General features: G+C 58.1%; 231 protein-coding genes and 1 riboswitch (1 of these 232 running past the window's edge). Of the genes, 90 read left to right on the top strand and 141 right to left on the bottom strand.

Annotated elements, in window-relative coordinates; all coding sequences use genetic code 11:
• Positions 1-249: 249 nt before the first annotated feature.
• The gene (locus tag ACR0D6_RS10360; protein ID WP_480765428.1) at positions 250-1170 is read right to left on the bottom strand and encodes a LysR family transcriptional regulator; all 921 of its coding nucleotides are present in this window, start codon (positions 1168-1170) and stop codon (positions 250-252) included.
• Between the two features lie 97 nt (positions 1171-1267).
• Between ACR0D6_RS10360 and ACR0D6_RS10355 the strand changes: the two genes are divergently transcribed.
• The 3 genes from ACR0D6_RS10355 (at position 1268) to ACR0D6_RS10345 (ending at position 5609) form a co-directional block, all read left to right on the top strand.
• Entirely contained in the window at positions 1268-2794 is a 1527-nt protein-coding gene (locus tag ACR0D6_RS10355; protein WP_480765427.1) for a sulfatase family protein, read from the top strand.
• Between the two features lie 35 nt (positions 2795-2829).
• Positions 2830-4491 (top strand): ABC transporter substrate-binding protein, encoded by a 1662-nt coding sequence (locus ACR0D6_RS10350; protein WP_480765426.1) that lies wholly within the window; start codon positions 2830-2832, stop codon positions 4489-4491.
• Positions 4492-4790: 299 nt separating this feature from the next.
• A complete protein-coding gene (locus ACR0D6_RS10345) occupies positions 4791-5609 on the top strand; it encodes a DUF2189 domain-containing protein (protein ID WP_480765425.1) in 819 nt (272 codons plus the stop codon).
• 478 nt (positions 5610-6087) lie between these two features.
• On the opposite strand, the gene bfr is transcribed toward ACR0D6_RS10345, so the two are convergent.
• From bfr to ACR0D6_RS10325, 4 genes are all read right to left on the bottom strand, one after another.
• Positions 6088-6573: a bacterioferritin gene (gene bfr / locus ACR0D6_RS10340; RefSeq protein ID WP_170653928.1), complete on the bottom strand. Its 486-nt coding sequence runs from the start codon at positions 6571-6573 to the stop codon at positions 6088-6090.
• A gap of 216 nt (positions 6574-6789) precedes the next feature.
• Positions 6790-7779, bottom strand: a complete 990-nt coding sequence (locus ACR0D6_RS10335; RefSeq protein WP_480765424.1) for a sterol desaturase family protein — start codon at positions 7777-7779, stop codon at positions 6790-6792.
• Between the two features lie 65 nt (positions 7780-7844).
• Positions 7845-9245, bottom strand: a complete 1401-nt coding sequence (locus tag ACR0D6_RS10330; protein WP_480765423.1) for a DUF4856 domain-containing protein — start codon at positions 9243-9245, stop codon at positions 7845-7847.
• Positions 9246-9588: 343 nt separating this feature from the next.
• A complete protein-coding gene (locus ACR0D6_RS10325; RefSeq protein WP_480765422.1) occupies positions 9589-10968 on the bottom strand; it encodes a trypsin-like peptidase domain-containing protein in 1380 nt (459 codons plus the stop codon).
• Positions 10969-11122: 154 nt separating this feature from the next.
• Here ACR0D6_RS10325 and budA point away from each other — a divergent pair, with 154 nt between their 5' ends.
• Complete coding sequence (gene budA / locus ACR0D6_RS10320; protein ID WP_480765421.1) at positions 11123-11911, top strand: acetolactate decarboxylase; 789 nt, start codon at positions 11123-11125, stop codon at positions 11909-11911.
• A gap of 83 nt (positions 11912-11994) precedes the next feature.
• Here the strand turns inward: budA and rplQ are convergent, their stop codons facing one another.
• The 7 genes from rplQ to rplO form a co-directional block, all read right to left on the bottom strand.
• The gene (gene rplQ / locus ACR0D6_RS10315) at positions 11995-12420 is read right to left on the bottom strand and encodes a 50S ribosomal protein L17 (protein WP_170653923.1); all 426 of its coding nucleotides are present in this window, start codon (positions 12418-12420) and stop codon (positions 11995-11997) included.
• Positions 12421-12538: 118 nt separating this feature from the next.
• Entirely contained in the window at positions 12539-13555 is a 1017-nt protein-coding gene (locus ACR0D6_RS10310) for a DNA-directed RNA polymerase subunit alpha (protein ID WP_170653922.1), read from the bottom strand.
• Between the two features lie 119 nt (positions 13556-13674).
• On the bottom strand, positions 13675-14064 hold the full coding sequence (gene rpsK, locus ACR0D6_RS10305) for a 30S ribosomal protein S11 (RefSeq protein WP_170478233.1): 390 nt from the start codon (positions 14062-14064) through the stop codon (positions 13675-13677).
• A gap of 15 nt (positions 14065-14079) precedes the next feature.
• A complete protein-coding gene (gene rpsM / locus ACR0D6_RS10300) occupies positions 14080-14448 on the bottom strand; it encodes a 30S ribosomal protein S13 (RefSeq protein WP_170653920.1) in 369 nt (122 codons plus the stop codon).
• Positions 14449-14650: 202 nt separating this feature from the next.
• The gene (locus tag ACR0D6_RS10295) at positions 14651-15295 is read right to left on the bottom strand and encodes an adenylate kinase (RefSeq protein ID WP_480765420.1); all 645 of its coding nucleotides are present in this window, start codon (positions 15293-15295) and stop codon (positions 14651-14653) included.
• Positions 15292-16656 carry a preprotein translocase subunit SecY gene (gene secY / locus ACR0D6_RS10290; protein ID WP_170653916.1) on the bottom strand — a complete coding sequence of 455 codons (1365 nt, stop codon included), beginning with the start codon at positions 16654-16656 and terminating at the stop codon, positions 15292-15294. Before secY ends, ACR0D6_RS10295 begins: the two co-directional genes overlap by 4 nt.
• A 109-nt stretch (positions 16657-16765) precedes the next feature.
• Positions 16766-17239, bottom strand: coding sequence for a 50S ribosomal protein L15 (gene rplO, locus ACR0D6_RS10285; RefSeq protein WP_480765419.1), 474 nt, complete (start codon positions 17237-17239; stop codon positions 16766-16768).
• A gap of 345 nt (positions 17240-17584) precedes the next feature.
• On the opposite strand from rplO, the gene ACR0D6_RS10280 reads away from it, so the two are divergent.
• The 4 genes from ACR0D6_RS10280 to ACR0D6_RS10265 all read left to right on the top strand — a co-directional run bounded on the left by ACR0D6_RS10280 (position 17585) and on the right by ACR0D6_RS10265 (position 21927).
• A complete protein-coding gene (locus ACR0D6_RS10280; protein ID WP_480765418.1) occupies positions 17585-18334 on the top strand; it encodes a hypothetical protein in 750 nt (249 codons plus the stop codon).
• A 109-nt stretch (positions 18335-18443) separates the two neighbouring features.
• Complete coding sequence (locus tag ACR0D6_RS10275; protein WP_480765417.1) at positions 18444-19193, top strand: hypothetical protein; 750 nt, start codon at positions 18444-18446, stop codon at positions 19191-19193.
• A gap of 97 nt (positions 19194-19290) precedes the next feature.
• Positions 19291-20433, top strand: a complete 1143-nt coding sequence (locus ACR0D6_RS10270) for an adenylate/guanylate cyclase domain-containing protein (protein WP_480765416.1) — start codon at positions 19291-19293, stop codon at positions 20431-20433.
• 282 nt (positions 20434-20715) lie between these two features.
• Complete coding sequence (locus ACR0D6_RS10265) at positions 20716-21927, top strand: DEAD/DEAH box helicase (RefSeq protein ID WP_480728540.1); 1212 nt, start codon at positions 20716-20718, stop codon at positions 21925-21927.
• Between the two features lie 73 nt (positions 21928-22000).
• On the opposite strand, the gene ACR0D6_RS10260 is transcribed toward ACR0D6_RS10265, so the two are convergent.
• Positions 22001-22210 (bottom strand): DUF1127 domain-containing protein, encoded by a 210-nt coding sequence (locus ACR0D6_RS10260; protein WP_480765415.1) that lies wholly within the window; start codon positions 22208-22210, stop codon positions 22001-22003.
• 288 nt (positions 22211-22498) lie between these two features.
• On the opposite strand from ACR0D6_RS10260, the gene ACR0D6_RS10255 reads away from it, so the two are divergent.
• Complete coding sequence (locus ACR0D6_RS10255; RefSeq protein ID WP_480765414.1) at positions 22499-23341, top strand: isocitrate lyase/PEP mutase family protein; 843 nt, start codon at positions 22499-22501, stop codon at positions 23339-23341.
• A 138-nt stretch (positions 23342-23479) separates the two neighbouring features.
• Here the strand turns inward: ACR0D6_RS10255 and ACR0D6_RS10250 are convergent, their stop codons facing one another.
• The 21 genes from ACR0D6_RS10250 to ACR0D6_RS10150 all read right to left on the bottom strand — a co-directional run bounded on the left by ACR0D6_RS10250 (position 23480) and on the right by ACR0D6_RS10150 (position 35680).
• Positions 23480-24493 (bottom strand): sterol desaturase family protein, encoded by a 1014-nt coding sequence (locus tag ACR0D6_RS10250; protein WP_480765413.1) that lies wholly within the window; start codon positions 24491-24493, stop codon positions 23480-23482.
• Between the two features lie 322 nt (positions 24494-24815).
• On the bottom strand, positions 24816-25199 hold the full coding sequence (locus tag ACR0D6_RS10245) for a hypothetical protein (RefSeq protein ID WP_480765412.1): 384 nt from the start codon (positions 25197-25199) through the stop codon (positions 24816-24818).
• Between the two features lie 115 nt (positions 25200-25314).
• Positions 25315-25503, bottom strand: a complete 189-nt coding sequence (rpmD, locus tag ACR0D6_RS10240) for a 50S ribosomal protein L30 (RefSeq protein WP_170402795.1) — start codon at positions 25501-25503, stop codon at positions 25315-25317.
• A 12-nt stretch (positions 25504-25515) separates the two neighbouring features.
• Positions 25516-26085 (bottom strand): 30S ribosomal protein S5, encoded by a 570-nt coding sequence (gene rpsE / locus ACR0D6_RS10235; RefSeq protein ID WP_170419378.1) that lies wholly within the window; start codon positions 26083-26085, stop codon positions 25516-25518.
• A 116-nt stretch (positions 26086-26201) separates the two neighbouring features.
• Entirely contained in the window at positions 26202-26561 is a 360-nt protein-coding gene (gene rplR / locus ACR0D6_RS10230; protein WP_058283506.1) for a 50S ribosomal protein L18, read from the bottom strand.
• A gap of 11 nt (positions 26562-26572) precedes the next feature.
• On the bottom strand, positions 26573-27106 hold the full coding sequence (gene rplF, locus ACR0D6_RS10225) for a 50S ribosomal protein L6 (RefSeq protein ID WP_170653898.1): 534 nt from the start codon (positions 27104-27106) through the stop codon (positions 26573-26575).
• Between the two features lie 11 nt (positions 27107-27117).
• Positions 27118-27510 (bottom strand): 30S ribosomal protein S8, encoded by a 393-nt coding sequence (rpsH, locus tag ACR0D6_RS10220; protein WP_068340741.1) that lies wholly within the window; start codon positions 27508-27510, stop codon positions 27118-27120.
• A 13-nt stretch (positions 27511-27523) separates the two neighbouring features.
• A complete protein-coding gene (gene rpsN / locus ACR0D6_RS10215) occupies positions 27524-27829 on the bottom strand; it encodes a 30S ribosomal protein S14 (RefSeq protein WP_068340744.1) in 306 nt (101 codons plus the stop codon).
• Between the two features lie 18 nt (positions 27830-27847).
• Positions 27848-28408, bottom strand: a complete 561-nt coding sequence (rplE, locus tag ACR0D6_RS10210; RefSeq protein WP_170653896.1) for a 50S ribosomal protein L5 — start codon at positions 28406-28408, stop codon at positions 27848-27850.
• Positions 28401-28712 (bottom strand): 50S ribosomal protein L24, encoded by a 312-nt coding sequence (gene rplX, locus ACR0D6_RS10205; RefSeq protein ID WP_170440482.1) that lies wholly within the window; start codon positions 28710-28712, stop codon positions 28401-28403. The genes rplE and rplX overlap by 8 nt, the downstream gene beginning before the upstream one ends.
• 2 nt (positions 28713-28714) lie before the next feature.
• Entirely contained in the window at positions 28715-29083 is a 369-nt protein-coding gene (gene rplN, locus ACR0D6_RS10200) for a 50S ribosomal protein L14 (protein WP_155148681.1), read from the bottom strand.
• A gap of 76 nt (positions 29084-29159) precedes the next feature.
• Positions 29160-29390, bottom strand: a complete 231-nt coding sequence (gene rpsQ, locus ACR0D6_RS10195; protein WP_008757253.1) for a 30S ribosomal protein S17 — start codon at positions 29388-29390, stop codon at positions 29160-29162.
• A 4-nt stretch (positions 29391-29394) separates the two neighbouring features.
• Positions 29395-29601 (bottom strand): 50S ribosomal protein L29, encoded by a 207-nt coding sequence (gene rpmC / locus ACR0D6_RS10190; RefSeq protein WP_037311745.1) that lies wholly within the window; start codon positions 29599-29601, stop codon positions 29395-29397.
• Between the two features lie 389 nt (positions 29602-29990).
• Positions 29991-30611, bottom strand: a complete 621-nt coding sequence (locus ACR0D6_RS10185) for a 2OG-Fe(II) oxygenase family protein (protein WP_480765411.1) — start codon at positions 30609-30611, stop codon at positions 29991-29993.
• Between the two features lie 235 nt (positions 30612-30846).
• On the bottom strand, positions 30847-31260 hold the full coding sequence (gene rplP, locus ACR0D6_RS10180) for a 50S ribosomal protein L16 (RefSeq protein ID WP_170498041.1): 414 nt from the start codon (positions 31258-31260) through the stop codon (positions 30847-30849).
• Between the two features lie 12 nt (positions 31261-31272).
• The gene (rpsC, locus tag ACR0D6_RS10175) at positions 31273-31983 is read right to left on the bottom strand and encodes a 30S ribosomal protein S3 (RefSeq protein WP_170519126.1); all 711 of its coding nucleotides are present in this window, start codon (positions 31981-31983) and stop codon (positions 31273-31275) included.
• Positions 31983-32363 carry a 50S ribosomal protein L22 gene (rplV, locus tag ACR0D6_RS10170; protein WP_039538267.1) on the bottom strand — a complete coding sequence of 127 codons (381 nt, stop codon included), beginning with the start codon at positions 32361-32363 and terminating at the stop codon, positions 31983-31985. The genes rpsC and rplV overlap by 1 nt, the downstream gene beginning before the upstream one ends.
• A gap of 3 nt (positions 32364-32366) precedes the next feature.
• Positions 32367-32645: a 30S ribosomal protein S19 gene (rpsS, locus tag ACR0D6_RS10165; RefSeq protein ID WP_010437056.1), complete on the bottom strand. Its 279-nt coding sequence runs from the start codon at positions 32643-32645 to the stop codon at positions 32367-32369.
• Positions 32646-32648: 3 nt separating this feature from the next.
• Complete coding sequence (gene rplB, locus ACR0D6_RS10160; protein ID WP_170356688.1) at positions 32649-33491, bottom strand: 50S ribosomal protein L2; 843 nt, start codon at positions 33489-33491, stop codon at positions 32649-32651.
• Between the two features lie 315 nt (positions 33492-33806).
• Positions 33807-34841, bottom strand: a complete 1035-nt coding sequence (locus tag ACR0D6_RS10155; protein ID WP_480765410.1) for a fatty acid desaturase — start codon at positions 34839-34841, stop codon at positions 33807-33809.
• A gap of 257 nt (positions 34842-35098) precedes the next feature.
• Positions 35099-35680 (bottom strand): YceI family protein, encoded by a 582-nt coding sequence (locus tag ACR0D6_RS10150; RefSeq protein ID WP_480450667.1) that lies wholly within the window; start codon positions 35678-35680, stop codon positions 35099-35101.
• A gap of 149 nt (positions 35681-35829) precedes the next feature.
• Here ACR0D6_RS10150 and ACR0D6_RS10145 point away from each other — a divergent pair, with 149 nt between their 5' ends.
• The gene (locus ACR0D6_RS10145) at positions 35830-36210 is read left to right on the top strand and encodes a MarR family winged helix-turn-helix transcriptional regulator (protein WP_480765409.1); all 381 of its coding nucleotides are present in this window, start codon (positions 35830-35832) and stop codon (positions 36208-36210) included.
• Between the two features lie 60 nt (positions 36211-36270).
• On the opposite strand, the gene ACR0D6_RS10140 is transcribed toward ACR0D6_RS10145, so the two are convergent.
• The 4 genes from ACR0D6_RS10140 to rpsJ are packed head-to-tail and all read right to left on the bottom strand — an operon-like array spanning position 36271 to position 38236.
• A complete protein-coding gene (locus ACR0D6_RS10140; protein ID WP_008757532.1) occupies positions 36271-36567 on the bottom strand; it encodes a 50S ribosomal protein L23 in 297 nt (98 codons plus the stop codon).
• The gene (rplD, locus tag ACR0D6_RS10135) at positions 36564-37181 is read right to left on the bottom strand and encodes a 50S ribosomal protein L4 (RefSeq protein WP_155148664.1); all 618 of its coding nucleotides are present in this window, start codon (positions 37179-37181) and stop codon (positions 36564-36566) included. The genes ACR0D6_RS10140 and rplD overlap by 4 nt, the downstream gene beginning before the upstream one ends.
• Positions 37178-37903: a 50S ribosomal protein L3 gene (rplC, locus tag ACR0D6_RS10130; RefSeq protein ID WP_155148662.1), complete on the bottom strand. Its 726-nt coding sequence runs from the start codon at positions 37901-37903 to the stop codon at positions 37178-37180. Before rplC ends, rplD begins: the two co-directional genes overlap by 4 nt.
• Positions 37904-37921: 18 nt before the next feature.
• Positions 37922-38236 (bottom strand): 30S ribosomal protein S10, encoded by a 315-nt coding sequence (gene rpsJ, locus ACR0D6_RS10125; protein ID WP_008756422.1) that lies wholly within the window; start codon positions 38234-38236, stop codon positions 37922-37924.
• A 365-nt stretch (positions 38237-38601) separates the two neighbouring features.
• Between rpsJ and ACR0D6_RS10120 the strand changes: the two genes are divergently transcribed.
• Positions 38602-39180, top strand: a complete 579-nt coding sequence (locus ACR0D6_RS10120; RefSeq protein WP_480765408.1) for a hypothetical protein — start codon at positions 38602-38604, stop codon at positions 39178-39180.
• A gap of 147 nt (positions 39181-39327) precedes the next feature.
• Here ACR0D6_RS10120 and ACR0D6_RS10115 read toward each other — a convergent pair whose 3' ends face one another.
• Positions 39328-40044, bottom strand: a complete 717-nt coding sequence (locus ACR0D6_RS10115; protein WP_480765407.1) for a cyclic nucleotide-binding domain-containing protein — start codon at positions 40042-40044, stop codon at positions 39328-39330.
• 126 nt (positions 40045-40170) lie between these two features.
• Here ACR0D6_RS10115 and ACR0D6_RS10110 point away from each other — a divergent pair, with 126 nt between their 5' ends.
• From ACR0D6_RS10110 to ACR0D6_RS10040, 15 genes are all read left to right on the top strand, one after another.
• Positions 40171-40914 carry an SDR family NAD(P)-dependent oxidoreductase gene (locus ACR0D6_RS10110; RefSeq protein WP_480765406.1) on the top strand — a complete coding sequence of 248 codons (744 nt, stop codon included), beginning with the start codon at positions 40171-40173 and terminating at the stop codon, positions 40912-40914.
• A complete protein-coding gene (locus ACR0D6_RS10105; RefSeq protein WP_480728508.1) occupies positions 40911-41381 on the top strand; it encodes a MarR family winged helix-turn-helix transcriptional regulator in 471 nt (156 codons plus the stop codon). Before ACR0D6_RS10110 ends, ACR0D6_RS10105 begins: the two co-directional genes overlap by 4 nt.
• Positions 41382-41386: 5 nt before the next feature.
• Positions 41387-42187 (top strand): enoyl-CoA hydratase family protein, encoded by an 801-nt coding sequence (locus ACR0D6_RS10100; protein WP_480765474.1) that lies wholly within the window; start codon positions 41387-41389, stop codon positions 42185-42187.
• Between the two features lie 3 nt (positions 42188-42190).
• The gene (locus tag ACR0D6_RS10095) at positions 42191-43351 is read left to right on the top strand and encodes an acyl-CoA dehydrogenase family protein (protein WP_480765405.1); all 1161 of its coding nucleotides are present in this window, start codon (positions 42191-42193) and stop codon (positions 43349-43351) included.
• 1 nt (position 43352) lies between these two features.
• Complete coding sequence (locus ACR0D6_RS10090; RefSeq protein WP_480765404.1) at positions 43353-44975, top strand: AMP-binding protein; 1623 nt, start codon at positions 43353-43355, stop codon at positions 44973-44975.
• Positions 44976-45147: 172 nt separating this feature from the next.
• The gene (locus tag ACR0D6_RS10085; protein WP_480450683.1) at positions 45148-46287 is read left to right on the top strand and encodes an ABC transporter substrate-binding protein; all 1140 of its coding nucleotides are present in this window, start codon (positions 45148-45150) and stop codon (positions 46285-46287) included.
• 50 nt (positions 46288-46337) lie between these two features.
• The gene (locus ACR0D6_RS10080) at positions 46338-47258 is read left to right on the top strand and encodes a branched-chain amino acid ABC transporter permease (protein WP_170653878.1); all 921 of its coding nucleotides are present in this window, start codon (positions 46338-46340) and stop codon (positions 47256-47258) included.
• Positions 47255-48238 carry a branched-chain amino acid ABC transporter permease gene (locus ACR0D6_RS10075; RefSeq protein WP_480765403.1) on the top strand — a complete coding sequence of 328 codons (984 nt, stop codon included), beginning with the start codon at positions 47255-47257 and terminating at the stop codon, positions 48236-48238. Before ACR0D6_RS10080 ends, ACR0D6_RS10075 begins: the two co-directional genes overlap by 4 nt.
• The gene (locus tag ACR0D6_RS10070) at positions 48231-48980 is read left to right on the top strand and encodes an ABC transporter ATP-binding protein (RefSeq protein ID WP_480765402.1); all 750 of its coding nucleotides are present in this window, start codon (positions 48231-48233) and stop codon (positions 48978-48980) included. Before ACR0D6_RS10075 ends, ACR0D6_RS10070 begins: the two co-directional genes overlap by 8 nt.
• Complete coding sequence (locus ACR0D6_RS10065) at positions 48977-49666, top strand: branched-chain amino acid ABC transporter ATP-binding protein (RefSeq protein WP_170653872.1); 690 nt, start codon at positions 48977-48979, stop codon at positions 49664-49666. The genes ACR0D6_RS10070 and ACR0D6_RS10065 overlap by 4 nt, the downstream gene beginning before the upstream one ends.
• A 1-nt stretch (position 49667) precedes the next feature.
• Entirely contained in the window at positions 49668-50075 is a 408-nt protein-coding gene (locus ACR0D6_RS10060; protein WP_480765401.1) for an acyl-CoA thioesterase, read from the top strand.
• A complete protein-coding gene (locus tag ACR0D6_RS10055) occupies positions 50072-50464 on the top strand; it encodes a RidA family protein (protein ID WP_170653868.1) in 393 nt (130 codons plus the stop codon). The genes ACR0D6_RS10060 and ACR0D6_RS10055 overlap by 4 nt, the downstream gene beginning before the upstream one ends.
• Before the next feature lie 50 nt (positions 50465-50514).
• On the top strand, positions 50515-51402 hold the full coding sequence (locus ACR0D6_RS10050) for a tryptophan 2,3-dioxygenase (protein WP_170653866.1): 888 nt from the start codon (positions 50515-50517) through the stop codon (positions 51400-51402).
• A 3-nt stretch (positions 51403-51405) separates the two neighbouring features.
• Entirely contained in the window at positions 51406-52230 is an 825-nt protein-coding gene (locus ACR0D6_RS10045; protein WP_480765400.1) for an alpha/beta hydrolase, read from the top strand.
• Between the two features lie 98 nt (positions 52231-52328).
• Positions 52329-54680, top strand: a complete 2352-nt coding sequence (locus ACR0D6_RS10040; RefSeq protein WP_480765399.1) for an oxidoreductase — start codon at positions 52329-52331, stop codon at positions 54678-54680.
• A 413-nt stretch (positions 54681-55093) separates the two neighbouring features.
• On the opposite strand, the gene infB is transcribed toward ACR0D6_RS10040, so the two are convergent.
• From infB to pip, 7 genes are all read right to left on the bottom strand, one after another.
• The gene (infB, locus tag ACR0D6_RS10035) at positions 55094-57571 is read right to left on the bottom strand and encodes a translation initiation factor IF-2 (RefSeq protein ID WP_170653861.1); all 2478 of its coding nucleotides are present in this window, start codon (positions 57569-57571) and stop codon (positions 55094-55096) included.
• 8 nt (positions 57572-57579) lie between these two features.
• Positions 57580-58203, bottom strand: a complete 624-nt coding sequence (locus ACR0D6_RS10030; protein ID WP_480765398.1) for an RNA-binding protein — start codon at positions 58201-58203, stop codon at positions 57580-57582.
• 22 nt (positions 58204-58225) lie between these two features.
• Positions 58226-59845, bottom strand: a complete 1620-nt coding sequence (gene nusA / locus ACR0D6_RS10025; RefSeq protein ID WP_170653857.1) for a transcription termination factor NusA — start codon at positions 59843-59845, stop codon at positions 58226-58228.
• Positions 59845-60435 (bottom strand): ribosome maturation factor RimP, encoded by a 591-nt coding sequence (gene rimP, locus ACR0D6_RS10020; protein ID WP_480765397.1) that lies wholly within the window; start codon positions 60433-60435, stop codon positions 59845-59847. Before rimP ends, nusA begins: the two co-directional genes overlap by 1 nt.
• Before the next feature lie 169 nt (positions 60436-60604).
• Entirely contained in the window at positions 60605-61231 is a 627-nt protein-coding gene (locus tag ACR0D6_RS10015; protein ID WP_480765396.1) for a CDGSH iron-sulfur domain-containing protein, read from the bottom strand.
• Between the two features lie 63 nt (positions 61232-61294).
• Positions 61295-62116, bottom strand: coding sequence for an ABC transporter substrate-binding protein (locus ACR0D6_RS10010; RefSeq protein WP_480765395.1), 822 nt, complete (start codon positions 62114-62116; stop codon positions 61295-61297).
• Positions 62113-63090, bottom strand: a complete 978-nt coding sequence (pip, locus tag ACR0D6_RS10005) for a prolyl aminopeptidase (protein ID WP_480765394.1) — start codon at positions 63088-63090, stop codon at positions 62113-62115. The genes ACR0D6_RS10010 and pip overlap by 4 nt, the downstream gene beginning before the upstream one ends.
• A gap of 48 nt (positions 63091-63138) precedes the next feature.
• Here pip and ubiG point away from each other — a divergent pair, with 48 nt between their 5' ends.
• The gene (ubiG, locus tag ACR0D6_RS10000; protein WP_480728465.1) at positions 63139-63885 is read left to right on the top strand and encodes a bifunctional 2-polyprenyl-6-hydroxyphenol methylase/3-demethylubiquinol 3-O-methyltransferase UbiG; all 747 of its coding nucleotides are present in this window, start codon (positions 63139-63141) and stop codon (positions 63883-63885) included.
• A 14-nt stretch (positions 63886-63899) separates the two neighbouring features.
• On the opposite strand, the gene ACR0D6_RS09995 is transcribed toward ubiG, so the two are convergent.
• From ACR0D6_RS09995 to ACR0D6_RS09980, 4 genes are read right to left on the bottom strand one after another with little or no spacing between them, the layout of a single operon-like run.
• Positions 63900-64340 (bottom strand): MarR family transcriptional regulator, encoded by a 441-nt coding sequence (locus ACR0D6_RS09995; RefSeq protein WP_170653845.1) that lies wholly within the window; start codon positions 64338-64340, stop codon positions 63900-63902.
• Positions 64341-64354: 14 nt separating this feature from the next.
• Positions 64355-65185 carry a carbon-nitrogen hydrolase family protein gene (locus ACR0D6_RS09990; protein ID WP_480765393.1) on the bottom strand — a complete coding sequence of 277 codons (831 nt, stop codon included), beginning with the start codon at positions 65183-65185 and terminating at the stop codon, positions 64355-64357.
• Positions 65185-65442 carry a glutaredoxin 3 gene (gene grxC / locus ACR0D6_RS09985; protein WP_480450707.1) on the bottom strand — a complete coding sequence of 86 codons (258 nt, stop codon included), beginning with the start codon at positions 65440-65442 and terminating at the stop codon, positions 65185-65187. Before grxC ends, ACR0D6_RS09990 begins: the two co-directional genes overlap by 1 nt.
• Positions 65443-65480: 38 nt before the next feature.
• Positions 65481-66227, bottom strand: coding sequence for a double zinc ribbon domain-containing protein (locus tag ACR0D6_RS09980; RefSeq protein WP_480765392.1), 747 nt, complete (start codon positions 66225-66227; stop codon positions 65481-65483).
• Here ACR0D6_RS09980 and ACR0D6_RS09975 point away from each other — a divergent pair.
• Complete coding sequence (locus tag ACR0D6_RS09975; RefSeq protein ID WP_480765391.1) at positions 66226-67056, top strand: class I SAM-dependent methyltransferase; 831 nt, start codon at positions 66226-66228, stop codon at positions 67054-67056. The genes ACR0D6_RS09980 and ACR0D6_RS09975 overlap by 2 nt on opposite strands.
• A gap of 55 nt (positions 67057-67111) precedes the next feature.
• A complete protein-coding gene (hemH, locus tag ACR0D6_RS09970; protein WP_480765390.1) occupies positions 67112-68161 on the top strand; it encodes a ferrochelatase in 1050 nt (349 codons plus the stop codon).
• A gap of 75 nt (positions 68162-68236) precedes the next feature.
• Here the strand turns inward: hemH and ACR0D6_RS09965 are convergent, their stop codons facing one another.
• The 3 genes from ACR0D6_RS09965 to ACR0D6_RS09955 all read right to left on the bottom strand — a co-directional run bounded on the left by ACR0D6_RS09965 (position 68237) and on the right by ACR0D6_RS09955 (position 69395).
• Positions 68237-68419: a hypothetical protein gene (locus ACR0D6_RS09965; protein WP_170653835.1), complete on the bottom strand. Its 183-nt coding sequence runs from the start codon at positions 68417-68419 to the stop codon at positions 68237-68239.
• A gap of 139 nt (positions 68420-68558) precedes the next feature.
• Positions 68559-69158: a L,D-transpeptidase gene (locus ACR0D6_RS09960; RefSeq protein ID WP_480765389.1), complete on the bottom strand. Its 600-nt coding sequence runs from the start codon at positions 69156-69158 to the stop codon at positions 68559-68561.
• Positions 69159-69230: 72 nt separating this feature from the next.
• A complete protein-coding gene (locus tag ACR0D6_RS09955) occupies positions 69231-69395 on the bottom strand; it encodes a hypothetical protein (RefSeq protein WP_480765477.1) in 165 nt (54 codons plus the stop codon).
• On the opposite strand from ACR0D6_RS09955, the gene dalA reads away from it, so the two are divergent.
• The gene (gene dalA, locus ACR0D6_RS09950) at positions 69328-69846 is read left to right on the top strand and encodes a divisome-associated lipoprotein DalA (protein WP_170653831.1); all 519 of its coding nucleotides are present in this window, start codon (positions 69328-69330) and stop codon (positions 69844-69846) included. The genes ACR0D6_RS09955 and dalA overlap by 68 nt on opposite strands.
• Before the next feature lie 66 nt (positions 69847-69912).
• Here the strand turns inward: dalA and ACR0D6_RS09945 are convergent, their stop codons facing one another.
• From ACR0D6_RS09945 to ACR0D6_RS09915, 7 genes are all read right to left on the bottom strand, one after another.
• Entirely contained in the window at positions 69913-70377 is a 465-nt protein-coding gene (locus ACR0D6_RS09945) for a PTS sugar transporter subunit IIA (RefSeq protein ID WP_170653829.1), read from the bottom strand.
• Positions 70378-70437: 60 nt separating this feature from the next.
• The gene (gene hpf / locus ACR0D6_RS09940) at positions 70438-71001 is read right to left on the bottom strand and encodes a ribosome hibernation-promoting factor, HPF/YfiA family (RefSeq protein WP_170653827.1); all 564 of its coding nucleotides are present in this window, start codon (positions 70999-71001) and stop codon (positions 70438-70440) included.
• A gap of 253 nt (positions 71002-71254) precedes the next feature.
• Positions 71255-72013 carry an LPS export ABC transporter ATP-binding protein gene (gene lptB / locus ACR0D6_RS09935; RefSeq protein WP_170653825.1) on the bottom strand — a complete coding sequence of 253 codons (759 nt, stop codon included), beginning with the start codon at positions 72011-72013 and terminating at the stop codon, positions 71255-71257.
• Complete coding sequence (locus ACR0D6_RS09930) at positions 72013-72504, bottom strand: LptA/OstA family protein (RefSeq protein WP_170653823.1); 492 nt, start codon at positions 72502-72504, stop codon at positions 72013-72015. Before ACR0D6_RS09930 ends, lptB begins: the two co-directional genes overlap by 1 nt.
• Positions 72505-72507: 3 nt before the next feature.
• On the bottom strand, positions 72508-73107 hold the full coding sequence (gene lptC / locus ACR0D6_RS09925; protein WP_170653821.1) for an LPS export ABC transporter periplasmic protein LptC: 600 nt from the start codon (positions 73105-73107) through the stop codon (positions 72508-72510).
• Between the two features lie 12 nt (positions 73108-73119).
• On the bottom strand, positions 73120-74088 hold the full coding sequence (locus ACR0D6_RS09920) for a KpsF/GutQ family sugar-phosphate isomerase (RefSeq protein ID WP_480765388.1): 969 nt from the start codon (positions 74086-74088) through the stop codon (positions 73120-73122).
• Positions 74085-74699 carry a ribonuclease D gene (locus ACR0D6_RS09915; RefSeq protein WP_480765387.1) on the bottom strand — a complete coding sequence of 205 codons (615 nt, stop codon included), beginning with the start codon at positions 74697-74699 and terminating at the stop codon, positions 74085-74087. Before ACR0D6_RS09915 ends, ACR0D6_RS09920 begins: the two co-directional genes overlap by 4 nt.
• Positions 74700-74833: 134 nt before the next feature.
• On the opposite strand from ACR0D6_RS09915, the gene ACR0D6_RS09910 reads away from it, so the two are divergent.
• The 10 genes from ACR0D6_RS09910 to ACR0D6_RS09865 all read left to right on the top strand — a co-directional run bounded on the left by ACR0D6_RS09910 (position 74834) and on the right by ACR0D6_RS09865 (position 84761).
• Positions 74834-75091, top strand: coding sequence for a metal-sensing transcriptional repressor (locus tag ACR0D6_RS09910; RefSeq protein ID WP_480765386.1), 258 nt, complete (start codon positions 74834-74836; stop codon positions 75089-75091).
• A 3-nt stretch (positions 75092-75094) separates the two neighbouring features.
• Positions 75095-76414, top strand: a complete 1320-nt coding sequence (locus ACR0D6_RS09905; protein WP_480765385.1) for an MFS transporter — start codon at positions 75095-75097, stop codon at positions 76412-76414.
• A gap of 55 nt (positions 76415-76469) precedes the next feature.
• Positions 76470-76898, top strand: coding sequence for an Lrp/AsnC family transcriptional regulator (locus ACR0D6_RS09900; protein WP_480765384.1), 429 nt, complete (start codon positions 76470-76472; stop codon positions 76896-76898).
• A gap of 115 nt (positions 76899-77013) precedes the next feature.
• Positions 77014-78120, top strand: a complete 1107-nt coding sequence (locus ACR0D6_RS09895; protein WP_480765383.1) for a saccharopine dehydrogenase family protein — start codon at positions 77014-77016, stop codon at positions 78118-78120.
• 3 nt (positions 78121-78123) lie between these two features.
• Positions 78124-79638, top strand: coding sequence for an L-piperidine-6-carboxylate dehydrogenase (amaB, locus tag ACR0D6_RS09890; protein ID WP_480765382.1), 1515 nt, complete (start codon positions 78124-78126; stop codon positions 79636-79638).
• Positions 79639-79760: 122 nt separating this feature from the next.
• On the top strand, positions 79761-80465 hold the full coding sequence (locus ACR0D6_RS09885; RefSeq protein ID WP_480765381.1) for a transglycosylase SLT domain-containing protein: 705 nt from the start codon (positions 79761-79763) through the stop codon (positions 80463-80465).
• Between the two features lie 69 nt (positions 80466-80534).
• On the top strand, positions 80535-82556 hold the full coding sequence (gene flhA, locus ACR0D6_RS09880; protein WP_480765473.1) for a flagellar biosynthesis protein FlhA: 2022 nt from the start codon (positions 80535-80537) through the stop codon (positions 82554-82556).
• A complete protein-coding gene (locus tag ACR0D6_RS09875) occupies positions 82553-83326 on the top strand; it encodes a flagellar biosynthetic protein FliR (RefSeq protein ID WP_480765380.1) in 774 nt (257 codons plus the stop codon). The genes flhA and ACR0D6_RS09875 overlap by 4 nt, the downstream gene beginning before the upstream one ends.
• Positions 83323-84411: a flagellar type III secretion system protein FlhB gene (gene flhB / locus ACR0D6_RS09870; RefSeq protein ID WP_480765379.1), complete on the top strand. Its 1089-nt coding sequence runs from the start codon at positions 83323-83325 to the stop codon at positions 84409-84411. The genes ACR0D6_RS09875 and flhB overlap by 4 nt, the downstream gene beginning before the upstream one ends.
• Positions 84408-84761, top strand: a complete 354-nt coding sequence (locus ACR0D6_RS09865) for a hypothetical protein (RefSeq protein WP_480765378.1) — start codon at positions 84408-84410, stop codon at positions 84759-84761. Before flhB ends, ACR0D6_RS09865 begins: the two co-directional genes overlap by 4 nt.
• Positions 84762-84799: 38 nt before the next feature.
• Here the strand turns inward: ACR0D6_RS09865 and ACR0D6_RS09860 are convergent, their stop codons facing one another.
• From ACR0D6_RS09860 to ACR0D6_RS09820, 9 genes are read right to left on the bottom strand one after another with little or no spacing between them, the layout of a single operon-like run.
• Positions 84800-85330 carry a flagellar basal body-associated FliL family protein gene (locus ACR0D6_RS09860; RefSeq protein ID WP_480765377.1) on the bottom strand — a complete coding sequence of 177 codons (531 nt, stop codon included), beginning with the start codon at positions 85328-85330 and terminating at the stop codon, positions 84800-84802.
• A 9-nt stretch (positions 85331-85339) separates the two neighbouring features.
• Positions 85340-86077 (bottom strand): flagellar basal body L-ring protein FlgH, encoded by a 738-nt coding sequence (gene flgH / locus ACR0D6_RS09855; RefSeq protein WP_170653775.1) that lies wholly within the window; start codon positions 86075-86077, stop codon positions 85340-85342.
• A complete protein-coding gene (gene flgA, locus ACR0D6_RS09850; protein WP_480765376.1) occupies positions 86077-86493 on the bottom strand; it encodes a flagellar basal body P-ring formation chaperone FlgA in 417 nt (138 codons plus the stop codon). Before flgA ends, flgH begins: the two co-directional genes overlap by 1 nt.
• A complete protein-coding gene (flgG, locus tag ACR0D6_RS09845) occupies positions 86493-87278 on the bottom strand; it encodes a flagellar basal-body rod protein FlgG (protein ID WP_170653771.1) in 786 nt (261 codons plus the stop codon). The genes flgA and flgG overlap by 1 nt, the downstream gene beginning before the upstream one ends.
• Before the next feature lie 24 nt (positions 87279-87302).
• Positions 87303-88013, bottom strand: a complete 711-nt coding sequence (locus ACR0D6_RS09840) for a flagellar hook-basal body complex protein (protein WP_480765375.1) — start codon at positions 88011-88013, stop codon at positions 87303-87305.
• On the bottom strand, positions 88013-88285 hold the full coding sequence (locus ACR0D6_RS09835) for a flagellar biosynthetic protein FliQ (protein WP_170653767.1): 273 nt from the start codon (positions 88283-88285) through the stop codon (positions 88013-88015). The genes ACR0D6_RS09840 and ACR0D6_RS09835 overlap by 1 nt, the downstream gene beginning before the upstream one ends.
• A gap of 3 nt (positions 88286-88288) precedes the next feature.
• Positions 88289-88570: a flagellar hook-basal body complex protein FliE gene (fliE, locus tag ACR0D6_RS09830; RefSeq protein ID WP_480765374.1), complete on the bottom strand. Its 282-nt coding sequence runs from the start codon at positions 88568-88570 to the stop codon at positions 88289-88291.
• A 14-nt stretch (positions 88571-88584) separates the two neighbouring features.
• On the bottom strand, positions 88585-88971 hold the full coding sequence (gene flgC / locus ACR0D6_RS09825; RefSeq protein ID WP_480765373.1) for a flagellar basal body rod protein FlgC: 387 nt from the start codon (positions 88969-88971) through the stop codon (positions 88585-88587).
• A 12-nt stretch (positions 88972-88983) separates the two neighbouring features.
• A complete protein-coding gene (locus ACR0D6_RS09820) occupies positions 88984-89373 on the bottom strand; it encodes a FlgB family protein (RefSeq protein ID WP_170653954.1) in 390 nt (129 codons plus the stop codon).
• A gap of 87 nt (positions 89374-89460) precedes the next feature.
• On the opposite strand from ACR0D6_RS09820, the gene ACR0D6_RS09815 reads away from it, so the two are divergent.
• From ACR0D6_RS09815 to ACR0D6_RS09790, 6 genes are all read left to right on the top strand, one after another.
• Positions 89461-90798 carry a FliI/YscN family ATPase gene (locus ACR0D6_RS09815; protein WP_480765372.1) on the top strand — a complete coding sequence of 446 codons (1338 nt, stop codon included), beginning with the start codon at positions 89461-89463 and terminating at the stop codon, positions 90796-90798.
• A 106-nt stretch (positions 90799-90904) separates the two neighbouring features.
• On the top strand, positions 90905-91744 hold the full coding sequence (locus tag ACR0D6_RS09810) for a flagellar motor protein MotB (protein ID WP_480765371.1): 840 nt from the start codon (positions 90905-90907) through the stop codon (positions 91742-91744).
• A 97-nt stretch (positions 91745-91841) separates the two neighbouring features.
• Positions 91842-93137, top strand: coding sequence for a flagellar hook-basal body complex protein (locus tag ACR0D6_RS09805; protein ID WP_170653757.1), 1296 nt, complete (start codon positions 91842-91844; stop codon positions 93135-93137).
• Between the two features lie 33 nt (positions 93138-93170).
• Entirely contained in the window at positions 93171-94622 is a 1452-nt protein-coding gene (gene flgK / locus ACR0D6_RS09800; protein WP_480765370.1) for a flagellar hook-associated protein FlgK, read from the top strand.
• Between the two features lie 2 nt (positions 94623-94624).
• The gene (locus ACR0D6_RS09795; protein WP_480765369.1) at positions 94625-95632 is read left to right on the top strand and encodes a flagellin; all 1008 of its coding nucleotides are present in this window, start codon (positions 94625-94627) and stop codon (positions 95630-95632) included.
• On the top strand, positions 95629-96726 hold the full coding sequence (locus ACR0D6_RS09790) for a flagellar basal body P-ring protein FlgI (RefSeq protein ID WP_170653751.1): 1098 nt from the start codon (positions 95629-95631) through the stop codon (positions 96724-96726). The genes ACR0D6_RS09795 and ACR0D6_RS09790 overlap by 4 nt, the downstream gene beginning before the upstream one ends.
• A gap of 27 nt (positions 96727-96753) precedes the next feature.
• On the opposite strand, the gene ACR0D6_RS09785 is transcribed toward ACR0D6_RS09790, so the two are convergent.
• The 8 genes from ACR0D6_RS09785 to ACR0D6_RS09750 all read right to left on the bottom strand — a co-directional run bounded on the left by ACR0D6_RS09785 (position 96754) and on the right by ACR0D6_RS09750 (position 104125).
• On the bottom strand, positions 96754-97398 hold the full coding sequence (locus ACR0D6_RS09785) for a DUF1523 family protein (RefSeq protein WP_170653749.1): 645 nt from the start codon (positions 97396-97398) through the stop codon (positions 96754-96756).
• Between the two features lie 11 nt (positions 97399-97409).
• Positions 97410-97676 (bottom strand): hypothetical protein, encoded by a 267-nt coding sequence (locus ACR0D6_RS09780; RefSeq protein ID WP_480450753.1) that lies wholly within the window; start codon positions 97674-97676, stop codon positions 97410-97412.
• A complete protein-coding gene (locus ACR0D6_RS09775; RefSeq protein ID WP_480765368.1) occupies positions 97677-99014 on the bottom strand; it encodes a DUF6638 family protein in 1338 nt (445 codons plus the stop codon).
• A gap of 148 nt (positions 99015-99162) precedes the next feature.
• Positions 99163-99498, bottom strand: a complete 336-nt coding sequence (locus tag ACR0D6_RS09770) for a hypothetical protein (RefSeq protein ID WP_480765367.1) — start codon at positions 99496-99498, stop codon at positions 99163-99165.
• Positions 99495-101426 carry an AAA family ATPase gene (locus ACR0D6_RS09765; protein ID WP_480765366.1) on the bottom strand — a complete coding sequence of 644 codons (1932 nt, stop codon included), beginning with the start codon at positions 101424-101426 and terminating at the stop codon, positions 99495-99497. Before ACR0D6_RS09765 ends, ACR0D6_RS09770 begins: the two co-directional genes overlap by 4 nt.
• Before the next feature lie 86 nt (positions 101427-101512).
• Positions 101513-102631 (bottom strand): hypothetical protein, encoded by a 1119-nt coding sequence (locus tag ACR0D6_RS09760; protein ID WP_480765365.1) that lies wholly within the window; start codon positions 102629-102631, stop codon positions 101513-101515.
• A complete protein-coding gene (locus ACR0D6_RS09755) occupies positions 102624-102947 on the bottom strand; it encodes a hypothetical protein (RefSeq protein WP_480765364.1) in 324 nt (107 codons plus the stop codon). Before ACR0D6_RS09755 ends, ACR0D6_RS09760 begins: the two co-directional genes overlap by 8 nt.
• Before the next feature lie 98 nt (positions 102948-103045).
• Positions 103046-104125 carry a hypothetical protein gene (locus ACR0D6_RS09750; RefSeq protein WP_480765363.1) on the bottom strand — a complete coding sequence of 360 codons (1080 nt, stop codon included), beginning with the start codon at positions 104123-104125 and terminating at the stop codon, positions 103046-103048.
• Between the two features lie 283 nt (positions 104126-104408).
• On the opposite strand from ACR0D6_RS09750, the gene ACR0D6_RS09745 reads away from it, so the two are divergent.
• Entirely contained in the window at positions 104409-105884 is a 1476-nt protein-coding gene (locus ACR0D6_RS09745) for an NAD-dependent succinate-semialdehyde dehydrogenase (RefSeq protein WP_170653735.1), read from the top strand.
• Positions 105885-105924: 40 nt separating this feature from the next.
• Here ACR0D6_RS09745 and ACR0D6_RS09740 read toward each other — a convergent pair whose 3' ends face one another.
• Entirely contained in the window at positions 105925-106530 is a 606-nt protein-coding gene (locus tag ACR0D6_RS09740) for a TetR/AcrR family transcriptional regulator (protein ID WP_480765362.1), read from the bottom strand.
• A gap of 106 nt (positions 106531-106636) precedes the next feature.
• Here ACR0D6_RS09740 and ACR0D6_RS09735 point away from each other — a divergent pair, with 106 nt between their 5' ends.
• On the top strand, positions 106637-107776 hold the full coding sequence (locus tag ACR0D6_RS09735) for an aromatic ring-hydroxylating oxygenase subunit alpha (protein ID WP_480765361.1): 1140 nt from the start codon (positions 106637-106639) through the stop codon (positions 107774-107776).
• A gap of 111 nt (positions 107777-107887) precedes the next feature.
• On the opposite strand, the gene ACR0D6_RS09730 is transcribed toward ACR0D6_RS09735, so the two are convergent.
• The 6 genes from ACR0D6_RS09730 to ACR0D6_RS09705 form a co-directional block, all read right to left on the bottom strand.
• On the bottom strand, positions 107888-108355 hold the full coding sequence (locus ACR0D6_RS09730) for an Hsp20 family protein (RefSeq protein WP_170653729.1): 468 nt from the start codon (positions 108353-108355) through the stop codon (positions 107888-107890).
• A gap of 127 nt (positions 108356-108482) precedes the next feature.
• Positions 108483-109301 carry a trypsin-like serine peptidase gene (locus ACR0D6_RS09725; RefSeq protein WP_480765360.1) on the bottom strand — a complete coding sequence of 273 codons (819 nt, stop codon included), beginning with the start codon at positions 109299-109301 and terminating at the stop codon, positions 108483-108485.
• Positions 109298-110107, bottom strand: a complete 810-nt coding sequence (locus ACR0D6_RS09720) for a trypsin-like serine peptidase (RefSeq protein WP_480765359.1) — start codon at positions 110105-110107, stop codon at positions 109298-109300. The genes ACR0D6_RS09725 and ACR0D6_RS09720 overlap by 4 nt, the downstream gene beginning before the upstream one ends.
• A gap of 108 nt (positions 110108-110215) precedes the next feature.
• Entirely contained in the window at positions 110216-111547 is a 1332-nt protein-coding gene (gene glcF, locus ACR0D6_RS09715; protein WP_480765358.1) for a glycolate oxidase subunit GlcF, read from the bottom strand.
• A gap of 4 nt (positions 111548-111551) precedes the next feature.
• Positions 111552-112652: an FAD-binding protein gene (locus ACR0D6_RS09710; RefSeq protein ID WP_480765357.1), complete on the bottom strand. Its 1101-nt coding sequence runs from the start codon at positions 112650-112652 to the stop codon at positions 111552-111554.
• A 38-nt stretch (positions 112653-112690) separates the two neighbouring features.
• On the bottom strand, positions 112691-114142 hold the full coding sequence (locus ACR0D6_RS09705; RefSeq protein WP_480765356.1) for an FAD-linked oxidase C-terminal domain-containing protein: 1452 nt from the start codon (positions 114140-114142) through the stop codon (positions 112691-112693).
• An 80-nt stretch (positions 114143-114222) separates the two neighbouring features.
• On the opposite strand from ACR0D6_RS09705, the gene ACR0D6_RS09700 reads away from it, so the two are divergent.
• Positions 114223-114933, top strand: a complete 711-nt coding sequence (locus tag ACR0D6_RS09700; protein WP_480450777.1) for a DUF599 domain-containing protein — start codon at positions 114223-114225, stop codon at positions 114931-114933.
• A gap of 35 nt (positions 114934-114968) precedes the next feature.
• Positions 114969-115316, top strand: a complete 348-nt coding sequence (locus tag ACR0D6_RS09695) for a hypothetical protein (protein ID WP_480765355.1) — start codon at positions 114969-114971, stop codon at positions 115314-115316.
• A 6-nt stretch (positions 115317-115322) separates the two neighbouring features.
• On the opposite strand, the gene ACR0D6_RS09690 is transcribed toward ACR0D6_RS09695, so the two are convergent.
• Genes ACR0D6_RS09690 through rsfS form a run of 3 tightly spaced genes read right to left on the bottom strand, consistent with a single transcriptional unit; the run spans position 115323 to position 116684 of the window.
• Positions 115323-115808, bottom strand: a complete 486-nt coding sequence (locus tag ACR0D6_RS09690) for an NAD(P)H-dependent oxidoreductase (protein ID WP_170653716.1) — start codon at positions 115806-115808, stop codon at positions 115323-115325.
• A 1-nt stretch (position 115809) separates the two neighbouring features.
• The gene (gene rlmH, locus ACR0D6_RS09685) at positions 115810-116280 is read right to left on the bottom strand and encodes a 23S rRNA (pseudouridine(1915)-N(3))-methyltransferase RlmH (protein WP_480765354.1); all 471 of its coding nucleotides are present in this window, start codon (positions 116278-116280) and stop codon (positions 115810-115812) included.
• A gap of 44 nt (positions 116281-116324) precedes the next feature.
• Positions 116325-116684: a ribosome silencing factor gene (gene rsfS, locus ACR0D6_RS09680; protein WP_058276550.1), complete on the bottom strand. Its 360-nt coding sequence runs from the start codon at positions 116682-116684 to the stop codon at positions 116325-116327.
• Positions 116685-116915: 231 nt separating this feature from the next.
• Here rsfS and ACR0D6_RS09675 point away from each other — a divergent pair, with 231 nt between their 5' ends.
• From ACR0D6_RS09675 to ACR0D6_RS09650, 6 genes are all read left to right on the top strand, one after another.
• Positions 116916-117014, top strand: a complete 99-nt coding sequence (locus ACR0D6_RS09675; protein ID WP_170653711.1) for an isopropylmalate isomerase — start codon at positions 116916-116918, stop codon at positions 117012-117014.
• A gap of 54 nt (positions 117015-117068) precedes the next feature.
• Positions 117069-118472 (top strand): 3-isopropylmalate dehydratase large subunit, encoded by a 1404-nt coding sequence (gene leuC, locus ACR0D6_RS09670; protein ID WP_170653709.1) that lies wholly within the window; start codon positions 117069-117071, stop codon positions 118470-118472.
• A 38-nt stretch (positions 118473-118510) separates the two neighbouring features.
• A complete protein-coding gene (locus ACR0D6_RS09665; RefSeq protein ID WP_170653707.1) occupies positions 118511-119062 on the top strand; it encodes a DUF308 domain-containing protein in 552 nt (183 codons plus the stop codon).
• A 42-nt stretch (positions 119063-119104) separates the two neighbouring features.
• A complete protein-coding gene (gene leuD / locus ACR0D6_RS09660) occupies positions 119105-119710 on the top strand; it encodes a 3-isopropylmalate dehydratase small subunit (protein ID WP_480765353.1) in 606 nt (201 codons plus the stop codon).
• Between the two features lie 318 nt (positions 119711-120028).
• On the top strand, positions 120029-120859 hold the full coding sequence (locus ACR0D6_RS09655; protein ID WP_170653703.1) for a hypothetical protein: 831 nt from the start codon (positions 120029-120031) through the stop codon (positions 120857-120859).
• Positions 120856-121869: an endonuclease/exonuclease/phosphatase family protein gene (locus tag ACR0D6_RS09650; RefSeq protein ID WP_480765352.1), complete on the top strand. Its 1014-nt coding sequence runs from the start codon at positions 120856-120858 to the stop codon at positions 121867-121869. The genes ACR0D6_RS09655 and ACR0D6_RS09650 overlap by 4 nt, the downstream gene beginning before the upstream one ends.
• Here the strand turns inward: ACR0D6_RS09650 and ACR0D6_RS09645 are convergent.
• A complete protein-coding gene (locus ACR0D6_RS09645) occupies positions 121822-122730 on the bottom strand; it encodes a Rossmann-fold NAD(P)-binding domain-containing protein (RefSeq protein ID WP_480765351.1) in 909 nt (302 codons plus the stop codon). The two genes, ACR0D6_RS09650 and ACR0D6_RS09645, sit on opposite strands and share 48 nt — an antisense overlap.
• Positions 122731-122818: 88 nt before the next feature.
• On the opposite strand from ACR0D6_RS09645, the gene ACR0D6_RS09640 reads away from it, so the two are divergent.
• A complete protein-coding gene (locus ACR0D6_RS09640) occupies positions 122819-123712 on the top strand; it encodes a LysR family transcriptional regulator (RefSeq protein WP_480765350.1) in 894 nt (297 codons plus the stop codon).
• A gap of 6 nt (positions 123713-123718) precedes the next feature.
• Here the strand turns inward: ACR0D6_RS09640 and ACR0D6_RS09635 are convergent, their stop codons facing one another.
• On the bottom strand, positions 123719-124246 hold the full coding sequence (locus ACR0D6_RS09635; protein ID WP_480450790.1) for a redoxin domain-containing protein: 528 nt from the start codon (positions 124244-124246) through the stop codon (positions 123719-123721).
• A gap of 91 nt (positions 124247-124337) precedes the next feature.
• On the opposite strand from ACR0D6_RS09635, the gene leuB reads away from it, so the two are divergent.
• On the top strand, positions 124338-125441 hold the full coding sequence (leuB, locus tag ACR0D6_RS09630) for a 3-isopropylmalate dehydrogenase (protein ID WP_170653692.1): 1104 nt from the start codon (positions 124338-124340) through the stop codon (positions 125439-125441).
• A gap of 60 nt (positions 125442-125501) precedes the next feature.
• Here leuB and ACR0D6_RS09625 read toward each other — a convergent pair whose 3' ends face one another.
• Together ACR0D6_RS09625 and ACR0D6_RS09620 are read right to left on the bottom strand one after the other, a co-directional pair.
• The gene (locus ACR0D6_RS09625) at positions 125502-126311 is read right to left on the bottom strand and encodes a hypothetical protein (protein ID WP_480450794.1); all 810 of its coding nucleotides are present in this window, start codon (positions 126309-126311) and stop codon (positions 125502-125504) included.
• 203 nt (positions 126312-126514) lie between these two features.
• Positions 126515-128707 carry a transglycosylase domain-containing protein gene (locus ACR0D6_RS09620; protein ID WP_480765349.1) on the bottom strand — a complete coding sequence of 731 codons (2193 nt, stop codon included), beginning with the start codon at positions 128705-128707 and terminating at the stop codon, positions 126515-126517.
• Positions 128708-128966: 259 nt separating this feature from the next.
• Here ACR0D6_RS09620 and ACR0D6_RS09615 point away from each other — a divergent pair, with 259 nt between their 5' ends.
• Positions 128967-129305 carry a P-II family nitrogen regulator gene (locus ACR0D6_RS09615; protein WP_170653688.1) on the top strand — a complete coding sequence of 113 codons (339 nt, stop codon included), beginning with the start codon at positions 128967-128969 and terminating at the stop codon, positions 129303-129305.
• Positions 129306-129339: 34 nt separating this feature from the next.
• Complete coding sequence (locus ACR0D6_RS09610) at positions 129340-130653, top strand: ammonium transporter (protein ID WP_170653686.1); 1314 nt, start codon at positions 129340-129342, stop codon at positions 130651-130653.
• 129 nt (positions 130654-130782) lie between these two features.
• On the opposite strand, the gene ACR0D6_RS09605 is transcribed toward ACR0D6_RS09610, so the two are convergent.
• From ACR0D6_RS09605 to ACR0D6_RS09585, 5 genes are all read right to left on the bottom strand, one after another.
• A complete protein-coding gene (locus tag ACR0D6_RS09605; RefSeq protein ID WP_480765348.1) occupies positions 130783-131967 on the bottom strand; it encodes an amino acid aminotransferase in 1185 nt (394 codons plus the stop codon).
• Complete coding sequence (gene sseA / locus ACR0D6_RS09600; RefSeq protein WP_480765347.1) at positions 131967-132821, bottom strand: 3-mercaptopyruvate sulfurtransferase; 855 nt, start codon at positions 132819-132821, stop codon at positions 131967-131969. The genes ACR0D6_RS09605 and sseA overlap by 1 nt, the downstream gene beginning before the upstream one ends.
• Positions 132822-132890: 69 nt before the next feature.
• A complete protein-coding gene (locus ACR0D6_RS09595) occupies positions 132891-134036 on the bottom strand; it encodes a Hint domain-containing protein (protein ID WP_170653680.1) in 1146 nt (381 codons plus the stop codon).
• Positions 134037-134159: 123 nt separating this feature from the next.
• Positions 134160-134435 (bottom strand): CBU_0592 family membrane protein, encoded by a 276-nt coding sequence (locus tag ACR0D6_RS09590; RefSeq protein WP_170653678.1) that lies wholly within the window; start codon positions 134433-134435, stop codon positions 134160-134162.
• Between the two features lie 39 nt (positions 134436-134474).
• The gene (locus ACR0D6_RS09585) at positions 134475-135032 is read right to left on the bottom strand and encodes an XRE family transcriptional regulator (RefSeq protein ID WP_170653948.1); all 558 of its coding nucleotides are present in this window, start codon (positions 135030-135032) and stop codon (positions 134475-134477) included.
• Positions 135033-135137: 105 nt separating this feature from the next.
• On the opposite strand from ACR0D6_RS09585, the gene ilvD reads away from it, so the two are divergent.
• Positions 135138-136970 (top strand): dihydroxy-acid dehydratase, encoded by a 1833-nt coding sequence (gene ilvD / locus ACR0D6_RS09580; RefSeq protein WP_170653676.1) that lies wholly within the window; start codon positions 135138-135140, stop codon positions 136968-136970.
• A 99-nt stretch (positions 136971-137069) separates the two neighbouring features.
• Here ilvD and ACR0D6_RS09575 read toward each other — a convergent pair whose 3' ends face one another.
• Positions 137070-137888: a sulfotransferase family protein gene (locus tag ACR0D6_RS09575; RefSeq protein WP_480765346.1), complete on the bottom strand. Its 819-nt coding sequence runs from the start codon at positions 137886-137888 to the stop codon at positions 137070-137072.
• A gap of 144 nt (positions 137889-138032) precedes the next feature.
• Here ACR0D6_RS09575 and ACR0D6_RS09570 point away from each other — a divergent pair, with 144 nt between their 5' ends.
• On the top strand, positions 138033-139610 hold the full coding sequence (locus ACR0D6_RS09570) for a DUF5928 domain-containing protein (RefSeq protein ID WP_480765345.1): 1578 nt from the start codon (positions 138033-138035) through the stop codon (positions 139608-139610).
• Between the two features lie 466 nt (positions 139611-140076).
• Here the strand turns inward: ACR0D6_RS09570 and ACR0D6_RS09565 are convergent, their stop codons facing one another.
• On the bottom strand, positions 140077-141036 hold the full coding sequence (locus ACR0D6_RS09565; RefSeq protein ID WP_480765344.1) for a GlxA family transcriptional regulator: 960 nt from the start codon (positions 141034-141036) through the stop codon (positions 140077-140079).
• Between the two features lie 77 nt (positions 141037-141113).
• Between ACR0D6_RS09565 and ACR0D6_RS09560 the strand changes: the two genes are divergently transcribed.
• From ACR0D6_RS09560 to ACR0D6_RS09550, 3 genes are read left to right on the top strand one after another with little or no spacing between them, the layout of a single operon-like run.
• A complete protein-coding gene (locus ACR0D6_RS09560; protein ID WP_480765343.1) occupies positions 141114-142274 on the top strand; it encodes an acyl-CoA dehydrogenase family protein in 1161 nt (386 codons plus the stop codon).
• Complete coding sequence (locus ACR0D6_RS09555) at positions 142271-144319, top strand: acetate--CoA ligase family protein (protein WP_480765342.1); 2049 nt, start codon at positions 142271-142273, stop codon at positions 144317-144319. The genes ACR0D6_RS09560 and ACR0D6_RS09555 overlap by 4 nt, the downstream gene beginning before the upstream one ends.
• A complete protein-coding gene (locus tag ACR0D6_RS09550; RefSeq protein WP_480765341.1) occupies positions 144316-145095 on the top strand; it encodes a carnitinyl-CoA dehydratase in 780 nt (259 codons plus the stop codon). Before ACR0D6_RS09555 ends, ACR0D6_RS09550 begins: the two co-directional genes overlap by 4 nt.
• A 6-nt stretch (positions 145096-145101) precedes the next feature.
• On the opposite strand, the gene ACR0D6_RS09545 is transcribed toward ACR0D6_RS09550, so the two are convergent.
• A complete protein-coding gene (locus ACR0D6_RS09545; protein WP_480450813.1) occupies positions 145102-145734 on the bottom strand; it encodes a class I SAM-dependent DNA methyltransferase in 633 nt (210 codons plus the stop codon).
• An 88-nt stretch (positions 145735-145822) separates the two neighbouring features.
• Here ACR0D6_RS09545 and ACR0D6_RS09540 point away from each other — a divergent pair, with 88 nt between their 5' ends.
• Positions 145823-146689, top strand: coding sequence for an SDR family oxidoreductase (locus ACR0D6_RS09540; RefSeq protein ID WP_480765340.1), 867 nt, complete (start codon positions 145823-145825; stop codon positions 146687-146689).
• A gap of 359 nt (positions 146690-147048) precedes the next feature.
• On the opposite strand, the gene dxs is transcribed toward ACR0D6_RS09540, so the two are convergent.
• The 7 genes from dxs to ACR0D6_RS09505 all read right to left on the bottom strand — a co-directional run bounded on the left by dxs (position 147049) and on the right by ACR0D6_RS09505 (position 153133).
• A complete protein-coding gene (dxs, locus tag ACR0D6_RS09535) occupies positions 147049-148980 on the bottom strand; it encodes a 1-deoxy-D-xylulose-5-phosphate synthase (protein WP_480765339.1) in 1932 nt (643 codons plus the stop codon).
• A gap of 22 nt (positions 148981-149002) precedes the next feature.
• Entirely contained in the window at positions 149003-149869 is an 867-nt protein-coding gene (locus tag ACR0D6_RS09530; protein ID WP_480765338.1) for a polyprenyl synthetase family protein, read from the bottom strand.
• A complete protein-coding gene (locus ACR0D6_RS09525; RefSeq protein ID WP_170653656.1) occupies positions 149869-150111 on the bottom strand; it encodes an exodeoxyribonuclease VII small subunit in 243 nt (80 codons plus the stop codon). Before ACR0D6_RS09525 ends, ACR0D6_RS09530 begins: the two co-directional genes overlap by 1 nt.
• Positions 150108-151034, bottom strand: a complete 927-nt coding sequence (locus ACR0D6_RS09520) for a histone deacetylase family protein (protein WP_480765337.1) — start codon at positions 151032-151034, stop codon at positions 150108-150110. Before ACR0D6_RS09520 ends, ACR0D6_RS09525 begins: the two co-directional genes overlap by 4 nt.
• 40 nt (positions 151035-151074) lie before the next feature.
• Positions 151075-151812, bottom strand: a complete 738-nt coding sequence (locus ACR0D6_RS09515; protein WP_480765336.1) for a delta-class carbonic anhydrase — start codon at positions 151810-151812, stop codon at positions 151075-151077.
• Positions 151813-151922: 110 nt separating this feature from the next.
• Positions 151923-152624: a response regulator gene (locus ACR0D6_RS09510; RefSeq protein ID WP_480765335.1), complete on the bottom strand. Its 702-nt coding sequence runs from the start codon at positions 152622-152624 to the stop codon at positions 151923-151925.
• Complete coding sequence (locus ACR0D6_RS09505; RefSeq protein WP_480765334.1) at positions 152621-153133, bottom strand: MarR family winged helix-turn-helix transcriptional regulator; 513 nt, start codon at positions 153131-153133, stop codon at positions 152621-152623. The genes ACR0D6_RS09510 and ACR0D6_RS09505 overlap by 4 nt, the downstream gene beginning before the upstream one ends.
• A gap of 158 nt (positions 153134-153291) precedes the next feature.
• On the opposite strand from ACR0D6_RS09505, the gene ACR0D6_RS09500 reads away from it, so the two are divergent.
• From ACR0D6_RS09500 to ACR0D6_RS09485, 4 genes are all read left to right on the top strand, one after another.
• Positions 153292-154158 (top strand): branched-chain amino acid aminotransferase, encoded by an 867-nt coding sequence (locus tag ACR0D6_RS09500; protein WP_480765333.1) that lies wholly within the window; start codon positions 153292-153294, stop codon positions 154156-154158.
• A gap of 123 nt (positions 154159-154281) precedes the next feature.
• On the top strand, positions 154282-155232 hold the full coding sequence (locus ACR0D6_RS09495; RefSeq protein WP_480765472.1) for an AraC family transcriptional regulator: 951 nt from the start codon (positions 154282-154284) through the stop codon (positions 155230-155232).
• 110 nt (positions 155233-155342) lie between these two features.
• On the top strand, positions 155343-155708 hold the full coding sequence (locus ACR0D6_RS09490) for an SPW repeat domain-containing protein (protein ID WP_480765332.1): 366 nt from the start codon (positions 155343-155345) through the stop codon (positions 155706-155708).
• A 220-nt stretch (positions 155709-155928) separates the two neighbouring features.
• Complete coding sequence (locus tag ACR0D6_RS09485; protein WP_480765331.1) at positions 155929-157449, top strand: trimethylamine methyltransferase family protein; 1521 nt, start codon at positions 155929-155931, stop codon at positions 157447-157449.
• Between the two features lie 21 nt (positions 157450-157470).
• On the opposite strand, the gene cobO is transcribed toward ACR0D6_RS09485, so the two are convergent.
• The 11 genes from cobO to ACR0D6_RS09430 form a co-directional block, all read right to left on the bottom strand.
• A complete protein-coding gene (gene cobO / locus ACR0D6_RS09480; RefSeq protein ID WP_170653641.1) occupies positions 157471-158070 on the bottom strand; it encodes a cob(I)yrinic acid a,c-diamide adenosyltransferase in 600 nt (199 codons plus the stop codon).
• Positions 158071-158128: 58 nt separating this feature from the next.
• Positions 158129-159064, bottom strand: coding sequence for a DMT family transporter (locus tag ACR0D6_RS09475; RefSeq protein WP_170653639.1), 936 nt, complete (start codon positions 159062-159064; stop codon positions 158129-158131).
• Positions 159065-159118: 54 nt separating this feature from the next.
• On the bottom strand, positions 159119-159727 hold the full coding sequence (locus ACR0D6_RS09470) for an HD domain-containing protein (protein WP_480765330.1): 609 nt from the start codon (positions 159725-159727) through the stop codon (positions 159119-159121).
• A gap of 37 nt (positions 159728-159764) precedes the next feature.
• Positions 159765-160865 carry a chorismate synthase gene (gene aroC, locus ACR0D6_RS09465; RefSeq protein ID WP_170653635.1) on the bottom strand — a complete coding sequence of 367 codons (1101 nt, stop codon included), beginning with the start codon at positions 160863-160865 and terminating at the stop codon, positions 159765-159767.
• Between the two features lie 148 nt (positions 160866-161013).
• On the bottom strand, positions 161014-161454 hold the full coding sequence (locus ACR0D6_RS09460; RefSeq protein ID WP_480765329.1) for a 6,7-dimethyl-8-ribityllumazine synthase: 441 nt from the start codon (positions 161452-161454) through the stop codon (positions 161014-161016).
• Between the two features lie 73 nt (positions 161455-161527).
• Positions 161528-161675, bottom strand: a riboswitch (FMN riboswitch).
• Between the two features lie 253 nt (positions 161676-161928).
• A complete protein-coding gene (locus ACR0D6_RS09455) occupies positions 161929-163380 on the bottom strand; it encodes an aldehyde dehydrogenase family protein (protein ID WP_480765328.1) in 1452 nt (483 codons plus the stop codon).
• 49 nt (positions 163381-163429) lie between these two features.
• A complete protein-coding gene (locus tag ACR0D6_RS09450) occupies positions 163430-165028 on the bottom strand; it encodes an ABC transporter ATP-binding protein (RefSeq protein WP_480765471.1) in 1599 nt (532 codons plus the stop codon).
• Positions 165025-165840 (bottom strand): ABC transporter permease, encoded by an 816-nt coding sequence (locus tag ACR0D6_RS09445; protein ID WP_480728270.1) that lies wholly within the window; start codon positions 165838-165840, stop codon positions 165025-165027. Before ACR0D6_RS09445 ends, ACR0D6_RS09450 begins: the two co-directional genes overlap by 4 nt.
• A complete protein-coding gene (locus ACR0D6_RS09440) occupies positions 165837-166784 on the bottom strand; it encodes an ABC transporter permease (protein WP_170653624.1) in 948 nt (315 codons plus the stop codon). The genes ACR0D6_RS09445 and ACR0D6_RS09440 overlap by 4 nt, the downstream gene beginning before the upstream one ends.
• A 40-nt stretch (positions 166785-166824) precedes the next feature.
• Positions 166825-167907, bottom strand: coding sequence for a ligand-gated ion channel (locus ACR0D6_RS09435; protein ID WP_480765327.1), 1083 nt, complete (start codon positions 167905-167907; stop codon positions 166825-166827).
• A gap of 48 nt (positions 167908-167955) precedes the next feature.
• Positions 167956-169443: an ABC transporter substrate-binding protein gene (locus tag ACR0D6_RS09430; protein WP_480765326.1), complete on the bottom strand. Its 1488-nt coding sequence runs from the start codon at positions 169441-169443 to the stop codon at positions 167956-167958.
• A gap of 171 nt (positions 169444-169614) precedes the next feature.
• On the opposite strand from ACR0D6_RS09430, the gene panB reads away from it, so the two are divergent.
• The 4 genes from panB to ACR0D6_RS09410 all read left to right on the top strand — a co-directional run bounded on the left by panB (position 169615) and on the right by ACR0D6_RS09410 (position 174389).
• Positions 169615-170454 carry a 3-methyl-2-oxobutanoate hydroxymethyltransferase gene (gene panB, locus ACR0D6_RS09425; RefSeq protein ID WP_480765325.1) on the top strand — a complete coding sequence of 280 codons (840 nt, stop codon included), beginning with the start codon at positions 169615-169617 and terminating at the stop codon, positions 170452-170454.
• On the top strand, positions 170451-171302 hold the full coding sequence (gene panC / locus ACR0D6_RS09420) for a pantoate--beta-alanine ligase (protein ID WP_480765324.1): 852 nt from the start codon (positions 170451-170453) through the stop codon (positions 171300-171302). Before panB ends, panC begins: the two co-directional genes overlap by 4 nt.
• Before the next feature lie 174 nt (positions 171303-171476).
• A complete protein-coding gene (locus ACR0D6_RS09415) occupies positions 171477-172706 on the top strand; it encodes a DUF3179 domain-containing (seleno)protein (protein ID WP_480765323.1) in 1230 nt (409 codons plus the stop codon).
• Between the two features lie 18 nt (positions 172707-172724).
• Positions 172725-174389, top strand: coding sequence for a sulfatase-like hydrolase/transferase (locus ACR0D6_RS09410; RefSeq protein WP_480765322.1), 1665 nt, complete (start codon positions 172725-172727; stop codon positions 174387-174389).
• 14 nt (positions 174390-174403) lie between these two features.
• Here ACR0D6_RS09410 and smpB read toward each other — a convergent pair whose 3' ends face one another.
• From smpB to ACR0D6_RS09355, 11 genes are all read right to left on the bottom strand, one after another.
• Entirely contained in the window at positions 174404-174880 is a 477-nt protein-coding gene (gene smpB / locus ACR0D6_RS09405) for an SsrA-binding protein SmpB (protein ID WP_480450851.1), read from the bottom strand.
• 61 nt (positions 174881-174941) lie between these two features.
• Positions 174942-176192 (bottom strand): flavin-dependent oxidoreductase, encoded by a 1251-nt coding sequence (locus ACR0D6_RS09400; protein WP_480765321.1) that lies wholly within the window; start codon positions 176190-176192, stop codon positions 174942-174944.
• Between the two features lie 55 nt (positions 176193-176247).
• A complete protein-coding gene (gene idi / locus ACR0D6_RS09395; protein WP_170653609.1) occupies positions 176248-176790 on the bottom strand; it encodes an isopentenyl-diphosphate Delta-isomerase in 543 nt (180 codons plus the stop codon).
• Between the two features lie 171 nt (positions 176791-176961).
• Positions 176962-177375: a c-type cytochrome gene (locus ACR0D6_RS09390; RefSeq protein ID WP_480765320.1), complete on the bottom strand. Its 414-nt coding sequence runs from the start codon at positions 177373-177375 to the stop codon at positions 176962-176964.
• A gap of 115 nt (positions 177376-177490) precedes the next feature.
• Entirely contained in the window at positions 177491-178510 is a 1020-nt protein-coding gene (locus ACR0D6_RS09385; RefSeq protein ID WP_480765319.1) for a P1 family peptidase, read from the bottom strand.
• Positions 178511-178567: 57 nt separating this feature from the next.
• A complete protein-coding gene (locus tag ACR0D6_RS09380; protein ID WP_480450859.1) occupies positions 178568-179314 on the bottom strand; it encodes an SDR family oxidoreductase in 747 nt (248 codons plus the stop codon).
• 61 nt (positions 179315-179375) lie between these two features.
• Entirely contained in the window at positions 179376-179795 is a 420-nt protein-coding gene (gene arfB, locus ACR0D6_RS09375) for an alternative ribosome rescue aminoacyl-tRNA hydrolase ArfB (protein WP_480765318.1), read from the bottom strand.
• Between the two features lie 64 nt (positions 179796-179859).
• Positions 179860-180510 (bottom strand): queuosine precursor transporter, encoded by a 651-nt coding sequence (locus tag ACR0D6_RS09370; protein ID WP_170653600.1) that lies wholly within the window; start codon positions 180508-180510, stop codon positions 179860-179862.
• Positions 180511-180606: 96 nt separating this feature from the next.
• The gene (locus ACR0D6_RS09365; RefSeq protein WP_480765317.1) at positions 180607-181491 is read right to left on the bottom strand and encodes an esterase-like activity of phytase family protein; all 885 of its coding nucleotides are present in this window, start codon (positions 181489-181491) and stop codon (positions 180607-180609) included.
• The gene (gene mepA, locus ACR0D6_RS09360) at positions 181464-182327 is read right to left on the bottom strand and encodes a penicillin-insensitive murein endopeptidase (RefSeq protein WP_480765316.1); all 864 of its coding nucleotides are present in this window, start codon (positions 182325-182327) and stop codon (positions 181464-181466) included. The genes ACR0D6_RS09365 and mepA overlap by 28 nt, the downstream gene beginning before the upstream one ends.
• Positions 182324-183691, bottom strand: a complete 1368-nt coding sequence (locus ACR0D6_RS09355; protein WP_480765315.1) for an MFS transporter — start codon at positions 183689-183691, stop codon at positions 182324-182326. Before ACR0D6_RS09355 ends, mepA begins: the two co-directional genes overlap by 4 nt.
• Before the next feature lie 140 nt (positions 183692-183831).
• Here ACR0D6_RS09355 and ACR0D6_RS09350 point away from each other — a divergent pair, with 140 nt between their 5' ends.
• The 3 genes from ACR0D6_RS09350 (at position 183832) to yaaA (ending at position 187041) form a co-directional block, all read left to right on the top strand.
• Positions 183832-184119: a YggT family protein gene (locus ACR0D6_RS09350; protein WP_170653592.1), complete on the top strand. Its 288-nt coding sequence runs from the start codon at positions 183832-183834 to the stop codon at positions 184117-184119.
• Between the two features lie 78 nt (positions 184120-184197).
• Positions 184198-186237 (top strand): DNA helicase RecQ, encoded by a 2040-nt coding sequence (recQ, locus tag ACR0D6_RS09345; RefSeq protein ID WP_480765314.1) that lies wholly within the window; start codon positions 184198-184200, stop codon positions 186235-186237.
• Positions 186238-186270: 33 nt separating this feature from the next.
• On the top strand, positions 186271-187041 hold the full coding sequence (gene yaaA / locus ACR0D6_RS09340) for a peroxide stress protein YaaA (RefSeq protein ID WP_480765313.1): 771 nt from the start codon (positions 186271-186273) through the stop codon (positions 187039-187041).
• Here the strand turns inward: yaaA and ACR0D6_RS09335 are convergent.
• Positions 187032-187493, bottom strand: a complete 462-nt coding sequence (locus ACR0D6_RS09335; RefSeq protein ID WP_480765312.1) for a VOC family protein — start codon at positions 187491-187493, stop codon at positions 187032-187034. The genes yaaA and ACR0D6_RS09335 overlap by 10 nt on opposite strands.
• Before the next feature lie 9 nt (positions 187494-187502).
• Positions 187503-189719 carry a response regulator gene (locus ACR0D6_RS09330; protein WP_480765311.1) on the bottom strand — a complete coding sequence of 739 codons (2217 nt, stop codon included), beginning with the start codon at positions 189717-189719 and terminating at the stop codon, positions 187503-187505.
• 115 nt (positions 189720-189834) lie between these two features.
• Here ACR0D6_RS09330 and ACR0D6_RS09325 point away from each other — a divergent pair, with 115 nt between their 5' ends.
• From ACR0D6_RS09325 to ACR0D6_RS09310, 4 genes are read left to right on the top strand one after another with little or no spacing between them, the layout of a single operon-like run.
• Positions 189835-195261, top strand: coding sequence for an alpha-2-macroglobulin family protein (locus ACR0D6_RS09325; RefSeq protein WP_480765310.1), 5427 nt, complete (start codon positions 189835-189837; stop codon positions 195259-195261).
• Positions 195258-195821, top strand: coding sequence for a putative glycolipid-binding domain-containing protein (locus tag ACR0D6_RS09320; RefSeq protein ID WP_480765309.1), 564 nt, complete (start codon positions 195258-195260; stop codon positions 195819-195821). The genes ACR0D6_RS09325 and ACR0D6_RS09320 overlap by 4 nt, the downstream gene beginning before the upstream one ends.
• A complete protein-coding gene (gene pbpC / locus ACR0D6_RS09315; RefSeq protein ID WP_480765308.1) occupies positions 195814-197850 on the top strand; it encodes a penicillin-binding protein 1C in 2037 nt (678 codons plus the stop codon). The genes ACR0D6_RS09320 and pbpC overlap by 8 nt, the downstream gene beginning before the upstream one ends.
• A 10-nt stretch (positions 197851-197860) precedes the next feature.
• Positions 197861-198700 carry a 2-keto-4-pentenoate hydratase gene (locus tag ACR0D6_RS09310; RefSeq protein ID WP_480765307.1) on the top strand — a complete coding sequence of 280 codons (840 nt, stop codon included), beginning with the start codon at positions 197861-197863 and terminating at the stop codon, positions 198698-198700.
• A 9-nt stretch (positions 198701-198709) separates the two neighbouring features.
• On the opposite strand, the gene ACR0D6_RS09305 is transcribed toward ACR0D6_RS09310, so the two are convergent.
• Genes ACR0D6_RS09305 through ACR0D6_RS09290 form a run of 4 tightly spaced genes read right to left on the bottom strand, consistent with a single transcriptional unit; the run spans position 198710 to position 205387 of the window.
• Positions 198710-200752, bottom strand: a complete 2043-nt coding sequence (locus tag ACR0D6_RS09305) for a hypothetical protein (RefSeq protein ID WP_480765306.1) — start codon at positions 200750-200752, stop codon at positions 198710-198712.
• Positions 200749-203511, bottom strand: a complete 2763-nt coding sequence (locus tag ACR0D6_RS09300; RefSeq protein WP_480765305.1) for a DUF4159 domain-containing protein — start codon at positions 203509-203511, stop codon at positions 200749-200751. Before ACR0D6_RS09300 ends, ACR0D6_RS09305 begins: the two co-directional genes overlap by 4 nt.
• On the bottom strand, positions 203508-204383 hold the full coding sequence (locus tag ACR0D6_RS09295; RefSeq protein WP_170653564.1) for a DUF58 domain-containing protein: 876 nt from the start codon (positions 204381-204383) through the stop codon (positions 203508-203510). The genes ACR0D6_RS09300 and ACR0D6_RS09295 overlap by 4 nt, the downstream gene beginning before the upstream one ends.
• A complete protein-coding gene (locus ACR0D6_RS09290) occupies positions 204380-205387 on the bottom strand; it encodes an AAA family ATPase (RefSeq protein WP_480450886.1) in 1008 nt (335 codons plus the stop codon). Before ACR0D6_RS09290 ends, ACR0D6_RS09295 begins: the two co-directional genes overlap by 4 nt.
• Before the next feature lie 64 nt (positions 205388-205451).
• Between ACR0D6_RS09290 and ACR0D6_RS09285 the strand changes: the two genes are divergently transcribed.
• The gene (locus ACR0D6_RS09285) at positions 205452-206033 is read left to right on the top strand and encodes a DUF1285 domain-containing protein (RefSeq protein ID WP_480765304.1); all 582 of its coding nucleotides are present in this window, start codon (positions 205452-205454) and stop codon (positions 206031-206033) included.
• Here the strand turns inward: ACR0D6_RS09285 and ACR0D6_RS09280 are convergent.
• Complete coding sequence (locus tag ACR0D6_RS09280; RefSeq protein ID WP_480765303.1) at positions 206030-206968, bottom strand: DMT family transporter; 939 nt, start codon at positions 206966-206968, stop codon at positions 206030-206032. The genes ACR0D6_RS09285 and ACR0D6_RS09280 overlap by 4 nt on opposite strands.
• Positions 206969-207146: 178 nt before the next feature.
• On the opposite strand from ACR0D6_RS09280, the gene ACR0D6_RS09275 reads away from it, so the two are divergent.
• On the top strand, positions 207147-207902 hold the full coding sequence (locus tag ACR0D6_RS09275) for a hydroxypyruvate isomerase family protein (protein ID WP_480765302.1): 756 nt from the start codon (positions 207147-207149) through the stop codon (positions 207900-207902).
• Between the two features lie 67 nt (positions 207903-207969).
• Positions 207970-208200, top strand: a complete 231-nt coding sequence (locus ACR0D6_RS09270; RefSeq protein WP_170653555.1) for a DUF2798 domain-containing protein — start codon at positions 207970-207972, stop codon at positions 208198-208200.
• 45 nt (positions 208201-208245) lie between these two features.
• Here ACR0D6_RS09270 and polA read toward each other — a convergent pair whose 3' ends face one another.
• Both polA and ACR0D6_RS09260 read right to left on the bottom strand, forming a co-directional pair.
• Positions 208246-211044: a DNA polymerase I gene (polA, locus tag ACR0D6_RS09265; protein WP_480765301.1), complete on the bottom strand. Its 2799-nt coding sequence runs from the start codon at positions 211042-211044 to the stop codon at positions 208246-208248.
• 149 nt (positions 211045-211193) lie between these two features.
• On the bottom strand, positions 211194-211373 hold the full coding sequence (locus ACR0D6_RS09260) for a zinc-finger domain-containing protein (RefSeq protein ID WP_480728205.1): 180 nt from the start codon (positions 211371-211373) through the stop codon (positions 211194-211196).
• Positions 211374-211462: 89 nt separating this feature from the next.
• Here ACR0D6_RS09260 and ACR0D6_RS09255 point away from each other — a divergent pair, with 89 nt between their 5' ends.
• The gene (locus tag ACR0D6_RS09255; protein WP_480765300.1) at positions 211463-212452 is read left to right on the top strand and encodes an ABC transporter ATP-binding protein; all 990 of its coding nucleotides are present in this window, start codon (positions 211463-211465) and stop codon (positions 212450-212452) included.
• On the opposite strand, the gene ACR0D6_RS09250 is transcribed toward ACR0D6_RS09255, so the two are convergent.
• Positions 212449-212913 carry a DUF1203 domain-containing protein gene (locus ACR0D6_RS09250; RefSeq protein ID WP_170653546.1) on the bottom strand — a complete coding sequence of 155 codons (465 nt, stop codon included), beginning with the start codon at positions 212911-212913 and terminating at the stop codon, positions 212449-212451. The genes ACR0D6_RS09255 and ACR0D6_RS09250 overlap by 4 nt on opposite strands.
• Before the next feature lie 120 nt (positions 212914-213033).
• Here ACR0D6_RS09250 and ACR0D6_RS09245 point away from each other — a divergent pair, with 120 nt between their 5' ends.
• The 4 genes from ACR0D6_RS09245 (at position 213034) to ACR0D6_RS09230 (ending at position 220087) form a co-directional block, all read left to right on the top strand.
• Positions 213034-215931: an error-prone DNA polymerase gene (locus ACR0D6_RS09245; RefSeq protein ID WP_480765299.1), complete on the top strand. Its 2898-nt coding sequence runs from the start codon at positions 213034-213036 to the stop codon at positions 215929-215931.
• A 152-nt stretch (positions 215932-216083) separates the two neighbouring features.
• A complete protein-coding gene (gene gpmI / locus ACR0D6_RS09240; protein WP_480765298.1) occupies positions 216084-217601 on the top strand; it encodes a 2,3-bisphosphoglycerate-independent phosphoglycerate mutase in 1518 nt (505 codons plus the stop codon).
• Positions 217598-218731: a peptidase M23 gene (locus ACR0D6_RS09235; protein WP_170653540.1), complete on the top strand. Its 1134-nt coding sequence runs from the start codon at positions 217598-217600 to the stop codon at positions 218729-218731. Before gpmI ends, ACR0D6_RS09235 begins: the two co-directional genes overlap by 4 nt.
• 6 nt (positions 218732-218737) lie before the next feature.
• Positions 218738-220087 carry a S41 family peptidase gene (locus tag ACR0D6_RS09230; RefSeq protein ID WP_480765297.1) on the top strand — a complete coding sequence of 450 codons (1350 nt, stop codon included), beginning with the start codon at positions 218738-218740 and terminating at the stop codon, positions 220085-220087.
• 33 nt (positions 220088-220120) lie between these two features.
• Here the strand turns inward: ACR0D6_RS09230 and ACR0D6_RS09225 are convergent, their stop codons facing one another.
• The 3 genes from ACR0D6_RS09225 to ACR0D6_RS09215 all read right to left on the bottom strand — a co-directional run bounded on the left by ACR0D6_RS09225 (position 220121) and on the right by ACR0D6_RS09215 (position 222888).
• The gene (locus ACR0D6_RS09225) at positions 220121-221647 is read right to left on the bottom strand and encodes an MFS transporter (protein WP_480765296.1); all 1527 of its coding nucleotides are present in this window, start codon (positions 221645-221647) and stop codon (positions 220121-220123) included.
• A gap of 105 nt (positions 221648-221752) precedes the next feature.
• Complete coding sequence (locus tag ACR0D6_RS09220) at positions 221753-222115, bottom strand: hypothetical protein (protein WP_480765295.1); 363 nt, start codon at positions 222113-222115, stop codon at positions 221753-221755.
• An 11-nt stretch (positions 222116-222126) separates the two neighbouring features.
• The gene (locus ACR0D6_RS09215) at positions 222127-222888 is read right to left on the bottom strand and encodes a DUF6478 family protein (protein WP_480765294.1); all 762 of its coding nucleotides are present in this window, start codon (positions 222886-222888) and stop codon (positions 222127-222129) included.
• Positions 222889-223116: 228 nt separating this feature from the next.
• Between ACR0D6_RS09215 and ACR0D6_RS09210 the strand changes: the two genes are divergently transcribed.
• A protein-coding gene (locus tag ACR0D6_RS09210; protein WP_480765293.1) for an ABC transporter transmembrane domain-containing protein crosses the window boundary here: on the top strand, positions 223117-225098 show its 5' portion. The gene runs 1111 nt beyond the window's last position; only the first 1982 of its 3093 coding nucleotides appear in the window; its start codon is at positions 223117-223119; the stop codon falls past the right edge of the window.

The raw sequence follows: 225098 nt of genomic DNA, 5'->3' as shown, positions 1-225098 counted from the left end.
TTCGATAGAACGTAAGTCGGTCAGGTTCCATCCAGTTCCAAAAGAGCTGACGCACAGCTTCAAAGGTAAAGGTTGCCGGGCGACCGCTCAATTCTCTGATGCTAAGCTTCGGCTGGACAATCGGGCGAGAACCAATGTGCCGGCGTCAATGCGTTCTTTCAGAATAAGCTCGGTGCCCGCGAGGCAACCGATGCCAGAAAGCAGTATTCTGCGCAGCAATTCTCCGGGTGATCGGGAGAGAATATTTCATCAACCTCGGGATGGCCTGGACACGAAATCTGACCACTCTCGAATCTTTTCGACCTCTTCCAGAAGACAAGTTTGAAATTCGCGGTCTATCATGGATGCATTGATCCCCAAAGGTTCAAACACCGCAAACCTGTAGTGCGGCAAATCCTCAACAACTCTGGCCTGCCCATCATTGTTCTTCTGCCAGTAGTGGGCCGTAAAGGCATCGATAATGGGTAGGCCTTCACAGTGCTGGCTGAGGGTGAGTGCAGCCAGCGACGTCTCGGCAGTCATAGTTGAATGCACGTTTTTGCCGATGTTGCGCAGCATCAGCTCATCCTGGACTTGCCCCAGCAATCCAATAACCGGATAGGGGCGCAGATCGCGCAACGACAAAGGATCCTGTATTGAGTTAAGCGGGTGGCCAGCGGGCACAAAGCACATATGGGGCAGTGCGCCTTCGTGAAGAACTTTCATCCCGGATGGTATGTGCAGAACATTCGCAAAGCCGGTTCTGAGTGTTCCGGAGCGTGCGAAATCCAGCACCCACTTTGAGGATTTCACCTGCCAGACCACCTTGATGTTTTTCTCAGCGACCTGAAGTCGAGCGAGGGCGCGGGGCACGATTTCCAATGACGCTGCCGTAATGGTTGCGATCGATAACGTCCCACGCTCCTTTCGGGCGATTTGTGCGGCAGCCTCTTCCAGGTTCGCCAGAACCAAATAGTTCCGTTCGACTTCTTCAAGGAACGCTTCGGCCTCTGGCGTTGGTGAAACGCCTTTGCTTTTGCGTTGAAACAGGGGCACCCCAAACTGCCTTTCCAAATCGCCAAGGATTCGGCTGACACTGGGTTGAGAAAGGTTCATGCGCCGCCCGGCTGCTGAAACTGATCCGGTCTGCATGACGGCCCGGAACACGGCTAACTGCTTCTGAGTAAACATGGTATTCGTTATACAAATATCATAGGCAAAAAGTACTATTTTTCTGAATGTACTTTCATCGCTACGCTTTTGCACATCCTTAATGTGGGCTGTACCGATGCCGAAAAATATCATCCTGATCATGACCGATCAGCAAAGGGCCGACAGTCTGGGCTGTACTGGAAATCCGGTCGTCAAAACTCCGAATATCGACACGCTCGCGGCACGTGGCGCCGTGTTTCGGCAACATTTCACCCCGCATCAGATCTGTTCGCCCAGCCGCTCGACATTGTTTTCCGGCCTCTACGCTCGCAATCACGGCCTGACCCGCAACGGAGTTGCCTTGCCCGGTGACCTGCCGCTGATCACCCATGACCTGAAAGAGGCAGGTTATTGCACGCATGGGGTCGGGAAGTTCCATTTTCAACCGATCCTGGCCGGGCCTGAACACGCAATGCCGGATTCAAATGCCTTTTGGGATTTACCGGAAAGCGAAAACTGGAACGGCCCCTTCTATGGTTTCGACACCGTGGATATTCTGATCGGTGAATCCGTAAGTGCCACAGAAGGTGGGCATTACGCACAATGGCTGAACAAGACCGCGCCGGAGGCGGCGGCGTTGTATCTGCCTGAAAATGCATTGGAACCACAGGCCGAAGACATGGATGAGGTCTGGAAATCCGCGATCCCATCCGAGCTTCACTACAATACCTGGATCACCGACAGGGCGTGTGATTTCGTTCAGACGCAGGACACGGAACAACCCTTTTTCCTGTTTGTCTCCTATCCAGATCCGCATCACCCATTCTCACCGCCTGCTCCATGGTGCGATATGTACGACCCCAGTGACGTACCGGCACCAGCATTGAAGCCGGACGAACTGTCCGCCATGCCTTCGTACATACTGGACGGCGATCGTGAGGAATCCGGCAAGAGCTATGTGGATTTCCTGCGCAATCCCGGCCCCCCGCGCGAACAGGGGTTCATGCAGACGACGACGCGGTTTTCGGACACCTCATTACGTCAGGCCATCGCCCACACCTATGGAATGGTATCGATGATTGACGACTGCGTCGGACGGTTGATCGCCCAGCTTGAAACGTGCGGCCTGACAGATGACACGCTGATCGTCTTTACCTCGGACCACGGAGAACTGCTGGGCGATCACGGATTGATCCGCAAAGGCCCGAGCCCCTACAGATCGCTGCTGCATGTTCCGTTGATCATGGCAGGCCCGGGGATAACACCGGGTGAACGGGATACCATCACCAGCCATCTGGATTTGCGCGCGACACTGCAGGATCATCTGGATCTTCGGTCGCAGCCAACGGACGGGCACTCGTTCATGCCGCTACTTTCGAAACCGGATGCGTCCAGCCGCGAGGCTCTGTTTGCCGAATACCATCCCCGCACTCGTATGGACACTTACAACCAGACCCTTCTGACCGAAGACTGGCGCATTACGATCTATCCCGGGAACCTGGAATGGGGAGAGATGTTCGATCTGCGCAAGGACCCGGGCGAGCACGTCAACCTGTTCTTCGACCCGGAATTCAGCGCCAGAAAACAAAACCTAATTGAGCGAATGGAGCATGAATTCCCGCCCGCGGCACAAGCTGGCGGACCATCTCTTGCAACCTACTGAAACACGCCCGCTCAGACCAACACACGGAGATCCCTATGTTACCAAATCAAACAAAGCACCAATTGCACCCCGCCGCTGAAATGCATGCGCGCGAATTGCGCGACGGCAAGATCACCCGGCGCGATTTTCTCGCGCGTTCCACCGCGCTTGGTCTTAGCGCCGGTGCTGCCTATGGCCTGCTGGGCGAACCCAATCCAGCACAGGCACAGGAAGCGACGCCGCAACAGGGTGGTACTTTGCGGATACAGATGGATGTTAAAGGGCTGAAAGAACCTCGCGTTTATGACTGGTCCCAAATCGGCAATATCACCAGGGGAACTTTCGAATATCTTGTTGAATACAACAATGACGGATCGTTCCGGGGCATGTTGCTGGATAGCTGGGAAGTGAACGACACCGCCACGGAATACACGCTCAATGTCCGCCCCGGTGTGAAATGGCACAATGGCGATCCCTTCACCGCCGCCGATGTGGCTCGCAATATCGAAGGCTGGTGCGACAAGACCGTAGAAGGCAATTCGATGGCCGGTCGAATGGCGACGCTGGTAGACAAGGAAACCGACAAGGCCATTGCGGGCAGTGTTCAGGTAGTCGATGATCTGACCGTCAAACTGAATCTGCCGCGTCCCGACATCTCACTGATCCCGGCTATGGCGGACTATCCGGCGCAGATTATTCACGCCGGTTTCGACACCAACGACCTGCTAAACAATATCGGCACAGGGCCATACAAAATCGTTGAATATGCGGTTGGTGAAAAATGTGTCCTAGAGCAAGTGCCGGATCATGTCTGGTGGGGAACCGAAGTTTATGGTGGCCCTTACCTGGACCGCATAGAATATCTGGATTTTGGCACGGACCCATCCGCCTGGATTGCGGCCATCGACGCCGAAGAAGTTGACATGCTGCATGAATCCGTGGGCGAGTATATCGCCATCCTCGACGATCTTGGACTGGAGAAATCCGAGGTTGTGACCGCCTCGACCCTGGTGGTTCGTCCCAACCAGTTGGCCGAGGTCAACGGTAAGCGTCCCTATGAGGATGTCCGTGTGCGCCGCGCGCTGGCCCTGGCGGTGGACAATGCTATCTGCCTTGAACTGGGGTACAACAATCTGGGCGCCCCGGCCGAGAACCACCATGTCGCGCCGGTACATCCAGCCTATGCCGAATTGCAGCCACCGGAATTCGATCCGGCCAAAGCCAAGCAGTTGATGGAAGAGGCCGGAATGGCCGATTTCGAGCACGAGTTGATCTCGATCGACGATGACTGGCGCAAAAACACCTGCGATGCGGTCGCTGCCCAATTGCGTGACGCAGGGATCAAGGTCAAACGCACGGTACTGCCCGGATCTACCTTCTGGAACGACTGGACCAAATACCCGTTCTCGGCAACGAACTGGAACCATCGCGCCCTTGCGGTGCAAATCCTGAACGTAGCCTATCGCTCGGGTGAGGCCTGGAACGAGTTCGGATGGGAAAACGAGGAGTTCGACGCATTGCTAGACGAGGCACTTGCCATTGCCGATGCGGATCAGCGCCGCGAAGTGATGGCAAAAATCCAGAAATTGATACAGGACGAAGGTGTTGCTATTCAGCCGTATTGGCGGGCACTTTATCGCCACCACCGCTCGGGACTGGCAGGTTGCGGGCAACATCTGACCTTTGATCACCACCACTATAAGATGGGCTGGTTGTAGTACCTCCCGGGGGTCGAAGACGCTCGGTCTGCAAGGTTGAAATGTCTGATGGTTCGAGGGTCGTTGCGACGGTTTACGCTATCTCAGTTTCATCTTCTCTAAAGGCTTCGGATGGTTACGCCATCCGAGGCACTTTCAGGGTGTCAAAGTGGGTGAATGCAGATTTGGCTACCATACTCCCTCCTTGCCGCGATGCGTCATCTGATGCAAACTTGAATACGTTAAAGAAATGTCTGCTTCGCCGCTGCGCCTGATGGAAAGCGGACCAGCACAGTGCCATGCTTTGGGAGGAGTGTGTCATGACATTCAAAACCGCAGGTTCCACACCACCGGACAATCTGACGCCACAGCAGCAGGGACTGCCCAAGATCAACAAAGTGACTGCAGGGGATATTACTGCGTCACTGAAGGCTGGATTTTCCGACTTTCTGGCTCGCCCCGTCATGAGTGGGTTCTTCGGCCTGTTCTATGCGGTTTTCGGTATTCTGCTTGTTTGGAGCCTGGTCTGGCTCGGCAAGATCTGGATGATCATTCCCGCCATTGTAGGGTTTCCGCTGGTCGCACCTTTCGCCGCGGCCGGGCTTTATGAAATGTCACGCCGGTTACAGAACGGGGAAAGTTTCGGCTGGTCGGAAATCCTTACCGTCATGGCCAATCAACGCAAACGCGAAATGGGCTGGATGGCCTTTGTTACCCTGTTCATTTTCTGGGTGTGGATTTATCAGGTTCGGCTTTGGCTGGCGATCACCCTTCAAAATGCGTCTTTCTCGGATTTCGAGGGGTTCTTGAACACCGTATTCTTCACACCTCAGGGCTGGACCTTCCTTGCTGTTGGCACCTGTGCCGGCGCGTTCCTGTCGGCTGTTCTGTTCTCGGTAACCGTTGTTGCCATGCCCATGCTGCTCGACCGGGAAACCAATTTCGTGTCTGCCATGTTAACGTCCATTCGCGTCGTCACGGAAAACCCGGTGGTCATGCTCGGCTGGGCGGCAATTATCTCGGTCACCGTTCTGTTGTCGATGGTTCCGGCGTTTCTGGGGCTGATCTTCACATTGCCGATCCTTGGTCACACCACATGGCATCTCTACCAGCGGGCAGTGTCACCAGTGAAAGAGTGATCTGTACAACCCTTGCCTTGATCAGCCGAACGGCTGCGACAGGCGCACAGGCCGCAGGCGCTGACATCAGGAATCTGGCAAAAGCGGGTGTCCTGAATTTTGCAGCCAAGCACTGTCAGATATTGCGACCATATAGTTGTGTTGGATTCCGACCGCATCGTCGGCTTGGGAACTTACGACCGCCTTCTCCAGAGTAATGCTACCTTTCGGCAACTTGAAACTGCCGGGCATCAGACAGGATCGTGAGTGGCAGATAATGCCCGATCATCTGCGACCGGGCGACGTAGGACATGTCCTTATCGACCAGAGAAAATTTCTGGCTGAAGTAACGGTCCGGATGTGATCAGAGTTTTCTCGTCCGAAGGATTTCCCAACCGGCGAACCTCAAACCATCAGTTTCCACAGTCGGCGCAATCAACTTTGCCCCGACTCTGGCCGTCTTCGCAGATGACGATCAACTCTGCGCCTCAAAATCGGTTCAGTCTGCGTCTTCCATTTTGGTTGCATTAAGCTGAGCAAAGAGTTCAGGACCGACCCGATCGTAAAGGTCAAGCTGCGTCTCAAGAAAGTCTATGTGACCCTCTTCGTCTGACATCAATTCCTCGAACAATCCCATCGAAACATAATCACCCGCGTCCTTGCAGACATCCCGTGCCTCTTTGTACAGGGCCCGGGCGCTTTGCTCTGCGGCCAGATCGCATTCCAGCGATTCACGCGGGTTCTCTCCGATCTTCAGCGGGTCCAGCTTTTGCAGGTTTGGATGTCCTTCAAGAAAAATGATCCGCTCGATCAGCTTGTCCGCATGCTCCATCTCCTCAATGGATTCCTCGCGGCTTTTCTTGGCCATGCTGCCAAGTCCCCAATCGTCCTGAAGGCGATAGTGCAACCAGTATTGGCTGACCGCCGTCAACTCATGCCGAAGCGCCTTGTTCAGATATTCGATTACCTTTTTGTCGCCCTTCATCTCAGGTCTCCCTTGCTGTTCCCGATCCGGCTTGGAACAAACCTTGGTACCCGCAATTCTATCACTTGTCGGGCATGTTCCCAAAAGCGCGGACAAAAGACATGCTTTCAAGGTGTTACCTTGCTACCTGACGATTCCCATTTGATTAGAAGGAGCTACAGAGAACCTGCCTCTAAAGGTCTGCGCACCGTGCCGGGTTATCTGCACTCATGACCGTTAGCGATTGCGCAGGGACCGCCACTCGATACTTTCGCGCCATTTGCTCGTTCTGCGCCGCACAATCCGCGCCATATCGACAAACGGGCGCAGGTAGATATCCATAATGTTCGATGCGTGTGCTTCGTTCGGTTGCAAACCAAACTTAAGCTGGCTGTCCTGCTCCGACAAATGCAGCGAACCGAACAGCCAGTCCCAAATCGCCAAAGCCACACCAAAGTTCTTGTCGTGATGTTCGCGCGCGATGGAATGATGCACCTGATGCTGCGCCGGAGAGATCAGGACATGCTCCAGCCACGGCCAGTACCGGATCGCGACATGTGAGTGCCGCAGGTTCGATCCCGTCACATGGAAGACAAAGGACATGACGTTGACGCCCAGTACCGTATACAAATCCACGGCATTGCCGAAGAAGAACAGAAACACTGCCATTGTTGTGCCCTGCGCCACGGCGCTGCGCATGCCGAACAGGATACCTTCTAGCGGGTGAGTACGGTAGACCGTGATCGGTGTCAGGGTTTCAGCGGAATGGTGGGTCTTGTGAATGGCCCAAAGCAGCGGCCAGCGGTGCATCCAGCGGTGCACCAGATACTTGGTGAAATCATCGACGATAAAGATCGTCGCAGTGAACAGCGCGACAATCACACCCGTCGGGGCATCCGAAAACACGCCTCGCCGCAGGAAGTCAACGTCATGCAGCGCATAGTACAGGGCAGTTGCGATCGCCAATTGCGATAGCAGAAGCGGTGAAATGAACAGTGTGAACACGCGGTTGATCACAAAAATCTTGTAGTCCGCAATGGCCGAGGCCGAAAACAGAATCCTGCGGTCAAAGACCTGCCGCAGCGCCAGTTTGACCGATGATCCGCGCACCGCCACCAACCAGAGCAGCGCGATCAGGACAGTCAAAAACAGATACCCAAAGAAGACACGCTTCTTTGGGTTGGAAAAATCCGCAAAAACAGAGCCTATGTGATCGAGAATTTCCAAATGATGCCTTTCGGCCAGTGTCCCGGCGGCGTTTTAGCCGCGCCGCCGGGGGGATCAACAGACCCTTAGTCGTTTTCCGCCGAAGCGTTCTCGCCCAGCTTTTCAGCCAGCGCCGCCAAATCGGCTGTTGCGTCATTGGCGCGAGATTCGATGCCGAACGTGTCGATCAACAATTTCTGAACTTTCAGCATGTTGACCTGATAGTCATCCAGCGTCATCTCGCGGTCGCGAACAAAGTTGCCGTTGGCATCGATGTCGGACACCATCTTTCCATCGGGCATCGCGGGGCCAAAACCGATCAGCCAGTTCAGATCGATAGCAGTCGCACCGAGGTTGTTCTTGCCCGATTGGAGCGCCATCGAGAAGCCCTTGAGTTCACCCCAGTGCTTGGCATAGTTGCGCAGCGCCTTGTCGCTGTCCTCGCCCGATTTGATCTTGTCGATGTCCTTGTAGACCGAACCGGCATATTTGAACGTGGCTTCCGCCAGTGTCTTTTCCCAGTTGGTTTCGATGATATCGGCATAGTTCTTCAGCTCGGCGCGCTGCTCATCGGTCAGCGCCTCACCATTGGCCGACGCGATCAGCGCACGACCGTCACGGAACGCGTTGAAGATGGTGGTCATGTACTGGGTGTTCTTGTTGCCACCTTTGTCAGCACCTGCGGCATAGTAGGCTGGACCAAAGACCATTTCGGTCTTCAGGTCGATGACGCCATCACCGTTTGCATCGGCAGCGGCCATGTCTTTCTGCTTGGACACACCATAGTTCTGCTCGGGTGACAGGTTGGCCGAATGCGCAGCAGCGCCGAAATAGCCAAATGCTTCGTCCCAAACATGTTCTTTGCCTGTGTAATGTGCACCCTCTTTGTAGGGCTCATTGTTGGGCTTGTTGTCGGCTTCCAACTTCTCATCGAGATAATTGTCGACCGCCTGATTATACGCCATCGCACCCAGCGTGAATTTCGAGATCAGCTGACCCCAGTCCATGCCGTTTACCGGGTCATAGCCCTGGTTCGAAGACGCCGCCATCTTGATCATCTGCAGTGCAACATCTACGCCGGACTGGTTGCCAGGCCATGCATTCATTGCGCCTTTGTAGAACTTGCCCGAGATGTTCTTGCCTTTGGAAATCTCATTCACGGTCGATTGCTTGACCGGGAAACCATCCTTTGACGCCGGAGCGATAATGGCCAGATCTTCATCGGATCCGTTGAAGTAGGCCAGCATCAGCGCTTCAACCTCGGCTGCGTTGTTGCCACCGTCGCCCTTGCCTGCCGCCTTTTTCAGGCTGTCATGCAGCACGTGGCGTGCGATCTGACCGGAATAGGACACAGAGTTGGTTTTGTCGCCCTCATAACCTTTCAGGGTGACGGGAAAAGGGCCGTAGGCCTGATCTGCAAGAGCTGCCCCACCGGCGAGCGTTGTAACGACAAGCGCCGAAGTGAGTTTCAGTATGGGCTTAAGCATGGGGTGTCCCTCTTATTCACAACCGACTAAAAATGTCGGGATTATTTATCTGATCCTTTTAGTCGGTTATTTTACAGGAGAGTCAAGCCTTATTGGTGGCCAACCAGAATTTTTTCAGCGAGGTTAACGCCAACGCCAAATCCCGATTTCAGTGTGATCCTTCGCGCCCACTTCCTGCGAGTATGCCGCACAGAGATGCCGAGTAGTCAGTCCGTGCTGGCAGTATTGGCGACAGTTTATCTGGTCGGCAGAAAGCTCCGCCGAACCAATTAGGAAAACTGCGGCTATGGTTACCCCCTCACAGGATTTCTGCGCAAAACCTTATGGGCAGGTCAGCCATGCCTCAGATTCTGAATCGCAATGACAAAGGCCGGCCTCGACGCAACAGTTCGAGCTGTACCCGGCGGCCCGGATCGGTCAGCGCCCGAACCACGTCGCGCGGTCGCTGCATGTCCTTTCCATTGACCTCGCTCAGAACATCGCCGCGTCGCAGGCCTGCGCGCGCGCCGTACGGGCCCGGATCGACCACAACCACACCCGCCTGTGACAGCAGCAGACCCATCTTTGAAATCAATGCAGGATTTGCCCGCGCCACGGTCAGTCCCGGTAACACCGTACCATCATCCAGAACCGTTTCCTCGGCTGGTGGGGTATTCGGCGCGACAATCAGCGCAACCTCTACTTCATCACGGTCAGTACCACGCAGCCGGGACAAAACCGACGTTCCACCAATTCCAGAGATGGACATGCGGAATTTCATCTCTGCCGGGGAATTGACCTCTTCTCCGTCCACATGCGTAACGACATCTCCCACCCGGAACCCGGCCTCAGCCAGCGGGCTGAGTTGGTGCAGATCGGAAATCACAACGCCTTCGGGCAGCGAAAGCCCAAGTGAATCTGCAATATCGGCGCTCATATGCTGCCCGGCCATTCCCGCCCAAGGGCTGACAAAACTGTCATTCCCGTCCTGTGCCTGACGCAGAAAGGCGCCAACCAGATTGGCGGGAATAGCGAACCCGATACCGTTCGATCCACCCGAACGACTAAGGATCGAGGTGTTGATCCCGATCAGGTCGCCATTCACGTCGATCAGCGCGCCGCCCGAATTGCCCGGATTGATTGGCGCATCGGTCTGGATGAAGTATCCGCGCGCATTGCCTGTCGCAGTCCCGGATCGGGCCAGCCCCGACACGATGCCCGACGAGACGGTCTGGCCGACACCGAATGGGTTGCCGATCGCTAATGCCAGTTCGCCCACCTCCACGCGGTCTGAATTGCGAAGCTTCAGATAGGGCAGCCCGCTGGCCTCATGCAGGCGCAAAATGGCGATATCGCTTTCCTCATCCCCAAGAACCACCTCGGCGGTGAATTCACGCCTGTCGGTGGTGACGACCTGAATCTCTGACGCCATGCCAACCACATGGTAATTCGACACCACATAGCCATCCCCGGACAGGATAACCCCCGAGCCCAGCGAATTCTGAACCCGCGGGCGGGGCGTTCCAAAGCCTTTGCCAAAGAAATCCTGAAAGAATGGATCGGAAAACAACGGGTTTACGCGGCCCTGACGCACAATCTTGGCATAGATGTTGACCACCGCCGGAGACGCCTGCTTGACCACCGGCGCAAAACCAAGACTGATTTCAGCCTGCGACGTTGGCACCCGGGTTTCGGCATTGGCCACCCCTGCAAGCAACAAAAGGGAAATCAGGATTCGCAGCATAAACACCCCTCCGACGACGTCGCCAGACGGATATGCGGGGCTGTAGCCCGGAATGCAAGGGATCAAGCCACACACGCGGTACCGCACTCAGTTTCAATCGGGTACGGTGCAAGACATTATTCACAACACCGTTAAACGTGAGAGAGAACACCTCATGCATCAGGATCGGGAACTGACCTTTGCAACCGCGGTCGCCAGCCACCATCAGGCAAGGCGATCAGGCGCGGGAGACAACGCTCACGAATATTATCAGGCCTCGCTGCTCAGCGCGATTATGCAAGGGGTCTACGACGGCACGGTGTCGGTTAAAGAGCTGCTCGAACATGGTAATTTTGGATTGGGTACGTTCAACGCTTTAGATGGCGAAATGATTGTATTGGACGGCGTCGCCTATCGTCTGGACGGTGAAGGTAAAGCCAATAGGGCAAAGGATAGCGATCTTACGCCTTATGCGGCCGTCATCAATTTCCAGCCGACGGAGTCATTTGAACTGAACGTTGAGACCGACAAGCCAGAATTTGAAAGCCAGATGGACGAAAGGGCGGCAGAGCGGAACCTGTTTTACGCAATCCGCTTTACCGGCCGGATCAAGTATATCAGGTATCGAAACGTGCTTCGGCAGGAACGACCCTACAAACCCTTGCTTGAAGTCGTGAAAACACAGGCCGAGTTTGAATTGGACGACGTGGACGGCACCATTCTTGGATTTCGTTGTCCCGATTACGCCGTGGGGATTGGAGTTCCCGGTTATCACCTGCACTTTATTTCCAATGACCTCAGGACCGGAGGGCACGTTCTGGACTATACGTTGACAAGGGGGCAAACGGAGATCGACCACACGTCGTCCCTGCATCTGGAATTGCCGGAAACACCTGCCTTTTCCGATGCTGACCTGTCCGCAGGCGCGTCAGAGGACAACATTCACAAAGCGGAAGGCAACTAGAACAATCCCCACCTGTTTTTGTTCCGCAACAAAAATACCCCTGCGTCCGGGACGCAGGGGTCAATTCAGAAAGCCGGGCTTTCTTATTCTTCGTCAGCAGCCGCTTCTTCAGCTGCGACGCGTGCCTTGTCAGCTGCGCCCTTGGCGTCGACGTCGCGATCAACGAATTCGATGATCGCCATCGGAGCCATGTCGCCATAGCGGAAGCCTGCCTTCAGGATGCGGACATAACCGCCCTGACGCTCGGCGTAGCGGGGGCCCAGAACTTCGAACAGCTTTGCGACGTCTTTGTCTTCTTTCAGCTGTGCTGCGGCCTGACGACGAGCGTGCAGGTCGCCGCGCTTGCCCAGAGTGACCAGCTTTTCGATGATCGGGCGCAGTTCTTTTGCCTTCGGCAGAGTTGTTTTGATTTGCTCATGCTCGATGAGCGAGCCAGCCATGTTCGCAAACAGCGCCTTACGGTGCTCATGAGTACGGTTCAGGCGGCGGTAACCACGTGCGTGACGCATTTTCTAGTTCCTTCTTTCGCGTTTTGCTTTGTCTGGCCGGCGATGCGTGTCACCGGCTCTCCTTGGGGCGGAAGTGCCCATATGGTCCCCGGCAGCCCGGGCATTGGGGAAGACGCGCTTAGAACGCGTCTTCGAATTTCTTCGCCAGATCTTCGATGTTGTCGGGCGGCCAGTCCTCGACATCCATGCCGAGGTGCAGACCCATGCCGGACAGCACTTCTTTGATCTCGTTCAGCGATTTGCGGCCGAAGTTCGGGGTGCGCAGCATCTCGGCTTCGGTTTTTTGGATCAGATCGCCGATATAAACGATGTTGTCGTTCTTCAGGCAGTTTGCCGAACGGACCGACAGTTCCAGCTCGTCCACTTTCTTCAGCAGCAGCGGGTTGAACTCCAGACCATCGTCTTCGTCCTGGCGGCCAGCCGATTCCGGCTCGTCGAAGTTGACGAAGATCGACAGCTGGTCCTGCAGGATGCGTGCGGCAAAGGCCAACGCGTCTTCTGGCGTGATCGAACCATCTGTTTCGATCTTCAGGGTCAGCTTGTCATAGTCCAGAACTTGACCTTCACGGGTCGGCTGAACGTCATAGGCAACCTTTTTCACCGGCGAATAGATCGCGTCGATCGGGATCAGGCCGATGGGTGCATCTTCGGGCTTGTTCTTTTCAGCCGAAACGTAGCCTTTGCCGGTATTGACGGTCAGTTCCATGAACAGGTCGGCGCCATCGTCCAGGTGGCAGATGACGTGATCGCGGTTCAGAACCTCGATGCCGGCGCTTTCGCTGATGTCACCGGCGGTGACAACTGCGGGACCCTTGGCATTGATCGACAGGCGCTTGGGGCCTTCGACTTCCATGCGCAGGGCGACCTGCTTGAGGTTCAGGATGATGTCGGTGACGTCTTCACGAACGCCCGCAACCGACGAGAATTCGTGCAATACGTTGTCGATCTGAACGCTGGTGATGGCGGCACCCTGCAGCGAGCTCATCAGAACGCGACGCAGCGCGTTGCCCAGAGTCAGGCCAAAACCACGCTCCAGCGGTTCGGCAACCAGGGTGGCCTTGCGCGCAGGATCATTGCCCGGCTTGCCGTCAAGCTGGGTCGGTTTGATCAATTCTGCCCAATTCTTATGGATCATGTAATCCCTCCATTCCTGTCTGCGCCCCATGTCCAGAAAAGGCTCAGACGCCCGAGGTTTCAAAACGGCGAACCGGGGCCGCGCATCGTGACACGGCCCCAGCTTAAAATTGCGTTCGCTTAGACGCGGCGGCGCTTCGGCGGGCGGCAGCCATTGTGGGCAATCGGCGTCACGTCGCGGATCGACGTGATGTTGAAGCCCACTGCAGCCAGCGCGCGCAGTGCCGATTCACGACCCGAACCGGGGCCCTGAACTTCGACTTCCAGCGTCTTGACACCGTGGTCCTGCGCCTTCTTGCCGGCATCTTCTGCAGCCATCTGGGCGGCATAGGGTGTCGACTTGCGCGATCCCTTGAAACCCATGGTACCGGCAGACGACCACGAGATGGCGTTGCCCTGTACGTCCGAGATCAGGATCTTGGTGTTGTTGAAGGTCGAATTCACATGGGCAACGCCCGATGCGATGTTCTTACGCTCTTTGCGTTTAACGCGTGTCTTGTCACGTGCCATCAGTCAGACCCTCCCTTATTTCTTCTTACCGGCAATGGCCTTTGCGGGGCCTTTGCGGGTACGAGCGTTGGTGTGGGTACGCTGACCGCGAACCGGCAGGTTGCGGCGGTGACGCAGACCGCGATAGCAGCCCAGATCCATCAGGCGCTTGACGTTCATCTGCACTTCACGGCGCAGGTCGCCTTCGACGGTGTAGTTTGCGTCGATGTGTTCGCGGATGGCCAGAACTTCGGAATCGCTCAGTTCGTTCACACGACGGGTTACGTCGATGCCTACGGCTTCGCAGATCGCGTTAGCCGAGGTGTTGCCGATTCCGGTGATATATGTGAGGGCGATAGGTACCCGCTTGGCAGTCGGGATGTTTACGCCGGCAATACGTGCCACGTGTCACTTTCCTTTTTCGTTGCGGTTCCGTAACTCCGGAACCTTTTTTCACAACGCTTGATCTTGGCAGTGACGCCAGAGAATCCAGCATTTGTACGAGGTAGTCGATGCAAACGGGACGAATCCCGCAGGCGGTGTTGATTCCCCAAGGGGATGGGGGTCGATATGGGCTTTTGGCGGTGGCGTCAAGCCCTTACCGGATTCATCCCAGGATAGCCTCGATCGAGGCAGTCACTTCCCTGATATCGGCCAGCCCGTTGACCGGGCGCAGATCGCCCTTGGCATAGTAATAGCCGATCAGCGGAGAGGTCTTTTTGTAGTATTCCATCAGGCGGGTGCGCAGACTGTCTTCGTTGTCATCTGCACGGCGGATGAACTCTTTTTTCTGGCCGCAATTGGTGCAGACGCCATCGGCCGGAATCGGCTTGGTGTGGTCGTTATAGACCTCACCGCAACCGGAGCAGGTCGAGCGCGCGGTGATCCGGTCAACAAGCGCTTCGTCATCGACGCGCATTTCGATCACTGTGTGCAGCGACTGGCCCAGTTTGGTCAGCAGCGCCGCCAGGGCGTCGGCCTGTGCAAGTGTGCGCGGGAAGCCGTCAAAGATGAAACCGGCACCTTTCTCGGTGGTCAGCTTCTCTTCGATCAGGCCAATCACGATCTCGTCGGTGACCAGCTTACCCGCGTCCATTATCGCCGCAACCTTGTTGCCCATCTCCGTGCCACTGGTACGCGCCTCGCGCAGCATGTCGCCGGTGCTCAGCTGGATCATGCCGCGGGTGTCAACCAAATGGCGCGCCTGCGTGCCCTTACCTGCCCCCGGGGGGCCCAGAAGAATGATGTTCATCGACGAGCGGGTCCCTTCCTGCTGCGTTTCTTACCCTTGCCGCGCAGCTGGGACTTTTCGATAAGCCCTTCGTATTGATGCGCCAGCAGATGGCTCTGGACCTGCTGGATGGTATCCATGGTCACAGAGACGATGATCAGAACCGAGGTGCCGCCAAAATAGAACGGGATGGCGAACTGACCGCGCAGGATTTCCGGCAGCAGACAGACCGCCGTCAGATACGCCGAGCCCAGTACCAGCACGCGGTTGACCACGTATTCCAGATATTCCGAGGTTTTCTTGCCGGGGCGGATGCCCGGAACAAAGCCGTTCTGCTTTTTCAGGTTATCCGCCACATCGTCCGGTTTGAACGACACGTTGAACGTGTAGAAGTAGGCGAAGAACACGATCATCGACGCGAAGAACAACAGATAGAGCGGCTGACCGGGGCCAAAGTTGGCCAGCAGCCACGACATGATCGGACCATTTGCAGCCCCCGACGAGAAAGTCGAGATTGTGACCGGCAGTAACAGCAACGAGCTGGCAAAGATCGCCGGAATCACGCCTGCCGGGTTCACTTTGACCGGCAGGTGGCTGGAGCCGCCCTCATAGACTTTCATGCCTACGTTGCGGCGCGGGTACTGGATATGGATCTTGCGCAGGGCGCGTTCCATGAACACCACGAAGGTGATGACCGCGATGACCATGACGATCACACCAACGATCACTGCAGGGCTGATGGCGCCCGAGCGTCCGCTGGCAAAGAATTGCGCCAGTGCCGCCGGAACCTCGGCGATGATGCCGACGAAAATGATCAGCGAGATACCGTTACCGATGCCGCGTGCAGTGATCTGTTCACCCAGCCACATCAGGAACATGGTGCCGCCAACCAGCGTGATCATGGTCGACATACGGAAATAGAGACCGGGATCGGTGGCCAGATCGCCCGATTCCAGCGAAACGGCCAGACCATAGGCCTGAACAGTGGCCAGCGCCACGGTGCCGAAACGGGTGTATTGGTTGATCTTCTTGCGTCCCTGCTCGCCCTCTTTCTTGAGTTGTTCGAGCGCGGGAACCATCGAAGTCAGCAGCTGTACGATGATCGAGGCCGAGATATAGGGCATGATGCCGAGGGCAAAGATACCCATCCGTCCCAGCGCCCCGCCGGTGAACATCGAAACCATGCCGCCGATGCCCTGCCCCGCCTGCTCCATGAACTCGCGCAGTGCCTGACCATCGATCCCCGGCACCGGAATGAAGGTGCCCAGACGATAGACGATCAGCAAACCCAGCGTGAACAGGATGCGGTTGCGCAGATCGGTGGCCTTGCCCAAAGCAGCCCAGCTAGTGTTGGCTGCCATTTGTTCTGCTGCTGATACCATAAATCGGTCTCTCTTATGAAAACACCGCCCGGAACCGTTTTCCGGCTCGGGCGGCGTCTTGGAAAACTCTGAGGTCTATGTAAGCGGGTCTTCGCCCGCTCACAAGCGCTTACTCTGCCGCAGCGGCTTTTGTGACCGTAAGTGAACCGCCCGCTTTCTCGACCGCTTCAACAGCGGCTTTCGAAGCACCGGTCACTTCCAGGTTCACCTTGGCGCTGATTTCGCCTTTGGCCAGGATGCGGACACCGTCCAGCTTGCGGCGCACCAGACCGGAGGCGACCAGCGCATCCTCGGTGATCGCAGCGGATGCGTCCAGCTTGTCCGCGTCGACGAATTTCTGGATCAGGCCCAGGTTGATAACGGCGAATTCCTTGCGGTTCGGCTTGTTGAAGCCACGCTTGGGCAGGCGCTGGTACAGCGGCATCTGGCCACCTTCGTAGCCATTGATGGCCACACCCGAACGGGATTTCTGGCCTTTGATACCACGGCCACCCATTTTACCTTTGCCGGAACCGGGGCCACGACCAACGCGGGTGCGTTTCGGGTTGGCGCCGGGATTGTCGCGCAGTTCGTTCAGTTTCATATCGCTTCTCCATTGCCGGACATGACCCCGAAGCGTGATGGGCCAGACACGGCGTTTCTTGCTGTTGATTCTCGTGGACCCACAGGGCCACCGGAGGCGTATAAACCCGGATGCCGAACGGTTCAAGAGGGTCTTGTTTATCAGGCTGTCGCAGACATCTGACTGCACCCAACGTAAGCCTCGGGCCAAAAACGACTTCACGATTGCACGTCGGCCTTTTGGAGTTTCACATTGGGGCACACAACACAGGCGGTTCTTGTAATGAGTGCCGCCACACTCTAGGCACCGAAATGCACATCACGATACACCCATGGCGATCTCGCCCATAAACAGACTGGTATCAAAATGGAAGAGAACCAAACCGGAGCGGTCCGCCCCTCGGCCCACTTTGAAACTTTGCGGCCCCCGATAGATCGCCAGGGAATTCCGGATCGCGAAGATGTGCTGATTTACATCCATATTGGCAAATGCGGTGGTGAATCCTTGTGGGATGCAATGGTTCGCAGCCCGGTTTTGAACGAAGCGTATTCTTCGGTTCTGAGAATGCACGTTGTGAAACCACCAGTGCGTTCCAGGACAAAGTATCTTGTCGTCGTCCGTAATCCGATAGATCGCGCGATCTCGGCATTTAACTGGCGTTACAAGCTGGTGGTTGAGGATGAGGTCAAGAGCAGCCGAACATCAACCGAGTACGCGGTTCTTGCCAAATACAAAACGCTAAATGCTTTGGCCGAGGAGCTCTATACAGATGGAGCCTTGGACAACGACGCCGCTGACGCGTTCCGCGCGATCCACCACCTCCGCGAGAACATATCATTTTACCTGTCTGAACTTCTGCCTAATGTAAGTGCGACCCAAATCTCTCTGGTTTTGGCGACCGAGTTTCTGGACGCCGAAATCGCTCGCGACCTTGGCGTTGATCGCGTCAGGAAAGAACATCAGAATCGTAACTCTGTGAACAAGGAAAAGCTGTATCTGAGTGACCTTGCTCGGAAAAATTTGCGCCGGTTTCTCGACGACGACTACGAGGCAGTACAAAGGTTGTTTGACATGAAAGGTATTACTGGGGCGAAGCGTGATGTTGTTCTGCGCTGACACGCAGCCAAATCTGGGTTTGCCCAACCCCTGATGACCGGGCGGATGCGCTTGGAATGATCGAATTGGCGGCCTGAACCCCCATCAGACAAAAGGACTGGCAGGCAGAATGGTAGAGCAAAAAGACGAAAACCCCGGCAGATCCCCCATCTTTGAATCGCTGGGTCCAAATACAAGCATCAAAAGGTTCAGGGATCAGGAAGACGAGCTGGTCTATATCCATATCGGTAAATGCGGCGGTCAGTCGTTGTGGGATGCGATTCAGCGCAGCCCGGTTGTAAACCAGCAGTTTTCTTCGGTTATTCGCGTGCACGTTGCTGAACCACCGGTACTGGCAAGATCAAAGTACCTGATCGTGGTGCGCAACCCGATATCCCGCGCCATTTCTGCCTTTAATTGGCGCTACAAGCTGGTTGTTGAGGATGAAGTCAAAAAGGACAGGGCATCGCAGGAGTATCAGGTGCTTGCCAAGTACGGCACATTGAATGCGCTGGCTGAAGCACTTTATGTCGATGGATCGCTGAATGACCTGGTCGTCGAAGATCTCCGCTCTATTGGCCATCTGAGAATGGATATCTCGTTCTATCTATCCAAAATACTACCGAACGTTCGTTCCGATCAGATTTTTTCGGTGCTGACGACCGAGTTTCTGGACAGCGAAGTCGCCCGGGAATTGAATATTGAAGACGTGAAGCGGGAACATCAAAACCGGCCTTCCGTTGATTTGGAAAAAAAACATCTGAGCGATTGCGCACGCCATAACTTGCGTCAATTTCTTTCTGATGACTATCGCGCGGTGGAAGAGCTTTTGGATTTGAAGGGGATTTCCGGACAACGCCGGGATGTGCTTTTGCGCTGACGGTAGACACGCAAACAGGTCACGACCGCCGGTACTGCAACCAAACAGCCAAACTATTGCAGGTAATGCGGTTGGAATTCGTGTTACCTTTGCTTCCATGGACTGGAAGCTAAACAAAGTCATCGACTGGTTGCTGTCCGAAGGCCGGATGCTGCCCGATCTTGATCACATCGTTGAGGCGCTGGGATCGGCCATGCTGGAGGCCGGCGCACCAGTATGGCGCATTAGGCTGGCCATCCGCACGGTCCATCCGCTGGTCACCGCACTGAGCGTGGTTTGGGAGCGGGACAGCGATCAGCTTGACAGCGTCGCGGCGACGCACGGGCTGGAACAGCGTCAGGAATATGTTGGCAGCCCGCTGGCGCGGATTGCCGAAACAGGTGCCCCGCTGAGGCAATCTCTGGTGGATTTGTCCCCGGAGGATCATGTCGCGTTTCATGAATTAAGCGAGCGGGGGGCGACGGATTACTACGGCATACCTCTGAGGTTCGTCGGCGAAGGCGGTGGCATACTAGTGTTTGTCTCGGACCGGCCCGAAGGGTTCAGCAACGAGGATATCGAGGGGTTCGACACGATCGGCGCCGCGATCACCGCCATTGTCGAGGTACACCGTCTGAGGAACTTGTCGATGGCTGTGGCCGAAGCCTATCTGGGGCCACGCACCGGTCGGCGCGTGGTTGGCGGGCAGATCACGCGGGGGAATATCGACAGCATCGAAGCGGCCATCCTGATCAGCGACATCCGTGACTGGACCGGCCTGAACGCCCGCCTGCCGGTCGCCGAGACGGTGGAACTGGCGAACCGGTATTTCGAGGTCATCGACAAGGCCGTCTCCGACAATGGCGGTGAGATTCTCAAGTTTCTGGGCGACGGGGTTCTGGCCATCTTCCCGGCGGAACCGGATATGCGCGCCGCCTGCCGCCGTGCACTGTCTGCCGCCAAAAGCGCATTGAACGCGGCCCCGGCGACCGATCTGCAATACGGGGTCGGTCTGCATTGCGGCAGTGTCCTATACGGCAATATCGGATCCGAGGCGCGACTGGATTTCACAGTTCTGGGCCAAGCCGTCAATATCGCCGCGCGGATCGAGGCACTGTGCGGGGAAACCGGCCAGCCCGCGTTGTATTCCGGCGAGTTTGCCGGGATGGTCGATGCGGATCACGTTCCGCTGGGTCAGTATTCGCTCAAGGGCCTGGACAGGCCTGCGCAGATATTCGCGCCGCTGGCCGCAGAGGGCTGAGCCAAAGAACTATTGACAACCGGCACTTCAACGATCATATGCGGCCAGTGCAATATCCGCGGCGTGAGCGGATCGCGCGACGCCCCGGGCGGGCTGTACGGCGCAACACCTCAATCTGAACACTACTGATACCCAGATCACGCGGGGGTCGGCGTGATAAAGCGGCAAGGGCCTTCGTTGTCCCTATTGTTTTGTTGCGGAACCAAAGCGTGTCACCATTCGGGGCGCGCCACGACATCCGTGCGGCTGGCAAGGCCGTCACATTCAAAAGGAATACGGTCTTTGGACTTTAATATGCTGGGGCTGACGCCCCGCCTGATCACCAACCTCGAAACGTTGGGAATTTCCGAACCCACGCCGATCCAGAAACAGGCCATCCCCCACGCCATGAACGGGCGTGACGTGATGGGGCTGGCGCAAACGGGAACGGGCAAAACGCTGGCCTTTGGCCTGCCCATTCTGATGTCAATGATCCGTCAGGAAGGCCGCCCGGCGCCCAAGACCGCGCGCAGCCTTGTGCTGGCGCCCACGCGGGAACTGGCCAAGCAGATCACCGAAAACCTGCGCTCTTATTGTGAAGGCACATCGATCCGGGTCGATCTGATCGTTGGCGGCGTGTCCATGGGGCCGCAGATCGACCGGCTGAAACGGGGCAGCCACCTGCTGGTGGCGACGCCCGGACGTCTGATTGACCTGTTGGAGCGCAAAGCAGTGCGGCTCGATCAGACCGGGTTTCTGGTTTTGGACGAAGCCGACCAGATGCTGGATCTGGGGTTCATCCATGCCCTGCGCAAAATTGCGCAACTGCTGCCCGCAGACCGGCAGACGATGCTGTTTTCCGCCACTATGCCGAAGCAGATGGCCGAGATCGCCGCAGCCTACCTGAATAACCCCGTGCGCGTTGAAACCGCACCTCCGGGCCGTCCGGCGGACAAGATCGATCAGGGCGTTCACTTCGTTGCCCAGGCAGAAAAGACATCACTGCTGATCGAATTGCTGGATACCCATCGCGAGGAACTGGCGCTGGTATTTGCCCGGACTAAGCACGGGGCCGAGCGGCTGTCGAAAACGCTGGACAAAGCGGGATATGCCGCAGGATCGGTGCATGGCAACAAATCACAGGGCCAGCGCGACCGGGCTTTGCGCGAGTTCCGCGCAGGTACACTGCGGATTCTGGTGGCAACCGATGTGGCCGCGCGCGGCATCGACATTCCGGACGTGCGCCACGTCTATAACTTTGATCTGCCCAACGTGCCCGACAACTATGTGCACCGTATCGGCCGGACCGCCCGGGCGGGCCGCGACGGACGTGCAGTTGCATTCTGCGCACCTGCGGAAATGTCAGAGTTCCGCGCCATCCAGAAGACAATGGGGCGTGACATTCCCGTGCTTGGCGGGCGCCCATGGGTTACAGAAGAACCCAAGGAACGGAAAAAGCCGCAGAACCGGCGGCGCAGACCAAACAGGGGCCGTCCACGCTCCAAGGCCGCCTAAAACAAAAAAAGCGCCCCGGCTAAGCGGGGCGCTTTTTTTTAATTTGCGTCGGCAGAGTTTGCCGAAGCGGCGCTTATACACAATAGACGTGCTTGTGCGCGATATCCGAAATGTCGCAACGGCGGACGCCAATATCGTCCAGTTCACGATTGGTCAGGCTTTGCAGCTCGGTATAGGTGCGGTTGTATTCCGCAGCCTTGGCGCGAGCCAGTCTGATCTGGTCAACAAATGCCCAGAAGCGGGTGCCGAAGCCGGTGTGCGATGCAGTGATAGCGTGTGCCATGTCTTTGTTCCTTTCTGCGGCCGGGGCGCATTCCCCGGTAATTGAGTTCTGTTCCTGTTTGGGACAGGGCCGAGATAGGCACAGTGTTTAGCGCCAACAATGCATGTTTTGGTCTAGCCGCTATGCGGGAATTGAATGGCTGGGCTTGCGGTCCTGTGCACACCCTACCGGAGAAACTGATCGGATTCCGCAAGATCAAAAGGATCATCAACCTCCCATCACTCAGATATTTGTTCGCTATTTGTTCCTGATATGGTAAACCACAACAAGACCATCAGGGAGGGCACTATGTCTGAAAGAAAGACCAAGTATGAACGGCTGAAGGCGCTTCACGACCGTGACGTGACCTTTGTGATACCGAACCCATGGGACGCAGGTTCGGCGCGCCTGTTGACCAGTCTTGGTTTCGACGCCCTTGCAACAACAAGTGCCGGCTATGCGTTCTCACGGGGAAAAAGGGATTCATTCGCAAGCCTGAACCGGGCAGAGATTCTTGATAACGCAGCTGAAATCGTTTCGGCAACGGACCTGCCGGTTTCCGCGGATCTTGAAGATGGCTTTGGAGCGTCACCCGAAAGTTGCGCAGAAACCATCCGCCTTGCCTGTGACGTGGGTTTGGCCGGGGGGTCCATCGAAGATGCAACCGGAGATCCGGATAAGCCTATTTACGAATTCGGTCAGGCCGTTGAACGCATTGGTGCCGCTGCCGAGGTTGCCACCGATCTCGGTTTTCTTTTGACGGCGCGGGCGGAAAGCTATCTTTGGGGAAGAAGCGATCTGGATGACACTATCGCCCGCCTGCAGGCGTTTTCAGATGCCGGTGCGAACGTCCTCTATGCACCGGGCCTTCCGGATATCGAGGCGATCAGAACTGTCTGCCAGTCTGTCGACAAGCCCGTCAATGTGGTGATGGGGCTTCAGGGGCCCAACTATTCTGTCGCCCAGCTTGCAGAGGCTGGGGTGCGCCGTGTCAGTGTTGGTGGCTCATTCGCGCGGGCAGCACTTGGCGCGGTGATGAAAGCCGCGCAGGAGGTAAAGTCCTTTGGCACATTCAACTATGCCAGTGACGCGATTTCAGGGGAGGACGTGAGCAGGCTTATGGCGCAGAGCAAGTGCGCAAACAGACACTGACTAATGGCACCCACATAAACCACTGACGCTACCGCCCGCCTGGGAGGCCTGGGAAATTCCCAGGCATCCTCGGTTTTTGGTCTGTGCAAGCGTTGGAGCGCCAAACCCTTTGCCGATGCGCGGCTTACTCCGTCGGTATCACGGATTGTGCATTCGGCGCTTGCGGTCTCGCGTCGTTCGCGTCGCCTCTTCGGATCCGTCGTGGTAGGTGCCGAACCACTTGTCCCACGGCATTTCCGAGTTTCCATAGTTGCATTCGTAGTATCTGTGATGCAGCTGGTGGAAAAATGCGCCAATCAGAAGGCGTTGCCGATCCCTGACCCAGATTGCCTCGTACCCCGAGTGTGAGGACGCCGCACCGAGCATCAGCCAATAGCCCAGAAACAACATGTGAACCGGATGGCTAGGCAGCACCAGCAGGATCAGCATGGCGCTGAAGTAGAACACGTGCTCGACAGGATGCATGGATGTTCCCGACCATGGACCTGTATTGACGTTCCGGTGATGCACAGCGTGGACGTATTTGTATATCCGGGGCTGATGCAGGACGATGTGAATGACGTAGAAATGAAAACTCTGCCAGACGGCAAACAACGGGAAAAGGACGATAAACCAGATCGGGTGGGCCGAAAACTCAAGCGTGGCAAGTGTCCCGTTCGCGTACATCCATCGAAGGCCGATTTCGTAGGCGGAATAGATGGGTACTCCGGATACCAGCGAATAGAACATGTTGTCCCAGGTCTGATAACCGAATTTATAAAGCGCGTTCTTGCGCTTCATGTAGGGGCGGGGATCGTATTTCAGCAATTTACCCTGACCATCGATCCCGTAGAACCATAGATGCAATCCCCCGGCGACAAGAAACAGGACAATCCAGTTTCGGATCAGGACGGCCGCCATCCATCCCGGTGCGAATTGAGTCTGGTCGGGGCCGACCGGCTGCAACCAGAATGCCACCAGAAACGCAAAGGCTAGATAAAGCGAGCGGTCAGAAACCTGCAGATAGTTCTGCCATAGCCACTTCAGCATCGTTCCGGGCTTTGGCGGCCAGTTCCAGTAAGGGGCAAACCCCACGGGCAGTTCAGGGTGCCAGTGCCATTCACGGCTCATCGAGGCCGGTTCGGGCCGGGTTTTTGCAGATGTCTCGGTCATTGGTATGTCCTTCATTCGTCATTGTTCCTGATCTGGATCAGTGGACGACCGGAGGAGCGAATGGGAACCAGCGATTGAAGTGATACATGCCACACCTGCCAACTCTGTTCTTCTATCCTTTACAGGTGTCGGAAATTTGCGCCTCTTTTAACGACATGGAACTGGTCGCATATGATCCTGATTGCAGGCTTTGTGTGGACAGCCTCTGCAGTGACTCCAGAACCGTCCCGGGTCCGGCGAAACAACAAACGCCCCCGAAATCCCGGAGGCGTTTTCGAAATTTGGTTCTGGAAAGGTGCTTCGCCGCATGCCTGCGGCGATCTCACTTTCGGATTTGGCCGATGTAGCGTTGCTTTTGCTCGTTCACCAGAATCAGTCTGCCTTGGTTCACGACATACAGATCAAAACGAGGCTTATCGAAGTCGATACAACGCATTCCATTGTCATAAAATTTGTAGGCATTGGCTTTCCATGTCTGCCCGTTTGCCTTGTAAGAATATGAGCCGTTTGCAGAATAGGTCTCAACTTCTTTCCCGGAATAAACGACCTTGCGCCCTGACAGGTTCTTTTGCAGCCACGCCGCATTCACCTTTTGATCACCATCCGAAAGGTAACTTTTGGAGAGTTTTGGCGCTTTGGCAGGACATTCGGCAGAAGCGATCGTTCCAATCAAGGTCGCGCAGAGCGCAGTCAAAATAAGTCTCATCATAAACATCCACTCAATAAACGACCTCAAAGTTACCCCGGTTTGAACACATAGCAACAAAAAAACGCCCCCGACTAAAGTCGGAGGCGTTCCCAATCCTTCGAAGATGCCGGGCTTAGCCGCGCTCTTCGATGATCTCGACAAGATGCGGGATCTTGTTGACCATCCCGCGGACCGAAGGAGTGTCCTCCAGCTCGCGGGTCTTGTTCATCTTGTTCAGGCCCAGGCCGATCAGGGTTGCGCGCTGTTCGGCGGGGCGGCGGATCGGCGAGCCGATCTGCTTGACGACGATGGTTTTTGCCATGGGTCGCTCTCCTTATGCTTCTGCTTCAGCAGCGGCCGGTGCTTCGTCCCGCTTGGGCAGGATGTCGGCAACCTTTTTGCCACGACGCTGTGCGACCGAACGCGGGCTCTGCTCTTTCTGCAGGCCGTTGATGGTGGCGCGGATCATGTTGTACGGGTTCTGTGAGCCCAGCGACTTGGAAACAACGTCCTTGACGCCCAGCATTTCGAACACGGCACGCATCGGACCACCGGCGATGATACCGGTACCTTCAGGCGCGGTACGCATGACCACTTTACCGGCGCCGTGACGGCCCTCGATGTCGTGGTGCAGGGTCCGGCCTTCGCGCAGCTGCACGCGGATCATCTGACGCTTGGCTTGCTCGGTCGCTTTGCGGATGGCCTCGGGTACTTCTTTTGCTTTACCCTTACCAAAGCCGACGCGGCCTTTCTGATCGCCGACAACCACCAGAGCGGCGAAGCCAAAGCGCTTACCACCTTTTACGGTTTTCGACACACGGTTAATTGCGACCAGACGATCTGCAAATTCCGGTGCTTCTTCACGGTCGCGGCCACGGCCCCGACGGTTTTCACGTTCTGCCATTTGGCATCCCTTTTCTCATGTGGCGCATCAGCGCCGTTTATTTCAATCCAAGTGAGCCTCAACTGGTGCCGAGGCTCCCGGATCATCGGGGCAGCCAAAAAGCTGCCCGCAGGTCTTTAGATCTTCAGACCACCTTCACGCGCAGCGTCGGCCAGAGCCTTCACCTTGCCGTGAAACAGGAAGCCGCCACGATCGAAATAAGCCTCTTCGACGCCTGCCTTCTTGGCACGCTCGGCGATGGCCGCGCCCACTTTGGTGGCCGCTTCGACGTTGTTCTTGCCAACAACACCCAGATCCTTTTCCAGGGTCGAGGCCGAGGCCAGGGTCACGCCACGCACGTCGTCGATCAACTGAACAGAGATGTTCTTGTTCGAACGGTGTACGGACAGACGCGGACGACCCGCGTTGACCTTGCGAAGTTTGTTCCGAACGCGCAGGCGGCGCTTCAGAAACAGGGTTCTTTTGCTGTTTGCCATTGTTTGCGTCCTTACTTCTTCTTGCCTTCCTTGCGGAAGATGAACTCGTCCTTGTAGCGGATGCCTTTGCCCTTGTAGGGCTCGGGACGGCGCCATTCGCGGATTTTCGCCGCGACTTCGCCCACCTGCTGCTGGTCGTTACCTTCCACAATGATCACGGTCTGCTTCGGTGCGGTGATTGTGACACCTTCCGGAGCAACGAAATCAACGTCATGGCTATAGCCCAGGTTCAGCTTCAGGGTGTTGCCCTGCATCTGAGCCCGGTAACCAACACCCTGGATCTCCAGCTCTTTTTTGAAGCCTTCGGTCACACCGGTCACCAGATTGGCAACCATGGTGCGGCTCATGCCCCACTGCTGGCGGGCACGCTTGGACATGCCACGGGGGTCGATCTTGACCACGTTGTCTTCAACCGACAGCGTCACGTCGTCGGTGGCGGTGAAGCTGCGGGTGCCTTTCGGACCTTTGACTTCGATGGTCTGACCCGACACAGAGGCGGAAACGCCGCTGGGCAGCTCGACCGGTTTTTTACCAATACGAGACATTGCAGACCTCCTTAGAAGACGGTGCAGAGCACTTCGCCGCCAACATTGTTGGAGCGAGCGTTTGCGTCCGACATCACACCTTTCGGAGTGCTGACAATCGACACGCCCAGACCCTGACGGACCTGCGGGATGTCATTGACGCCCATGTATACGCGACGACCGGGTTTCGAAACCCGCTTCAGTTCGCGAATGACAGGGGTGCCTTCGTAGTATTTCAGGCTGATTTCGATGGCCGGATGACCGTTTTCACCGGTCGTCTTTTCATAGCCACGGATGTAGCCCTCGTCCGCCAGCACGTCCAGAACCCAGCCGCGCAGCTTGGAAGCCGGGGTGGAAACGGTGGACTTGCCGCGCATTTGCGCGTTGCGGATACGGGTGAGCATATCGCCGATAGGATCGTTCATATCTGTCTCTCCCTTACCAGCTCGATTTCACCATGCCGGGGATCTGACCAGCAGAACCCAGCTCGCGCAGCGCGATACGGCTGACCTTCAGCTTACGGTAGTAAGCGTGGGGACGACCGGTCAGCTGACAGCGGTTGTGCAGACGGGTAGCCGAGCTGTTGCGCGGCAGTTTCGCCAGTTTCAGACGCGCCTTGAAGCGCTCTTCCATCGGGCGGCTTTCGTCATTCGCGATTTCTTTCAGCTCGGCACGCTTTGCGGCGTATTTTGCCACCAGGCGCTCGCGCTTTTTCTCGCGCTCGATCATTGCTTTTTTAGCCATGTCTTTTCCCTTCCGCGCTTAGCTTGTGAAAGGCATGTTGAATGCTTTCAACAATGCTTTTGCTTCAGCGTCGGTATTCGCTGTGGTGGCAATTACGATGTCCATGCCCCAGACCTCGTCGACCTTGTCGAAGTCGATTTCCGGGAACACGATGTGCTCTTTCATGCCCATGGCAAAGTTGCCACGACCATCGAAAGACGGCTTTACACCGCGGAAGTCACGCACGCGCGGCAGCGCGATGGTGATCAGACGATCCAGGAATTCGTACATCCGGTCGCCGCGCAGGGTTACCTTGGCACCCAGCGGCATTTCTTCACGGACACGGAAACCCGCGATCGATTTCTTCGCCATGGTTGCAATGGCTTTTTGACCGGCGATTGCAGACAGGTCCTCGACAGCCGCTTTGGCTTTCTTGGAGTCTTTGACCGCCTCGGCGCCACAGCCGATGTTCAGAACGATCTTGTCCAGCTTGGGCAGCTGCATGTCGTTCTTGTAGCCGAACTCTTCTTTCAGAGCGGCGCGGATGGTTTCAGCGTACTGAGCTTTCAGACGCGGGGTATAGGTAGCAGCATCAAGCATCGATCACGTCCCCCGTGGTCTTGGCGAAGCGAACCTTCTTGTCACCTTCCATACGGAAGCCGACGCGGGTTGCCTTGCCGTTCTTGTCCAGCAGTGCCAGGTTCGACAGCTCGATCGGGTTTGCCTGAGGCAGGCGGCCACCCTGGCTGTTCTGGGTCTGGCGGGTGTGGCGGATGGCGATGTTGATGCCATCGACAACAGCTTTACCGGCTTTCGGGTCAACCGAGGTAATCGTTCCCTCTTTGCCCTTGTCCTTGCCGGCCAGCACGACGACCTTGTCGCCTTTGCGGAGTTTAGCAGCCATGATTACAGCACCTCCGGAGCAAGCGAGATGATTTTCATGAAGTTCTTGCTGCGCAGTTCGCGAACAACCGGGCCAAAGATACGGGTACCGACCGGCTCGTTGTTGTTGTTCAGGATGACGGCGGCGTTGCGATCAAAGCGGATCGCGGTGCCGTCCGCGCGGCGGACTTCTTTGGCGGTGCGTACGACGACGGCCTTACGGACGTCACCTTTCTTCACGCGGCCGCGCGGGATGGCTTCCTTCACCGAGACGACAATGATGTCGCCGACGGAGGCGTATTTACGCTTGGAACCACCCAGGACCTTGATGCACTGAACTCGGCGTGCGCCGGAGTTGTCAGCGACATCCAGATTGGTCTGCATCTGGATCATGTGGTTTCTCCCGACCTGTGGGGGCTGGTCTGGTTAGATCCCCCAGGGTTTCGACAAATGGAAAAATCCCGGAAGCTTACGCTTCCAGAACTTCCCAACGTTTCGTCTTCGATTTCGGCGCGCATTCGATGATGCGTACGGTGTCGCCGACCTTGAAGGCGTTCTTTTCATCGTGAGCCCGGTATTTCTTGGACTTACGGATGGTTTTCTTCAGAACCGGATGCGTAAAGCGACGCTCGACGGAAACGGTTACGGTCTGTTCGTTGGCATCGCTGGTTACGGTACCGGACAGGATACGCTTGGGCATAGGATTACTCCTCCGATGCCGCAGCAGCGGCCTTTTCGTTCAGAATGGTTTTGACGCGGGCAGCGTTGCGGCGGGCCGCTTTGATGCCGGCGGTGCTTTCCAGCTGACCGGTTGCCTGTTGAAAGCGCAGGTTAAAGCTTTCTTTCTTCAGGTTGGCCAGTTCCTCGCGGAGCTGGTCCGGGGTCTTGTCACGCAATTCTTGGGCGTTCATCGCCTTTTTCCTTTGCTCAAAACACCAGAAGGCCCCGTAGCTCGGGTCACCCTGGACCTGGTGGATGAATGATAGACATACGAATCCCCCGACTCAGCCGGGGGACCGCAAGATGCCGCTCTATAAGGTGTACGGTTGTGGGTGGCAAGGGAAAGTTTGACTGTCCTGCCGATACCTGCTCTTCAAGGGTATTAGCCCATGAATTGCATGATCCGCCAGAGCACCAAAACTGCCGCTCTGGCCTGACGGACCTATGACCAATGTCCATACTTTCATTCAGCCGGTTTCGACGTCCCAAAAAAGGCGGGCGCCGTAGAAGACCCGGTGAACCGGCCTGATCGCCAACCTGTCCCCGCCACTGCTGCTACAGGGACGGCCAGGTACTGCAATCATCCCCAACTGTAATTGAAACTGACGCTGATGCGTTCTTCTTCAGCCATGTTCATCGGCACCTCGTGGCGCAACCAGCTTTCCCACAGCAACACGTCACCCACTTCGGGCTTCATGTAGATGAATGGCTGCAATTCACGCCGCGCCTCTTTCCGACGCACCGGAGAAGCCATCATCCGGGCTGAGCGCGGATCTTCCAGCTTGAGCGCGCTGGCGCCTTTGGGCATCGCCACATAGGTCGTGCCAGAGATTACGCTGTGGGGGTGGATGTGGCTGGCATGCATCCCGCCTTCGGGCAGGATGTTGATCCACAGATCCTCGAGCTTCAGTTCCCGGTCGTCCAGATCGAACTCCAGATCCGTTGCAAACGCAGCGACATGCTGGTCCAGCACCTTGACGAGATCGGAAAAGATCGGGAACCGCCAGGGCAAATCGGTCAGCGAGGCGTAACTGGTATATCCGGGATAGCCGTTCTTCTCACACCACTCCTGCCCGGCTTCGTCATCTTCGGCGATGACAAGACAAGAGCTTTCCAATTCCTCTTGGTCGATCCTTGGATCGAACTCGGACAGGGCGGCGCGATAGAGGCGGGTGGCGAAGAGTGATTCAATCTGTGGCATGACTGCGTCTTAGATCAGCTTCGCAGCCAATGCGACAGAAGATTTTGCGAGGCTCTGCCTCGCGCTCCGAAGTATTGTCCGGCCAGATGAAAACTGGACCTTTCATACATCTGGCCAAAAATACTCCGAAGGAGACGCGGTTTACCGCGATGGAGGCAGCGCCCCCGAACGAAGAAACCCCCGCCGGTTTCCCGACGGGGGTCAATCTTGTCACGACGGGGTTTCCCCCAATCGCTTACCAGTCTTCGCGGACCACGACGCGGGTCTTGATCGGCAGCTTCATCGCGGCCAGGCGCAGGGCCTCGCGGGCGATGTCGTCATTGACACCGTCGATCTCGAACATCACACGACCGGGCTTTACTTTTGCTGCCCAGAAGTCAACGGAGCCTTTACCTTTACCCATACGGACTTCGGTCGGCTTCGAGGTCACGGGAGTATCCGGGAAGATCCGGATCCAGACGCGGCCCTGACGTTTCATGTGACGGGTCATGGCACGACGTGCAGCTTCGATCTGACGCGCGGTGACGCGCTCGGGCTGCAGTGCTTTCAGACCGTAGGTGCCAAAGTTCAGATCAGAGCCGCCTTTGGCTTCGCCCTTGATCCGGCCTTTGTGCATCTTGCGGAATTTAGTACGCTTTGGTTGAAGCATATCTTTCCCTCCTTAGCGACGACCGCCACCAGCACCACGAGGTGCAGGGCCGTCCTGGAGTTCCTGTGCTTTACGGTCACGTGCCTGCGGATCGTGCTCCATGATCTCACCTTTGAAGATCCAGACCTTGATCCCGATGATCCCGTAAGGAGTCATCGCTTCGGCATGTGCGTAATCGATGTCGGCACGCAGGGTGTGCAGAGGCACGCGGCCTTCGCGGTACCACTCGGTCCGTGCGATTTCGGCACCGCCCAGACGGCCAGCGACGTTCACCCGGATACCCAGCGAACCCATGCGCATGGCGTTCTGAACGGACCGCTTCATCGCGCGGCGGAACGAGACGCGGCGCTCCAGCTGCTGAGCGATGGACTCGGCAACCAGTTGCGCGTCAAGCTCGGGCTTGCGCACTTCGACGATGTTCAGGTGCAGTTCGCTGTCGGTCATGCGAGCAAGCTTTTTGCGCAGAACTTCGATGTCTGCACCTTTCTTGCCGATGATGACACCGGGACGCGCAGTGTGGATCGTGACGCGGCACTTCTTGTGCGGACGTTCGATGATCACACGGGCAACACCGGCCTGCTTGCACTCTTTGTTGATGAACTCACGGATCTTGAGGTCTTCCAGCAGAAGATCACCGTAGTCCTTGGTGTCGGCGTACCAGCGGCTGTCCCAGGTGCGGTTGACCTGCAGGCGCATGCCGATCGGATTTACTTTATGACCCATTAGGCTTGCTCCTCAACTTGACGCACCTTGATGGTGATCTCCGAGAACGGCTTCATGATCTTGCCGAAACGGCCACGGGCACGCGGACGTCCGCGCTTCATGACCAGGTTCTTGCCAACCCATGCTTCGGCGACGATCAGCTCGTCAACGTCCAGGTTGTGGTTGTTTTCGGCATTCGCGATTGCGGACTGCAGGCACTTTTTGACGTCCTGCGCGACACGCTTGTTCGAGAAAGTCAGGTCGGTCAGGGCCTTCTCAACTTTCTTGCCGCGGATCATCTGCGCAACCAGGTTCAGTTTCTGCGGGCTGGTACGAAGCATGCGGGTTTTCGCCATTGCTTCGTTTTCAGCCACGCGGCGGGGGTTCTTTTCCTTGCCCATGACTTACTTCCGCTTCGCTTTTTTGTCTGCGGCGTGACCGTAATAGGTACGAGTCGGCGAGTATTCACCGAACTTCTGACCGATCATGTCTTCCGAGACGTTGACGGGAATGTGCTTGTGGCCGTTGTACACACCAAAAGTCAGACCCACGAACTGGGGCAGAATGGTGGAACGACGCGACCAGATCTTGATGACTTCGTTGCGGCCCGACTCGCGCGCTGCTTCGGCTTTTTTCAGCACGTAAGCATCGACGAAAGGACCCTTCCAAACAGAGCGAGACATGGATTAACGTCCCTTCTTCTTGGCGTGCCGCGAGCGGATGATCAGCTTCTGGGACGCTTTGTTTTTGTTGCGGGTACGCTTACCCTTGGTGTCCTTACCCCAAGGCGTAACCGGTGTACGGCCACCCGAGGTACGACCTTCACCACCACCGTGCGGGTGATCGATCGGGTTCATTGCAACACCACGAACCGACGGACGAACGCCCTTGTGGCGCATACGACCGGCTTTACCGAGGTTCTGGTTCGAGTTGTCGGGGTTGGACACGGCACCAACGGTGGCCATGCATTCCTGACGGACCATGCGCAGCTCGCCCGAGCTCAGACGGATCTGAGCGTAGCCGCCATCGCGGCCAACGAACTGGGCGTATGTACCGGCCGCACGTGCGATCTGACCGCCCTTGCCGGGCTTCATCTCGATGTTGTGGACGATGGTACCGATGGGCATACCCGAGAACGGCATTGCGTTGCCCGGCTTGATGTCGGCCTTTGCCGACGCGATGACCTTGTCACCAACAGCCAGACGCTGCGGAGCCAGGATATACGCCTGCTCGCCGTCTTCGTATTTTACCAGTGCGATGAATGCGGTCCGGTTCGGGTCGTATTCGATCCGCTCGACGGTTGCCGCCACATCAAATTTGTTCCGTTTGAAGTCAACGATCCGGTAGAGACGCTTTGCGCCACCGCCGCGGCGGCGTGAAGTGATCCGTCCGGTGTTGTTCCGGCCGCCCGATTTGGTCAAACCCTCAGTGAGAGACTTGACCGGACGTCCTTTCCAAAGCTCCGAACGGTCGATCAGCACCAGCCCGCGCTGGCCCGGCGTCGTCGGCTTGTACGACTTAAGTGCCATGCTTTCTGTCTTCCGTTTAGCAAGTGCGAGGAGTTTCCCCGCTATGTGATAGGCCCCCGTAGGTGCCAAGGGTATAGGGCCCCGAAGGTCCCCGGTTACAAATATCAGAGGCCCCGGAACGAATCCGAGGCCGCAAGATTGGGAGCGTTTAGCAGTGTTGGGGGTGGGTGTCTATAGCGAACGCCGATTTCGCTAACTCCGGTTCAAAACTATTTTAAAAGGAGCGTGGGCGAAATTTCTTCACTGGCCACCCATCGATAAATGGCCCCTACACCGCACCTTTCTGCTTATCGAGCTAGCCGTGGTGCGCATCCGTCACCCATAAAGCGCGCGGGCCTCTGAGAATGACAATAAACGACGGCGCTCTTCGTCCCACAAATGCAGCCGCGCGTTGGCAAGGCTCTGACGGATGGTCATGCGGTTGCAGTTTGCCAGTTCATCGTGATCGCGTAGAACTTCGGTCAGGCGATAGAACGGAATACGGCTGTACAGGTGGTGCACGTGGTGGATGCCGATATTGGCGCTGAACCACTGCAACACGGATGGCAGAATGTAGTGCGAGCTTCCGTGAAGGGCCGCCTCGTGCAGCTGCCAGTCCTCGTCGGAATCCCAGTGCGCGTTCTCAAACTGGTGCTGTACATAGAACAACCAAACTCCAGCCGTGGCGGCGATCAGGGTGGAAGGCAGAAAGATCAACAGCACCGGCATCAGACCGCCAAAATAGTAAATAGCCAACAGCGCGGCAATAATGGCAACATTGGTGCCCATAGCACTGACCCAAAATCTGAGACTGCCGGTCAGACCAAGCGGGAGGCGGTTTTGAAGCAGGAACAGATAGCCGGGTCCGAGTACGAACAAAGTGATCGGGTGCCGATAAACTCGGTACCAGAACTGGTTCATCGGTGTTTTCGCCCGATACTCGGCCACTGTCAGGGTATGGATATCGCCCATCCCTCGCTTACCCAGATTGCCAGAGCTGTTGTGATGCGTGGAGTGCGTGCGGCGCCAGACGTCATAGGGTGTCAGAGTCAGAACTCCGATTCCGCGCCCGATCCAGTCACTGACCACTCTGTTCTTGAAGAATGCCCCGTGCCCGCAATCATGCTGGATCGCAAACAGGCGCAGCAGAAAGGCCGCGTTGAGGACCGAAATCGCGAAGGCCAACCAATAGGTGATGGACAGAGACATCCAGGACAGCGCCCACAGCGCAAAAAACGGGACTATGCTGACACCCAGCTCGAAAGAACTGCGCAGCTGGTCCGGTTCGCGATATCTGGCAAGCGTCGTGACCCATTCACGCGCTGTGGTCATATTCGGCTTATCCCAGTTCGAGAAAGAGGGTTCGGTCATGCGCCTGCCAGTCTTTTGTTTTGTGTGAAGCCGGATAGACTACCGCTCCGACATGGCAAGCATTTTTTGCTCAATGCGCCCTCTTTCGCGCTCAATATCCGGTGTTGTCGCTAAAAAAAAGCCCCCGCTTTCCCGGGAGCCTTGATGATTTTGGCCAACGCAGGACCAATTTGATGCCAGTGGAAACGACTATGTGTGGCCCTCTTCCAGGGCCACATGTGCAATCCTGACGTCTTTCCGACAGCTCCATTGCGAATTTACCCGTCAGCCTTCATCTCGGTTGTGATGAGGAGGGTGATCGGTCCGGTCGAGAATGGTCCCACCCCGAACTCCGTGTGATCAATCTCTCCTTCCGCCGTGAAGGCCACCCAATCGCCCGCGTAATATTCGATGGCGCTGCCCAGCGGATGCTCACCTTGATGGGTCAGCGTGGTTTTCAGCGTCACGGGCTTGGTCACCCCATGGATGGTCAGGTCGCCGGTCACATCCGCCGTGGTGTCGCCGGTCCGCTCAATCCCGGTGCTGACGAAAGTGATCTCGGGGTAGGTTTCGACCTCCAGAAAGTCCGCGGACTTCAGGTGATCGTCCAGAGGGCCAAATCCCGAAGACAGGCTGTTGGTGTCAATGGTCACGGTCAGAGTCGAAGCTTCGACATCATCCGCGTTCAGGTCCAGCACTCCTTCGGCCTTGGTGAACTCGCCATGCTGGTTCGACACGCCTGCATGGCTCCAGCCGAACCGTACTTCGGTATGCCCCTGATCAGTCTTGTAGGTCTGCGCAAAGGCTGGCGTCATGGCGACGGTCAGGGCAGCGGCGGCAATCATAGACTTAAAGGTCATAGCGGTATTCCTTTCATCCGACAGGTACTGGATTTTAGATGAATTTTCATCTATTGGAACCGAAGAAATACCGCAATCAGATTTGAAGTGAACACGAAGTTGTGAAGAATGATCTGCCAACACCGCTGGAGACAGACATCTGGGTCGCAATGAACCGGACCACCCGGCTTATTCAGACAGAAGTCAGTGCGGCCCTGAAGGACGCGGGCCTGCCGCCACTGAAGTGGTACGATCTGCTATGGTCCCTCGAACGACATGGAGGTCGACTGCGCCCCTTTGAGCTTGCCCAGGACACAATTTTTGAACAATCGAACCTGTCTCATTTGAGCAGGCGGCTGGCGGCAGAGGGGTTGATTGAATTTGTTTCATTTGACAACGACCGGCGCGGTAAAGTCCTGCAGATCACGGACAAGGGAAAAGACATTCGAAAACGTATGTGGGCGATTTATGGCCCCCTGCTGCACGAAATGATGCGTGGCTTCGGCAGTGCTGATGGGTGGCACTCGTTTCTTGAGGCGACACGCAGCTGATACCAACAAAAAAACCCCCGCTTTCGCGGGGGTTTTGTGTTCTTCCAAAGACGAGTTCGATCAGAGACCGGTGGACACGTCGATGGTGTTACCCTCTTCCAGGGTCACATATGCTTTTTTGACGTCTTTCCGACGGCCCAGCTGGCCGCGGAACCGCTTGACCTTGCCTTTGGTCACGGTGGTGTTCACCGCTTTGACCTTCACACCAAACAGCGCCTCAACGGCCTCTTTGATCTGCGGCTTGTTGCTGTCGATCGCCACTTCAAAGACAACCGCGCCGTTTTCGGACGCCATGGTCGACTTTTCGGTGATGATCGGCTTGCGGATCACGTCGTAGTGTTCTGCCTTCGCGCTCATTTCAGACGAGCCTCCAGTGCTTCGACAGCCGCTTTGGTGAGCACCAGAGTGTCACGCTTGAGGATGTCATAAACGTTTGCACCCATCGACGGCAGGATATCCAGACCTTCGATGTTGCGCGACGCCTTCAGGAAACCTTCGTTCACGGTCGCACCGTCGATGACCAGAGCGCGTTTCCAGCCCAGGTTTGCAACCTGCTTGGCCAGAGCGGCGGTCTTGCCTTCGGCTTCGGCGTTCTCGATCACAACCAGTTCACCCGCCTTGGCCTTGGCCGACAGAGCGTGGCGCAGGCCAAGCTTGCGGAACTTTTTCGGCAGGTCGTGGCCGTGCGAACGAGGGGTCGGGCCCTTGTAGATACCACCCTTGCGGAAGATCGGCGCGTTACGGTCACCATGGCGTGCGCCACCGGTGCCCTTCTGGCGATAGATCTTCTTGGTCGAGTAGCTGGTTTCCGAGCGGGTCTTTACCTTGTGGGTGCCGGCCTGCGCGTTGTTGCGCTGCCAACGGACCACACGGTGCAGGATGTCCGCACGCGGCTCGAGACCGAACAGATCGGCGTTCAGCTCGATGTCGCCGGCTTTGCCGCCGTCCAGTTTGATTACATCAAGTTTCATGCTTCACCACCTTCCGCGGGAGCTTCTTCCGCAGGTGCTTCGGTTGCAGCCGATTTCACAGCAGCCGGGAAAGGCAGGCCTTCCGGTGCTTTCTTCTTGACGGCGTCCTTGACGGTGACCCAGCCCGATTTCGGTCCGGGAACGGCGCCTTTGATGAAGACCAGACCACGGTCGGCGTCGGTTTTGACAACCTCGAGGTTCTGGGTGGTTACACGGGCAGCACCCATGTGACCGGCCATCTTCTTGCCTTTGAACACCTTGCCCGGGTCCTGACACTGACCGGTCGAACCGTGCGAACGGTGGCTGATCGAAACACCGTGCGAAGCGCGCAGACCACCAAAGTTCCAACGCTTCATAGCACCGGCAAAGCCTTTACCGATCGAGGTACCCGAAACGTCAACCTTCTGACCTTCCAGGAAGTGTTCTGCCGAAATTTCGGCGCCCACTTCGATCAGGCCATCTTCGGAGACGCGGAACTCGGCCAGCTTACGCTTGGGCTCAACCTTTGCAGCGGCATAGTGACCGCGCATGGCTTTCGAGGTGCGTTTTGCCTTGGCAGCACCGGCGCCCAGCTGAACGGCGGTGTAGCCGTCTTTGTCAGCGGTACGCTGTGCAACAACCTGCAGGTTGTCCAGGTGAAGAACGGTCACAGGGATCTGCTTGCCGTCTTCCATGAACAGGCGGGTCATGCCAACTTTTTTTGCGATAATACCAGAGCGCATAATCTATACCCTCCGATCTTACGACTGCAGCTTGATCTCGACGTCCACACCAGCAGCGAGGTCGAGCTTCATCAGCGCGTCAACGGTCTGGGGGGTCGGATCAACGATGTCCAAGAGACGCTTGTGAGTGCGGATCTCGAACTGGTCGCGGGATTTCTTGTCAACGTGAGGGCCACGGAGAACCGTGAACTTCTCGATCTTGTTCGGCAGCGGGATCGGGCCGCGCACGTTCGCGCCGGTCCGCTTGGCAGTGTTGACGATCTCTTGCGTGCTGGCATCCAGAACGCGATAGTCAAATGCCTTCAGCCGAATACGGATATTTTGGCTTTGCATATTAACAGCCTTTTATTCAGGCGTTGGGGTTGAGAGGAGGACAAGCGCGCATCGCCAACCCTCTTCGAACCCAAAAGGCGGGAATCACCCCGCCTTGACGTTCTTGTTGAGAACTCGCGCGATTTACAGGGGCGGGGGGTGTTTGGCAAGGGGGAAGTGATACCAATACAGATTTACACCGTTAGGCGGCATCTTTTTGAGCAAGCCGAGAACATAAGCAACTTTTTTTGTCTGCTGGTAGCAACCCAAAAGCGTAGTCGATTGATCACACTAGTGAAGGTGTAGTTTGGCGTTCCACGGTTCCCATTGCAAGGCCCAATGGTTGTGGATTTTATGCGACCATCGGTGAGCAACTCAACGTATCAATGGTTAAGAAGATGCGTCCAGCTGTTTGGCTGGCTGCATGGAGCAAGGATAGAATGCAACTAGGCAAACATAATAACATTCGACGCTATATTTCATCAGCAATATTGGGCTGCCTGATCGCGACAACCAGCAGCGGCCAGACCAAGAACGAGTTGGTCGCGGAAGATAATGCGTTGGTGCCAATGTGTCTGCGCTATCTCGAAACAGGCAGCGTCGACAAATTGGGCTTTGAGTCTGCTGGATATACAAAGCGCGGGAAATATTACAGAAAAAAAGTGGGCGACGGCTACATCCGCGTGAACTTAACGAGCCACAAGGATAGGTCACAATGCGTATTTCAAGTTGGCTCCCCCTTAATTGAGGATGCCAAGGCACAATTTAAGCACATTAACCAGTTGATCTATGAGAATGGATACAAAGATGCTACGCTCACCTACAACAAGGGCCGTCGCAGTGAAGCCAAGACACAAGGCTTCAAGAAGGGGTCAGTTACCTTCGTAGTCCATGGGAGCGGAACGCGTCGTGGAAAGAAAGCAGATTCACTCATCCGTATTGAACGAGGAATGTACACTGAATGATACTAATTCAGTCGCATAGCAGGGTACCCTATAGACGTTGATCGCTTCTTGAATTAGGCCGCTACGGTTCGGAGCGGCCTACCATTATTTGACATTCGAAGTACATATGCTCTCAACACCCACTTGGGCCAGTGGCCACCCCCACCCTTAAGGAATCTGCGCCCTCGCCGTCTGCAGGAAACGCGAAATCTCAAGGCCGAGGCTGGCTTCAATCGATATCCTCAGGTCCGTGTTTTTTTGCAGTTCGGGTTCCAACGCTGCAAACTCCCAGACAAGGATGCGTGATGGTTTGGTGGCCGTGACTGTCACCGGCGCGGCGAAAGTCCTGTCGTTGCTCAGAAACGCTGTTCCGCCCAAAAAGCGGCCCTCACCCAGCTTGTCCACGACCTCACCATTCATTTCGACGCTGACTTCGCCGTCGATGATCAGCGACAAGCCATTTACCGGCGTACCCTGTTTAAGCAGCTTGGTTTGGGCGGGAACAGATGTCCGAGTGCCCATATGCAGCAGGTTGAACGCCTCTCTCTCGGTAAAGTTGCGAAGGGCGATTTCGTAGAGGTGCCTCTCCTCGTCACTGAACGGCACGGGCCTGCGTTCCAGCAACAGCCGTGTGATCCAGTAGAGGTTGATGGCCATGAAAAACAGGTTCCACCCGATCGGCGCCCAAAGGGGAGCGTTTTGAAAGTAATAATAAGGCAACAGCAAAACCGCGCCGATAACCGACAGTACCCTCAACCAGAAAATATCTTTTGCGGAATAAGACAAAAGGTAGAAGATGTTCGCGGCGTTCACCAGAATATCCAGCCCCAGCATTCCGTTCCCCCACATTGGCCTGCGCGTGGGACTTACCGTAAATTCGTTCACGCAAGGCGCAAAGCCGGATTTGTTGCCTTCTCAATTGGTGGCAGATTCCGACATTTATTTTAAACTCAAAATTTCTATTGTTGAAATACTTTCACTTTGCTACGCTTCCTTCAAGCGAGGTGCAGAATGGTTCTTTCCGATGCTCATGTGGTTGTGACCGGCGGCGGGTCCGGGGTTGGGGCGGAATGCGCCCGACAGCTCTCGGATGCCGGGGCGCGCGTCACCATCATGGGGCGCAGCCGGGATGCGCTGGTCGCACAGAACCTGCCGTTTCAGATCTGCGATGTTACAGAGCCTGAGCAGGTTGAGGCGGCGTTTCAGGCCGCCCGGTCGAAAAACGGACCTGTTTCAGCGGTAATCGCAAATGCTGGGGCCGCACCCAGCAAGCCTTTTGCAGCGATGTCGCCCGGGGATTTCTCGGATGCGCTGGCGGTCAATCTGAGCGGTGTGTTTCATTGCTTTCAGGCCGTTCTGGGTGACATGCGTGATGCGGGCAAGGGTCGGATGATCGCCATTGCCTCGACCGCCGGTCTGAAGGGCTATCCCTATGTGTCCGGCTATTGCGCAGCTAAACATGGCGTTGTCGGGCTGGTGCGGTCGCTGGCGGTGGAACTGGCGCAGACGGGCATTACCGTGAACGCGATCTGTCCGGGGTTTGTTGCGACGCCGCTGTTGGAACGGTCCGTTGAAACGATCATGGCCAAAACCGGGGCGACCCGCGAGCAAGCCGAAGGGGCCTTGAAACAGGGTAACCCGCAAAACCGGTTCATTGAAACTGACGAAGTGGCGGCCTCAGCGCTGTGGCTGTGTTCGGACGCGGCACGCAGTGTCAATGGCCACACCCTTACCCTGTCCGGAGGCGAGATATGACCCGGCCCGACCCCATTCCCACTGAATCCCCCAGTAAGGAGCGTCTGCGCCTGTGGCTGCGACTGCTGAAAACCTCGCGCGGGATCGAGGCACAGTTGCGTGCCAGATTGCGGGACGAGTTCAGCTCGACCCTGCCACGGTTCGATGTGATGGCGGCCCTGTCGCGGCACAAAGACGGCCTGAAGATGAGCCAGTTGTCGGGCGTGTTGCGGGTATCGAACGGCAACGTGACCGGGATCGTGGACCGGCTGGTCGAGGAAGGGCTGGTCATGCGTGTCGCGGTCGAGGGGGACCGGCGGGCATCGCTGGTGCGACTGACCCGAAAGGGAGAGGCCGAATTCGCAACGCAGGCGGCAGCGCATGAGGGCTGGATCGATGACATGCTGGGCGCGCTGAGCGCAGACGAGGCCAGCGCGATGGGCGCGCGGCTGGAGGACTTATTGACGGCAGCGGAGCAGGACACATGACCGATATGCGCAGCGAGACCACTCATTTCCTATGCCATATCGAGGATGGTATCGCGACGATCTCGCTGAACCGGCCCGAACGGAAGAACCCGCTTACATTCGACAGCTATGCTGAGTTGCGCGACTGGTTCCGCGATCTGGTGTATTCGGACGATGTGAAGGCGGTGATTTTCACTTCGAACGGGGGCAATTTCAGTTCCGGCGGCGATGTTCACGACATCATCGGGCCGCTGACGCGGATGAATATGAAAGAGTTGCTGGCCTTTACCCGCATGACCGGAGATCTGGTCAAGGCGATGGTGAATTGCGGCAAACCCATCATTGCGGCGGTGGATGGCATCTGTGTCGGCGCGGGCGCGATCATCGCAATGGCCAGCGATCTGAGGATCGCAACGCCTGAGGCCAAAACGGCCTTTCTGTTCACGCGGGTCGGCCTTGCCGGTTGCGATATGGGGGCCTGCGCCATCCTACCCCGGATCATCGGACAGGGCCGCGCGGCTGAGCTGCTGTATACCGGTCGTTCGATGAGCGCTGAAGAAGGCGAGCGCTGGGGGTTCTTCAACCGCCTTGTGCCTGCGAGCGATCTGGAGGGTGAGGCCCGCGCATTGGCAGCCCGGCTGGTCGAAGGTCCGAATTTCGGACACATGATGACCAAGACCATGCTGGCGCAGGAATGGTCCATGTCGATCGAGCAGGCCATCGAGGCTGAAGCGCAGGCACAGGCGATCTGCATGCAAACTGGCGATTTCGAACGAGCGTTTAACGCCTTTGTGGCTCGCGAAAAGCCAGTATTTGAGGGGGACTGAGCCATGCCCGACCGGTCCTTTCTGAGTTGGCCCTTCTTTGACGACAGACATCGCGAACTGGCGGACATGCTGGATCAGTGGGCCGATGCTGAACTGGGCGGGATCGATCATTCGGATACGGATCAGGCGTGCCGCGATCTGGTCGCGTCGCTTGGGCGCGATGGCTGGCTGACGCATACGGCGGTGACGCCTGATGGCGGCCCGCTGGATGTGCGCAGCCTGTGTCTGATCCGCGAAACGCTTGCGCGATATGACGGGCTGGCGGATTTTGCCTTTGCCATGCAGGGTCTGGGTACCGGGGCGATCTCGCTCTTCGGGTCAGACGCGCAGAAATCCGAATGGCTGCCGCTGACCCGTTCGGGGCAAGCAATTTCGGCCTTTGCACTGACCGAACCTCAATCGGGGTCCGACGTAGCGAATTCATCGATGACAGCGACACGGGACGGCGCCGATTTTGTCCTCAACGGCGAAAAGACTTGGATTTCGAATGGCGGCATTGCAGATGTCTATACCCTGTTCGGCCGTACCGGCGAGGCGCCGGGGGCAAAAGGTCTGTCCGCATTTGTCGTTCCTGCCGGTTTGCCTGGTTTCGAGGTTGTCGAGCGGCTGGACACGATCGCTCCGCACCCGCTTGCGACATTGCGGTTTACCGATTGCAGGATACCCGCAACCGCGATGATCGGTGCGCCGGGCGCAGGTTTCAAAATCGCCATGTCGGTGCTGGATGTGTTCCGTTCCACAGTGGCCGCCGCTGCGCTGGGATTTGCCCGCCGGGCATTGGATGAGGCGCTGAGCCGGGTGACCACTCGCCAGATCGGTGGAGCGCCGCTGTTTGAGCTGCAAATGGTGCAGGGACATATTGCGGACATGGCGCTGGACGTGGATGCGGCCGCGCTGCTGGTTTATCGCGCGGCATGGGCCAAAGACACAGGTGCACCCCGCGTGACGCGCGAGGCCGCGATGGCAAAGCTGTTTGCCACGGACCACGCCCAGCAGATCATCGACAAGGCGGTACAGCTATTCGGCGGCGAAGGCGTGAAGTCCGGTGAAACCGTCGAGAAACTGTATCGGGAAATTCGTGCGCTACGCATTTACGAAGGCGCCTCGGACGTTCAGCGCGTTGTGATTGCACGGCAGACGCTTGGAGCACATCAGGGAGGATGACATGCTCGGACCTTCGGCCCATACCGACACATTCGCACGGGACAACCTGCCACCTGCGGATCAATGGCCCGACCTACTGCTGGATGGGTTCGACTATCCCGACAAACTGAATGCGGCGGTCGAACTGACCGACAGGATGGTCGAGAAGGGCTTTGGCGATCACACCGCGCTGATCGGCAACGGGCGGCGACGCACCTACAAGGAGCTGGCGGATTGGAGCAACCGGATCGCGCATGTTCTGGTCGAGAACCTTGGCGTCAAACCCGGCAATCGCGTCTTGATCCGTTCGGCCAACAACCCGGCGATGGTGGCCTGCTGGCTGGCCGCGACCAAGGTCGGCGCGGTAGTGGTAAACACGATGCCGATGCTGCGCGCGGGCGAATTAACTGCCATCGTGGACAAGGCAGAAATCAGTCATGCGCTGTGTGATACGCGCCTCAAGGATGAACTGGTCGCCTGCGCCAAAGCCTCCGGATATCTGAAAACCGTGGTCGGGTTCGACGGCACGGCCAACCACGATGCCGAACTTGACCGGCTGGCGTTGGAAAAACCCGTGCAATTCGACGCGGTGGAAACCAGTCAGGATGACGTGGCGCTGTTGGGTTTCACCTCGGGCACCACCGGATCGCCAAAGGCGACCATGCATTTTCACCGCGACCTGCTGATCATCGCGGACGGATATGCCAAAGAGGTGCTGAAGGTGACCCCCGAGGACGTATTCGTGGGCTCGCCCCCGCTTGCCTTCACATTTGGTCTTGGCGGGCTGGCCATTTTTCCATTGCGGTTCGGCGCAGCCGCCGCCTTGCTGGAGAACGCTTCACCGCCGAACCTGATCGAAATCATTCAGAGCTATAAAGCTACGGTGTGTTTTACCGCGCCCACCGCGTATCGCACCATGCTGGCCGCGATGGAGGAAGGTGCCGATCTGTCCAGTTTGCGTGCCGCCGTTTCAGCAGGCGAGACCCTGCCCGCCCCGATCTATGACGACTGGATGGCCAAGACCGGCAAACCGATGCTGGACGGGATCGGCGCAACGGAACTGCTACATATCTTTGTCACCAATCGCTTTTCCGACCACCGCCCGGCCTGCACCGGCAGGCCCGTCACAGGGTATCAAGCGAAAGTCATTGGCGACGATGGAGAGGAAGTACCAAGAGGATCAGTTGGCCGTCTGGCCGTTCGCGGCCCTACAGGGTGCAGGTACCTGAACGACGAACGCCAGAGGGATTATGTTCTGAACGGCTGGAACATCACCGGCGACAGCTTCACCATGGATCCCGACGGATACCTGCACTTTGCCGCCCGTAACGACGACATGATCCAAAGCTCGGGCTACAACATCTCGGGTCCCGAGGTCGAAGCGGCGCTGCTGTCGCACCCCGCAGTCGCGGAATGCGCTGTGGTGGCCAAGCCGGATGAGGCGCGCAGCAATATCGTTGAGGCCCATGTGGTTTTGACCGAGGGCCATCACCCCGATGCAGATACGATCAAAACTCTGCAGGATCACGTCAAGGCAACCATCGCACCGTACAAGTATCCGCGAAGTGTCGTCTTTACGGATACGCTGCCCAAGACAGCCACGGGCAAGATCCAGCGGTTCCAGCTGCGCGAGAATGCGAGATGATCCAAACGGTTGCACCCTGCGAGAAACCCTTTAGCTTGCCGGATGCAGGCACCTACGCGTGCATTGAAATCAACCTGTCCGATTTGAAGGGATCGGCGGGATATCCCGGACGGCGCTCGGAAGAGTGCTGCGTAAAACCTTCGCATTTGACCTTCAACAGGGGAAGACAATGATGAAAACCAAATCCTTGCTGCTGGCGGCAACGACCGCCCTGATGACCGCCGGTATGGCACTGGCCGAACCGGTCAAGGTCGGAATGATCACCACCCTTTCCGGCGGCGGGGCCGGTCTGGGCATCGACGTGCGCGACGGGTTCATGCTGGCCGTGAAACAGGCAGGCAACCCGGATATCGAAGTGGTCATCGAAGACGATCAACGCAAACCGGACATCGCCGTGCAACTGGCCGATCAGATGATCCAGTCCGACAAAGTGGATATCCTGACCGGCATCATCTGGTCCAATCTGGCGATGGCCGTGGTGCCTTCGGCCACGGCACAGGGCAAATTCTATCTGTCGCCCAACGCCGGCCCGTCGGCGCTGGCAGGAAAGGGGTGCCATCCGAACTATTTCAACGTGGCATGGCAGAATGACAACCTGCATGAGGCGGCGGGCGCCTATGCCAATTCCGCCGAACTGAAGAACAGTTTCATCCTGGCCCCCAACTACCCAGCCGGACAGGATGCGCTGGCCGGTTTCAAGCGGATGTATCAGGGCGATCTGGCCGGAGAGATTTATACCAAGTTGGGCCAGAAGGATTATGCCAGCGAGATCGCACAGATCCGTGCATCAGACGCGGATAGCGTGTTCTTTTTCCTGCCCGGCGGTATGGGGATTTCCTTCCTCAAGCAATATGCCGACAGCGGCGTTGACCTGCCAGTGGTTGGACCCGCGTTTTCCTTTGATCAGGGCATTCTGCAGGCCGTCGGTGCCGCTGCGATGGGCGTGAAGAACACCAGCCAGTGGAACAAGGATATCGACAACGCCGCAAACAAGGCCTTTGTCGAGGCGTTTCAGGCCGAATATGGCCGCCTGCCGTCGCTTTATGCGAGCCAGGGCTTTGACACCGCGAATCTGATCCTGTCCGCGATGGCCAAGGCCGACGTCAAAGATCAGGACGCATTCCGCGCGGCGCTAGAAGCAGCCGAGTTCGACTCGGTTCGTGGCGATTTCAAGTTCGGTCCGAACCATCACCCCATTCAGGACATTTATGTCCGTGAAGTGGTGCAGGAAGGCGATGTGTTCACCAACAAGATCCTTGGTGTCGCATTAGAAGATCACGCGGACGCCTATGCGGGCGAGTGCAGCATGTAAGAACCCGGTGGCGCAGGGGCTGATCCTGCGCCATCCTTCAGGGTAGAGAAATGTCCTTCATTCTATTGATCGAACAGATCCTGAACGGTCTGCAATTCGGGGTCATGCTGTTTCTGACGGCTGCCGGATTGACGCTTGTGTTCGGCGTCATGGGGTTGATCAACCTCGCGCACGGCTCATTGTTCATGATTGGCGCGTTTGCCGCCGCCGCAACCGCGGCCGCAACCGGCAGTTTCGTTCTGGCACTGGCGGCCAGCCTTGCTGCAGCCGCAGCGGCCGGGGCACTGGTTGAGGTTCTGGTGATCCGGCGCCTTTATAAGCGCGATCATCTGGATCAGGTGCTGGCGACATTTGCGCTGATCCTGATTTTTTCCGAAGGCACGCGATGGGTGTTCGGGTCGTTCCCGCTTTATCTTAATATTCCGCCTGCGCTTTCCGGCCCCGTCACCCTGCCCGGCGGCATCGAATACCCGATCTATCGTCTGACCATCATTGCCGTCGGATTGTTGATCGCGTTGGGGCTGTTCCTGCTGATTTCCCGAACCCGACTGGGCGTGCAGATACGGGCGGGCGAAAGTGACCGGGAAATGATCGCAGCCCTTGGGATCGACATCAACCGGCTATACACGATCGTATTCGCTCTGGGCGCAGCACTTGCCGGGCTGGCCGGTGCCCTGGTCGGCGCCATTCAGTCGGTACAGGTCGGGATGGGGGAACCGGTGCTGATCCTAGCCTTTGTCGTGATCGTGATCGGCGGCATCGGATCGATCAAGGGCGCGCTGGTCGGATCGATACTTGTCGGGCTGACGGACACGCTGGGCGGCGTTCTGCTGCCGGAAACCTTCAAACTGTTCATGGATCCTGCCTCGGCCACGGCGGTCGGTTCGGCGCTGGCCTCCATGCTGATCTATATCCTCATGGCTGCGGTACTGATCGTGAAACCCACTGGCCTTTACGGAGCACGCGCATGAGCCGCGAGAGAATATTCAACACCGCCCTGGGCCTCGGGCTGTTGCTGTTTCCGTTGTGGGCCTATTTCACGGATGAACCGTTCATGATCACGCTGGCTACGCGCGTGGCAATTCTGGCGCTGGCCGGTGTTGGCCTGAACATTGCGCTTGGTCTTGGCGGGCTTGTCAGCCTTGGTCATGCCGCGTTTTTTGGCATCGGCGGTTATGCGATGGGCATTCTGGCCAGTCACGCGCAAAGCTATGCACCCCTCATGGAATCGCCGTTTCTGATCGAAGGCACAAAATCCATGCCGGTGATCTGGCTGACGGCCATCGTTGCGTCGGCGCTGGCCGCATTGGTAATCGGTGCGCTGTCGCTGCGCACCTCGGGCGTCTATTTCATCATGATCACCCTCGCCTTTGGCCAGATGCTTTATTACTTCGCCATCAGCTGGCCCGCATATGGGGGTGAGGACGGGCTGTCGATCTATGTGCGCAACAGCTTTCCCGGGCTCAACACTCTGGACCCGATCCAGTTTTTCCTGATCGCCTATGTGATCCTGATGCTCGCGCTTCTGTTCTCATCCCGGTTGGCCAGATCGCCTTTCGGCTTGGCCCTGAACGCAGCACGACAGACCCCCGAACGGGTCGAAACCATTGGCATTACCCCTTATCGCCTGCGTCTGACGGCCTTTGTCATTTCGGGCATGATGACCGGCCTTGCGGGTGCACTGTTCGCCGATCTGAACCGCTTTGTCAGTCCGACGATGTTCAGTTGGCAAACCTCGGGCGAGATCATGATCTTTATCATTCTGGGGGGTACAGCACGGCTGTTCGGTCCGGTTGCCGGTGCAGCCCTGTTTATTGCGCTTGAGCATGTTCTGGGCGATCTGTCCGAGTTCTGGCACATTTATCTCGGCCTTCTGCTGCTCGCCGTAGTCCTGTTTGCACGCGGTGGCATCATCGGCACGCTTGCCGGTCAGGAGGTCAAGCATGGCTGATCCTGTCCTTGCAGTTCGGAATATCTCGAAAAGCTTTGGCGCACTTAAGGCATCAAACGACGTCAGTCTGGATCTGCATCCGGGGGAAATCCATGCCCTGATCGGGCCAAATGGCGCGGGCAAGTCGACGCTGATCCAGCAGATCGCGGGCGGATTGCAGCCGGATAGTGGCACGGTTCACTTCCTCGGGCAGGACGTAACCGGACTTGGTACGGTGAAACGCGCGCAGATGGGGCTGGGCCGCACCTTTCAGATATCGGCGCTGGCGATGGAGGACACGGTGCTTCAGAACGCCATGCTGGGCGCGCTGGGGGCCAGTGGCCGCCCGTTTCGTTTTTTCCGGTCGGTTCTGGGTGATCAGACCCTACGGAACATGGCCGAGGCAGCCCTCGAACGGGTGGGGTTGCTGGAACATGCGGCCATCCGCACCTCGGACCTATCACACGGGCAGCGCCGTCAGCTGGAGGTCGCCGTGGCGCTGACGCTGAACCCACGTGCATTCGTGATGGATGAACCGATGGCCGGACTGGGCGCCAGCGGGTCGAAGCGGTTGACTACCTTTCTGGATGAGTTGCGGCATGAGGCCCCGATCCTGCTGGTCGAGCATGACATGGATGCGGTCTTCGCGTTGGCCGACCGGATCAGCGTTCTGGTCTATGGCAAGGTCATAGCGACGGGAACGGTGGACGAAATCAGAAACCACCCCGAAGTTCGCCGTGCCTATCTGGGGGAAGACGCATGAGCCTGCTGAACCTGACCAATATCTCGGCCTTCTATGGCGCGTCACAGGCCCTGTTCAAGGTCAGCCTGCGCGTGGACGAAGGCGCAGTTGTCGCCCTGATGGGGCGCAATGGGATGGGCAAGACGACGACAATCAAAACCATCCTGCGAATGTTGCCCACGGCAGGCGGTGAGCTGATGTTCGACGGTCAGGACCTGCGCCGCCTGCCCAGCCACAAAGCAGCCCGTCTGGGGCTGGGGCTTGTGCCGGAGGGCCGCCGGTGTTTCCCAAACCTCAGCGTTGAGGAAAACCTGACAGCCGCCGCGCGCCCGGGTCATTGGGACCTGAAACGCATCGCGCAACTGTTCCCGCGGCTTGAAGAACGTCGCACGCAATCTGCGGCATCACTGTCTGGCGGGGAACAGCAGATGCTGGCGATCGGGCGTGCCCTGATGACCAACCCGCGCCTGTTGATCCTTGACGAAGCCACCGAAGGACTGGCCCCGATCGTACGGCAGGAGATCTGGGCGGCCATTGCAACGCTAAAACGGGAAACCGGTCTGGCCATTTTGGTCGTGGACAAATCACTGCGGGAATTGGCCGAAGTCGCGGATGAAGCCGTGGTATTGCAACGTGGCGAGACCGTCTGGCACGGCGCGATGTCCGCACTGACGGCCGATGTAACCGACCGATATCTGGGGGTGTGAGATGGCCTATCACTTGCGTCAGAAAGTTCTGTTCAAGCACTGCGATCCCGCAGGCATCGTGTTCTACCCGCGCTACTTCGAGATGATCAACGATTGTGTCGAAGCGTTTTTCTTTGACGCCCTGCACTATCCGTTCGAAGATTTTCACAAATCCGAAGCCGGCGCGCCGACGGTTCAGATCGACACCTCCTTTCACGCGATCAGCCGCCACGGGGATTGGTTGGACTTTACACTGACACCCACCCGGATCGGGCGCAGTAGTTTCGAGTTCGTCATCGTTGCAACCTGTGATGGCGAAAAGCGGCTAAGCGCACGGGCAACACTGGTGCATATCAGGAAATTCGCGTCCGAGGCCTGGCCCAAAGACGTGCACAAAAAAATATCTAAGATGATCGGAGACCCGCAATGAGCAACAAGGTGATCCACCCCGAAGGCTGGGTGCCCGCCAAAGGCTATGCCAACGGTATCCTCAGCGAGGACGGCACACTGTATGTGGGCGGTCAGATTGGATGGACTGCAGAACAGAAGTTCGAAACCCATGATTTCATCGGTCAGATGGAACAGGCGCTGTCAAATATCGTTGAGGTTGTCCGGGCTGCCGGTGGCTCGGTAGAGAACATCACGCGCCTGACCTGGTACGTGACCGACAAGCGTGAATATCTGGCCCGGCAGCGCGAGGTGGGCGAGGTTTACCGAAAGGTAATGGGCCGGAACTTTCCTGCGATGACCATGGTTGTCGTTGCGGGGCTGGTCGAGGATGAGGCGCTAGTCGAAATCGAAGCCACCGCGAAACTTTAAGCCCCGAGGCAAAGCATCGCTGGTACAGACCCGCGAACCGGAGAACGAAAATGGCGGATCAGGACAAGAAAGAAAAACTTCTCAAGCGCGGGATCGAGGACACGTTGGTCACAGATTTCGCCGATACGCACCGCAAAAGCTATGGCGATTTCCTGCAGCTCAAAACACTGCTGAACCTGCAAAAGACATTTCAAGACCCGGCCCAGCCGGATGAGATGCTTTTCATCATCATCCATCAGGTCAGTGAGCTGTGGCTGAAACTGATGCACCACCAACTGGTCGAGGTGCGTCATTTTCTGCAACAGGACGATTTTGGCCCGGCGATGAAGAACCTCGACCGGATCAAGGCAATCCAGCGGCAGCTGATTACAGCGTGGGAAACGCTGCTGACGATGACCCCCGCCGATTACCTGACGTTCCGCTCGGCATTGGGAAACTCGTCGGGGTTTCAAAGCTACGGCTACCGGCAGATCGAATTCATTCTGGGCAACAAGGACATCTCGACACTGAAAGTGCACGAACATGACGCAGAGGTCATGGAGATGCTGAACGCGGCGCTGACAAAACCGTCCCTGTATGACGAAGTGTTGCACATGCTGTCCCGCCAAGGGTTCGATGTTCCGGCGGACCTTTTGGATCGCGATTATGCGCAGCCCTATTCTGGAGACCCGCGCATCGTGAAGATCTGGGTCGAAGTGTTCCGCAACACCGACAAGTACTGGGATTTGTATGCGCTGGCAGAGAAACTGATGGACGTGGAATCGCTGTTTCAGCGGTGGCGTTTCGATCATGCCACCGCGGTGGAACGTGTCATCGGAATGCAGCCCGGTACTGGCGGGTCCAGCGGTGTGGCGTTCCTGAAAAAGGCGTTGGAGCTGAAGTTCTTTCACGACTTATACGACATGCGAACCGAACTAATGTACAATCAGGAGAGCTGAGGCGTGCTCTATCGCGGATTTTCCCAAGAGGAACTGGTACAGGAGTATTCGCCCAGTTCGATGGTAGGCGGTGACATTTCCCCGTATCTTTCCAGCTATGCGGCGCTCAGCGTCGAGGCCCGCGCAAGCCTGACCGTTCATGAGAACCTGCAATATGGCAGTGGACCGACGCACGTTCTGGATTTTTTCCCGAGCCGTAATTCCGACGCGCCACTGCACGTGTTTATTCACGGTGGCTACTGGCAGGCACTGAGCCAACGCGACTCGGCAATGATGGCACCGGCGATTGTGGAAAGCGGGCATGCCTTTGCCACATTGAACTACACGATCGCACCCGATGCGCGGCTGGGTGAGATGATAGCGGAATGTCGTCAGGCTTTGCTTTGGCTGGCGTCGAGGGCCGACGAGTTGGGATTTGATCCGTCAAACATCACGATTTCCGGTCACAGCGCGGGTGGCCATCTGGCTGCGATGATCATGGCCACCGCCGCAGATGAGTTGAATAAAGCGGGTTTGACAGTTCGGGAGGTGATCCTGATCAGCGGAGTCTTCGATCTGGAGCCCGTCGCGCAAACGCCGGTGAACGATCTGATACAGCTTACAGCGCAGGAGATTCGGGAGCTATCCCCGGTTCTTAACCTTCCAGCCCCCGGACCGCACTATAGGGTTACCGTGGCCGAACGAGACACGCCCGAGTTTGTCCGCCAAAGCCGTGAATACGCCGAACTTTTGCGCAAGGCAGGCCATTCCGTCAGTTTCGATCTGCAAAAGGGGCTGCATCACTTTGACATCATCCTGCATTCCGCGAGCTTCACGAGCGCGCGGTAATCCGGATTCATGGTAGGTGATGCATGCTTAAATATTTTATACTTAAATTAATTACCTGGACGTGGTAGATGTCGACCAGAGATCAGGGGAGGGCAGCAATGAAAATCACGGTGATCGGAGGCGGTCCGGGCGGACTCTACACTGCGCTTTTGACCAAAAAGGCGCGCCCGGACTGGCAGGTCGAGGTATTCGAACGCAATCAGGCCGATGATACGTTCGGGTTCGGCGTCGTTTTTTCGGATGAAACGCTGGATGAGTTTCTGAGCCGGGACAAACCGGTTTTCGACCGGATGCGTGATCAGTTCGCCTATTGGGACGACGTGGCGATTCATTTCAAGGGTCAGGAAATGCGATGCGCCGGAAACGGCTTTTGCGGCACGTCACGCCATACCCTGCTGCGCGTTTTACAGGAACGGTGCGCAGAGCTGGGTGTCGATATGACCTTTGGCGCCGATATAGATGCGGGAAACCTGAAGTCTCAGTTTCCGGATTCAGATGTGATCGTTGCCAGTGACGGCATCAATTCAGCGATCCGAAACCACCATGAGGATGGTTTTCAACCGACGACTGTCTGGAAATCGAACCGCTTCTGCTGGATGGGCTCGACCCGTCCGATGGATGAATTCAACTACTTCTTCCGCGAAACGGAACATGGGCAGATGGTCGCTCACTGTTATCAGTACGACAAGGACCATTCGACCTGGGTGTTCGAGATGGACGAGGCCACGTGGCAAGGCCACGGGTTTGAGGAGTTGGACGAAGAAGGATCCAAAGCCAAGCTGGAGAGGATTTTCGCCGAGGAACTGCAGGGGCATCCCCTGTTGCTGAACCGGTCGAACTGGCGCAACTTTCCGCGGATATTCTGCGAGAACTGGTTCGTGGACAATATCGTCATTCTGGGCGACGCAAAGGCCAGCGCACATTTTTCGATCGGGTCGGGCACAAAGCTGGCGATGGAATGCGCCATCGCTTTGTCCGATGCGCTGATTGAACACGCAGAATCCGATGTGCAAAGGGCTTTTCAGGCCTATGACGATGCGAGGCGCACGCCCTGCCAGATTATCCAACACAATGCCGATGTTTCGCTTGCGTGGTTCGAACATATGAACCGGTCATGGGACATGGAACCTTATCAGTTCGCCATGGTGGTGATGTGCAGGGCCAAGTCGATCACCTATGACAACCTGCTGATCCGCGACGCCGAGTTTGTGCGAAAGGCGGATGATGAATGGTACGCGCGCCACTTGCGCGAAACCGGAGAGGATTTGCGCGTTTCCCGCCCTACCCCGATGTTTTCCAAATTTACCCTGCGGGGCATGGAATTGGGTAACCGGGTGGTGATGTCGCCGATGGCGCAATATTCGGCGGACAAGGACGGCAATCCGACCGAGTGGCACAAGGTTCATTACTGCGGTCACGCGACCGGAGGCATGGGGCTGATCTACACCGAAATGACCTGCACGTCGCCGACCGCGCGCATTACCGAAGGTTGCCCGGGCATGTGGACCGATGAACATGAGGCGAGGTGGAAAGAGATTGTCGATTTCATCCACGCCAATTCCGCAGCCAAGGTTGCAATGCAACTGGGCCATTCTGGGCGCAAGGGATCGACCCAGCTGGGATGGGAACGGATGGATCACCCCATAGCTGACCCGGCCGCAAACTGGCCACTCGTGTCGGCGTCACCGATCCCGTGGTTTGATGGCGAGAGTCAGGTGCCGGAACAACTGGATCGGGCTGGAATGACGAAGATTCAGGAAGAATTTGTGCAGGCCACTCAACGTGCTGCTCGTGCTGGTTTCGATATGCTGGAGCTTCATTGCGCGCACGGATACCTGCTCGCGTCATTCCTGTCGCCCCTGACCAATCATCGTAAGGACGAATACGGCGGCAGTCTGGAAAACCGTCTGCGTTTCCCGCTGGAAGTTTTTGCGGCCATGCGTGAGGTCTGGCCCCTCGAACGTCCGATGTCGGTTCGCCTGTCCGGCAGCGACTGGAAAGAGGGCGGGGTGACCGAAGCTGAGTTGATCAGAATTGCCGAAGCCTTCCGCGATGCGGGATGTGATCTGATTGATGTCTCTGCCGGGCAAACGGTCCCGGATCAGCAGCCCGTATATGGCCGCATGTTTCAAGCCCATCTGGCCGAAGCAGTTCGCAACCTACCCAAAATCGCCACCATGGCGGTCGGTGCGATCACCGAACCGGCACAGGTCAACACCATTCTGCACACCCGCCGCGCCGATCTGGTGGCCATCGGGCGCCCGCATCTTTGGAACCCATATTTCACGCATCAGGCCGCCGCTTGGTACGGTGCACGCAACGATGCGTTCTGGCCCAAACAATACCTGAGTGGTGGCGCGCAGGCCTTTCGTGAAACCGAAAAATCGCGTGAAAAGTTACAGGAACTGCAGCGCAAAGCCGCACCCGGTCGTCATATCAGAGGGTTGTAACCCGCATGCAACTTACCGTCTGGGTGAACAGTACAGGAGTTTCTGCGCGTGATATCCCCTGTTTGCATGATCACTTTTTTGGATTTGGCTGAATTGTGAAGTGAAATGTTCAGGTTTTGGCGTATATTTATTTTATGCAAACTCCCGAAAGAGGAGTGATGCACTGAAGAATCTCGACACCTATCGTGTGTCATCGATTCTGATGGACTTTGTTCAGAATTCTCCGGACGATTGACTTGGGTTTCTCATGCCAATGGACCGGTATGTTCTGCACTTTTCTGAGCAAACCGCTTAACCAGCGGTTACACCCCCACTCACGAACAAGTAGGGGATGAATTTTCATCCCCCTTTTTCTTACAAAGACAGCGGCCACAAAGGGCCGCTGTTTTTTATTTTCGCCAATTATCCGCAGATCAGTCCAGCGTACGCGTGACTTCCTCGCGCTCGAAGATTTCGATCACGTCGCCTGCGCGGATATCGTCGTAGTTCTCGAACGCCATACCGCATTCCTGACCCGACTGAACTTCGGTCACTTCGTCCTTGAAGCGTTTCAGCGTCTTCAGCGTACCTTCGTGGATCACCACGTTGTCGCGCAGCAGGCGGACGCCAGCCGAACGACGGGCAACACCCTCGGTCACCAGACAGCCGGCCACTTTGCCGACACCCGTGACCTTAAAGACTTCGCGAATTTCGGCATAGCCGATGAATTTTTCGCGAATCTCTGCGCTGAGCAGGCCTGAGGCTGCGGCTTTTACGTCGTCCACGAGGTCATAGATCACCGAGTAATAGCGGATCTCAACACCCTTCTGGTTCGCAGTGTTCCGCGCCGATGCGTTGGCACGAACATTGAAGCCAAAGATCGGTGCGCCCGAGGCCTCGGCCAGGCCGACATCTGTCTCGGTGATTGCGCCAACGCCCGAATGCAGCACGCGTACGCGCACTTCGTCGTTGCCGATTTTCTCCATCGCCTGAACGATCGCTTCGGCAGAACCCTGAACGTCGGCTTTCATCAGAATCGGCAGCTCGGTGACGTTTTCGTCTTCCTTGGCCTTCTGCATCAGTTGCTCAAGAGTTGTCGCAGCACCGGCAGCGGCGCGTTTGTCCTTGGCCGCCTGTTCGCGGTAAGCCGCGATCTCACGCGCCTGCGCTTCGGTCTCGGTAACGTTCAGAACGTCACCCGCCTCAGGCGTGCCGTTGAGACCCAGAACCTCGACCGGAACCGAAGGACCGGCCTCCTTGACGCGTTCGCCCTTGTCGTTGATCAGCGCACGGACCTTACCGTACTGCTCACCCACAACAAAGATATCGCCCTGATGCAGCGTGCCGTTCTGTACCAGAACGGTCGCCACGGGACCGCGGCCCACATCCAGCTGCGCCTCGATCACGGCACCTTGGGCGGCGCGGTTCGGGTTGGCTTTCAATTCCAGAATTTCGGCCTGCAGCGCGATGGCTTCCAGCAACTCGTCCAGACCCTGACCGGTGACGGCGGACACTTCGACGTCCTGAACCTCACCCGACATTTTTTCGACGATCACTTCATGCTGAAGCAGATCGGTGCGGACTTTGTCCGGGTTCGCATCAGGCTTGTCGATCTTGTTGATCGCCACGATCATCGGCACTTCGGCCGCCTTGGCGTGGTTGATCGCCTCGATCGTCTGCGGCATCACCGCGTCATCGGCGGCAACTACCAGAACCACGATATCCGTGACCTGAGCACCGCGCGAACGCATCGATGTAAAGGCCGCGTGACCCGGCGTATCCAGGAAGGTCAGCGTGGTGCCGCCATCGGTTTTCACCTGATAGGCACCGATATGCTGCGTGATGCCACCGGCCTCGCCTGCAACAACCCGCGCATCGCGGATTGCATCCAGCAGCGAGGTTTTGCCGTGGTCAACGTGGCCCATGATGGTGATGACCGGCGGACGCGCCTGCAGATCTTCTTCGCTGTCTTCGACCTCTTTGATGACGTCCTCAACATCCGAATCGGATACGCGGGTCACCTTGTGGCCAAATTCTTCGATGATCAGCTCAGCCGTATCGGCATCGATAGTCTGGTTCTGCGTGACCATCATGCCCATCTGCATCAGCGACTTGACCACATCGGCCACACGCTCGGCCATACGGTTGGCCAGCTCGGACACCATGATCGCCTCGGGCAGCTGAACGTCGCGGATAACCTTTTCCCGCTCGACCGGACCACCCATGGCTTTCTGGCGCGCACGCTCCTGCTTGCGCTTCATCGACGCCATCGAGCGCTGGCGACCGCCTTCGCCACCAGTCGCCTGACCCAGTGTCAGCTTGCCGGAACGACGGTTGTCATCACGACCTTTGCCACGGCCACGCTGTTCACGTTCACGCTCCTGCTTGCGCGGTGTGGCAGCAGGCGCGGGTTTGCTGGCCGGGGCACGTGCCGCCTTGGGCTCTTCAGGCGCCGGGGCTGCGGCAGCGCGTTTGGCAGCTTCTTCCGCCTCTTTGCGCTTACGCTCTTCCTCTTCGGCCTTCTGGCGCGCACGCTCTTCAGCTTCGCGCTGCTCGCGTTCTTTCGCTTCCTGCTCGGCACGGCGGCGGGCGCGCTCTTCCTCGCGGGCCTTTTCCTCGGCCTCGCGCTGCGCGGCTTCTTCAACCTCACGCGCCTTGGCAGCCTGCAGCGCCTTTAACCGGCGCGCCATTTCGGCATCGGATATCCCGGCGGGACGGCGTGAGGGATCGCCGCCCGGGGCAGATCCGCTGCCACCCGGCTTGGCCGCCCCCGGCTTGGGGACCACCACGCGTTTACGCTTGGTTTCCACCACGACATTCTTGGTCCGTCCGTGGCTGAAACTCTGTTTCACATTCCCGGGGCGTGCCCCGCCACGCAGACCCAATGTCTTTTTGCCGTCACTATCGCTCATAAAGCTTCTTACCCTTTCGAGCGGCCCTTGCCGCCGTCATCCGTTTCGCGCAAGCCACGCAGGCGCTGCGCTTCCTCTACAACACGTTTAGCGAGTCCGCCAGAGGCCAGCGCCGCATGTATCACTGTTTGGCGTCCAAATGCCATGCCCAATTCATCTGCGGTCAGCCAGCCGATGTATTTTCCAAGGTGCGGCGTACTCAGTTTCGACTTGCCGCGCCCCGAACCGTCAACCGCCTGCAGCAGCACCTGGGCCTCTTCCTTGTCGAGCCAGGTCTTGACCTTTTCATAGCCCGCAACCGCGTCGCCCGACTTGCGAGCAAGGCTGATCAGATCGACGACCCGGCGCGAAAGCTGACGTTCGACATCATCCACCAGCCCCTCGGGTGCCGTGATCTGCGTCTTCAGACCCCGGGCAAACAGCTTTTTGCTGATGGCCCGCTGTAGGGCGGTGCGATCAGCAGCCACATAGACACCACGGCCCGTCAGCTTGGCTGCAACATCAGGATACACCTGACCGTCCGGCCCGGCCACAAAGCGGATTAAACCATATCTAGGCTGAACCTCGCCAGTGGCGATACATTTCCGCTCGGGCCCACCCGATTTGTCCTTTGAGACGCCGCCGCGACCCATCTGCACCACCCGAGGCCTGAGATCAGGCCCCAGCCTCCTCGTCAGATACTTCTTCTTCGACTTCTTCCGCAGCTTCCTCCAGCTCGGTCGGATCAACCCAGCCAAGCAACACGCGGGCCGTCATGACCATATCCTGCGCCTCTTCCAGCGTAACGCCGAAAGGTTCAAGGATGCCGTCGTCCTTTACCCGCTCGCCATCAACAGTGGTCCAGCCGCCGGCGAGCTCCCAGTCGGCACAGGTGGCAAAATCTTCCAGATTTTTGACGTCGTCCTTGGCCAGCGCCTCAACCATCTGGGGAGTGAGCCCCTCGAATTCAATAAGGCTGTCCTCGACACCCAGTGCACGTGCATTGTCCAATGCTGCCTTGGCCTGCGCCTCAAGGTAATCACGAGCACGAGCCTGCAATTCGGTCGCGGTACCTTCATCGACGCCGTCGATGACCAACAGTTCGTCCAGTTCGACATAGGCAACCTCTTCGAGGTTGGTGAAACCTTCGGAGACCAGCAGCTGCGCAAAGAATTCGTCCAGATCCAGGCTTTCCATGAACAGACCGGTGCGGGCTTCGAATTCCTTCTGACGGCGGGCCGATTCCTCGGCTTCGGTCATGATATCGATGTCCAGATTGGTCAGCTGGCTGGCCAGACGCACGTTCTGGCCGCGACGGCCGATGGCCAGAGACAGCTGCTCTTCGGGAACCACAACCTCGATCTTGCCTGCCTCTTCATCCAGAACCACCTTGGAGACCTCGGCGGGCTGCAATGCGTTCACTAGGAAGGTCGGCTGATCTTCGTTCCACGGGATAATGTCGATCTTTTCGCCCTGCAGCTCGTTCACAACGGCCTGCACACGGCTGCCGCGCATACCAACGCAGGCACCCACGGGGTCAATCGAACCGTCATACGAGATAACGGCGATCTTGGCGCGCGATCCGGGATCGCGGGCGACGGCCTTGACCTCGATGATGCCATCATAGATTTCCGGCACTTCCATCTTGAACAGCTCGGCCATGAATTCCGGCGCGGTGCGCGACAGGAAGATCTGCGGGCCACGCACCTCGCGGCGGACATCCTTGATGTAGCAACGCACGCGGTCGTTCGGGCGATAGCTTTCGCGACCGATCTTTTCGTTGCGGCGCAGAATCGCTTCGCCCGCACCCACATCGACGATGACGTTGCCATATTCCTCACGTTTGACGACACCGTTGATGATGCTGCCTGCGCGGTCCTTGAACTCTTCGTACTGACGGTCACGCTCGGCTTCACGGACTTTTTGCAGGATCACCTGCTTGGCCGATTGCGCGGCGATGCGGCCCATTTCGACCGGCGGCACCTCTTCGACGAAGACATCGCCGACGGCCGGGCTTTCCATGTACTGCTTTGCCTGTTCGACGGTGAACTCGGCCTGATAGTTCTCAAGCTCTTCATCCTCGACCACGGTACGGACGCGGGTAAAGGTCGCCTTGCCGGTCTTGCGGTCGATCGAGACGCGAATGTCCATTTCGGCGCCGTAGCGGCTTTTGGCTGCGCGGGCGAGCGATTCTTCCATCGCCTCGACGACCAGACCGGGGTCGATCATCTTTTCGCGGGCCACGGCCTCGGCGGTTTGCAGCAGCTCCAGCTGGTTTGCAGAGGTGATTGCCATCAGTTCGTCTCCTCTTCGGACCCTTCGGTCTCAATCTCGTCGAATTGGTCTTCGTTCAGGGCACCCGCGTCTTTGCGCTGGCGCAGCATTTCCTTGATCAGATCATCCGTCAGCACCAGCTTGGCGTCACTCAGCCAGTCGAATTGCAGACCGATCGTTATTGTTTCATCGCCTTGCGGGATGTTGATCAGAACCTCATCCCCTTCGATACCCGCCAGTTCGCCCTTGAAACGGCGGCGGCCATCAATCAGCTCGTCGGTTTCCAACCGGGCCTCATACCCTTCGAACATCTCAAAATCCTTGAGGCGGGTCAGGGGCCGGTCGATACCGGGGCTGGACACCTCAAGCGTGTAGGCATCGAGAATCGGGTCTTCGACGTCCAGCGTGGCACTGATTGCGTTCGAGATTTCGGCGCAATCGTCCACTTCGATCCCGCCATCGGGCTTGTCTGCCATGATCTGCAATGTGGTCTGCTTGCCGCTCATCAGGCGAATGCGGACCAGTTCATACCCCAGATCCTCGATCACGGGCGTAATGATCTCGGCCAGACGCCGGTCTATGGCTGCCTTTGCTATAAGGTCGTTGGTCATACGGCTCACTTACCCTATCAATCGGGTACAAAAAAACGGGCGCGCGGCCCGTCGAACTTTCCCGGTGGTACCCCGGTTCCAAGGACCCGACGCGCCGCTGTTGTCAAGCCATATAGAGACGGATTGACGAGTCTGCAAGCCGAATATCCGATATTGTTTCTGCGGCCGCTTATTCCTGATCCGACCATCCCTGATCGCGATGTGTTCCGTCACAAAACGGCTTGTTGCCCGATTTGCCGCACCGGCAGAGGACATACTTGTCCCGACACGCGCCTTCGGCCTTCAGTTCCGTCGGCGGATCGATGCCCAGTACCCAGTATGGGCCATCTTTCTGAATTTCGATCTGCGCGCGGGATGCGTAAAGATGCGTGCGCGGCGCGTCCTCGCCCAGCGCCAGGGCACCGGACGGACAGGCTGCAACAACCTCTTCCACATCTTCGATGGTCCCGTTGTCGGGCTGAACCCACGGCTTTTGAGAGGGGTTGAAGATATTCGAGGCCAGACGACCGCATTCCGCCGCATGAGAGCAAAGCAACGGGTTGAAGCTGACCGTCAGGTCCTGACCCTTATAGCCGATGATCCTGTCCCGCCCTGCCGGAGTGCCGCCCCGGCTTTGAAAACCGACCTTTTGGTGCGTACCGTCACAAAACGGCTTGTTTTGCGAATGCCCACAGCGGCATAGCGCCGTGACCTGCTTCACTTCGACCTGATTGCCGTCCGCATCGCGCATGGAGTGCAGATGCTTGACGATCAGTGGGCCGTTTTCACGTTCTTCGATGATGGTTGTATCGGACATGCGCACACCCTCCCAATACATGAAAAGGGTAACGGGTATGGCCCGCTTGTCAAATTTTGCGGATCAGGCGCGCCACCATCTTTCGGCGATGCGCCCGTCGTCCAGCGGCCCCTGTGCACCTATGTGCCGAGGCATACCGACTGGTGCGGCGACGGCCAGCGCCATGTCCGACTGTGACGGGTGAAAGCGGAAGGCCCGGCGTTCGCGAAGGGTGTCCGGCAACGGCAAGGCGGCAATATCGACATATCCGTCCTGCAATGCCTCGGCCCGAACGGCTGCATCGGGAATGACGATGATTTCAAACGTGTCCGCCCAGCCAGCCTGACCGTCCTTGTAATGGCCGGAGACCCGGCGACCCAGAAAATGCCGGTTATCCTCTGCCCGCTCGACCCGGTAACACCCGGTTCCGTTTGCGGCTTTCAGCGGCGTAACGCTTTGACCGTCGCGGGTTACGACAAACCGGCTGTCTGCCAAATAAAACGGCAAACCGGGATTGGGTTCCATCAGTTCAAGAAGAACGCGCCCCGGCGCCAAGGCTTCGGCCCGCCCGACCCCTTCAAGGGTCGCCAGCACGTCCTGAACCGTAAGTGGTGCACCATCGTGGAATATGGCGTCATCGCGCAGATCGAATGTCCAAGTCCGGGCACCGGCATCGGTTTGCCAGCCCATTGCCAGTTCGCCCCGCAACGTGCCGTCCGGTGCAATTTCCGTCAGGGTATCGAAAACGGCACCGCGTGCGACCCGTTCCAGACTGTCGTCGCGGGGCACGGCCAGTCGCAACACGCCACCCGATTTCGGAGTATCCGCTAGCGAAGCGCCCGTCGCTGCCAGCAGGGCAGCCGCAGCACCAGAGGCAAAAAGGGCACGGCGGTCGAGACGTGTCATGCCACCCCCTCGGCCACACGGTCCATGATTCGGACCAGTTCGGCGCTGATTCCGGGTTCTGACAGGGCGTGTCCCGCCTGACGTATCATTTTCAGTTCTGCATTCGGCCAAAGTTCGGCCAGTTTCCATGCGGCAGTGGGCGGACAGATCATGTCATAGCGACCCTGAACGATATGTCCGGGAATGTGGGTTATCCGGTCCATCTGCTTTAGAATCTGGCCATCCTCGTCCAGAAAACCGCCGTTCGTGAAATAGTGATTCTCCAGCCGAGCAAACGCGCGGGCATATTCGCCGGGACTTTCGCCCATGGCGCCGCTGTTGTGGATCGACGCCAGTGCGTTTTCCCAATTCGACCAAGCCCGCGCATACAGAACCTCGGTTGCGTGATCACCCGAGAACAGACGCTTGTGATAGGCGCGGATGGTGTCGGACTGTTCGGCCTCGGGCAGCAGAGATGTGAATTTTGCCCAATGTTCAGGCCAGAACTTTCCGGCCCCGCCGCCATAGAACCAGTCCAGTTCGGCCTGCGTCATCAGGAAAACACCGCGAAGCACCAGACGGCTGACATGATCGGGCTGCGCCTGAGCATAGATCAGCGCCAGAGTTGCCCCCCAGCTGCCGCCAAACACGATCCACTCGTCGATTTCCAGAAGTTTGCGAATACGTTCGATGTCATCGACAAGATGCCAGGTCGTGTTGTTCTCGACCGACGCATGGGGACGTGAACGACCGCAGCCGCGCTGATCAAACAGAATCACCCGATATGCACGTGGATCAAAATAACGCCGCATCGCGGGGCTGCATCCGCCGCCCGGACCACCATGCAGCACAACAACCGGAATCCCGTCGGGATTACCGCATTGTTCCACGTAGATACGATGCCCATCGCCCACATCGACGATTCGCTGATCGAAAGGGTCGATCGGCGGATACAGATATTGAACTGCGCGCTTTTGGTCCGGGTACTTGTCCATTATGGGCCTATATAGTCCTTAAGCGTAAAAGAGCATACGGAGACAGGAATGCAAGCGCATCCGAACACGGTGGACCCGTCCGAGATCGCAAAATTCGAGGCGATGGCCGCGGAATGGTGGGACCCGCATGGCAAGTTCAAACCGCTGCACATGCTCAACCCGTGTCGGCTGGATTATATCACGCAACAGATCGCGGGCGAATTCGATAGGGATCTGACGTCCTCAAGGCCTTTTGAAGGACTGCGATTGCTGGATATCGGCTGTGGCGGTGGATTGTTGAGCGAACCAATGGCGCGGTTGGGTGCCGAGGTGGTGGGCGCAGATGCCGCAGAGGGCAACCTGCCTGTTGCACGCATTCACGCCGAACAATCCGGGCTGGAGATCGACTACCGCCATACGACCGCCGAAGCGCTGGCTGAAAAAGGCGAGCGATTCGATGTGGTTCTGAACATGGAAGTCGTCGAACATGTCGCGGACCCGCTTGAATATCTGACCGCCACGCAGCAGTTGCTGAAATCCGGTGGGCTTGAGATCTGTTCGACCATCAATCGAAATCCGAAATCCTATGCCATGGCGATTTTTGGGGCCGAAGTGGTGATGCGCTGGCTACCGCGCGGCACGCATGACTGGTCCAAGTTCATCACCCCGGACGAGCTTTTCGATCTGCTGCGCCGGGCCGGGCTGGACCCCGTGGACCGCAAGGGGTTCGTGTTCAATCCGGTGTCCTGGAACTGGTCGATTTCCGACCGGGATCTGAGCGTGAATTACGTCACGGCAAGCGTGAAACCCGGCTGACCGGGTTTTGCGCCTTATTCGTCTTCCAGCTGCAGCCGCAGGTCACGCAGAACCGGCAGGGCGGTGCGGACGCGTTCCGGTCCAAGCTCTCCGACCACACGGTTGATGAGCGGCACAATCGCCGAGATCGCCTGTTCCCGCGCCTGTCGCCCTGCCGGGCTGATCGCCACCATCTTGCGGCGGGCATCGTCCCAGTCGGGGCGCACGTGGATATACCCGGCCCATTCCAGCTTGGCCAAGGTATTGGTCATCGCCCCGCGCGTGACATGAAAGGTACTTGCAAGCTGAGCCGGGCTCCGCTCTCCACCAACAAAGATCAGATGGTTCAAAACGGAAAAGTGCGAAATTTCCATACCTTTGGGCAGCACGCGGCTGAGCCGGTTCCGCAATAACTGATCGGCGGTCAGGATTTCACTGAACAGCGCCGCTGCCAGGGCATTTGTATCGTCTGCCATCTTCCGTGTCTGGGTCAGGGGCCGTCAAAGGGACGGACGTGAGTCAGAGAGGGCACGCGTTGGCGTGCTTCTGCAACAGACTTATCATCCAAATCGAAAAAGTGAATGCCAGGATCGGTCCCTGCGTCGATCAGCACCTCTCCCCACGGGGCGACGACCATGCTGTGACCATGGGTATATCGCGTCTTTCCGCGCGTTTTCGGATGTTCCCCGGTCTGCGCGGGTGCGATCACCCAGCATCCCGTTTCTATTGCCCGCGCACGAAGCAGCGATTGCCAATGCGCTGCCCCCGTCACCGGCGAAAACGCCGCTGGCACGGTCAGAATGCGCGCGCCAGACTGCGCCAGCGCCGCATAAAGGTGCGGAAAACGCACGTCATAGCAGATGGTCATTCCCACCTTCCCGAACCCGGTTTCCGCAATCACTGCCCGGGCACCGGGGCGATAGTTGGCAGATTCGCGGAACGTTTCCGATTCGGTGACCTGTACGTCGAACATGTGAATCTTGTCGTACCGGGCTACGATCTGCCCCTGCGGGTCAATCATGAAGGACCGGTTGGCAAAACGGCCGTCCGCGTCGTGGGTCTTGATACCCAGCGACCCGATCAGCAGCCAAACGCCCAGCTTTGCCGCCTGTTCGCGCAGCCCCGACAGCGTCTGGTCATCCTCTTCGTGCTGCAAAACCTCGCGCTGACGCGTGGTGCTGGTCGAGACGCAGTTCGTCACCTCGGGCGTCAGAATGAACCGGGCGCCCTGCCCCGCGGCCTCGGCCATCATGGCCTGCACCATGGCCAGATTCTCCAATGGGTCGTCAGAGGACGTAATCTGCAGCAGGGCTGTCTTCATCAGGCCGCCAGAAGCGGATCAAGCTTACCGCTTTGTTCAAGGTCATACAGATCGTCGCATCCGCCCACATGGGTTTCACCGATGAAAATCTGCGGTACCGTTCGACGGCCACCTGCGCGCTGGATCATCTCGGGTTTGCGCTTGGGATGCATCAGAACGTCGATTTCACTGAATTCAACGCCTTTCTGTTTCAGCAACCGCTTGGCAGCGTGGCAAAAGCCGCAAAGCGGCGAAGTATAGATTTCAACCGTTTTCATGATCCGTTCCCTTGGAGTTCCGCGTGATCTTGGGGGAATTAGGCATCCTTGGCAACGCGCGCCAGTACCAACACGAAAATATGATTTGCGCCGGCATCAAGACAGGCCCGCGCGCAGGCGGTCAATGTCGCCCCCGACGTCATGACATCGTCGATCAACAGCACATCGCGCCCGGCAATCAGGTGGTGCCGTCTGGGGTGCACAACGATAGCATTTGAGAGTGCTGCCGAGCGCTCGGTGGCAGTTTTCCCATCCAGAACCGGCGTGCGGATGCGGCGCCTGAGCAGATCGGGACACACCGGCAGCCGACATTCCCGGCCGAGATACTGCGCAAGTAGCGCTGATTGATTATAACGCCGACGGACCAGACGCGACCAATGCAACGGAACCGGAGCGATCAACATGTTGTCGTGGAACATCTCTCTGCCGCTCTGCGCCATCCAACGTGCGGCGGGGCGCGCCAGTTCCGGCCTGTCGCCATGTTTTAGGGACAGGATCAGCTTACGCGCCTGCCCCTGATACAGCAGGGCGGCGCGACCGTCGCGCCACAACCGCGGAGATGCCATGCAGTCATCGCATTCGGCCCGATCTCCATCAACCTCGCCCGGCAATGGCATGCCACAGCTTTCGCATACCGCCCCGGCGATAAAGGGTGTCTGGCACCAGCACGGGCCGCAAAGGCCGAAGTCAGTCGTCACCAAGTCACCGCAGGCCAGACAACGCGGGGGATAGACAAGTTCAACAGCGGTTTGAAATCCGCGCCACATGCGATAACTGCGGGTCATGAAAATGCCAACACCAAATGCACCCTCTCTTTTCGACCGGGCCGCCCTTTCAGCGCGCCGCTCCCGCGCCAGCAATGACGCCTTGTTTCTGCATCGCGCCGCTGTGACCGAGGTGCAGGATCGTCTGTCTATGGTTAACAGGTCGTTTACGGCACCCGCCGTCGTGACCCCGTTTCCACACCTGTGGCAAGACGTTTTGCCCGGGGCGGTGATCGTTTCGGATGACGATGTGCTTGCGCTGGAACCGGGTCGACATGATCTTGTTGTCCATGCCATGGCACTGCACTGGGCAAACGACCCGGTGGGCCAGTTGATCCAGTGCAACCGCGCCCTGTCGCCCGACGGTCTGATACTGGCGATATGTCTGGGCGGCGAAACGCTGCAAGAAATGCGCGCGGCGCTTGGTCAGGCCGAAGTCGAAGTGACCGGTGGTCTCAGCCCGCGAATCGCCCCAATGGGAGAGCTGAGGGAACTGGGTGCCCTGCTGCAGCGCGCAGGGCTGGCCCTGCCGGTCGCGGACAACGTGGCGCTGAAAGCCGAATACCGGGATATCTGGCACCTGATGCACGATCTGCGGGCCATGGGGGAAACGAACACCCTGACCGGACGCCTCAGACACCCCACGCGACGAGCCGTGTTCGACCGGGCACAATCAATATACGCGCAGAACTTTGCCACACCCCAGGGCCGTCTGACCGCGACGTTCGACCTGATCTGCCTGACCGGGTGGTCGCCCGATGCAAGTCAGCCCAAACCGTTGCGTCCCGGCTCGGCCACGGCACGGCTGGCCGATGCGCTGGGTACGGATGAGAACAATCTGTCCGATTGACGCGCGCGCAATTCCCTTTATCTGAGGTCGGAACGAATGAAATCTGGAAGCCTCAATGTTTGACGCCACCCGCCCCGCTCATGCGCCAGCCGATCATCCGAAGGTAAAGATGGGCCGCGTCGGAATTCTTCTGGCCAATCTGGGAACACCCGACGACTATTCCTATTGGCCGATGCGCCGATACCTGAACGAGTTTCTGTCGGACAAGCGGGTGATCGACTATCCCGCATGGAAATGGCAGCCAATTCTGCAGGCGATCATCTTGACCAAACGCCCGTTCAGCTCGGGAGCGGCGTACAAATCGATCTGGAATCACGACAAGGGCGAAAGCCCGCTGATGAGCATCACCAAAGGCCAGACCGCGAAATTCCGCCAGATGATGGAGGCCCATTATGGTGACCGGGTGATGGTGGATTTCTGCATGCGCTACGGCAACCCGTCAACCAAATCGAAGGTTCGGGAAATGGTCGCCGCAGGCTGCGAGCGCATCCTGTTTTTCCCGCTTTACCCGCAATATGCCGGGGCAACGTCAGCAACCGCAAACGACCAGTTTTTCCGCGCGCTGATGGAGGAGGCCTGGCAACCGGCTGCACGTACGGTTCCGGCCTATTTTGACCAACCCGACTATATCGACGCGTTGGCGCAATCGGTGGAGCGTGCTTATGCAGCGATGGACTCCAAACCGGATATTCTGGTCTGTTCCTATCACGGCATGCCGGAACGGTATTTGCAGCAGGGCGATCCGTATCACTGCCAATGCGTCAAGACGACCAGACTGCTGCAGGAGCGGCTGGGCTGGAGCGATGATCAGCTCGTTTCAACGTTCCAGTCCCGGTTTGGTCCGGAAGAGTGGCTGAAACCCTATACGGTGGATCATGTGGCCGAACTGGCCAGACAGGGCAAGAAGAACATCGCGGTCATTGCCCCGGCCTTTTCCGCCGACTGCATCGAAACCCTTGAAGAGATCAACGAAGAGATTCGGGAAAGCTTTGAAGAGGCAGGCGGCAATAACTTCACCTACATCCCATGCCTGAACGATGACGATTCGCACATCGCCGCATTGAGCAAGGTCGCCCGGGACAACCTCAGCGGCTGGCTTGACTGATCTGCGGCGGCCGCGCGGCACAAAAAAAAGGCGGTGGAAAATTCCACCGCCTTTTCTTTGATGACTTGCGTCGTCTTAGCTTGCTGCAACAGCGATGCCGACCAGAACCAGCAGAACCAGCGGCAGAACGATGCCGCTCGAAGTGCCCTGTGTCTCTTCGACGACAACCGGTGCTTCAACAATCGGCTCTTCCAGGTTACCGGCATAAGCGGTCGAAGCAGCAGCAGTCAGAGCAGCAGCGAGAACGAGTTTCTTCATATTAACCTCCAGAATTTGCGCGATTCTACATATTTGAACCGCGCACCCAAGACTTACCTCGTGGTTTTTTCTAATCAGCAATGCGGCTGGATTGCAATTGCAACTTGCGCGCCAAGCGGCTTGGCACCGGAAAATGTCGTCAAATTAGCAACACTTGCGTGCCGACCTTCGTCATTGAGAACAGCTCGGAAATGTGTTCGTTGTACAGCCCGATACAACCGTTCGATGATCGACGCCCGATCTTGCGTGTGTCATGCGTGCCGTGGATACGGTAATATTTCCAGCTCAGATACAAAGCGTGCGTTCCCAGGGGGTTATCCGGCCCCGGCGGGATATGGTCAGGCCATTCCGGGTTTCTTTTCTTCATCGAAGGCGTCGGCGACCAGCTTGGCCCCTCGACCTTGCGGATCACACTTGTACGACCGCGACGCGTCAGTTCCTCGGTCAGCGGAACCGAAGATGGGTAAAGTTTGTAGACTGACTGGTCGTCGGACCAGTAGTGCAGCGCCCGCGATACCGTATCGACCAGTATCGCGCCATTCCGTGTGTTCGAAAAATACGGCTGCCAGTCCAGCGCGCGGAAGCCCGATACGTTGCGCCGGACGGCGGGTTCAGGCTCGGGCGCCGGTCGCAAAGGATCGCCGGGAATGTACTGGGCAATCGCGGGTGTTGCCAGTACCGCAGTCGCGCTGGCCAGAAAGCCGCGCCGTGTCGACAATTGAATGTGTTTCTTGACCATGGATACGGTCCTTTATCACGTTGGCACTTGAAATCTCTCGGCAGTTTATTGCCAGAATGCCTCAGTCGCAAATCAAACCGGCAGAATCATGCAATGTTCCGCCACTGCGCATTTGCTACGGGGCGCATAGCAGGCTATTTCGCTTTGCATCACAATGACAAGGCCGATCATGACGCGTATCTTTTCCATTTTGGCAATTTGCTTGGTCGCACTGGCGGCATGTACCGATTCTTCCAACACATCCGCTCTTGGTTCGGATGGCAGGCCATTGCCCACTGTCTACAAGATTCGCGGCAACCCGGAAAAAATCCAGTTTCGCATGCTCGATTCGGTCAATGCGCTGCGTCAGGCTTCGGGCATTCAGCCGGTGCAGTTGAACGCGCAGTTGAACGCCGCTGCGGCAACCCACTCCAAGGACATGGCGCGGCAAAACAGGCCCTGGCACTTTGGTTCGGACGGGTCTTCGCCTATCGATCGCGCAGCACGTGTTGGGTATTTCGGAACATTTCTGGGCGAAGCCATTTCTGAGACCTACGAAACCGAGACAGAAACATTGGCCGCCTGGATGGAAGAACCTGGCCCGCGTTCAGTCATCATGGACCCCAAAGCCACACAGATGGGATTCTCCTGGCATCAGGAAGGCGGCGGCAAGATTTGGTGGACGTTGGAAATGGGTGCTGGCGGATAACCCGAATTGCAAAGCCCAAAGAAAAAGCCCCCGAAATCCGGGGGCTTTTTCTTTTGTTCCTGATTCTCAGGCCGCTTGCACGGATTGTGCTTCGGTCAGAATCGCATAGAGCTTTACCGGATCGGGGTTGGCCCGCAGTTTGGTGCAGACCGCCGAATCCCGTAGCGTGCGCGACACAAGTGCCAGCGCCTTGAGATGTTCAACACCGGCGTCTTCTGGCGCAAAGAGCGAAAAGGCGATGTCGACCGGTTGCCGGTCCACCGCACCGAAATCGATCGGCTTTTCCAGCATTACAAACACACCGGCGACACAATCCAGTTGCGGCAAACGGGCATGCGGAAGGGCGACCCCGTGGCCAACACCGGTTGGCCCAAGGCTTTCACGCTCAAGCAGGGATTCGACGACCATCGGCGCTTCAAGTTTCAGGGCACTGGCAGCGACGTCGCCGATTTCCTGAAACAGCCTTTTCTTGCTCGACGCAGCCGACAGCACGCGAACCGCCTCAGGTCTTAGGATACTCGAAAGCTCCATTATCACGCTCCATGGCAAACCCCCGCATCTGCAGAGGTTCGCCCAAGTTACACTTGCCTGTTACGGATCGATCCAGCCGATATTTCCGTCTTCCCGGCGGTAAACGACATTCAATCCGTCTTTGTTCTCATTCCGGAACACAAGCACCGGAGCGCCCGCAAGTTCCATTTGCATTACAGCCTCACCCACGCTGAGCGATGGGATCTTGGTTTCCATTTCGGCCACGATGATCGGCTGCAGAGAGTCCGGCTCACCCGTAGCTCCCGAATCGTCCGACGCGAGGATATAGGACGACGCACCAAAGAGTTCAACCGGCTCGGAGCGGTCCCGGTGATGGTCCTTGAGGCGACGCTTGTACCGGCGCAGCTGCGTTTCCATCTTGTCGCAACAACCTTCGAACGCAGCGTAGATTTCAGTGGCATGCGCCTTGGCCTGTGCCGTCAGGCCGGTCGACAGATGGACGGTGGTTTCGCATACATATTCATGCGCCGAACGGGAAAAGATGACGTTGGCGTCGGTCGGTCTCTGGGCATATTTGCCCACGACCTCACCCAGCTCGGTCTGCACGTGTGTCTGCAGTGCTGCGCCGATGTCGATCTGTTTTCCGCTGATTTGGTAACGCATGTGATCTCCTTCACAATTCACACCCATTCTGACGCCGCAAATCGCAGCGATCCGTTTTTTTATCGGGTGGTGGGACGGGGCATGTTCCGCGGTTGTCTGTTATTGAACCCTTCCGAGAAGGGATATCGCGATCCAGACTGGAACCGAAGAAATACCATGTGGCAATTGAGGCAAGAGACGGCGGCAGAGTCAATCAAAACAGTCGTGTATATACGCGATTTCCGCCATGCACCCAGCGCAATTCCGCTCAAGCTCATGAAATCTTGAAGTTTTCGCCCAGATACACCCGGCGCACGTTCTCGTTTTCGACAACTTCATCCGGCGTTCCAGACATCAGAACCTGACCGTCGTGCAAAATGTAGGCGCGATCGACAATTTCCAGCGTTTCCCGCACGTTATGATCAGTGATCAGAACGCCGATTCCGCGCTTTTTCAGATCCGCAACCAGATGTCGGATATCGCCGACACTTATCGGATCCACCCCGGCAAACGGTTCGTCCAGCAGCAGGTACTTCGGGTCCGCCGCCAGACAGCGCGCAATCTCGACCCGGCGCCGTTCACCGCCCGACAAGGCCAGTGCGGGCGCGCGGCGCAGATGCTCGATGGAGAAATCGGAAAGCAGCTCCTCAAGGCGTTCCTTCCGCCTGTGGGCATGATCCACCGTGATGTCGAGAACGGCGGCGATGTTGTCTTCAACGCTTAGCCCGCGAAAAATCGACATCTCCTGCGGCAGATAGCCAATTCCCATGCGCGCGCGCCGGTACATCGGAAGTGTCGTGGCGTTCTGGCCATCGATGGTCACGGTTCCCGCTTCGGGGAAAACCAGCCCCGCAACCGAATAGAAAGTTGTTGTCTTGCCGGATCCGTTCGGTCCCAGCAGCGCCACCACTTCGGACCGGTCGAGCGTCATGGAAACGTCACGGATGACCGTTTTCTTGCGGTAGGATTTCCGCAGCTTTTCGATCCTGAGCCCGGATGAACCGTTGGCAACGGATAGTTTCGGTGTCGCCATCAATTCTGCTCCGTGTGCAGGATTGTTTTCACTCTGCCAGTCACTGTCGCCAGTCCGGTTGTCAGATTCGCGTTCATCTGATCGCCGCTGATGGTGCTGGGGCCCTGTGACAACAACACGTTGCCTTTCATCACGATGACGCCCGACTCGATCGTATATTCAGCCCAATCGCCTTCGGCCGCATCAGGCGGGCTGACCAGGACCACATTCTCGGTCGCTTCCATCCGTTCGATCGCGGATTGCTCTTCGTTATAGATGACCAGCACACGTTCGGCCGTTAGGCGCATCTCTCCCTGAATCACGATCACGTCGCCCAGAAATTCAGCCGAACCGTCTTCTTGATTCACGTTCAGCGTTTTCGAAGTCACTTCGACCGGAAGGGTCGGGTCGTTGTTCACGGATCCGAACGCAACCTGAGTTTCCTGAGCGGATGCAGACACCGCACCAAACGCCAGGCCAACAGACAGTGAAACTACACGAAAATCGAACACAGGTTATCTTTCTGCTTTTGGAGGCTCATATATCAATTTCACACCGTCTGTAAAAAGAATATGGACCGGCCCATCCTTTTTTTCAGTCCCGAATGTCATACGGCCTGCGGTAAAGTTACCGATAGGGCCTGTTCCCCGAACTTCGCCCGGTGTATCGCCCCTGATCTCGTCCAGAGATGTATTGAGCAAATCGGTTGTCAACTGCATCCCGTCGGTTGTCGTGATAATGACATCGCCGACAAAGGTGGCCGTTCCCTCATCCGGCCGGACCGTACCGGCGTTGGAATCCAGAACGATTTCCCTGCCATTCAACAGGCGATAGTGGCCGCGCAAAACCGACGCATCGACGGTTGAGGCGTTATCACCCGGACTGGCCCGCACCGCTTCCACCTCAACTTCTTCGCCTTTGCGGGTCGTGCCCCGATAATGAGGCCGGGTGACCAACTGGCCCTCAAGCCGCTCGTCAATGTCCTGCTGGCTAAAGGGGCTGGACACATCCGTATCGATACTGCGCGACAGCAGGAACACCGTGGACAGCAGCACAATCGCCGCCAGCGGCAGCAGAACCTTGAGGAACTGCACCATGCGGGAATAGCCGTCCATCGCCGTACCCTCCTAGCCCAGACCGACGCGCAGGCAGTCGTGGATGTGCAAAATACCTTGCGTCGAGCCATTGCCCTGTGGATCCACGACGAACAGGCAGGTGATCTTGGGCGTTTGCATGGTCATCAGTGCCACCGCTTTTTCGGCGAGCTCGTCCGGACCGATGGTTCGCGGATCGGTGGTCATGACCTGATCCACCGTCAGTTCCAGCAGCCCCTGCATATGGCGACGCAGGTCACCATCGGTGACAATTCCCAATAGTCTACCCTGAGCGTCGGTCACACCAACAACACCAAAGCCTTTCTGGGTCATGACAAGCAGGGCTTCGCTCATGAGAGTGCCCGACGCCACCAGTGGCGTGTCTGTGTGCATCAGGTCGCGCACAGTGCTCAGACGCGCACCTAGTTTGCCGCCGGGGTGGAAAGCGCGGAAGTCCTCGGGCTGGAAGTCGCGGTATTTCATCAGCGCAATTGCCAACGCGTCCCCCATCGCCAGCGTCAGCGTGGTCGAGATCGAAGGCACCATGCCAAAGCCGCAGGCCTCGCCCATCGACGGTATCAGCAGATGCACGTCGGCCTGTTTCATCAGTGTGCTTTCGGGCTTGCTGGACAGTCCGATCAGCGGAATATCGAACCGGCGGGTAAAGGCCAGCAAATTTGCCAGCTCGGGTGCTTCGCCGGAATTCGAGATCGCCAAAACAACGTCGCCTTTGGACAACATGCCCAGATCGCCGTGACTGGCCTCGGCCGGGTGCACGAAATAGGCGGGCGTTCCCGTGCTGGCCAGCGTTGCCGCGATCTTGTGACCGATATGGCCAGACTTGCCGATGCCGCTGACGATGATGCGGCCCTGCGCCTGCAGGATCAGATCAACCGCTTCGGCGAAATGATCATCAAGACCATCGGCCAGAGCATCCAGCGCCCGTGCCTCGTCGGCAATGACCTGTCGTGCGGTTCTGAGGAATGAGTCGGTATCGGTCATGAGTGTGCAAATATATCCGTTTCAGGCCAGCCAGCCAGATCAAGCCGGGCGCGCATGGGCAGAAAGTCGAAACAGGCCTGCGCCATTTCAACCCGGTCCTCGCGGGCCAACCGCTTGTTCAGCGCATCCCGCAGACGGTGCAGGTACAGCACATCCGAGGCTGCATATTCCAACTGAGCATCGGTCAGCTGCTCCGCCCCCCAATCGCTCATCTGCTGTTGTTTTGAGATGTCGATCCCCAGCAACTCCTGACACAGGTTCTTAAGCCCATGACGGTCGGTGTAAGTGCGTACAAGACGGCTCGCGATTTTTGTGCAGTAGACCGGTGCGGCCAGTGCGCCAAAGGTGTGGTACATCGCTGCGATATCGAAACGTCCGAAATGGAACAGTTTCAGAATGTCCGGATTTTCCAGCATGGCGCACAGGTTTGGCGCCGAAGTCTGACCCTTTTCGACCTGAACGATATGACTGTTGCCATCGCCGCCCGACATCTGGATCACGCACAACCGGTCGCGATGGGGGTTCAGGCCCATGGTCTCACAGTCGATGGCCACAATCGAGCCAAGGTCCAACCCGCCGGGCAGGTCGTTTTTATACAGATGGTTCGCCACGGAGTCGTCCTTTGTGCCTTGTCGACACCGAGATAGGAGGTTTGCCCGGCAAACTCAACGTCACACGCACATAGCCGGCCTGACCCGTCCTCAAAAGTTGACAATATCCCCATGGGGAGGATAGGGATATCAACATGACCACTCATATTCACGAATCCCATCCGCAAATCTCGGCACGCCTCAAGCGGGCTCAGGGTCATCTGGCAAAGGTGATTGCGATGCTGGATGACCAGGCACCCTGCACCAATATCGCGCAGCAACTCTTTGCAGTGGAAAAGGCAATCACCAATGCCAAACGTGCGCTGATCCACGACCATATCGACCACTGCCTGTCCGCCGATAACGACGAAGGCGGGGTGGAGGATTTCAAGGCCATCACAAAGTACCTGTGACCAATGCTGAACATTTTGCGAAACAGAACCTATCGGCATCTCTTCGCAGCACAGATCGTTGCGTTGACCGGTACGGGTCTGGCCACGATTGCACTGGGGTTGCTTGCCTTTGAATTGGCCGGTGACGCGGCTGGCATGGTGTTGGGCACGGCCCTGACCATCAAGATGGCCGCCTATGTGACTGTCGCGCCGATCGCCGCGGCATTTGCTGAAAGGCTCGACCGCCGCCGGATGCTGGTGGCGCTGGATCTGGTGCGCGCAGCCGTGGCGGTTTGCCTGCCGTTCGTGACCGAGGTCTGGCAGGTCTATGTGCTGATCTTCGCGCTGCAATCGGCCTCGGCCGGGTTCACTCCGGCATTTCAGGCCACGATTCCGGATGTGCTGACCGACGAAAAAGATTACACAAGGGCGCTATCGCTGTCGCGTCTGGCCATGGACATGGAAAGCCTGCTCAGCCCCATGCTGGCGGCGATGCTGCTGCTGATAGTCAGCTTTGACAGCTTGTTCTGGGGCACGGGTCTTGGTTTTGTCGCATCGGCGCTGCTGGTCGTTTCGGTTGCGCTGCCATCCCCCAAACCATCCGAACGGCGAGGGATATACGAGCGTACGACACGCGGCATCCGGATATATCTGAAAACTCCTAGATTGCGGGGCTTGCTGGGATTGAGCTGGTCAGCTGCCGCGCTCAGTTCGATGGTGATCGTGAACACCGTTGTTCTGGTCCGTGCAGACATGAGCCTGACCGAAAGTGCAGTCGCAATCGCGCTGGCCGGTTTTGGCGGCGGTTCCATGCTGGCTGCCTTTGCCCTGCCGCGGCTGCTGGAGCGGATCGAGGATCGGCGTGTTATGCTGGCAGGTGCAGCGCTGGGAACCGGGGCAATGGCGGCCACGGCAATCGTAACCGCAACGTTTCCGTTGACCTTGTCCCTGCTGACGGTGGCCTGGGTTGCGGTCGGGTTCGGTTATTCCACGACCCTGACGCCATCGGGCCGTTTGCTGACACGCTCTGCGCATCCCGAAGACAGGCCCGCGGTATTTGCGGCGCAATTCACGCTATCACACGCCTGCTGGCTGGTTCTGTATCCACTGTCCGGTTGGCTAATGACTGTCAGTGGCGCAACCGTTGTACTGGCAGTTCTGGCAACGATGTCGATCTTCGGGATCGTTGCCGCCTTTCTGGTCTGGCCCCGCAAAGACGCAGGTCCCGTTGAACACACGCACGATGGGTTACCTTCTGATCACCCGCATCTGACCGGGGGTGGGGTACACCGCCATCCTGTTATTATTGACGATCTGCACCCAAGCTATCCGAAAGAGCCTTGAGCGTACCGCTGAATTGGTGCCAAGTCGGAAAAAGACACTCTGACGCGGAGTCCTTATGGATCAACTCGACCGCCTCATCATAACGGCCCTGCAACACAATGCGCGGGCCTCAACAACCGGGATCGCGGCCAAGCTTGGTGTTGCCCGCACGACCGTGCACGAACGCATCAGCCGAATGGAAGATCGCGGCGTGATTGCGGGATACTCGGTCGTGCTGCGCGACCCTCAGGACGAACCCAGAGTGAACGTGGTGGTCATGCTGGAAGTGCAGCAAAAGGAAACCTCGCGCATCATCAAGCGGCTCGAAGCGTATCCCGAGATCAAGCTGTGTCTGTCGATCAATGGCGATTATGATCTATTGCTGTCTGCCGAAGCGCCCAGGATCGAAGATCTGGATATCCTCGTCGATGAACTGGCTGCAATTCCCGGCGTCCTGCGCACCAATACCAGCGTGGTTTTTGGGCGCCGTATCGATCGCAGATAACACATTGACGATAGTACCGTCATAATGACGGCATCAAGACTCATATCGTCACTCTGATCCCTACAAACCGAACAGCGCAGTTGTCAGACTTTCTGAAAAAGGAAGGAAACGAGCAATGCGCTGGAACATATGCGTTATCGGAGCCGGAAAAATCGGCCAGATGATAGCGACACTACTGAAAACCTCGCCGAATTATTCGGTAACCGTTGCCGATAATGATCTTGCGGCACTGGCAGTGCTCAAAAAGATGGGCGTTGCAACCAAACAGATCGACGCTGGCGATGCATCGGGACTGGCCGAGGGGTTGCGCGGCTTTGATGCGGTCATTTCCGCAGCACCGTTTTTCCTGACCCCTGCCATCGCGCAGGCGGCGAAAGAGGCAGGTGCCCATTATTTTGACCTGACCGAGGATGTGGCCGCGACAAATGCGGTACGCGAACTGGCTAGGGACAGCCGGACCGCGTTCATGCCCCAATGTGGTTTGGCACCGGGATTTGTTGGCATCGCGGGATCGGCGCTGGCACACGATTTCGACGAACTGGACAGCCTGCACATGCGGGTGGGCGCGCTGCCGCTGTATCCGACCAACGCGCTGAAATACAATCTCACCTGGTCGACCGACGGTCTGATCAACGAATACTGCAATCCCTGCGACGCCATCGTAAACGGCGAACGCGTCAAGACCGCGCCGCTGGAAGACTACGAAATTCTGGGCCACGACGGCGTAGAATACGAATGTTTCAACACCTCCGGTGGTCTTGGCACCCTGCCCGAAACGCTGGATGGCAAGGCCCGGGCGGTATCCTATCGCTCGATCAGGTACCCGGGTCACCGCGATATCCTCAAGCTGCTGTTGTCGGATCTGGGACTGGAACGCCGCCGCGATCTGCTGAAGGAAATTTTCGAAGCCGCCCTGCCCCGCACCGATCAGGACGTTGTGCTGGTCTATTGCACCGCCAAAGGCATGATCAATGGCGAGCTTCGTGAGAAGTCGCTGATCAATAAATCCTTCAGCCGTGTGATCGACGGGCAGGTCTGGAGCGCCATCCAGATCACCACCGCCGCAGGCGTACTGGGTGTCGTCGATCTGATGCGGACCGATGCGCTGCCGTCAAAGGGATTTGTACGGCAAGAGCAGGTGAAGCTTGCAGATTTCCTGAACACCGAATTTGGCCGCCTGTACCGGGCGGGGGACGTAACTGAACAGAATAAGGCAGCCTGAGACATGAAAGATATTGTCATGACCGCTGAAACCACACTTTCGAAACTGGGCCTGAGCGCCGCCGAGCTGAGCGGCGGTACATTGAGGGTGAACTCACCGATTGACGGCGGCCTTTTGGCCGAAGTGCACGAAACACCCGCTTCGGATATGGACCGGATCTTTGCCAATTCCAAAACTGCGTTCAAGGCATGGCGCACGGTCCCGGCACCTCGCCGCGGCGAATTGATCCGCCTGCTGGGCGAAGAGCTGCGCGCCGCCAAAGATGAACTGGGCGCCCTTGTCAGCTGGGAGGCAGGCAAGATCACGTCCGAAGGGCTGGGCGAAGTGCAGGAAATGATCGACATCTGCGATTTCGCCGTTGGCCTGTCGCGCCAGCTTTACGGCCTGACCATCGCCAGCGAACGCCCCGGCCACCGCATGATGGAGACATGGCACCCCGCCGGGCCGGTTGGTGTGATTACCGCGTTCAACTTTCCAGTCGCGGTCTGGTCGTGGAACACGGCGCTGGCGTTGGTTTGCGGTGACCCGGTGATCTGGAAGCCGTCCGAAAAGACGCCTCTGACCGCGCTGGCGTGCCAGAAGATATTTGAACGTGCCATCGCCCGCTTTGGCGATGCGCCGGATCATCTGCTGCAAACCCTGATCGGCGGCGCGGATCTGGGCAAGGCTCTGGTTGAAAGTGAGGATGTTCCGATCATTTCGGCCACCGGCTCCACTCGCATGGGCCGGGCCGTCGCACCCATTGTCGCCCAGCGCTTTGGCAAATCCATTCTGGAACTGGGCGGCAACAACGCCATGATCGTCGGTCCGTCCGCCGATCTGGAAATGGCAGTGCGCGCCATAGTATTTTCCGCTGTCGGCACCGCTGGTCAGCGCTGCACCACCCTGCGGCGACTGATCGCGCACAACTCGATCAAGGACGATCTGGTGGCGCGGCTCAGCAAAGCCTATTCGGGCCTGCCTATTGGCAATCCTCTGTCCGATGGAACGCTTGTCGGTCCGTTGATCGATGAAGCATCCGGCGCAGCCATGACTGCAGCCCTTGAAGCGGCCAAGGCCGAAGGCGGAACGGTCCACGGCGGCGCCCGGGTCACCAAGGACGTACCCGAAGGCGGCGTCTATATGGAACCGGCTATTGTTGAGATGCCCGGGCAGTCTGACGTCGTAAAGACCGAAACCTTCGCACCCATTCTTTATGTGATGGGGTATGACGATTTTGCGGATGCGCTGGATATCCAGAATGACGTTCCGCAGGGGTTGTCCTCGTGCGTCTTCACGCTGAATATGCGTGAGGCGGAACAATTCCTGTCGGCAGCCGGTTCGGATTGCGGCATCGCCAACGTCAACATCGGGCCTTCGGGCGCAGAAATCGGTGGTGCGTTTGGTGGCGAAAAGGAAACCGGTGGCGGTCGCGAAAGCGGATCGGACGCGTGGAAAGCTTACATGCGCCGTCAGACCAACACCGTAAACTATTCGGCGGAACTGCCGCTGGCGCAGGGTGTCAAATTCGACATCTGAGAACAATTTTGCCCGCCCTGAAACCGGGGCAGGTTTTTCACTGGTTGGCGGTTTCCGATAACCGTCTGTAAACCGGTGACTGAATAGCCTGTCCGTGACTCAGAGAATCCCGGACAGGCAGAATGCCCAAATACCCAGCCCTGATATTCATACCGGTCTTTATCGCCCTGTCGGTTTCCGCAGCGGGCGCGGCGACGGATGCTCGCACGGCCGGGATTTGCGACCGGGCCGCCCGGCAGGCCGCCTTGTCCGAGGGCGTGCCTCTTGACGTGTTGCGCGCGATCACCCGCGTGGAAACCGGGCGACACCGGAATGGTCAGGTGATGCCCTGGCCCTGGGCCATTAATCTGGAAGGCAAGGGATTCTGGTTCAACAGCGAGGTTGAGGCGAAATCGTTTGTATTTAAGGTGTTCAAAGCGGGTGCGCGCAGTTTTGACGTTGGGTGCTTTCAGATCAATTACCGATGGCATGGCCACCGGTTCCGATCCATTGATGCAATGTTCGACCCTGCGGAAAACGCAACCCAAGCAGCCCGGTTTTTGAAAGAACTGCATGATGAGCTCGGGACATGGTCTGCTGCCGCTGGCGCCTATCATTCGCGCACGCAATCTTTGGCAGCTAAGTATTCCAAACGTTTTGAGGATGCTTTGGCGCAGCTTGGCGGCACCCAATTGCTCCAAGATGAAAACACGCCAACAGCCCCATTCCACACGGCAGCGATTCCTCTGATATCGCCGGCCGTACCTCAGCGGTCGCAGCAGGCCAAGGCGCTCGGCTCCCTTGTTCCGGTCTCAGCCAATACCGGGCCCTTCATCGCGCTCAACTAGGAGGCTCGCGTGCCCCAAATCGACGCCCGGTCGCTGTTTTCACCCACCGTATTGCTGGCGCTGGCCCTCATGGCGGTCATCGTCATGATGATCCTGCCCATGCCCGCTTGGGTGCTGGATGTCGGGTTGGCCGCGTCCTTCGCTCTGGCCATCCTGATTTTTACACTGACCCTGTTCATCGAACGGCCGCTGGAGTTCTCGTCTTTTCCCACGATCCTCCTCGCCTCGCTGATGTTGCGGCTGTCGCTGAATGTCTCGTCCACCAAACTGATTATTGGCCAGGGTCACACTGGCCCTAACGCAGCGGGCGACGTGATCGAGGGGTTCGCGCAATTCATCATGGGCGGCAGTGTCTTTCTGGGCCTTGTCGTGTTCGGCGTCTTGCTGATCGTCAATTTCATGGTCATCACAAAGGGCGCGGCCCGCATGGCCGAGGTCGGCGCGCGCTTCGCGCTGGACGGGATGCCGGGCAAGCAGCTTGCCATCGACAGCGACATGTCCGCAGGCGCGATCGACCACCAGCAGGCCAAGGAAAGGCGCGAGCTGGAGCAGCAGGAAACCACCTTCTTCGGCTCGCTGGATGGAGCTTCGAAATTCGTCAAGGGCGACGCGATTGCCGGGCTTCTAATAACATTGCTCAATCTGGTGATGGGCCTGATCATGGGCATCGTCGTGCACGGCATGCCCATTGCTGCGGCCTTTGAAACCTATGCCATCCTGACCGTTGGCGACGGGCTGGTGTCACAAATCCCGGCGGTGATCATCTCGATTGCTTCAGCTTTGTTGCTGGCACGCGGCGGCACGCAGGGGGCCACCGACACTGCGATCTTCTCACAGCTGGGCAGCCACCCGGCAGCGCTGGGAACCGTTGCCGGCCTGATGGTTCTGTTTGCGTTGGTCCCGGGCCTGCCGTTTCTGCCCTTTATTCTAGGGGCTGGCGTTCTTGGTTTTGCCGCGTATTCCATCAAGCGAAAAAGCGGACCGGAAGAACCGGACACGGAGCGTGGTGAGGCGCAGGTGCCGGTCGCGCAAGCCATCGGGGATATTCTGGATCTGGACGACGTGCATCTGGAATTTGCACCCGATCTTGTCAGCATGGTGCTGAACCCCGGCACCGGTCTGGACGCTCGGATCACAAATATGCGGACATATGTGGCGTCAAATTATGGGTTGGTCATGCCGGAGATCCGCCTGACGGATCGCGCGGATCTGCCCAAAGGAACTTATGTCGTCCGCATTCACGGCGTCGAACAGGCACGCGGGGTGCTGAATCCTGATCTGGTACTTGCCCTGATTCAGGATGAACCTGGCCTGCTGCCAGACGGCAACGACGTTACCGAACCGGTGTATGGCGCCCCCGCCCGCTGGATTTTACCAAAGGATCAGGAGACCGCAGCGCTGAACGGGGCCACAATCGTGTCGCCGCCGGAAATTCTGGCCACGCACCTGCTGGAAATCATAAAGCAGAATTTCGCGCGCCTGCTCACACTCAAATCCCTTCGCCGCCTGCTGTCAGAGATGACGCGCCTCAGTGATCCGGTTCGGGCCGAAGCCAACAGAAAGCTGCTGGACGAACTGATCCCTGACAGGGTGCCCATCGATACGCTGCACGCTGTGTTACGCCTTTTGCTGGATGAAAGGGTGTCCATACGCAACATGCCTCTGATCCTGGAAACCGTTGCCGAAGCGCGCCTGACAACAACGCAACCCGAAGGCATCTGCGAACAGGTACGTCAGAGGCTTGGGTTCCAGTTGGTCGCCGATCTGAAACGCGACGATGGGTCAATCCCGCTGGTTCAGTTGGCCCCGGAATGGGAAGATACGTTCGCTCAATACCAGATCGACACGGCCCCGTCCGGTCTGGACGTCGCATTGCCGCCGGATCTCTTTAACAAGCTGGCGGATGGTTTGGCCGAACGAATGGCCTCATCCGCCGATCAGGGCCTGTTTCCTGCACTGGCAACATCGTCCAGGCGACGCAGGCTGCTGCGGATGATTATGCATGCACGTGGCGTATCAAATCCGGTACTGTCTTTCGAGGAAATCGGGTTGGAAGCGCGGCCAGCCCTTGTGGGCACAGTCGCTGCATGATTGCGCTGCCGCCAGATCTTCTTGGAATGCTGGGCTTTGAACTCTGGCATTTGTTCACGGTTTTTCTACGTGTTTCAGCCTTTGTCGCATTGCTACCTGCTTTCGGCGAACGGTCCATCCCTGTCCGGGTCAGGTTGGGCGCAGCGCTGGCGTTTACGCTGATCATCGCGACCGCTGTTCAGGGCACGTCGGTTGATTCCGACTTGACCACCCTTCTGGGCCTCGTCGGGACCGAGGTCGTGATCGGTCTGGCCATGGGGATAGCCGTCCGCCTGTTTGTTCTGGCCCTACAGACCGCAGGCTCGATTGCTGCGCAATCAACCTCTTTGTCGCAAATTCTGGGCGGAGCAGCCGCCGAACCGGTTCCGGCGATGGGATATCTGCTGATGATCGCCGGTATCGCATTGGCCTGTTTGATGGGAATTCACGTGCGGGCCGCCGAATTTCTGATCCGGACTTACAACATGTTGCCCGTTGGAACGCAACTCGGTGCTGCGACTCTTGCCGAATGGGGTGTTGGGCAGATATCGCAGGCGTTTTCCCTGGCATTTTCTCTGGCTGTACCTTTTGTCATTGCCTCACTGGTCTATAACCTTGCCCTTGGCGTGATCAATCGGGCCATGCCTCAGTTGATGGTGGCGTTCGTCGGCGCCCCTGCCATCACACTGGCGGGGCTGTTCCTTCTTTTTGCCGGTGCGCCATTGATTCTGTCGGTCTGGTCAGATGCGCTTTTCGGGTTCTTCGCCAATCCCTTCGGAGAATTGCCGTGAACCCGCAGGACGACGACAGCGAAAAGCCATTCGAACCAACGCCGAACAAACTCAGGAAAGCGCGCGAGAAGGGAGAGATCGCGAAATCCTCGGACCTGTCGGTTGTGGCCGCTTATGTCGGCCTGGCAATTGCAGTTCTGACAATCGGGAAAATTGCCGTTGAACAACTGGGAACGCTGTTTCTGATACTGATCGAGCAATCCGGGCCCCTGTCGCTGCAGCTTGTCCGTGGCCCGTCCCAAAGCCTCGTGGCTGAAATCACGACCCGTATGGGTGTAACCGTGCTGGCCTTTTTTGCAATACCGGCGGCGGCCGTTCTTCTCAGCCTCGTTGCGCAGCGGGCATTTATACTTGCACCAAACAAACTGAAGCCCCGACTGTCGCGCATTTCGGTCATATCCAACGCGCGAAACAAATTTGGCCGTCAGGGTTTGTTCGAGTTTACCAAGAGCTTTGTAAAACTTATCCTGTACTCTGTATGCCTGGCATTGTTTTTGCGCGCCAATCTTGCGGAAATCATCACTTCCAGCGCGGTACAACCGCGATCATCAATCCTGCTGATGGTGAACTTTTTAACCCGTTTTCTGGCCATCGTAATTGCAGTGGCTTTGATGATCGGTGTCGTTGACTACCTTTGGCAATATTCGGAACACATTCGCAAAAACAGAATGTCCCGGAAGGAGATCCTTGACGAAACAAAAGATTCGGAAGGAGATCCGCATATGAAGCAGCAACGCCAGAGGCGCGCTCAGGACATTGCCGCCAACCAGATGATGGCGGATGTTCCAACTGCCGATGTTGTGGTGGTGAACCCGACCCATTACGCGGTTGCGCTGAAGTGGTCGCGCGCACCGGGCGAAGCGCCTGTGTGCGTCGCCAAGGGAGTGGACGAGATTGCCGCCGCCATCCGGAGCGCCGCAGAAGATGCGGGCGTGCCCGTTCACCCGGATCCGCCTACGGCACGGGCCCTGCATGCGACCGTCGCAATCGGGCAGGAAATCCCAGCAGAGCATTATCGCCCCGTTGCCGCCGCAATCCGCTTTGCAGAAGCCATGAGAAAACGCGCGAAAGGTCAGGTGGGATGAAAAAGCCGGCCCTCTCGAACCTAGGGAAAGTAACCGAGGTTCTGTTTCTTAAAAAACTGGAAAAAGTCCGGCCTGTTCTTGAGCAGGAAGCGGTCCTCAACCGTCAGATCAGCCGTCTTGACGAGCAGTTGGCCGAGGTCCGCAGGAGCGGCAGTGAAACTTCGGGCTATCACCTCTGCGGCGCCGACATTCTGTGGCACGGTTGGGAGGCCGGAACACGCAGAACTGTAAACATGGATCTGGCGCGGCTACGCGCGCAGAAACTACAACAGATGGACGAATTGCGGCACGCATTCGGTCAACGCGAGGCTGTTCGGGAAATCGTTAAAAATCTGACCAAACATTCATAGCGTCGGATCCGATATCGGTCTTTGACACGTCAGGCCGTTCAGGTGTCCTGTCTGCTCACGCTCATGATCAGAACCCGGGATACGTCGGTCCCGAGATGTTTTTGCGCCTCTTCCAAAAGCGTGCGCCGCAGTAATTGCAGGTTGTCCGAGTGGGTGAAATTCCCGTCAAAACCGCCGACATTGGCGTGATCGAACAGAACCTGAAGAAAGCCGTCCCTCAGGTTCGGTTCGATCGCATAGATCTCCTCGCTTACTCCGGCGCGCGTTTCCAGGCTGAGAGACATGGTCACCAAGGCTGCGATCCGATCCTGCTCGACCACAGGGACAACGAATTGTTTGGGCAGCTTCAGATACTCGTGCTGTTCTTTCTTTTCATCCTTTGTATCCGAACTGACCTTCACGTTTTCCTTCTTCTGCTTGTCAGTTTCAGCCTTTGCTGTGGCCTTGTCATCTTTCGTCTGACTTTGCTGCGCCTGCGGCTCGGCCGGGGGACTCAGGGCTATGCCTGCTGCCACTCCGGCCCCAAACCCGCCGATCAGCAACAGTATTGGCAGTACTTTTTTGATCATGACGAGGCCTCAGAACGGAAGCAGCGTGTCAAGGATTTGCTGCCCGTACCGGGGCTGCTGGACATCCGTGATCTGCCCGCGCCCGCCATAGGAAACGCGTGCCGAGGCTATCTTGTCGTAGGTGATTTCGTTCTGTCGGGAAATGTCTTCTGGGCGGACATAGCCCGCAACCAACAACTCGCGCAGCTCGAAATTGACCCGAAGTTCCTGCGAACCGGAAATGGACAGGACGCCGTTGGGTAGAACATCAACAACCGTTGCAGCAACCCGCAAGGTAAGCTTCTCCTTGCGCTTGACCGACCCCTTTCCCTTGGTCTCAGAATTGGAATCGATCGACACCGCCTCGGCCAGCGACGCCCCTTGGGGCAGCTTCTCACCGGCACGCTGTGGATATCCGAACAGATGCGGCACGCCCAGTGTTTCCGCCCCTGTACGCGAGCGCTTGGTGTCGTTCGAGATTTCGGCCTTTTCATCGATTTCGATGACAACGGTCAGGATATCCCCCTTTTTCATCGCCCGCTGATCCCCCAGCAGAGAGTTCTGCCCGCCGCTCCACAAGGAAGACTGATCAACCTGACGCTGGGGCTGGGTGTGAAGGGGCAGTCCCGGCCAAAGCATCGCGACATGTTCCGGAGATTCCGAATTGGGTGTAAAACTCGGCGGCTTACCCAGATGATCCAACCGGCCACACGCGGAGGTGACGAGAAGAACAAACAAAGCTGGTTTAAGAAGCTTGAGATTCTGCATTATTTAACCTCGATACTGCCGTCCGGGCGGATCCGGCCGGTGACGGTTGTGCGTGACGACAGGTTCATGACCCGAATGAATTCTCCTTCGGCACCACGCCCCAGCGCCCGGCCGTCTGTTGCAATGGAAAGGGCGCCGTGATCGAAGAGGATGGTGACCAGATCGTTTCGGTCGACCAAAGCCGGTGGGCCGACATCCGACAGGCGAATTGGCCGCCCTGCATAGAGGGTCACGCGCGCTTCCATTCCGATCAGATCATCCGCTTGCGTGACCGCATTCGGCACCTCGGCCTGTTTTTGGGTCAGATCCTCGACCAGAATGACTTCTTTGGCGCGGATAGTCCGCGCGGGCACGACGATTTCGGCCTGTGCGATCACCGGGTGAGTCAGGGCCAGTATCAAAGCAACCGTTTTCATCACCGTACCTGCGTTGTTGCGCCCATCATCTGATCGACCGCTGATATGACCTTGGCGTTCATCTCATAGCCACGCTGTGCTTCGATCAGCTCTGTTACCTCACGAACCGCATCGACCGAGCTGTCCTCGAGATATCCCTGACGCAGGGTTCCCAGACCATCCTCGCCGGGAGTCCCGACAACCGGGCTCCCCGACGCTTCGGTTTCCTTGAACAGATTGCCCCCGAGCGCCTCCAACCCCTTGGCATTTGAGAAGCTCGCCAGGGTGAGTTCACCCAGCAGCTGCCCTTCGGCCGTGTCATCGAAATAGGCATAAACCTCGCCAGAGGCGTTGATCGAGATTGAGCGTGCATCGTCGGGAATTGTGACTTCGGGCGTTACAACAAAGCCGTCGGCCGTCACGATCAGCCCCTCGGCAGATTTCTTGAGGCTGCCATCGCGGGTATACGCAGATTGTCCGTTGGACAGCGTGACTTCCAGATATCCCCGGCCTTCGATGGCGATATCCAGATCACTGCCTGTTGCGGACAAGGTCCCCTGCGCCAGCTGCACCGTAACAGCGGCCGGCCGAACACCAAGCCCGAGCTGAATGCCGGTGGGTAGAACTGTGCCGTCTGCCGCATTCACGGTGCCTGCCCGGACCATTTGCTGATAGTGCAGATCGGCGAACTCGGCCCGCCGTGCGTTGTAACCCGTCGTGTTCATGTTCGCGAGGTTGTTCGAAATAGTCTCGACCCGCATCTGCTGTGCGGTCATTCCGGTAGCTGCAATTTGCAAGGCACGCATTTCGGAAACTCCTTTGATTATTGATCAGCGCATCAGAGTTTTGAGCGCACTACGCACCCTCTCATCCTCGGCCTCGAGGAAGCTTTGCCCAAGTTCATAGGCGCGCTGGACCTCGACAAGCCGGGTAACCTGTTCGATGGCATTGACATTTGACCCCTCGAGAAACCCGCGAAGGACGACAGGTTCCTCCAACGGTTCCGCGTCGCCTTCGATACGAAATCCAACGCCGCCCTCCCGGACAAGACTGTGGGGGTCTGTAGGCCGATAGGTCCCGATCTGGCCCAGCAGGCGGCCTTCGACGCTCAGCGTTCCGTCGCTTCCAACATCAATCGAAGTGGCGTCCGGCGGTATGAAGATCGGAGAGCCGTTCGCGTCCAGAACGGGAAACCCGTCGGCTGAAACAAGATCGCCTTCGGCATTCGGTGTGAAACTTCCGGCCCGGGTCAGGCGGGGACCGAAGGGGGTTTCCAGCATAAAGAACCCCTCGCCTTCGATCGCAAAGTCAAACTGTCCGCCGGTCTGGGTCAGGACACCCTGCTGCTGAGATGTGCTCCGGGTCTGTGCCCGCGCCATCGAGAGTGATGGCTGATGTCCCATGTCCCTGACAAACTCAGAAAACACGAGCCCCTGCTGCCGGTACCCGGTGGTGTTGGCATTGGCGATATTGTTGGCGACCACTCGTATTTCATTCATCAGACCCGATTGACGGGACAAAGTGATATATGCCGTATCCATCAGCGGCCTCCTGAAATCAGCGGAACAATTGTGGCGGTGAAGAAGGTGACCAGGGTTTGGGTCATGAAGCCCATCGAGACCCAGAAAACCGCGATTATGGCCAAAAGTTTTGGCACGAATGTTAGGGTCATTTCCTGGACAGAGGTCAGCGCCTGAAACAGGCCGACAACCAGCCCTGCGACCAACGCCACCGTCAGAATCGGAACCGAGGTTATCACCGCGACCCAAAGCGCCTGACGCAGAACGTCGTAAAAGAGACCTTCACTTAACATCGCTCAAACCGGCATACGCAGGATTTCCTGATAGGCCTCGACGACCTTGTTTCGCACGATCACAGCCGTTTCGACGGCGAGTTCGGTCTGAGCCAGCGCTTGCACCAGCGCATGAGGGTCGGCCTGACCCACCATTGCTGACTGGGCCACCTGCTCGCTTTGTTGCAGTGTTGCTGCAAAGTCCTGAAAAACCTCACGAACCCCCGCTGTGGAATTCGGGTCGGCCTGCGTTGCCGGGCGCACCGAGGCATAGTTCTGTGCTGCGCTGATTGAGCGGATATCCATTCTGGTCGTCCTTGCTATTTGCGGAGAAGATCCATCAGACTGGCTGACATCTGTCGGGTCTGGTCGAACATTTTCAAGTTGGCTTCGTAGCTGCGGCGCGCCTCACGCGCGTCGGCGATTTCGATCATCAGATCGACATTCGAGCTGTGGTAAAATCCTGCATTATCAGCCAATGGGTGGCCGGGATCGTAAACCCGCGTCAACTCACTTTGGTCCAGACGCACTTTTCCGGTGCGAACCAGATCAGCGCCTGCTTCGCTGACCATTTCAAACGGAACGGTCTTGCGCCGATAGCCCGGCGTATCGGCGTTCGAAATGTTCTCTGACACGTGGCGCAACCGGGTCGCCTGCGCGCGCAGAGCGCTGGACGAGGCGGCAAGGGCATTTGCAAAATCACTCATCCCGCAACCTCCTTACACTTTGCCCAGACCGGTGCGCAGAATGTTCAGTGACGACCGGTAGATCGCCAGCGCCCGGTCGTGCTGTCGCTTGACATCAACCGCCCTGAGCACTTCCTGCTCGACCGAAACGCCGTTTCCATTGGGATCTGTGGCACCGTCCCGCACGACCTCTGCCCATACCCGGGCATCGGATGACGCGCCGTGAAGATGGCCGCTGCGCGTAGCAGTCATTTCGGAGTCGGCACCCTGTTTTCCATAGGCCGTCTGAAAGGCCACCAGATCGCGTGCGCGGTATCCCGGGGTGTCTGCATTGGCCATGTTCCGGGATATGACAGCTTGTCGCTGACCGGCATGTGTTGCCATTGCGTACGATATCTTAAAGACGTTCAGGTCCGAGAACATCGGGGCTTCTCCCTCGATCAATTTCAATCAAGGCTTAACCCCGATTCCTTTAGAAACCGTTTTCAGAGCTCAATCGAAGGAATCACAATGTCCGCGCCCGATCCAAATTCTCTGAAAGCCGCTTTTGACCGACTGAATCCTCTGGGCCAGGTCGGTCGCGTTGCCGGGGTCACAAACGGGCTGATCACGATTGCCGGTCTGGCGGATCAGGCCAGAACCGGGGACCATCTGCGGTTGGAACGAAAACACGGCCCCCATCTGGCCGGCGAAGTGCTAAATGTCGCGCATCAGGCAGTCCATATGTTGCCTGCAGGTGCACCTGACGGTGTTTCTCTTGGCGACAGGGTGGTGCTGGAACAAACTCCCGCTTTCACACCAGCGATGAACTGGCTGGGCCGTGTCATCGACCCGTTCGGGCGACCTCTGGACGGAAAACCCCTGTTGGGGGGAGAGGTGACAAGAGACATAGTTCAGGACCCACCTCCCGCTGTCCGACGCAAACCGCTGGGGCCGCGCATGGCCACGGGACTGACCATGCTCAACACGGTCCTGCCAATCGTGCGCGGACAGCGCGTCGGACTGTTTGCAGGGTCCGGTGTTGGTAAATCAACCCTTTTGGCAACACTTGCACGATCCATGCAGGCCGATGCCGTCGTAGTGGCTCTGATCGGAGAGCGTGGCCGGGAAGTGAACGAGTTTGTCGAGAAAGCACTGGGCGCCGAAGGCATGAAGCGGGCAATCGTTGTGGCCGCAACCTCGGACCAGTCCGCCCTTGTGCGCCGCCGCTGTGCCTGGTCGGCGATGGCTGCTGCAGAACACCTGCGCGATCAGGGGTTGAACGTTTTGTTTCTTGCGGATTCGGTGACCAGATTTGCCGAAGCACATCGGGAAATTGCGGTTGCAACAGGCGAGGCGCCGTCGTTGCGGGGCTTTCCCGCCTCTCTGACGCCTCTCATTTCAGGGCTGTGCGAACGAGCGGGGCCGGGCACAAAAGAACAGGGGGATATCACCGCGATTTTCAGCGTTCTAGTCGCCGGTTCCGATATGGATGAGCCGGTTGCAGATATCCTACGCGGCGTTCTGGACGGGCATATCGTGCTCAGCCGTGAAATTGCCGAACGCGGACGGTTTCCTGCCATCGATCTGAGCCGGTCGGTCTCGCGAAGCCTGCCCGAGGCGGCTACGGCCGAAGAGAATGAGTTGATCACCCAAACCCGCAGACTGGTCGGCAGCTACGAGCAATCCGAGGTCATGATAAAGGCGGGGTTGTATTCCGAAGGCGCGGACCCGCTTCTGGATCAGGCTGTGCGCGCGCACGCGGATCTGGATACGTTTTTTGGCAAGACCGAATCGGAAAATGTTGCGGACAGTTTCAACCGGCTGTCACTGATCCTACGCCGCGCCCGAGCGATGCCGCTGCAATAACGGTATTCGGGATCATCCGGGGAATTCCGAACAACTTTAGATGTTAGATATCCCTTAAGACCTGCTCTGCTATCCCGGTTGTCGGGTGATAAGACAGGTGGTGGATATGGGTGCGCAATCGAATGCGGCGCCAATCATCATCAAGAAGAAACGGGTCGTTGGCGGTGATGGTCATCACGGCGGCGCGTGGAAGGTCGCTTATGCGGACTTCGTGACGGCCATGATGGCCTTCTTCATGCTGATGTGGCTGCTGAACGCAACGACGGAAAAACAACGCAAGGGACTGGCGGACTACTTTTCGCCAACCATTCCGGTCAACCCGGTTTCGGGTGGCGGCGACGGGGCCTTTGGTGGCGAAAACATGTTTTCCGAAAAGACAATGGTGATGGACGGATCGGGTGCGACCAACCGTAACCCAACCGAAGCCAAACGGGCGCGCGGCTCGACCGGTGTCGATTCTGAAGGTGGTGGGCGCGGATCGAACGAAGATTTCTCGACGCTTGAGGCGCGGTTGCTCGGTCGAACCGGTGAAAGTAGCGTCTCCGAGAAAATGCTCAGGCACATAGTGACTCGGGTGACAGACAAAGGACTGATCGTTGAACTTTTTGACACGGACGAATCGGCCCTGTTCGAACGGGGCTCTGACAGGCCAACCCGAATGATGCGGGCGCTTGCGCTGTTGGTGGCAAGATCGTCGGATCTGGTGACAAACAACGTTTCAGTTGAAGGTCATGTACGAGCGAACCCCGTAGTTTTGGTGCAGAACCCGGTTTGGGACTTGTCGGCATCCAGGGCAATGGCGGTACGGGAAATGTTGGAAAGCAAGGGCGTTGCCCCTAGCAGATTGCAACGGATTACTGGTCACGCGGACCGCAAACTCGCTGTCGACAATCCGATGGCAGCCCGCAACAACCGGATAGAAATCATCTTTCTCAGAAACCCGTGAACTCGGAGAATTGCGTGGATTTTATCTGTTAGCGGGCTGTTAAGAGGACGTGCGGTATCTGTTGCGACAACAATTGACGCAACAGAAAGGCGTGCAGATGACCATTTCCTCTTCGCTGAATGCAGGCGTGGCGGCGCTGAAGGCCAATGCCAACAGGTTGGCCACCATTTCCGACAATATCGCGAATTCTTCGACGTTCGGGTACAAGCGGGTCGAAACGGATTTTCATTCCATGGTCACCTCCAGCTCTGGCGGCGCATATTCCGCTGGCGGGGTTCGCACGACAAGCCAGCGCCTGATTGATCAGAGCGGATCTTTGGTCACCACCAACAATTCGACCGATCTGGCGGTACGTGGGCGCGGGATGCTACCGGTCAGGCCCAGCTCACAAATCGGTTCCGGCTCATCGCAGATGCTGTTAACGACCACCGGGTCTTTCCGGGCCAACGAACAGGGGTATCTGGTCACTGAATCCGGGCTGGTTCTTCTGGGATGGCCTGCGCAGCCCGACGGATCGATTCCCAGTGTGCCGCGTGACACACCTGCGGCACTGCAACCTGTCCAGCTCAGCGTCAATCAACTGTCGGGATCGCCAACGACCCGCATGAACCTGCGGATGAACCTTCCTGCCACTGCGACCGAGGCCGGATCTCCCGGCGATACGCAGCCCCTGTCGGTCGAATACTTCGACAACCTCGGCAAATCCGAAAACGTCGATATCGAACTGGTGCCCACAGTTCCCGCAACGGGTACAAGCAACGAATGGACCATGACACTGCGGGATACCGCATCGGGCGGTGCCGTGATCGGAGAGTACACTTTGACTTTCACCGACAGCCGTACAGCCGGTGGGACCTTGGCCAGTGTTACCACCGTATCCGGAGGTGCATATGATCCTGCCACCGGAAGCTTCCTGGTCAACGTGGCGGGCGGCCCCATGGAGGTTAATATCGGCCAAATAGGCGACGCCAACGGCATTACCCAATTGTCGGACACGTTTGCCCCGGTTTCCATTACCCGGGACGGGTCCGCTGTAGGTACGATGACCAGCGTTGAAGTAGACGAAAACGGGTTTGTATACGCCTTCTATGACACCGGTATCAGCCGCCGTATGTTTCAGATACCGCTGGCGGATGTTCCCAATCCCAACGGGCTGACAGCGTTAGACAGCCAGACTTATGCCCCTTCCCGCGAAAGCGGCACGTTTTTCCTGTGGAATGCCGGGGATGGACCAACCGGTGATCTGGTCTCATTCGCGCGCGAAGAATCGACCACGGATGTCGCGACGGAATTGACCGCGATGATTCAAACCCAACGGGCTTATTCCTCCAGCGCCAAAGTCATCCAGACCGTGGATGAGATGCTGCAGGAAACAACCAATATCAAACGTTGACCCGGCCGATGATCACGGATTGGAGCTAAGCCAATGAATATGTCTACGGCCCTGAACAACGCAATTGGCGGCCTGACCGCAGCCAGCCGCGGGGTTGCCGTTGTCTCAGGAAACATCGCGAACGCTCTTACGCCGGGATACGCACGGCGTTCGCTGGAACTGGCGACCAGCCCGGTGTCGGGAAATGGCGTGCATATCGCTGGCGTCACCCGGCATCAGGATCCGGTTTTGATGGCGAATCGTCGTAACGCAGATGCCCAAGCGGCGAATACGACTGCTGTATCAGGTTATTACACCAACCTCGAAAAACTTGTCGGGACGGCCGATGACCCCAGTTCGATCATCAACAAACTGGCAAATTTTGAAAGCAGTCTGATCACTGCCGCCAGCCTGCCAGGGTCGGAACAGCGGCTCGACGACGTAGTAAGGCAGGCAAAGAGTTTGGCGTCCAATATCAGTGAGGCGTCAGAGGGGGTGCGCCAGATACGCTCACAGGCTGACCGGGCGATCGGCTCCGAAGTCGAAAAGCTGAACCGGTCGCTCACTGATATCGAGGCTCTGAACGCAAAGATTTCAACGATCCGCAATTCAGGCGGTGACGTTGGCGCATTGCTGGATCAGCGACAAGGTCTGATTGACCAGATCAACGAATTGATTCCTGTTAACGCGATCACACGGGAAAACGACGGCGTATCACTTTATTCCGATGGCGGTTTGATCCTACTAGAAGGATCCGCAGCCGAATTCACGTTTTCCGTCACTGGGGAGACTATGCCGCATATGTCGGTCTCAAACGGGCTGCTGTCCGGGCTTGAGATCAATGGGCAGCCGGTCAGAACGACGGGCGAAAATTCTGGTATCCGCGGCGGCAAGCTGGCCGCCCAGTTTGAAATCCGCGACAATCTTGCGGTTGAAACTCAGTCGGACCTTGATGCGGTCGCCCGCGACTTGATTGAGCGGTTTGAAAACCCGGGCCTCGACCCGACGGTTTCGATCACCGACGCAGGCGTGTTCACTGATCGCGGAAGCAGATTCGATCCAACTGCAACGGTCGGTCTGGCAGGACGGATCGAAATCAATTCCCTCATAGATCTTGGGGCTGGCGGCGATAGCTGGAAACTTCGCTCTGGTCTTGGAGCGGCCGGACCAGGTGATCCCGGAGATGCCAGACAACTCAGGGCATTTGGCGTTGCTCTCACCGAAGCGCGTCCGATGCCGGGTGCAACATTCGGAACCGGCAACATGAACGCGGCCGAAATCGCTGAAGCGCTGATGTCCAAGGTTGGAACGAACGCCCATTACGCGTCAGAACAAAAAACGCAGGCCGCGTCGGCGCAACTGGAGATGCAGCGGATTGAGGCAGAACAGGGCGTGGATACCGACACCGAGTTGCAGCACATGATGCGGATTGAACAGGCCTATTCGGCCAACGCCCGGATTCTCTCGGTTGTCGATGAACTTATGCAAACATTGCTGAGGATTTAGATGTGACATTGAGTTCAATTGGCGATCTGGCACGAGGCCTCACCCTTCAGGCGCGTGGCCATCAAATCAAAACGGAAATCGAGACACTTTCGTACGAGTTGTCCTCAGGGAGGGTGCAGGATATTTCCGCCCGGCTGAAAGGCGACTATTCGCACATTGCGGATTTGGAACGCGGTCTGACCCGCCTGGATGCATATACCGTCGCGAATTCCGAAACCAAACTGTTGACCGATGGGATGCAGATCAGCCTGACAAAATTCGACGACTCGGTAACCGCCCTGTCCACATCACTGCTGGCGTTCGGCACTTCAACTCAGACCGTAACCCACGAACACGCAAGCGTTCAGGCCCGCAACGAACTGGATACAATGATCTCGGCACTGAACACCCGCGTCGGTGGGCGCAGCTTGTTTTCCGGAACTGCCACGGATCAGACTCCATTGGCCAGTGCCGATACTCTGCTCAATACGTTGCGAAGTGAACTGGCGGGACTGACAACGGCGGCGGATGTCCGGCAAGCCGCTGACAACTGGTTCAATGATCCAACCGGATTTGAGGCCGTAATCTATCAGGGGTCGAACGCTGACCTCGCTCCGATACGGATTTCCGACACCGAAGATATTACCCTGGCCATCAGGGCTGACGATCCGGAACTTCGCGATGCGCTGCGCGATGTGGCAGTGGCAGCACTTGCCACGGACTCAGCACTGCCGTTGAGTACGGATCAGCGAACCGCATTGTTCATGGATATCGGCGTTCGATTGGCGAATTCAAATGACAGGAATGTAGCCCTACGCGCCGAAGTCGGTGCTGCCCAGGCCCGCATCGAGAATGCGCAATCGCATAACTCGGCGGCTCAGACCAGCATTGAAATCTCCAGGAACGAACTGATTGGCGCCGACCCCTATGACACCGCAGCCCGATTGCAAACCGTTCAGTTCCAATTGGAAAGCCTGTACTCTGTCACCGTTCGCAATGCGAACCTTTCTCTGGTGAATTTCCTGAGATGAGGGTCCTGTGTTTCCTGCTGGCTTTCCTGTTACCGGAACTCGCATTCGCCGGGGCAATCCGCCTGAAAGATCTAGTGGATTTTGACGGCGTACGCGGCAACGACCTTGTCGGATATGGCCTCGTTGTTGGTCTGAACGGCACTGGTGACGGATTGCGTAATGCACCTTTCACCGAAGAGATCATGTCGAATATCCTCGAACGTTTGGGGGTCAATGTGAATGGCGAGGATTTTCGACCCAAAAACGTGGCCGCCGTTCTTGTTACTGCCAGCTTGCCACCTTTCGCGCGCGTCGGAGGCCAGATCGACATCACCGTCTCGGCCATCGGAGATTCCAAAAGCCTGCTAGGCGGAACGTTGATCATGACCCCTCTCAATGCGGCGGACGGTCAGATTTATGCGGTGGCGCAAGGCACAGTTCTGGCTGGTGGTGCAGTGGCAGAGGGCGACGCGGCCTCGGTCGTACGCGGGGTGCCCACTTCGGGCGTGATCCCGGCTGGGGCGCGGGTCGAACGCGAGATCGACTTTGATCTAGATTCACTGACACAGTTGCGATTGGCGTTGCGCGAACCGGATTTTACGACGGCGGGCCGCATTGAAACCGCTATCAACCGCGAATTCAATCGCGCGGTTGCCGTCATGCGGGATTCCGGAACCGTCGAGCTGAACGTCGAAGCGACCAGAGAATTTTCTACCGCGCACGCGATTGGCCGGATCGAAAACATTCTGGTCGAGCCCGAGCGCAAGGCCCGCGTCGTCGTCGACCAGAGGTCGGGCACAATCGTTATGGGTGACGATGTAAGGATTTCGCGCGTTGCGGTCTCTCAGGGCAATCTGACCCTTCGTGTCGAAGAAGCGCCAATCGCTATACAACCCAACCCCTTTGCTGACGGGCAAACCGTTGTCGTTCCCAGAACCGTTGCCGAAATTGAAGAGGACGAAGGCACCGGATTAGCGGAACTGGCCGAAAGCACGACCTTGTCCGAGGTCGTGGCCGGGTTGAATGCTCTTGGCGTTTCACCTCGTGACATGATCGACATTCTAAAAACGATCAAAGCCGCAGGTGCCTTACATGCCGAGTTCGTCGTTAGGTAGGGCCGTTTACCAGGAAACGCCTGACAGTTACTTCGATTTCCAACTATCCAGCCACCTGCGCAGCCTGCCGCGCCGTTCCTCGATGGCGTCTCCGGCCGCATACAGGCCATCCTCGACATTCTCGATCATAGGATCAATGCGCGACACCCGAAAACGGCGCCAGCGGACATGAATGGCCCAGGCGATTGCGGCAAATATGGTCAGGAAAATGATGTTGAACCAGGGGATGATCCGAACATCGGGATCCTCGACCTGCCATAGTTTCACGGCGTTTGGGAAGATCGACAGAAACTCGCTGCGCCATCCATAATGGCGCACCGCGACCCAACGCGGTGCCTCAGTCGTTGATTTCAGATCCGCCGCTTCAGCCTGCAGATTTGAAGAGTTCAGTTTGAAATAGGGTGGCCAGCCCCAGCCAGTATCTTCGTTCCGATAGACCATGACCTTACCATTGGCCTTTCGCGTCTGAATGAAAAACACGTCGCGGTTCGGCGTGGTCGGATCGCTGCCAACGTCCTGAACCGACCAGAAGATACTGTTTTCACCCGGATCAATCCGCTTCTCATAGGTATCCGAAATGCGAACGATATCGTGCTGCGGCAGGGTGTAGTTCAATACCGATGCAATGGTGCCCCAGAACAGGATGACGATAGCCCATTTGATGTAACGCATTTGCAGAAACCTTACATGAAATTAGTGACATAGATCAGGATCGCGATCAGCCCCAATGGCACGATGTAGACCCCCAGGATCAGCTTGCGGCGAAAGGAATTGTCGTATTTCTTCAATCCGCGTTCAACAAAAGCATCCCGATCGCCCGTCATGCCCTTCTTCTCCCAATGCGCAATCAGCTTTCCGCGACGAACCCAACGAGAATAGAGCGACACCGCGACATAGACGATCGTCAGTACGATCAGCAGAGGGATAAGAAATCGCAGTGCGACGAACATTCAGTTACTCCTAACGGCACCCCACGGCCCGACACGCGAAATCATCGTTTCGCTTATCAGGTCCTCACCGCTCATGTCGGGTTCATGTCCGAACAGTGCGGCACGGGCGCCTGCCTTGTCCACCTGATACTCGCGCGCGAGGAAGTCGGCAACATAGGCTTTCTTGCTGTCTGGCCATGTGGCGAAAGTGCCGTAAAACAGCTCTTTATGGCAGATGAACATCTGGCGCGGGTCCAGAGGCGCAAGTTCGGCCAGCAGCATGTTCACCAGATCGCGGTCCGGCGTATCGGCGGCGCGCAACGTATAGAAATAAGCCGAGTGATCCGAAGTGATGCGCGGCCACGGCCCGCCATCCTTGGCCCAGCGCAACAGTTGCGCCAGACCGTGATAAGCCTCGGGCAGACGATCGGCGTGGTTGCGGGCCAACCGCCGCATGTCGCCGCGATCCAGCCCCGTCAGATCAACTCCTGCATCCGCCGCAGCGTCGATTGTCAGAAAGTCCATCTTTTGCTGCAAGATCGCAGCGGCATCGACACCACGCGCCTTGACGATGGGTTCAACCAGATCGTTGTAGCCCAGAAACTTTGCGATCTGATTTCGCTGTGATGGGTCAAAGACATATTTGATTGGCAGATCGTCGGGTTTGTCACCCATGCAGATCGCCGCCGGGTGATCCATATCCGGGAACAGGTACAGGCCGCCGAAATGCGCCGTCCAGAAGTTGCGCTGTTCAAACGCGGTATGGCCCAGGCGGACCGGATTGCGCGTCACGTCGCCGGTTTCCTTCGCGGTTTCGATCATCTTTGCAATCAGCACATCGTCGAACCAGGCGTCCTCTTCTGACTTGAAGCGTTCGACCATGCCCGCCAGTTGCTGTGCCTTGCGCAGGGTGCCACCTGCGGTATCGGCCTCGATCTCGATCTTGCGCAGGTTCAGCAGATCGCGCGGCGTGCTGAGTTTGAAAACCGAGTTCACCAGCTCACCGGCCACCGCATCGGTGGCGGTCAGGGCAAACAGCTGCGCCTCGTTCATCTCGATGAATTCGCGCAGGATATCGCGCGAGGTCGAGAATTTGACGTTTAGCAAAGGCGCGCGTTTCTGCTCGGTCGTCAGCAGGATGAACTGCCGGTTGACCCCGTTGGGGTTGAGGTAGAGCTCATCCTCCAACTCAATCCCCACTTCCGGCGAATAGCCCGAGATATCGACATGGAAATCCGTCAGCGCCGTGGTCTTGCCCGCCAGATGCTGCAGCGCGCGGTTATACCGCTCGACCAGAGCCGGGCTGGAGATGTGGACGAGGTTGCCAAACATCAGGCCTTTTTCGATGAGGCGGATCATGACATTTGCCTTTTCGCACAACGGTAGCGATGCGCCCGGCCCGAGGGTGGGTGCGGAACGCGCCCGCCCTGGGGGGCGGGTCGGGCGCGTCGCGGCTTCGCCGCGATAATGCTTGCGACTAAAGACCTGGTTTCCGCCAATTCAAATTTCATGCTCTCCTGCCTTTAACAAATGCAAACACAATTGCAGAGCCCATGGGCACTGCAAACAGCACTAATTGCTGATGAACATAAGCCAAAGCGTGCGCAATATTTGCCTCTTCGCCCTCTCTTGCAAACTGATCGATAAAAGTTTCTGTCAAAGTGTAACTGACGATGAGCGCGATCAAAGCTGCTACCGCAGTGTAACCGTAGAAGGGTAGAATCCACTCCTTGCCGTTTTCTTTTGTCGCCCGGGCTGTGCGAAACGCAAGCCGACCGATGAGCACTGAAATCGCGAGGCTCAAAAACAATGGAAGGCAAATTGAAATCAGAACAAATTTCACCCCTTCCCCTCCAGATACCGCCGCTTGGCCTCTTCCATCCGGCCCATCTCGCGGACCGCATTCTCGATGGCGACTTCGTCGCTCTTGTCAGCATAGCGGAATTCGCTGTCGGCATAGCGGTTGATCTCTTGCATCACCATTTCCACGGTAATCGGCTGGCGCAGGTCCTCGATCATCGCCTTCTTGGTGTCGTAGTCGCGGAACAGGAACAAGTCGGGGTTTTCCATCCACTCGTCGGGCAGTTCGAAATCCATCGCGCGGACCTTGACCGCGTCGGTGATGTTCTTGATCGCACGGCCAGTAAACCGCTCATCCGCCTGCTGGATCGCCTTGAGGTAAGTGCCCAGTTTGGCGATCGTGTCCATCTGGCCGATATCGCCTGAAACGCGGTCATAGACCTGCAGCAAAGCGTCCTCATGCGGGTGGGCGTGGCTTTCGAAGCTGGCGGCGACGGCCTTTTTAATCTCCTGCGCGGCATAGGCTTCGTGTTCGCCCAGCGGGATGTCGTGGTTGCGGCCCATCAGCAGGTGCAGGATGTCGATGTAATCCTCACGCGTTTGCGGTCCATCCACCAGGAACCGCGCCCCTGCCCGCTGACGCAGGGCGTCGTCCACATTCTCGGGGTAGTTCGAGAACATGCCAAAGGTGCAGTTGCCGCGAACGACGGTGTTGGCGCCCGCGAAACTCTCCATCAGCACGGCGGTGATTTCCAGCTGCCCGGCCGAGGACTGTCGGTCGCCGCGTTTACCCGCCAGTTGGTCAATATCGTCGATGGTGCCGAAACCGATAACCGAGGGGTCGATGATCGTGTTGATAAAGGCCTTTGCGTTCTGGCCGGATTTACCCTGATAGCTGTCGATATTGTCGGTGCTCAGGTTCTGGTAGCGGAACGGATAGCCCGCGTTCTGGCAATAGTCGTTGATCAGCCCGGCCATCATCTGGATCAGAGTGGTCTTGCCGGTGCCCGGTTTGCCGTCACCCATGAAGGTAAAGATGAACCCGCCAAGCTCGGCAAACGGGTTCAGGCGGCGGTCGAAGTCATAGGCCATCAGCATCTTGGCTAGCTTCATCGCCTGATACTTGGCGATATGGTTGCCCACCACCTCGTTCGGTTTCTTAAACGTCATGGTCAGAGTGGTGGATTTGGCCTTGGAGGCCGGTTCGAACCCCCGGATCGTCAGATCATCCGCCTCGATATGCCAAGCGGCGTTCTGGAATGGGGCCAAATGGCCAGCGGACTGGGCGCGCAGAGCGGCCTTTTCCAAAAGTTGCTCGGCATAGGCGCTGGCAGCCGCGATAAGGTGGGCATCATCGGGGGCGTGTTTGGCAAGCGTTTGGTCCAGTTCCCACAGCGCGCCGTGCAGTGCGAGTTGGCCGTTATCGGTCAGAACCTCTTCGATCTCGCCAATATCAACCGTGGTTTCACCCAGATGAGAGGACATCAAATAGGCCAGCGCGTTGCCGAACGTATGGGAAGTGATCAGAGCCTCAGCCGTCAACAGTTCCGAGAACTCCGTCTTACGGGCGGCTGGCAAATCCCCGGCGAGGTTCGCGCGTTTCAGATCGGCCAGCGGCGTCTGTTCCGCATAGGCCTCGGCCACGGCCAAAGCGATTGCAATCGCGCGCCGGATCGCCTGCTGCACAGTCGCCTGCGGAGGAGAGACCAGCGTATCGCCATCATCAGACGCCTCAATCCGCTCGACCAGATGCACCCCGTCGGCGCGCACTGTGCGTCGGGTCACCAGACCCGGCGTGGTGGACCGAAACCGCCGCCCGGTCGATACCCCCGGAGACCGCGTGGTCGACACCTCAACAGCCTTGGCAATTCGGGGCGCATGTTCGAACCCGTTCAGCAAAGCGGTCGCCGCCGGATAATGCTTGCGAATATCCGCCTCGCGCAGTTCCATCTGATCTGACGTCAAACTCATTTGCTCAACCCTGCTTATTCTCGTTCAAAATACGGTCGTCCCGCTGCCCGGCAGGACCCTTCCAGGGTCCGAAAGGGGCGAAAATTTCAATATCGCAACACCTGCCCCGTCTTGCTGACGACGAACTTATTCACATCGGCAAAACCCGGCGGGTTGCGTTCTGCCAGAACCTGAAACGGGCGCTGCGGCAGGATGATCGACCGCTGCGTGCGCGTGGCCCCGGTTTCGGCCCCCTGCCCGCCGAAGGGGTCAAGGGCAAATACCTCACGCTCGACAGTGGAAAACCACCCGGCGCGTTCTTCGATCACCTCTTCGCTTTCCAGCTCCTCAGTGGTCCAGGCCAGCGCCCAGTCCTGCCCTTCGGGTGCCTGCGCATCTTCCAGCACCTGCCGCAAAGGACCGGATTGCTCTGTATAGGCCGAGGAATACATCGGCCCTACGTGAATGCGGCGCAGGTGTTTGGGGTGCAGGTCGTCGAAATCCTGATCGAAACCTTTGGCGATGGTCACCAGCTTCAACCCACCCAGCGCTTGCGCCATCAGATGCGCCTGCACCTCGGGCCAGCGGCGCTGATCCTTGGGCAACGCAGTTTTTCCGCTGTCCTCAAGCTGCATCAGATAAATCACGGGCAGGTTGATCTGGCTGTCATAAACCGCCCAATGGATCAGGAATTTGCGCCGCTCGCCGTCGTTCCCGATCCAGTGGCATTCGGGATCGTTGCGGGACCAGAACAGCTGACCTTTCAGCAATTCCTCGTAATAGAGCCTTTGGGACAGCGCGAATTGCAGTTTGGTGGGGATTTCCTGATCACCGATTATGGTGCGAACCATGTCGGTTTTCAGGTCGTCTTCCGAGGGCATGTTCGCCAGATGTACCTGCGCCTGCTGCGCGTCATTAGCCATGGTCAGCAGCTCAGCCGCTACCGGAAACCCGCTGTCGCGCTTGTCCATGGCGAGGCTACCAAAAAACCGTCCCGTATCGCGCCCAACCAGCAGGTATTTCATGCTGAGCGCGCGGAAGGTGTAGAGCAGCCCCGAGAGGTAACGCGAAATGATCCGCACCTCTTGTTTCGAGATCGCGCCCTCAGCCTCCATCGTCGCGGCCACGCGCAGCAGGTGGACGGTGATCACCTCGAATTTGCGGAAATAGCGGCGCGAGGCGAAGGTGTCGGTCAGGCCGACATGGTCTTGGGTGGGGTTAGTCATTGGGAATGTCTAGGCGTTCTAGTCGCATTCTGCAGTCTTCTATCTGTCGATGGAATGCGAACAGGTAAAGGCCAATTGCGGCAGTAACCGTAAGCCCCCAATCAATAAAGTTCGACATCCCCCACATCATGACAATAAACAACCATGCATATTTTTTCAGGAACATACGCCAAAAACGCCTTGATTGGATTGCTTCCATAAAGCTCAATCGGCGATCAGGATCTACAAAGCCTTCCATTTTCGGGTTTAAGAAGATCGACATATACAAAGAAAGTGCGACCATGGCCCAAACCGCAAAAGCACTCAGATTTGGCATTCCCGAGGTCAAACCCAAGACAAACGTTATTAAAAATGCGGTTAGCAACAACAAGGGAATAGTGTTCAGGACATCACGTGTTGAGTAGCGCAACTAGCTCAACCCCCATACAAATTCTTATCATGCTTCTGGACAATCGACGCGAACCGGCGGTTAAAGCGTTCGTCCGCCTTGGCCTTTTTCTCCAGCACATCGCGGGCAAAGACCATGTGGTCCTCGTGTGCCTCAAGCATGTCGGCCATCTTTTGGTTGGTGGCGGTGCCGATGGCGGCCATCGCGGTCTGCGCCTCTTGGTCCGTCTGCACGCCGATTTCGTTGATGCGGTGCGCAACGTCCTGCTGCTGCGCCGTTTTCAGCGATTTGGACAGGGCGTCATACAGGACCACACGCTGCTGGGTGTCTGTCTGCAGCTTGTTGATCAGCACCATCTGCGTCGCCGCCTGGTTCTGCAGTGAATCGACCCAGGTCTTGCCCTTTTCGATATAGCGCTCAAGCGTCTGCGATTTGGCCAGCTTGACCTGCTCTTCCTGAACCTTGGCGTTGTACTGCTTGTTCAGCTCGGCCAGTTCGGTTTCCAGCTGCGTCCGCGCGGCGGCATCCTGTTCGACGCTGATCTTGTTTTCCAGCGTGATGATTGCCGGGTCCATGCCCTGAATCTCGGTGCGCAGCGCCTCCAGCTCGGCCACGGTTGCTTCGCGGTCGTCCAGCGTGACGGTCAGGTTGTCCTCAACCTTCACGCGCTGCTCTTCCAGAACGGACAATTGACCCTCCAATAGCTTCACGATCACGTCCGATTTGGCGATCAGATCCTGCAGCTTGTCGTCGATATTGGCCGTGCGCATCCGTTCTTGCCGCAGCGACTCGGACTTGCCCTTGGAAAAGATACCGACGAACGATTCCCATCCAGTTTTCGAACGCATCTCGTCGAAATCCTTGGAAAAGGCGTTGGTGACGTCGTCCAGACCCATGATCAGCTCGGCGATATTGGCGTTCATCACCTCGGTATGGGCATGCACATCCTCGAGCGTGGCGTTTTCGATGTCGATATCCGCCTCGGCGGTACCGATCTTGGCACGCGCCGCTTCGATCCGCGAGGTCAGCCCTTCGATCTGCGACTGACTCTCACGCACTTTGGCCTGAGTTTCCTGAATCAACGCGTCAAATTGCTGGTTCGCCATCTTTTCTATCCCTATTTTCTTTATTTACCCAATAAGATAGGGAATGTTACGGTCATTTACATCCCCTCGGGCCTACAATTCCCGCGAAGATTGGCAAACTCATCGACAAAAAGATAGACGGGATCTCATGTTGACGAGTGTTTAAGTTTGAGCACTTGATTAACTTAACATGTTAATAGTATTTTGATCAAATCTGGAGTGATTCCACATCCAGAGTGGCCATAGACAATTGCGTCGCCACCTGCTTGGGTGCGCGCAATCCAATTTCCGCCGGAGGCTTATCATGCTGGACGCAACAACCGATCTGAAATCGATCCTGAAAAACCCCGACCTGTTGGCAACCAAGGCCTATATTGGCGGCCAGTGGGTGGATGGCGACAATGGCACATTCGAGGTAACCAACCCCGCACGTGGCGATGTGGTGGCCGAAGTGGCCGATGTCAGCCGCGCGCAGGTTGCGGGTGCGATTGCACAGGCTGAGGCGGCGCAAAAAGAATGGGCCAAACTGACCGGCAAGGAACGCGCGGCGATCCTGCGCCGCTGGTACGACCTGATGATGGAAAACGCCGAGGATCTGGGCAAGATCCTGACTGCTGAGCAGGGCAAGCCATTGGCCGAAGCCGTGGGTGAGATTGGTTACGGCGCCTCGTTCATCGAATTCTTCGGTGAAGAGGCCAAACGCGTCTATGGCGAAACCATCCCCGGCCACCAGCGCGACAAGCGGATCATGGTGCTGAAACAGCCGATTGGGGTTGCGGCCTCGATCACCCCTTGGAACTTCCCCAATGCGATGATCACCCGCAAGGCGGCTCCGGCACTGGCTGCCGGCTGTGCATTTGTCGCTCGCCCGGCCAAGGAAACGCCCCTGTCGGCGTTGGTGATGGCCGTTCTGGCGCATGAGGCTGGCGTCCCGGCGGGTGTGTTCAACGTGGTGCCCTCGTCCCGCGCCAGCGAGATCGGTAAGGAATTCTGCGAAAATCCCGGCGTGCGCAAGCTGACCTTTACCGGTTCGACCGAGGTGGGACGCATTCTGTTGAAACAGGCTGCCGATCAGGTCATGAAATGCTCGATGGAGCTGGGCGGCAACGCGCCGTTCATCGTATTCGACGACGCCGATCTGGATGCAGCTGTCGAAGGCGCGATGCTGTGCAAGTTCCGCAACAACGGCCAGACCTGCGTCTGCGCCAACCGGATCTATGTACAGGCCGGTGTCTATGACGCATTTGCCGCCAAGCTGAAGGCTGCCGTCGAAGCGCTGAAAATCGGCGACGGTCTGGCCGAAGGCACCACCACAGGCCCGCTGATCAATGACGAAGCGGTTGCCAAGGTGCAGGAACATATCGAGGACGTTACATCTAAGGGCGGTGCCATTCTGACCGGCGGTCTGCCGCATGACTTGGGCGGCACCTTCTTCCAGCCGACGATCGTGACAGGCGTAACCCAGGACATGATGGTCGCACAGGATGAAACCTTTGGTCCGCTCGCCCCGCTTTTCAAGTTCGAGGATGAAGATGACGTGATCGCAATGGCCAATGATACGATCTTTGGTCTGGCCTCGTATTTCTATGCCAAGGACCTGAGTCGCGTTTACAAGGTGGCCGAAGCGCTTGAATACGGCATTGTTGGCGTGAATACAGGAATCATCTCGACCGAGCTGGGCCCGTTTGGTGGGGTCAAACAATCCGGACTTGGCCGCGAAGGCAGCCATCATGGCATGGAAGACTATCTTGAGATGAAATACGTCTGCATGTCTGTCTGATCAGCTGGTGCCGCCGTTCTTTTACAGCGGCGGCACTACTTCAGTTACTATCAGCCGGATTTTCAAAGGTCAGACACAGGACTTTGGTGAATTCGCGGACATAATGTTCTTTCAGCTGCAGATAAAATTCTTCGCTGAACATGCTGGAAAGTGTCGGTTGCGAAACCGCAAAATAGCTGATTGATCCAAAGAACTGATAGGCGACCGCCAACGCCTGTGCATCAGGTGCGTCAGCCCATTTCCGCGTTTCCCGAACATCTGAAATCAGCACCTCAAGGAACGGTTTCAGGTACCATTTTTCAACCTGTTCCGCCCTATGCCTGTTATCCAGAAGTTCCCGCAAAATCAGGCGGGTGTCGCCGGGATGAGCCAGCGCGTGGGCCAAAAATCTGTCAAAGAAGGTTCTCAGGCGATCTTCGGGCGCTCCTGCAGTGTCACCCGCCCGTTGCACTGACTTCATGAAACGTTCCGATATCCGCTGCAGCACCGCGCCGTACAGTTTCTCTTTGGTTCCGAAGTGATGGATCAGCGCCTGTTTGGTCAGGCTCAGGTCATCTGCGATATTGGCGAGGCTCACACCGTAAAACCCCCGCTCTGCAAAAAGTCGCGTTGCGACGGTGATGATCTGATCCTGGGTCTGGGCCATTTACCGCTCCGGGATTTGTTCGGGCACACAGCAAGTCTTGACAGCTTACCGATTGGTAAGCAAGTTACTTACCAATCGGTAAGCACGCAGCAGGTGGAGACGCAATATGCAACGGGAAACCGAACTGGCGCTAATCAGCGAGCTGCTGGATCTGGACGCCAGCCAAACAGCCTATCTGGACGAAACTGTTACAACATCGGACGTCGCTCATTATCTGGACGAGGCGCACTTCCAACGCGAGATGCAGGCTGTATTTCGCGCCCATCCCCAGATCGTGATTCATTCCAGCGAGTTGCCAGAACCGGGATCTTTTATGCGAAGGGAAATTGCCGGCCTGGCTGGGCTGCTGACCCGCGACAAAGACGGCGAAGTTCACGCGTTTCTCAACGTCTGCCGACACCGTGGCGCACGACTGGTCGAAGAAAAAAGCGGGTGCAAACACCTGTTTTCCTGCCCCTACCATGCATGGACATTCACGAATTCCGGCCAATTGCGCGGTATCCCCCATGGTCGGCAGGGCTTTCCGGATATCGACAAGACGAAGATGGGACTGAAGCGGCTACCGGCGTGGGAGCGTTTCGGCTGGATCTGGGTTTTGCCGCAGGTCGACGGAGAATTCGACTTTGACGGTTTCGTAGCAGAAATCGCCCCTGATCTGGCGTGGCTGAACATGGAGAACATGCGCGTCGCTCAATCCGACGAAATCACATCGAATACCAACTGGAAGATACTGGTAGAAGGCGGGATCGAGGCCTATCACTTCAAGGTCGCGCATGCCGATACCATCGGGCCGTATTTTCAGGACAATCTGTCAAGCTATCAGATGTTCGGACAGCACATGCGATCAGTTCTGCCACGCGCTACCATGCCTGACCTGCGCGATGTGCCCAAAGACCAATGGGATATCCGCAAGCACACCAACCTTCTGTACACGGTCTTTCCGGCAAATCAGCTGTTGGTGCAGCAGGACCATATCGCATGGATCAATCTGGAACCCCTATCCGCCGGTCGATCAAAGCTGCGCATCAGCACTGTCGTTCCCGCAGATGCCGGGCCGGATCTTGATACGCACTGGGCGCAAAACCAAAAGATCACCCGCATCACGCTTGCAGAGGATTTTGCGATTGGCGAAGGGATTCAGGCGGGCCTCGCCTCGGGCGCGAACACGCATCTGACCTTTGGCCGCTACGAAGGTGCATTGGACAGTTTTGCCCAAACCGTCGAACAAGCGCTGGCAAAGTCCTGACGGACTTCGCCCCGCGTCTGGAGGAACGCGGGGCGTTGCGATAACCGAGGGAGGGAAAGATTATCGCAGCTGGGTCTTTCGGAGCTGTCTTGTCACAGCCCCGGGCAAACCTCAGTTCACAGCCTTGGCATCGACCACATCTTTTTCGATGGCCTTGGCCGAAGTAATCTCGATCCGGCGCGGTTTCAGCGCTTCGGGCACTTCTCGTTTCAGATCGATGTGCAGCATGCCATTTTCATGGCTTGCGCCGGTGACGCGAACATGATCGGCCAGTGCAAAGCGACGCTCGAACGCACGGGTGGCTATGCCGCGATGCAGATAGGAGCGGTCCTTGTCTTCGGTGGCTTTCTTGCCCGCGACGACAAGAGAGTTTTCTTTCACCTCAACCGTCAGATCCGCTTCGGAGAAACCGGCAACGGCGATCGAAATCCGATAAGCGTCGACGTCGGTTTTTTCGATGTTGTACGGCGGATAGCTGGGCTGAGATACATCATTGGTCAGAACGCGGTCCATCATGTCGGCAATCTGGTCGAAACCAACCGTGGCGCGGTGAAGGGGTGCAAAGTCAAAACTACGCATGTGTCGTTATCCTCATGTTCAGAGCGATTTACGATATATGCCCTCCGATACGGACGGGCGGTGAATGATACCGGACCCCATCAGCGGCGATCCGATACAGTTCACATGGGTAGCAAAGAAGATGAGTTCAAGACCCGCCAGAACTGATGAATTTCGCACCTGAACTGGATTTGTCCGTACCGACCTGCAACCGGCGGATCGTGGCCTTTGGCTGCGGGGCGTCGCGGCGCAAAATGGCTTTGAGGTCAGACACGATACTGGACAGCTCCATGCCATATCCAACGGCCCTGTTGCCGTCATTACCACCGGCTGAAACCACCGACAGGATTTGCCAGCGCGGCCCGGACCTTGCCAGAATCGCCGATCCCGACGACCCAAAGGTCACGTTGCAATCAAACGACATCAGCCCGCGTTCCCGCCACAGGATGCTGCAGGAACGTTGTCGCGATATCGCCTCTTCCCGGCCGCGACCATAGGATGCGAGGCTGACCTCGGCGTTGGAAACCCTGCCACTATGCAGGGCAAACGGGTCGGCTACCGAATAGGGGATCGGCTGATCCAGCCGCATAAGGGCGACGTCGATCCTGACCCTGTCCGCTGAAACCGGCGCGTTAGCTACAAAATCCGGATGTGCGGCGATCTGAATAACCTTACGGTCCGCCAAGGATTTCCCGTCGCTCAGCCCGGCCCGGAACGTGACATGGCCCGCAGGGTATGGCCGCCCGGTCCGCTTATCTAAGGCACAGTGGGCTGCGGTCAGAACCAGATCGGGCGCGATCAACGTTCCCGTGCAGAACCCCGTTTGGGCAATGTCAAGCCGCCCGACCGCTTCCCAGCCGTAAAGATCGTCCCGGTCGGTCAGCCGCCGTATGCCGCTGTTCTGGGCATCGGCAACGGTCGCAAACAAAAGAGCAAGCAGCGTACCCAAAAGAGGCAGACGGATCATGGTTTGACGAACCTCGCCCCTATGTTTTTTCGTGCGCCGCCGACGGTAATCCGGTTGACGCCGGATTCGGATGACCCAAAACCGCGCCCGGCGGAAATTTCCGCCTGTAGCAGCTCAAGCGATTCCTCCAACGCCGCGCCCAGCGCCACATGCTTTCCCTCAAGCTCGGCCTTGGCCGACACGACGGACACGATGCGCGGTTGTTCATCCTCGAATGAGAAGACCGGCGCGCCGGATGACCCGAAGTCGATATCGCAGGACATCACCAAAATTCCCGACTGCCGCGCAATGACGGAACAAACTTCCTGCAAAGACGGGGCCTCGGCCCGATTGTGGGCATAGGACACCACACCCACGTCTTCACCCCGGATCGGACGGTACCCGGTTTCAAAAGGGGTGACGGTTGTGTTGCGGATCGGCTGCCACAATTCGATCAGGGCCACATCGTGGCGCACCCGATCAGCCGAGGCCTTTTCATCATAGCGATAATTCGGGTGAACAACGGCCTGGCGCGCCGCCCGATATGCAGACGCACTGCCGCGCCGCCAGCCTGCCAGAAATTCGATACTTGTCGGGTCGATGCGCTGGCGGGTCGTTTTGTCAAACAGACAATGCGCGGCCGTCAGCACCAGAGTTGGTGAAATCAATGCACCGGTGCAAAATCCGGTTCCGTCGATGTCCAGACGTCCAACGGCCATCCAGTCCCGCCCAGCCTCGGTCGTTTCAAGGCTTTTCAGCCCTGTATCCTGCGCCATGACCGCCATTGGCGTTAGGCACAGCAAGATGGCCTTGATAGTCCCGCGCAAGAATGCCTCCGACGACCGCTCCCGACAGAGTTTCTTACGAAGGCGCTGCGGCGAAAATAGGGCAGACCCGGATTAAGGCTTTCAACTCATCACTGGTGCCCTGCTGCATCAGTCCGACAGTTCCCGCGGCTTAAGGACAGGAATACCGGCCTCTGCACCCGTCAGGGCCGGAGGAACAGGCCCACCGGTTGCCCAGTCCAGCAATTCGACGGTGTGTACAATCGGTATATCTGTGCCAGACCCGATCTGCATCATGCAGCCAATATTGCCAGCAGCGATGACATCAGGTGTTTTTGCCTCCAGCGTCCGAACTTTACGCGTCTTGAGCTTTGCGGATATCTCGGGCTGCATCAGGTTGTAAGTTCCTGCGCTGCCGCAACACAGGTGACTGTCAGCAGGTTCCACAACTGAAAAGCCAACCCGTTTCAGAAGGTCCTTCGGCGCTGCCTTGATCTTTTGCCCGTGTTGCAGTGAACAGGCGGCGTGATAGGCAACTTTCAGTCCCTTTGCCGGACCTTCGGGAATATCCAGATGCTTCAGCAATTCACTGACATCCATCGCGATATCGGCAACACGTTTGGCATCTGAAGCCAAGATATCTTCGCGGAACATATGGCCGTAATCTTTTACGGTTGTCCCGCAGCCCGACGTATTGATGACGATGGCATCCAATCCGTCCCGGTCCATTTCCCTCACCCAAGCGCGAATGTTGTTAGCCGCCGCCGCGTGGCTGGCGTCTGTCTGTCCCATGTGATGGGTTAACGCCCCACAGCACCCGGCACCTTCAGCGATGACAACTTCGCATCCCAGCCGGGTCAGCAACCGTAACGTGGCATCGTTGATATCCGTATTCAGCGCCTTTTGCGCGCATCCGGTCATCAAAGCCACGCGCCTGATACGTGGAACGGTAGGCGGAAATGTTTGCGGGTCATCATTCCGGCTGACGGGCGGGATACGCTTTGGAGCCATGTCTAGCATCGCGCGCAATCGCGCATCCGGCATCAGAAAGCGGAACGGCCGGCCGATTTTCGCCCCCAACAAGGCCCAGCGAAACCGCATCGGATATGGCAGAACTCTGGCCAGCACCCAGCGCAACATACGGTCCGAAAACGGACGCTTGTAATTGGCTTCAATGTACTCGCGCGCGTGGTCGACCAGATGCATGTAATGCACGCCGGACGGACAGGTGGTCATGCAGGCCAAACAGGACAGACAGCGGTCGATGTGCCTGACCGTCTTTTCATCCGGCACCCGCTCATTCTCCAGCATGTCCTTGATCAGGTAGATACGCCCACGGGGGCTGTCCAGTTCATCCCCCAGAACCTGATAGGTCGGGCAGGTCGCCGTGCAGAAACCGCAATGAACGCAATTCCGCAAAATCTCGTTGGACCGCTGGATGGCCGGGTCTTTCAGTTGCTCTTCGGTAAACGTCGTCTGCATCGGCCTACCCCATCAGCCCCGGATTAAAGATCCCACGTGGGTCAAACTTTTCGCGCAAACCACTGGTCAGGGCCGCAACCGCGACCGGCTCGGGCTGAAACCTTCCCAAAGTTTTGAAAATCTCGTCATTGGCCCGGATCAGGGTGGCATGCCCGTCAAAAGCCCCAAGACGCCCCCGCAAATCCGTCCCCTCGGGCACCAGCACCCAGATCAGGCCACCGCCCCAGTCGTAGAGCAGACCGTCGGCATCGGCCCGGCTGGCAATCGCCGCAGCCTCGGTTGGTTTGACCGACAAGCGCCAAACATCGCCTTGCCTATCGTGGAATGGCTGAACATCCCGAATATCCGCCCAGACCGGTCCTGACTCGTCCACAGCATCGACTGCGCCAAAGGTGTCCAGAATGTCCCGTAGTCTGGCGGTACGATATGTTACCGAGTCCGCAAATCCTTCGACGCGCAACAGGGTTTGCCCTTTCTGAGGGTCGTATGCAGCACCGCTGACCTCAAAAGGTGAGGTCAGCCCAGCGGTCATGACCTTGATTGCGTCTTTGGTGTCGGGGACCGGCACCGCCAGCGTTGCTTCGGTCTGGGCTTTAGGCAGGACCTTCAGGGAAACTTCGGTCAAGACCCCCAATGTACCCCAAGAACCGGCCAAAAGTCTGGCCAGATCGTAACCGGTGACATTCTTCATCACCCGGCCACCATTTCGGATGACCTGCCCACGCCCATCAACGTATCGCACCCCCAACAGAAAGTCGCGACAGGCGCCTGCCTGAACCCGGCGCGGACCCGACACGTTGGCGGCAACCACACCACCGATTGTCGGTTCACCGACCGTTCCCAGCAGTCCGCGATGATCCATCGGTTCAAACGGCAGCCGTTGCCCTTCGGCGTCCAATACGCGCTTGATTTCAGCTACAGGTGTCCCAGCCTTTGCAACAAGTGTCAGTGCACCCGGCTCATAAAGCGTGACGCCCTGCAAGCCTGACGCGCATAACACCGGTTCGGGGCCGGCAACACCGCGTGTACCACCCCCCGCAATTCTCACTGGCCCATTCAATGCGGCCACACATTCGGCCAGCTCAGCCTCTGTTTCAGGTCTCATGTGAACTCATCTTTTTTGATACCGAGGGAGATCGGCCGTCATTTCTCTGCCGCAACCTGCCCGACCCTGCGCGCCTGCGAGGCCTCCAGCGGAAACACCTTAGCGGGGTTCAGCAACCAGGCCGGATCGAACACATCCTTGACGACCATCTGCGCCTCAAGATCAGAACGTGAATACTGATGTTCCATTAGGTCGCGTTTTTCGACACCAACGCCGTGTTCACCTGTCAGACAACCGCCAACGTCGACGCAAAGTTTCAGAATGTCCGCGCCGAATGCCTCACATTTCTCAAGGTCTCCCGGCTTGTTGGCATCGAACAGGATCAATGGGTGCATATTGCCATCCCCTGCGTGGAATACATTGCCCACCGGCAGGCCATACTCCTCACTCAGTTCGCTGATCCGTCGCAGCACTGCTGGCAGGGACGAGACCGGGATGGTTCCATCCAGACACATGTAGTCGTTGATCTGCCCCATGGCTCCAAAGGCCGATTTGCGCCCCAGCCAGATTTTTGCGCTTTCCTCGGCCGACTGGCTTTCGCGCAGTTCAACCGGATTATGCCGTTTTGCAATTTCGATGATCTTCGTTAGCTGTCCGTCAATTTCGGCCTCGGACCCTTCGACCTCGACAATCAACAGTGCCTCGCAATCGGGATAACCCGCATGGGCGAAATTCTCGCAGGCCTGAATGCACAGCCGGTCCATGAACTCGATCGCCACAGGCAGGATGCCGGATTTTATGATGTCAGACACGCATTGACCCGCAACCTGATTGTCGTCGAACCCCATGAGAACGGGCCGGGCACTTTCGGGTTTACGCAGAATACGCAGTGTGGCTTCGGTCACCACGCCCAATTGCCCCTCGGAGCCGCAAATAACACCCAGCAGATCCAGCCCACCTGCATCCGAATGGGCGCCGCCGATCTCAACCACCGTTCCGTCCATCATGACCATCGTGACCCCGAGCAGGTTGTTGGTCGTTACGCCATATTTCAGACAATGCGCCCCGCCGGAGTTCATCGCGATGTTTCCGGCGATGGCACAGGCCAACTGGGACGATGGGTCGGGTGCATAAAAGAACTCTTCCTCTTCCACCGCGCCGGTAACGCTCAGATTCGTGCGTCCTGATTGGACGCGGACAAAACGGTTGTTATAGTCGACCTCAAGAACGTCGTTCATCCGTGCTACGCCAAGAATGACACAGTCCGCCGTCGGAAGCGCGCCCCCGGCAAGCGATGTACCTGCGCCGCGTGGAACAACCGGAACACCTTCGTCATGGCAAATGCGCAATACCTCGGAAACTTCCCGCGTCGTGGATGGAAGAACCGCAAGCATTGGCGGGCATTTATAGGCGGTTAGCGCGTCGCACTCGTAAGCGCGGGTTTCAGATTCGTCATCGATCACCGCATCCCGCGGCAGAACCTGAAGCAATCGCGCAAGGATTCTGGCCTTGCGCGACAGAACGCGCGGATCCGGGCTTGGCATTTGCATGGCTGATCCCCTTTTGGTAAGATAATATTACCAATTACAGGATATGGCAAGTTCATCCGGCACGGCTTAGTGTCTCAACCATGACATGGATCGACCGCGCCCTCTTGTTCTCTCCTCTTGATTATCTGGCCATCCTTCTGCTGATCCTTGCATGGCAGTTAATCGGTTGGAAAATCGAAAACCCGTCTCCGCAAAAGCTCTCTGTTGCCACGATGATGGATGACTTCCGGCGTGGGTGGATGAAGGAAATGGTGACCCGGCAACCGCGGATGTTTGATGCGCAGCTTGTTGGAAACATGCGTCAGGGCAGCACGTTCTTCGCATCCACCTCGATGATTGCAATCGGCGGCGGCATCGCACTGTTGGGCAATACCGAGCGCCTTGCGGGCGTGGCAAGCGATCTGGCAATCGGCAGTGAGCCCGCACTGGTCTGGGAAATCAAAATACTGGTTGTCCTGTTGTTTCTGTCCAACGCCTTTCTGAAATACGTCTGGGCCCACCGGCTGTTCGGATATTGCGCCGTGCTGATGGCAGCGGTGCCCAATGACCCCGAAGACGCCAAAGCCTATCCACGCGCCGCACAGGCCGCTGAAATCTGCGTCACCGCCGCTCGTAGCTTTAACAGGGCGTTGCGAACCACCTATTTCGCGCTGGCGTCTGTGGCCTGGATCATTGGTCCGATCGCCCTGATCCTTGGAACGCTTGTCACATTTGGCGTACTCTATCGGCGCGAATTCGCCTCGCACTCGCGGTCAGTATTGCTGACCCTACCCCCTGACACGGAGTCGTGAACGCAATGGATTGCAATCACATCTATTCTCGCCGCATGAGATGCGTTGCTTTACTTGCCCTTCTGGCCTCACCGGCATTTGCCGATTCGCCTGTGATTGAAAACGTCGCCGCCCAAGGCTCTGGCGATACATGGCGCTTTGACGTCACCGTTTCCCATCCGGATACCGGTTGGGATCACTATGCCGATGGCTGGCGTGTCCTGGATATGCAGGGCAATGAATTGGGATTGCGCGTCCTTCACCACCCGCATGAACAGGAACAGCCGTTCACCCGATCCCTTGGCGGCGTTTCTATTCCATCGGATATGAAACAGGTGCAGATTCAGGCCAGATGCAATGTCGATGGCTGGGCCGAGGCCACCTATGTTGTGGATCTACCCTGAAAATCCTCAGAAAAGCCCCATGCTCAGACCGGCGGCCATGGCCAGCCCGATCTCGCGGCATTGTTCTAGCTGGTCGTTCGGGATGACCTTTTCCGCAAGGATTTGATCGGGCGTTTGCGCGTGGGTACAGATGATCAGGGGGGGCTGCACCTCTTTTAGCCGCCAGCCGGTGGCAATCCGTGCAGTTTGTCGGGCGGCATTCTCACCGTCTGAGCCTGCGCAGATCATCTGGGCATAGGGGCGCCCCTCGATGCGACCCAGAACCGGATAATAGCAGCGGTCGAAAAACTCTTTCATCAGACCCGAAATCGCAGCCAGATTCTCGGGCGCGCAAAAGATGTAACCGTCGGCTTTCAGCAAATCTTCAGGGCAGGCCAGATCGGCGGGTTTCAGAACCACCTCTGCCTCTTCCCGCCCTGCCTCTGCGGCAGCTTCGGCCATCTGGCGGGCACCGCCGGTGCGCGAATGGTAGACGATCAAAAGCTGCGCCATGTCAGACCCGGTGATAGGGGCCGCCCGACAGGATCGTTGCTGCCCGATAAAGTTGTTCGGCCAGCATCACACGAACCAGCATGTGCGGCCAGACCATCGAGCCAAAGGAAATGGAAAAATCGGCCTCCGCCCGCAGATTAGGGTCTATTCCATCGGCTCCGCCGATAATCAGCGCCAGATCCTGCCGACCCGCATCGCGCCAGCCGCCCAACCTCTCGGCGAAATCGGGCGAGGACATCACCCGCCCCCGCTCATCCAGCGTGCAGATCACAGCGCCTTTGGGAAGCGCTTTGCGAAGCAGCGCACCCTCGGCCCCCATGCCTGCGTTTTTCTTGTCCTCAACCTCGATCACTCGCGCAGGCCCAAGGCCCAAGCCACGGCCGGTCCGGTCAAATCGGGTCATATAATCGTCAAGCAGGGTCTTCTCCGGTCCGGCGCGCAATCGCCCGACCGCAACTATGCTGATACGCATATTACTCTCGCCTCCAGCCCTTCAATACAGGCCGGGATGGCGCCTCAGTTAGCCGAGGCGCTGCCGCCCTGAGGCAGCCACATCTTTTCCAGCTGGTAGAATTCACGCACTTCGGGGCGGAAGATATGGACGATCACGTCGCCCGTATCGATCAGCACCCAGTCGCCGGCATCCTTGCCTTCGACCTTCGAGGTGAAACCGAATTCCTGCTTGATGCGATCCGTCAGCTTTTCCGCCATGGCCGAGACCTGACGGGTCGACCGGCCCGATGCGATCACCATGTGATCCGCCACCGAGGACTTGCCCTGCAGGTTGATCTGCACGACGTCTTCGGCCTTGTCATCGGAAAGTGAGGAAAGGATGCGCTCAAGCAGCTTGTCGCTGATTGACTGAGAGTGGGCCATCACATTGGCCCGATCATCGGCGGGCAAACCCGCCTGGGTATGTAGAGACAGGACATGGTCCTCCTTGGTTGCGCGCCGCAAATCCCCGGCGCCGGGGTATTACAAAGGTAACAAGCACCCCGTGACATTTCAATGAAAGCACAGGGCAGCCTCGCGCGATTGTGCCTCAAAGGCACCGATGGGCGGTACAAGACCTTGATAGACTCACTTCACACCTTTATGTGAAGCAGCATGAGACCCCATACGGCCCCGAATATCGACCTGCAAGACCGTACGCGCCTGCGCGAACGGTTCTTTGGGGCTGCCCGCACGGTTCTGGCCCGCCTATAAGCGGCGTCCAGCCAACGATCGCCAGCTATTCTCAATACATATGGGAGAGGACCGATGTCCCCCAAAACACTCTATGACAAGATCTGGGATGCCCACGTCGCGCACGAAGCCGATGATGGCACCTGCCTGCTCTATATAGACCGCCATCTGGTGCACGAGGTGACCAGCCCGCAAGCCTTTGAAGGGCTGCGCATGGCAGGCCGCAAGGTGCGCGCGCCGGAAAAAACCATTGCCGTGCCGGACCATAACGTTCCGACCACGCCGGACCGTGTGAACGGGATCGAAAACCCCGAATCGCGCATTCAGGTCGAAGCATTGGACAAGAACGCCAAGGATTTCGGGATTCATTACTATCCGGTGCATGACGTCCGTCAGGGCATCGTGCACATCGTCGGCCCGGAACAGGGCTGGACCCTGCCCGGCATGACCGTTGTCTGCGGCGACAGCCACACCGCCACCCACGGCGCGTTTGGTGCGCTGGCGCATGGTATCGGGACGTCCGAGGTTGAGCATGTTCTGGCCACTCAGACTCTGATCCAGAAGAAATCCAAGAACATGAAGGTGGAAATCACCGGCAAACTGCAGCCGGGCGTGACCGCCAAGGACATCACTCTGGCCGTGATTGGCGAGACCGGAACCGCGGGTGGCACCGGCTATGTCATCGAATATTGCGGCGAAGCGATCCGTGATCTGTCGATGGAAGGCCGCATGACCGTCTGCAACATGGCCATCGAGGGCGGCGCCCGCGCGGGTCTGATCGCACCGGACGAGACCACGTTCGAATATGTCAAAGGCCGCCCCCACGCGCCGAAAGGTGCCCAGTGGGAAGCCGCGATGGACTGGTGGAAAACGCTTTTCACCGACGAAGGCGCACATTTCGACAAGGTCGTCACCCTGCGTGGTGAAGATATCGCTCCGGTCGTCACATGGGGTACCAGCCCCGAGGACGTTCTGCCGATCACGGCAACCGTACCGAACCCCGAAGATTTCGAAGGCGGCAAGGTCGACGCGGCCCGCCGTTCAATCGAGTACATGGGGCTGAAGGCCGGTCAAAAGCTCAGCGATGTCGAGGTCGATACCGTCTTTATCGGCTCGTGCACCAATGGCCGCATCGAAGACCTGCGCGCCGCCGCCGAGATTCTGAAGGGTAAGAAGATCAAGGAAGGCATGCGCGCCATGGTCGTGCCCGGTTCGGGTCTGGTACGTGCTCAGGCCGAGGAAGAGGGTCTGGCAGACATCTTCAAAGAGGCCGGTTTCGAATGGCGTCTGGCGGGATGCTCGATGTGCCTGGCGATGAACCCCGACCAGCTGCAACCGGGCGAGCGCTGCGCCGCCACCTCGAACCGCAACTTCGAAGGCCGTCAGGGCCGAGGCGGACGTACCCATCTGCTGAGCCCTGCGATGGCTGCCGCTGCGGCAATCACAGGACGGCTGACAGACGTGCGTGAATTGATGTAAGCTGCCCTCATAGTTGAATTTTTGAGGGAGAGACTGAAATGAGTGACTGGGTCAAATGGCTTCTTCTGGGGCTTTTGTCGATTGTGTTCGGCATCGTTGTGCTGGGCGCCCCATATGTGGCATCGATTGCCGTGACATTGGTTGCAGGCGCATTGCTGCTGGTGTCTGGCGCCCTACAGGTCGTTGGCGGGTTTACCGTGGAAGGTGCGGGCAACAAAATCCTGTCCTTCATCATGGGTGCCGTAATGCTGTTTCTCGGATGGTCGTTCCTAGACAATCCGCTGGAAGGTACGCTGACGTTGGCCACTGTGGTGTTGATCCTGTTCATGGCAGGCGGCATCGCACGAATTTTCCTCTCATTTCAGATGCGCGGAACACAGTTCTACTGGCCGACGCTCATCTCGGGCATCTTGTCGATCATCCTTGCGGGTATCCTCTGGTCTTATGCCAGCGCGGAACCATCCGTTCTGCTGCGGTTGCTGGGAGTTCTGCTGGGCATCGAGATGTTGTTCAACGGGTTTGGATTGGTCTTCATGGCGCTCTTTGTCAAAAGCGCGCCTAACGAAACGACAGAAGCGAAAGAAGCTTAAACGCGGGGCATGGGCGCGGCCCTCTCCCGCAGGAGTGTGAACATGGAAAAGTTTGAAAAAATCCACGGGGTGGCCGCCCCAATGCCTTTGATCAATATCGACACCGATATGATCATCCCCAAGGTCCACCTGAAAACAATCAAGCGGTCCGGACTTGGCGTCGTGCTGTTTGATGAAATGCGCTATCATGACCATGGCGGTGAAAACGAAGAGTTCGTCCTGAACAAACCCGCCTATCGCAACACCGAAATTCTGGTGGCGGGCGACAATTTCGGCTGCGGCTCGTCGCGCGAACACGCGCCCTGGGCGATCAAGGATTTCGGCATCAAGGTTGTGATCTCGACCAGCTTTGCCGACATCTTTTTCAACAACTGCTTCAAGAACGGCATCCTGCCAATCGTAGTGGAAGAAGAGCATCACGCGATCCTGATGGATGATGCACACAAGGGCGAAAACGCCCGTATGACCGTGCATCTGGAAGATCAGGTAATCACCACCTCTGACGGCGTCGTCATCAAGTTCGAGGTCGATGCACACCGCAAACACTGTTTGCTGAACGGTTTGGATGACATCGGCCTGACGATGGAAAAGGATCATCACATCGACGCGTTCGAATCGCACGCAACGCAGGCACGGCCCTGGGTCTGATTCCATTCTGCGCAACCTAACGGGGTCGCCTTGGCGGCCCCGCTCTCATTTTAGGGGTAGAAACCCCGGCAACCACAACATGTAGAGCTTGCCTTGTAATACACGCCGGATTTGCGTCAACAATGATGCAAAGCCGCACCAGTTTCGCCATCATTTTGCCCGAAACACCGTGTTTTCTGCCCCTTGGCTTGAGCTGAGTGCCCAATGAAGTCACAAATGTTCTTCGTGGGGGCACCCGTCAAAATAACAAACGACGGGCACAAGTTGGATTAGGGACCGACATAGAATCGGCCACTCCGGTTTGAAAGGGTTCGGATAGTGATAGCACGCACAACAGGGGCGGCATTACGTGGATTGCTTGTTGCACTTCTTGTGCTGACACCTGCGTTATACCTGCCAGTTTCGACGTCAAACGCGACCGAGATTGTTGTCTTTCTGGCAATCCTGGCGTTCATCCTGACTTTTGCCGAATACAATTCAGCCTTCCCGAGCTTTATCGAATTCCGCGACGCGCCACCGGTTAACCGCCTTCGTTTCGTCGGCCTGATGTCGATGGTCACCTTCCTGACCCTGATCTGCAAAAACGCCTATACACCAACTCCGATGACCGAAATGTTCTACGGCATCGGCATGGCGGTCGCCAACGTGGTGGATTTCCCCTATTCACCGGTGCGCCTTGTGGTACTCATGTTGCCTCCGGAAGCCGCTCAGCCGTTGGTTGACCTTGTGCGTATGGCGGCGGGAATTGCTTATGTCGCCGCGCTGGTGACAGTGGCAAGCTTTGCGTATGCAGTCCGCGTGCGGGGCTGGCCGACCGGCAACGGCGCATTCAATGTCTGGATCAATCTGCCGCTGTTCGATCCGACCAAAGGTGGCGATGTTGTCACCCGCCTGCAACGCGATGGCCGCCTCAACATCTCTGTCGGCATCTTGCTTCCGTTTGTGATCCCTGCGCTGGTCAAACTGACCACCGATTTTGTCAATCCGATCTCGCTCAGCAACCCGCAAACCATAATCTGGACGATGAGCGCCTGGGCATTTCTTCCAGCCAGCATGATCATGCGCGGAATGGCCATGCTGCGGATCGCGGGGCTAATCGTAGAAAAGCGCCGCGCCTATTCGACGTCCGAGGCTGCCCAGACTGCATGATCCGAATTCTGCTGATTTTTCTGCTGCCGTTTTCGGCACAGGCAGAAACCCTGCGGATTGCAACCTTCAACACGGAACTCAGCCGGGACGGTCCGGGCCTCATGCTGCGGGATATCCGGCGGGGTGAGGATCAGGTTCAAAGCGTCGTTGCTGTGATTGCCGCCGTTTCACCAGACGTTTTGACACTGCAGGGCATCGACTGGGATCGTGACGGATTGGCGCTTACCGCCCTTCTGGACCGGCTGAAGCAGGCCGGGGTGGACTATCCCCACAGTTTTTCCGGACAACCCAATTCGGGACAGGAAACCGACCTTGATCTGAACGGCGACGGAAAGCTTTACGGTCCCGGCGACGCTCAGGGCTGGGGTCGCTTTACCGGTCAGGGTGGGCTGGCCGTTCTGTCGCGCTTTCCGATTGCCACCGAAGAGGTGCGGGATTTTTCAACCCTGTTGTGGCGGGATCTGCCTGACGCCCAAATCCCTAAAAAAGATGGGCAGCCCTTTCCGTCACGCGAAGCGCTAACGATACAGCGGCTGTCTTCAACCGCGCATTGGGTGGTTCCGATAGATGCGCCCGGAGGCCGGGTGCACGTGCTGACCTTTCACGCCAGCCCGCCGGTCTTTGACGGCGACGAAGACAGGAATGGATTGCGAAATCATGACGAAATCCGGTTCTGGACGCATTACCTCGGGGGCGCGTTCGGACCAGCGCCCCAGACCCGTTTCGTAATCTCCGGAGACGCAAATCAGGACCCTGTGCTTGGTGAAGGCCGGAAACAGGCGATCCGAGGCTTGCTGTCCGACCCCCGGCTACAGGACCCGCTATCGGACAGCGGCCCGACCGTTGCCTGGCGAAACGTTGGCGAGTTGCGGGTCGACTACGTGCTGCCCTCGCAGGATTGGGACGTTGTCGATGCCGGTATCCATTGGCCCGAGGCGGGTACTGACACGCGGCAGGCCGCCTCAGGCGCCAGCCGCCACCGGCTGGTCTGGGTCGACCTCGCGCCTTGAAAACTCGGCGGGAATTGCCTGGCGGAGCGCCTCGTCGACAGCAGTATGCCTGAACTCTCCGACCAGATCGGCAAAATACGATCCATCCAATTGATGCGGCGTATCCCAGAGGTAACGCATCTCCAGCAAATGCGGTGCCAGACGCCAGAACGGTCGTGACAAACGAACGGGCAGCCAGTTCATAGGCCTGAGCGTTACATCCTGCTGGGCAATCCTCGACAAGGCGTCGGCCATCTGATGGCCTGTCAGAGTGTATCCTTCAAACGGGACATCCGCGAACCGGGGCAACTCTCCCCTCAGTTCGCAGAGCATTACCGCCGCGCGGGCCAGATCCGGCAAAAAGGCCCACGCATGAGGAATGTCCGGGTTCCCCGGATAGACAAACCGCCCGCGGTGTAAAGATTTGACCAGAATCTGGTCAAACCAGTTACCCGAGGCCCGAGTGTCGATGAAATCGCCCGCACGCAGAATGATCGTTCGCACGTTGGAGGCGCGATAGGCCTCTTCCATTTCGACCCTGATCCGACCCAACGGATTGGTCGCCAGATGTGGCGTCGCGCCGGACCACGGACCGGACGCCTCGGCCCCGAAGACATAAACATTGCCCGGAATAAGAACCGTTGAACCGGCGGCGCTGGCAGCCTCAATGACCTGTGCGTGCAGTTTCTGAACCAGTCTGGCCCAATCCGGGTAAGCAGGATTCCAGGCGTTCACGATGACATCCGCACCCTGAGCGGCCTGCATCAGGTTATCCGTCTTGCGGTCAAACCGCCGAACCGTCCAACCTGCCTTGCCAAACTGAGTCGCTGCGTTCCGGCCAAATCTTCCATTGGCACCCAAAATAAGAACTGTCTGATTCATTGGGATTCTCCTGTTGTCTGGCCCCAATTTATCCATTCAAAATGATATGAATATTGCCCACAAATGCAGATCATGTATTCATTTCTGAATGAATAACACGCTGAAACTTTCCGACTGGTCCTTGATTCAAAGCTTTTTGGCTGTTGCAGAAACCGGGTCTTTGTCCTCGGCGGCCCGTCGGCTGCACTGCAGTCAGCCGACGGTGGGTCGTCAAATTCAATCTCTGGAAACGGATTTGGGAGTAACCCTGTTCGAAAGACATGCCCGCGGACTGACGCTGAGCGATACTGGCATTCAACTATTGCCGATGGCCGAGCAGATGCGCACGGCAATGAACAGTTTTGAGATGACGGCTGCCGGACAGTCGCAGCAGCTTGAGGGGTCGGTTCGCATCACGGCGTCGGTCTTTGCGTCGCATCACATGTTGCCACCCATTCTGGCCCGAATCCGTCAGGAAGAACCGGCGATCCAGTTGGAGCTTGTTCCGTCAGACACCAGTGAAAACCTTTTGTTCCGCGAAGCGGACATTGCCGTTCGGATGTATCGCCCTCGTCAGATGGACATCGTCACCCGATTTATTGGCGACGTACCGCTTTGTACCTGCGCCGCGGTTTCCTATCTGGACCGGGCTGGCAGACCGCAATCCCCCGAAGATCTGCTGCAGCACGATCTGGTCGGATATGATGCGAATGATCTGATCCTTGCGACCATGCGGCAACTGGGCTGGGAGGCTGATCGAGAGAGTTTTGCCACGCGCTGCGACAATCAAAGCGCCTATTGGCAACTCATTCGGGCCGGGTGCGGGATTGGATTCGGCCAACTTCGCGTGGCTCTGGCCGACCCTGATATCGAGGTCCTGCCATTGGATCTGCACATTCCACCGCTTCCGGTCTGGCTGGCGGCACCACAGTTAATGCGCCAGACCCCGCGCATCCGCAGGGTCTGGGATTTGCTGGCCAACGGGTTGCTGGCCAGCATCTGAGTTCCGTCACAGAGCGTCGGTGTAGGTCCCGCGCGGCGGATATTGATTATCCAGCGCGTATTTGATGCCACCCTTGATGTCAGCAATGGACGGGCGCCCGAATGGGGTCGATTGCGTCCATGCGAAATACAGGCTGCGATCAGGCGCAATATAGAAATGCCCTGGCTCGGCAAAGAACGGTGCCTCAGCGGTGCCTTCGCGCCCTTTGGACAGATAGAGCCCCCAGTCGTCACGCGCACCCGACAGCGGCAGGCTGTGCCCGACGCGCAGACGTTCGGTTCCGGCCTTACCCACCGTCTCGGCCGCGCGCTCTTCAGAATCGGTGCTCAGCATGATGACTTCGATTCCCAGCTCGGCGAACTCATCCAGCGCGGCCTCGACCTCACCCATCTGGCGGATACAAATCGGACAATGAAGACCGCGGTATTGTATGACCAGCGTCCCGTTTTCGCCCTTGTCCCGGTCCAGATCAAAGGTTCCGTGCGCCAATGTCTCGATTTTCAGTTCTGGGACGGCATTTCCCGGTATCAGCATGTATTTTCCTCGTGTTTTGGCCGGATCGTCTCATTGACCCGTTGCGGCGCACACGCTAGGGCGATTGCAACGAAACGCAAGGAGACCCTTCATGTCCAACCCCTCGCTCCTCATCCTGCCCGGAGACGGAATTGGCCCGGAAGTTATGGCCGAAGTGCGCAAAATCATCGATTGGTTCGGTTCCAATCGCGGTCTTCAATTTGACGTGAGCGAGGATCTTGTGGGCGGCGCGGCCTACGACGCACACGGCAAACCGCTGTCGGACGAGACCATGGCCAAGGCGCAGGAGGCGGACGCCGTCCTGCTGGGCGCCGTGGGTGGCCCGAAATACGACGATCTGGATTTCAGCCTGAAACCCGAACGAGGGTTGCTGCGCCTGCGCAAGGAGATGGACCTGTATTCCAACCTGCGCCCGGCCCAGTGTTTTGACGCGCTGGCAGATTTCTCGTCACTTAAAAAGGACGTGGTCGCCGGCCTCGACATCATGATCGTGCGCGAGCTGACTTCGGGTGTCTATTTCGGCGAGCCGCGCGGAATCTTCGAGGAAGGTAACGAGCGTGTGGGCATCAACACCCAGCGCTATACCGAATCCGAGATCGAACGCGCCGCGCGCTCGGCCTTTGAACTCGCCATGCGTCGGAACAAAAAGGTCTGCTCGATGGAGAAGGCCAACGTCATGGAATCCGGCATCCTGTGGCGCGAGGTCGTTGACCGCGTGGCCAAGGATTACCCCGAGGTCGAACTGACCCACATGTACGCTGACAATGGCGCGATGCAGCTGGTGCGCGCGCCCAAACAGTTCGACGTGATCGTCACCGATAACCTGTTTGGCGATATCCTGTCGGACTGTGCCGCAATGCTTACCGGCTCGCTGGGTATGCTGCCGTCGGCATCCCTGGGTGCTCCGATGGCCAATGGCCGCCCCAAGGCGATGTACGAACCCGTACACGGCTCGGCACCGGACATCGCGGGTCAGGGCAAGGCCAACCCGATCGCCTGTATCCTCAGTTTCGCCATGGCTCTGCGCTACAGCTTTGATCAGGGCGCCGAGGCGGACCGTCTGGAAGCAGCAATCGAGAAAGTTCTGGCGGATGGTGTACGCACCGGCGATCTGCTGGCTGATGAAGGCGTTACCCCTGTTTCGACCACCGAAATGGGCGACGCGATTCTGGCGGCACTTGACGAAAGCCTCTGAACGAACTGACCGGCGGCCTCTGCCGCCGGTCCCCTATCTGGCGCGGTCATTCGTTTGCCGTCAAAAGCTGAACGATATCGCCGCGTACAAACCGTTCTGATCCAGGTTATAGGCAAACGGACCTGTATCGGCATTGGTCGAATAATCGATCCCGTAGAACTGATATCCAAACCTGACAGACGTCTTTTTCCACGCCTGCCAGTCAAAACCGGCCAGCACCAGATATTGAAGATCGTCGCCGTTGACACCAAAGCCACTCAGCTCTGCGCGGGCGGCAAATGCCCAGTCATCATTTAGCTCGGTTGCATAGCGCAGCCCGATCATGGGCTCGACCCATTCCTCTGTCCCACCGAATGTTCTGCCGGGCCCGGGTCCGGTCAGGTCGATTTCCTGCTTCAGCCGGTTCATTCGGATACCAGCCGTAGCATCAACTGCATACCGCCGACCGGATGAGTTCACCCCATGGGCAAATCTGTACGCGCCCTGCAGACTGAGATAGGCCTGCCGCACATCCACATTCACCCCCACATTTGGCACGGGCAGTTCGCCATCCCCGCCAAGCCGGACGTAGTAGAGTTCGGAAATTATGCCCCAATCGCCGTTCCAGCCTTCATATCGCAGGGACAGTGCACCATCGAGCGCATCCAGAATATCGCTCAGGCTCAGATCCAGTTCCGTGGTGACTCCGCTGACCGTTGACGTGCCTTTTGTGGTAAGCGGCAGGAACAGATAGGGCGTGATTGAATGACGCCAGCCTTCGTCTTCAGCGTCTGAACGTGTCAGGGCCTGCGCCTGTGCCGTATTACCCAAGGTGACAGCAAGAATACCGGCAACGACCGAACTCCAGATGCGGTTTGACACAAATTTCATTGTTCCCCCCTCAAGCCTTGCTTCAAAAGCGGTTGGCAGTTCCCGCATCGGACCGCAAAATCGGAATCCGGCCAAAGGGCCATGAACTGCGCCAAATCAATATATTCTGACATTCATAACATTCTTCGGATGACGTATCCACGATTCACTTACGTTGGGTCAAAACAAACCCGACCGTGTTGTTTTACAGCAAATCAATACGTTCAGTTGCGACCGAAGATGTCCCGCAACAGATTGTCCACGGCCCTGCCAAACCCACCGCCGCCTTTCTTCTGCTGGCGCGGCTGTGCCGTCTTTACCGGGGGTTCGGGTGCCTGCGCAGGCAACGGGGTTGGTGTCATGCCTTCGGTAATGCGGATCATGGTCTCGCGCCAGATCTCAGCGGGCAGACCACCGCCGGTCACACCGGATAGTGGCGTGTTGTCATCATATCCCATCCAGACACCGGCAACGTAATCGGCGGTAAAACCGATGAACCACGCATCACGTGCCGCCTGCGTTGTGCCGGTCTTACCCGCCACCTGCCAGCCGGGCAACGCCGCACGGCTGCCTGTCCCCTGCGACACGACACGCTCCATCATCCAGGTCAGCTGCCTTGCGGCGTCCTCGCGAATGACACGCTCACCAATGCCCGAGGTCGTTACCATAACCGGATCCACGTCCCCCAACAGCTTGAGTTCGGTCAACCCATAGGGTTCCACCGACGACCCGCCGTTGAGAATGCCCGCATAGGCGCCTGTCATTTCGATCAGCGTGCTTTCGGACGCGCCCAGCGCCAGGGCTGGACCGGCCGCCAGATCGCTGTCGATACCAAATTCGCTGGCAACGGTGCGCACATTGTCGAGCCCTGCCGCCTCGGCAACTTTCACTGCCGGTATGTTCAGCGAGTTTTTCAATGCGTCGGCCAGAGTAACGCGGCCATAGTATTTGTTGGTATAGTTCTTTGGGCACCACTGACCCGAACCGGGGATGTTGATGCAGTAAGGCTCATCCACCACCGTATCGAGCGGTGAGTATCCAAGTTCCAACGCCGTGGCATATACAAATGGCTTGAATGCGGACCCGGTCTGCCGCAAAGCCTGCGTTGCCCGGTTGAACGCACCTGATACGCGGGTCTTGCGCCCACCAACCATGGCACGAACGGCGCCATCTGCGGACATCACCACGATGGCCGCCTGTGCCTTGGAGCCCGGACTGACCTTTTCCTGGAACACGAATTGCAGGGCCTCTTCGGCCGCCTGCTGCATCTGTTGATCCAGAGTTGTCCGGATAACCACATCTTCGGTCGTGTTGCGCGTAAAGAACTCGGGCCCGCTGGCCATGACCCAATCGGCAAAATAGCCGCCCGCCCGTGCAGCCGCCGCCTCAGACAATTCAGCAGGATTGCTGCGCGCAGTACCGGCCTGCGCCGTGGACAGATAGCCCTGATCTTCCATCAATCCGATAACAAGATTCGCCCGGTCCTGAGATCGTTGCAGGTTATTGGTGGGCGCGTATCGCGTGGGGGCCACCAAAAGCCCCGCCAGCATCGCCGCCTCCGAAGGGTTCACCTCGGCAGCCGACTTGCCGAAATAGCGCTGACTGGCAGCTTCGAAGCCACGGGCGCCAGCGCCTAGGAACGCACGGTTCAGATAGATCGTCAGGATCTGATCCTTGGAATACTTGACCTCCATCGCCATCGCATAGACCGCTTCCTTGGCCTTGCGCCACAGCGATCCCTGGCGACAGTCGGATTCGTATGCCGCCTCGGATTCCCATTCACCGGGAACGTAGGGAACGCCCAGACACAGCAGTTTTGCGGTTTGCTGTGTAATAGTCGAACCACCGTGACCGGATAACGGGCCGCGCCCCTCGCTCAGGTTAATGCGGACGGCGCTGGCGACACCGCGGGGGCTAACGCCGAAATGACGGTAGAACCGCTTATCCTCGGTCGCGATCACCGCATTCTTCAGGTGTTTCGAAACAGTATCCGCCGTGATGACACCGCCAAACTGATCACCGCGCCACGCAAAAACGTTCCCTTCCCGGTCAAGCAACGTCACCGATCCGCGCGCGCGACCGTCCAGCAAGGTGTCGGCCTCGGGTAGTGTCGTATAAACCAGCCCCACCGCCAGAGCGAGCAACAACGCTGCGATGGCACCGATGCGCCACGTCAGCCCCCAGATCAAGCGGAATATCCAACGGAAAATGCGGCGGAAGAACCCTCCGATGCCGCCGCCTCCGGATTTACGACGAGTAGTTTTGCGGGCCGCTTTCCGGGTAGTCGCGGACTTTTTGGGCGCCGCCTTCTTTCCCGCAGGTTTGCTGCTGCGTTTGGCAGACGTCTTCTTTCCGCCCGCCGACGGGTATCTTTTCTCCGCGACCAGTCGCGGCTTGCGGCGTTTGGACTCAGCCATGCTCAAACTCTGCCCGTTCTTTGCTTTTGGCGCACCATACCCCGGCACGCCGTACATGTTGAGGTGTGAAATTCCGGTATTTCCCCTCATTTCTTTGCCTTAATTTTAGGCAATACCGCCTATTTGTGCAAAAATTGTGCAAACTAGTGGGATTTTCCCCTGCGTGACTCTCTCCAACCCGTTTCATTGACGCGTCAGCCGCGCTCTTTTTCTGCAGGTGCAAAATAACCGGCCTGCCCGGAAAGCAGAGGGGAAAGACGTGAAGCTGATCATTGCGACAATCAAACCATTCAAGCTGGAAGAGGTACGCGAAGCGCTGACCGAAGCAGGCGTGCGCGGCATGATGGTGACCGAAATTAAGGGCTTCGGCTCACAGTCGGGCCACACAGAAATTTACCGGGGTGCTGAATACGCCGTGAATTTCGTGCCCAAGATCAAGCTGGAAATCGTCGTGCCCGCCGCGATGACCGACCAGATCGTCGAAACCATCACCAAAACCGCCAAAACCGGCAAGATCGGCGACGGCAAGGTTTTCGTCCTCGATGTCGAGCAGGCCCTGCGCGTGCGGACCGGGGAAACGAACGAAGAGGCGCTGTAAGGCGCCCCCATTCACTATCATTCGAGGACTGACAATGAACCTGAAGAAATCTCTCATCCCTGCTGCCGCGATTATTGCGCTGCCGCAGATGGGTCTTGCACAAGAGGCCGCCGCTGGCGAAGCCGCATTGCACACCCAGTATATCTTTACCACGCTGCTGTTCCTGATGGCGGGTTTCCTCGTCTTCTTCATGGCGGCAGGCTTTGCCATGCTGGAAGGCGGCTTGGTGCGCTCTAAGAACGTCGCCATGCAGATGATCAAGAACGTAGCGCTGTTTTCCATTGCCGCAATCATGTACTGGCTGGTTGGCTTCAACACGATGTATCCGGGCGACTTCAATGGTATCTTTGCCATTGGTGGCCCGACCGTGCTTGATGCAGTGGGTGTTGCGCCCGCAGACGCCGCGCTGGATTACGCGTCGATCGGTTCGGACTTCTTCTTCCAGCTGGTCTTTGTGGCGGCAACCGCGTCCATCGTGTCCGGTGCCGTGGCCGAACGTATCAAACTGTGGCCCTTCCTGATCTTCGTCGTCGTCCTGACCGGTATCATGTATCCGATTTCGGGTTCGTGGAAATGGGGCGGCGGCTGGCTGGACGGCATGGGCTTTTCCGACTTCGCCGGTTCGACCGTTGTACACTCGGTCGGTGGCTGGGCTGCTCTGGCAGGCGTCATCGTCCTTGGCCCGCGTATCGGCAAGTACACCAAAGAGGGCAAAGTACACCCAATGCCCGGTTCGAACCTGGCACTGGCAACTCTGGGTACGTTCATCCTGTGGCTGGGCTGGTTCGGCTTCAACGGTGGCTCGCAACTGGCGATGGGCACCGTGGGTGATGTATCGGACGTCTCGCGCATCTTTGCCAACACCAACATGGCCGCAGCTTCGGGTGCCGTCGCAGCCCTGATCCTGACCCAACTTCTGTACAAGAAGCCTGACCTTACCATGGTCCTGAACGGCGCGCTGGCCGGTCTGGTTTCGATCACTGCCGAACCTCTCGCACCAACCCTGTTCGGTGCGCTGTGGATCGGTGCTGTGGGCGGTATCATCGTGGTCTTCGCGGTTCCGATGCTGGACAAGTTCAAGATCGACGACGTTGTTGGTGCGATTCCGGTTCACCTGTTCGCAGGCATCTGGGGCACCATCGCCGTGATCTTCTACGGGGAAGCAAACCTGATCACACAGCTGACCGGCATCATCGCATACGGTGTCTTCACTTTTGTAGGCGCTCTGGTTCTGTGGATCATCCTGAAAGCCACCCTTGGCATCCGTGTTAGCGAAGAGGACGAAATCAACGGCCTCGACATGGCAGAACTGGGTATGGAAGCTTACCCCGAGTTCTCCAAGGGCTAAGTCCTGAGTTAACCACTCGAAGGCCGGGCGTTCGCGCCCGGCTTTTTCTTTTGGGTAGGTTCTTTTGGACAGGGTCACAAAAAAAGCCGCGCTGTGCTGCGCGGCTTTTGTCATTCGCAGATGGCTGGCTCAGACGCCGGCGTCGATGATTGCCTTGGCCAGAATCGGCACAGTCGTCGCATTCAATCCGGCAATGTTCAGACGGCTGTCGCCAACCATGTAAATCCCGTAATCATTGCGCAACTTCTCGACCAGCTCGGGCGACGCGCCCAAACGCGAGAACATGCCCCGGTGTTCCGCAATGAAACCGAAACGGTCCGATCCGCTCAGGCGCTGCAGTTCGTCAGCCAGTTGCTGACGCAGCTCCAGCATCGAAAGGCGAACCTCCTCCAGCTCGGCCTCCCAATCGGCCCGCAGTTCGGGATCGTTAAGAATTGTCGTGACAACCCGCGCACCGTGATCGGGGGGGAACGAATAGTTCTGGCGGTTCAGAAACGCCAGATTGCTTTGGTTCAGCCCGGTATCTGCCCCGCCATTGCTGACGACCATCAACAAACCAGTTCGCTCACGGTAGACACCGAAATTCTTGGAGCACGACGCCGCGATGACACAATGCTTGACCGACGATGCAACCAGTCGGGTCGCCTGCGCGTCCTCTTCCAGGCCGTCACCAAAGCCCTGATAGGCAATATCGATCATGGCAACCAGATCGCGCTCGTTGATCAGGGCCACGACCTCTTGCCATTGCACCAGATTGAGGTTCGCGCCGGTTGGGTTGTGACAACAGCCATGCAGCAGGACGACGTCTCCGGCCTCGGCGGTTTTCAGATCCTCGATCATACCAGCAAAATCGACACCGCGGGTCTCGCTGTCGAAATACCGATACTGAACCGTTTCAATCCCCAGATAGTTCAGGATCGACAAATGGTTCGGCCAGGTCGGGTTTGACACGAAAACACGGGCTTTCGGATTCGCCATGCGAATAAGCTCAAAGGCCTGACGACATGCCCCTGTGCCACCCGGCGTTGCCACGGCCGCAATGTTTTCGCGCGGCACTGCGTTACCCAGAATCAGCCCGATCATCGCATCGGCAAAGGCCGGATCACCTGCAAGCCCGGTATAGGCCTTGCTTTCCTGTTCCTCCAGAATGCGTTTCTCGGCCGCCTTGACCGCGCGCATGACCGGGGTCACCCCTTCGGCATTCTTGTAGACGCCCACACCCAGATCAATCTTTTGATCGCGCGGGTCGTCGCGGTACATCTGCATAAGCGCCAGAATATTGTCGGCTGGCTGCGCCTTCAGGTTTTCGAACATCAGGTTTCTCCGGTTGCGACGGGCAGGGTTGGGAAGGCACCCCATTCAGCCCAGGAGCCGTCGTAAAGTGAATGATCTTTCTTGCCCAAACGCTCAAGTGCAAGGCTAAGGATCGCGGCGGTCACGCCGGAACCACACGAGGTGATCGCGGGCTTGGACAGGTCAACGCCTGCCGCCTCGAACACTGCGCGGCATTCCTCGGGCGATTTCATCGTGCCATCTTTGTTCAGCAATGCACCAAATGGCACGTTCCGCGAACCCGGAATATGGCCCGAGCGCAGGCCTTCGCGCGGTTCGGCTTCGCTACCAGCGAACCGACCCGCCGAACGGGCGTCGATAATTTCATGATCGGCCAGCTTGGCGGCGGCAGACACCTGCGTGACGTCGCGCACAAGATGGTTCTGAACCCGCACGGTCATATGACGGTCGCGAATGACCGGTGGCAGATCTTCGATTTCACGCTCTTCAGCCTGCCATTTGGGCAGCCCACCGTCCAGAACGGCCACATTCTCTTGCCCCATAAGGCGAAACAGCCACCAGACCCGCGCGGCCGACATCAGCCCGGCGCCATCATACACCACGACCTGATGGCCATCGCCGACGCCCATTGCGCGCAGACGGGACATGAACTTTTCCACAGGCGGTGCCATGTGCGGCAGGTCCGAGCGATGATCGGAAATCTCGTCGATATCAAAGAAACGTGCGCCGGGGATATGTGCGGCCTCGTACTCGGCCTTGGCGTCGCGCTCTTGCTGCGGCAAATACCACGACCCGTCCAGAACCCTCAGGTCCGGGTCCTTGATATGAGCGGCAAGCCATTCAGTGGAAACAAGGGTTTTCGGATCGTCCTGCATCAAAGCCTCCCCTACGCACACATTGGTGTCCCTATACTGCCGGGAAATGTGACGCAAGATACAGGATATTCACAGGCCGCTATTGCCGCGCCCAACACGCTGCGGCGACGGGTAAGAGATGGCAGCTGGTTGCAGATCTTTGCCGTTCTTTTGCATTCGCTCCAGAAGGTGCCGCAAGCGGCGCCCCTGCGCAATCTGGCGACACGGGGTTGCGGCCATCGAAACCGGCGGCAGATTTCCGGCCTGACTCAAAAGCGATCCGTCAAGCAGCCCGGCGGTGGACTGATCCGCAATCAGCAGGCTTTCAACCAGCGCCCCGTTGACGTCTATGATCTCATGCCGATCAAACAGCAGATGCACATAGATCACGCCATCGGGGCACTTCGCTGCAGTGATACCGTCAAAGGCATCCAGCTTTTTCGCCGCAGCAAGAACTTCTTCGCTGCCAAACATGCGTTGCGCTACTGCGGATCGGATCAGAACCCTGTGCTGCGGCGAAAGATGCAGGTCTGTTCTGGGCACGCCTTCTGACAGTGCACCCTGCCCCAACAAAATCGGACGCTGCATGGGCTGATTGCTGAGCTCCTGAGCTGTTACCCGTCTCAGGCCCACCCAACGAAGCGGCTGATAGCCGTGGTCCAGTGTCCAGACCAGATCGCCCGCCGCAAGTTGCGTTGGGCAAACATGACCGTTGGACGTGCGAACCGCGCTTCCGGCTGTCAGGCACAATACGGCATCCCCGGGCGTTGCGGGCCCGATCGTCTGATTGCCGAAGATGTCCCATTGATAGCTTTCACCCGCTGAAAGCGCACGATGGTCCAGAAATGGGTCCGACGCTACACCATTGGCTGCACCTTCTGTTGCAGTGATCGTGCCCTGCCTGTCAGAGCTGAAAAACGAGATGACATTGCCCGATGATGTATCGGTCAGTGCAACACCGCTGGCCTCGTTCGCATTGCTGGGTCCGTTTCTCAGACCCAGTGGAATGACATAGACGGTGAATCCGGGATTATCCGGATCAGGTGTGCCGGTCAGGCTGGACAGCGTAACCTCGCCCCCCGGAATACCGGCAGAGGTGTGCAAGGCGCCGTTATTTCGGTATGCGCTGACAACAAAGTCTGCAGGATCATCGCCGGGGCCAAGGATGATTTCGATGGATTCACCGTTTCCTGCGCCACCGCCGCCGCGAAAATCGATTTCCGAGATGAATGCCATGTTCCGGTACCCGGCCGCCTTGTCTGAATCTAACGCTAGGGCCCGCTTGCGCTATCCCCAGCCACGGAACGCCATACGCTCTCTAAACCAAAACCGAAGGGTATGAATATTGCGTTTCGATTCTTAACGCAAACCACCCCGACGCAGGCGTATATGTTGAACGATGCCGACCAGACTGATCGCAATCCAGAAACTCTCGATCAGCATCGAAGCGAGATTGAAGTTCTGTAAAAGTGAATAGACGATCAGGACCGACCCCAGCATGTTAACGACCGGAAAAGCCAGATCCTCGGAATTCATCCAGCGCATCTGAGTAGCGAAATACGCCGCAACCACCATAAGTGCCCCAAACGAACCGACAGCATCCGCCAGCGTCAGGGTGTCAAAAAATGCTGTCATGTTCTGCCTCCGAAAAGCGATGTTCCAATACTGATGGCATCAGACGATCGCTGCGCCCTGTTGCGCATAGTGGTGCATGTTGAGAAATGCTGCGCCTGCCCCGCCAGCACGGTAGCCATGTGGCAGATCAGCGGCAAAACGCAACCCCTGACCGGCCTGCAGCGTGATCCACTCTCCATCACGCAGCACATCCAGCGTGCCATCCAGTACAAAAACCTCTTCGGTCACGCCGGCTGCATGGGCGGGTGACTCGTGACACTGGTCCGCTGTCAAATCGACGTGAAACGTCTCGGCCCCAAGGGTCGGGTCGAACGGGAATACGATCTTTACCTTGATGCTGCCAGGAAAGGTCACGGTGCGGAACACACCGGCATCTGCCGGATCACGCAGTTCCGCGGAACCGATCAGCGCGCTCAGCGGTAATTGAAAACCCTTGGCGATCTTCCACAGCGTGGCGATGGTCGGACTTGATTCGCCACGCTCGATCTGGCCCAGCATCGCCTTGCTGACCCCGGTCATTTCAGCCACTTTCGACAGGCTCAGACCCGCTGCGGCGCGCACATCGCGTAGTCTGAGGGTAATTTCGTCCGAATCCATGCTCATGCCCTGCAATATCGCTTGTACGTTATAACGCACATAGGGTAGCGTGCGCTATAACATACGCAACCCCTATCGCAGGGCGGGCAAAAGGGAAACAGCATCATGCCAATGTACCGATCCAGAACTTCCACACATGGCCGTAACATGGCCGGTGCCCGCGGGCTGTGGCGCGCCACCGGCATGACCGAGAGCGATTTTGGCAAGCCGATCATCGCAATCGTCAACTCGTTCACGCAGTTTGTTCCGGGCCACGTACACCTGAAGGATCTGGGCCAGATGGTCGCCCGCGAGGTCGAGGCCGCAGGCGGTGTCGCCAAAGAATTCAACACCATTGCGGTGGATGACGGTATCGCCATGGGCCATGATGGTATGCTGTATTCACTGCCTTCGCGTGAGGTGATCGCGGATTCCGTCGAATACATGGTCAACGCCCATTGCGCTGATGCCATGGTCTGTATCTCGAACTGTGACAAGATCACGCCCGGAATGCTGATGGCGGCGATGCGCCTGAACATTCCGGCCATCTTTGTCTCGGGCGGGCCGATGGAGGCAGGCAAGATCGACATTGCCGATCTGGACGTCAAGAAGATCGACCTTGTCGATGCGATGGTCGCTGCCGCCGATGATCATTACACTGATGAGCAGGTTAAGCATATCGAGGAAAACGCCTGCCCGACTTGCGGGTCGTGCTCGGGCATGTTTACCGCCAACTCGATGAACTGTCTGGCCGAGGCACTGGGTCTGGCACTGCCGGGCAATGGCTCGACGCTGGCCACCCATGCCGACCGCAAGGACCTGTTCCTTGAAGCTGGACGCCGCATCGTCGAGATCACCAAACGCCACTATGAGCTGGACGAAAAAGGCTTCCTGCCGCGCGAGATCGCAACCTTCGAAGCGTTTGAAAACGCCATGAGCCTTGATATCGCCATGGGTGGCTCGACCAACACCGTGCTGCACCTGCTGGCCATCGCGCATGAAGGCGAGGTTCATTTCAACATGAGCGATATGGATCACCTGAGCCGCAAGGTGCCGTGTCTGTGCAAGGTCGCGCCAAATACTGAGAATGTCCACATGGAAGACGTCCACCGCGCGGGCGGCATCTTCTCGATTCTGGGCGAACTGAGCCGGGCGGGGCTGCTGCACGAAGATTGCAGCACGGTGCATTCGGCGACGATGGCTGAGGCGATTGCAAACTGGGATATCAAGATCGCCAACAACCCCAAGGCGCAGGAACTTTTCAAAGCCGCACCGGGCGGCGTTCGCACCACGCAGGCGTTCAGCCAGTCAAACCGATACAAGGAACTGGACACTGACCGCGAAAACGGCGTTATCCGGAACAAAGAGCACGCGTTCAGTCAGGATGGCGGACTGGCAGTGCTGTTCGGTAACATCGCCCGCGAGGGGTGCATCGTGAAAACCGCAGGCGTCGACCCGAGCAGCCTGACCTTCACCGGCACCGCCTATGTCTGCGAAAGCCAGGATCAGGCGGTCAACGACATTCTGACCGGCAAGGTCGAGGCAGGTGATGTGGTCGTAATCCGCTACGAAGGTCCCCGCGGCGGGCCGGGCATGCAGGAAATGCTGTATCCGACCTCCTATCTGAAATCCAAAGGTCTGGGCAAAGCCTGCGCCCTGCTGACAGACGGCCGCTTTTCGGGCGGCACCTCCGGTCTCTCGATCGGCCATGTCTCACCTGAGGCGGCCGAGGGCGGTGAGATCGGTTTGGTGCAACAGGGTGACAAGATCGAGATCGATATCCCCAACCGCACCATCCATCTGGCTGTGTCGGACGAGGAACTGGCGGCGCGGCGCGAAGAACAGGACGAAAAGGGATGGGTGCCCGCAGAACCACGCAAACGCAAGGTGTCTACTGCGCTCAAGGCCTATGCCAAGCTGACAACCAGTGCGGCGAAAGGGGCCGTTCGACAGGTCTGATCAAGCCTGGGCCCGGCACCGCGCATTCTGCGGTGCCGGGCCCAATCGGAAGAGATGTCTCGTCACAGGCATGGGTAGACGGGTGCGGGACTTACGGCTTCAGTCACCCAGTTTTGCGTGAATTTCGTCCAGGTCGATCTCACCTGTCGGCATCTTGTTGGCCGGGTTTTCAAAATCGTATTTGAACAGCTCGAAATCGCTTTTGTAGATTTCATAGACTAGATGCATCGACAGATCGTCAAAGTAGTCCTCTACCGGATGCGCACGCTTCGGGCCGTGCCCCTCGGACTCGTTGAACCGAGGAATTTCAGACAGATTTATCGAGTTGGGTGTTTCAATATGGTTCAGGACGCCCTGCATTCCGTCATTGAACTTTTCGGTCCAGAAAATTTGGTCATACCGACCGCCATTGACGATAAAGGTTGATACATGCCCCGACATGGCCGACCAATGAATGTCCGGGTCCATCGGGCGACGCCAGCGGATCGTGTCACGGGCAAACAGCAGAAAGCGCCTGAAACTCTTGATCTGGTCAAAATCACCCCGCCCGTCATCGCCGCCGACCTCGATCCCGTAGTTGTAGACCAGCGACGGCACAAGATTTCCGCGATAGCGACGGCCGTTGCGCTGGATACCGCAAATCTTGTCAAAGAACGAGCTTAGGATACGTGTATACGGGTTGCGAACACAGGTGAACGCATAGGAGCGATGCGCACGGACATTGTTGGAAATCGGCCCCTGGCTCTGATCGAAGGCCCATTTATGCATGCCGTCTTTGGCATCGTGAATATCGCCGTCAAAGAACTGCCCGTGATCCGAAAAATACATGATCTGGCCGATGGTTGAACATGCGCATTTCGGCACGACGCGGTAAACCACGCTTTCGCTTTCCGTCATCCACGTGCCTGGAAATCCCATATGCCACCCCTCCTTCGCCCACCGAGTCTCAAACTGATCGGCCAGCTTTTGGGTTCAAAGAACCAAAAATATTCTGTTTATTCAATCGCTCATCCTCAGTATCAGGGGTGAAACCAGGCGGAAACCGGAAAAATCGTACCTATAATGGCAAGAATTGCGTATATTTTGCTGTGCCACAAAGGTCCTGATGCAATCATCGCACAGGCCGAACAGTTGACAGCTGCTGGCGACTACATGGCGATCCATTTCGACGCCCGTGCCAGCGCGGTTGATTACAATCGCATTCGCAATGCGCTGAAAGACAACCCAAATGTCACATTCGCACGCAAACGCATCAAATGCGGCTGGGGGGCGTGGTCACTGGTTCAGGCCACGTTACACGCAATAGAAGCCGCGGTTGAGGCGTTCCCGCGCGCCACCCATTTCTACATGCTGTCTGGCGACTGCATGGCGATCAAGACGGCGGAATATACCCATCGCTTTCTGGATGAAAACGACGCTGATTTCATCGAAAGTCACGACTTTTTCGAAAGCGACTGGATCAAGACCGGAATGAAGGAAGACCGGCTGATCTATCGCCACTATTTCAACGAAAGAACGCAAGCCCGGCGATTTTACACATCTTACGAACTGCAAAAGAAATTCGGGCTGACCCGCGAAGTTCCGCATGACATGCAGATCATGATCGGTAGCCAATGGTGGTGCCTGCGCCGTCGGACCATCGAAATGATACTTGAGTTTCTGCGCAAGCGTCGGGACGTAAAGAGGTTCTTTTCGACGACGTGGATTCCGGATGAAACGTTCTTTCAAACGCTCGTGCGCCACTTCGTTCCCAAAGAAGAGATCGAGAACCGGACGCTCACGTTTCTGATCTTCTCGGACTATGGCATGCCGGTCACTTTCTGCAATGACCACTATGACATGCTTTTGGCCCAAGACTATCTGTTCGCCCGTAAAATCAGCCCGGAAGCGACAGAACTGAAAGAGCGTCTGGGAAATCTCTACGCCAGCAGTGGCGTGGAATTCCGCATCTCGAACGAGGGCCGGAACCTGTACAGCTTTCTGGCAGGCCGCGGCAGGGTCGGACGCCGGTTCGGACGCCGGTTCTGGGAAGTGGGCAGCACCACAGGACCCGAACGCCAGCTGTTTCTGGTTGTTTGCAAAAAGTGGCACGTCGCAAAGCGGCTTGTGCAACGGATCAGCGATGAAACGGATATCAAAAGCGTCCAGTATCTGTTTAACGAAGAGGACACTTGGCTTCCTGATCTCGGGGGCATTCAGACCACGCTAGAGAAACGCAACCGGCATCGCCGCGCCGTTGTTGGAATGTTGTTCGAACAATTCGATACCGACAGGCTGATCATATGTGTCGATCCCGCAAATCTGGATCTGATCCAGGACTTTTGCGCCGATCAGGCAAAGACGCATGTCATGGAGATCAGATGCCAGTATTCCGACGACTATCTGATTGGACACGCCCGTCGTGTCGGATTGGCGGCACCCCACACTCCGGAAGCAACCATGAAACACTTGCTGCCGACAATCCGCAACGACCTGGCTTACGAATCTGATTGTATCCGCGATGCGGGTATCGATCAGCTCTGGCGGATTGCCGAGACGTCTTCCATGGATGAGAACGCAGTTAATATTGCTGAATTTCTGTCACTCTCGGAAGATCAGAGCAGAAAGATCATGCAGTTGGATTATCTGTTCTCCGACTAAACGCACACCGTCCAGCCCGATGTCCAACCGTGGTTCAGGACTGTACTGCCATCCGGGCACGAACCTGAACTCCGAGAACCACGAAACACCAAGGCAGAACCTTCTGCAACACTACCAGTTGAAGTTGGGATTTTCGTGGGGTGGCACGCCGAACTCTTACCCCCCTGAGGAATACTAACGTGATAAAATAAAGACGTGCCACCCTCACTGTCAGTCTGTCATTATGGCGAAAATGTGTCCAAGCTTTTCTTTGAAATTGACTGTCGCCACCGCGGAAACCAGTTGATTGAACGGAATGCGATCAACCTGTGATAGCGGCGCGTTTTGGCTTAATCAGACCGGCAAGTGTGTCTGACTTCTGTGCCGAATTTGCCGTTCGGTGCCGGTTTTGAGAGTGCCAAGTACGATGTCACAGAATTCAACTACATGCCGGAGAACAAGGTCGTTTTTCAGGAAAACACCGCAATCAGTCTCTAACCTTATCAAGGCCAGCCCTCATCGCTCGCGGAGATGCGCCAAACTCAGCGCGAAATGCACGTGTCATTGCACTCGGGTTACCATAGCCTGATCGTAAGGCGATCTCGCCAACCGAAAGGTCCGTTTCAACAACAAGCTTTCGCGCCAGATTCAGGCGCAGGCGGCGATAGACCTGGGCCGGGTTCGCACCAAGTTCGGCTTGCATGCGCGTCTCAAGTACCTTCAGCGACCTGCCAGTCCGCCGTGCGATTTCAGGAATTGAGATGGGATCCTCTACATGTTCCTGCATCAGTGCCAGTGCCTTGTTGACCGAAATACTGGTCGATCCGGCCCCCCCAAAGTGAGAGCGAGCCGACTCGCGCGTCATGAACAGTTGCGCGACCTCCAACGCCAGCGCCTGTCCATGATCCCGCCCGATCAGGTGCATGATCAGGTCAAAAGCCGCCATTGCTCCTGAACATGTGATGCGGTTTTCATCAATGACATAGCGCTCCCTGCTGCTTTCAACCTCGGGGAACCGCTCAGAAAAGGCCGTTAGTTCCTCCCAATGGATTGTGGCCCGATACCCGTCGAGCAATCCAGCTTCGGCCAACAGCCAGCTTCCGGTATCCATGCCGCACAGAACCTGAAATCGAGCGGCCGCAGAACGCAGGCTGGCTTGGGTTCGCCATCCCCCATGCGCCTGAAACCCGTAGGACGGCATGACCACCAGCATATCCCCGGCTGCGTCGGACAAAGTAGCATGTGGAGCAACCTGCAGACCGGATGAAGACGTAACCGGCCCCGGCCCCAGCGACAGAAAACGCCATTCAAACAAAAGGCGACCCGATAGCGTATTCGCCGCCCGCAAGGGTTCAACTGTGTTCGCAAGACAGTGGTTCGAAAATCCGTCAAACAGAAGAACACCAAAGTTCTGCGCTGCGGTGGTAGGTTTTTTCCAATCTGGCATGAAAGATGTCTATTCCTGCATGATACGTCAGGCAAGTCCCTTCAAGCTGACTCCAAATCCAAATCTGGAGATCAACAATGCAGTATGGCCTGTCCGAAGAGCAGGAGATGATTGTCTCAACCGTCCGCAGCTTTGTGGAGAACGAGATTTATCCCCATGAAGACCTCGTGGAACGGAGCGGAGAAGTTCCGAAAGAGATTGCCGACGACATCAAACGCAAGACGTTGGAGTTGGGATTTTACGCCTGCAACTTCCCCGAGAGCGTCGGAGGCGCCGGGCTCAATCATCTGGAATTCGCTCTGGTCGAACGTGAACTTGGGCGCGGCTCGATGGCATTGAACCATTTCTTTGGCCGACCACAGAACATCCTGATGGCCTGCGAAGGCGATCAGATCGAAAAATACCTGATGCCCGCAGTGCGGGGCGAGAAGATGGACGCCCTTGCAATGACCGAGCCGGGCGCGGGTTCGGACGTGCGTGGAATGAAGTGTTCAGCGGTGCGCGATGGCGGTGACTGGGTCGTAAATGGCACCAAACATTTCATCTCGGGCGCCGAACATGCCGACTTTATCATCGTTTTTATCGCAACAGGTGAAGATCAGACGCCTAAGGGTCCAAAGAAACGAATTACCGCATTTCTGGTGGATCGCGGCACGCCCGGCTTCACGATTCGGGATGGCTACAAATCCGTCAGCCATCGCGGCTACAAGAACATGGTGCTTGAATTCGACGATTGCAGGCTTCCCGATGCTCAGGTGTTGGGAAAGGTCGATGGCGGCTTCGATGTGATGAACACGTGGCTTTATGCGACCCGGATCACGGTCGCGGCAATGAGTGTTGGACGCGCACGTCGGGCCTTTGACTTTGCGCTGGATTATGCGGCGACACGCGAGCAATTCGGCCAGAAAATCGGCAAGTTCCAGGGCGTGAGCTTTCAGATTGCCGACATGATCACGGAAATCGATGCAGCAGACCTATTGACACTTGCGGCTGCGGATCGCCTGGACAAGGGCTTGCCGGCGAACCGGGAAATCGCCTCTGCCAAGCTCTATGCATCGGAAATGCTGGCCCGGGTGACCGACGCTGCGATTCAGGTGCATGGTGGAATGGGCCTGATGGACGATTATCCGCTTGAACGCTTCTGGCGCGACGCGCGGGTTGAACGGATCTGGGACGGAACCAGCGAAATTCAACGCCACATTATCAGCCGCGACTTATTGCGGGCGCTGGGTGCATGATAGAAGTAGAAAAATCGCGCTGGCGCTCGATGTCTCGCCTAACCAGAGTTCTGGCGCCTGCGACACTTGCTGTTATTGGCGGCGGTGCATGGTGCAAGGAAGTCATCCGACAGGCGCGCAAAATCGGGTTTGAGGGTGAGATTTGGCCCGTACACCCAAGGTCTGGTGAGATTCTGGGTGAGCAGGCATATGCAACTATCGAGGACCTGCCCAGTGCGCCGGACGTGGCCTTCGTTGGCATCAACCGACTAGCTTCAATCGAAGCCGTTGCGGCCCTGTCCCTCAAAGGAGCAGGCGGCGCTGTCTGTTTTGCCTCGGGTTTCACTGAGGCTATTGCCGAAGATGCAGGGGCTGCTGATTTGCAAACCCGGTTGGTTGCTGCTGCTGGCGATATGCCCATCCTTGGCCCGAACTGTTACGGCTTCGTAAATGCGCTTGAGCGGGTGGCGATCTGGCCAGACCAGCACGGGATGAAGCCGGTAGATCAGGGTGTGGCGATCCTGACGCAGAGCTCCAACATTGCCATCAACATGACAATGCAAAGTCGTGCCTTGCCTTTGGCGTTTATGTTGACCTGCGGCAATCAGGCCCAGACACATCAGGCCGACATTGCTTCGGCATTGCTGGAGGACGACCGTATCACTGCGATCGGCGTTCACATTGAAGGTTTTGGTGACCTGAGAAAATGGGAGGCTTTAGCTGAACGCGCCCGGGCCAAGGGTGTTCCTATCGTCGCGCTCAAGGTGGGACGGTCGGCCCATGCACAGGCCGCAACGATTTCACACACCGCTTCGCTTGCCGGAAGTGATGCGGGCGCGCAGGCGTTTCTGGATCGGTTGGGGATTGCGCGGCTCTCGGATATCCCAAGTTTTCTTGAGACGCTCAAGCTTCTGCACGTAACAGGGCGGCTGGAAAGCAATGCCATTGCCTCAATCAGCTGTTCCGGGGGTGAGGCCAGCCTGATCGCAGACATGGCCGAAGGCCGAAATCTTGTATTTCCACCGCTGACGCAAGCCCGGCGTGAAGCATTGGGTCAGGCGCTTGGCCCAATGGTGGCGTTGGCCAATCCGCTGGACTATCACACGTATATTTGGCGGGATACTCAGGCAATGACCCGAGCCTGGTCTGCCATGGCGGGACCGGATGTGGCTCTAACCATGACGATTGTGGACTATCCGCATACAGATGTAACGGATTGGAAGTGTGCTACCGAGGCAGCGTTGAACTGCGCCCGTGAAACCGGCAGACCCTTTGCCGTTGCTGCCGGTCTGCCAGAACTGATGCCCGAGGATGTGGCACACCAATTGATGAGCGGGGGCGTAGTTCCATTCGCCGGGTTGCACGAGGCGCTTTCGGCTGCTGAAGCCGCATCACGCCCGCAACCCGAAGCCTCAGAACCTGTGTTGTTGCCGACCAGTTGCACGGCTGATCTGGTTCTGACCGAAGCAGAGGCCAAGGACGCCTTGGCCGAATTTGGTGTAAAAACTCCTCGGCGTGTTTTGGCGACGGCAGGAGGGGTTGACCATGCCGTCTGTCAGATGCGACCGCCGTTTGCCGTCAAAGGGGTTGGGCTGGCGCACAAGACCGAACACGGGGCCGTAAGGCTTGGCGTACCTACCGAAGATCTGACTTCTGTAACCGAAGAAATCGGAACCAGCGAGGTCCTGATCGAAGAGATGGTGACCGGTGGTGTGGCAGAATTGCTGATCGGTGTCACACGCGACCCTGCGCATGGTTTTGTCCTGACGGTTGGCGCCGGCGGGGTGTTGACCGAGATTCTGCGCGATTCCGTTTCAGTTCTGATCCCTTCGAGCCGGGATGCCGTAAAAGCAGCTCTTGGAAAGCTGGCCTGTGCGCCCCTTTTACGAGGGTATCGCGGTAATTCCGCTGCGAACATGGACTCGGTTCTGGATGCTGTCGAAGCCGTTCAAAGATACGTGGTTGCCAATGCGGCAACTGTCAGTGAAGTTGAAATCAACCCGCTCATTTGCACCGCCGAAACTGCGGTGGCAGTAGATGCCCTGATCCGAAAGGCCAGTTCATGAACCCTGTAAAAACGAGGCGCGATGGCGCCATTCTGGAAGTCACACTGGATCGTCCCAAGGCAAACGCGATTGATCTGGCGACCAGCCGCGTGATGGGTGAGGTCTTTCGCGATTTTCGCGATGATCCCGATCTGAGGGTCGCGATCCTAACTGCTGGTGGAGAAAAGTTCTTTTGCCCGGGGTGGGATCTGAAGGCGGCGGCAGATGGCGATGCGGTGGACGGTGACTATGGCGTTGGCGGATTCGGGGGGCTGCAGGAATTACGGGACATGAACAAACCCGTTATCGCGGCGGTGAACGGAATTGCATGTGGTGGCGGTCTGGAGCTTGCCCTCAGCGCGGACATGATCTTGGCGGCAGACCACGCGACCTTTGCCCTGCCCGAGATTCGTTCAGGTACTGTCGCCGATGCGGCCAGTGTGAAACTGCCAAAACGCATCCCGTATCACATCGCCATGGAGTTGCTGTTGACCGGGCGCTGGTTTGACACCGAAGAGGCGCACAGATGGGGTCTGATAAATGAAATTGTTCCCGCCGATCAGCTTCTCGACCGGGCCTGGGAACTGGCCCGCCTTTTGGCGAGTGGTCCGCCACTTGTTTACGCTGCGATCAAGGAGGTCGTGCGCGAAGCTGAAGACTCCAAGTTCCAGGATGTCATGAACAAGATCACCAAACGCCAGTTGCGTACCGTGGACGTTCTTTATGGCTCCGACGATAACAAGGAAGGTGCACTGGCCTTTGCCGAAAAGCGCGATCCCGTGTGGAAAGGGCGATAACGCCTCTCAGGCCTTGTCGAACAATGCGATGAACGCCGTGTCGTCCTTGTTGGGACCGGCCGCGAGGTCGCCATAGATACGGACTTCGGGCAAGGTCAGGTTATCAATCTGGCCTTGCTCCATTTTACTCAGGGCGTCGGCAAATCCCATCGTCTCAAAGTGTTTTGCATTGATCGACAGGGCAAATTGCGCACCGGGTCGGGCAATACGCAGCAGCGCCGGCAGGGCCTCGGGCCCTAGGTGGCCGTGCGTGAAGGTACCAGAAGAGACGATGCCGGAATAGCTGTCGCGCGGAACCGGAATACCCTGATTCAGATCAGCCTCGATCGCATCGCGGTAAATGTCCTTGCGCATCGCCTGATCCAGCATTTCAGCGCTGATATCCGTGGCATCGATAGGCCCCACGCCCAGCCCGGCCAGAATGGCACCGCAAAGGCCTGTGCCCGCACCAACATCCAGCACCGGCCCCTGCCCCCCCGCACCGACGAAAGCGCGGGCAGTGTGGATATGCAGCTGATAATCTTCGAGCGCCGCAAAACTATCGTCATAGTCTCCGGCCCATTCTGCATAGAGCAGTTTGTGATCTTCGGGGGTTTCCAGTGCGTAAGCGGCGTGCAGGTTCGGTTTTTTATCGGTCATGACTTAATGAAAGGCGCAACAGGAGATTCGAATCAAGTGCGTCCATCCGGCGCTTGCATCCTTTTTGCAGCCGGATCATCTAGGTGGCATGACTGGTACGTTACTTTCTTTCGGACACGGATACTCGGCCCGGGCGCTGTCCCGGCAGCTGAAGCCCCTGGGCTGGCAAATTATCGGCACGACGCGCAATCCAGAGCAGGACGGTGAAATCCGTGGCTCGGGCGCACAAACGGTTGTCTGGCCCGGTGAATCGCCTTCTTTCGATGGTGTTACCCATTTGCTCATCTCGACAGCGCCGGATGCAGATGGCGACCCCGTTCTCAGTGAATTGGGCGATGAGATTGCAGACCGCGCAGCCCAGTTTTCATGGGTTGGATACCTGTCCACAACCGCCGTCTACGGGGACCACAAGGGGGGATGGGTGGATGAGGGCACCGCACCCGCGCCTACGGCAAAACGTGGCCGGTGGCGTGTCAGCGCCGAAGAGCAATGGGCGGCGATACCCGGCCTTCCCCTGCACATCTTTCGGCTGGCCGGGATATACGGGCCGGGCCGTGGCCCATTTTCCAAGCTCAAACGCGGCGGTTTGCGGCGGATCATCAAGCCGGGACAGGTGTTTTCGCGCATCCACGTTGAGGACATAGCACAAGTCCTGATGGCTTCGATGGCGCAGCCAAATCCAGGTGCGATCTACAATGTCTGCGATGACGAACCGGTGCCGCCGCAGGACGTGATCGGTTATGCAGCGGAATTGCAGGGCCTGCCCCTTCCTCCCGCAGTACCGTTCGACGAAGCCGAGATGACGCCGATGGCGCGCAGTTTTTACGAGGAAAACAAGCGGGTTCGGAATGACCGGATCAAGAATGAGTTGGGGGTTAAGCTGATCTATCCAAATTACCGGGTTGGGTTAGAGGCGCTGTTAAAAGCCCAAGGTGCTGACCCGCAAAATTCGTAGGCGTCGGAATGGGTTGGGCGCATCTGGTTTATGTTATTTGGAACTTTCGCACGTTGGGGCGACTGCATGCCCGCCTTCAGCAACAGTTTCCGGGAACCACCGAGCAAATCTGGAAATCCCTGTCTGCACTGCAAAGGTTCGACATCGTGTTAGGCCCAGCAGTTTTTGGGATGAGGGCGGCACTATTGAATCTGGCAGTCGCTCATCCGGAACGCCTACCGGTTTACATACTTGGTGACGATGAAATAGCCAGGTTGGTTCGTGCTTTGAATCAGAGCCGTTTTTCGGAGCTTTATCGCTGGCTTGATAAAGCGACCGGCTTCTCGTACTAAAAATTTCCGGCCTTGCACCCGCTATTTTCAGGCCCGCTTCTCTCCGATCGTTGCGATGCCCAGAACGTCCAGAACCTTGGCTTCTATCTGTTCTGCGTTCATCCCGGCAACGGCGTACATATCCGCCGGATTGGCCTGATCGATAAAGATATCCGGCAGGACCATCGAACGATATTTCAGTCCGGTGTCAAAGACGCCTTCCTCGGCCAGAAGTTGCGCAACGTGGCTGCCAAAGCCGCCAATCGCACCTTCTTCGATGGTGATCAGAACGTCGTGATTTGACGCAAGATCCAGGATCAGATCCCGGTCCAGCGGCTTGGCAAAGCGTGCGTCGGCAATAGTGGGGGTGATACCTTTGGCAGAAAGGGATTCGGCGGCCTTCTGAACTTCGGCCATACGTGTGCCGAAGGACAGCAGTGCAACGCGTGAACCTTCCTGTATCATCCGTCCCTTGCCGATCTCCAGCACCTCGCCGCGCTCTGGCAGATCGACGCCCACGCCCTCACCGCGCGGATAGCGGAAGGCGATGGGTCCATCGTCATGGGCCGCCGCTGTGGCGATCATGTGCACCAGTTCGGCCTCATCCGCAGCGGCCATGACGACCATACCGGGCAAGTTCGACAGATAGGCAACGTCAAATGAACCGGCGTGGGTTGCGCCATCCGCGCCCACCAGACCTGCGCGGTCTATGGCAAAACGCACCGGCAGGCGCTGGATTGCCACGTCATGCACGACCTGATCGTATCCGCGTTGCAGGAACGTCGAATACATGGCGCAGAACGGTTTCATGCCCCCGGCGGCCAGCGCGGCCGAAAAGGTCACCCCGTGCTGCTCCGCGATTGCCACATCGAAACAGCGCGACGGGTACCGTTCGGCAAACAGGTTCAGACCCGTTCCATCGGGCATGGCGGCGGTGACGGCGACAATCTTGTCGTCCCGTGCAGCTTCCTCGACCAGAGTTTTGCCAAAGACAGACGTATAAGAAGGTGCGTTCGAGGGCGCCTTTTTCTGTTCGCCTGTTACCACATCGAATTTTGCGGTTGCGTGTCCTTTGTCGCGCGCCTGTTCGGCGGGGGCATAGCCTTTGCCTTTTTTGGTCAGAACATGGATCAGGATCGGACCATTCGCACGCGCTTTGACCGTACGCAGCACCGGCAGCAACTGATCCATGTCGTGCCCGTCGATAGGACCGAGGTAGGAAAACCCAAGCTCTTCGAACAGCGTGCCGCCCATGGCCATGCCTTTGAGCATCTCCTTGGCTCGCTTCGCACCCTCACGGAACGGCTCGGGCAACAGCGAAACGGCACCCTTGGCGGCGGCCTTCAGGTCCTGAAACGGCTCTTCCGCATAAAGCCGGGAAAGATAGTTCGACAACGCCCCCACGGGGGGTGCGATGCTCATTTCATTGTCATTCAGGATGACAATCAGGCGTTTGTTCAGGTGGCCTGCGTTGTTCATTGCCTCGAAGGCCATGCCTGCCGACATGGAGCCATCTCCGATCACGGCGATCGCATCGCCCAGACCTTCGGGGATATTGCCGCCCAAATCACGGGCTACAGCAAAGCCCAGCGCGGCGCTGATCGAGGTTGAGCTATGCGCTGCGCCGAACGGGTCATAGGGGCTTTCGCTGCGCTTGGTAAAGCCGCTCAGCCCGTCCTTTTGCCGCAGAGTGCGAATGCGCTCGCGCCGTTCCGTCAGGATTTTGTGCGGATAGCACTGATGGCCCACGTCCCAGATGACCTTGTCCCGCGGCGTGTCAAAGACCGCGTGCAAGGCGACCGTCAGTTCAACAACGCCCAGACCTGCGCCCAGATGCCCGCCTGTCACGGAAACGGCCGAGATCGTCTCGGACCGCAGCTCCTGCGCAAGCTGGGTCAGTTGTGCATCCGAAAACTGCTTCAGGTCCGCCGGGCGGTTCACGAGATCCAGCAACGGTGTATTCGGGCGGTCAGACGTCATGTTTTGGCGCATCCCTTGCGGCTTAGCTGTCCCGGGCAATAACGAAGCGTGCGGCATCCTTCAAGGTTTCAGCCCTTGATCCGTAGCCATCCAACGCCGCACAGGCGGCTTCCACCAGTTCCGCGGCACGCGATCTGGCCGCATCCAGCCCCAGAAGCGAGACGAACGTTGCCTTGCCCGCCTGCGCATCCTTTTGCAGACGCTTTCCGGCTTTTTCGGCATCACCTTCGACATCCAGAATGTCATCAGCAATCTGAAAAGCAAGGCCAAGCGCCCGGGCATATTGGCGCAACGGGATACCGTCTGCCTGGGCCAATCGGGCACCGGCGCAGGCCGACCATTCGATCAGGGCACCGGTTTTACCTGCCTGCAATCTGGTTATCTGTTCCAGCGTAAGCGGTTCAGACGCGGTTTCGGCGGCGATATCCAGCGCCTGTCCCAGCACCATGCCCTGGGCACCGCTGGCTTTCGCCAATGTTAGAGCCAGTTCCGCGCGAACATCGGCTGTTCCCACCTCGGGTCGGGTGCAAAGTTCAAAGGCCAGAGTTTGCAGCGCATCACCTGCAAGAACCGCGGTGCCGTCATCCCATTTGACATGCACGGTCGGCCTACCCCGTCTCAGATCATCGTCATCCATGCAGGGCAGATCGTCATGTACCAGAGAATAGGCATGCAACGCTTCGATTGCGGTGGCGGGCCAGATTGCCTGCGTTTCCTCGATATCGTGCAGACGCGCGCTTTCCAGCACAAGAAACCCGCGCAGTCGCTTGCCGCCCCGGGTGGCATAGGCCATCGCCTGAGTGATCTCCAGGTCGTCCAGCGCCCCCAGAACCAGATCGAACTGCTTCTGAATGCGCTCGGCATCCCCCACCAATTGTTCGCGAAACATCAGAGCCCTTCGACAGGTGTGGTCCCGGTTGGCTGACCACCAGCATCCAGCGTGATGGCAGCCACTTTTTCCTCGGCCCGTTTCAGCTCAGCCTCGCAACGCGCCTTGAGTTTTGCACCCCGTTCGTACAGCGCAATCGACTGGTCCAGCGCCACGTCGCCACGTTCCAGCTGTCCGACAACGGTCTCAAGCTCTTTCATCGCCTGTTCAAAAGTCATCTGGTCAACAGGTGTCTCGGTCATTGTGCAGCCTTTATCAGTTCTTCCACATGCGCGCGTGTCGCGTCGGCAAGCGCGTTCAGATCATACCCGCCTTCCAAAGTCGAGACGATACGACCCTGACAAACCTCATTGGCGATCCCGCACAATTCGGCGGTAACCCATGCAAAATCACCGGTAGACCAGTTCAGATTGGCCAACGGGTCGTCCTGATGCGCGTCAAACCCGGCGGAAATGATAATCAGCTCTGGCTTGAATGCGCGCAGGCGCGGAAAAACCTGTCCCTCATAGGCTGCACGCATCTCAGCCCCGCCCGAGCCGGGGGCAAGCGGGATATTCAGGATCGTGTCGTGTACACCCGTTTCATCCGGGCGACCCGAACCGGGCCACAACGGCATTTGCTGGCTGGTTACCACTAGCGCGCGCGCCTCGTCCCACAGCAAATCCTGAGTCCCGTTTCCGTGGTGAACGTCGAAATCCACAACAGCAACCCGCGACAACCCGTGATGGTCAAGGGCGTGCTTGGCTGCCAGCGCCGCATTGCCAAACAGGCAAAATCCCATGGCTGTTTCGGATTCGGCGTGATGACCTGGCGGACGAACTGCGCAAAAGGCATTTGGCACCTCGCCGCCCAGAACCATGTCGACGGCCCGCACCACCGCCCCGGCTGCGCGATAGGCCGCATCGATCGATCCAGGCGATATGAACGTATCACCGTCAATCTGGGTAAATCCGCTGTCTGGGCATGCAGCGCGAATATCCCGTATGTAACTGTCCGGGTGGACCCGGCGCAGGTCGTCATCGGCGGCAAGCGGAGCGGTCACGCGCTTGAGTTCCAGCGCTTCGAGCGCATGAAGAATATGTTCCAGACGCGCCACCCTTTCCGGGTGGCCCTGCGGGGTAACGTGGCCGAGGCAATCGGCATGGGTAATGAGGGCGGTTGTCATGGCGCGCAGGCTATCAACGCGAGGACGCGAAGGTAAATAGTCAATCTATTTGCGACAACAATTCCGGGGCCGTTACCAACTGCCGGGCACCATGGCTCTGAAACTCTTCGAAGGCATTTCCTTTCGCCGCCCAATCCTGAAGAGAGCTATACGAAACTTTCTTGCAATCCGGCCGCACGTTCCACGTCACCTGCATCGGAGAGCAGATTTTCTGCATAAAGTCCGGACCCGTTGTCGAGCCCTTGTACATCACTGCCGCATCGCCAGCAGACGGCAAGGCCATGGGTTGGTGAAAGCCGTTGGCAATGTTGCCGTCATAGGCAAACATTGCGAAATCAGCCGCTTTGTCATCATTGACGACCAAAAACACCTGACTTTCAACACGTAGTGCAGGGTTCGCACAACTGTCACTAAAGCAGGAATTCAGTGTAGGCCCGGGGGCCACATCGCATGTGGTAAACACCCAATGCACTTCAATCGTGTCGCCCGGTTTTGCTCCGCCATAGCTTACGGTACCATCGGGCTGGGTGAGTTCCGCTTCGCTAAGCTCATCTGTTTGGTTGCATCTATACCCCACCATACCGTCTTCAGCCGCCAATACCGAAAAGCCCGGCCCCTTGTGTTCGGCCAGCGTATGCGAATGAATGTCGCACAGGTTCATCCGTCTGATATCTGTTGCGACCGGAAAACTGATGGGGTTCGTGCCCGCATCGTTGGAGATGTCCCGAGGGGACTGAGGTCCGTAATTCCGGCACAACTCCTGCGCCATCGCAGACATTGGAAGCATTGCAATAAATAATGTGAGGAAACGCATAATAATCACTCCACTCGATTAAATTCGCGCGCAGTGTATCATGAGCCAGAGTACTACTCACAAAAAGCGTAACGTCAGTCCGGTGCCAGCATGTAGCCCGCGCCGCGAACCGTCTGTAAATAACGTGGCCGCTTGGGGTCTTGTTCTATCTTTCGGCGCAGACGAGTGATCTGAACGTCGACGGCGCGCTCCTGCGCCTGTCCCCGGTCACGCCCCAGGTCCTCGACCAGCTTTGCCCTGCTGATCGGCTCACCAGGCTGTGCAGAAAATATCTTCATCAGCTGGCTTTCCGTCGCCGTCAGGCGCACCGGGTTTTCGCCCTGCCACATCTCACCGCGTTCGATGTCATATCGAATAGGCCCAAGATGCAGGATCTTGGAAACGCTGTCCTGTGCCGGTGTTTCCGGCATCCGCCGCAGGATCGCATTGATCCGCAGCAGCAATTCCTTGGGTTCGAAAGGTTTGGCCAGATAATCGTCCGCTCCGGCCTCAAGCCCGGCAATCCGGTGTTCGGTTTCCCCCCGCGCCGTCAACAGCAGGATCGGCGTGTTGTGCGTTTCACGTAGCGCCCGTGTCAGGCTGACACCATCCTCTCCGGGCATCATCACATCCAGCACGATCAGGTCAAAATCCAGCCCCGACAAAACCCGCCGCGCATGCGCGGCGTCTCGTGCGGCTGTGACCAGAAAGCCGTTCCGCATCAGAAACTTCTTGAGCAGATCGCGAATCCGTTCGTCATCGTCAACGATCAGCAGGTGGGCGTCCATTTCGCTCATGAAGTTGTTTCCCGCAATTTGGTATAGGCGCGACGCATATCAGCATCCATCATCGCTTCAAGTACTTTACGAAACCCTGCCACGGCTTCAGGACCTGCATCTTTATAGGCGGCGCGCATCCGGGCGCGCTGGGCGTCGGACAGGCGGGTTTCCAGCGCCCGACCTGCCTCAGTCAGAAACAGATGCCGTTCGCGTTTATCCACTTTGCCCACACGGCTTTCGACAAGACCATCTTCGATCAAAGTCCTCAGAACCCTGTTCAGAGATTGTTTGGTAACACCAAGGATGGCCAAGAGATTGTTGACGGTGGTTCCCGGCGCGCGATTGATGAAATGGATGGCCCGGTGATGGGCGCGACCATAGGCCATCTGGGTCAGGATTCGATCCGGATCCGCCGTAAATCCGCGATAGGCAAAGAACATCGCCTCGATTCCCTGCCGCAATTGCTCATCTGTCAGAAACAACAGGCTTTCGCCACCAAAGACAGGGGCGGGGCGGGTTTCGGACATATCGGGCCTCTTTTCTTAGCTCTATCCGAGTTTATGTCAGCGTTGTTGACATTCCAATAGTGAACAGGTATCGACTCGCAGTTTTTGCGCAACATTATGTCCACTCCGGACCTATTGGGCGCAACAATCGGAAATTCAGGCCGGTTTTGGAGGTTAGCATGGCGGGCTATGACGATCGTGAAGGTGTCATCTGGATGGATGGCGAACTGGTACCCTGGCGCGACGCGAAGGTGCACATTCTGACCCACGCGATGCACTATGCCTCGTCCGTGTTCGAGGGTGAGCGGGCGTACAATGGTAAAATCTTCAAAAGCCGCGAACACTCCGAGCGCCTGATTGCGTCGGCAGAAGCCCTCGATATGCCAATGCCTTACACTGTCGATCAGATTGAGGCCGCAAAAGATGAGGCGCTGAAGGCCAGCGGATTGCAGGACGCTTATGTCCGCGTGGTTGTCTGGCGTGGTTCGGGCGATGACATGGGTGTCGCATCCGCGCAGAACCCGGTTCGTATGGCCATCGCGGTCTGGCCGTGGGGGGCGTATTACGGCGACGCTAAGATGCAGGGTGCCAAGCTGGACATTGCTGAATGGAAACGCCCCAGCCCCGAGACCATTCCGGTTCACGCAAAGGCGGCGGGTCTGTACATGATCTGCACCATCTCCAAGCACAAGGCCGAGGCCAAGGGCTGCTCGGACGCGTTGTTCATGGATTACCGCGGTTACGTGGCCGAGGCGACTGGCGCCAACGTCTTTTTCGTCAAGGACGGAGAAGTTCATACGCCGTTACCGGACTGTTTTCTGAACGGCATCACCCGTCAGACCGTGGTTCAGATGCTGAAGGATAAAGGGATCACCGTGCATGAGCGCCACATCATGCCCGAAGAGATGTCAGATTTCGAACAATGCTGGCTGACCGGCACCGCAGCCGAAGTCACACCTGTAGGTCAGATTGGTGAATACACCTTCGAAGTTGGCGATCTGACCCGCGAAATCGCCGAGGACTACGAGAAACTCGTCCGTTCCTGAGAATTATACACGACCTTTTCCGCCCCCGTGTTTTGCGGGGGCTTTTTTGTGCCATTCATTCAAATAGTGTTGCAGATCGTTCAGCATAGTGGACGAAAGGCAATACTTGCCTATCTTTTGGCCATGTTGGACCTGCTAAGCGATATCCTCACCCGCCTGTCCCTGAAGGGGACATTCTATTTTCGAACGTCCTTTACGCCGCCCTTCGGAATTCAAGTGCCAAGTTTTGAAAACGTGGCGCGGTTCCACTTTGTGCAACGCGGCGAACTCAAGGTGTTTTTGCCTGAAACGGGAGATAAGCTTAGGCTCAAACAAGGGGATTTGATCCTTATTCCGCATGGTGCGGCGCATGCGCTGCTGTGTAACGAAGTGCGGCCGATGGATGCCTTACCTCTGGAAAACGTGCTGGAAGCCGCCGGATACAATGGCGATGGCGTTCTGGTCTATGGCGGGACCGAAGAAGGCCGGGACACTCAGCTGATCTGCGGGCATTTCTCGTTTACGCAAGCGCCGGGCAAACGGGGCGCAGGGCACATGTTGGTTGACCGGTTGCCGCCATACATTCTGATAGAAAACTATGGCGAAGAAGTGGGCACCTGGATCGAAGCCACACTGCGCATGATCGGCTCGGAGGTAGGCGGCGCGCGTATTGGGGGCGACCTGATTGCGCTAAAACTGTCCGAAGTGCTGTTTGCCCAGGCAATACGGGCCTATCTCGAACGTCAAAGCCCGGACAATGCGGCACTGGCCGGGTTTGCCGATCCCCGTATTTCCCGCGCCCTGACGGCGTTCCACCATTCTCCGGCGCAAAGTTGGAGTGTTGAAACCCTTGCGCGTGAGGCCGGCATGTCACGAACGGCATTTGCGCAGCTGTTCGCGCAAAAGATGGGAACAACGCCTTTGCAATACCTGACCAGCTGGCGGATGCAGATCGCCTGCCACGGGTTGACGGAAAACCGATGGAATGTGGCCGATGCCGCAATCGAGGTGGGATACGCATCCGAGGCCGCATTTTCGCGCGTGTTCAAAAAACAGATCGGACTGTCACCGGCGGCATACAGGGCGTTGCATTAATACGCGCCGGATTTTGAACGATCTGCAAAGAATGCAAAACGATCTGGGCTGCTGCGTCCGGGATGACTTTCCTAACTTGGGGGTATCTTAACCAGGGAAAGGAAACTCGAATGTCTTTACGTTTTGTGACCCGTACAGTGCACGCCTACCTTGACTATCCGGTCGCCCTTGCGCTGGTCATCCTGCCATTTGTTCTGGGGTTGGGGCAGTCCAACCCGATGGCGCTTTGGCTTTCAGTGATCACCGGTGTGGCGGCCTTTCTTCTGACCGTACTGACCGATCACCATCTGGGTATTTGGAGGGTTCTGCCATACAGGTTCCACCTTGCAGTGGACCTTGTTGTCGGCATCACATTCCTGTTTGCACCGGGTCTTTTGGGCTTTTCCGGGCTGGATGCTGCCTATTACTGGCTGAACGGCGCGGCGGTGGTGCTGGTGATTTCACTCAGTGCACCTGAACGGGGCGTGACAGCCTGAAACAACCGGAACCGATCTGGCAAATCGCTAAAATCCGGGCCGCGTATATAGAAATGCGCGGCCCGAATTGTATCCGCGCTTAGTGCGCAGCAGGTCCACGAACCCGCAAAAACGTGATAACCGCTGTGTCGCGTTTGGAGGCTCGTGTCGCATCCGGCGAAGTTCCGGATGCCATTTCTTGTGAAACTGTCTTTGATTACAGCTGTTTTCAGGATGTGACATGGAACGCACCATTCGAAGACGCACCGCCCGGCGTGTGCCAAGCACGCCAAAGCCCGCAATCATCGCAGGTGTACGGCGCGAAATTCCGCCCTATGACATGCTGAGCGAAGAAGGGCTGGAGCTTATCGAGGTCAGATCCGAGCAGCTATTGCGTGATGTCGGTGTCCGATTCATCGACGACCCCGAGGCGCTGCGACTTTGGCGCGAAGCCGGGGCGGATGTTCAGGGGGATAGGGTACAATTCCCGCCGGGCCTTATACAGAGTCTTCTGAAGACGGCCCCGCGGACATTCCGTCAGCACGCCCGCAATCCGGACCGCACGGTGGATCTGGGCGGGAGCAACCTGGTGTTTGGTCCTGCCTATGGCATGCCCTTTGTCAGTGACCTTGATCGGGGGCGCCGGTACGGCACCATTGCCGATTTTCAGGACCTGACAAAGCTGGTTTACATGTCCCCATGGCTGCACCATTCCGGCGGGACCACCTGCGAACCCACCGATCTGCCGGTGAACAAACGCCATCTGGACATGGTTTTTGCCCATCTGAAATACAGCGACAAGCCGTTCATGGGGTCAGTCACAGCACCCGAACGAGCAGAAGACAGTATTGAGATGGCGCGCATTGCATTCGGACGCGAATTCACCGACCAGAACTGTGTGATCATGGCGAACATCAACATGAATTCACCTTTGATGTTCGATTATGCGATGTCGGGCGCCATTCGAACTTATGCCGCCGCCAATCAATGCCCCGTCATCGTTCCATTTGTGCTGGGTGGTGCGACAGCGCCGGTATCGATGATTGCAGCAGTCACTCAGGCCTATTCCGAAGTGCTTGTCGGATGCGCACTTGCACAATTGGTCCGCCCGGGGGCGCCTGTAGTTTTCGGCAATTTCGTCACCTCGGTGGATCTGAAATCCGGGTCGCCGTCATTTGGCACCCCGGAATCGGCGCTTGCGTCTTATGTGGCCGGACAACTTGCCAGACGTGTTGGCCTGCCCATCCGCTGTTCGGGCGCGTTTACCAGCTCGAAGCTGCCGGACGCGCAATCCATGATGGAAAGCGTAACTGCCCTTCATGCCGCCGTTCTGAGCGGTGCGAACTTTGTTTTGCAATCCGCGGGCTGGCTGGAGGGCGCCCTGACCATCTCATACGAAAAGCTGGTCATGGATGCGGATTATCTGGGCGCGATGCACCGATTTGTGGCCGGGCTGCCGCTGAATGACGAAGCCTTTGCGATGGACGCCTTTACCGAGGTCGGGCCGGGCGGGCATTTCTTTGGCTGCGCCCATACGCTCAGGAACTACGAAACCGCGTTCTACAACGCCGAACTATCCGACACGCAGCCCTTTGAAACATGGTCCGAGCGTGGTGGCGCGGATATGGCAGTCCGCGCCAATGCCAAGTGGAAAAAGCAGCTTTCGGATTATGAGGCACCGCCTCTGGACGAGGCGGTCGAAGAGGCTTTGCAGGACTTCATGGCGCGCAAGAAATCAAGCTTGCCGGACATCTGGCACTAGCTTGATCCTACCTGCGCCGTTTCAGAAATCCACGCCACGCTGGGCTTTGATCCCTGCTTGGAACGGATGCTTTTCCTCAGTCATCTCGGTGACAAGATCGGCATAGTCGCGCAACTCCTGCGGAGCGTCACGGCCGGTCAGGAACACGCTGGTCTTGTCGGACCGGGCCTGCAGACCCTCGAGAACATCAGCCACCGAAAGATATTCATAACGCAGGGCAATATTGATCTCGTCCAGCACCACCAGATCGTATTCGCCGCTTTCCATCAGCGCACGCGCCTTGCCAAAGGCAGCGGTGGCGGCGGCGATATCGCGTTCGCGATCCTGCGTGTCCCAGGTAAAACCCTCACCCATCGTGTGCCAGGTGACCAGATTGTGTTCTTCAAAAAACCGACGCTCGCCGGTTTTCCACTTGCCCTTGATGAACTGCACAACGGCGACTTTCTTGCCCCAACCCAGCGCCCGGATCACGACCCCGAACGCAGCCGAGGATTTGCCCTTGCCCTTGCCGGTGTTGATCAGGACCAGCCCACGTTCGGGATCAACCGCCTCGGACACTTTCTTGCGGTGCTGGGCCTGCACCTGCTGCATCTTTTCCTTGTGATCCTGCGCGTCGCTCATGGGGGAACCTCATTTCATTGTCAGGGCCAAACTAGGGGAAGTTTGGAAAAGGTAAAGGTCATGCTTTGGGGTCCGTGACCGATCGGGCCTTGCCACGTTCAAGCCCCAGCTGGCGTTCGCGCCAGATCACCAGAACGTTGCCAGCAATGACCAATGCCGCCCCAGACAACATCACCAACGTCGGCAACTCGTCAAACCAGATGTACCCGATGACAATGGCGAACAGCATGGTTGTATAATCATAGGGCGCCAGCATCGAGGCCTGACCAAACCGATAAGACGACGTGACAAGGATTTGCGCCACGCCCCCAATCAGACCCATTGCAATCAATATCGCTGCCTGTTCCCAGGTTGGCATGGTCCACCCAAAAAAGGCCGTCAGGGCGGACAGTACTGTCGCGGTCGCCGAGAAATAGAACACGATTGCTGCCGGATGATCGACCTGTACCAGTTGCCGAATGTGTATCTGCACAAAAGCGCGGGCGATTGTTGCACCCAGCACGCACAGGGCGCCGATGGTGGCGGCGGTCTCCATTCCGCCGCTGCCCAGCCGGGGCCACAACATGATCAAAACACCAAGTAACCCGATCCCTACAGCGCCGATGCGGATCATCCGGATACGTTCCCCCAGCATCAGCGCCGCCAGAATCAAGGTAAAGATCGGCGTCGCATACCCAATCGCGGTAACTTCGGGCAAAGGTAACAAGCTGAGCCCGGTAAAGGTCAGCCCCATCGCGGTTGTCCCAAGAACGCCGCGCCAGAAATGACCCGATGGCTTTTTCACAATGAACCCGTGCGCCAGTTCTCCGCGTGAAATCAACCAGATGACGATGACCGGGATTGCAAAAAGCGACCGGAAAAACACCATCTCGCCGGGCGGAAAGTCATCCGACAGAGCCTTGACCAGCGCTGACATCGCCGTGAACAGAAAAAGGGCGCTCAGTTTGAGCACCACGGCAAGAACGGGTCGATGCGATGTTAAGGATTTTGCCATCGGCGCGACCCTGCGCCTTTATGGGCTAAAGATCAACGCCCGGATGGGGCGCGATTAATCTGGTATCCAGTCCGGTGGCAGGTCGCTGCCGATTTCTTCGGCAAATTCTTCAAGAAACCGGATCATTCGCTGGATCCGGGCACCGGCCATCGCTTTTCCACCCTCGGTCAACATATCGTCAGGCAAGTTCAGCAATTTGACCTTCCAGTGATCGACCGAAAAGCGCAGATCATCCAGGGCGCGCGCGCTGGCGAACGGATCCGCGGGGTCATAAAGTTCCCGCCCCAGTGAACCGGAAACCGAAAAAGTGCGCGCAATACCGATTGCACCCAGCGCGTCCAGACGATCGGCATCGCGCAAAATGCGGGCTTCCTGTGTTTCAGGTGGGATTTGAGCCGAGAAACTATGGGCAGCGATAGCGTGCTGCGTGGCCTGAATTTCCGTCCTCGAATAGCCGATTTCCTTAAGCACAGGCTCTGATTGTTCAGCGGACAGGCGCGACGCAAGGTGACGGTCAGGCGCGTTTTTGGGCAGGTTGACCAGATCGTGCAGATAACAGGCAGCAAGCAGAACGCGCATATCGGTTTGCTCGTCCGCGATAGCACGGGCGTTAACCCAGACACGATCCAGATGCGCAAGATCATGCGCCGGGTCCGTCGCCATGCGGGACGCGGCGATGCTACGAAATTGGTTGCGAAGATCAGCCAATTTGACCACGGTTTTTGCCGATCTGGCCGCGATGCAGCAGCAGGTGGTCCAGAATAACGCAAGCCATCATGGCCTCGCCCACGGGCACCGCCCGGATACCGACGCAGGGATCGTGACGGCCCTTGGTAATGATCTCGGTCTCCTCACCGGACTTGGTGATTGTTTTTCGCGTCGTCAGGATCGAAGACGTTGGCTTTACAGCAAAACGTACAACGATATCTTGTCCTGTCGAGATGCCGCCGAGAATGCCGCCTGCGTGGTTCGAGCTGTATTGAGGACCATTCTGACCCATGAAAATCTCATCCGCATTGGCTTCGCCGGTAAGCTCGGCGGCGGCCATGCCTTCGCCAATCTCGACACCCTTGACGGCGTTGATCGACATCATCGCGGCGGCAAGATCAGTGTCTAACTTGGCATAAACCGGCGCGCCAAGCCCGGCAGGGACACCGCGCGCAACCACCTCGACTACCGCGCCGACCGAGTTGCCGGATTTGCGAAGCTCGTCCAGATAGTCCGCCCATTCTCCGGCCGCCTGCGCGTCGGGGGTCCAGAACGGGTTTTGTTCGATTTGTACCCAGTCAAAACGGTCTCTGTCTATTTTGTACGGACCCATTTGCACCATGTACCCGGTAATCTGGACATTCGGGGCTAGCTGTTTGATCGCCTCACGCGCCAGCCCACCGGCTGCCACCCGCGCAGCTGTTTCGCGGGCCGAGCTGCGACCGCCGCCGCGATAGTCGCGGATACCGTATTTTTGCCAATAGGTGATATCAGCGTGGCCCGGGCGGAACTTGTCCATGATGTCGCCGTAATCCTTGGACCGCTGATCGGTGTTTTCGATCATCAGCTGGACCGGGGTGCCCGTTGTTTGCCCTTCGAACACGCCCGACATTATTTTCACCGCGTCCGCTTCGCGCCGTTGCGTGGTAAACTTGTTCTGGCCGGGCTTACGCTTGTCCAGCCAGTGCTGGATCATCGCTTCGTCAATCTGCACGCCCGGCGGGCAACCATCGACAGTCGCGCCCAGCGCCGGACCGTGGCTTTCGCCCCAGGTGGTGACGCGGAAAAGATGGCCAAAGCTGTTCATCGACATGGGCGTGCTCCTTTGAACGATGTGATTAGCGGGGAGTGTCCTTGGCCTCAAGCGGATTTGCGTATGCGAGGGCAAAGGAGGGGGCGTTGCCCCCTCTTGAGCCGGTGGCTCAAATCACAGCCACCGGATATGAAACAAAATGTAGCGGTCAGGCCGCGTTATCGAGTTTCTGGCGTGTTTGGGTTATCTGCAGGGCAGCCTGCGCGGCTTCGCGGCCTTTCTGGACGAAATGCGCGCGGTAGATCGCGTTGTGATGATCGGTTTCCTGATACTGATGGGGTGTCAGCGATACGGACAGAACTGGTACGCCGGTATCGAGACCCGCGCGCATCAGTCCGTCGACGACGGCCTGCGCCACGAAATCATGCCGATAGATACCCCCGTCCACGACGAAGGCTGCACAGGCAATTGCAGCGTATTTGCCGGTCTGGGCCAGATCGCGGGCCAGCAGCGGCATTTCGAAGGCGCCAGGTGCATCGAAAACATCGACCTTATCGGCGGGGATCAATTCGAGGAATCCATCCAGCGCGCGGTCGACGATATCGGAATGCCAGTTGGCTTTGACGAATGCATAGCGGGTGTGTGTCATTGTGATCTCCTTTCGTAACAGACACGTCACCCAAGGCGATCACGAGCAGCCGCGCCGGATCGCGGCGTGGCCTGCACGTTCTCTTTCATCCGGACTGTAACCGTCGGCTCTGGCATCTCACCAGATCTGCTGACACTTCCGTTGCCAGAAGCCGCTCGCGGGCTTGCAGAGATAATCCGCATACCGCCGGTGGGGAATTCCACCCCGCCCTGAGAACGGTGCAAGCTTGCCAAATGGAGGGCTGCATCTGCAAGAGCAAATGAACAAGGGCAGAGGGGCAGAGTACGCTCCGCCTCGGTTTTTTCGGGAAGAACAAGCGCGCAAAAATGAATTTGGCCCCCGAAAGCCCCGGATCATGAGCGCTTTAAGGCGCGACTGACATTAAAGCCGTCAACGGGCTTTCACTGTCCCATCCCAATCGACGTGGGCAGAAGCAAACATCACCCGCTGGCCAGCAGCAGGTTCCGCCCCAATCTAGCCATGTCGGGCGGCCACCGTTTTCAATTGTGAAAACCCATACAGCGCCTCGAACCCTTTTTCCCGCCCGTGGCCCGATTTGCCAACGCCACCAAATGGCAATTCCACGCCGCCACCGGCGCCATAATTGTTGATAAAGACCTGACCCGCGCGCAGGTGCTTGGCCAGACGCATCTGCCGGGCGCCGTCCCGCGTCCAAATACTGGCGACCAGCCCATACTCTGTCCCGTTGGCGATTTTTTTGGCCTCGTCTTCGGTGTCGAACGGGATCAGCACCTGAACCGGTCCAAAGATCTCATCCCGTGCCAGAACGTGATCCGGCGGTACGTCGGCAAACAGCGTTGGGCGCACATAGGCCCCGGTTTCAGGCGCATGGTCGACCACCCGGCCCTGCGCGGCGGTGTTCAGATCGCTGCCCTTGGCCAGAAACCCGCTGACGATCTCTTTCTGCCGGGCCGAGATTAAAGGCCCAACCCGCAAATCCAATTGTGCGGGTCCGACGGTAAGGTCTGAATACGCCTCGGCCATTCTGGCCCTAACCTGATCGTATACACCGCGCTGAACCAGAATTCGGGACGAGGCCGAGCAGGTTTGACCGGCATTCTGTATGCCCGCATTGACAAGAAACGGCAGCGCCTCATCCAGATCGGCGTCGTCAAAGACCAGTTGCGGGGACTTGCCACCCAGTTCCAGCGTCACCGGGACTACGTTTTTTCCTGCTGCCTGCTGGACCAGAGCGCCCGTGGCAACCGATCCGGTGAATGAGATGTGGTCGACCCCCGGATGGCCGGACAGGGCCGCGCCCGCCTCGGCCCCCAATCCGGGTACGACGTTCAAGGCCCCGGTTGGCAGCCCCGCCTCAACCGCGAGATGGGCAAAGGCGAGCGCGGTAAGGCAAGCCTCCTCTGCCGGTTTCAGTACACAGGCGTTACCCATCGCCAAGGCGGCCCCGACTGAGCGCCCGATGATCTGCATCGGATAATTCCACGGCACGATATGCCCCGTGACCCCATGCGGTTCGCGCAGCGTATAAACGGTATAGCCATCCAGATAGGGGATGGTTTCGCCCATCACCTTGTCCGCAGCCCCCCCGTAGAACTCGCAATATCGCGCCAGAGCCACGGCATCCGCGCGTGCCTGTGTCAGGGGTTTGCCCACATCCATCGCTTCGAGCGCGGCAAGCTCATCGACCCGTTCCAGCACCAGCTGCCCCAATCGGGCAAGGATGCGGCCCCGTTCCAATGCCGTCGAACGGCCCCACTCCCCCTCCATCGCAAGGCGCGCTGCCTGAACGGCCTGATCTACCTCGGCAGGACTGCCGCGCGCGATGCGGCAGATTTCAGATCCATCGGAAGGGTTTGTCAGGACAAGGGTTTCACCGGAAGATGCCGGCATCCACTGGCCACCAATCAGACAATGGCCGGGATCAAACCATATGGGGTTGCTCATTGGTGCCTCCTTTACAAAATCAGGCTCTGAATAAGGGTAAATCCATGTATCACGCCGCACCCCTTGCAAAGTTCGGCAGGGTCGGCGCCGCTGCGATCAGTTTTTGGGTGTAGCTGTGCTGGGGATCGGCAAACACCTGCTCGGTCTCCCCCTGCTCGACGATCTGGCCCGCCTGCATCACCATCACCCGGTCAGTGATTGTGCGCACCACGCTCAAGTCGTGGCTGATGAACAGGTAGGTCAGATCATAGGTTGCGCACAGTTCGGCCAGCAGATCGAGAACCTGAGCCCTGACCGAGACGTCGAGGGCCGATACAGCCTCGTCAAACAGGATAAGTTCCGGCCGGATGATCAGGGCGCGGGCAATTGCAATCCGCTGGCGTTGCCCACCCGAGAATTCGTGGATGTACTTGCCAGCATCATCGGGACCAAGACCGACTGCGGTCAGCATCTCGGCAATCCGATCCTGACGCTCTGATCCGGTCGGGGGTGTTTCCAACAGGTGGAACGGCTCGGTAATCAGTCGCGCAACGCGATGGCGAGGATTGAAACTGCCGAACGGGTCCTGAAACACAACCTGCATTTTGCGGCGCACCGCCAGATTGGGCTTGTGGCCGGTGAAAACCGGCTGACCGTCCAGCAGGATTTCCCCCGACTGAACCTCCTCCAGCCCCAAAATGGCCCGTGTCAGAGTCGATTTCCCGCACCCGGACTCACCCACCAGCCCCAACCGCTCACCCTTGTTCAGCGCAAAGCTGACGTGATCGACAGCACGATGATGCCCCGGGGATTCATACAGACGTTTGCGTGGCAGGCGATAGTCGCGCACAACGTCAGACACCACCAGCAGCGGGTCAGGTTCGGGCGGGTCAGGCAAGGCGACCTGATGATCCGAAGCCTCGAACAACATACGGGTGTAGGGATGCCGCATATTGCGCAACAGATGGCCGGTTTCCCCGGCCTCGACCACCTGACCGTGACGCATCACGACGATCCGGTCGGCCATGTCGGCCACCACCGCCAGATCATGCGTGATCATCAGCAGGCCCATACCATATTCACTGACCAGCCCCTTGAGCAGGTCCAGTATCTGCGCCTGAGTCGTCACGTCCAGCGCCGTCGTTGGCTCATCCGCGATCAGCAGTTTCGGGCGAAGAGCGATGGCCATCGCGATCACCACCCGCTGCCTTTGACCCCCGGACAGTTCATGCGGATAGCGGGACAGGGGAAACCTGTCAGGGGGCAGGCCTACCCGGATCAGCACCTCTTGCGCACGATCCCGCGCCTTGTCCGGTGGCATAGCCTTGTGGATCAGGATGGTCTCCATCACCTGATCGCCAATCGTCTTGACCGGGTTGAGCGCGGTCATCGGCTCCTGAAACACCATTCCGATCGAGGCACCGCGCAGGCGGCACATGTAATCTTCGGAACCATTCAGCAGCTCGTGCCCCTCAAGCAGAACCGACCCAATGCTCTGCGCCCCGCCAGGCAGCAATTGCATGATCGCCAGCGCCGTCATCGACTTGCCCGAGCCGCTTTCCCCGGTGACTGCAACAATCTCGCCCGGTGCAATGGACAGGCTGACGTCCCGCAGGATTTCGGTCGCGTTGATCGACAGCGTTAGGTTTTCTATCTGCAACAGGGTCATGCGCGCGCCACCCTGATCCGTGGGTCCAGCCAATCGCGCAGGCCGTCGCCCATCAGGTTCAGGCCCAGCACCGTCAGTATGATGGCTAGTCCCGGAATCAGAGCCAAATGCGGGGCAATACTGACCATAGTCTGCGCATCGGCCAGCATTCGACCCCAGCTGGGCGTGGGCGGCTGTGCCCCCAGGCCGACATAGGACAGGCCCGCCTCGGCCAGGATACCCAGCGAAAATTGAATGGTGCCTTGCACAATCAGCAGGTTGGCCACGTTGGGCAGAATGTGCTCGGCAGAAATGCGCGCCGCGCCCTTGCCAGCGACGCGGGCGGCAAGGATGAACTCCCGCTCCCACAGCGACAGGGCTGCACCGCGCGTGATGCGCGCAAAGACGGGGATATTGAAGATACCGATGGCGATGATGGCGTTGATTGCCCCTGCCCCGAAGACGGCAGTGATCAGGATGGCGATGACCAGCGACGGGAACGCAAAGACCAGATCGTTGCCCCGCATGATCAGCTCATCCAGCCACGACCCTTTGCGCGCCGCTGCTGTCAGACCAAGGGGTACACCCAGCGCCATTCCGATGCCCACAGCCACCAGCGCCACCGCGATCGAGGTGCGCGCGCCGACCATAATCATCGAGAATATGTCGCGCCCGAAATGATCCGTACCAAACCAGTGCTGCGCGTTGGGGGGTTGCAGCTTGGCCGGGATATCCAGCGCCGCGTAGTCGTACGGCGTCCAGACAAACGAGATCAGCGCGGCCAGCAGCACGAGCGAAGACAATATCGCGCCAAGGATCAGGTTTCGGCTCATGTCCTGCTCCTTAGTCTGGGGTCAACGGCGGCATAGGCCAGGTCCACCACGAAGTTCACGGTAATGACCGCAAAGACCAGCAGCATGACAACGGATTCCACCACGATGAGGTCTCGGGAGGAAATGGATTGAAAGACCAGCCTTCCCAGACCCGGAAGATAGAAGACCTGTTCGATGATGATCGACCCGGCCAGCAGGAAGGAAAACTGCAACCCGATGATCGTCAGCACCGGGATCAGCGCATTGCGCACCCCATGCCGCCACAGCGCCTGACGGCGGCTGAGGCCTTTGGCGCGTGCAGTGCGCATGAAATCCTCGCCCAGAATATCCAACAGGGCCGAGCGCATAACGCGCGCCAGAATGGCTGCCTGCGGTAGCGCAAGGGCGATTGCGGGCAGTGTCAGCGAATGCAGCCCAGCCCACAGCCCTTTGTCCCAGCCAGCAAAGCCACCGGCATTGAACCAACGCAGATTAATGGCGAAAATCAGCACCAGCATCATGGCGAACCAGAAATTCGGTACTGCAATCCCCAACTGTGTGGTCCCCATGACAGCCAGATCGCCGGGTTTGCCCCGACGCGCTGCGGCATAAATTCCTGCCGGAAAGGCGATCAGCGTGGACAGGGCCAGTGCATAAAGCGCCAAAGGTAATGAGACCCACAACCTGTCCGCAATCATGCCTGAAACCGGTGTACGATAGGTGTAGGAGGTACCGAAATCCCCGCTAAGCATCCCGCCGATCCAATCGAAGTACCGCTGGGTTTTGGGGACATCCAGTCCAAGCTCGGCCCTGAGTGCGGCCAGCGTGTCGGGCTGCGCATTGACACCCAGCATGAACGACGCCGGATCGCCCGGTGCCACCTCGATCACCGCAAAGATGACGATCGAAGCCACAGCCAGACTAAGGGCCAGCGAAAACAGCCGTTTGAGCGCATAACGAAGCATCAGCGCCACGTTAGGGGTGGTTCGGGCCCGGGTCTAGCACCTAAGGCACCAACAAATAGGCAAAAACCGCGTAACCGACGATTGCTGCATATCCTAAAGGGTAGATCCACTTGATCGCGTAATTGTCGAGTTTTCTGGCCAATGCTTCGCGACCGGTTGTTTTGATTTTCCGCAGGGCAACATTGAAAACAATGATCGCCCCGGTCATCACGAACATGCATTGCAGGATGAAGTCGAGAAACGTCAGGTACCCCAGCTTTGGCAGATCGGCTGAAATCGCCCAGTTGAAGGCGACAAATACCAGCAGGTTGCCACCTGCAATCTCGATCCGCCTGCGATATTCATCCAGAAAGAACAGTGCCCAGCCAACCGTGATCAGGACCAGCATCGGCAGGAATACCCGGATCACGTAATAGGTCAGATGCCGTTTGCCTTCGAAGACCAGTTCAACCTGATCGCTGTCGCGTCCTGAGAAACCCGTGACCGTGGATTGGAGAATTCGCGCGTTATCGAGTATCCATTCCTCTTCGCCCAGCAGGTCGCCGAGGCCGGAAAATTCGTCCATGGGGAAATAGGTCACAAAGTCAGACGGAAACACCGACACCACCTCAAAGTGGAACTCCTGCGTATCGAACGGGTATTTGAGGAAATTAAAGTGAGGCGCCTGAAGGGTCAGAGACGATTTTTCCACATACAGAACCCGCCCGTCATGGCGCAGTGCGGCGGCGGCTTCGTGAATCCAGCGATTGGATTGCTGGTTATGAATGACAAAAGCCGGAACAATAGTGCCTATTTCACCAGCATGCTTGAGCAGTGTCGACGGATCAAGGACCCGGATATCGCGCCCCAGCACCTCGGGATCAAAGGCCAGCGCCGGGTCAATCCATTCGAACCGCAAGACAACAACTGCGCCATAGTTTTCAGCCTTCTGATCAACGCTGGTGATCTGGTCGATCTTGATTCCAACGCCAACTTCCAGAGGGTTTTCGGGCGTTCCCACCAGATCGCCCAACTGGCCGCTGAACAGTTCCTGCGCATCAAGGGATGCCCCGGATAGCACCAGCGCAGTTACCAATGCCGTCAGATGCAAAGCCGCCGAATTTATGAAACGAAAAATCCACATAGTTAATAAACAATAAGGGGCCTCAGGATGAGGCCCCGGAAAGGGTCATTATTCAGACCAGGTGATAGCCGTAAGGTCGTTGGCAGCGGTCGGAGCGTTTACCCACAACCCCTGAACGCCCGCTTTGGCAACGCTCAGCGCGGCCAACTGGAACAGGTAACCATTGACGAAATCCTCGGCGATGATCCGCTGCGCGTCACCCAGCAGTTTGTCCCGTTCCGCAGGGTCGGTCGTGGAGTTCAGCGTCTCCATCAGCTGCTGGAAGTCGGGATTGTCGTACTGAAAGTAGTAGTCCGGCCGCGCGTAAATGCCGATATCCATCGGTTCGGTATGGCTGACGATAGTCAGGCCAAAATCCTTGCCCTTGAATACACTTTCAAGCCATTGCGCCCATTCGACATTGATGATTTCGGCCTTGATGCCGACCTCGGCCAGTTGTGCGGCAATGATCTCGCCCCCGCGGCGCGCGTAGGATGGCGGCGGCAGGTGCAGGGTGGTTTCAAACCCATCCGAAAACCCGGCTTCTGCCAGCAGCGCCTTGGCCTTTTCCGGGTCATGGGCCGAATTTCCGGTCAAATCGACATAGGCCGGATGATGGGGCGCAAAATGAGTGCCGATGGGCGTACCATACCCAAACATAGCCCCGTCGATGATGGCCTGACGGTCGATGGCATGGGCAATCGCCTGTCGCACGCGGACGTCATCAAACGGAGGCTGCTTGTTGTTGGTGGACAGGATCGTTTCGCCCTCGGTCGATCCGACCAGAACCTGAAACCTTGGGTCAGCCTCGAATTGCGGCAGGTTCTCGGGTGCCGGGAAGCCTGAGAACACGTCAACATCTTCGGCCATGACTGCGGCAAAGGCTGCGGTCGGGTCCGAGATGAACTTGAACGTTGCCTGCTCCAGCGCGGGCTGTTCCCCCCAATAATCCGGATTACGCTTCAGCACGATCTTGTCGCCCTGAACCCATTCGCCGAACTTGTAGGCGCCGGTTCCGACCGGGTTGGTTTTGATGTCTTCGATACTTTCCGACGCAACGATTACGGCATCACCCCATGCCATGTTGAACAGGAAATTCCCGTTCGGCTCACTCAGCGTCACCTTGACCGTCAGCGGGTCCACGACCTCGACACTTTCGATTCCGTCAAACAACGCTTTTTGCGCGTTGGCGCTGTCTTCGGCGCGGGCTCGATCCAGACTGAATTTGACGTCCTCGGCATCCATGGCCGAACCGTCATGAAAGGTCACCCCGTCATGCAGTTTGAAGGTATAGACCTTGCCGTCGTCCGAAATTTCCCAGCTTTCCGCCAGCCCCGGTACGATCGATCCATCGCCCATGAAACGGGTCAGTCCTTCGAAAACGTTGGTGTAAACGACCGAATCAATCGCCTGCGCCGCGGCACTGGTCGGGTCCAGATGCGGCGGCTCGAGCTGCATGGCGATCGTGATGTCCGACTTTGCCAGCGCCTGTGTAGCCAACAGGCTTGCACCGACCGCCAAGGCCGAGGCGAAGGTGCGAAAGAGCGGCTGTCCCATAAATTTATCTCCCCTGAATAACCGGTTGGCCCTTTTCGTAGGGCGACCAATACCACCACAGTGTTCCTGCAAACTTTGGGTCAATCAAGGGAATGTTCGCGCAACCGGGGTTTCTCTGCAGGCGCACTCTCTGCTATGCCGCACTGCAATATGAACGCCGCAGGAGTGAGCATGAGCGCCACCGCCCGCAAGAAAGCCCCGAACGCCGAGGATATTCGCGCCCGAAAAGGGGGCGATCCTCTGGTCAGCCTGACCGCTTACACAACACCAATGGCAAGGCTGATGGACGCCCATTGCGATTTCGTCCTGGTGGGCGACAGTGTGGGTATGGTGCTGCACGGGCTGACCTCGACCCTTGGTGTGACCATGGAAATGATGATCCTGCACGGGCAGGCCGTGGCGCGTGGTCTGGACAAGGCAATGATGGTCATCGACATGCCCTTTGCCAGCTATGAACACGACGCGGCGCAGGCATTCAGAAACGCCGCCAGGCTGATGGCCGAAACCGGCGCGGGCGCCGTCAAGCTGGAAGGCGGGGTCGAGATGGCCGAGACGATCCGGTTTCTCGTGAAACGTGGAATCCCGGTGATGGCGCATATCGGGCTGACGCCTCAATCGATCAATACGCTGGGTGGCTACAAGGTTCAGGGCCGTGATGAGCAGGCCGAGGCAGTGCTGGCAGATGCCCGCGCCGTGGCAGATGCAGGCGCGTTTTCCGTCGTGTTAGAGAAGATTCCGCAGAGGTTGGCCGACAGAATTACAGCCGAAATACCTGTTCCGACCATTGGCATCGGCGCATCTGCGGGCTGCGACGGGCAGATACTGGTGGTCGATGACATGCTGGGTTTTTTCACCGCCTTCAAACCGAAGTTCGTCAAACGTTATGCAGATCTCGGTCCGCAGGCCGAAGCAGCAATCGCCGAATACGCCGCCGAGGTGCGCGCGCGCTCGTTTCCTGCAGACGAGCATGTCTTTGCGGATCAGGTGCCGCAGAAGGGACCAAAGTCATGACCGCCATGATCCTGCGCCGCCTCACCGACCTGCGTACACAGGTAAGGGAGTGGAAACGCAACGGCGAGGAAATAGGCATTGTGCCGACCATGGGCGCGCTGCATCAGGGCCATTTGTCACTGGTCGAGGCCGCCAAAGCCGGATGCGACAGGGTCATCGTGACCATTTTCGTGAACCCCAAGCAGTTCAACAACCCCGAAGATCTGGCCAAGTACCCGCGCACCGAGAATGAAGATGCCGCCAAACTGGTCCCCTATGGTGTTGACGCAATCTATGTTCCGGACCCGGATCAGATTTATCCTACCGGCTTTGCCACAACGGTGGCGGTTGCCGGTCTGACGGATGTGATGGAGGGCGAGTTCCGCCCCGGCCACTTTGACGGAGTGGCCACTGTGGTTGCCAAACTGTTCCTGCAGACGCAGGCAGACAGAGCCTATTTCGGTGAAAAGGACTTTCAGCAACTGATGGTCGTTCGCCGCATGGCCCGCGATCTGGACATTCCTATTGAGGTCATAGGCTGCCCCACCGTGCGCGAAGCTTCGGGTCTTGCCATGTCGTCGCGCAATCTGCGCCTGTCACCCGAAGGGCTGGATATCGCTGCGCAAAAAAGCACCATCATGCGACGGCTGAGCGAATCTTTGTCTCAGGGGCATCCCTTTGACGCGCTGGAAAATCAGGCAAAGGTGGATTTGCTGTCGGCCGGGTTTTCGCAAGTCGAATATGTCGAGCTGCGCTGTGCCGAATCGCTTGAACCACTGACGCATGCATCCCGTCCGGCCCGCCTGTTCGTCGCCGCGTGGGCGGACGGCGTGCGACTGATCGACAATTTCGAAGTTGCCAAAGCCTGATCAGGCGGCGACGGCGCAAGATCTCTGAGACATCGTCTCCTTTGTGGGTTGGCTCCGAAAGGAACCAGCTCTCGGACCCTTGGTGCCAACATTAAAATAACTCATCTGAATGCGTGCAGGCTTTGCGTAACGCCCCGCCCGGAATAACATGGACGGGAATCGTGGAGGGGTTTTATGTTTGCAAACATAATCTTTTACCTCAGCCTAGTTGTTTCGTTGGGGATTGGGTTCACCTATTTTCGGGACCTGGGCGACGTCAGCCAAATGGTCCTCAAGGTCAGGCGCGAGAATATGGTGCGCTTTATCCGGAATGAGTATCAGCTGCTGGCAGCGGCCGTCGGCGGGCTGGTCCTGATGACCCTGATGCATTTTGCATTCGGGGCAGGACCCGGATGGATTTACTGGATTGCCCTGCTTTTGGGTCTGGTTCTGATCGGTTTCCCGTATGTCTGGGTGCATATCGGTCTGCGCAATCAGAAATCCACTGCCAACTATTACAGCATTAACGAAGCCCGCGAATTCGTCAGCCCCACGAGCCCCGTTCTGGTCATCGAGAACGATGGTGTCGCGCGCGCGCATCCGGATGCGCAGATCATGCGGCCGCATCTGGCCGGGAATGACGAAGGTCTGGGTGGCCGGAATGTGATAATGACGTATTGCGCGATGGCCAATCTGGGCATCGGTTATACACCCGAGATCGAAGGCCAGCCGCTGGACCTGGAGGTACTGGCCCAGCACGGTAACAACCTGATCCTGCGCGACAACAAGACGGGCGAGCCGATCCAGCAGATTTATGGGTTTCGTGAAGCTGACAGTTCTCAAACGGAATCTGGCGCGGTCTGCCCGCTGAAGCCGTCGCAGGCGATGAAACCATGGCCCACATTCCGGATGACATTCCGGGGCTTTCAAAAGGCCTATCCCGATGGAAAGGTGTTTCTTAACAAGCTGCCCGGCAACCCGGTCTTGTTCCTGTTCGACAGTGCGCTTGAAATGCTGTTCTCGGCATCGATCGGCAAACAGCATCGCGAAGCGGCGCCAGTCATGGACAACATGAGCCATTCCGATGAGCGACTGGATAACAAGACCTATGTCTGGGGCGTCAATATCGGTGACGATGCCGTGTGCTGGACCGACGACTTCGTTGTCGAACACGGCAACATCATCAACGCTCAGGTCGGCGGTCAGCCTGTCGTTGTGGCCTGGCATCCCCGCTACGAAAGTCTGGGGGTCTGGTATAACACCACCGGCGCTCCGATCACCGAGATTGATTTCTTCGGCAATACCCCGGCTGGCAAGCTGGAGCGTGTCGAGGTGCTGAAGCCGGGCATGTTCTGGCATGTCTGGGTCGAGTTTTTTCCGCATACCGACATCAATCGTGTTTCCGATCAGGTCAAAGCCGCCTGACAAGCAAAGGGGAATATTGTGAAGAGTCTATGTTTGGTTTTTGCATTGGGAACCGCAGCAACCACGGCTGCGGCGCAGGGCACGGATATCGTGCACGATTCCGAATACTACATCCTTGAGGCACAGCACGCGGACCAGTGGGCGCAGGATGATGCGGCGGTGAACGCAGTGCTCGAGGAATTTCGCGCAGCAAACGCGGGCAAACCCCCGAATATCATCAGCGTGCTGATTGACGATATGGGATTCGGCGATATGGGAATCCCCGAGCTGAACGCCGTTCGCGGATATGAGACGCCGAATATCAACACGTTCTCCGATCAGGCAATGCGTATGGTGCGCATGTATACCGAACCCTCATGCACACCGACGCGTGTTGCGCAAATGACCGGCCGGTTGCCTGTTCGCATGGGCATGGGCGACACCACGGTCGACATCGCCGGATTCGGCCTGCCTGGAAATGAGGTCACGCTGGCCGAGGTGCTGAAACAGGCAGGCTATGCAACCAGCCATATAGGGAAATGGCACATGGGTGACATCGCCGAAAGCTGGGCGATGAATCAGGGATTCGACTATGCCCAGCACGCGATTCACCAGCAGGGTCAGCTGACGATCTTTCATGACGACGCAATCCGCGAGCAGGTCTCGGTCGGAATCGCGGATTTCGACCCGATTTACACTCTGGACGATCTGTTCAGGCCAGACGCATCGGCGATGATGACCGTCATCGAAGGCGAGGCTGGCGGACCTGTCCGCGAAATTCGGATGGAGGCTGGCGAGCGCTGGAACTCGGCAAAATATGACGAGATGAATCAGGCGTTTCAGGACAAGACGCTGGACGAACTGAGGCGGATGGCGGACGGGTCAGAGCCATTTTTCCTGCAATACTGGCCCATGATCCCGCTGGATAATACCCGAACCGGGCGCGATGGACCGCAAAGCCCCAACGGGGGTCTGTATGTCGACAAGATGCAACAGCTGGATGGGTGGCTGGGCGATCTGTTTGCAGAAATTGATGCACTGGGATTGACCGAAAACACGGTTGTCATCGTGATGGGCGACAACGGCCATTTCACCAAGTATGCCCCGCAATCCGGTTTTTCACCGATGATCTACAAGGGCGGCAAGGGAGATACGACCGAAGGCGGCGTCCGCGTCGATGCCTTTATTCGCTGGCCCGGCATGATCGAAGCGGATTCGATGATCAACAACATCATTCATGTCTCTGACCTCTATACAACGCTGTCGCGCTTTGCCGGGGCCGAAAGCCATATCCCGACCGATCGTCTGGTGGATGGTGTGGATCAGTCGGCCTCGATCCTGTTCGAGGATGAAACCAAAGGCCGCCGTGACAGTGTGATCATCTATTCGGTGGACAAGCCCAAGGCGATCGTAAAGGACAAGCTGCGCCTGAACCTGCCCGCACCTGGCGAGAGCCCCATTCTGGCCGAGTTTTATGATATCTACCGCGACACGCACGAGAAGTATCCGGTTTCAACCGAAGTGGGCGCCTGGGGCGGACAGGAGTTTGTCCGCATCCTTGGCCGCCATCTGGCCCGCAAGGAAAAATACCCGGACCAACCACCCGCCTTTGGCATGCCATATGAAGGTGTGGAAAACATGCGGCCCGAGACTGCCAAAGCGGTTGAGGCGTTTCAGATCAAGCGCGCATCCGTTCAGAAATAGGGCCTGACACGACGTCAGCTGTGATCTTTCAAAAGCCTCTGCTTTTGCCGTGACCAGTCACGCTTGGCCTGAGTCTCGCGCTTGTCATGGGTTTTCTTACCCTTGGCGATGCCAATCTTCACCTTTGCCAGACCCTTGTGGTTGAAATACAGCACCAAAGGCACCAGCGTCATGCCCTTGCGCTGTGTTGCGTTCCACAGGTCCGACATCTGTTTGCGCGACACCAACAGTTTGCGGCGGCGGCGTTCTTCGTGTTTGAAGACCTTGGCCTGTTCGTAAGGCGGGATATAGCTGTTCACCAACCACAACTCTCCGTCTTCGACGGCGGCATAGCTGTCAGCAATGTTCGAGCCGCCCGCGCGCAGGGCCTTGACCTCGGACCCGACCAGCACGACGCCGCACTCGATATCGTCCTCGATCGCGTAATCGAAGCGGGCACGCCGGTTGTCGGCAATCACCTTGTAGTTCGGATCTGTCTTCTGCTTGGCCATGACGCGTTGATTTATGCGGCTTATGCGCCCCTTGCAAGTCGGCTTTGGAAATGGCGCCCGATCAAATATGTGCACCCGCCGGAATCGTGCCGGGTCTGGCGTTCAGTTCGGCAATCGAGAAACCGGCGATCGTCTTGTATTTCTCGGCATGCGCCGCCAGTTCGGCATGCGGGATCACCTGATTGATATCCTCAAAATCGCCGCCACAAAGGTCTTCGACCCTCTGCAAGACGCCATCCGGCCCGCCGCCTGCCCTGTTGGCGTTTCCAACGGCGGTTGTAAGTGGCCGGACCTCGGCCTCATAGGCGCACAACGCCTCCGGGGATACGCCATGTTCCAACATCTTTGCACCAAGCAGGCGTGCATCGACAATTGCCTGACTGGCGCCATTGGATCCGACAGGATAGGTCGGGTGTGCCGCATCACCCATCAGCGTCACCCGGCCATCAGTCCAGCGCGGTAACGGATCGCGATCCACCATAGGGTATTCGTACACCACCTCAGCGCCGCGGATCAGGGCAGGAATGTCGATCCAGTCAAATCGCCAATCCTGAAAATCCGATAGAAAGTCGTCGATATTGGCGGCACGGTTCCAGTCTTCTTTCTTCCATGTGGCATCCAGCGGAAACCGCTTTTCGGCAATCCAGTTTATCGTCGCCTGCCCGTCACTGTCCGATTGCGAGATTGGATATGCCACCAGTCGAAGCGTGTCATGCCCGACCATCACCATGGCGGCCCCGCCGAAATACTCAGGCGCGCGCGTGGTTGCACGCCACAGCACCCTGCCATTCCAGATCGGCTCGCCTTCGTCGGGATACATCTGCGCCCGTAACGCCGAATGGATGCCGTCTGCACCAATCAGAACCGCCCCTTCAGCACGCGTCCCATCCTCCAGCAACAGCGTCGCATTATCGCCGGTCTCATAGCCCACCGCGCGTTTGCCGGGCAGAACGCTGTCCTGTCCGGCCCGCTCGAGCAATGTGTGGTAGAGCATCATCTGCAATGCACCGCGATGCACTGAATATTGCGGCCAGGCGTAGCCAGCCCAAAGACCGCGAGGTTCTTCCCAGATGGTTTTTCCCAGTTTGGAATAAAAGCCGTATTGCCGGGTGCGAACTGCAATATCCTCAAGCGCGTCACCAAGGCCCAGATCAATAAGCTCTCGAACCGAGTTGGGTTGCAGGTTGATACCGACACCCATGGGGCGGATTTCCCGGGCGGCCTCAAATATCCGGAACGGAACACCGATCTGATGCAATGTCAGACCAAGGCTCAGCCCCGCGATACCACCGCCTGCAATCAATACTGTCATCCGCAACCCCTCCCGTTGCGGACACAGAAGCAGGCAAAACGCGTAACTGCAAGGTTCAGCTTTTGGCCGAGATGATCAGATCCGGGCCAAAAATCGTGTCCGCATGATTGTGCAGATAAATCTTTAACCAGGGCGTAAAGCGTTCGGGGTGGCGACGAACCTCGGCTAGCAGGTCGTGGTAATCGACCCACCGGATTTCCATCACTTCGTCCGGATTAGGCTCGATTTTCAGCGGACCGCGCGCGTGGGCAAGAAATACATCGACCACTTCGTTCTCGACCATGCCGTTACCGACATCTGCATGATATTCCAGCCGATGGCGGTATTCGGGGTAAAGCCCGGTAATCCCGAGTTCCTCGCGCAGTCGGCGCACGGCACAGACCGAAGAGTTTTCATCCCAATCCGGATGGGTACAGCATGTGTTCGCCCACAAACCCGGCGTGTGGTATTTTCCAAGGGCGCGGCGCTGCATCAGGATTTCGGTTCCGCGTACAACAAAGACCGACACCGCCTTGTGCTTGAGGCCCTGTTCGTGCGCCTCCAGCTTGTCCACCGGGGCCAGTTCGCCATCGACCCAGGCCGGGATCAGTATTCCCATTTGACGTCTCCTGCTGCCGCTGTGCCGGTCCGGCATGCTACACGGGCTTTGGGGTGGCCGGACGGGCCACTATCGGCACCAAGGTGACGTCGAACCGCCTGCTGATCAAGCGCACGAAAGGCCGCAGGGGCTGCGGCCTTTTGCGCATTCTCAACTCTGGTTTGTCAGGGCTTATTCAGTGGAAACGCTCAGGATATAAGCATAAACGTCTTCGCCACCGCTTTTGAGTTTGAAGGTCATCTTGGATTTGGCGGACGTGCTGTCCAGATAGGATTTCAGGAATGCCTTTGGGTCCTGAGAATATTCGACAAAGCTCGCCTCGTCCCAGACCAGACCGTTTTCCCCGGCTTCGACGATGCTTTCGCCATATTTGAAACCTTCAAGCGTGCCCGCTGTGCGCCCCGCGATGCCGTAAAGGTTCGGCCCGGTCTTGCCACCTTTGACGATGGCCTCGCCGTCCGGGGCCTCGATCATGTGGCACGATTTGCATTTGTTGAAGGTCTTTTTTCCCTTCTCGGCATCACCTTCAGCAAAGGCGGGAACGGCCATAAGGCCGACAAGCGCTGTAGCGGTAATCCATTTCATAGCTCATGCTCCGATAAGATTTGGCTGATTAGAATGGAGCGCTCCATACCCTAAGTGTCAACGCGCAGATTGCCACGCGAGGGCAACGTGCCGCACTGAATTCCACCAGATGTTACTAATCGTGACCTTGAAACTCGGACCAGCAGGGCAAAAGGTCATTGTCGTGCGGGGTCGCCAGAAAAATCGCCCGCGCGATCGCCCGACTCAGGCATAAGGCGGCGGCGTGACCAATCGCAGTCAGACCCTGCTCTGCCTCCTGCAGAGGGCGGGCACCGGTGCTGACGCTGAAGACAAGATCCCCGTCCCCCGGAGAATGCGCGGGAACAATGGCCCGCGCAACGCCATCATGGGCGGCAATGGCCATGCGCTGGCATTCCGCCTTTGTCAGAGCCGCATCTGTGGCAACGACGGCTATTGTGGTGTTCGCGCGCTCCTGCGCCTGCGCCTTCATGGTCAGCATTTTGCGGCTGTCAAACCTGCGCCCCAGTCCTGAAGAAGGGTCAGGGCCGAGACCGCCAAACTCATCACCAATCTCGAAACTGGCAGCCCAGAAATGACGATCACCCGGCGTCGTGACCGTTCCCATGGGATTTGCGGCAACCAGTGCGCCGACCGTGATGCCCGAATCCAGCACAATTGACGCTGATCCCAATCCGCCCTTCAGCATGGCGGTCAGCGCCCCGGTTCCGGCACCGGTGGTTCCAAGATCAAATTCAGGCGCAGCGGCCTCGAACGCACTCCGGCCCAGTGAGCGATAGGGGTTTTCCTGCCAGTTCTTTTCGCCGCCATTCAGCAGATCGAAAATGATCGCTCCGGGTACAATCGGAATGACGGCATCCGCCACGCGATACCCGCGGCCCTGCGCGCGCAAGGCATCCGATACGCCTGAGCAGGCATCAAGCCCATAGGCAGATCCGCCCGACAAGACCAGCGCGTCGATTTTTGCCACGGATTTGTCCGGCGCCAGCAGATCCGTTTCACGGGTTCCCGGTGCGCCCCCCATGACATGAACGGATGCGGTGAACGGATCGTCCGCAGTCAGAACCGTCGCACCGGATTTCAGCCTGTCATCCTGCGCGTTGCCGACCCTGAGGCCGGGGATATCGGTAATCAGGTTTCTGGGTCCTGGATTCATTCTGACCTCATTTTCAGGCTTGGGAACGCAATCTCTGGCGCAGGTATCTCAGGTGGGTCAGATACAGCGGCCCCCGTCAACCTCCATCGCGACACCTGTGATCATGCTGGCCTCGTCTGAGCACAGAAAGCAGGCGGCGTTGCCCATGTCCTGTGGTGTCGAAAACCGGCCGATGGGAATCGTGGACAGAAATTTGGCACGCATCTCGGGCGTGTCTTCGCCCAGAAATGACTTGAGCAGGGGGGTTTCCCCTGCCACCGGACAAATCGCATTGGCCCGAATGCCGGAAGGAGCCAGCTCAACCGCCATCGTCTTGGTCGCTGTGATCATCCAGCCCTTTGAAGCATTGTACCAGTTGAGGTTGGGGCGCGGGGACAATCCGGCGGTCGAGGCGACGTTAAGAATGGCGCCACTGCCCTGTTCTTTCATATGTGGGACAAGCGCGCGCGCTGTCAGATAGACGGATTTCATGTTCACGTTGAAGACCCGGTCGAATTCGTCTTCGCTCACGTCTTCCAGCGGTGTCGGCAAATGGGTCACGCCCGCATTGTTAACAAGAATGTCGACCTGCCCAAAGGTCGTCAGGGCGGCGTTCGCCATCGTCCCGACAGACGCGCCATCGGCAATGTCCACGCGATAGGCCAAGGCGTTCGGACCCTGCTGGCTTGCCATGACCTCGGCCGCTTCGCCATTGATATCGGCGATCATCACGCGGGCGCCTTCAGCAATGAACTTTGCAACGATCCCCGCGCCAAACCCGGACGCACCGCCGGTCACAATCGCGGTTTTTCCCTCCAGCCTCATGATGTTGCCCTCTCCTGACACTTCGGCAGGCAGAGTAGCAACGTGTCGAAAAGATACCAGATTATTCTTCGGACACCTTGCCGCGCAGCGCCTTTACATCCGAGCGGGCCTTTTTGGTGGCGAGGCGGCGCTTGACCGAGCCGTAGGTGGGTTTGGTTGCAATGCGACGCTTGGGTTTGATCAGGGAGCGGGCAATCAGTTCGGCCAGTCGGGTACGTGCAATATCGCGGTTGCGGGATTGCGATCGGGTTTCGTCACACTGTATGACGATCGCGCCGTCCTTGGTCCAGCGGCGACCTGCCAGACGTTTCAGGCGCGCCTTGACCGGATCGGGAAGGGACGGAGAGCGTGCGGCCTCAAACCGCAATTCGACCGCGGTCGAAACCTTGTTCACGTTCTGCCCGCCGGGACCGGACGCACGCACAAAGCTCTCGGTCATTTCCCAGTCCTGCAGAATGATATCTTCGCTCACGCGCAACATGGCGCGACCTTACAGGCGGTCGGAGCAAACAAAAAGGGCCACCTCTGCAGGTGGCCCCATGTATTCAGGCAGTGCTTGTTCTTGGGTCCAGCCAGGACACGATGACCCGGAACGGGACAAGCGCGATCAGGGCCAGCGACAGCTTTACCAGCCAGTCGGCAAAGGCCAGCGTGACCCAGAGCGGCGCCATCGGACCGGTCAGCATGAAGGGCACGGGCTCCCACGCCCAGTTGATTGCGGCGTCCGCGTTGGCGCCAAAGAAGGTAACCGAGGCCGAGAACGCGATGGTGAAGAAAAGTGCAGTGTCCAGAGCCGATCCTACAAGGGTCGAGACCAGTGGCGCCCGCCACCAGCGACCACCCCGCAGTGAATTAAAGACGGTCACATCCGTCAGTTGCGCGATCAGGAAAGCGGTGCCCGATGCGACTGCGATCCGCAGTGGCACGGCGGCATAGGTGAAACCGTCGCCCTGCAGCATGATCTGGCTGCCGATCAGCGAACAGACAATGCCGGTCACGAAACCGGCAAATACGACCTTGCGGGCCGGACCCACGCCATAGACGCGGTTCATGATATCTGTAACGAGGAAAGCCAGAGGATAAGTAAAGGCGCCCCATGTCAGGAGGCCATCAAGGATCAGAAACTGAACCAGTATGTTCGAGGCCACGACAATGGCGGCCATGGCAATAATGCCGGGAATGTAAGCGCGTTGCATGTTTTGATGCCCGTTTTGACAAGGTAGCGGCGACTTGGCCAAGGGCATCGCCCAAGGCAAGCCGCGCTTCTAGCGAGTTAAAACGCATTTGGCAAGTCAGTCAGGTAAAGCGTATTCCACAAGCTCCGTTCGTTGCAGGAACAGGAAATTATCATCAGATACCATCGTCGCCCTCAGCCTGTTCTGGCCATCGCGCCAAACAGACAGACCTTCAAGATTGTCATGGGTGCGGGCCGAGGTTTCAAACAGGATCTCTTCGGCAAAGACATCATCCTCGTCCAGCTGCCACCGACGCAATCGCGATTTGAAACCAAACAGGGAAACCGCACGCTCCAGCACATAGAACCGGCCATCCGGGCCAAAATCGGACGCGACCGGACGAAACCTGCCCCGCTGTGGGAGAGTGAAAGGCATGGACCATGCCGAACCGTCCCAGCGATAGACGGGAATGTGGCCGTCTGCCGTTCTGCTTTTTTCGGTCAGGGTATACAGCCTGCCCTGCCCGTCGATTGCCAGCGCTTCGAACGATCCGTTGTCCTCAAAAGTCCTGAACACCGGGGGACGTGGCAGAACCCGGGCCCGCGCGTCAGGCTGGGCATAGTGCGCCACCCTGTGTACGCCTTCGAACGAGATGTAGAAATCGCCGTTGTCACCGGCGGCAAGCCCTTCGGAATCCCCGGTCCATCCCGGCAGGATACGGTTTCGGCTGGATCGGACGGGCCAGACTTTATCTATTCTGACCTCTCGTATATAGCCGCCCGAGCGAATTATTCGTGCCGTCGCAAGCTTTGCGCGGTCGCTCAGAATAACCATGCTTTGCCCGTCATCTGAAAGCGTCAGGGCGGAAAACCCGCCAAACCAGTCGGCGTCGTGTTGCCAAGTATAGCTGTCCAGATGCGTGGCTGTTCTGACCTCAACCGCGCTTGCGGCAGCGGCCAGAAACAGCGCTGGGATCAGTTGGATTGCAGCACTGAAACGCATTGATTGGGCAAATCTGCCATTACATACTCGCGACGCTTTTTGGGCGGTGGTGCGTTTGGATCAGGCGGCGGCGGGTTCAGGATGTTGCGAACCCATTGCTGCGCCTCGGCGCAGCCATCGCCTTTGGGCGGCGGGTCCTGATTGACGCAGCCGCGCGATCCTTTGGGGCACTTCAGTCGGACATGGAAATGATAGTGATGTCCCCACCACGGTCTGATCTTGCGCAGATAAGCCCGGTTGCCTTTTTCATCGTTGCACATCTGAACCTTGGCACCGGGGAATACAAAGATACGCGCGACCCGTTTGTCTTTGGCCGCTTCGCGCAGGATGGCGTGGTGCTGCGACGACCAGTTGCTGTTTACATAAGCCCCATTGGAGCGGCGCAGAGATACCGACGAGATATTCTCGCGCGATTTACGAGACAGGCGCAGATTGTCTGCCGGTAGCATCCAGATATCGATGTCCAGGCCCAGTTGATGGCTGCGGTGCCCCGAAGTCATCGGCCCGCCACGTGGCTGGCTGATATCGCCGATATAGAGACCACTCCACCCCGGTTGTTTTGCGGCAAAGCCGCTGAGGTCCTGAACATAATCGATCGCCTGTGGGTGTCCCCAGTTGCGATTGCGCGACAGGCGCATGGCCTGCCATGTGGGGCCGGTTTCAGGCAACTGCACAGACCCGGCGGCACAACCACGGGAATAGCTGCCGAAAGCGGCGGGTTTCTGCCGGGAGCTTTCCTTCTGCGCCCCGAATAACTGTTTCGCAAGGGGCTCGGCGCTTACCGCACTCCCCATAATCAAAGCGATGGCGACAGTCAAAAAACGTAATAAAATCATCCGGTCTGGTCCCCTTCCGGTCTGACCCAGCGCATCAGGAACAGGCCCAGAATAAACAACAGAACGATTGGAGACACCCCCAAACGTGCACTACCGGTGGCAACTGTTGCGATGTCGATCAAAAGCGGTGCTGCGAATGCAGTTGCGCGGCCAGACAGGCCATAAAGACCGAAGCTCTCGACAGGTGTTTTCGGATCGGTATGACGCACCATCATCGAACGGCTGGCCGATTGCAGAATGCCGCCCATGCCCCCGATCAGAACACCGCAACCAAAGAAGGTCAGATCGGGCAGGTTTGACCCCTCGGGCAGGCCGATGCCGAAAATCTGCGTGCGATCCATCGAAACCACCGTCGTGCACACCAGAATAAGCACCCAGATCGCAACCAGAATGACCGGTTTAGGGCCATATTTCTTATCCATCTTCCCGCCGATCCAGGCAAAGATGGCCGAGGCCAGCACGCTGACGATCCCAAAGACACCGATCTTGATGAGATCCCATTCCAGCACCAGACGGGCATAGATGCCGCCAAAGCTATAAAGCCCGTTCAGCGCATCGCGGTAGAACATGGACGAACCCAGATAGGCCGCCAGGCTGCCCCGGTGGCGCAACGCCGAGACCGATTTGCCCAAAAGCCGCAGCGCCTCACCCACGCTGCCCTTTTTATTCGTTACCTCATCGTCGCGAACCCACAGGAAATAGGGCACCATGAACAGGACGAACCAACCGGCTGTGAAGGGGCCGACAAAGCGCGTGCCCTCGCGCGCAGCGGCATCCAGACCAAACAACGGGTCCATCCCGATCAGGGTCTTGCCGTTCGGCTGCTCGACAAACAACGCAAGCATGATTGCAAGCGACAACAGACCGCCAAAATATCCAAAAGCAAAGCCCGAGCCCGAGATTTCGCCAACCTCATTCTCATCCCCCAGATCGGGCAGCTGCGAGTTGATGAAGATCAACGCGTATTCCGCACCGACAAAGCCGAAACCGAAGGCGGACAACATCAGCCACATGTTCGATCCGTCCGGCATCGTGTACCACAAGGCCGCAGACCCCACCGCGTACATCACGGAAAACGCAAATATCCACGGAATGCGGCGACCGGTTACGTCAGCCATGGCCCCCAGCAGCGGCGCGCCGAAGGCGATGATCAGCCCTGTTATGGTCAGGCAACGCGCCCAAACGCTCTGCGCGTGCGCAGCGGCGGATTGGGCATCCATGCCGGTCTCTGTAAAGTACCCGGCCGCAACCCCCGCGAAATAGGGGCCGAACACAAATGTCACCAGAAGGGTGTGAAAGGGCTGGCTGGCCCAATCAAAAAACCACCATCCCCATATGCGCCTGCGCCTGGAAATCTCTGCCATGACTGCCCCTTGCGTTCTTTTGTGCCATAAGACGGACCTTTGGGCATTTTCGCAAGCATTCTGTTGGCTTCGATGCTGCACGGGCTTGCCCTTTGTCCCTTCGGCGCTTAGGTCTCAGCCAATGTGAAAACGGAGTTCCCATGCTGTCGCTGATCCAAATCCTGCTGCTGATCCTGGATATCGTCTGGTTCTTCATTCTGGCCCACGTGATCATGAGCTGGCTGATCAGCTTTCAGGTACTGAACCTGCATCAGCAATTCGTGGCACAGATATGGTATGGCCTGAACCGCATTCTGGAACCGCTTTACGGTCCCATCCGCCGTATCCTGCCCGCAATGGGCGGTCTGGACCTGACACCGCTGGTGGTGTTGATCGGTGTCTATGCGCTGCGGATCGTGCTGATCAACAATGCGGTCTATTTCTACTGACCTCTTGTTCACCGAATCTTAGTATGTGATTGTCCTGTCATAAGAGCAGATAAACCTTAAAACAGGGCCACCCCGCACATGTTCGACGCCGCACCGCTGCTGCGAGATGTCTTTGGATTCGACGACTTCCGCCCCGGTCAGGAAGAGATCGTCGATGCCGTCACGCTGGGTGAAAACGTGCTCGCCATCATGCCGACAGGCGGCGGCAAATCCTTGTGTTTTCAACTACCTGCCCTGTTGCGCGACGGCGTGACGGTGGTGATTTCCCCGCTGATCGCGTTGATGCGGGATCAGGTGCGCGGGTTACAAGAAGCAGGCGTCGAGGCCGGCGCGCTGACCTCGGGCAACACCCCCGAAGAAACCGATGCAGTGTGGGAGGCGTTGGAGGCCGGACGGCTGAAACTGCTTTACATGGCGCCTGAACGGCTGGCTGCCGGGTCGGCCCTGGGCATGCTGCGGCGGATCAATGTCAGCCTGATCGCGGTGGACGAGGCCCATTGCGTCAGCCAGTGGGGCCACGATTTTCGCCCGGATTACCTGCGGATCGGAGAGCTGCGGCGCGCGCTTGACGTGCCTCTGGCGGCGTTCACCGCCACGGCGGACGCGGAAACGCAGGACGAGATTGTCGAGAAACTGTTCGACGGCGCCGCACCGCGCAAATTTCTGCGTGGCTTTGATCGCCCCAACATACATCTCGCTTTTGCCGCCAAAGACGGTCCGCGCAAACAAGTCCTCGATTTTGCCGAGGCGCGGAAGGGCCAGTCCGGCATTGTCTATTGCGGCACCCGCAACAAGACCGAGGTATTGGCCCAGGCCCTGCGCGCCGAAGGCCACACCGCCTGCCACTATCACGGCGGGATGGAGGCCGAGGATCGCCGCATCGTTGAAACCCGTTTTGCTCGTGAGGATGGGCTGATCGTGGTTGCCACAGTGGCGTTCGGCATGGGCATCGACAAGCCCGATATCCGTTGGGTCGCCCATGCGGACCTGCCCAAATCCATCGAGGCCTATTATCAGGAAATTGGTCGCGCTGGCCGCGATGGCGGCCCTGCCGAGACATTAACCCTGTTCGGCACCGACGATATCCGCCTGCGACGTTCGCAAATCGACGAAGGGCTTGCACCGCCCGAACGGCGCATGGCCGATCACGCCCGGCTGAACGCCCTGCTGGGTCTGGCCGAGGCGTTGGTATGCCGCCGCCAGACTCTGCTGGGCTACTTCGGAGAACAGATCGAACCCTGCGGGAAATGCGATCTGTGCGATACACCACCCGAGGTGTTCGACGGCACCACGCCGGTTCGCATGGCCCTGTCCGCGATCCTGCGTACCGAAGAATGGTTCGGCACGGGTCATCTGATCGACATCCTTTTGGGCAACGAGACCGACAAGATCCGCGCACGTCGCCATGACAGCCTGTCAACCTATGGCATCGGCAAAGACTGGTCGCGCCCGCAATGGCAGGCGATTTTCCGTCAGATGATGGGCCATGATCTGGTCCGCCCCGATCCCGAACGCCACGGCGCATTGCGCATGACCGAAGCGGCCAAGCCGATCCTGAAAGGTGAGGCACAGATCAACCTGCGCAAGGACACGATCCGCAAGGCCACTCGTCGCCCCGCAGTCAAGATGATGGTGTCGGAAGAGGACGCGCCCCTACTGTCCGCGCTCAAGGCCAAACGCCGCGCTCTGGCCGAGGCCGCGCGTGTTCCGGCTTATGTCATCTTTCCCGACCGCACCTTGATCGAGATGGCGGAAAGCCGCCCCGGCACCTTGGATGATATGGCCCGGATCGGCGGAGTTGGTGCGAAAAAACTGGAACGCTATGGCACGACATTCCTTGAGGTTCTGACCGGCGCCATCGAAGAATTGCACCCTGCCCGCCGTAAACTGGCCGGGCGCGATCAGGGCGGTATCTATGACCGCCTACTTGAGGTGCAGACGCAGCTGTCGCGCGGGCCCGATGGCATCGACAAGCCGCTGACCTGTTCCGCCTCGCAACTGGCCAGGATCGCGCAATTGCGGCCTGAAGATTCGCGCGGAATAGAACAGGTGCTGGGCGACCGGCGTCACGAAAGGTTTGGTGCCGCGTTTCTGGACGTGCTGCGGGATGCGGGCTAGATACGGCCAATCAGGCAAGGAACGAGGACGGATATGCTGGTAGTGATTTCCCCGGCCAAGCGGCTGGACTGGGCAGAGCGGGACGCCGAGGTCACGCAGCCGGATTTTCAGGATGACGCGATCCGCCTGTCAAAAACCGCCCGCAACTTGACGCTGGGCGATCTTAAGAAACTGATGGACCTCAGCGATGATCTGGCCCGCCTGAACCGGGACCGGTACCGCGCCTTTTCCGATACTCCTGCGGCAGATGTGACCCGCCCTGCCGCACTGGCCTTTGCCGGTGACACCTATCAGGGGCTTGAGGCTGCTTCGCTGGATAGCGATGAAATGGCATGGGCGCAGGACCACTTGCGCATTCTGTCCGGGCTATACGGTGTGCTGCGCCCGCTGGACGCCATTCAGGCCTATCGTCTTGAGATGGGCAGCAAGCTGAAGACCCGGCGCGGCAAGAACCTGTATGAATACTGGCGCGACCAGCTGAGCAAGACCCTGAACGCGCAAGGTGAAGTGATCGGGTCAGGTGTTCTGGTGAACTGTGCCAGTCAGGAATATTTCGGCGCAGTAGACCCTAAAGCGCTGAAACTGCGGGTGATCACCCCGGTCTTCATGGAAGACAAAGGCGGCACCCCCAAGATCGTCAGCTTTTTCGCAAAGAAGGCACGCGGTGCCATGGCCCGCTATATCATTCAGCACCGATTGACCGATCCCAACGGGTTGCTGGATTTCGACACCGGCGGCTATGAATATCGCCCGGACCTGTCGGAAAAGGATAAGCCCGTTTTCCTGCGCCCCTATCAGGCCTGATCCAGCATCGAAGGGTCATAGGCGACCAACTCGACCGTGTTGCCCTCGGGATCTTCGGTGAAAATACCGCGCCATCCGATCCAGCCGAATTGTTCGATGCGATAGGGCTGGCCAAGTTTGTCATACCAGCGCATCACGGCCTCCTGCTCGGCAAACGGCAGGGACAGCGCAATGTGGTGCAGTGACGACCCTGCCCCGGTCGCGGGCCGTTCCGTGCCGGTTGGGTGCAGGCCGGGGCGCGGCGCAGCCATGTAGTGAAACAGGGCCAGCACCTGCGTATGCCCGCCGAACCCTTCGGCGATGCGAAAAAAGGTGATGGCGCTGTTGTGATCGCCGGTCAGACGCTCCAACCCGATCACATTCTCATAAAACTCCACCATCGCGCCCATATCGGCGCAGCGAATGGCAATCTCGCCCAGCGCGCGAGGCCGAAACCCTTTTTGATCTGACATGTGGCGAAACTACAGCGCCGGCTCATCCTCATCAACAACAGGGAACACACCCGCAGGGCAGTGTGTGCGGATCGCCTGATGGATCAGCTGTTTGTGCAGTGGCTTTGTCAGATAGTGATCAAGCCCTGCGGCCAGTATCCCCTGATCATCCCCCGCCATCGCATGAGCGGTCAGAGCAATGATCGGCACGTGCCGGTCTGTTCCGACCTCTGCCGCTCGAATTTCGGCCGTTGCCTGTTTTCCGTCCATCTGTGGCATGGAAATATCCATAAAGATCAGATCGGGGGCAAAGTCTGAACAGGCCTGAACCGCCTCTACCCCGTTTGCGGCGAATTGCAGATCAATGTTCAGGTCTTTGGTCATCTTTTTCAGGATCAGTTGATTGGTGCGGTTGTCTTCGGCCGCCAGAACGCGCATGCGCCTTTGTCCGCCCTGCGTTGCGCCGGATTTACCCGTATCAGGCAAGCTATTCTGTTCGGTATCCCTGTCCACAAAAACCGGATCACCAAGTGCGATCAGCCGTGAAAACAGCTCGGCCCGGGGAAGCGGTTTTTGCAGCACACCCTGAATAAGCGCGCGCGCAGGATCAGCCTGCACCAACCCCGGATTGGCGGACATCAATACAACGGGCACGTCCTGCCACCCCTTTTCGCGCAGGGATAGGGCCAGTTCCAGCCCGTCCATATCCGGCAGGTCGTGGTCGCACAGGATCAGATCGACCGAGCCATCAAGCCGTTCCAACGCCTCGGTCCCGGTTTCGCACACCGTCACCCGGGAACCCAGCCGCCCCAACTGTTTCATCAGGATCGCCCGGTTAACGGCCAGATCGTCCACCACCATCACGTGCTGCAACCTGTCCGCAAGATCGGGAGGCGCGGGCTGTGGCCCGTCCGTGGTCGGCAGTGTGACACGAAAGCCAAAGCAGGAACCGCGCCTTTCTTCGCTTTCCACCCAGACCGTCCCCCCCATCATCGAAATCAACCGCTTCGAGATCGCCAACCCCAGCCCCGTGCCTTCAAACTGGCGGTTGCGTTCGCCTTCGACCTGATTGAATTCGCCAAAGATGTGGTCGATCTTGTCCGGCGCGATCCCGATACCTGTATCTTCGATTGCTACATGAATGTCGCAGGTTTGGCTGTCCTGATGCGGCACGCCCGTAACCCGGATAAGCACATGCCCTTCAGCGGTGAATTTCACCGCATTTCCCACAAGGTTGGTCAGCACTTGTCGTATCCGGCCCGGGTCGCCGACAAATAACGTGGGCAAAAACAGATCATAATCGACAAGCAACGTCAGCCCCTTGTCCCGCACGCAGGGCTGCAACAGCATCGCCACCTCGTGAATGCAGCGTTCCAGATCAAATTCTTCGGCGTGCAGCAGCAGCTTGTCCGCCTCGATCTTGGAATAGTCCAGAACATCGTTGATGATGACCAGCAGCGCCTCACCCGAATTCCGGATGGTGTTGACGTACAGCCGCTGTTCTTCATCCAGTGGCGTTTCGATCAACAACTCACTCATCCCGACAATGCCATTCATGGGCGTCCTGATCTCGTGACTCATGTTGGCCAGAAAGGCGGATTTCGCGCGATTGGCCGCCTCGGCCCGGTCCCGCGCACCCTGCAATTCAGCTTCATGCCGGACCGAAGCCGTGATGTTCAACGCAAGGCTGACGACATCGCCGCCCTGCCCCCGCTGATCTATCAGTCGGATATACTGGCCATTCCACAACTGGATCACGATCGGCTCGGGGTTTGACCGGCCCCAGCGTTTCTGCATTCTGGCGCGCCAGTCGGCACCCGGCTCCGACCCTGTATCAACAATCCCTTCGTCCGTCATGATTTCCAGCAGGCGCAGGTATGAGACACCTGGCGCGACCTCGCTTAGCCCTTCGAATACGCTCAGGTAGGCTGCGTTCGCGCCAATCAGTGTGTTTTCACCATCGAAAAACGCGAACCCGTCATGAATGGTCTGGATGGAGTGCCAAAGACGGCGCTCTGCCACCTCGATCTTGGCGTTGGCCACTGTCAGGTCCGATTTAACCTTTTCGTTTTCATCCCGAACTGTCGCCACCTCGGCCTGCGTTTCGCCGATCTGTCGGGTCAGGGCAATCGCGTGGCGGCCAAGCTTGCGGTTCGCAGCAGACAGTTCGGCCTGTTTCTGTTCCAGCAATCTTTCGGCGGCCAAACGCGCGCGCCGTTCCTGGGCAAGTTTATCGGCAAGGCTCATGATCTGGGTCTCCGGGCGGTTCTTCCGCAGCATCCGCCGAGACGATGAAAAAGAGTTTAAGCCGTTGCATTGTAAAGCGGCCTCATGCGACCCTTTCGTCAAACAGGAGGTCGTGATGCGTCGCTTCGTATTTTCCGCAATACCTTTGATTATATCGCTTTTTTTCCCGGTAACCGCCGTTCACGCGCAATCGGCGGTTCCGGAGTTCCGCTATGTCGGCACGCGGGATGCCGATTTTTATGGGTCTGATCTGAATGCCCTGTTCGATACAGACCTTAAATCCTGCATTCGGGCCTGCTCGGCAAACCGGAACTGTGCGGCATTTACCTTTAACACCAGGTCGAATGCATGTTTTCCCAAAAGCGGAGTGAACCGGCAGGAACCTTATGAAGGGGCGATATCCGCGCAAAAAATCGTGACAGATGCCCGGACACTGGAGCGTTCGAACACCCGAGCAGCGAATCTGGAGTTTCTGAAACCCGCCGATCTGAAACAGGCCTATCAACAGGCCCGGGATCTGGGACTGCGTCATCTGGCGGGCGGACTGGATTTGGATGCAATTCTTGGAGCGGCACAAGCCGCATCGACCCCCGATCAGGCCATGCGATGGACCGGCGCTGCTGTGTCGCTTGATGACAGGCCCGACCTCTGGACCGAATACGCCCGGTTGTTGCTGAGCATTCAGACCAACGACTGGACCCGAAAACGCGCGCTGCGAGCGCGGGCACTGAGTGCCGCAATCAACGGTTATCTGCGGTCAGACACTGCAGGCGCGCAGGTCAGCGCGCTGATGATGCTTGCAGATGCGCTGGAGGAAAACGAGCGCGGGCGCGACATGGTTTCAACGCTGCGCCTTGCGTCAGAGCTTCAGCAGCGGCCGGATGTTCTGGCTGCTCTGGAACGGGCCATCGGCAAATATGGTTTTCGCGTTGTTGATAGCACAGTTGAAAGTGACGCATCGGCCCCCCGCATTTGCGCCGAATTTTCCGAGCCGCTTGTCAAAGCGGGTGTAGATTATGAGCCATTCGTGCGCCTTCCCGACCCGCAGCTGGTGGTGCAGGCTGACGGAAATCAGCTTTGCGTGGATGGTGTCGAACACGGGAAAAGGTATCGTGTCACCTTCCGGCAAGGCCTGCCTGCTGCATCAGGCGAAGCCCTGATCAAAGATGTTGAACTGACCCACTATGTCCGCGACCGCGCCCCATCGGTCCGGTTTCCGGGGCGGGCCTATGTCCTGCCAAAAGCCGCGGATGCGGCATTGCCGGTGGAATCGGTCAATGTCACGACCCTGGATCTGACGTTGCGCCGCGTCAGCGACCGCAATCTGCTGCGCGCCGTGCAAGAGGATTTCTTTGGCCGTCCCCTCAGTAACTGGCAGGAACGGACATTCTCGGACGAAATAGCTCAGGATGTTTGGTCGGGAACCGCCGAAGTTACCTCGGAGTTAAACCGGGACATGACCACGCGCCTGCCGATGGCTGACGCCATTTCGGGACAGCCCGCTGGTATTTACGCTCTGACCGCGCGCGTTCCCGGTGCCGATCCCTATGACGACCCCGGTGCGACGCAATGGTTTGTTTTGTCCAATCTGGGGATCAGTTCGGTTTCCGGTACAGACGGATTGCACGTCACGGTGCGCGGTCTGGCTGATGCGGCGCCGCGTGCCGGAGTGGAGGTTTCGCTTGTGTCCCGCGCCAATGCCGTCATCGGCAAAACTCAGACTGACGCCGAAGGGTATGCCCGGTTTGATCCCGGACTGGCCCGAGGCAAAGGGGCCAGCGCACCAGCTATGATACTTGCGGCGGACGGAGAGGTGGATTTCAACTTTCTGTCGCTGACCGATCCGGCCTTCGATCTGTCGGATCGCGGCGTCGAGGGCCGTGCGCCCGCGGGGCCTGTGGATGTATTCTTGACAACAGATCGCGGGGCCTATCGCGCCGGAGAGACAATCTATGTGACGGCGCTGTCGCGCGATGATCAGGCCGGCGCCATCGAAAATCTGCCGCTGACTGCAATTTTGCGCCGCCCCGATGGCGTGGAGTACCGCCGGTCGGTATCGGATGGCGGTTTCGCCGGAGGCCACGTCTTTGCCCTGCCAGTGGCGGCGGATGTTCCGCGCGGGTCCTGGCAGATCGAACTGAGATCGGACCCCAAAGGTGACGATCTGGCCCGGCAAACCGTTCTGGTCGAAGATTTCCTGCCAGAACGTTTCGACTTTGATCTGGCTCTGCCGGACGCACCGCTAAGGGCCGGAGATACCCCGCCCCTGCGGATCGAGGCGAAATATCTGTTTGGCGCCCCCGGCTCGGATCTGACGATTGACGGGCAAGTGATCGTACGGCCTGCCGAGACGATTTCGGGATATGACGGATATCGATTTGGCCGATATGACAGCCCCCTTTCCACCCAAAGCACCCATTTCGGTGGTGACCGAACGGATGCACAGGGTCGCACGACGATACCAGTCGAAATCCCCCAATTAGAGACTGATGGCAAACCGATGGAGGCTACGGTAACTGTACGTCTGGCCGACGGGTCCGGCCGTCCGGTCGAACGTCAGATAGCAGCTCCGGTCCTTTCCTCAGCGCCCGTAATCGGGATCAAACCGATGTTCGAGGATGTCGTCAGTGAAGGGTCCGAAGCCCAGTTTCAGATCATCGCCCTGTCCCCCGAGATGACCCCAGCGCCAATGCAGGTTCGCTGGACGCTGAACCGGCTGGAAACGCGGTATCAGTGGTATCAGCTTCACGGTAACTGGAATTGGGAACCCACAACCCGGCGGTCGCGTGTCGCCACCGGAGAATCGCAGTTGGGACCCGACCCGCTGACCCTTGGCCAACTGGTTGATTGGGGCCGGTATGAACTGGTGGTGCAGCGCATTGATGGCGACTACGCTGAAGCCGCGGTGGATTTCTATGCGGGCTGGTACCGGTCGGCGGATGCGTCAACCACGCCCGACCGGCTGGAAATGTCGTTGGACCGGGACAGCTACCGCCCCGGTGACACCGCGCAATTGCGGATCGTGCCGCGCATGGCCGGGGTGGCTCAGATCGACGTGATGTCCAACAGGTTGATCGAACGCCGGATGGTCGAAGTCCCCGAGGGCGAAACCGTCATACCGCTGAATGTCACGGATGAATGGGGCGCGGGCGCATATGTCGCCGCGACTGTAATCCGCCCGATGGATGTGTCCGCAGGCCAGAACCCATCGCGGGCACTGGGCCTTTCTCATGCCTCGGTCGAGCCTGTTGGGCGCAAACTGTCTGTGGCCATTGACGTGCCCGAAGTCAGCAAACCAAGACAAACCGAAAAGGCCCGTATCACTGTCGAAGATGCCAAAGAAGGGGAACAGGTATGGCTGACCCTTGCGGCAGTTGACGTCGGCATCCTGAATCTGACCGGGTTCGAAAGCCCGGACCCGACCGGCCACTATTTTGGGCAGCGCAGACTAGGGGTCGAATTGCGGGATGTTTATGGCCGTCTGATCGACGGAATGAACGGCGCATTGGGTATCGTGCGTTCGGGCGGGGACAATGACAACGGCATGCGGATGCAGTCACCCCCGCCAACGCAGGATCTGATGGCCGTGTTCAGCGGGCCGGTTCAGGTCGATTCTGACGGAGAAGCCATCGTCGATATCCCGCTACCTGCTTTTAACGGCACTGTGCGGCTGATGGTTGTCGCGTGGTCAAAATCAGCACTTGGTCAGGCCGAGGCTGAAATGATCGTGCGCGATCCGGTCGTCGTCACGGCCAGTCTGCCCCGGTTTCTTGCACCAGGTGATGAAAGCCGGATGTTGCTTGAGATCGTCCACGCCGACGGGCCAACCGGCGACATGGGCTTGGCCCTGACGGCGCCGGACACCCTGACACTGGGTGAGGTTCCGGCATCGTTTTCCCTGACTGCCGGCGGCAAGATCACATACGAGGTTCCGGTACGCGCCAACACGCTGGGCGACCCCGAATTCACCGTGGCGTTGAAAACGCCGGACGGGCAGGAGCTGAGGCAATCACTGCGCCTGCCGGTCCGGTCAAACGACCCGGTTGTGGCTCTGACACGACGGTTTTTACTGGGTTCTGGAGACAGCTTTCTGTTCTCATCCGATGTGTTTGATGGTTTCCAGTCCGGATCGGCTAGGGCAATTCTGTCCGCGGGTCCGCTGGCCAAGCTCGACGCGCCAGGACTGTTGGACAGGCTGAACCGTTATCCTTATGGCTGCACCGAACAGATCACGAGCAAGGCCTTGCCGCTGCTGTATCTGTCCTCGGTCGCGCAAAGCTGGGGCCTTGACGAAGGATCAGCCGCCGACAAAAGGGTCAGTGACTCGATCCGGAGCATTCTGGCGCGGCAAGCCCCGAACGGTGCGTTTGGTCTGTGGCGGGCCGAAAGCGGGGATTTCTGGCTGGATGCCTATGTCAGTGATTTCCTGTCGCGGGCACGGGCGCAGGGTCACGCAGTTCCGGACGGGGCTTTTGCACAGGCGATGGACAACCTGCGCAATCATATCAACTATGCCCCGGACTTTGACACCGGAGGACGGGACATTGCTTATGCCCTGATGGTGCTGGCGCGCGAAGGTGCCGCGTCGATGGGCGATCTGCGCTACTATGCCGACGTAAAGGGAGGGGCCTTTGACTCTCCGCTTGCAGCGGCCCAGCTTGGTGCGGCGTTGGCCTTTTATGGGGATCAGACGCGGGCAGACGCGATGTTTGCCCGAGCCGCCCGGATGATTGGCGCGGATAACTCACAACAGGCATCAATCTGGCGCGCGGACTACGGAACCTCTTTGCGCGATGCAGCCGGGGTGCTTGCACTGGCTACCGATGCAGGCAGCGCCGTAGTAGATCGCGATGCTCTGGTGCAGCGGATCAGTACACCGCGCGAATATCTCTCAACGCAGGAGGCTGCGTGGTCCCTGCTGGCCGCGCATTCGCTGATCGCGACGCCTGAACAATCGGGGCTGCGCGTGAATGGCGCGGTGGTCGAGGGACCGTTTGTGCAGGTGCTGGAAAGTGACGCGAACAAAGAACTGAATATCACCAGCGCCAGCAATCGTAGCACCGATATTACTCTGACGGTCACCGGTGTACCCGAAGTTGCCCCGGGCGCGGGCGGAACCGGTTACGCCATTGAACGGAAGTATTACTCGATGGAAGGCGAACCGCTGGATCGCCGGGATTTCGCCGTGGGGGAACGATTTGTCACGGTGCTCACCGTAAAGCCCTTTGAAAATGGTGGTGCACGGTTGATGATGGATGATCCTCTGCCTGCCGGGATTGAGATAGACAATCCCAGCCTGTTGCGCTCTGGCGATGTTCGCACGCTCGATTGGCTTGATTTGTCCGAAGCCACCCATGCCGAATTCCGAACCGACCGGTTTCTTGCTGCAGTGGATATTCAGGGGCGCAAGACCGTGACGCTTGCCTATGTCGCCCGTGCGGTCACTCCGGGCAACTTCCACCACCCGGCGGCGTCGGTCGAGGATATGTATCGCCCGCAAAACCGCGCCCGGACGGATACCGGGCGGGTGATTGTACGATGACCGGCCGGACGGCCATAGCAACAGCCCACTGGCGGCGGCTGGATAAGGAGGGAACGGATCGTTGCACCTTGTCACGGCTGAACAATGGCTGGATGCTGGTCGGTCAGGCGATCTGGCATGATGGGAAGGCCGATGCCAGCCTGACTTATGATATTCGCTGCGATCTAGGTTGGGCCAGTATTTCGGCAGATATCGGCGGCGAGGTTGATGGCCACGAACTTTCCCTGCGGCTGCATCGCGCCGAAGACGGCTGGTATCTGAACGGCGATTTGCAGGAGGGGACCGCCGATTGTATTGATCTGGACCTGAGCTTCACGCCCTCGACCAACCTTCTGCCTTTGCGACGCCTGCCATTGAAAGTCGATCAATCTGCGCCAGTTTGCGCGGCGTGGTTGAAGCCGGATTTCGCTACAATCGGGCCTTTGGAGCAGACCTACACCAGCCTTGGCCCTGACCACGTTCAGTATGTGTCGCCAGCCTTCTCGGCTGAGTTGAGGGTGCACGAGTCCGGTTTCGTCACCCGGTATCCAGGCCTGTGGGAGGGATGGGTCGATGCCTAAACCCGGCCATCTGTTCCTTGGCCTCGCCTTCGGGCTTTTTTGCGCCGCGTCCTTGCGCGACGCAGGTGATCGCTGGATCGACGCCACCTTACTACCCCCGGTTTTGACCGAAACCTCGACCGAAATACGCGACCGCAACGGGGCACTCTTGCGCGCCTACCCGGTCGGTGATGGCATCTGGCGGCTGACGCCCGGCCATGTTGATCGCGGCTATGTCGACATGCTTGTCCGGTACGAGGACAAACGGTTCTGGTCGCATTCCGGCGTGGACCCGATTGCCCTTGTTCGTGCTTTTGGGCAAGCAATCCTGAACGGGCGTACTGTTTCAGGTGGCTCGACCCTGACCATGCAGGTCGCGCGGCTGCTGGAGGATGGATCGACCGGGCGTTGGAAAGGCAAACTACGCCAGATCAGAGTCGCATATGCGCTTGAGCGACGCCTGAGCAAAGACGAAATTCTGACGCTGTATCTCACCCATGCGCCCTATGGCGGAAACCTTGAAGGTATGCGCGCGGCCACGCGGTCATGGTTCGGGAAAGAGCCGCGCCGCCTTACGCCCGCGCAATCGGCCTTGCTTGTTGCCCTGCCTCAGTCACCCGAAGCACGGCGCCCAGACCGTCACGCAGATGCAGCGCGCAATGCGCGGGATCGCGTCCTGCAACGAGTGCAACGACAAGGTGTCCTGACCGAAGCGCAGGCATCGGCAGCGATGGCCGAACCGATTCCTGGAAAGATGCGCCCGTTTCCCCGTCTGGCCCCACATCTAACGGACCGGATAACAAAACTGACGCCGGAAGCATCAGTTCACGACCTGACATTGGATGCCGGATTACAGGCCCGTCTGGAACCTCTTGTCTCGCAAGCCGCGAGGTTGGCGGGTCCACGTGTTTCGGGTGCGCTGATCGTAGCCGACCACCAGAGCGGAGATATCCTCGCATCGGTCGGCTCTGCCGGTTACGAAGATGAACGGCAGGGTTTTGTCGATATGACGATGGCCTTGCGGTCGCCCGGCTCGACCCTCAAGCCGCTGGTCTATGGTCTGGCGTTCGATCAGGGGCTGGCGCATCCCGAAACCCTGATCAGCGATAGCCCGGTTATGTTCGGCCGCTACGCGCCGCGCAACTTCGACGGCGTTTTTCGCGGTGACGTCAGGGTTCGCGATGCGTTGCAGATGTCACTCAACATTCCAGTGGTAAGGCTGACGCACGAGCTTGGGCCAGCCCGCGTCATGGCTGCGATGAGCCGTGCCGGAGCCCGACCGCAACTGACCGGCGGACGCCCCGGGCTCGCCATCTCTTTGGGCGGAATAGGTATCAGCCTTCGGGATCTTGTGCAGCTTTATGCGGGCATTGCAGCCGGTGGAACAGGTCCGGTTCTGCGCCATGGCCTGCTTGAACCCAAAGCCGAAACCGCCCGAATTCTGTCAGATGTCGCTGCGTGGCAAGTTGGTGACATTCTATCGGGACTGGCCCCGCCGTCAGGCGCCCCTGTCGGTGTTCTGGCTTACAAGACGGGCACTTCCTATGGGCATCGCGATGCGTGGGCGATCGGATATGACGGGCGACATGTTATCGGCGTGTGGTTGGGCAGGGCCGACGGCACACCGGTCCCCGGGGCTTTTGGCGGCGATCTGGCCGCGCCGTTGCTGTTTCATGCTTTCGGTCACCTGAAGCCCGATTTTGACCCGCTTGGCGCACCACCTGCCGCCGCCCTGATCGTTGGTGCAGCAGAGCTGCCGCCACCACTTCAACGATTTCGCCCACGCAAAGCCGCGTTTGCCCCGGCTGACAATGCGCCGCAACTGGTATTTCCCCCGGACGGCGCCCGTCTGGACGCCAACGGCACGCCGCTTACGATCAAGCTGCGAGGCGGCACGGGGCCATTTGCAGTTCTGGCGGATGGCAGGCCGGTCACAACGGATCAGCGCCAGCGGGAATTCGACATTCCCAACCCGGGGCGGGGCTACGCGTCGCTTGTGATTGTCGATGCCCGCGGGCGATCCGACCGGGTCTCCATCCAGATTGATTAGGGAGGAAGCCATGCGGAGTTCGATATTCGTTTTGATGTCATGTCTGGCCGGCAGCGCGCTGGCCGACTGCGCGTCAGAAGCCGATATTCAGGGGTTTGTATCGGACTATCTGTCCAATACTCCGACATCCGCCCTGATCGCCGATGGCGACATGAACGACGCGCTGTGTACACAAGCCCTGATTATCCAAGCGTTAGAGCCGCATATGGGGCCGGTGATCGGTTACAAAGCTGGTCTGACAAGCAAACCGGCACAGGAAAGGTTTGGTGCAAGTGAACCGGTTCAAGGCGTGCTGTTTCGGGACATGATGCGCAAGGACGGAGCAGAAATCCCCTCGGATTGGGGTGCCCGACCTGTTTTCGAAGCCGACCTGATACTGGTGGTGGGTGACGCGGCAATCAATCAGGCAACCACGCCCGAAGAGGTGATGGCAAGTATCACGGCCATCAGGCCATTCATCGAGCTTCCCGATCTGATCCTGGCCGAGGATGAGCCGATAACGCCGGTAACGTTAACCGCAATCGGTGTCGCGCCAAAGCTGGGTGTCATTGGGCAGGAAATTCCGGTCACCGACCCGCCCGCGATGACCGCTGCACTAGCCGACATGCAGGTAACACTGCGTGCAGCCGATGGTGAGGTTCTGGCACAGGCACCGGGACGTGCGGTTCTGGGGCACCCGGCAAACGCAGTATTGTGGCTGTTGTCCAAGGGCGTCGAATTCAAACCCGGTGATCTCGTCTCGGTCGGGTCATTCGGGCCGCTGTTCCCGCCGGGCAAGGGCAAAGGCGGAGCGTCAGTTACCTATTCCGGTCTGCCCGGTGATCCGACTGTAACTGTCACCTTTGAGTGATCCACTTGTTTAGCGCCGCCCTTCTCGCAGCCACCCGGCCACAAGGAAACCACTGGCCAACAACAAGACCAGCCAGGGCGGCAGCAATCCGGCCTGGGTGATATCGCGCGTTTCATAAGCCCCGCGCGGTGTCAGACCGATCCAGCCGCGACCCGCAGCGGGCCTGCCTTCGCGCACGTTGCGTATCACCGGCACGCCGTCCTCCAGCCGGATCACGCCACCGCGCATTCCGGCCAGTACTGGTTTCAGAATGTCGCCGGTCGCAATCGTATTCTCGAACTCTTTCGGAGAGGCGGGTCCAAGACCGATCACCGCTTCGCGTTCGCTATCGCTCAGGCGATAAAGCCCAATTTCGGGGCCGTAGTATTGGGCTTCGAACCGACCGGGTGAAACCTCGGCAAGCTCAACTTCAGTTGTTTCGCCGTTTGGCCGGGTCACGGTAACGGCGCTGGCTTCGTCGCTCAGGGTCTGGCGGATGATCCGTATGGACTGACCGTTTGCCTCGGCCCACAGCGCCTCTTCCTCCAGTTCCGGTTCTTTCATCATCCAATGTGCCAGACGGCGCAAAAGCTCAAGCTGCGGCCCGCCGCCCTCGAAACCGCGGCTCCACAACCATGCGTGATCCGAGGCCAGCATCGCCACGCGCCCGTCACCCACCCGGTCCAGAACCAGCAAAGGTCGTTCATCCACTCCGGTCATCAACACCTCGCCCGAACGGTGGTTGACATCGATCTGGCGCAGCCACGCCCCCCACTCGTCCGGGTTGCCCAGATCAGCTGTAACGGGATGGCGCTGACCCAGTTCCGTTACCTCGGGGACAAATCGTTCTTCAATCACCCGCGCCGTCGGCTGCGCTGGCAAAATCGGCGCCAGTGGCGAGCGGAAGATACTGTCGGCAGTGGCAAAATCGGGTCCGGAATTGATCAGGACCGCACCGCCGTCATTGATGTAGTTCGTGACATTGTCCAGATAAATCGCCGGCAGAATGCCACGCCGCTTGTAGCGGTCGAAAATGATCAGATCAAAATCGTCGATCTTTTCCAGAAACAGCTCGCGCGTTGGAAAGGCGATCAGGGACAGTTCGTCCACCGGCACGCCGTCCTGTTTTTCGGGCGGGCGAAGAATGGTGAAATGCACCAGATCCACTGAACTGTCCGACTTCAGCAGATTCCGCCAGGTTCGACCGCCGGGATGCGGCTCGCCCGAGACAAGCAGAACCCGCAACCGGTCCCGCACGCCATTCATCTGTACCAATGCTGAATTGTTGCGGTCGGTCAGCTCGCCATCGGCAACCGGCACCGAGAACTGGATCACATTGCGACCGCCATGCGGCAGCGCGACCGGCAGCTCCACATCCTGTCCGATGGGTATGGTGAAGCGTTCCGGTTCACCGCCATCCACGGAAATCTCCAGCGGCGCGGTGACTGCGTTGGCCGGTGCGGCACCGCTGTCCTCGACCCGCAGGGTCAGGGTTACCGGCTCGTCGATGATTGCAAAGGCCGGTGCGTTGCGGACGATCAACCTGCGGTCCCAGTCTTCGGACCGCCCGGTGAGCAGCAGGTGCATCGGCGCGGGCAGGTTCGGGGCCAGATCGACGTCATGCACCAGCCCGTCGGATACGACAATGACACCGGCGACGCGCGCGCGCGGTTCTTCGGCAAGCGCTTCGGTCAGGACGGACATGATTCTGGTGCCTTCATCCCCTTCGTCATCACCAACTCTGATACGGCGCAATTCGGTGTTATCGCGTGCCTCGATGACACCGGCCAGCTCTTCGGCGGCTATCGCAGTCTGCGCCGCCCGATCCGACAAAGTCTGACTGGAACTTTCGTCTTCGATCATCAGCACGATGTCGGTCAGCGCCGCACGATCCTCGACCTGATAAACAGGTCCGGCCAGCGCAGCGATCACGACCACTGCCGCCAGACCGCGCAGCGCCCAACCGGACAGTCCGCGCCATAGTGCCAGCACAATCCCTGCAACAGCGATCGTCGCTACGATGAAAAGCAGCGGCCAAGCAACCAGCGGATCAAAGATGACGGTTCCGGTCATTGTCCCAACCTGTCCAGCAGGGCGGGCACGTGGACCTGATCGGATTTGTAATTCCCCGTCAGCACATGCATCACCAGATTGACTCCAAAGCGGTGGGCCAGCTCACGCTGCCGCTCACCGGCATAGCCGCGCCCGACTGGCAATAGCGACTGACCGTTCCTGTCCACGGCCCACGCCCCGGCCCAGTCGTTGCCGCCGATCACTACCGGCGTAACGCCGTCGTTCAGATTGCGAAACGGCATCCCTTCGATCTGTTCGGCGTCAAGTGGCGCCGCTTCGACCCAGACCTCGTTACCGGCGTGACGTCCCGGAAAGTCCTGCAACAGGTAAAAGGCGCGGGTCAGAACGTGGTCACTGGGGACAGGTTCCAGCGGTGGAATGTCCAGCGACGCGGCTAGAGACTGCAGCTTGCGACCATTCGGGCTGGCCACGCCATAGCTGGCAATATCTGCGTCCCGCGTATCAAACAGAATCATCCCGCCGGAACGCAGATAGGTGTTCAGCCTTGCATAGGCCTCATCGGACGGTTGCGGCTGATCCGGCGTCACGGGCCAGTAAAGCAGAGGAAAGAACGCAAGTTCATCCCGCTCAAGATCAATACCGACCGGATCCGCTGGCTCAACGGACGTGCGGTAGAACAGCGTGTCCGACAACCCCTTCAGCCCCGCCAAGGCCACGTCATCCACCTGACGGTTGCCGGTCAGAACGTGGGCCAGGACCAGTTCCTGCGTTGACCGGATTGCGAAATCAGCGTCCGCCGCATTCTGTGCCTGCGCATGCGGCGCCATCAATGCCGCGCCCAGCACCATTGCCGCCGCCCGCACGGCACCCAATCGTCCCGACAGGACAAGCGAAGCCAGAATGTCCACAAACAGCAATATCAGTGCAATGCTTAGTAAAATGCCTCCCACCGGAACCTCGCGGTTTGTTTCCTGCCCCTTCACCGGCACGTCAGACGGCCAGGATGCCGCTAGCAGAGCGTCCCGGCCCTGCATGACGTTGACGGCCAACTTCTGACCTTCGTTTTCGTAAATTCCGGGGCGCAGACCTGGGCCGATGTTACCCTCAACCAGTGTGGATCCGTCCACACCGGCCAGATTACCTGCGTCGGACAACCCACCAAACCCATCCATGATCTGAGAGGGCACCCAAACGGTTCCCTGCAACTGTGCCTTTTGCTGCTCTTTGGCAGCCGAAGCCACGGCAAGACGGTCCAACATTTCGACGAATAGCCCTGACAACGGCAGGCTCGACCATTCAGCATCCGCCGTAACGTGGAACAGAACAACCTGCCCCAACCCCAGAGACTTGCGCGTCACCAGCGGCGTTCCATCGCTGAGCGAGGCAATCGCCCGATCCGCAAGGTTGGGATCAGGTTGCGCCATGACCTGCGTACTGACCGTCACATCGTCGGGAATGTTCAGCCCAAAGAACGGAGAATGCTCGGGGAAGGGCGCCAGACCCTTTGCCTCACCCCAGCTCATAGCGCCGCCAACCGATCTGCCTCCGCCCCGCAGGCGGACGGGAAGTAGAATATTCTCTTCCGAACGGCCCAGATCACTTGCCGCCATGCGAGGACCTGCGAAACGCAGCAACAGACCGCCCTTTTCAACCCATTTGGCAAGCTCGGATTCCTCGAATTCGGACAGAATGACAACGTCAGCCAGCGCAATGACATCCGGGTTCGCGGGCAGAACCTCGGCCAGCGATCCGTCAACGAAATCTGCCGTGGGTACGGCAACCTGCTTCAGGTAGTGCAGGGGTGAGAGCAGCTCCAGCCCCTCGCGGTTGCGGCTGCTTCCGATCAAGGCGATTTCCCGGCGTCTGAGGCTGTCATCGGTCAGTGCAACCGCCCCGGCCGAGCGCTGGTTCTGTATCTCAAAGCGCGAAACCCGCGCGCGCAATTCGGATGGCAAAGCCAGCGCCACCTGAGACGTCGCCTCACCTGCAGCGAACTCAGCCTCGGCAAAGTCCAGCGTCCGCATGGTACCGGCAGGGTCCGGCCCCAGCGCAAGCAGAGTGAGAGTATCGGCAGATTCGGCCCCGGAACGCAAAACGGTCAGTTGCACGGCCCCGTCCTCGAACCCGGCGGGCAATAGCGCGACCACCGGGTCGGGTGACTGAAACACCGTCACGTTTCCACGAGGCTGCAGTTCCGACAGAATTCTGTCCTGACCGGCATAGTCCAGCGCGTCACTGAACCAATGCGTATCGAACCCGCCCTCGATGCCTTTGATAATGTCCGCCGCCTGTGCGATCTGCGCCTCACCCGGTTGCCATGGTGCGGGAACCAGCCCCGGCAAACGGCTTCGCCAGGCTTCTGCGGACTGAAAAACCGCAGCCTCGGGTTCGCTTAACCGCAGGATCGCCACGGGGCGTTCGGCGCGTCCCGCCTCGGTCAGTTGCGCGTCAATCTGATTGATCGTCGAATACCAATCCGGCGCTCCGGCCCAGCTTGCATCAAGCACCAGCAAAAGCGGGCCGGAACCCACCTGATCCCGCGAAGGATTCAGTACCGGACCGGCAAGGCCGATGATGATCGCCGCAACCGCCAGCATCCGAAGCAGCAGCAGCCACCACGGGGTCCTGTCAGACACGCTCTCATCATCTTTTAGGCCCAAAAGCAGGGTGACAGCCGGGAACAGCCTGCGAATAGGCGCCGGAGGCACTGCGCGCAGAATCAGCCAGAGAACGGGCAAGGCGAGCAGCCCCAGCAAAATCCACGGGGCGGAAAACCCGATGCCCGCCAGCACCGTCATCGCGCGCCCCCATCTAGCGCGCGGTAAAGCCACAACAACGCCGCCTGCGCGCTTTCGCCTGTGTGGTGAAGCCCCAACTGCCAGCCAGTTGCGCGGCACAATTGCATCAGGGCATCTTTTCGGCTGGCCAGACGTTCCAGATAACGATCCTGCAAATCACCGGCCTTCAGCGTCTCATGCCGCAGCGAACCGCCGACGCTTTCGAAAATGGTTCGTCCTCTGTAGGGAAAGGTTTCCTCTTCGGGGTCGAGGACCTGCAGCAGAACCCCTTTGACACCCCTGTCAGCGGCTTTGGTCAACGCCAGCTCAACTTCCTGAATATCCCCCAGAAAATCCGAAACAAAAACGGCACGCGCATGGGGAATCATCGCGCGATGCTCGGGCGGGGAATAATCCGCACTTGCATCTTCGGACCAGGCTTCGGCAAGTCGGATGACCTGCGCATTGCCGCGCCGGGGTGGCAGAGTGGTTCCGGTTAGCCCAACCCGTTCGCCGCCACGAACCAACAAGATGGCTGTGGCAAGGCCCAGCAGGCGCGCTCGATCCGCCTTGGTCGGCAAGGTCTTTGCCGACGAAAACCGCATAGAGGCCCCCTGATCGACCCACAGCATTACGGATTGTGCGATCTGCCATTCGCGCTCACGCACATACTGCTGATCCCCACGCGCCGAGCGGCGATGGTCGATCATCCGCTTGCTGTCACCGATCTGTGCCGGGCGGTATTGCCAGAAATCATCGCCCAGCCCGGCACGGCGGCGGCCATGATCACCCAACAAGACCGTTCCGGCCAGATGTTCGGCCCGCGCCAAAAGGGGCGGCAGCCGTGACGCCTCGGCCTCGGATCTTTCGCGAAGGGTCAGCGCGGCATTCACGCCGCAGCCTCGTTCCGGACAAACCCGGCAGCAGTGGTTTCGATGAGGTCGGCCAGACTGTCGCCGCGTGCCCGGGCGGCGAAGTTCAGGGCCATCCTGTGGCTAAGTACCGGCCGTGCCATATCCAGAACATCCTCGGCATTCGGGGCCAGACGCCCCTGCAGCATCGCCCGTGCGCGCACCGTCATCATCAGCGCCTGCGCCGCGCGGGGTCCTGGACCCCATGCGACCGTTTCCGCAACACGCTCGGACACGCCGGCCTCTTCCGGGCGGAAGGCGCGCACCAGATCCAGAATGAGTTCAACCACCGATTCACCCACCGGCATCCGACGCAGCAGAACCTGAGCGGCCAGCAGTTCTTGTTTGGTGAAAATCTGATTGGCCTGTTCTTCCTCGACACCGGTCGTGGCGATCAGGATATCCCTCTCGGTCTGCCGGTCCGGGTAATCCACGTCAATCTGCACCAGAAAGCGGTCAAGCTGCGCCTCGGGCAGGGGATATGTTCCTTCCTGCTCGATCGGGTTCTGGGTGGCCAGAACGTGAAACGGCACCCCGAGCGAGCGATCCTCGCCCGCGACCGTAACCGTGCGTTCCTGCATCGCCTGCAGCAATGCCGACTGCGTTCGCGGGCTGGCGCGGTTGATTTCATCCGCCATCAGTAGCTCACAAAAGATCGGGCCGGGGATAAAGCGGAAATGACGGCTGCCATCCTCAGCCGTATCCAGAACCTCGGACCCCAGAATATCGGCAGGCATCAGGTCAGGCGTGAACTGGATGCGATTGCCGTGAAGCCCCATTACCGTCGACAGCGTTTCGACCAGCCGAGTCTTGCCAAGACCGGGTAATCCGATCAACAGGGCGTGCCCGCCACACAGCAGCGCGGTCAGGGTCAGATCAACGACCCGCTCCTGCCCGATAAACCTGCTGGTAATCGAAGTTTTGGCCTGTTGCAGCTTTTCTTCCAGCGCTTCGATCTCGGCAACGAGGTCGGCGGGTTCGGTCATGACTTTCCCTTCCGTGCACATGTATGATTGAAGTGTATCGCGTTGAGAGGAAATGGCAAAAGCAATGAGCGGACAAAATCCTGTGACACCATCGCCCGACGGTCTTGTGACCTCGGTAAAAGCCGCCAAATCCAAGGGTTTGCCGCCCGTTCACCTGTGGAATCCTCCGTTTTGTGGCGATCTGGACATGCGGATCGCCAAAGATGGCACTTGGTACTATATGGGGTCGCCCATCAACCGGTTCGAACTGGTTCGGCTGTTTTCATCCATTCTTAAGAAAGAAAACGGCAAGTACTTTCTTGTTACGCCGGTTGAAAAGGTGGGAATCACTGTCGAAGACGCGCCCTTTGTCGCCGTCGATTTCGACATTTCCAGCGAGGGTCCGGCTCAAATCATTACTTTCACAACACATGTCGGTGACACGGCCATTGCAGGGCCGGAACACCCCATTCGAATTGTCATCGATACCGAAACAGCAGAGCCGTCTCCCTACGTATTGATCCGCAGTGACCTGGAAGCGCGCATCGACAGAAAGAGTTTCTATCGTCTGGTGGAAATCGGCACACATCACGAAGGCTGGTTTGGTGTCTGGTCGTCAGAACGATTTTTCCCGTTCATGCCATCGGATGAACTCGACGCTATCTAGGCGGTTTGCTCAGGCCTTCTGTCCTGCGCCAGCACAACACCCAGGGCGACAATTCCCGCGCCCAGCGCGCGGGTCCAGCTCCACTCATCCCCCAGCATGACCATGATCACCATCACATAGAATGGCGCGATGTTCATATGAAAGGATGCGACCGCCACGCCGAGTTTCCCGATGGATGAGATGAACAGCATCTGACTGAGGCCCACAGCAACCAGAGCATAGATCGCCAGCATCCCTGCCTGATGTAGGTCAAAGGACTTGGCCGGGCGAATGGTCATTCCTATTTTCCCCGCACCAAACAGCAACAGCCCTGCAACCACCAAACCACCAAGCATCGTGATCGTCGTCCGGCCCATCTGGCTGAGGTCGGGGAAGTCCCGGGCTGTAGCGAGGCTGGACCAGCAAAAGCAGCAGGTCGACAATACTGCGCAAACCGCCCCCAGACCCAGCTGGGCAGGGGCAATGGCGCTGGTCGCGATCAAACCGCCAACGACCGAAGCCAGCAATCCAAAGGCAAAATTCCGTGTCATCCGGCGGGTACCCGACACCTGCTCAAGAATGGTTGCTATCAGTGGCGCGCATGAGAGTATGATCGCCACGGTAACCGGGTCGGTCAGTTTCTGCGCCAGCAGCAGCAGAACGGTGCCTACACCCATTCCGACGCCACCAACCAGAACCGCGTGCCGCCACCGGGCGTTCAGTATGCGAGCCGGGCCATCAATCAGGAACCAGATCGGAAACATGACACAAGCAGCCAGGGCAAGTCGGGCCACGTTCAGCGCCAGGGGCGGCCAGCTTTGCAATAGAACTTCGACCGCCGGAAACCCCACGGCCCAAGTCAGCATCGAAGCAACCGCCAACGCGTTGCCGGATCTGACAGCGGGCCGCCCGTAAGACGCAGAAATAGCGCCCCCGCCGACGGGTTCCGGGCTCATGGCCATAGGTGCTTTTCCTCAAGTAGTTGCAGCGACACGGAAATGATTCGCCACATGTTGCCAGCGTCGCGTGTTTCAGGGTGTTGATCTGGCCGGTTTTCGACAACCTGTCGTTTTCAGTCCCTTTCGCAGCAATCCCCGGCTGTTTATTGTCCACGCAGCCACAGAAAGTTCGCAGATGCCCCGCTTTGCCGCCAATATTTCCCTGCTGTTTCAGGAGTTGCCATATCAGGACCGATTTCAGGCGTCGGCAGATGCGGGTTTTGAAGCGGTAGAGATTCTGTTTCCCTATGACGTTGTTGCCAAGGAAACGCACCGCGCCCTGATAGCCAGCGGGCTGGATCTGGTACTGATCAACGCGCCGCCTCCGAACTATGCAGGTGGCACACCAGGCTATGCGGCGGTTCCGGGTGGCGAGGAGCGGTTTCAATCCGATATCCGGCGGGTGTTGCGCTATGCCAAGGTTCTGCGCCCGGATTTGATTCACCTGATGTCAGGTTATCAAACCGGGCAGGATGCGCGGGACACTTTTGTGCAAAACCTGCAATGGGCTGCGGATACGGCTCCGCAGCAACGGTTCACCATCGAACCGCTCAACCCGATATCTCAGCCCGACTACTTCCTGAACGATTATGAACTGGCGGCAGAGGTTCTGGATCAGGTGAATCGCCCGAATGTCGGCCTGCAATACGACAGTTTTCATGCCCGGATGATCCACGGAGACGCCCATGCCATCTGGGAACGCTTTTGCGCCCGGGTCTTTCATGTCCAGATTGGTTCAGCACCTCACCGATCCGAACCCGGACAGGACCCGACAGACTTTCCCGCCCTCTTTGAAGCCATCGACGCCAGCGGCTACTCCGGATGGATCAGCGCGGAATACTCCCCATCGACACCCCAAACAGCCGAGTCGCTGGAATGGATGCGATGGTGACCGATTGGCACTGGATTTCACATCTTGAATATTGCATATGACGCCTAACACGCTAAGGAAGACCTGAATGATCCCCGCCCGCTTTGCTCCTGCCCTGTTCGGATTCATCATGTCCGGGATGATGTCCTGCATTGTGACCGGTATCGCAACGCTCAAGGCCATCGGGTTCGGGCCAAGCACACTTGGCGACTGGATGGCGTCGTGGGCGTTCTGCTGGCCCATCGCCTTTACCGTCATCCTTATCGCAAGCCCGGTGGTCCGCCGTCTGGTTGCGCGACTGGTCAGGCCCGAGGCCTGACCCGCCGCAAAGAGGGCCCACCGGGCCTGATGAGCGGCGCGCCCGTCAATGGGCCTCGGCCCAGTTGGCACCCCGCCCTGCATCGACAACAAGCTTCACATCCAGTTTTACAGCCGGATCAGCAGCGCCTTCCATGACATCCCGCGCAATTTCTATGGTCTGATCCACAGCCTCTTCGGCAACCTCAAACAACAGTTCGTCATGCACCTGCAGCAGCATCTTGGCAGGCTGACCGTTGATCGCATCCGGCATTCGTACCATTGCGCGCCGGATCACATCCGCCGCAGTGCCCTGAATCGGCGCGTTGATTGCGGCCCTGCGCGCAAACCCGGCATGGGGCCCCTTGGCATTGATCTCTGGCGTGTGGATTTTCCGCCCGAACAGGGTCTGCACATAACCGTGCTCTTTCGCAAAGGCGATGGTGTCGTCCATGTAACGCCGAATACCCGGGAACCGTTCGAAATAGCGGTCGATGAACCCCTGCGCCTCGGCCCGCGGAATACGCAGGTTGCGTGCCAGACCAAAACCCGAGATTCCGTAGATCACACCAAAATTGATCGCCTTGGCCTGACGGCGAATATCCGGCGTCATTTCGTCCAGCGGCACATCAAACATCTCGGACGCGGTCATCGCGTGAATGTCCAACCCATCGGAAAACGCCTGTTTCAGGGCTGGAATATCGGCGATATGGGCCAGGATTCGCAGCTCGATCTGGCTGTAATCGAGGCTGAGCATCACATTACCCGGCTCGGCAATAAACGCCTCGCGAATGCGCCGTCCTTCTTCGGTGCGCACCGGAATATTTTGCAGGTTCGGGTCGGTCGAGGCCAGACGCCCCGTGTTGGCGCCGGTGATCGAATAAGACGTATGCACCCGGCCCGTATCCGGATTGATATGCGTCTGAAGCGCATCCGTATAAGTCGATTTCAGCTTGGACAACTGCCGCCAGTCCAGCACCCGACGTGGCAGTTCATGCTCGGTCGCCAGGTCCTCAAGAATATCCGCCCCTGTCGAATACTTGCCGGTCTTGCCCTTCTTGCCGCCTTCCAGACCCATCTTGTCGAATAGGATTTCACCCAGCTGCGCGGGCGAGCCAACATTGAAGTTCTCACCGGCCAGTTCGTGAATATCAGCCTCTAACCCGGCCATTTTTTGCGCGAATGCGTTGGACATACGGCTTAGCACATCGCGGTCAACCTTGATGCCGTGCATCTCCATCTCGGCCAGCACCGGTACCAGCGGACGTTCGAGCGTCTCATAAACAGTCGTCACCTGAACCTGATGCAGCTGCGGTTTGAACAGCTTCCACAGCCGTAGGGTGATATCCGCGTCCTCGGCGGCATAGGCCGTCGCCTCATCAATCGGCACTTTATCAAAGGTGATCGCAGATTTGCCGGATCCCAGCAGCGGTTTGATCGGGATAGGTGTATGGCTCAGATAGCGCTCGGACAGGGTATCCATGCCATGCCCGTGCTCACCCCCGTGCATCGCATAAGACATCAGCATCGTGTCGTCGATGGGCGCGACATTCACCCCGTACCGCGCAAAGATCTTGGCATCGTACTTCATGTTCTGCCCGATCTTCAGGATCGACGGGTCTTCGAACATTGGTTTCAGCAGTGCCAAAGCCTCATCCAGAGGCATCTGCCCCTCGGCCAGCGCATCCGAACCGAACAGGTCCTCAGTTGCACTCTGACGATGAATCAGCGGTATATAGCAGGCCTCACCCGGCTCGACACATAGTGAAATACCCACCAACTCGGCGATCATTTCGTTCAAACCGGTGGTTTCAGTGTCCACTGCGACCCAGCCACGCTCATAAGCCTGATCGATCCATTTCTGCAGCGCTGCCGCATCCCGCACGCATTCATATTTGGACGCGTCGAACGGGATCGCATCAGCCTCGGGTTCGACAACAGCGGCGGGCGCTTCTGGGATCACCGGTGACTCAACGCCGAGCTTGTCAGCCATCCGCTTGGTCAGGGTGCGGAACTCCATCTCGGCCAGAAAACTCATCAAGGTGTCTGGCTCGGGGTCTTTCACCTCAAGATCGTCCAGTGTGAAGTCCAGCGGCGTTTGCTCATCCAATTGCACAAGCTTTTTCGACAGCTCGATCTGGTCACGCTTTTCGATCAGGGTCTGGCGGCGTTTGGGCTGTTTGATTTCCTCAGCCCGGTCCAGCAGGGTTTCCAGATCGCCATATTCGTTGATCAGCAAGGCCGCCGTCTTGATCCCGATCCCCGGCGCACCCGGCACGTTATCGACGCTGTCCCCGGCCAGCGCCTGCACGTCGACAACACGTTCCGGACCCACACCGAACTTTTCGAACACGCCATCCCGGTCGATACGCTTGTTCTTCATCGCGTCCAGCATTTCCACGCCGTCACCGACCAACTGCATCAGGTCCTTGTCAGAGCTGACGATGGTCACACGGCCGCCTGCATCCCGCGCCTGAACCGCCAACGTTGCGATGATGTCATCGGCCTCATACCCTTCCAGCTCTTTGCAGGCGATGTTAAAGGCTTTGGTCGCCTCGCGGGTCAGCGGCATCTGCGGGCGCAAGTCTTCAGGCATCGCCTCGCGATTGGCTTTGTACTGATCGTAAAGATCGTTGCGGAACGTGTGCGAACCCTTGTCAAAGATCACCGCCACATGCGTCGGCGCGTCCGGCCCGGCGTTGTCCTCGACATATTTCTGCAGCATGTTGCAAAAGCCAGACACGGCCCCGATCGGCAACCCGTCCGACTTTCGCGTCAAAGGCGGCAAGGCGTGATAAGCGCGAAAGATAAAGGCCGAACCGTCGATCAGATGCAGATGGCATCCTTTTCCGAAATTCTGCGACATGAAAACCTCACTCCGTTTGCGCCTGCACAGTTGTGCCATGACGCGCCCGCGCCTGCCAGCCGCCATTTATAAGCAGCCGGTTTCTTCTTCTCGTTCAAAATACGGAAATTCCGACGGCACCTGGCTTGCGGGGCCTTCCGGCAACTATGCTAGACGTCCGCCTGGCGTCCCGCCAGAACGTATTTGCAGTCACAATACGGACACTCGACCCAGCCTTCGTCCTCGGGGATCTGCAACCAGACACGCGGATGACCCAGTGCACCTTCTCCGCCGTCACAGGCAATGCGGCTGTTTTCGACGATCCTGGTTTCCGGCGCTTCGATAGTCATCGCTGGCGATCCTTCCTGAGTTGTCGGCCCGGCGGGCGTGTATTAGATGCGTTTATGAGCGATGAGCAAACCGGGGGCAAGGGCAACAAATGACCGATGCGGCGATCAGGATCAATGGGCTGAACAAGACCTATCGCGGTAGCAAGGGTCAACCTGAAAAACACGCGCTCAAAGGGATCGATCTGACCGTGCCGCGCGGGTCTGTTTTTGGACTATTGGGGCCGAACGGCGCAGGTAAATCGACACTCATCAACATTCTGGCGGGGCTGGTTGTCAAAACATCGGGCAATGTGGCGATCTGGGGATTTGATCAGGATCGGAACCCACGCCGGTCGCGGGCCGCTATTGGTGTGATGCCGCAGGAGCTGAACCTTGATCCGTTCTTCACACCCCGCGGCGCGTTGGAGGTTCAGGCCGGGCTGTACGGCGTTCCGAAATCCGCGCGGCGCAGTGATGAAATACTTGAACTGGTGGGTCTCAGCGACAAGGCCGATGCCTATGCCCGCACCCTGTCCGGTGGAATGCGACGGCGGTTGCTGCTGGCCAAGGCGCTGGTACATCATCCGAAAGTTCTGGTTCTGGACGAACCCACCGCTGGCGTCGATATCGAACTGCGCCAGATGCTCTGGACTAACGTCCGCAAGCTGAACGAGCAGGGCATGACCATCATCCTGACCACCCACTATCTGGAAGAAGCGCAGGAGATGTGCGACGAAATCGCCATCATCAATCAGGGTGAAAAGATCGCCCAGGACAGCACCGCCAACCTGCTGAGCCGCATGGATAGCCGGACCATGGTAATAATCCCAGACAGCCCCGTCTCGGACCTGCCCGTGGCTGAGGGTGTCGAGGCCACGCTGAACGAAGATGACAATCTGATCCTGCGGTATCGTAGCGCGCAGACCAGCGCCGAGCAGGTTCTGGAATCCGTCCGTCAGGCGGGCATCCGCATCCGCGATGTCCGCACCGAAGAAGCGGATCTGGAGGACATTTTTCTGGCCCTTACCTCGACACAGGCGGACACCCCGGCAGACGATCAGGATCAGCCGCGCCGGGGCATGCACAGGGTCAGGCTTTAGGCCCGGTCTATTCTCGCCTGATAGCAATTGTTCCGGGATGAACGGACGTGAATATAGCTCACGTCAGCACGAGCAAAGATGTCGCTGACCTTTGCTTCAATCCGATCGATGGGCGTGATCGCACCAGTGCCGTAGACGATCCGATCATCCGGTCCGTATCCCTTGATCAGATAATCCGGGGATGAGGTCAGAATCTCGGGCAATGCTTCGCCCTCATACCGCTCACACGGCGCGGCGCACAGAAAGATCGGACCGGTTTCGGCGTACGGATGTGTCTCTAAAAAGGGCCGATGCGCCAATATCAGCATCTCGTCGCCCTCGGGAATGTTCTGCAGACAATGGCGGCAAGGGTTGCCCGCCCCTTTTGAGACAGCACGTTCCGGCGTAGCGCCATAGGCATCCGGGCCACCGGCCTGAAGGGCGCGCACATCTTCGGTGGATAAGGCAGTGATCTTGAACATCTCGGGTCTCCTGTTTTGCCCTGAACATGCCCGCCACCCCACATTCAGGCGACCCGATTCATGCGCAATGGCGTAAAGGACTCGAAAAAGAACAAAACGTGAATATAATATGGAATCGCCATGTATGCCGAACTGTCGATCACGTCGAATTTCACCTTCCTCACCGGGGCTTCGCACCCCGAGGAATATATGGAGCGTGCCGTTACCCTGGGCCTCCCCGCTATTGCGATTGCCGATGACAACTCGGTCGCCGGAATCGTCCGCGCCCATACCCAAGGGCGCGAGATTGCCCGCAAGGTCCGCGAGCGGCTGGAGTGGGAGGCGCAGAATACCACCATCGGCCCACCCTGCCCCGATCACATCCCGAAACCACCCTCGTACCCGGTCCACGCGGTGCCCCGCCTGATCCCGGCAGCGCGGCTGATTTTCACCGACGCGCCCACCGTCACCGCCCTGCCCCTGAACCGGCAGGGCTGGGCCAACCTGTGCCGCATCCTGTCCACGGGCCGCCTGCGCGCCGAGAAAGGCGATTGCATCCTGCACCTGACGGACCTTCTGGAGTTTTCCGACGGTCTCCACCTGCTGCTCTGGCCACAGGCGGCCCGGTCTCCGGGCGGCGCGGTCGCATGGCGGACACAGGCGCAACAACTGACGCGCCGCTTTGCCGGGCGGATGCATCTGTTGATGCACCCCCGGTATGATGGCGCCGATACCACATATTTCCCTTTGTTAGAGACTGAATCAAAACAACTGAACATCCCCACCCTCGCCAGCGCGACGCCGCTGATGCATCACGGCGCCCGCCGCAAGCTGGGTGATGTGCTGACCGCCATCCGCCTGCGCCGCAAGGTGGATGAACTGGGCCGCGAGGCGCTGGCCAATGGTGAACAGCGCCTGCGGTCCGAGGGTGAGATGCTGCGCATCTTCAAAGGTCACGAAGGTGCCGTTGCCCGCGCCCATGCGCTCAGCGAGGAACTCACCTTCTCGCTTGATGAGCTGCGCTATGAATATCCCAGCGAGGGCAGCGAACAGGAAACCCCGACCCAGCGCCTGCAGCGTCTGGCCCATGAAGGGTTGAAATGGCGCTATCCGGCGGGCGCATCGGAGAAGGCAAAAAAGATGCTGGCGCATGAACTCGCCCTGATCGGCAAGCTGAAATATGAACCCTATTTTCTGACCGTCCGTGACATCGTCCATTTCGCCCGCTCGCGCGGTATCCTGTGTCAGGGGCGCGGGTCGGCAGCCAATTCGGTGGTCTGCTTCTGCCTCGGCATCACCGAAGTCAGCCCCGAGATGGGCACCATGGTCTTCGAACGCTTTGTCTCCGAGGCGCGCGATGAGCCACCCGATATCGATGTCGACTTCGAACATGAACGCCGCGAAGAGGTAATCCAGCACATCTACGACCGCTATGGGCGGGAACGCGCGGGCCTCTGCGCGACGGTCGTGCATTACCGCGGCAAGCGTGCCATCCGCGAGGTCGGCCGCGCCATGGGCCTGACCGAAGACACCATCTCGGCGCTGTCCTCCCAACTCTGGGGCTTTTTCTCGGCTGCCGGGCTTGAGGCCGAACGGATGCGCGAAATTGGCCTCGATCCCGAAGATCGCCGCCTGAAACAGACTCTGACACTGGTCTATGAGATCGATGGCTTCCCCCGCCACCTGTCTCAGCATGTGGGCGGTTTCATCATCACCGAAGGGCGGTTGGACGAGCTGGTTCCCATCGAAAACGCCACCATGGAGGGTCGCACAGTCATTTGCTGGGACAAGGACGACATCGACTCGCTTGGCATCCTCAAGGTCGATGTCCTCAGCCTCGGGATGCTGACCTGTATCCGCAAGGCGTTCGATCTGATCGGCCAGCACCACCAGACCCAATATACGCTAGCCACCCTGCCGCCCGAGGACCCGCAGGTTTATGACATGCTGTGCAAGGCCGACAGTATTGGCGTGTTTCAGGTGGAATCGCGTGCGCAGATGAATTTCCTGCCCCGCATGAGGCCGCGCAAATTCTACGATCTGGTGATTGAGGTCGCCATCATCCGCCCCGGCCCCATTCAGGGAGACATGGTGCACCCTTATATCCGGCGACGGAATGGCGAAGAACCGGTTGTTTTCCCGTCCGACGCCTTAGGCGAGGTGCTGGGCAAAACCATGGGTGTGCCGCTGTTCCAGGAACAGGCGATGCAGATCGCCATTGTCGGCGCGGGCTTTACCGCCGAACAGGCCGATCGGCTGCGCCGCTCGTTGGCGACCTTCAAAAAGCACGGCAATGTCAGCGAGTTCCGCGCCCTGTTCCTACGCGGCATGAAGCGCAACGGCTATGACAACGATTTTGCCGAACGCTGTTTTTCGCAGATCGAAGGCTTCGGGTCTTATGGTTTCCCCGAAAGTCACGCCGCCAGCTTTGCGCTGCTGGTCTATGCCTCGGCCTGGATCAAATGCCACCATCCGGGCATCTTCGCCTGCGCGCTGCTGAATTCACAGCCGATGGGGTTCTATGCCCCGGCCCAGATCGTGCGCGATGCGCGCGAGCACGGGGTGCAAATCCGTCCGGTCTGCATCAACGCCAGCTATTGGGACAACGTGATGGAGCCTGACGGGCGCGGCGGTCTGGCCCTGCGTCTGGGATTCCGGCAGATCAAGGGCCTGCGCGAAGAGGATGCCGAGTGGCTGACCGCCGCACGGGGCAATGGGTATATGCAGGTCGACGATATCTGGCGCCGCGCCGGTCTTGGTCCGGCAGTGATTGAGCGTTTGGCCGAGGCGGATGCCTTTGCCACCTGCGGCCTGACCCGGCGCGAGGCATTGTGGCAGGCCAAGGCGATTGCCACAGCCAAGCCCCTGCCACTTTTTGCGCAGGATCTGGAAGGCGAAGCGCTGGACGAGCCTGCGGCCTACCTGCCGCAGATGTCTCTGGGCGAGCAGGTGGTCGAGGATTATGTTGCCACGCGCCTCAGCCTCAAGGCGCATCCGGTGGCATTGCTCAGGCATCTGCTGACGCCGGATGCCGCATAACCGGCAGCTTGAGCTTCAGGTCGCGATAAGCCCGAATACCAAACCGATTCCAGACGTTCTGGCAATTTTGGCAAGTGGTTGCGCTAAAGGCGGTTCACCCCCGGGCGGGCAAGGGGTAGAAGTCTGCTCAGAGCAGTTTCCGGAGTAAGAATATGACCGCCCCCAAGCCCGTTGTCCTGTGCATTCTCGATGGCTGGGGATTGTCGGATGCGACCAAAGCCAATGCACCATTATTGGCAAATACACCGACCTTTGACGCCATCATGGCAAACGGCCCACATGCACGGCTGATCACGCATGGGCCGGATGTGGGCCTGCCGACCGGGCAAATGGGAAATTCCGAGGTCGGCCACACCAATATCGGCGCGGGTCGCGTGGTTGCGATGGATCTGGGTCAAATCGATCTGGCGATCGAGGACGGATCGTTTTTCGACAACAACATGCTTGTGGACTTTATCGACAGGGTCAAAGCATCGGGCGGCACCGCTCATCTGATGGGGCTGGTCTCAGACGGGGGTGTACACGGCCATATCGATCACATCGTCGCTGCAGCAAGGGCCATCACGCAGGCCGGAATACCCGTTGCGCTACATGCAATCACAGACGGGCGGGACGTGGCGCCGAAATCTGCCTACAGCTATTTTGCTGAACTTGAGGAACGCCTGCCGGAAGGTGCCCGCGTCGTTTCCGTCATTGGACGGTACTTCGCCATGGATCGGGACAACCGATGGGAACGTGTGGGCGAAGCCTATGACGCGATGGTCAAGGGTGAGGGCCGCAAGGTCAGCACAGCGCACTCGGCCGTGGACCACGCCTACAACCAGTCGGAAACCGATGAATTCATCGCCCCGACCGTTCTGGCCGGCTACGATGGTATGAAGGACGGTGACGGCCTGTTCTGCCTGAACTTTCGCGCTGACCGCGCCCGCGAGATTCTGCGTGCCATTGGGGAGCCGGATTTTTCGGAATTTGACACCGGTCCGCGCCCAAAGCTGGCAGCGCTGCTTGGGATGGTGGAATATTCAGCCGGGCACAATGCCTATATGACAACCGTCTTTCCAAAGCGCGAGATCGTCAACACGCTGGGTGCCTGGGTCGCGAAACAGGGTCGACGCCAGTTCCGGCTTGCCGAGACCGAAAAATACCCGCACGTGACGTTCTTTCTGAACGGCGGCAAGGAAGAGCCCGAGGAAGGCGAAGACCGGTATATGCCGAAATCGCCCAAGGTGGCGACCTATGACCTGCAACCGGAAATGTCGGCGGCGCAGGTGACCGAGAAATTCGTCGAAGCGATCGAGGCCGGATATGACCTGATCGTAACCAACTATGCCAATCCCGATATGGTTGGACATACGGGTGATCTGAATGCGGCGATCAAGGCCTGTGAAACCGTTGATCAGGGTCTTACACAGGTGGTTTCTGCATTGAAGGCAGCGGGCGGGGCCATGATCGTCACCGCCGATCACGGCAATTGCGAGATGATGATCGACCCCGAAACCGGTGGTCCGCACACCGCGCATACGCTGAATCCGGTACCGGTCGCATTGGTTGGCGGCCCCGAAGGTGCAAGCCTGCGGGATGGGCGGTTGTCCGATCTGGCGCCTACCATTCTGGACCTCATGGACCTGCCTCAGCCACCGGAAATGACCGGTCAGAGCCTGTTGGGATGAAGCTGCGCGCGACTTTTGCTGCAGTGCTTTTGTGGTTGGCGCCTGCCGCCGCCAAGGCCGATGTCACGCAGGCCGCACTGGATGCGGCGCAAATGCTCGAGGAGGCCTCGGTTTCCCTGACCGAGGCCGAAGGCGCCCGGGACCGGGTGCGCGCGCTGACTGCAACCGTTCAGGCCTATGAGGCCGGATTGGCCGCGATGCGCGAAGGGTTGCGCAAGGCGGCAACGCGCGAGGCTGAGCTGACTGCGGAATTGAGGGCCCGGGAAACAGACATCTCGCAGTTGCTGGGCGTTCTGCAAACCATCGAAACCACCGCGCCGCCGGTTCTGATGCTGCATCCGTCAGGCCCACTGGGCGCGGCGCGTACCGGCATGATGCTGGCCGAGGTCACGCCGGGTCTCAATGCGCGAACGCAGGCGCTTGCCGATGATCTGCAAGAGGTCCAGACGCTGCGACAGCTTCAGCAAAGTGCGGCGAATACACTGACCGAGGGGCTGACTGGCGTACAGACGGCACGATCAGAACTGAGCAAGGCCATCGCCGACCGGACGGATTTGCCGCAACGGTTTGTGGAAGACCCGGTTCGCACGGCTATTCTGATCTCGTCCACCGAAACTCTGGACGGCTTTGCCAGCGGTCTGTCCGAAATTTCCGGCACTGATATCGCCGAAACCAACGCCGATATCTCCAGTCTAAAAGGGCAGATCGACCTGCCTGTTCAGGGCGTTCTGCTGCATCGTTTTGGCGGCACCGATGCGGCCGGCGTGACCCGCCCTGGGCTGGTGCTGGGTGTTCGGCCCCGTGCGCTGGTGGTATCGCCAACCGCCGCCACCATACGCTATCGCGGTCCGCTGCTGGATCTTGGCAATGTCGTCATTCTTGAACCACAGCCCGATCTGCTGTTCATTTTTTCCGGGCTGAGCGAGGTCTTTGGCGAGCCGGGACAGGTTATCCCAAAAGGCAGCCCTGTGGGCCTGATGGCGGGTGAGACTCCGGAAATCGGCGCAATTCTGTCAACAAGCGGTGATGGCACTGGAACAAACCGGTCAGAAACGCTCTATATAGAGGTGAGAGAGGGCAACAGCCCTGCGGACCCGGAAACTTGGTTCCGAACGGACAAGGATGGATAGACGAGCATGAAGAAATTTGTGATGGCCGGTCTGGCCGGAACCGTGGCGGGCATAATCGCCACCACTCAGATTGCCGGTCCTTTGCTGGCGCAAGAAGCGGAAAGCAAGGCTACCGTGTATGAGCAGCTGGATCTGTTCGGCGACATCTTCGAACGCATCCGCGCGCAATACGTGGAAGAGGTCGAGTCGGATGAACTGATCGAAGCTGCGATTGACGGCATGCTGACATCACTTGATCCGCACTCAAGCTATCTGTCGCCGGATGACGCGGAACAGATGCGTGTGCAGACACGCGGCGAGTTCGGCGGGCTGGGCATAGAGGTCACTCAGGAAGACGGCTTTGTAAAGGTCGTCTCACCCATTGACGACACACCCGCAGACGAGGCGGGTATCGAAGCCGGAGATTTCATTACCCACGTGGATGGCGAGAGCATTCTGGGTCTCACACTAGACAAGGCGGTTGACCTGATGCGCGGGCCGGTTGGGTCGGAAATCATCATCACCGTGGTTCGTGAAGGCGAACAGGACCCGTTCGACGTAACTATCATCCGTGACACGATCAAACTGACGGCCGTCCGGGCGCGTACGGAAGGCACCAGCGTGGTACTGCGCGTGACCACCTTCAACGATCAGACCTATCCGAACCTCAAGGAGGGTCTGGAAAAGCAGATCGAAGAGGCCGGTGGCATCGACAAGGTAAACGGCGTCGTTCTTGACCTGCGCAACAATCCGGGCGGTTTGCTGACTCAGGCGATCAAGGTCTCCGACGCGTTTCTTGATGAGGGCGAGATCGTGTCGACCCGTGGCCGCAACCCCGAAGACGGCGAGCGGTTCAATGCAACCGATGGTGATCTGGCCAACGGCAAACCAATTGTCGTTTTGATCAATGGCGGGTCTGCCTCGGCTTCGGAAATTGTTGCAGGTGCGTTGCAGGACCATCACCGGGCCATCGTTGTCGGCACCAAAAGCTTTGGCAAAGGGTCCGTTCAGACGGTTATGCCCCTGCGCGGAGACGGTGCCATGCGTCTGACCACGTCGCGGTATTACACGCCGTCGGGACGCTCGATTCAGGCGCTTGGCGTCAGCCCCGACATCGTTGTCGAACAGCCGCGCCGTCAGCCTGAAACCGAGGAAGAGGAAGAAGCAAACGCCCGCAGCCGTTCCGAGGCGGACCTGCGTGGCCGTCTGAACAACGACAGCCTGAGCGAAGATGAAATTCGGCAGATTGAGGAAGATCGCGCCAAAGCCGAAGCCACTGCAGAACTGCGTGAGCAGGATTATCAGTTGGCCTATGCGATTGATATCCTCAAGGGATTGTCGGCCTTCAACCCCGCGGCCCCGGCCCGCTCGCAATAAAATGAAGTGGGGCCGTCTATCTGGCGGCCCCTTCTACGCCTCGACTTTGTGAAGCTTTTCTTCGTCAAGCATCAACGCAAAGATCACTCCGATTCCAACTGAAATCGTCGCAAACACAAAGGCCATATTCATGCCGCTGTCGAAGGCGGCGTTGATGGCGCTGCGGATTTTTTCGGTTTCCTGCGGTCCAAGCTTCTCCAGAACCGCCTGCGCCGATTTTGTCGCCAGAGTTCCACCATTGATCGCCCGTTGTTCGGCATCAGAGAGATTGATGTTTTCGGCAGCAAGTTCATCGCGCAGGCTTATCAGGCTGACCATATACATGATTGCCGTTGCCACAGCGACCGCGATCGCGCCGTAGACAAGGTGAACCATAAAGCTCAGCCCGCCCACCAGCCCGGCGCGTTCAGGCTTGACCGCGCAGACCGCGGCGGTTCCCGAAGGCCCGACTGTCAGCGTTGCGCCAAGCCCGATCAAAGCCATGCCGGGCAGTATCTGGAAATACCCCAGCGAACTGGGCATCAGAACCACGCTCAGAGAACCGACGGTCGCTATGATATACCCCCAGAACAACAACCGTTTTGGACCGAAGTCGTTGTAAAGCGTGCCGGAAAGAATGGATCCGACCGCCAGCAGCAAGGTCAGGGGCGCCAGCCCAAGGGCCGACTCAAAGGTCGACCAACCCAACGATTTCTGCATGTATTGCGGGAAATACAATAGCGCGATGTAGGCAGCCGGCACGTTCACGGCATTCAGCGCCAGTGTGATCCTGAACTCACGATTCTGCATCATCTGCGGCAGTATCAGCGGTTCGGCCACACGTTTCTCGACCTTTGGAAACAGGACAAACAACGCCGCGCTAACGCCGAACAGCGCCATCAGTGGCAGCGACGTCCAACCCCAGTCAGCACCGACATCCAACCCGTATAGCAGGCACAGAACTGCCAGCGACAGAACAGCCATACCCGCAAAGTCGATATGTTCGCCTTGTTTGTGGTCCTTTTCTCGCGCCATCAGCAGCCGCACGGTCACCATCGACACGACCGAGAAAATGACGTTTGCCACAAAAAACAGCCGCCAGTCGCCAAGATTGACGACCGCGCCGCTGATCATCGGGCCAAAGACATTGCCGCTGGTGACACCGGCCAGGATCAACCCCATCACCAATGCGCGGTGTTCCGGCTTTGCCACTTTGGTGGCTCCGAAAGCCAGAGTACAGGGCCAGACGCACCCTGCCCCGATACCTTGCAGGGCACGCGCGGCAATCAGAACGTTCAGACTGGGCGAAACAAGACAGATCACCGAGGCTGTCAGAAAGATCAAAAGCCCGATCATCAGAACCCTGCGGTGGCCGTACATGTCGCCAAGCCGCCCGCCCGCGACCATCGTCATCGCAAAGAACAGCGCATAGATGTTCAGGACCCACTGAGTACTGGTGATGTCCGCATCGAACGCATTTTCGATGGCAGGTATCAGCAGCAAGGCACCCGTGAAATCGATCCCGATCCCAAAAGCGGTCACCATCAAGGCGATGACCTTGGTGATGCTACTGCGGTCCATTTGGTCACTCTTGAATATAGGTTTGTTCTATTGGTGCCTTATCGAGCGCAAAAAAGATAGGAAAATCAGGAACGTTTCGCGGAAATGCAATCAGTTGCCGCGTGACTAGTCGTCGCTTTCCCGGCAATGCCGCCGGAATGCACGTTTCAGCATGTCCAGTTCAGCGCGCAGCAATTCAACCTCGGCCCTCAGATCATGTTCCACCACAGAACCCGCGATCAGAGTGAAATCGCCAAGTTTGACGTCTGCGCCCTGATCATGGATGACAACCGTATGTACCCCGTCAGCCACGGCGGCAAGCGGAACGGGAATGCGCAGCAACCATCCATTTTCCAGTTCCGAAAGCTCGATGCCTTCCACATCCTGATCCAGATAGCACACCCTGAGATCCGGCTTGTCCTGCCCGCTCAGGTGGCCTTCCCATATTCCGTTTTCAAAACGAACAGCGCTCAGATTTGGTTGTGTCATTCCAGAAAACCCTACAATTCGGCCCGAAAGTGGCGGCACAAGGTCAAATCGCGAACAACCAGCCGGTTCATTTCGGGTGACTGGAATATCAGGTCCAGCCAGACCTTGCTGATCCGGTTTTCGTTCAGATTTGCGTAAGCCAGATCAAACTCGATCGACACCTCCGGAGAGTCTGTCGAAAAGTGGTGTCCGATCTGTTCCGTATTTGGGCCATGCTGAATATTCAGTCGAGCAATGACCTCAACCGGGCGCTCAGCTTCGATCGATGCATCCAGCCGCATCAGATGCGACTTTGTCATACCAGATGTCGATTCCGGCGGAAGTTCGGCAGACAGGGACAGAAAAGAACCGTCAAAGCCGAACACCTCGAGACTCAGACCAAAAGGGGCAAGATCGCCCGCCTGCCGGTTGCGTATCTGGCGAAAGGTGATCTCGGAGGTGGCGCAATCGTGAAACAGCTTCACCTGATCGTCCAGAGGCGTCTTTCGAGACACAGCGGATTGCCCGAACCGCTGCAAGGGCCCGCGCCAAAGGTCAGGCCGCCAGGACCAGTCCGTTCTTTGCGGCCGGAAAAAGCGGGTTGATCCGACGTCCGGGCAATTCAAACGCTCGTCGGCCGTCAGGATCAACTGGTCAAGCTGTTGACGCAGCCCGCGAGCCTGATCGCGCAATTTCCGCAAGTCCCGCCAATCAGCCGACTTCGCCGTCTGCGCGGCTTCGCGCCATCGCCGCTCGGTCGCGCGGTGAAAAAGCCGATCCAGATATTTACCCATGTGCCTTCCGCTGCGTTTCGCACCTCTTTAACGAATGAGGGTCTGCGAGATAAAGACAGGAACGGGAAAAAGCTTAAAAAAGTGCACAACACCTGCGCGAGTTGGTGAGCAGAAGATATACCGGCCGTTCTTGCAATCGTAGGGGGCAGTGCTTACCGTTTGGGTCCCGACGCAGTGGGTTCTTCCACATATTGCCGCAGACCACCCAAATTCACGATGAGGCCGGGCATGGAACCCACTCTTTTTTCCTTCATTTGGAAGCATTCAAAGAAACAGCAACTGGTTCTGCTGGTGCTGACCGTTCTGTCATTTCCGTTTCTGTACGTCTCGCTTGAATTGCCCAAACGGATCATCAACGACGCCATCGGTGCACCAAGTGATACCGTTACCCTGCTGGGGGTGACGGTAACGCAGGTTCAGTACCTGATGATCCTGTGTTTCGCCTTTCTGGCCACCGTGATCATCAGCGGCCTGATGAAAATGCGCATCAACACGATGAAGGGCGTTCTGTCCGAGCGGATGCTGCGCCGCCTGCGCTATACCCTGATCAGCCGGACGATGCGGTTTCCGAAATCCTATTTCGCAACCACCAGTCAGGGCGAATTGGTTTCGATGATCTCGTCCGAGGCCGAACCGATGGGTGGTTTGATGGGTGACGCCATTGCGCAACCCGTTTTCCAGCTTGGGCAAATGCTGACGATCGTCACGTTTCTGTTCATGCAAAGCGTCTGGTTCGGTCTGGCATCGGTTGCCCTGATCCCGCTGCAGGCCTGGTTGATCCCGAAATTGCAGCGCCAGATCAACCTGTTGAACAAGGACCGCATTCAGGAGGTCCGCAGGCTAAGCTCTGAAATCGGTGAAAGCGCCGCAGGTATCAGCGACCTGCGCGCCAATGGCGGCTGGCGCTACAGGCTGGCCCAATTCAGCGACCGGTTGGGGAAACTGTTCGAGATCCGGTTCCGGATCTACAACAAGAAATTCTTTATGAAGTTCCTCAACAACCTTATCACGCAGATGACCCCGTTCCTGTTCTATTCAGTCGGTGGATATCTGGCCATCAAGGGTCAGATCACGGTGGGAGCTCTGGTTGCCGCGCTTGGGGCCTATAAGGACCTGAGCAGCCCTTGGAAGGAATTGCTGTTCTATTACAATCAGGTACAGGACATGTCGCTGCGCTGGCAGATCGTCACCGAGCGATTTGCCCCCGATGACATGATCCCCGAAAACCTGTTCGAAGGTGAACCCGACAGCATTCCGCGCCTGACCGGTGATATCGAGTTGCGTAATGTGACCGTCAGGGACCCGGACGGCAACACGATCCTCGAAGACATCAACCTGAACATTCCCTTGGGTGCCAGAGTTGCGATTCAGTCGTCTCATGCTTTGGAACGATCCGCGATCGCGCAGCTTCTGACCCGGGAAATTCAGCCTGTGCGGGGTGATGTGATCGTGGCCGGGCACAATCTGAATGACCTGCATCAGGCGGTGATCGCGGCCCGCGTGGGCTATGCCTATTCCCGGCCATATCTGTTTGACGGCACGTTGGGGGACAACCTGCTGATGCCGTTGCGCACCCGCCCCCAGCATGAAGCGGACGCCATTCGCATGCCGACCCGTAAACAGATCGAGGCGGTAAGGGCCGGGAACACACCGGACTCTCTCGATGATAACTGGGTCGATCCCGGTCTTGCCGGTCTGAACGATAGCGAGCAGATTCGCGATTGGTGGTTTCAATTGGTCGAAGCCATGGGGATCGACGAATTCATGTTCCGCCGCACTTTGCGGTCCCGGGTCGATCCGCAATTGCACAAAGTGCTGGCCTCCGAGATTGTCAATCTGCGGGAAGAAGTGGCAGAACGCATCCGGGAAAAGGGTCTTGACGGTCTGGTGTTCCGCTTTGACCCCGAACAATTCAACCCGGCAGTACCCCTTGGCGGCAACCTTTTGTTTGCCTCGCCATCGCGGGATATTTCACCTGATGTTCTGGCGGGCGACCGCAGGTTTCTGGCCATGCTGCAAGGTCATGATCTGGCCGTTGAGGCCATGGAGATGGCACTGGGCGTACTCGAATCCCTGAAGCAGGCGTTTGGCCGCGATGGCACGGATCACCCGTTATTTTTGCGTCTGGGCATGTCCGAAGACATGTATCATCGCCTTCTCGACATCGCCGACCGCCGCACCAGCAAGGGCGACGACGCATTGACCGATCA

It is taken from the genome of Ruegeria sp. BJ6 (genome assembly GCF_056537885.1).
The sequence above is the reverse complement of the archived record's forward strand: the minus strand, read 5'-3'. Positions and strand labels throughout refer to the sequence as shown.

Bases quoted from the DNA above. Each gene is read 5' to 3' on its own strand.
- ACR0D6_RS10360 (WP_480765428.1), bottom strand. From the start codon at position 1,170: ATGTTTACTCAGAAGCAGTTAGCCGTGTTCCGGGCCGTCATGCAGACC.
- ACR0D6_RS10355 (WP_480765427.1), top strand. From the start codon at position 1,268: ATGCCGAAAAATATCATCCTGATCATGACCGATCAGCAAAGGGCCGAC.
- ACR0D6_RS10350 (WP_480765426.1), top strand. From the start codon at position 2,830: ATGTTACCAAATCAAACAAAGCACCAATTGCACCCCGCCGCTGAAATG.
- ACR0D6_RS10345 (WP_480765425.1), top strand. From the start codon at position 4,791: ATGACATTCAAAACCGCAGGTTCCACACCACCGGACAATCTGACGCCA.
- bfr (WP_170653928.1), bottom strand. From the start codon at position 6,573: ATGAAGGGCGACAAAAAGGTAATCGAATATCTGAACAAGGCGCTTCGG.
- ACR0D6_RS10330 (WP_480765423.1), bottom strand. From the start codon at position 9,245: ATGCTTAAGCCCATACTGAAACTCACTTCGGCGCTTGTCGTTACAACG.
- ACR0D6_RS10325 (WP_480765422.1), bottom strand. From the start codon at position 10,968: ATGCTGCGAATCCTGATTTCCCTTTTGTTGCTTGCAGGGGTGGCCAAT.
- budA (WP_480765421.1), top strand. From the start codon at position 11,123: ATGCATCAGGATCGGGAACTGACCTTTGCAACCGCGGTCGCCAGCCAC.
- rplQ (WP_170653923.1), bottom strand. From the start codon at position 12,420: ATGCGTCACGCACGTGGTTACCGCCGCCTGAACCGTACTCATGAGCAC.
- ACR0D6_RS10310 (WP_170653922.1), bottom strand. From the start codon at position 13,555: ATGATCCATAAGAATTGGGCAGAATTGATCAAACCGACCCAGCTTGAC.
- rpsK (WP_170478233.1), bottom strand. From the start codon at position 14,064: ATGGCACGTGACAAGACACGCGTTAAACGCAAAGAGCGTAAGAACATC.
- ACR0D6_RS10295 (WP_480765420.1), bottom strand. From the start codon at position 15,295: ATGAACATCATTCTTCTGGGCCCCCCGGGGGCAGGTAAGGGCACGCAG.
- secY (WP_170653916.1), bottom strand. From the start codon at position 16,656: ATGGTATCAGCAGCAGAACAAATGGCAGCCAACACTAGCTGGGCTGCT.
- rplO (WP_480765419.1), bottom strand. From the start codon at position 17,239: ATGAAACTGAACGAACTGCGCGACAATCCCGGCGCCAACCCGAAACGC.
- ACR0D6_RS10280 (WP_480765418.1), top strand. From the start codon at position 17,585: ATGGAAGAGAACCAAACCGGAGCGGTCCGCCCCTCGGCCCACTTTGAA.
- ACR0D6_RS10275 (WP_480765417.1), top strand. From the start codon at position 18,444: ATGGTAGAGCAAAAAGACGAAAACCCCGGCAGATCCCCCATCTTTGAA.
- ACR0D6_RS10270 (WP_480765416.1), top strand. From the start codon at position 19,291: ATGGACTGGAAGCTAAACAAAGTCATCGACTGGTTGCTGTCCGAAGGC.
- ACR0D6_RS10260 (WP_480765415.1), bottom strand. From the start codon at position 22,210: ATGGCACACGCTATCACTGCATCGCACACCGGCTTCGGCACCCGCTTC.
- ACR0D6_RS10255 (WP_480765414.1), top strand. From the start codon at position 22,499: ATGTCTGAAAGAAAGACCAAGTATGAACGGCTGAAGGCGCTTCACGAC.
- ACR0D6_RS10250 (WP_480765413.1), bottom strand. From the start codon at position 24,493: ATGACCGAGACATCTGCAAAAACCCGGCCCGAACCGGCCTCGATGAGC.
- ACR0D6_RS10245 (WP_480765412.1), bottom strand. From the start codon at position 25,199: ATGAGACTTATTTTGACTGCGCTCTGCGCGACCTTGATTGGAACGATC.
- rpmD (WP_170402795.1), bottom strand. From the start codon at position 25,503: ATGGCAAAAACCATCGTCGTCAAGCAGATCGGCTCGCCGATCCGCCGC.
- rpsE (WP_170419378.1), bottom strand. From the start codon at position 26,085: ATGGCAGAACGTGAAAACCGTCGGGGCCGTGGCCGCGACCGTGAAGAA.
- rplR (WP_058283506.1), bottom strand. From the start codon at position 26,561: ATGGCAAACAGCAAAAGAACCCTGTTTCTGAAGCGCCGCCTGCGCGTT.
- rplF (WP_170653898.1), bottom strand. From the start codon at position 27,106: ATGTCTCGTATTGGTAAAAAACCGGTCGAGCTGCCCAGCGGCGTTTCC.
- rpsH (WP_068340741.1), bottom strand. From the start codon at position 27,510: ATGAACGATCCTATCGGCGATATGCTCACCCGTATCCGCAACGCGCAA.
- rpsN (WP_068340744.1), bottom strand. From the start codon at position 27,829: ATGGCTAAAAAAGCAATGATCGAGCGCGAGAAAAAGCGCGAGCGCCTG.
- rplE (WP_170653896.1), bottom strand. From the start codon at position 28,408: ATGCTTGATGCTGCTACCTATACCCCGCGTCTGAAAGCTCAGTACGCT.
- rplX (WP_170440482.1), bottom strand. From the start codon at position 28,712: ATGGCTGCTAAACTCCGCAAAGGCGACAAGGTCGTCGTGCTGGCCGGC.
- rplN (WP_155148681.1), bottom strand. From the start codon at position 29,083: ATGATCCAGATGCAGACCAATCTGGATGTCGCTGACAACTCCGGCGCA.
- rpsQ (WP_008757253.1), bottom strand. From the start codon at position 29,390: ATGCCCAAGCGTATCCTGTCCGGTACCGTAACCAGCGATGCCAACGAA.
- rpmC (WP_037311745.1), bottom strand. From the start codon at position 29,601: ATGAACGCCCAAGAATTGCGTGACAAGACCCCGGACCAGCTCCGCGAG.
- ACR0D6_RS10185 (WP_480765411.1), bottom strand. From the start codon at position 30,611: ATGCCACAGATTGAATCACTCTTCGCCACCCGCCTCTATCGCGCCGCC.
- rplP (WP_170498041.1), bottom strand. From the start codon at position 31,260: ATGCTTCAACCAAAGCGTACTAAATTCCGCAAGATGCACAAAGGCCGG.
- rpsC (WP_170519126.1), bottom strand. From the start codon at position 31,983: ATGGGTCATAAAGTAAATCCGATCGGCATGCGCCTGCAGGTCAACCGC.
- rplV (WP_039538267.1), bottom strand. From the start codon at position 32,363: ATGGGCAAGGAAAAGAACCCCCGCCGCGTGGCTGAAAACGAAGCAATG.
- rpsS (WP_010437056.1), bottom strand. From the start codon at position 32,645: ATGTCTCGCTCTGTTTGGAAGGGTCCTTTCGTCGATGCTTACGTGCTG.
- rplB (WP_170356688.1), bottom strand. From the start codon at position 33,491: ATGGCACTTAAGTCGTACAAGCCGACGACGCCGGGCCAGCGCGGGCTG.
- ACR0D6_RS10155 (WP_480765410.1), bottom strand. From the start codon at position 34,841: ATGACCGAACCCTCTTTCTCGAACTGGGATAAGCCGAATATGACCACA.
- ACR0D6_RS10150 (WP_480450667.1), bottom strand. From the start codon at position 35,680: ATGACCTTTAAGTCTATGATTGCCGCCGCTGCCCTGACCGTCGCCATG.
- ACR0D6_RS10145 (WP_480765409.1), top strand. From the start codon at position 35,830: ATGAACCGGACCACCCGGCTTATTCAGACAGAAGTCAGTGCGGCCCTG.
- ACR0D6_RS10140 (WP_008757532.1), bottom strand. From the start codon at position 36,567: ATGAGCGCGAAGGCAGAACACTACGACGTGATCCGCAAGCCGATCATC.
- rplD (WP_155148664.1), bottom strand. From the start codon at position 37,181: ATGAAACTTGATGTAATCAAACTGGACGGCGGCAAAGCCGGCGACATC.
- rplC (WP_155148662.1), bottom strand. From the start codon at position 37,903: ATGCGCTCTGGTATTATCGCAAAAAAAGTTGGCATGACCCGCCTGTTC.
- rpsJ (WP_008756422.1), bottom strand. From the start codon at position 38,236: ATGCAAAGCCAAAATATCCGTATTCGGCTGAAGGCATTTGACTATCGC.
- ACR0D6_RS10120 (WP_480765408.1), top strand. From the start codon at position 38,602: ATGGTTAAGAAGATGCGTCCAGCTGTTTGGCTGGCTGCATGGAGCAAG.
- ACR0D6_RS10110 (WP_480765406.1), top strand. From the start codon at position 40,171: ATGGTTCTTTCCGATGCTCATGTGGTTGTGACCGGCGGCGGGTCCGGG.
- ACR0D6_RS10105 (WP_480728508.1), top strand. From the start codon at position 40,911: ATGACCCGGCCCGACCCCATTCCCACTGAATCCCCCAGTAAGGAGCGT.
- ACR0D6_RS10100 (WP_480765474.1), top strand. From the start codon at position 41,387: ATGCGCAGCGAGACCACTCATTTCCTATGCCATATCGAGGATGGTATC.
- ACR0D6_RS10095 (WP_480765405.1), top strand. From the start codon at position 42,191: ATGCCCGACCGGTCCTTTCTGAGTTGGCCCTTCTTTGACGACAGACAT.
- ACR0D6_RS10090 (WP_480765404.1), top strand. From the start codon at position 43,353: ATGCTCGGACCTTCGGCCCATACCGACACATTCGCACGGGACAACCTG.
- ACR0D6_RS10085 (WP_480450683.1), top strand. From the start codon at position 45,148: ATGAAAACCAAATCCTTGCTGCTGGCGGCAACGACCGCCCTGATGACC.
- ACR0D6_RS10080 (WP_170653878.1), top strand. From the start codon at position 46,338: ATGTCCTTCATTCTATTGATCGAACAGATCCTGAACGGTCTGCAATTC.
- ACR0D6_RS10075 (WP_480765403.1), top strand. From the start codon at position 47,255: ATGAGCCGCGAGAGAATATTCAACACCGCCCTGGGCCTCGGGCTGTTG.
- ACR0D6_RS10070 (WP_480765402.1), top strand. From the start codon at position 48,231: ATGGCTGATCCTGTCCTTGCAGTTCGGAATATCTCGAAAAGCTTTGGC.
- ACR0D6_RS10065 (WP_170653872.1), top strand. From the start codon at position 48,977: ATGAGCCTGCTGAACCTGACCAATATCTCGGCCTTCTATGGCGCGTCA.
- ACR0D6_RS10060 (WP_480765401.1), top strand. From the start codon at position 49,668: ATGGCCTATCACTTGCGTCAGAAAGTTCTGTTCAAGCACTGCGATCCC.
- ACR0D6_RS10055 (WP_170653868.1), top strand. From the start codon at position 50,072: ATGAGCAACAAGGTGATCCACCCCGAAGGCTGGGTGCCCGCCAAAGGC.
- ACR0D6_RS10050 (WP_170653866.1), top strand. From the start codon at position 50,515: ATGGCGGATCAGGACAAGAAAGAAAAACTTCTCAAGCGCGGGATCGAG.
- ACR0D6_RS10040 (WP_480765399.1), top strand. From the start codon at position 52,329: ATGAAAATCACGGTGATCGGAGGCGGTCCGGGCGGACTCTACACTGCG.
- infB (WP_170653861.1), bottom strand. From the start codon at position 57,571: ATGAGCGATAGTGACGGCAAAAAGACATTGGGTCTGCGTGGCGGGGCA.
- ACR0D6_RS10030 (WP_480765398.1), bottom strand. From the start codon at position 58,203: ATGGGTCGCGGCGGCGTCTCAAAGGACAAATCGGGTGGGCCCGAGCGG.
- nusA (WP_170653857.1), bottom strand. From the start codon at position 59,845: ATGGCAATCACCTCTGCAAACCAGCTGGAGCTGCTGCAAACCGCCGAG.
- rimP (WP_480765397.1), bottom strand. From the start codon at position 60,435: ATGACCAACGACCTTATAGCAAAGGCAGCCATAGACCGGCGTCTGGCC.
- ACR0D6_RS10015 (WP_480765396.1), bottom strand. From the start codon at position 61,231: ATGTCCGATACAACCATCATCGAAGAACGTGAAAACGGCCCACTGATC.
- ACR0D6_RS10010 (WP_480765395.1), bottom strand. From the start codon at position 62,116: ATGACACGTCTCGACCGCCGTGCCCTTTTTGCCTCTGGTGCTGCGGCT.
- pip (WP_480765394.1), bottom strand. From the start codon at position 63,090: ATGGACAAGTACCCGGACCAAAAGCGCGCAGTTCAATATCTGTATCCG.
- ubiG (WP_480728465.1), top strand. From the start codon at position 63,139: ATGCAAGCGCATCCGAACACGGTGGACCCGTCCGAGATCGCAAAATTC.
- ACR0D6_RS09995 (WP_170653845.1), bottom strand. From the start codon at position 64,340: ATGGCAGACGATACAAATGCCCTGGCAGCGGCGCTGTTCAGTGAAATC.
- ACR0D6_RS09990 (WP_480765393.1), bottom strand. From the start codon at position 65,185: ATGAAGACAGCCCTGCTGCAGATTACGTCCTCTGACGACCCATTGGAG.
- grxC (WP_480450707.1), bottom strand. From the start codon at position 65,442: ATGAAAACGGTTGAAATCTATACTTCGCCGCTTTGCGGCTTTTGCCAC.
- ACR0D6_RS09975 (WP_480765391.1), top strand. From the start codon at position 66,226: ATGAAAATGCCAACACCAAATGCACCCTCTCTTTTCGACCGGGCCGCC.
- ACR0D6_RS09980 (WP_480765392.1), bottom strand. From the start codon at position 66,227: ATGACCCGCAGTTATCGCATGTGGCGCGGATTTCAAACCGCTGTTGAA.
- hemH (WP_480765390.1), top strand. From the start codon at position 67,112: ATGTTTGACGCCACCCGCCCCGCTCATGCGCCAGCCGATCATCCGAAG.
- ACR0D6_RS09965 (WP_170653835.1), bottom strand. From the start codon at position 68,419: ATGAAGAAACTCGTTCTCGCTGCTGCTCTGACTGCTGCTGCTTCGACC.
- ACR0D6_RS09960 (WP_480765389.1), bottom strand. From the start codon at position 69,158: ATGGTCAAGAAACACATTCAATTGTCGACACGGCGCGGCTTTCTGGCC.
- dalA (WP_170653831.1), top strand. From the start codon at position 69,328: ATGACGCGTATCTTTTCCATTTTGGCAATTTGCTTGGTCGCACTGGCG.
- ACR0D6_RS09945 (WP_170653829.1), bottom strand. From the start codon at position 70,377: ATGGAGCTTTCGAGTATCCTAAGACCTGAGGCGGTTCGCGTGCTGTCG.
- hpf (WP_170653827.1), bottom strand. From the start codon at position 71,001: ATGCGTTACCAAATCAGCGGAAAACAGATCGACATCGGCGCAGCACTG.
- lptB (WP_170653825.1), bottom strand. From the start codon at position 72,013: ATGGCGACACCGAAACTATCCGTTGCCAACGGTTCATCCGGGCTCAGG.
- lptC (WP_170653821.1), bottom strand. From the start codon at position 73,107: ATGGACGGCTATTCCCGCATGGTGCAGTTCCTCAAGGTTCTGCTGCCG.
- ACR0D6_RS09920 (WP_480765388.1), bottom strand. From the start codon at position 74,088: ATGACCGATACCGACTCATTCCTCAGAACCGCACGACAGGTCATTGCC.
- ACR0D6_RS09910 (WP_480765386.1), top strand. From the start codon at position 74,834: ATGACCACTCATATTCACGAATCCCATCCGCAAATCTCGGCACGCCTC.
- ACR0D6_RS09905 (WP_480765385.1), top strand. From the start codon at position 75,095: ATGCTGAACATTTTGCGAAACAGAACCTATCGGCATCTCTTCGCAGCA.
- ACR0D6_RS09900 (WP_480765384.1), top strand. From the start codon at position 76,470: ATGGATCAACTCGACCGCCTCATCATAACGGCCCTGCAACACAATGCG.
- ACR0D6_RS09895 (WP_480765383.1), top strand. From the start codon at position 77,014: ATGCGCTGGAACATATGCGTTATCGGAGCCGGAAAAATCGGCCAGATG.
- amaB (WP_480765382.1), top strand. From the start codon at position 78,124: ATGAAAGATATTGTCATGACCGCTGAAACCACACTTTCGAAACTGGGC.
- ACR0D6_RS09885 (WP_480765381.1), top strand. From the start codon at position 79,761: ATGCCCAAATACCCAGCCCTGATATTCATACCGGTCTTTATCGCCCTG.
- flhA (WP_480765473.1), top strand. From the start codon at position 80,535: ATGGCGGTCATCGTCATGATGATCCTGCCCATGCCCGCTTGGGTGCTG.
- ACR0D6_RS09875 (WP_480765380.1), top strand. From the start codon at position 82,553: ATGATTGCGCTGCCGCCAGATCTTCTTGGAATGCTGGGCTTTGAACTC.
- ACR0D6_RS09865 (WP_480765378.1), top strand. From the start codon at position 84,408: ATGAAAAAGCCGGCCCTCTCGAACCTAGGGAAAGTAACCGAGGTTCTG.
- ACR0D6_RS09860 (WP_480765377.1), bottom strand. From the start codon at position 85,330: ATGATCAAAAAAGTACTGCCAATACTGTTGCTGATCGGCGGGTTTGGG.
- flgH (WP_170653775.1), bottom strand. From the start codon at position 86,077: ATGCAGAATCTCAAGCTTCTTAAACCAGCTTTGTTTGTTCTTCTCGTC.
- flgA (WP_480765376.1), bottom strand. From the start codon at position 86,493: ATGAAAACGGTTGCTTTGATACTGGCCCTGACTCACCCGGTGATCGCA.
- flgG (WP_170653771.1), bottom strand. From the start codon at position 87,278: ATGCGTGCCTTGCAAATTGCAGCTACCGGAATGACCGCACAGCAGATG.
- ACR0D6_RS09840 (WP_480765375.1), bottom strand. From the start codon at position 88,013: ATGGATACGGCATATATCACTTTGTCCCGTCAATCGGGTCTGATGAAT.
- ACR0D6_RS09835 (WP_170653767.1), bottom strand. From the start codon at position 88,285: ATGTTAAGTGAAGGTCTCTTTTACGACGTTCTGCGTCAGGCGCTTTGG.
- fliE (WP_480765374.1), bottom strand. From the start codon at position 88,570: ATGGATATCCGCTCAATCAGCGCAGCACAGAACTATGCCTCGGTGCGC.
- flgC (WP_480765373.1), bottom strand. From the start codon at position 88,971: ATGAGTGATTTTGCAAATGCCCTTGCCGCCTCGTCCAGCGCTCTGCGC.
- ACR0D6_RS09820 (WP_170653954.1), bottom strand. From the start codon at position 89,373: ATGTTCTCGGACCTGAACGTCTTTAAGATATCGTACGCAATGGCAACA.
- ACR0D6_RS09815 (WP_480765372.1), top strand. From the start codon at position 89,461: ATGTCCGCGCCCGATCCAAATTCTCTGAAAGCCGCTTTTGACCGACTG.
- ACR0D6_RS09810 (WP_480765371.1), top strand. From the start codon at position 90,905: ATGGGTGCGCAATCGAATGCGGCGCCAATCATCATCAAGAAGAAACGG.
- ACR0D6_RS09805 (WP_170653757.1), top strand. From the start codon at position 91,842: ATGACCATTTCCTCTTCGCTGAATGCAGGCGTGGCGGCGCTGAAGGCC.
- flgK (WP_480765370.1), top strand. From the start codon at position 93,171: ATGAATATGTCTACGGCCCTGAACAACGCAATTGGCGGCCTGACCGCA.
- ACR0D6_RS09790 (WP_170653751.1), top strand. From the start codon at position 95,629: ATGAGGGTCCTGTGTTTCCTGCTGGCTTTCCTGTTACCGGAACTCGCA.
- ACR0D6_RS09785 (WP_170653749.1), bottom strand. From the start codon at position 97,398: ATGCGTTACATCAAATGGGCTATCGTCATCCTGTTCTGGGGCACCATT.
- ACR0D6_RS09780 (WP_480450753.1), bottom strand. From the start codon at position 97,676: ATGTTCGTCGCACTGCGATTTCTTATCCCTCTGCTGATCGTACTGACG.
- ACR0D6_RS09775 (WP_480765368.1), bottom strand. From the start codon at position 99,014: ATGATCCGCCTCATCGAAAAAGGCCTGATGTTTGGCAACCTCGTCCAC.
- ACR0D6_RS09765 (WP_480765366.1), bottom strand. From the start codon at position 101,426: ATGAGTTTGACGTCAGATCAGATGGAACTGCGCGAGGCGGATATTCGC.
- ACR0D6_RS09760 (WP_480765365.1), bottom strand. From the start codon at position 102,631: ATGACTAACCCCACCCAAGACCATGTCGGCCTGACCGACACCTTCGCC.
- ACR0D6_RS09755 (WP_480765364.1), bottom strand. From the start codon at position 102,947: ATGCCAAATCTGAGTGCTTTTGCGGTTTGGGCCATGGTCGCACTTTCT.
- ACR0D6_RS09750 (WP_480765363.1), bottom strand. From the start codon at position 104,125: ATGGCGAACCAGCAATTTGACGCGTTGATTCAGGAAACTCAGGCCAAA.
- ACR0D6_RS09745 (WP_170653735.1), top strand. From the start codon at position 104,409: ATGCTGGACGCAACAACCGATCTGAAATCGATCCTGAAAAACCCCGAC.
- ACR0D6_RS09740 (WP_480765362.1), bottom strand. From the start codon at position 106,530: ATGGCCCAGACCCAGGATCAGATCATCACCGTCGCAACGCGACTTTTT.
- ACR0D6_RS09735 (WP_480765361.1), top strand. From the start codon at position 106,637: ATGCAACGGGAAACCGAACTGGCGCTAATCAGCGAGCTGCTGGATCTG.
- ACR0D6_RS09730 (WP_170653729.1), bottom strand. From the start codon at position 108,355: ATGCGTAGTTTTGACTTTGCACCCCTTCACCGCGCCACGGTTGGTTTC.
- ACR0D6_RS09725 (WP_480765360.1), bottom strand. From the start codon at position 109,301: ATGATCCGTCTGCCTCTTTTGGGTACGCTGCTTGCTCTTTTGTTTGCG.
- glcF (WP_480765358.1), bottom strand. From the start codon at position 111,547: ATGCAGACGACGTTTACCGAAGAGCAACTGAAAGACCCGGCCATCCAG.
- ACR0D6_RS09710 (WP_480765357.1), bottom strand. From the start codon at position 112,652: ATGAGACCTGAAACAGAGGCTGAGCTGGCCGAATGTGTGGCCGCATTG.
- ACR0D6_RS09705 (WP_480765356.1), bottom strand. From the start codon at position 114,142: ATGCAAATGCCAAGCCCGGATCCGCGCGTTCTGTCGCGCAAGGCCAGA.
- ACR0D6_RS09700 (WP_480450777.1), top strand. From the start codon at position 114,223: ATGACATGGATCGACCGCGCCCTCTTGTTCTCTCCTCTTGATTATCTG.
- ACR0D6_RS09695 (WP_480765355.1), top strand. From the start codon at position 114,969: ATGAGATGCGTTGCTTTACTTGCCCTTCTGGCCTCACCGGCATTTGCC.
- ACR0D6_RS09690 (WP_170653716.1), bottom strand. From the start codon at position 115,808: ATGGCGCAGCTTTTGATCGTCTACCATTCGCGCACCGGCGGTGCCCGC.
- rlmH (WP_480765354.1), bottom strand. From the start codon at position 116,280: ATGCGTATCAGCATAGTTGCGGTCGGGCGATTGCGCGCCGGACCGGAG.
- rsfS (WP_058276550.1), bottom strand. From the start codon at position 116,684: ATGGCCCACTCTCAGTCAATCAGCGACAAGCTGCTTGAGCGCATCCTT.
- ACR0D6_RS09675 (WP_170653711.1), top strand. From the start codon at position 116,916: ATGAGACCCCATACGGCCCCGAATATCGACCTGCAAGACCGTACGCGC.
- leuC (WP_170653709.1), top strand. From the start codon at position 117,069: ATGTCCCCCAAAACACTCTATGACAAGATCTGGGATGCCCACGTCGCG.
- ACR0D6_RS09665 (WP_170653707.1), top strand. From the start codon at position 118,511: ATGAGTGACTGGGTCAAATGGCTTCTTCTGGGGCTTTTGTCGATTGTG.
- leuD (WP_480765353.1), top strand. From the start codon at position 119,105: ATGGAAAAGTTTGAAAAAATCCACGGGGTGGCCGCCCCAATGCCTTTG.
- ACR0D6_RS09650 (WP_480765352.1), top strand. From the start codon at position 120,856: ATGATCCGAATTCTGCTGATTTTTCTGCTGCCGTTTTCGGCACAGGCA.
- ACR0D6_RS09645 (WP_480765351.1), bottom strand. From the start codon at position 122,730: ATGAATCAGACAGTTCTTATTTTGGGTGCCAATGGAAGATTTGGCCGG.
- ACR0D6_RS09640 (WP_480765350.1), top strand. From the start codon at position 122,819: ATGAATAACACGCTGAAACTTTCCGACTGGTCCTTGATTCAAAGCTTT.
- ACR0D6_RS09635 (WP_480450790.1), bottom strand. From the start codon at position 124,246: ATGCTGATACCGGGAAATGCCGTCCCAGAACTGAAAATCGAGACATTG.
- leuB (WP_170653692.1), top strand. From the start codon at position 124,338: ATGTCCAACCCCTCGCTCCTCATCCTGCCCGGAGACGGAATTGGCCCG.
- ACR0D6_RS09625 (WP_480450794.1), bottom strand. From the start codon at position 126,311: ATGAAATTTGTGTCAAACCGCATCTGGAGTTCGGTCGTTGCCGGTATT.
- ACR0D6_RS09620 (WP_480765349.1), bottom strand. From the start codon at position 128,707: ATGGCTGAGTCCAAACGCCGCAAGCCGCGACTGGTCGCGGAGAAAAGA.
- ACR0D6_RS09610 (WP_170653686.1), top strand. From the start codon at position 129,340: ATGAACCTGAAGAAATCTCTCATCCCTGCTGCCGCGATTATTGCGCTG.
- ACR0D6_RS09605 (WP_480765348.1), bottom strand. From the start codon at position 131,967: ATGTTCGAAAACCTGAAGGCGCAGCCAGCCGACAATATTCTGGCGCTT.
- sseA (WP_480765347.1), bottom strand. From the start codon at position 132,821: ATGCAGGACGATCCGAAAACCCTTGTTTCCACTGAATGGCTTGCCGCT.
- ACR0D6_RS09595 (WP_170653680.1), bottom strand. From the start codon at position 134,036: ATGGCATTCATCTCGGAAATCGATTTTCGCGGCGGCGGTGGCGCAGGA.
- ACR0D6_RS09590 (WP_170653678.1), bottom strand. From the start codon at position 134,435: ATGACAGCATTTTTTGACACCCTGACGCTGGCGGATGCTGTCGGTTCG.
- ACR0D6_RS09585 (WP_170653948.1), bottom strand. From the start codon at position 135,032: ATGGATTCGGACGAAATTACCCTCAGACTACGCGATGTGCGCGCCGCA.
- ilvD (WP_170653676.1), top strand. From the start codon at position 135,138: ATGCCAATGTACCGATCCAGAACTTCCACACATGGCCGTAACATGGCC.
- ACR0D6_RS09575 (WP_480765346.1), bottom strand. From the start codon at position 137,888: ATGGGATTTCCAGGCACGTGGATGACGGAAAGCGAAAGCGTGGTTTAC.
- ACR0D6_RS09570 (WP_480765345.1), top strand. From the start codon at position 138,033: ATGGCAAGAATTGCGTATATTTTGCTGTGCCACAAAGGTCCTGATGCA.
- ACR0D6_RS09565 (WP_480765344.1), bottom strand. From the start codon at position 141,036: ATGCCAGATTGGAAAAAACCTACCACCGCAGCGCAGAACTTTGGTGTT.
- ACR0D6_RS09560 (WP_480765343.1), top strand. From the start codon at position 141,114: ATGCAGTATGGCCTGTCCGAAGAGCAGGAGATGATTGTCTCAACCGTC.
- ACR0D6_RS09555 (WP_480765342.1), top strand. From the start codon at position 142,271: ATGATAGAAGTAGAAAAATCGCGCTGGCGCTCGATGTCTCGCCTAACC.
- ACR0D6_RS09550 (WP_480765341.1), top strand. From the start codon at position 144,316: ATGAACCCTGTAAAAACGAGGCGCGATGGCGCCATTCTGGAAGTCACA.
- ACR0D6_RS09545 (WP_480450813.1), bottom strand. From the start codon at position 145,734: ATGACCGATAAAAAACCGAACCTGCACGCCGCTTACGCACTGGAAACC.
- ACR0D6_RS09540 (WP_480765340.1), top strand. From the start codon at position 145,823: ATGACTGGTACGTTACTTTCTTTCGGACACGGATACTCGGCCCGGGCG.
- dxs (WP_480765339.1), bottom strand. From the start codon at position 148,980: ATGACGTCTGACCGCCCGAATACACCGTTGCTGGATCTCGTGAACCGC.
- ACR0D6_RS09530 (WP_480765338.1), bottom strand. From the start codon at position 149,869: ATGTTTCGCGAACAATTGGTGGGGGATGCCGAGCGCATTCAGAAGCAG.
- ACR0D6_RS09525 (WP_170653656.1), bottom strand. From the start codon at position 150,111: ATGACCGAGACACCTGTTGACCAGATGACTTTTGAACAGGCGATGAAA.
- ACR0D6_RS09520 (WP_480765337.1), bottom strand. From the start codon at position 151,034: ATGACAACCGCCCTCATTACCCATGCCGATTGCCTCGGCCACGTTACC.
- ACR0D6_RS09515 (WP_480765336.1), bottom strand. From the start codon at position 151,812: ATGTCTGCGATGGCGCAGGAGTTGTGCCGGAATTACGGACCTCAGTCC.
- ACR0D6_RS09510 (WP_480765335.1), bottom strand. From the start codon at position 152,624: ATGAGCGAAATGGACGCCCACCTGCTGATCGTTGACGATGACGAACGG.
- ACR0D6_RS09505 (WP_480765334.1), bottom strand. From the start codon at position 153,133: ATGTCCGAAACCCGCCCCGCCCCTGTCTTTGGTGGCGAAAGCCTGTTG.
- ACR0D6_RS09500 (WP_480765333.1), top strand. From the start codon at position 153,292: ATGGCGGGCTATGACGATCGTGAAGGTGTCATCTGGATGGATGGCGAA.
- ACR0D6_RS09495 (WP_480765472.1), top strand. From the start codon at position 154,282: ATGTTGGACCTGCTAAGCGATATCCTCACCCGCCTGTCCCTGAAGGGG.
- ACR0D6_RS09490 (WP_480765332.1), top strand. From the start codon at position 155,343: ATGTCTTTACGTTTTGTGACCCGTACAGTGCACGCCTACCTTGACTAT.
- ACR0D6_RS09485 (WP_480765331.1), top strand. From the start codon at position 155,929: ATGGAACGCACCATTCGAAGACGCACCGCCCGGCGTGTGCCAAGCACG.
- cobO (WP_170653641.1), bottom strand. From the start codon at position 158,070: ATGAGCGACGCGCAGGATCACAAGGAAAAGATGCAGCAGGTGCAGGCC.
- ACR0D6_RS09475 (WP_170653639.1), bottom strand. From the start codon at position 159,064: ATGGCAAAATCCTTAACATCGCATCGACCCGTTCTTGCCGTGGTGCTC.
- ACR0D6_RS09470 (WP_480765330.1), bottom strand. From the start codon at position 159,727: ATGGCGACGGACCCGGCGCATGATCTTGCGCATCTGGATCGTGTCTGG.
- aroC (WP_170653635.1), bottom strand. From the start codon at position 160,865: ATGTCGATGAACAGCTTTGGCCATCTTTTCCGCGTCACCACCTGGGGC.
- ACR0D6_RS09460 (WP_480765329.1), bottom strand. From the start codon at position 161,454: ATGACACACACCCGCTATGCATTCGTCAAAGCCAACTGGCATTCCGAT.
- ACR0D6_RS09455 (WP_480765328.1), bottom strand. From the start codon at position 163,380: ATGAGCAACCCCATATGGTTTGATCCCGGCCATTGTCTGATTGGTGGC.
- ACR0D6_RS09450 (WP_480765471.1), bottom strand. From the start codon at position 165,028: ATGACCCTGTTGCAGATAGAAAACCTAACGCTGTCGATCAACGCGACC.
- ACR0D6_RS09445 (WP_480728270.1), bottom strand. From the start codon at position 165,840: ATGAGCCGAAACCTGATCCTTGGCGCGATATTGTCTTCGCTCGTGCTG.
- ACR0D6_RS09440 (WP_170653624.1), bottom strand. From the start codon at position 166,784: ATGCTTCGTTATGCGCTCAAACGGCTGTTTTCGCTGGCCCTTAGTCTG.
- ACR0D6_RS09435 (WP_480765327.1), bottom strand. From the start codon at position 167,907: ATGTGGATTTTTCGTTTCATAAATTCGGCGGCTTTGCATCTGACGGCA.
- ACR0D6_RS09430 (WP_480765326.1), bottom strand. From the start codon at position 169,443: ATGGGACAGCCGCTCTTTCGCACCTTCGCCTCGGCCTTGGCGGTCGGT.
- panB (WP_480765325.1), top strand. From the start codon at position 169,615: ATGAGCGCCACCGCCCGCAAGAAAGCCCCGAACGCCGAGGATATTCGC.
- panC (WP_480765324.1), top strand. From the start codon at position 170,451: ATGACCGCCATGATCCTGCGCCGCCTCACCGACCTGCGTACACAGGTA.
- ACR0D6_RS09415 (WP_480765323.1), top strand. From the start codon at position 171,477: ATGTTTGCAAACATAATCTTTTACCTCAGCCTAGTTGTTTCGTTGGGG.
- smpB (WP_480450851.1), bottom strand. From the start codon at position 174,880: ATGGCCAAGCAGAAGACAGATCCGAACTACAAGGTGATTGCCGACAAC.
- ACR0D6_RS09400 (WP_480765321.1), bottom strand. From the start codon at position 176,192: ATGACAGTATTGATTGCAGGCGGTGGTATCGCGGGGCTGAGCCTTGGT.
- idi (WP_170653609.1), bottom strand. From the start codon at position 176,790: ATGGGAATACTGATCCCGGCCTGGGTCGATGGCGAACTGGCCCCGGTG.
- ACR0D6_RS09390 (WP_480765320.1), bottom strand. From the start codon at position 177,375: ATGAAATGGATTACCGCTACAGCGCTTGTCGGCCTTATGGCCGTTCCC.
- ACR0D6_RS09385 (WP_480765319.1), bottom strand. From the start codon at position 178,510: ATGAATCCAGGACCCAGAAACCTGATTACCGATATCCCCGGCCTCAGG.
- ACR0D6_RS09380 (WP_480450859.1), bottom strand. From the start codon at position 179,314: ATGAGGCTGGAGGGAAAAACCGCGATTGTGACCGGCGGTGCGTCCGGG.
- arfB (WP_480765318.1), bottom strand. From the start codon at position 179,795: ATGTTGCGCGTGAGCGAAGATATCATTCTGCAGGACTGGGAAATGACC.
- ACR0D6_RS09370 (WP_170653600.1), bottom strand. From the start codon at position 180,510: ATGCAACGCGCTTACATTCCCGGCATTATTGCCATGGCCGCCATTGTC.
- ACR0D6_RS09365 (WP_480765317.1), bottom strand. From the start codon at position 181,491: ATGCGTTTCAGTGCTGCAATCCAACTGATCCCAGCGCTGTTTCTGGCC.
- mepA (WP_480765316.1), bottom strand. From the start codon at position 182,327: ATGATTTTATTACGTTTTTTGACTGTCGCCATCGCTTTGATTATGGGG.
- ACR0D6_RS09355 (WP_480765315.1), bottom strand. From the start codon at position 183,691: ATGGCAGAGATTTCCAGGCGCAGGCGCATATGGGGATGGTGGTTTTTT.
- ACR0D6_RS09350 (WP_170653592.1), top strand. From the start codon at position 183,832: ATGCTGTCGCTGATCCAAATCCTGCTGCTGATCCTGGATATCGTCTGG.
- recQ (WP_480765314.1), top strand. From the start codon at position 184,198: ATGTTCGACGCCGCACCGCTGCTGCGAGATGTCTTTGGATTCGACGAC.
- yaaA (WP_480765313.1), top strand. From the start codon at position 186,271: ATGCTGGTAGTGATTTCCCCGGCCAAGCGGCTGGACTGGGCAGAGCGG.
- ACR0D6_RS09335 (WP_480765312.1), bottom strand. From the start codon at position 187,493: ATGTCAGATCAAAAAGGGTTTCGGCCTCGCGCGCTGGGCGAGATTGCC.
- ACR0D6_RS09330 (WP_480765311.1), bottom strand. From the start codon at position 189,719: ATGAGCCTTGCCGATAAACTTGCCCAGGAACGGCGCGCGCGTTTGGCC.
- ACR0D6_RS09325 (WP_480765310.1), top strand. From the start codon at position 189,835: ATGCGTCGCTTCGTATTTTCCGCAATACCTTTGATTATATCGCTTTTT.
- ACR0D6_RS09320 (WP_480765309.1), top strand. From the start codon at position 195,258: ATGACCGGCCGGACGGCCATAGCAACAGCCCACTGGCGGCGGCTGGAT.
- pbpC (WP_480765308.1), top strand. From the start codon at position 195,814: ATGCCTAAACCCGGCCATCTGTTCCTTGGCCTCGCCTTCGGGCTTTTT.
- ACR0D6_RS09310 (WP_480765307.1), top strand. From the start codon at position 197,861: ATGCGGAGTTCGATATTCGTTTTGATGTCATGTCTGGCCGGCAGCGCG.
- ACR0D6_RS09305 (WP_480765306.1), bottom strand. From the start codon at position 200,752: ATGACCGGAACCGTCATCTTTGATCCGCTGGTTGCTTGGCCGCTGCTT.
- ACR0D6_RS09300 (WP_480765305.1), bottom strand. From the start codon at position 203,511: ATGACGGTGCTGGCGGGCATCGGGTTTTCCGCCCCGTGGATTTTGCTG.
- ACR0D6_RS09290 (WP_480450886.1), bottom strand. From the start codon at position 205,387: ATGACCGAACCCGCCGACCTCGTTGCCGAGATCGAAGCGCTGGAAGAA.
- ACR0D6_RS09285 (WP_480765304.1), top strand. From the start codon at position 205,452: ATGAGCGGACAAAATCCTGTGACACCATCGCCCGACGGTCTTGTGACC.
- ACR0D6_RS09280 (WP_480765303.1), bottom strand. From the start codon at position 206,968: ATGAGCCCGGAACCCGTCGGCGGGGGCGCTATTTCTGCGTCTTACGGG.
- ACR0D6_RS09275 (WP_480765302.1), top strand. From the start codon at position 207,147: ATGCCCCGCTTTGCCGCCAATATTTCCCTGCTGTTTCAGGAGTTGCCA.
- ACR0D6_RS09270 (WP_170653555.1), top strand. From the start codon at position 207,970: ATGATCCCCGCCCGCTTTGCTCCTGCCCTGTTCGGATTCATCATGTCC.
- polA (WP_480765301.1), bottom strand. From the start codon at position 211,044: ATGTCGCAGAATTTCGGAAAAGGATGCCATCTGCATCTGATCGACGGT.
- ACR0D6_RS09260 (WP_480728205.1), bottom strand. From the start codon at position 211,373: ATGACTATCGAAGCGCCGGAAACCAGGATCGTCGAAAACAGCCGCATT.
- ACR0D6_RS09255 (WP_480765300.1), top strand. From the start codon at position 211,463: ATGACCGATGCGGCGATCAGGATCAATGGGCTGAACAAGACCTATCGC.
- ACR0D6_RS09250 (WP_170653546.1), bottom strand. From the start codon at position 212,913: ATGTTCAAGATCACTGCCTTATCCACCGAAGATGTGCGCGCCCTTCAG.
- ACR0D6_RS09245 (WP_480765299.1), top strand. From the start codon at position 213,034: ATGTATGCCGAACTGTCGATCACGTCGAATTTCACCTTCCTCACCGGG.
- gpmI (WP_480765298.1), top strand. From the start codon at position 216,084: ATGACCGCCCCCAAGCCCGTTGTCCTGTGCATTCTCGATGGCTGGGGA.
- ACR0D6_RS09235 (WP_170653540.1), top strand. From the start codon at position 217,598: ATGAAGCTGCGCGCGACTTTTGCTGCAGTGCTTTTGTGGTTGGCGCCT.
- ACR0D6_RS09230 (WP_480765297.1), top strand. From the start codon at position 218,738: ATGAAGAAATTTGTGATGGCCGGTCTGGCCGGAACCGTGGCGGGCATA.
- ACR0D6_RS09225 (WP_480765296.1), bottom strand. From the start codon at position 221,647: ATGGACCGCAGTAGCATCACCAAGGTCATCGCCTTGATGGTGACCGCT.
- ACR0D6_RS09220 (WP_480765295.1), bottom strand. From the start codon at position 222,115: ATGACACAACCAAATCTGAGCGCTGTTCGTTTTGAAAACGGAATATGG.
- ACR0D6_RS09215 (WP_480765294.1), bottom strand. From the start codon at position 222,888: ATGGGTAAATATCTGGATCGGCTTTTTCACCGCGCGACCGAGCGGCGA.